Origin of the sequence: Neobacillus soli NBRC 102451 (assembly GCF_001591665.1) — a bacterium.
Taxonomy (GTDB): Bacteria; Bacillota; Bacilli; order Bacillales; family Cytobacillaceae; genus Neobacillus; species Neobacillus soli.
This window is the reverse complement of sequence record NZ_BCVI01000006.1, coordinates 1-230686: the sequence shown is the minus strand read 5'-3', so window position 1 is coordinate 230686 and position 230686 is coordinate 1. Positions and strand designations below refer to the sequence as shown.

At 39.3% G+C, this 230686-nt stretch carries 209 protein-coding genes, 7 pseudogenes, 1 riboswitch and 1 other annotated feature (1 of these 218 cut by a window edge); of the genes and pseudogenes, 33 read left to right on the top strand and 183 right to left on the bottom strand.

Going from position 1 to position 230686, the window contains the following annotated elements; translation table 11 throughout:
- From BSO02S_RS03630 to BSO02S_RS03610, 5 genes are all read right to left on the bottom strand, one after another.
- Positions 1-222, bottom strand: partial view of an ABC transporter permease gene (locus BSO02S_RS03630; protein WP_066062567.1) — the beginning only. The gene continues 879 nt to the left of window position 1, outside the view; 222 of the gene's 1101 nt are visible here — the first part of the coding sequence; the start codon lies at positions 220-222; its stop codon lies beyond the left edge, outside the window.
- On the bottom strand, positions 219-1148 hold the full coding sequence (locus BSO02S_RS03625; protein WP_066062564.1) for an ABC transporter ATP-binding protein: 930 nt from the start codon (positions 1146-1148) through the stop codon (positions 219-221). Before BSO02S_RS03625 ends, BSO02S_RS03630 begins: the two co-directional genes overlap by 4 nt.
- 386 nt (positions 1149-1534) lie before the next feature.
- Positions 1535-2452 (bottom strand): hypothetical protein, encoded by a 918-nt coding sequence (locus BSO02S_RS03620; protein WP_066062561.1) that lies wholly within the window; start codon positions 2450-2452, stop codon positions 1535-1537.
- On the bottom strand, positions 2442-2966 hold the full coding sequence (locus BSO02S_RS03615; RefSeq protein WP_096190869.1) for an RNA polymerase sigma factor: 525 nt from the start codon (positions 2964-2966) through the stop codon (positions 2442-2444). The genes BSO02S_RS03620 and BSO02S_RS03615 overlap by 11 nt, the downstream gene beginning before the upstream one ends.
- Positions 2967-3167: 201 nt before the next feature.
- Positions 3168-3971, bottom strand: coding sequence for an RDD family protein (locus tag BSO02S_RS03610; RefSeq protein WP_066062556.1), 804 nt, complete (start codon positions 3969-3971; stop codon positions 3168-3170).
- A 121-nt stretch (positions 3972-4092) separates the two neighbouring features.
- On the opposite strand from BSO02S_RS03610, the gene BSO02S_RS03605 reads away from it, so the two are divergent.
- Positions 4093-5067 (top strand): stage II sporulation protein M, encoded by a 975-nt coding sequence (locus BSO02S_RS03605; RefSeq protein WP_066062553.1) that lies wholly within the window; start codon positions 4093-4095, stop codon positions 5065-5067.
- Here the strand turns inward: BSO02S_RS03605 and BSO02S_RS03600 are convergent.
- Genes BSO02S_RS03600 through BSO02S_RS03580 form a run of 5 tightly spaced genes read right to left on the bottom strand, consistent with a single transcriptional unit; the run spans position 5045 to position 10009 of the window.
- Positions 5045-6403 carry a DUF58 domain-containing protein gene (locus BSO02S_RS03600; protein ID WP_235846855.1) on the bottom strand — a complete coding sequence of 453 codons (1359 nt, stop codon included), beginning with the start codon at positions 6401-6403 and terminating at the stop codon, positions 5045-5047. The genes BSO02S_RS03605 and BSO02S_RS03600 overlap by 23 nt on opposite strands.
- Positions 6354-7283 (bottom strand): AAA family ATPase, encoded by a 930-nt coding sequence (locus tag BSO02S_RS03595; RefSeq protein ID WP_066062547.1) that lies wholly within the window; start codon positions 7281-7283, stop codon positions 6354-6356. Before BSO02S_RS03595 ends, BSO02S_RS03600 begins: the two co-directional genes overlap by 50 nt.
- Positions 7280-8422, bottom strand: a complete 1143-nt coding sequence (locus BSO02S_RS03590) for a DUF4350 domain-containing protein (protein WP_066062544.1) — start codon at positions 8420-8422, stop codon at positions 7280-7282. Before BSO02S_RS03590 ends, BSO02S_RS03595 begins: the two co-directional genes overlap by 4 nt.
- A complete protein-coding gene (locus BSO02S_RS03585; protein ID WP_066062541.1) occupies positions 8419-9066 on the bottom strand; it encodes a DUF4129 domain-containing protein in 648 nt (215 codons plus the stop codon). The genes BSO02S_RS03590 and BSO02S_RS03585 overlap by 4 nt, the downstream gene beginning before the upstream one ends.
- A 25-nt stretch (positions 9067-9091) precedes the next feature.
- Positions 9092-10009 (bottom strand): hypothetical protein, encoded by a 918-nt coding sequence (locus tag BSO02S_RS03580; RefSeq protein ID WP_066062538.1) that lies wholly within the window; start codon positions 10007-10009, stop codon positions 9092-9094.
- A gap of 235 nt (positions 10010-10244) precedes the next feature.
- On the opposite strand from BSO02S_RS03580, the gene BSO02S_RS03575 reads away from it, so the two are divergent.
- Positions 10245-11789 (top strand): glycosyltransferase family 2 protein, encoded by a 1545-nt coding sequence (locus tag BSO02S_RS03575; protein ID WP_066062535.1) that lies wholly within the window; start codon positions 10245-10247, stop codon positions 11787-11789.
- 54 nt (positions 11790-11843) lie between these two features.
- Here BSO02S_RS03575 and BSO02S_RS03570 read toward each other — a convergent pair whose 3' ends face one another.
- From BSO02S_RS03570 to trhO, 3 genes are all read right to left on the bottom strand, one after another.
- Entirely contained in the window at positions 11844-13061 is a 1218-nt protein-coding gene (locus BSO02S_RS03570) for a CapA family protein (RefSeq protein ID WP_235846853.1), read from the bottom strand.
- Between the two features lie 139 nt (positions 13062-13200).
- Positions 13201-14988, bottom strand: a complete 1788-nt coding sequence (gene pepF / locus BSO02S_RS03565; RefSeq protein ID WP_066062532.1) for an oligoendopeptidase F — start codon at positions 14986-14988, stop codon at positions 13201-13203.
- A 159-nt stretch (positions 14989-15147) separates the two neighbouring features.
- The gene (gene trhO, locus BSO02S_RS03560; protein WP_066062529.1) at positions 15148-16107 is read right to left on the bottom strand and encodes an oxygen-dependent tRNA uridine(34) hydroxylase TrhO; all 960 of its coding nucleotides are present in this window, start codon (positions 16105-16107) and stop codon (positions 15148-15150) included.
- Between the two features lie 190 nt (positions 16108-16297).
- Between trhO and BSO02S_RS03555 the strand changes: the two genes are divergently transcribed.
- Entirely contained in the window at positions 16298-17473 is a 1176-nt protein-coding gene (locus tag BSO02S_RS03555) for a glycosyl hydrolase family 18 protein (RefSeq protein WP_066062526.1), read from the top strand.
- Between the two features lie 186 nt (positions 17474-17659).
- Complete coding sequence (locus tag BSO02S_RS03550) at positions 17660-18052, top strand: hypothetical protein (protein WP_066062523.1); 393 nt, start codon at positions 17660-17662, stop codon at positions 18050-18052.
- Positions 18053-18131: 79 nt separating this feature from the next.
- Here BSO02S_RS03550 and BSO02S_RS03545 read toward each other — a convergent pair.
- From BSO02S_RS03545 to BSO02S_RS03535, 3 genes and pseudogenes are all read right to left on the bottom strand, one after another.
- Positions 18132-19728, bottom strand: a pseudogene (locus tag BSO02S_RS03545) (amidohydrolase).
- Positions 19729-19865: 137 nt separating this feature from the next.
- A complete protein-coding gene (locus tag BSO02S_RS03540) occupies positions 19866-20114 on the bottom strand; it encodes a hypothetical protein (protein ID WP_066062517.1) in 249 nt (82 codons plus the stop codon).
- 119 nt (positions 20115-20233) lie between these two features.
- Positions 20234-20515: a DUF1292 domain-containing protein gene (locus tag BSO02S_RS03535; protein WP_066062514.1), complete on the bottom strand. Its 282-nt coding sequence runs from the start codon at positions 20513-20515 to the stop codon at positions 20234-20236.
- Positions 20516-20690: 175 nt separating this feature from the next.
- Between BSO02S_RS03535 and yxiS the strand changes: the two genes are divergently transcribed.
- On the top strand, positions 20691-20987 hold the full coding sequence (yxiS, locus tag BSO02S_RS03530) for a protein YxiS (protein ID WP_066062511.1): 297 nt from the start codon (positions 20691-20693) through the stop codon (positions 20985-20987).
- 83 nt (positions 20988-21070) lie between these two features.
- On the opposite strand, the gene BSO02S_RS03525 is transcribed toward yxiS, so the two are convergent.
- From BSO02S_RS03525 to BSO02S_RS03375, 30 genes are all read right to left on the bottom strand, one after another.
- Positions 21071-22444 carry a nucleoside recognition domain-containing protein gene (locus tag BSO02S_RS03525; RefSeq protein ID WP_066062508.1) on the bottom strand — a complete coding sequence of 458 codons (1374 nt, stop codon included), beginning with the start codon at positions 22442-22444 and terminating at the stop codon, positions 21071-21073.
- A 4-nt stretch (positions 22445-22448) separates the two neighbouring features.
- Positions 22449-23138 (bottom strand): FeoB small GTPase domain-containing protein, encoded by a 690-nt coding sequence (locus BSO02S_RS03520; protein WP_066062505.1) that lies wholly within the window; start codon positions 23136-23138, stop codon positions 22449-22451.
- Positions 23128-23382 carry a FeoA family protein gene (locus BSO02S_RS03515; RefSeq protein ID WP_066062502.1) on the bottom strand — a complete coding sequence of 85 codons (255 nt, stop codon included), beginning with the start codon at positions 23380-23382 and terminating at the stop codon, positions 23128-23130. Before BSO02S_RS03515 ends, BSO02S_RS03520 begins: the two co-directional genes overlap by 11 nt.
- Positions 23383-23559: 177 nt before the next feature.
- Complete coding sequence (locus BSO02S_RS03510; protein WP_066062498.1) at positions 23560-25836, bottom strand: ATP-dependent DNA helicase; 2277 nt, start codon at positions 25834-25836, stop codon at positions 23560-23562.
- Positions 25837-25930: 94 nt separating this feature from the next.
- Positions 25931-27172 (bottom strand): glutamate-5-semialdehyde dehydrogenase, encoded by a 1242-nt coding sequence (locus BSO02S_RS03505; protein WP_066062495.1) that lies wholly within the window; start codon positions 27170-27172, stop codon positions 25931-25933.
- Positions 27173-27179: 7 nt separating this feature from the next.
- Entirely contained in the window at positions 27180-28292 is a 1113-nt protein-coding gene (gene proB / locus BSO02S_RS03500; RefSeq protein ID WP_066062492.1) for a glutamate 5-kinase, read from the bottom strand.
- A 52-nt stretch (positions 28293-28344) separates the two neighbouring features.
- Positions 28345-28546, bottom strand: a binding site (T-box leader).
- A gap of 235 nt (positions 28547-28781) precedes the next feature.
- On the bottom strand, positions 28782-29387 hold the full coding sequence (locus BSO02S_RS03490; RefSeq protein ID WP_066062486.1) for an alpha/beta hydrolase: 606 nt from the start codon (positions 29385-29387) through the stop codon (positions 28782-28784).
- Between the two features lie 210 nt (positions 29388-29597).
- Complete coding sequence (locus BSO02S_RS03485; protein WP_066062483.1) at positions 29598-30455, bottom strand: DUF3307 domain-containing protein; 858 nt, start codon at positions 30453-30455, stop codon at positions 29598-29600.
- A 33-nt stretch (positions 30456-30488) separates the two neighbouring features.
- Entirely contained in the window at positions 30489-31280 is a 792-nt protein-coding gene (locus BSO02S_RS03480; RefSeq protein ID WP_066062480.1) for a hypothetical protein, read from the bottom strand.
- 146 nt (positions 31281-31426) lie between these two features.
- Positions 31427-33673, bottom strand: coding sequence for an AAA domain-containing protein (locus BSO02S_RS03475; protein ID WP_066062477.1), 2247 nt, complete (start codon positions 33671-33673; stop codon positions 31427-31429).
- Between the two features lie 150 nt (positions 33674-33823).
- Complete coding sequence (locus BSO02S_RS03470; RefSeq protein ID WP_066062473.1) at positions 33824-34024, bottom strand: helix-turn-helix domain-containing protein; 201 nt, start codon at positions 34022-34024, stop codon at positions 33824-33826.
- A 166-nt stretch (positions 34025-34190) separates the two neighbouring features.
- Positions 34191-34838 (bottom strand): deoxyribose-phosphate aldolase, encoded by a 648-nt coding sequence (gene deoC / locus BSO02S_RS03465; RefSeq protein WP_066062799.1) that lies wholly within the window; start codon positions 34836-34838, stop codon positions 34191-34193.
- 175 nt (positions 34839-35013) lie between these two features.
- Positions 35014-35277 carry a EutN/CcmL family microcompartment protein gene (locus tag BSO02S_RS03460; RefSeq protein ID WP_066062470.1) on the bottom strand — a complete coding sequence of 88 codons (264 nt, stop codon included), beginning with the start codon at positions 35275-35277 and terminating at the stop codon, positions 35014-35016.
- Positions 35277-35552 (bottom strand): BMC domain-containing protein, encoded by a 276-nt coding sequence (locus BSO02S_RS03455; protein WP_066062465.1) that lies wholly within the window; start codon positions 35550-35552, stop codon positions 35277-35279. Before BSO02S_RS03455 ends, BSO02S_RS03460 begins: the two co-directional genes overlap by 1 nt.
- Positions 35553-35840 (bottom strand): EutN/CcmL family microcompartment protein, encoded by a 288-nt coding sequence (locus BSO02S_RS03450; RefSeq protein ID WP_066062463.1) that lies wholly within the window; start codon positions 35838-35840, stop codon positions 35553-35555.
- A gap of 50 nt (positions 35841-35890) precedes the next feature.
- Entirely contained in the window at positions 35891-36346 is a 456-nt protein-coding gene (locus tag BSO02S_RS03445; protein WP_066062458.1) for an RpiB/LacA/LacB family sugar-phosphate isomerase, read from the bottom strand.
- Positions 36343-37182, bottom strand: a complete 840-nt coding sequence (tpiA, locus tag BSO02S_RS03440; protein ID WP_084374872.1) for a triose-phosphate isomerase — start codon at positions 37180-37182, stop codon at positions 36343-36345. The genes BSO02S_RS03445 and tpiA overlap by 4 nt, the downstream gene beginning before the upstream one ends.
- A gap of 11 nt (positions 37183-37193) precedes the next feature.
- The gene (locus BSO02S_RS03435; RefSeq protein ID WP_066062793.1) at positions 37194-37472 is read right to left on the bottom strand and encodes a BMC domain-containing protein; all 279 of its coding nucleotides are present in this window, start codon (positions 37470-37472) and stop codon (positions 37194-37196) included.
- A 112-nt stretch (positions 37473-37584) separates the two neighbouring features.
- Complete coding sequence (locus BSO02S_RS03430; RefSeq protein ID WP_066062455.1) at positions 37585-39012, bottom strand: aldehyde dehydrogenase family protein; 1428 nt, start codon at positions 39010-39012, stop codon at positions 37585-37587.
- Positions 39013-39014: 2 nt separating this feature from the next.
- Positions 39015-39314: a EutN/CcmL family microcompartment protein gene (locus tag BSO02S_RS03425; RefSeq protein ID WP_066062452.1), complete on the bottom strand. Its 300-nt coding sequence runs from the start codon at positions 39312-39314 to the stop codon at positions 39015-39017.
- Positions 39311-40057, bottom strand: a complete 747-nt coding sequence (locus BSO02S_RS03420; RefSeq protein ID WP_142303718.1) for a hypothetical protein — start codon at positions 40055-40057, stop codon at positions 39311-39313. The genes BSO02S_RS03425 and BSO02S_RS03420 overlap by 4 nt, the downstream gene beginning before the upstream one ends.
- Before the next feature lie 5 nt (positions 40058-40062).
- Positions 40063-40722 (bottom strand): phosphate propanoyltransferase, encoded by a 660-nt coding sequence (gene pduL, locus BSO02S_RS03415; protein WP_066062791.1) that lies wholly within the window; start codon positions 40720-40722, stop codon positions 40063-40065.
- A 120-nt stretch (positions 40723-40842) separates the two neighbouring features.
- Positions 40843-41781 carry a DNA-binding transcriptional repressor DeoR gene (gene deoR / locus BSO02S_RS03410; RefSeq protein WP_066062445.1) on the bottom strand — a complete coding sequence of 313 codons (939 nt, stop codon included), beginning with the start codon at positions 41779-41781 and terminating at the stop codon, positions 40843-40845.
- A gap of 313 nt (positions 41782-42094) precedes the next feature.
- The gene (locus tag BSO02S_RS03405) at positions 42095-43450 is read right to left on the bottom strand and encodes an aspartate aminotransferase family protein (protein ID WP_066062443.1); all 1356 of its coding nucleotides are present in this window, start codon (positions 43448-43450) and stop codon (positions 42095-42097) included.
- A gap of 140 nt (positions 43451-43590) precedes the next feature.
- On the bottom strand, positions 43591-45207 hold the full coding sequence (locus tag BSO02S_RS03400) for a PucR family transcriptional regulator (protein ID WP_066062440.1): 1617 nt from the start codon (positions 45205-45207) through the stop codon (positions 43591-43593).
- A gap of 83 nt (positions 45208-45290) precedes the next feature.
- The gene (locus tag BSO02S_RS03395) at positions 45291-45506 is read right to left on the bottom strand and encodes a hypothetical protein (protein WP_066062437.1); all 216 of its coding nucleotides are present in this window, start codon (positions 45504-45506) and stop codon (positions 45291-45293) included.
- A 50-nt stretch (positions 45507-45556) separates the two neighbouring features.
- Positions 45557-47029 carry an NCS1 family transporter gene (locus BSO02S_RS03390; RefSeq protein WP_066062431.1) on the bottom strand — a complete coding sequence of 491 codons (1473 nt, stop codon included), beginning with the start codon at positions 47027-47029 and terminating at the stop codon, positions 45557-45559.
- Positions 47030-47180: 151 nt separating this feature from the next.
- On the bottom strand, positions 47181-48599 hold the full coding sequence (gene hydA, locus BSO02S_RS03385) for a dihydropyrimidinase (RefSeq protein WP_066062427.1): 1419 nt from the start codon (positions 48597-48599) through the stop codon (positions 47181-47183).
- A 25-nt stretch (positions 48600-48624) separates the two neighbouring features.
- On the bottom strand, positions 48625-49911 hold the full coding sequence (gene preA / locus BSO02S_RS03380; RefSeq protein WP_066062424.1) for an NAD-dependent dihydropyrimidine dehydrogenase subunit PreA: 1287 nt from the start codon (positions 49909-49911) through the stop codon (positions 48625-48627).
- A gap of 33 nt (positions 49912-49944) precedes the next feature.
- Positions 49945-51315: an NAD(P)-dependent oxidoreductase gene (locus BSO02S_RS03375; RefSeq protein WP_084374871.1), complete on the bottom strand. Its 1371-nt coding sequence runs from the start codon at positions 51313-51315 to the stop codon at positions 49945-49947.
- Between the two features lie 891 nt (positions 51316-52206).
- On the opposite strand from BSO02S_RS03375, the gene BSO02S_RS03370 reads away from it, so the two are divergent.
- Positions 52207-52482, top strand: coding sequence for a hypothetical protein (locus BSO02S_RS03370; protein ID WP_066062420.1), 276 nt, complete (start codon positions 52207-52209; stop codon positions 52480-52482).
- 144 nt (positions 52483-52626) lie between these two features.
- On the opposite strand, the gene BSO02S_RS03365 is transcribed toward BSO02S_RS03370, so the two are convergent.
- The 8 genes from BSO02S_RS03365 to BSO02S_RS03330 form a co-directional block, all read right to left on the bottom strand.
- Positions 52627-53403 carry a sulfite exporter TauE/SafE family protein gene (locus tag BSO02S_RS03365; protein ID WP_066062417.1) on the bottom strand — a complete coding sequence of 259 codons (777 nt, stop codon included), beginning with the start codon at positions 53401-53403 and terminating at the stop codon, positions 52627-52629.
- A gap of 47 nt (positions 53404-53450) precedes the next feature.
- A complete protein-coding gene (locus tag BSO02S_RS03360) occupies positions 53451-54578 on the bottom strand; it encodes an MBL fold metallo-hydrolase (protein ID WP_066062415.1) in 1128 nt (375 codons plus the stop codon).
- A 47-nt stretch (positions 54579-54625) separates the two neighbouring features.
- Entirely contained in the window at positions 54626-55201 is a 576-nt protein-coding gene (locus tag BSO02S_RS03355; RefSeq protein ID WP_066062412.1) for a sulfurtransferase TusA family protein, read from the bottom strand.
- Between the two features lie 68 nt (positions 55202-55269).
- A complete protein-coding gene (locus BSO02S_RS03350) occupies positions 55270-55749 on the bottom strand; it encodes a DsrE/DsrF/DrsH-like family protein (protein WP_066062409.1) in 480 nt (159 codons plus the stop codon).
- Between the two features lie 128 nt (positions 55750-55877).
- On the bottom strand, positions 55878-56138 hold the full coding sequence (locus BSO02S_RS03345) for a metal-sensitive transcriptional regulator (protein WP_066062406.1): 261 nt from the start codon (positions 56136-56138) through the stop codon (positions 55878-55880).
- A 192-nt stretch (positions 56139-56330) separates the two neighbouring features.
- Positions 56331-57095, bottom strand: a complete 765-nt coding sequence (locus BSO02S_RS03340; protein ID WP_066062403.1) for a cobalamin-binding protein — start codon at positions 57093-57095, stop codon at positions 56331-56333.
- A 40-nt stretch (positions 57096-57135) separates the two neighbouring features.
- Entirely contained in the window at positions 57136-57627 is a 492-nt protein-coding gene (locus tag BSO02S_RS03335) for a branched-chain amino acid aminotransferase (protein ID WP_066062400.1), read from the bottom strand.
- Positions 57628-57746: 119 nt separating this feature from the next.
- Complete coding sequence (locus BSO02S_RS03330) at positions 57747-59288, bottom strand: DHA2 family efflux MFS transporter permease subunit (protein WP_066062397.1); 1542 nt, start codon at positions 59286-59288, stop codon at positions 57747-57749.
- A gap of 183 nt (positions 59289-59471) precedes the next feature.
- On the opposite strand from BSO02S_RS03330, the gene BSO02S_RS03325 reads away from it, so the two are divergent.
- On the top strand, positions 59472-60383 hold the full coding sequence (locus BSO02S_RS03325; protein WP_066062394.1) for a TetR/AcrR family transcriptional regulator: 912 nt from the start codon (positions 59472-59474) through the stop codon (positions 60381-60383).
- Between the two features lie 76 nt (positions 60384-60459).
- Here BSO02S_RS03325 and BSO02S_RS03320 read toward each other — a convergent pair whose 3' ends face one another.
- The gene (locus tag BSO02S_RS03320) at positions 60460-60861 is read right to left on the bottom strand and encodes a hypothetical protein (RefSeq protein ID WP_235846852.1); all 402 of its coding nucleotides are present in this window, start codon (positions 60859-60861) and stop codon (positions 60460-60462) included.
- A gap of 162 nt (positions 60862-61023) precedes the next feature.
- Positions 61024-61503 carry a PaaI family thioesterase gene (locus BSO02S_RS03315; protein WP_066062390.1) on the bottom strand — a complete coding sequence of 160 codons (480 nt, stop codon included), beginning with the start codon at positions 61501-61503 and terminating at the stop codon, positions 61024-61026.
- 89 nt (positions 61504-61592) lie between these two features.
- Here BSO02S_RS03315 and pepF (BSO02S_RS03310) point away from each other — a divergent pair, with 89 nt between their 5' ends.
- On the top strand, positions 61593-63407 hold the full coding sequence (gene pepF, locus BSO02S_RS03310) for an oligoendopeptidase F (protein ID WP_066062388.1): 1815 nt from the start codon (positions 61593-61595) through the stop codon (positions 63405-63407).
- A gap of 183 nt (positions 63408-63590) precedes the next feature.
- A complete protein-coding gene (locus tag BSO02S_RS03305) occupies positions 63591-65273 on the top strand; it encodes a hypothetical protein (protein WP_066062385.1) in 1683 nt (560 codons plus the stop codon).
- Between the two features lie 81 nt (positions 65274-65354).
- Here the strand turns inward: BSO02S_RS03305 and BSO02S_RS03300 are convergent, their stop codons facing one another.
- From BSO02S_RS03300 to BSO02S_RS03290, 3 genes are all read right to left on the bottom strand, one after another.
- Entirely contained in the window at positions 65355-67118 is a 1764-nt protein-coding gene (locus BSO02S_RS03300) for a bifunctional metallophosphatase/5'-nucleotidase (protein WP_235846851.1), read from the bottom strand.
- Positions 67119-67293: 175 nt separating this feature from the next.
- Positions 67294-68292 (bottom strand): VanW family protein, encoded by a 999-nt coding sequence (locus BSO02S_RS03295; protein WP_066062382.1) that lies wholly within the window; start codon positions 68290-68292, stop codon positions 67294-67296.
- Between the two features lie 175 nt (positions 68293-68467).
- The gene (locus BSO02S_RS03290) at positions 68468-70576 is read right to left on the bottom strand and encodes a SpoIID/LytB domain-containing protein (protein ID WP_066062379.1); all 2109 of its coding nucleotides are present in this window, start codon (positions 70574-70576) and stop codon (positions 68468-68470) included.
- Between the two features lie 310 nt (positions 70577-70886).
- On the opposite strand from BSO02S_RS03290, the gene BSO02S_RS03285 reads away from it, so the two are divergent.
- A complete protein-coding gene (locus BSO02S_RS03285; protein WP_066062376.1) occupies positions 70887-71312 on the top strand; it encodes a hypothetical protein in 426 nt (141 codons plus the stop codon).
- 171 nt (positions 71313-71483) lie between these two features.
- On the opposite strand, the gene BSO02S_RS03280 is transcribed toward BSO02S_RS03285, so the two are convergent.
- From BSO02S_RS03280 to BSO02S_RS03220, 13 genes are all read right to left on the bottom strand, one after another.
- Positions 71484-72656 carry an SAM-dependent methyltransferase gene (locus BSO02S_RS03280; RefSeq protein WP_066062373.1) on the bottom strand — a complete coding sequence of 391 codons (1173 nt, stop codon included), beginning with the start codon at positions 72654-72656 and terminating at the stop codon, positions 71484-71486.
- Positions 72657-73061: 405 nt separating this feature from the next.
- A complete protein-coding gene (locus BSO02S_RS03275) occupies positions 73062-74045 on the bottom strand; it encodes a proline dehydrogenase family protein (protein ID WP_066062369.1) in 984 nt (327 codons plus the stop codon).
- Between the two features lie 128 nt (positions 74046-74173).
- Entirely contained in the window at positions 74174-74629 is a 456-nt protein-coding gene (locus BSO02S_RS03270) for a hypothetical protein (RefSeq protein WP_235846850.1), read from the bottom strand.
- Positions 74630-75020: 391 nt separating this feature from the next.
- Positions 75021-75710, bottom strand: a complete 690-nt coding sequence (gene narI / locus BSO02S_RS03265) for a respiratory nitrate reductase subunit gamma (RefSeq protein WP_066062363.1) — start codon at positions 75708-75710, stop codon at positions 75021-75023.
- A gap of 114 nt (positions 75711-75824) precedes the next feature.
- Entirely contained in the window at positions 75825-76427 is a 603-nt protein-coding gene (gene narJ, locus BSO02S_RS03260) for a nitrate reductase molybdenum cofactor assembly chaperone (RefSeq protein WP_066062360.1), read from the bottom strand.
- Positions 76424-77926, bottom strand: coding sequence for a nitrate reductase subunit beta (narH, locus tag BSO02S_RS03255; RefSeq protein ID WP_066062356.1), 1503 nt, complete (start codon positions 77924-77926; stop codon positions 76424-76426). Before narH ends, narJ begins: the two co-directional genes overlap by 4 nt.
- A complete protein-coding gene (locus BSO02S_RS03250) occupies positions 77916-81596 on the bottom strand; it encodes a nitrate reductase subunit alpha (RefSeq protein WP_066062353.1) in 3681 nt (1226 codons plus the stop codon). Before BSO02S_RS03250 ends, narH begins: the two co-directional genes overlap by 11 nt.
- Positions 81586-81873, bottom strand: a complete 288-nt coding sequence (locus tag BSO02S_RS03245; protein WP_066062350.1) for a hypothetical protein — start codon at positions 81871-81873, stop codon at positions 81586-81588. The genes BSO02S_RS03250 and BSO02S_RS03245 overlap by 11 nt, the downstream gene beginning before the upstream one ends.
- A gap of 18 nt (positions 81874-81891) precedes the next feature.
- Positions 81892-82203 (bottom strand): hypothetical protein, encoded by a 312-nt coding sequence (locus BSO02S_RS03240; protein ID WP_066062347.1) that lies wholly within the window; start codon positions 82201-82203, stop codon positions 81892-81894.
- Between the two features lie 41 nt (positions 82204-82244).
- Positions 82245-82667: a hemerythrin domain-containing protein gene (locus BSO02S_RS03235; protein ID WP_066062345.1), complete on the bottom strand. Its 423-nt coding sequence runs from the start codon at positions 82665-82667 to the stop codon at positions 82245-82247.
- A gap of 238 nt (positions 82668-82905) precedes the next feature.
- Positions 82906-83508 (bottom strand): nucleotidyltransferase family protein, encoded by a 603-nt coding sequence (locus tag BSO02S_RS03230; RefSeq protein ID WP_066062342.1) that lies wholly within the window; start codon positions 83506-83508, stop codon positions 82906-82908.
- Between the two features lie 62 nt (positions 83509-83570).
- Positions 83571-84719, bottom strand: coding sequence for a cell division protein FtsZ (gene ftsZ / locus BSO02S_RS03225; protein ID WP_066062338.1), 1149 nt, complete (start codon positions 84717-84719; stop codon positions 83571-83573).
- A gap of 321 nt (positions 84720-85040) precedes the next feature.
- The gene (locus BSO02S_RS03220; RefSeq protein ID WP_066062335.1) at positions 85041-86231 is read right to left on the bottom strand and encodes a MalY/PatB family protein; all 1191 of its coding nucleotides are present in this window, start codon (positions 86229-86231) and stop codon (positions 85041-85043) included.
- 250 nt (positions 86232-86481) lie between these two features.
- Between BSO02S_RS03220 and BSO02S_RS03215 the strand changes: the two genes are divergently transcribed.
- Together BSO02S_RS03215 and BSO02S_RS03210 are read left to right on the top strand one after the other, a co-directional pair.
- Entirely contained in the window at positions 86482-87456 is a 975-nt protein-coding gene (locus tag BSO02S_RS03215) for a 2-hydroxyacid dehydrogenase (protein ID WP_066062332.1), read from the top strand.
- Between the two features lie 137 nt (positions 87457-87593).
- A complete protein-coding gene (locus tag BSO02S_RS03210) occupies positions 87594-88427 on the top strand; it encodes an MBL fold metallo-hydrolase (RefSeq protein WP_066062329.1) in 834 nt (277 codons plus the stop codon).
- Here the strand turns inward: BSO02S_RS03210 and BSO02S_RS03205 are convergent.
- From BSO02S_RS03205 to BSO02S_RS03140, 14 genes are all read right to left on the bottom strand, one after another.
- On the bottom strand, positions 88416-89090 hold the full coding sequence (locus BSO02S_RS03205; protein WP_066062326.1) for an NUDIX hydrolase: 675 nt from the start codon (positions 89088-89090) through the stop codon (positions 88416-88418). The two genes, BSO02S_RS03210 and BSO02S_RS03205, sit on opposite strands and share 12 nt — an antisense overlap.
- Positions 89091-89248: 158 nt before the next feature.
- Positions 89249-90166 (bottom strand): carbohydrate kinase family protein, encoded by a 918-nt coding sequence (locus BSO02S_RS03200; RefSeq protein WP_066062323.1) that lies wholly within the window; start codon positions 90164-90166, stop codon positions 89249-89251.
- A gap of 263 nt (positions 90167-90429) precedes the next feature.
- On the bottom strand, positions 90430-91104 hold the full coding sequence (locus BSO02S_RS03195) for a DUF1028 domain-containing protein (RefSeq protein WP_066062320.1): 675 nt from the start codon (positions 91102-91104) through the stop codon (positions 90430-90432).
- Positions 91105-91184: 80 nt separating this feature from the next.
- Positions 91185-91637, bottom strand: a complete 453-nt coding sequence (locus BSO02S_RS03190) for a Rid family hydrolase (RefSeq protein WP_066062317.1) — start codon at positions 91635-91637, stop codon at positions 91185-91187.
- Between the two features lie 127 nt (positions 91638-91764).
- Complete coding sequence (locus BSO02S_RS03185) at positions 91765-92463, bottom strand: ABC transporter ATP-binding protein (protein WP_066062315.1); 699 nt, start codon at positions 92461-92463, stop codon at positions 91765-91767.
- On the bottom strand, positions 92456-93250 hold the full coding sequence (locus BSO02S_RS03180) for an ABC transporter ATP-binding protein (RefSeq protein WP_066062312.1): 795 nt from the start codon (positions 93248-93250) through the stop codon (positions 92456-92458). The genes BSO02S_RS03185 and BSO02S_RS03180 overlap by 8 nt, the downstream gene beginning before the upstream one ends.
- Positions 93240-94265, bottom strand: coding sequence for a branched-chain amino acid ABC transporter permease (locus BSO02S_RS03175; RefSeq protein ID WP_066062309.1), 1026 nt, complete (start codon positions 94263-94265; stop codon positions 93240-93242). Before BSO02S_RS03175 ends, BSO02S_RS03180 begins: the two co-directional genes overlap by 11 nt.
- Before the next feature lie 15 nt (positions 94266-94280).
- Positions 94281-95147 carry a branched-chain amino acid ABC transporter permease gene (locus BSO02S_RS03170; protein ID WP_066062305.1) on the bottom strand — a complete coding sequence of 289 codons (867 nt, stop codon included), beginning with the start codon at positions 95145-95147 and terminating at the stop codon, positions 94281-94283.
- An 11-nt stretch (positions 95148-95158) separates the two neighbouring features.
- Positions 95159-96328 carry an ABC transporter substrate-binding protein gene (locus BSO02S_RS03165; RefSeq protein ID WP_066062302.1) on the bottom strand — a complete coding sequence of 390 codons (1170 nt, stop codon included), beginning with the start codon at positions 96326-96328 and terminating at the stop codon, positions 95159-95161.
- A gap of 76 nt (positions 96329-96404) precedes the next feature.
- Complete coding sequence (locus BSO02S_RS03160) at positions 96405-97871, bottom strand: 4-hydroxyphenylacetate 3-hydroxylase family protein (protein ID WP_066062299.1); 1467 nt, start codon at positions 97869-97871, stop codon at positions 96405-96407.
- Positions 97872-98226: 355 nt separating this feature from the next.
- On the bottom strand, positions 98227-99495 hold the full coding sequence (locus BSO02S_RS03155) for a Zn-dependent hydrolase (RefSeq protein WP_066062296.1): 1269 nt from the start codon (positions 99493-99495) through the stop codon (positions 98227-98229).
- A 131-nt stretch (positions 99496-99626) separates the two neighbouring features.
- On the bottom strand, positions 99627-100193 hold the full coding sequence (locus tag BSO02S_RS03150; RefSeq protein WP_066062294.1) for an FAD synthetase: 567 nt from the start codon (positions 100191-100193) through the stop codon (positions 99627-99629).
- A 28-nt stretch (positions 100194-100221) separates the two neighbouring features.
- Complete coding sequence (locus BSO02S_RS03145; protein WP_066062291.1) at positions 100222-101685, bottom strand: 4-hydroxyphenylacetate 3-hydroxylase family protein; 1464 nt, start codon at positions 101683-101685, stop codon at positions 100222-100224.
- A 49-nt stretch (positions 101686-101734) separates the two neighbouring features.
- Positions 101735-102244: a flavin reductase family protein gene (locus BSO02S_RS03140; RefSeq protein ID WP_066062286.1), complete on the bottom strand. Its 510-nt coding sequence runs from the start codon at positions 102242-102244 to the stop codon at positions 101735-101737.
- 229 nt (positions 102245-102473) lie between these two features.
- On the opposite strand from BSO02S_RS03140, the gene BSO02S_RS03135 reads away from it, so the two are divergent.
- Both BSO02S_RS03135 and BSO02S_RS03130 read left to right on the top strand, forming a co-directional pair.
- Positions 102474-103790: a helix-turn-helix domain-containing protein gene (locus BSO02S_RS03135; protein ID WP_066062282.1), complete on the top strand. Its 1317-nt coding sequence runs from the start codon at positions 102474-102476 to the stop codon at positions 103788-103790.
- A gap of 138 nt (positions 103791-103928) precedes the next feature.
- Positions 103929-104123 carry an alpha/beta-type small acid-soluble spore protein gene (locus BSO02S_RS03130; RefSeq protein WP_066062279.1) on the top strand — a complete coding sequence of 65 codons (195 nt, stop codon included), beginning with the start codon at positions 103929-103931 and terminating at the stop codon, positions 104121-104123.
- A 106-nt stretch (positions 104124-104229) separates the two neighbouring features.
- Here the strand turns inward: BSO02S_RS03130 and BSO02S_RS03125 are convergent, their stop codons facing one another.
- Both BSO02S_RS03125 and BSO02S_RS03120 read right to left on the bottom strand, forming a co-directional pair.
- Positions 104230-105363, bottom strand: coding sequence for an NAD(P)/FAD-dependent oxidoreductase (locus BSO02S_RS03125; RefSeq protein ID WP_066062277.1), 1134 nt, complete (start codon positions 105361-105363; stop codon positions 104230-104232).
- Positions 105364-105496: 133 nt separating this feature from the next.
- Entirely contained in the window at positions 105497-106414 is a 918-nt protein-coding gene (locus BSO02S_RS03120) for a ketopantoate reductase family protein (RefSeq protein ID WP_066062778.1), read from the bottom strand.
- Between the two features lie 243 nt (positions 106415-106657).
- Between BSO02S_RS03120 and BSO02S_RS03115 the strand changes: the two genes are divergently transcribed.
- Positions 106658-108046, top strand: coding sequence for a TldD/PmbA family protein (locus BSO02S_RS03115; RefSeq protein ID WP_066062274.1), 1389 nt, complete (start codon positions 106658-106660; stop codon positions 108044-108046).
- Positions 108047-108050: 4 nt separating this feature from the next.
- Positions 108051-109394: a TldD/PmbA family protein gene (locus tag BSO02S_RS03110; protein WP_066062271.1), complete on the top strand. Its 1344-nt coding sequence runs from the start codon at positions 108051-108053 to the stop codon at positions 109392-109394.
- Positions 109395-109686: 292 nt separating this feature from the next.
- Here BSO02S_RS03110 and BSO02S_RS03105 read toward each other — a convergent pair whose 3' ends face one another.
- Genes BSO02S_RS03105 through BSO02S_RS03090 form a run of 4 tightly spaced genes read right to left on the bottom strand, consistent with a single transcriptional unit; the run spans position 109687 to position 117758 of the window.
- Complete coding sequence (locus BSO02S_RS03105) at positions 109687-111003, bottom strand: TIGR02679 family protein (protein ID WP_066062268.1); 1317 nt, start codon at positions 111001-111003, stop codon at positions 109687-109689.
- Entirely contained in the window at positions 110996-115105 is a 4110-nt protein-coding gene (locus BSO02S_RS03100; protein WP_066062265.1) for a TIGR02680 family protein, read from the bottom strand. Before BSO02S_RS03100 ends, BSO02S_RS03105 begins: the two co-directional genes overlap by 8 nt.
- Positions 115102-116265 (bottom strand): TIGR02678 family protein, encoded by a 1164-nt coding sequence (locus BSO02S_RS03095; RefSeq protein ID WP_066062262.1) that lies wholly within the window; start codon positions 116263-116265, stop codon positions 115102-115104. The genes BSO02S_RS03100 and BSO02S_RS03095 overlap by 4 nt, the downstream gene beginning before the upstream one ends.
- Positions 116266-116270: 5 nt before the next feature.
- The gene (locus BSO02S_RS03090; protein WP_066062258.1) at positions 116271-117758 is read right to left on the bottom strand and encodes a TIGR02677 family protein; all 1488 of its coding nucleotides are present in this window, start codon (positions 117756-117758) and stop codon (positions 116271-116273) included.
- A 201-nt stretch (positions 117759-117959) separates the two neighbouring features.
- Positions 117960-118140: riboswitch (Lysine riboswitch) on the top strand.
- A 125-nt stretch (positions 118141-118265) separates the two neighbouring features.
- Between BSO02S_RS03090 and dapA the strand changes: the two genes are divergently transcribed.
- A complete protein-coding gene (gene dapA / locus BSO02S_RS03085; protein ID WP_066062257.1) occupies positions 118266-119147 on the top strand; it encodes a 4-hydroxy-tetrahydrodipicolinate synthase in 882 nt (293 codons plus the stop codon).
- Between the two features lie 89 nt (positions 119148-119236).
- Here the strand turns inward: dapA and BSO02S_RS03080 are convergent, their stop codons facing one another.
- The 14 genes from BSO02S_RS03080 to BSO02S_RS03005 form a co-directional block, all read right to left on the bottom strand.
- Complete coding sequence (locus BSO02S_RS03080; RefSeq protein ID WP_066062254.1) at positions 119237-120400, bottom strand: saccharopine dehydrogenase family protein; 1164 nt, start codon at positions 120398-120400, stop codon at positions 119237-119239.
- Between the two features lie 32 nt (positions 120401-120432).
- Positions 120433-121821 carry an APC family permease gene (locus BSO02S_RS03075; RefSeq protein WP_066062772.1) on the bottom strand — a complete coding sequence of 463 codons (1389 nt, stop codon included), beginning with the start codon at positions 121819-121821 and terminating at the stop codon, positions 120433-120435.
- 123 nt (positions 121822-121944) lie between these two features.
- Positions 121945-123657: a hydantoinase B/oxoprolinase family protein gene (locus BSO02S_RS03070; protein ID WP_066062251.1), complete on the bottom strand. Its 1713-nt coding sequence runs from the start codon at positions 123655-123657 to the stop codon at positions 121945-121947.
- Entirely contained in the window at positions 123654-125738 is a 2085-nt protein-coding gene (locus BSO02S_RS03065; protein ID WP_066062248.1) for a hydantoinase/oxoprolinase family protein, read from the bottom strand. The genes BSO02S_RS03070 and BSO02S_RS03065 overlap by 4 nt, the downstream gene beginning before the upstream one ends.
- Before the next feature lie 322 nt (positions 125739-126060).
- Entirely contained in the window at positions 126061-127776 is a 1716-nt protein-coding gene (locus BSO02S_RS03060; RefSeq protein ID WP_066062245.1) for a sigma-54 interaction domain-containing protein, read from the bottom strand.
- Positions 127777-128486: 710 nt separating this feature from the next.
- The gene (locus tag BSO02S_RS03045; RefSeq protein WP_066062236.1) at positions 128487-128840 is read right to left on the bottom strand and encodes a 2Fe-2S iron-sulfur cluster-binding protein; all 354 of its coding nucleotides are present in this window, start codon (positions 128838-128840) and stop codon (positions 128487-128489) included.
- Positions 128841-129006: 166 nt separating this feature from the next.
- Positions 129007-129708 carry a GntR family transcriptional regulator gene (locus tag BSO02S_RS03040; RefSeq protein ID WP_066062235.1) on the bottom strand — a complete coding sequence of 234 codons (702 nt, stop codon included), beginning with the start codon at positions 129706-129708 and terminating at the stop codon, positions 129007-129009.
- Positions 129709-129752: 44 nt separating this feature from the next.
- Positions 129753-130283 carry a chromate transporter gene (locus BSO02S_RS03035; protein ID WP_066062234.1) on the bottom strand — a complete coding sequence of 177 codons (531 nt, stop codon included), beginning with the start codon at positions 130281-130283 and terminating at the stop codon, positions 129753-129755.
- Complete coding sequence (locus BSO02S_RS03030) at positions 130280-130873, bottom strand: chromate transporter (RefSeq protein WP_066062231.1); 594 nt, start codon at positions 130871-130873, stop codon at positions 130280-130282. The genes BSO02S_RS03035 and BSO02S_RS03030 overlap by 4 nt, the downstream gene beginning before the upstream one ends.
- A gap of 118 nt (positions 130874-130991) precedes the next feature.
- Positions 130992-131471, bottom strand: a complete 480-nt coding sequence (locus BSO02S_RS03025; protein WP_066062228.1) for a GlcG/HbpS family heme-binding protein — start codon at positions 131469-131471, stop codon at positions 130992-130994.
- Positions 131472-131499: 28 nt separating this feature from the next.
- Positions 131500-132981, bottom strand: coding sequence for an aldehyde dehydrogenase family protein (locus BSO02S_RS03020; protein WP_066062224.1), 1482 nt, complete (start codon positions 132979-132981; stop codon positions 131500-131502).
- 141 nt (positions 132982-133122) lie between these two features.
- Entirely contained in the window at positions 133123-133854 is a 732-nt protein-coding gene (locus BSO02S_RS03015; protein ID WP_066062221.1) for an iron-containing redox enzyme family protein, read from the bottom strand.
- Between the two features lie 252 nt (positions 133855-134106).
- Positions 134107-134877 (bottom strand): creatininase family protein, encoded by a 771-nt coding sequence (locus BSO02S_RS03010; protein ID WP_066062219.1) that lies wholly within the window; start codon positions 134875-134877, stop codon positions 134107-134109.
- 66 nt (positions 134878-134943) lie between these two features.
- On the bottom strand, positions 134944-135273 hold the full coding sequence (locus BSO02S_RS03005; RefSeq protein WP_066062215.1) for a 2Fe-2S iron-sulfur cluster-binding protein: 330 nt from the start codon (positions 135271-135273) through the stop codon (positions 134944-134946).
- 401 nt (positions 135274-135674) lie between these two features.
- Here BSO02S_RS03005 and BSO02S_RS03000 point away from each other — a divergent pair, with 401 nt between their 5' ends.
- Together BSO02S_RS03000 and BSO02S_RS02995 are read left to right on the top strand one after the other, a co-directional pair.
- A complete protein-coding gene (locus BSO02S_RS03000) occupies positions 135675-136010 on the top strand; it encodes a hypothetical protein (protein WP_066062212.1) in 336 nt (111 codons plus the stop codon).
- A gap of 389 nt (positions 136011-136399) precedes the next feature.
- A complete protein-coding gene (locus BSO02S_RS02995; RefSeq protein ID WP_066062209.1) occupies positions 136400-137782 on the top strand; it encodes a hypothetical protein in 1383 nt (460 codons plus the stop codon).
- Between the two features lie 113 nt (positions 137783-137895).
- Here BSO02S_RS02995 and BSO02S_RS02990 read toward each other — a convergent pair whose 3' ends face one another.
- From BSO02S_RS02990 to BSO02S_RS02860, 29 genes and pseudogenes are all read right to left on the bottom strand, one after another.
- A complete protein-coding gene (locus tag BSO02S_RS02990) occupies positions 137896-138606 on the bottom strand; it encodes an NAD(P)-binding domain-containing protein (protein ID WP_235846848.1) in 711 nt (236 codons plus the stop codon).
- 133 nt (positions 138607-138739) lie between these two features.
- Positions 138740-140194 (bottom strand): hypothetical protein, encoded by a 1455-nt coding sequence (locus BSO02S_RS02985; protein WP_066062206.1) that lies wholly within the window; start codon positions 140192-140194, stop codon positions 138740-138742.
- A gap of 542 nt (positions 140195-140736) precedes the next feature.
- Positions 140737-141417: a GntR family transcriptional regulator gene (locus BSO02S_RS02980; RefSeq protein WP_066062203.1), complete on the bottom strand. Its 681-nt coding sequence runs from the start codon at positions 141415-141417 to the stop codon at positions 140737-140739.
- 128 nt (positions 141418-141545) lie between these two features.
- The gene (yyaC, locus tag BSO02S_RS02975; protein WP_066062200.1) at positions 141546-142169 is read right to left on the bottom strand and encodes a spore protease YyaC; all 624 of its coding nucleotides are present in this window, start codon (positions 142167-142169) and stop codon (positions 141546-141548) included.
- Positions 142170-142437: 268 nt separating this feature from the next.
- Complete coding sequence (locus tag BSO02S_RS02970; RefSeq protein ID WP_174524214.1) at positions 142438-142926, bottom strand: aminodeoxychorismate lyase; 489 nt, start codon at positions 142924-142926, stop codon at positions 142438-142440.
- Positions 142916-143299, bottom strand: coding sequence for a hypothetical protein (locus tag BSO02S_RS02965; protein WP_342351990.1), 384 nt, complete (start codon positions 143297-143299; stop codon positions 142916-142918). Before BSO02S_RS02965 ends, BSO02S_RS02970 begins: the two co-directional genes overlap by 11 nt.
- A gap of 278 nt (positions 143300-143577) precedes the next feature.
- Complete coding sequence (locus BSO02S_RS02960; RefSeq protein WP_066062197.1) at positions 143578-144069, bottom strand: hypothetical protein; 492 nt, start codon at positions 144067-144069, stop codon at positions 143578-143580.
- A gap of 121 nt (positions 144070-144190) precedes the next feature.
- Positions 144191-144799, bottom strand: a complete 609-nt coding sequence (locus BSO02S_RS02955) for a class I SAM-dependent methyltransferase (protein ID WP_425320377.1) — start codon at positions 144797-144799, stop codon at positions 144191-144193.
- 558 nt (positions 144800-145357) lie between these two features.
- Positions 145358-147748 carry a polyprenyl synthetase family protein gene (locus BSO02S_RS02950; protein WP_066062195.1) on the bottom strand — a complete coding sequence of 797 codons (2391 nt, stop codon included), beginning with the start codon at positions 147746-147748 and terminating at the stop codon, positions 145358-145360.
- A 186-nt stretch (positions 147749-147934) separates the two neighbouring features.
- A complete protein-coding gene (locus BSO02S_RS02945) occupies positions 147935-148303 on the bottom strand; it encodes a Gp49 family protein (protein WP_066062191.1) in 369 nt (122 codons plus the stop codon).
- A gap of 360 nt (positions 148304-148663) precedes the next feature.
- On the bottom strand, positions 148664-150130 hold the full coding sequence (locus tag BSO02S_RS02940; RefSeq protein WP_066062188.1) for a protein adenylyltransferase SelO: 1467 nt from the start codon (positions 150128-150130) through the stop codon (positions 148664-148666).
- Between the two features lie 286 nt (positions 150131-150416).
- Complete coding sequence (sstT, locus tag BSO02S_RS02935) at positions 150417-151655, bottom strand: serine/threonine transporter SstT (protein ID WP_066062185.1); 1239 nt, start codon at positions 151653-151655, stop codon at positions 150417-150419.
- A gap of 319 nt (positions 151656-151974) precedes the next feature.
- Positions 151975-152721 (bottom strand): hypothetical protein, encoded by a 747-nt coding sequence (locus tag BSO02S_RS02930; RefSeq protein ID WP_066062183.1) that lies wholly within the window; start codon positions 152719-152721, stop codon positions 151975-151977.
- A gap of 834 nt (positions 152722-153555) precedes the next feature.
- Positions 153556-153711, bottom strand: a complete 156-nt coding sequence (locus BSO02S_RS02925) for a YjcZ family sporulation protein (protein WP_066062180.1) — start codon at positions 153709-153711, stop codon at positions 153556-153558.
- A 36-nt stretch (positions 153712-153747) separates the two neighbouring features.
- Positions 153748-153849, bottom strand: coding sequence for a YjcZ family sporulation protein (locus BSO02S_RS26080; protein ID WP_084374867.1), 102 nt, complete (start codon positions 153847-153849; stop codon positions 153748-153750).
- Between the two features lie 348 nt (positions 153850-154197).
- Positions 154198-155148 carry a ribose-phosphate diphosphokinase gene (locus BSO02S_RS02920; RefSeq protein ID WP_268875974.1) on the bottom strand — a complete coding sequence of 317 codons (951 nt, stop codon included), beginning with the start codon at positions 155146-155148 and terminating at the stop codon, positions 154198-154200.
- A 179-nt stretch (positions 155149-155327) separates the two neighbouring features.
- Complete coding sequence (locus BSO02S_RS02915; RefSeq protein ID WP_066062177.1) at positions 155328-155675, bottom strand: hypothetical protein; 348 nt, start codon at positions 155673-155675, stop codon at positions 155328-155330.
- A 392-nt stretch (positions 155676-156067) separates the two neighbouring features.
- Positions 156068-156271: a TM2 domain-containing protein gene (locus tag BSO02S_RS02910; protein ID WP_096190868.1), complete on the bottom strand. Its 204-nt coding sequence runs from the start codon at positions 156269-156271 to the stop codon at positions 156068-156070.
- Between the two features lie 246 nt (positions 156272-156517).
- Complete coding sequence (locus tag BSO02S_RS02905) at positions 156518-156766, bottom strand: hypothetical protein (protein WP_066062170.1); 249 nt, start codon at positions 156764-156766, stop codon at positions 156518-156520.
- 36 nt (positions 156767-156802) lie between these two features.
- Positions 156803-157453 (bottom strand): vWA domain-containing protein, encoded by a 651-nt coding sequence (locus BSO02S_RS02900; protein ID WP_066062166.1) that lies wholly within the window; start codon positions 157451-157453, stop codon positions 156803-156805.
- A gap of 77 nt (positions 157454-157530) precedes the next feature.
- Positions 157531-158523, bottom strand: coding sequence for a macro domain-containing protein (locus BSO02S_RS02895; RefSeq protein WP_066062164.1), 993 nt, complete (start codon positions 158521-158523; stop codon positions 157531-157533).
- A 260-nt stretch (positions 158524-158783) separates the two neighbouring features.
- Complete coding sequence (locus tag BSO02S_RS28425) at positions 158784-158867, bottom strand: putative holin-like toxin (protein ID WP_369691302.1); 84 nt, start codon at positions 158865-158867, stop codon at positions 158784-158786.
- Between the two features lie 341 nt (positions 158868-159208).
- Complete coding sequence (locus BSO02S_RS02890; RefSeq protein WP_066062162.1) at positions 159209-160261, bottom strand: serine hydrolase domain-containing protein; 1053 nt, start codon at positions 160259-160261, stop codon at positions 159209-159211.
- A gap of 32 nt (positions 160262-160293) precedes the next feature.
- Positions 160294-161332 (bottom strand): annotated as a pseudogene (locus BSO02S_RS26075) (IS1595 family transposase).
- Positions 161333-161500: 168 nt separating this feature from the next.
- On the bottom strand, positions 161501-161629 hold the full coding sequence (locus BSO02S_RS28200; protein WP_268875973.1) for a hypothetical protein: 129 nt from the start codon (positions 161627-161629) through the stop codon (positions 161501-161503).
- 364 nt (positions 161630-161993) lie between these two features.
- The gene (locus BSO02S_RS02875) at positions 161994-162740 is read right to left on the bottom strand and encodes an amino acid ABC transporter ATP-binding protein (protein WP_066062152.1); all 747 of its coding nucleotides are present in this window, start codon (positions 162738-162740) and stop codon (positions 161994-161996) included.
- A 15-nt stretch (positions 162741-162755) separates the two neighbouring features.
- On the bottom strand, positions 162756-163415 hold the full coding sequence (locus BSO02S_RS02870) for an amino acid ABC transporter permease (RefSeq protein WP_066062149.1): 660 nt from the start codon (positions 163413-163415) through the stop codon (positions 162756-162758).
- A gap of 66 nt (positions 163416-163481) precedes the next feature.
- Positions 163482-164264, bottom strand: coding sequence for an amino acid ABC transporter substrate-binding protein (locus BSO02S_RS02865; protein ID WP_066062756.1), 783 nt, complete (start codon positions 164262-164264; stop codon positions 163482-163484).
- A gap of 381 nt (positions 164265-164645) precedes the next feature.
- Positions 164646-165110, bottom strand: coding sequence for an SRPBCC domain-containing protein (locus BSO02S_RS02860; protein ID WP_066062146.1), 465 nt, complete (start codon positions 165108-165110; stop codon positions 164646-164648).
- 314 nt (positions 165111-165424) lie between these two features.
- Here BSO02S_RS02860 and BSO02S_RS02855 point away from each other — a divergent pair, with 314 nt between their 5' ends.
- A complete protein-coding gene (locus BSO02S_RS02855; RefSeq protein ID WP_066062143.1) occupies positions 165425-165940 on the top strand; it encodes a hypothetical protein in 516 nt (171 codons plus the stop codon).
- Positions 165941-166329: 389 nt separating this feature from the next.
- On the opposite strand, the gene BSO02S_RS02850 is transcribed toward BSO02S_RS02855, so the two are convergent.
- The 10 genes from BSO02S_RS02850 to BSO02S_RS02805 form a co-directional block, all read right to left on the bottom strand.
- A complete protein-coding gene (locus BSO02S_RS02850) occupies positions 166330-167292 on the bottom strand; it encodes a S8 family peptidase (RefSeq protein ID WP_066062140.1) in 963 nt (320 codons plus the stop codon).
- A gap of 264 nt (positions 167293-167556) precedes the next feature.
- Positions 167557-168300 (bottom strand): SDR family NAD(P)-dependent oxidoreductase, encoded by a 744-nt coding sequence (locus BSO02S_RS02845; protein ID WP_066062136.1) that lies wholly within the window; start codon positions 168298-168300, stop codon positions 167557-167559.
- 263 nt (positions 168301-168563) lie between these two features.
- Entirely contained in the window at positions 168564-169367 is an 804-nt protein-coding gene (gene bacA / locus BSO02S_RS02840) for an undecaprenyl-diphosphate phosphatase (RefSeq protein ID WP_066062133.1), read from the bottom strand.
- Positions 169368-169579: 212 nt separating this feature from the next.
- A complete protein-coding gene (locus BSO02S_RS02835; RefSeq protein ID WP_066062130.1) occupies positions 169580-170233 on the bottom strand; it encodes a carboxymuconolactone decarboxylase family protein in 654 nt (217 codons plus the stop codon).
- Between the two features lie 229 nt (positions 170234-170462).
- The gene (locus BSO02S_RS02830; protein ID WP_066062124.1) at positions 170463-171569 is read right to left on the bottom strand and encodes a glycosyl hydrolase family 18 protein; all 1107 of its coding nucleotides are present in this window, start codon (positions 171567-171569) and stop codon (positions 170463-170465) included.
- Positions 171570-171892: 323 nt separating this feature from the next.
- On the bottom strand, positions 171893-172060 hold the full coding sequence (locus tag BSO02S_RS26825) for a hypothetical protein (protein WP_157081370.1): 168 nt from the start codon (positions 172058-172060) through the stop codon (positions 171893-171895).
- A 526-nt stretch (positions 172061-172586) separates the two neighbouring features.
- Entirely contained in the window at positions 172587-173465 is an 879-nt protein-coding gene (locus BSO02S_RS02820; protein WP_066062118.1) for an aldose 1-epimerase family protein, read from the bottom strand.
- 82 nt (positions 173466-173547) lie between these two features.
- Positions 173548-173868 carry a ribonuclease E inhibitor RraB gene (locus BSO02S_RS02815; protein WP_235846847.1) on the bottom strand — a complete coding sequence of 107 codons (321 nt, stop codon included), beginning with the start codon at positions 173866-173868 and terminating at the stop codon, positions 173548-173550.
- Between the two features lie 366 nt (positions 173869-174234).
- The gene (locus tag BSO02S_RS26820; RefSeq protein WP_066062112.1) at positions 174235-174525 is read right to left on the bottom strand and encodes a hypothetical protein; all 291 of its coding nucleotides are present in this window, start codon (positions 174523-174525) and stop codon (positions 174235-174237) included.
- A 491-nt stretch (positions 174526-175016) separates the two neighbouring features.
- Complete coding sequence (locus BSO02S_RS02805; protein WP_066062109.1) at positions 175017-175544, bottom strand: GNAT family N-acetyltransferase; 528 nt, start codon at positions 175542-175544, stop codon at positions 175017-175019.
- A gap of 443 nt (positions 175545-175987) precedes the next feature.
- On the opposite strand from BSO02S_RS02805, the gene BSO02S_RS02800 reads away from it, so the two are divergent.
- The gene (locus tag BSO02S_RS02800; protein WP_066062106.1) at positions 175988-176998 is read left to right on the top strand and encodes a 2-oxoacid:acceptor oxidoreductase family protein; all 1011 of its coding nucleotides are present in this window, start codon (positions 175988-175990) and stop codon (positions 176996-176998) included.
- An 18-nt stretch (positions 176999-177016) separates the two neighbouring features.
- Positions 177017-179329: a thiamine pyrophosphate-dependent enzyme gene (locus BSO02S_RS02795; protein WP_066062754.1), complete on the top strand. Its 2313-nt coding sequence runs from the start codon at positions 177017-177019 to the stop codon at positions 179327-179329.
- Positions 179330-179400: 71 nt separating this feature from the next.
- Here BSO02S_RS02795 and BSO02S_RS26065 read toward each other — a convergent pair.
- A pseudogene (locus tag BSO02S_RS26065) lies at positions 179401-179556 on the bottom strand (M24 family metallopeptidase); the annotation flags it as partial.
- A 208-nt stretch (positions 179557-179764) separates the two neighbouring features.
- Here BSO02S_RS26065 and BSO02S_RS02790 point away from each other — a divergent pair.
- Complete coding sequence (locus BSO02S_RS02790; protein ID WP_425320402.1) at positions 179765-180511, top strand: YqcI/YcgG family protein; 747 nt, start codon at positions 179765-179767, stop codon at positions 180509-180511.
- A 97-nt stretch (positions 180512-180608) separates the two neighbouring features.
- Here BSO02S_RS02790 and BSO02S_RS02785 read toward each other — a convergent pair whose 3' ends face one another.
- The 6 genes from BSO02S_RS02785 to BSO02S_RS02760 all read right to left on the bottom strand — a co-directional run bounded on the left by BSO02S_RS02785 (position 180609) and on the right by BSO02S_RS02760 (position 190258).
- Positions 180609-181391 (bottom strand): ZIP family metal transporter, encoded by a 783-nt coding sequence (locus BSO02S_RS02785; RefSeq protein WP_425320401.1) that lies wholly within the window; start codon positions 181389-181391, stop codon positions 180609-180611.
- Positions 181392-182090: 699 nt separating this feature from the next.
- Complete coding sequence (locus BSO02S_RS02775) at positions 182091-183818, bottom strand: glycine betaine ABC transporter substrate-binding protein (protein WP_066062093.1); 1728 nt, start codon at positions 183816-183818, stop codon at positions 182091-182093.
- Position 183819: 1 nt separating this feature from the next.
- A complete protein-coding gene (locus BSO02S_RS02770; RefSeq protein ID WP_066062090.1) occupies positions 183820-185025 on the bottom strand; it encodes a quaternary amine ABC transporter ATP-binding protein in 1206 nt (401 codons plus the stop codon).
- A gap of 255 nt (positions 185026-185280) precedes the next feature.
- On the bottom strand, positions 185281-185679 hold the full coding sequence (locus BSO02S_RS27830; protein WP_235846846.1) for a PDDEXK-like endonuclease domain-containing protein: 399 nt from the start codon (positions 185677-185679) through the stop codon (positions 185281-185283).
- A gap of 25 nt (positions 185680-185704) precedes the next feature.
- Positions 185705-189034 carry an AAA domain-containing protein gene (locus BSO02S_RS02765; RefSeq protein WP_235846845.1) on the bottom strand — a complete coding sequence of 1110 codons (3330 nt, stop codon included), beginning with the start codon at positions 189032-189034 and terminating at the stop codon, positions 185705-185707.
- Positions 189035-189355: 321 nt separating this feature from the next.
- Positions 189356-190258 (bottom strand): RCC1 domain-containing protein, encoded by a 903-nt coding sequence (locus tag BSO02S_RS02760; RefSeq protein WP_066062087.1) that lies wholly within the window; start codon positions 190256-190258, stop codon positions 189356-189358.
- Between the two features lie 381 nt (positions 190259-190639).
- Between BSO02S_RS02760 and BSO02S_RS28600 the strand changes: the two are divergent.
- Positions 190640-190787 (top strand): annotated as a pseudogene (locus BSO02S_RS28600) (PEP-utilizing enzyme); the annotation flags it as partial.
- Positions 190788-190889: 102 nt separating this feature from the next.
- Here BSO02S_RS28600 and BSO02S_RS28595 read toward each other — a convergent pair.
- The 4 genes and pseudogenes from BSO02S_RS28595 to BSO02S_RS02745 form a co-directional block, all read right to left on the bottom strand.
- A pseudogene (locus tag BSO02S_RS28595) lies at positions 190890-191042 on the bottom strand (restriction endonuclease); the annotation flags it as partial.
- 111 nt (positions 191043-191153) lie between these two features.
- A complete protein-coding gene (locus tag BSO02S_RS02755) occupies positions 191154-192014 on the bottom strand; it encodes a GNAT family N-acetyltransferase (RefSeq protein WP_084374865.1) in 861 nt (286 codons plus the stop codon).
- 169 nt (positions 192015-192183) lie between these two features.
- Complete coding sequence (locus BSO02S_RS02750) at positions 192184-192750, bottom strand: NADPH-dependent FMN reductase (protein ID WP_066062084.1); 567 nt, start codon at positions 192748-192750, stop codon at positions 192184-192186.
- Between the two features lie 11 nt (positions 192751-192761).
- Entirely contained in the window at positions 192762-193820 is a 1059-nt protein-coding gene (locus BSO02S_RS02745; RefSeq protein ID WP_066062081.1) for an LLM class flavin-dependent oxidoreductase, read from the bottom strand.
- Between the two features lie 142 nt (positions 193821-193962).
- On the opposite strand from BSO02S_RS02745, the gene BSO02S_RS02740 reads away from it, so the two are divergent.
- The gene (locus tag BSO02S_RS02740) at positions 193963-194319 is read left to right on the top strand and encodes a winged helix-turn-helix transcriptional regulator (protein WP_066062078.1); all 357 of its coding nucleotides are present in this window, start codon (positions 193963-193965) and stop codon (positions 194317-194319) included.
- A 276-nt stretch (positions 194320-194595) separates the two neighbouring features.
- Positions 194596-195138, top strand: a complete 543-nt coding sequence (locus BSO02S_RS02735; RefSeq protein WP_066062075.1) for an NADPH-dependent FMN reductase — start codon at positions 194596-194598, stop codon at positions 195136-195138.
- A 232-nt stretch (positions 195139-195370) separates the two neighbouring features.
- Here BSO02S_RS02735 and BSO02S_RS02730 read toward each other — a convergent pair whose 3' ends face one another.
- The 5 genes from BSO02S_RS02730 to BSO02S_RS02710 are packed head-to-tail and all read right to left on the bottom strand — an operon-like array spanning position 195371 to position 200985.
- Positions 195371-197014 carry an ABC transporter substrate-binding protein gene (locus BSO02S_RS02730; protein ID WP_066062072.1) on the bottom strand — a complete coding sequence of 548 codons (1644 nt, stop codon included), beginning with the start codon at positions 197012-197014 and terminating at the stop codon, positions 195371-195373.
- Positions 197015-197067: 53 nt separating this feature from the next.
- A complete protein-coding gene (gene opp4C, locus BSO02S_RS02725; RefSeq protein WP_066062067.1) occupies positions 197068-197982 on the bottom strand; it encodes an oligopeptide ABC transporter permease in 915 nt (304 codons plus the stop codon).
- Positions 197983-197999: 17 nt separating this feature from the next.
- On the bottom strand, positions 198000-198950 hold the full coding sequence (locus BSO02S_RS02720) for an ABC transporter permease (RefSeq protein WP_066062065.1): 951 nt from the start codon (positions 198948-198950) through the stop codon (positions 198000-198002).
- 44 nt (positions 198951-198994) lie between these two features.
- Positions 198995-199972, bottom strand: a complete 978-nt coding sequence (locus BSO02S_RS02715; RefSeq protein ID WP_066062061.1) for an ABC transporter ATP-binding protein — start codon at positions 199970-199972, stop codon at positions 198995-198997.
- Positions 199969-200985, bottom strand: coding sequence for an ABC transporter ATP-binding protein (locus tag BSO02S_RS02710; RefSeq protein ID WP_066062058.1), 1017 nt, complete (start codon positions 200983-200985; stop codon positions 199969-199971). Before BSO02S_RS02710 ends, BSO02S_RS02715 begins: the two co-directional genes overlap by 4 nt.
- Before the next feature lie 245 nt (positions 200986-201230).
- Here BSO02S_RS02710 and BSO02S_RS02705 point away from each other — a divergent pair, with 245 nt between their 5' ends.
- Positions 201231-201974 carry a response regulator transcription factor gene (locus BSO02S_RS02705; protein ID WP_066062054.1) on the top strand — a complete coding sequence of 248 codons (744 nt, stop codon included), beginning with the start codon at positions 201231-201233 and terminating at the stop codon, positions 201972-201974.
- Positions 201975-201982: 8 nt separating this feature from the next.
- Positions 201983-203752: a sensor histidine kinase gene (locus BSO02S_RS02700; RefSeq protein ID WP_066062050.1), complete on the top strand. Its 1770-nt coding sequence runs from the start codon at positions 201983-201985 to the stop codon at positions 203750-203752.
- A gap of 115 nt (positions 203753-203867) precedes the next feature.
- Here BSO02S_RS02700 and BSO02S_RS02695 read toward each other — a convergent pair whose 3' ends face one another.
- Positions 203868-205055, bottom strand: coding sequence for an amidohydrolase (locus BSO02S_RS02695; protein WP_066062047.1), 1188 nt, complete (start codon positions 205053-205055; stop codon positions 203868-203870).
- Between the two features lie 523 nt (positions 205056-205578).
- Here BSO02S_RS02695 and BSO02S_RS02690 point away from each other — a divergent pair.
- Complete coding sequence (locus BSO02S_RS02690) at positions 205579-206397, top strand: squalene/phytoene synthase family protein (RefSeq protein ID WP_066062748.1); 819 nt, start codon at positions 205579-205581, stop codon at positions 206395-206397.
- Between the two features lie 691 nt (positions 206398-207088).
- Here BSO02S_RS02690 and BSO02S_RS02685 read toward each other — a convergent pair.
- The 5 genes from BSO02S_RS02685 to BSO02S_RS02665 all read right to left on the bottom strand — a co-directional run bounded on the left by BSO02S_RS02685 (position 207089) and on the right by BSO02S_RS02665 (position 212715).
- Positions 207089-208630, bottom strand: a complete 1542-nt coding sequence (locus tag BSO02S_RS02685; RefSeq protein ID WP_066062046.1) for an IS200/IS605 family accessory protein TnpB-related protein — start codon at positions 208628-208630, stop codon at positions 207089-207091.
- The gene (locus tag BSO02S_RS02680) at positions 208599-209258 is read right to left on the bottom strand and encodes an IS607 family transposase (RefSeq protein ID WP_066062043.1); all 660 of its coding nucleotides are present in this window, start codon (positions 209256-209258) and stop codon (positions 208599-208601) included. Before BSO02S_RS02680 ends, BSO02S_RS02685 begins: the two co-directional genes overlap by 32 nt.
- 423 nt (positions 209259-209681) lie before the next feature.
- Complete coding sequence (locus BSO02S_RS02675) at positions 209682-210890, bottom strand: acyl-CoA dehydrogenase family protein (RefSeq protein WP_066062745.1); 1209 nt, start codon at positions 210888-210890, stop codon at positions 209682-209684.
- A gap of 15 nt (positions 210891-210905) precedes the next feature.
- Complete coding sequence (locus BSO02S_RS02670; protein WP_066062040.1) at positions 210906-212093, bottom strand: CaiB/BaiF CoA transferase family protein; 1188 nt, start codon at positions 212091-212093, stop codon at positions 210906-210908.
- Positions 212094-212388: 295 nt separating this feature from the next.
- A complete protein-coding gene (locus tag BSO02S_RS02665) occupies positions 212389-212715 on the bottom strand; it encodes a DUF3870 domain-containing protein (protein ID WP_084374878.1) in 327 nt (108 codons plus the stop codon).
- 496 nt (positions 212716-213211) lie between these two features.
- On the opposite strand from BSO02S_RS02665, the gene BSO02S_RS02660 reads away from it, so the two are divergent.
- Entirely contained in the window at positions 213212-213415 is a 204-nt protein-coding gene (locus tag BSO02S_RS02660; protein ID WP_066062037.1) for a hypothetical protein, read from the top strand.
- Between the two features lie 224 nt (positions 213416-213639).
- Here the strand turns inward: BSO02S_RS02660 and BSO02S_RS02655 are convergent, their stop codons facing one another.
- Positions 213640-213915 carry a putative quinol monooxygenase gene (locus tag BSO02S_RS02655; RefSeq protein WP_235846843.1) on the bottom strand — a complete coding sequence of 92 codons (276 nt, stop codon included), beginning with the start codon at positions 213913-213915 and terminating at the stop codon, positions 213640-213642.
- 304 nt (positions 213916-214219) lie between these two features.
- Between BSO02S_RS02655 and BSO02S_RS27820 the strand changes: the two genes are divergently transcribed.
- Positions 214220-214558: a DEAD/DEAH box helicase gene (locus BSO02S_RS27820; protein ID WP_066062034.1), complete on the top strand. Its 339-nt coding sequence runs from the start codon at positions 214220-214222 to the stop codon at positions 214556-214558.
- Positions 214559-214953: 395 nt separating this feature from the next.
- Here BSO02S_RS27820 and BSO02S_RS26810 read toward each other — a convergent pair whose 3' ends face one another.
- Both BSO02S_RS26810 and BSO02S_RS02645 read right to left on the bottom strand, forming a co-directional pair.
- On the bottom strand, positions 214954-215127 hold the full coding sequence (locus BSO02S_RS26810; protein WP_157081366.1) for a hypothetical protein: 174 nt from the start codon (positions 215125-215127) through the stop codon (positions 214954-214956).
- Positions 215128-215643: 516 nt separating this feature from the next.
- Complete coding sequence (locus BSO02S_RS02645; RefSeq protein ID WP_066062031.1) at positions 215644-216369, bottom strand: 3-ketoacyl-ACP reductase; 726 nt, start codon at positions 216367-216369, stop codon at positions 215644-215646.
- A gap of 84 nt (positions 216370-216453) precedes the next feature.
- On the opposite strand from BSO02S_RS02645, the pseudogene BSO02S_RS02640 reads away from it, so the two are divergent.
- Positions 216454-216675 (top strand): annotated as a pseudogene (locus BSO02S_RS02640) (aldehyde dehydrogenase family protein); the annotation flags it as partial.
- A gap of 80 nt (positions 216676-216755) precedes the next feature.
- Here BSO02S_RS02640 and BSO02S_RS26050 read toward each other — a convergent pair.
- Positions 216756-217143 (bottom strand): annotated as a pseudogene (locus tag BSO02S_RS26050) (AAA family ATPase); the annotation flags it as partial.
- An 88-nt stretch (positions 217144-217231) separates the two neighbouring features.
- Here BSO02S_RS26050 and cls point away from each other — a divergent pair.
- Positions 217232-218683 (top strand): cardiolipin synthase, encoded by a 1452-nt coding sequence (gene cls / locus BSO02S_RS02630; RefSeq protein WP_066062017.1) that lies wholly within the window; start codon positions 217232-217234, stop codon positions 218681-218683.
- A gap of 343 nt (positions 218684-219026) precedes the next feature.
- On the opposite strand, the gene BSO02S_RS02625 is transcribed toward cls, so the two are convergent.
- The 12 genes from BSO02S_RS02625 to BSO02S_RS02570 all read right to left on the bottom strand — a co-directional run bounded on the left by BSO02S_RS02625 (position 219027) and on the right by BSO02S_RS02570 (position 230550).
- The gene (locus BSO02S_RS02625) at positions 219027-219254 is read right to left on the bottom strand and encodes a DUF1450 domain-containing protein (RefSeq protein WP_066062012.1); all 228 of its coding nucleotides are present in this window, start codon (positions 219252-219254) and stop codon (positions 219027-219029) included.
- A gap of 119 nt (positions 219255-219373) precedes the next feature.
- A complete protein-coding gene (locus tag BSO02S_RS02620; protein ID WP_066062009.1) occupies positions 219374-220657 on the bottom strand; it encodes a metal-dependent hydrolase family protein in 1284 nt (427 codons plus the stop codon).
- Between the two features lie 293 nt (positions 220658-220950).
- On the bottom strand, positions 220951-221205 hold the full coding sequence (locus BSO02S_RS02615; RefSeq protein WP_066062006.1) for a hypothetical protein: 255 nt from the start codon (positions 221203-221205) through the stop codon (positions 220951-220953).
- Between the two features lie 85 nt (positions 221206-221290).
- Positions 221291-222199, bottom strand: a complete 909-nt coding sequence (locus BSO02S_RS02610) for a fumarylacetoacetate hydrolase family protein (RefSeq protein WP_066062003.1) — start codon at positions 222197-222199, stop codon at positions 221291-221293.
- 84 nt (positions 222200-222283) lie between these two features.
- The gene (locus BSO02S_RS02605) at positions 222284-223060 is read right to left on the bottom strand and encodes an alpha/beta fold hydrolase (protein WP_066062000.1); all 777 of its coding nucleotides are present in this window, start codon (positions 223058-223060) and stop codon (positions 222284-222286) included.
- Positions 223061-223408: 348 nt separating this feature from the next.
- Complete coding sequence (locus BSO02S_RS02600) at positions 223409-224113, bottom strand: FadR/GntR family transcriptional regulator (protein WP_066061997.1); 705 nt, start codon at positions 224111-224113, stop codon at positions 223409-223411.
- Positions 224114-224411: 298 nt separating this feature from the next.
- Positions 224412-226970: a glycoside hydrolase family 84 protein gene (locus BSO02S_RS02595; protein ID WP_066061994.1), complete on the bottom strand. Its 2559-nt coding sequence runs from the start codon at positions 226968-226970 to the stop codon at positions 224412-224414.
- 253 nt (positions 226971-227223) lie between these two features.
- Positions 227224-227532 (bottom strand): hypothetical protein, encoded by a 309-nt coding sequence (locus BSO02S_RS27445; RefSeq protein ID WP_066061991.1) that lies wholly within the window; start codon positions 227530-227532, stop codon positions 227224-227226.
- A gap of 141 nt (positions 227533-227673) precedes the next feature.
- Positions 227674-228402 carry a 7-carboxy-7-deazaguanine synthase QueE gene (queE, locus tag BSO02S_RS02585; protein WP_066061988.1) on the bottom strand — a complete coding sequence of 243 codons (729 nt, stop codon included), beginning with the start codon at positions 228400-228402 and terminating at the stop codon, positions 227674-227676.
- The gene (gene queD / locus BSO02S_RS02580; RefSeq protein ID WP_066061985.1) at positions 228399-228875 is read right to left on the bottom strand and encodes a 6-carboxytetrahydropterin synthase QueD; all 477 of its coding nucleotides are present in this window, start codon (positions 228873-228875) and stop codon (positions 228399-228401) included. The genes queE and queD overlap by 4 nt, the downstream gene beginning before the upstream one ends.
- 3 nt (positions 228876-228878) lie before the next feature.
- On the bottom strand, positions 228879-229532 hold the full coding sequence (gene queC / locus BSO02S_RS02575) for a 7-cyano-7-deazaguanine synthase QueC (protein WP_066062737.1): 654 nt from the start codon (positions 229530-229532) through the stop codon (positions 228879-228881).
- Positions 229533-229623: 91 nt separating this feature from the next.
- Complete coding sequence (locus tag BSO02S_RS02570; RefSeq protein WP_268875979.1) at positions 229624-230550, bottom strand: IS3 family transposase; 927 nt, start codon at positions 230548-230550, stop codon at positions 229624-229626.
- Positions 230551-230686: the final 136 nt, after the last annotated feature.

Sequence of the window (230686 nt, the reverse complement as noted above, 5' to 3'; positions counted from 1 at the left end):
TAATGCTTTGTTTTCAATTAGGGTGGTTAAAAATTCCTTTGATTGAAAGGATTGATCTTGGTCTACAACACCAATAGTTAAAGAAATCCCATTACCATTTCCTAAAAATGAACCTAGGATAACCATGAGGAAAAGCGGAAAAGCCAGCGTCCAAAACAAGACCTGTCGATTTCGAAGGAAAATCCGCAGCTGCGATAATGTTAGTTGCCAGTAAGCTCTCATCCTTCTCTTAGCCTCCTTCCGGTCATATGTAAAAACACATCTTCTAATGTAGCTGTTCGTGTTTGCAAATCTGTTAATTTAAGCTGTTTATCCGAGGCCATGTGAATTAAGCTGGTTAAAGTGAGCTGAAGATCATCTGTATATAGAACAAAAACATCCTTTTGATTCCCAACCTTTGTTACACCTTCGATTTCATGTAACTCCACTTCAGAGGATTCATTTTGAAACCGAAACTCAACTGCACTATCTGACTGCAGGTTTTTTACAAGCTGGGACGGTGTGTCTAACGCAATAAGCTCGCCTTGATTCATAATCGCAATTCGGTCACATAATACATGTGCCTCATCCATGTAATGGGTGGTTAACACAATTGTTTTCCCTTGCTTTTTTAATTGAAGGATAATATCCCAAAGCGTTCTTCGTGCCTGTGGGTCAAGCCCTGTTGTAGGCTCATCTAGGAATATAATCCATGGGTCATGAACAAGTGCCAGGGCAATGGCCAATCTTTGTTTCTGTCCTCCTGATAGACTTTTTATCCGACTTTTCCTTTTTTCGGCTAGCAGCATCTCCTCAATTAAGGACGGAATAGAAACCTGTTTTGGATAAAAACTTGCATATAAATGTAAGATTTCTTCCACTGTAAGCAGTTCAAAGAGTGACGTCGATTGTAATTGAACTCCGATAACCTCTTTTACCTTTTTTAATTCTTTTGTGATGTCGAACCCACCAACAATCGCTGTCCCTTGATCGGGCTTTCTAAGCCCTACCAACATTTCTAACGTTGTGGTTTTTCCCGCACCATTTGGACCGAGAAGACCGAAAACTTCTCCCTTATGAACCTGAAATTCGACTCCCTTTACCGCTGTGAAATCGCCATATGTTTTCACCAAATTGATAACTCGAATGATTTCTTCTTGAGAATCCATCTTTCACACTCCTCATTATTCAGACTTAACCGTACATACTGCACCCTTCTATTAATCTTTATCTTTAGTAATTTATGGACACTTGTTCTTGTTAAAAAACAACTCTGAATACCATTATTCTACAAAAAATAATTTATTCCTCTAGAATTAAAAACAACTACAAATGGAACTATCTGAGCACATAAAAAGAAGTCGTAATCCGACCCCTTTTTTATGACTGTATGTTAAATAATTTCCTCCATATCCATCTTTTTTTTAAAACTTATCGTTGTAATGTTTTTATAGCTTTTGCGCTACGCTCTTTCAAAAAAAAGACCGAATCAACTTGTGTTGAATCGGTCGCGAATTTTCTAAATTTATTTTCACTCTACACATGTACTTTGTAATTATTCATCCTGTTCGGGGTAGAAATATTCATAGGTTAGTTCATTACCATTTAATGTGATGGTAACTTCATTCTGGAAGATTACTGAAACAAAGGTAGTTGACAGTCCTTTTCCGGATTTCTTCTGCCAACTGCCCACATCCTGGAGAATTTTTTCTACATACTGATGATAGGCCTTATTGGATGCACCTTCCCAACGATACACTTCGAAATTATTTGAAGTAACCGAAATTGGTTCTAAATCAACCGGGTAAATCATCCTTTCGTAGCCATAGGTCACGTAAAGCGGCTTATTATGATGATAAGATTCTTTCCCTTTAAGCTCTAATGTTGACATGGCTTTAAAAATATTTGCGTACTCAAGCTTTGGATAATCAAACGTAAACTGTATCCATTTTTCCGCTGTCAATGGTATAAAGAAGTAATACCTGATGACGACGTCCTGCATTTTTACGTGCTCAATATACATGCTTGTTTTATAAGGAAAATGTTCAAGTTCTTTGTTAACAAACATCGATTTAGAAGCGATTGTTGCGTTCTTTTCTACTTCGGTCAATTCTTTCACTATTCCAAACGGAATCGGATTATTCTTGTAGTAAAGCTCTAATTTCCCGCCTGCTTTTTTACTAGTCACATCTTCAAGCTCCCAGCTGAATAATTGATCATCAACTGTGAAATAGTCAGCACTATTTAGTCTAGGGCTCTCCTCCAACAGCATGAACAGAAATCCTCCAAAAATAACAATAAGCAGTGACGCGGCAATGACACTTTTCCATTGCAGAAACTTAAATGGCTGTACTTTAGAAGGGGCTTGTGCGAGTGATTGTTGAATTCTATCTTTGATTGCATCTTTTTGTGTGTCTGTTAATCCAATTTGCTTTAGCTGCTCCCATTGATTGTCAAAGTTATTATCCGCCATAAATTTCCCCTCCTTTATCGTTCATTTTCCTGAGAGCTTGCAATGCTCTTGATAAGGTTTTACGGACTTTAGCCTCAGACCAATTGAGGATCTCCGCTACTTCCTTTGTTGAACACTCTTCAATCTTGATTAACGAAATTACGAGACGATAATTCGGTTTCAGCGTTTGAATATTGTGCATTTGCTGAAGAACCATCTCCCGATTCTCGATTAGCTGTTCGACATCAATTGAGGAAGGTATTTCATGAGAAAATCCTATCACGTTAAATAACCTTTTTCGTTGTCTCTTTCGAATTTCATCTAACACCAAATACCTCGCAATTCCAAACAGCCACGTTTTAACGGTTGAGCGGTTTTCAAATTGCTCAAGTCCTGTGAATGCTCGTAAAAAAGTGTCGTGGACCAAATCCTCACATGATTGCTTATCACCAATCATAAATAAAATAAATCGATAAATATCATCATAATACTGTTCATACCACTCCATCAAAAGCTCTTCTTTGTCTTTTCTCAAGCCCCCATCACCTTCTTTTTTTCTTTCTTACCCATAAGTCGTGCAGAAACGTAAATTGTGACACTTTTTTTTAATGTCTATGTTGGCCTACCTGCCATAGGTGCCAGTTCGAGTCATTTTTTCCTGTCCACGGGCATTATGAACCTCTCATAGTAACATAGCCATTTAAAAAGATAGACTGCCATTCTTGGCAGTCTATCTTCACATTTCAAATTCCCATTCATCTTTAAGAATTAAATAGAGTACAAGTAATGTATTTTCCAATTCCTGTTCGTTTTTCCCAAGCACATCTTGTCCAATCTTCTGGAGCAGAATCTCGCCGATTTGTCTCGCAAATTGATTCCTTTCCACTAAAGTTAATTGGGTAAAACGGGCGGCATATGTATTAATTAGCCTCCAATCTTTCGCCGTAAAGGCTTTGAGCGTCCATTCATCGATTATGAGGTCATCCCTTGAAATCCCTCTGCTCACAATTTCTTTTTCAATCGGAGTAAGCCTCTTTTTCCGTTTCTCCTTCCGCTCATGGACCACTATCGTTCCAGCGACAAGGTCTCCCAGCCGCTTATGCTTCGGATGGAAAAAGATCATGATAATCCCTAGAAAATAAGCTGTCGGCAAGGTGTCAATAATTCGCATCAGATTGCGGATAAAGCTTGATAACAAGGTGATACTGTGCCCATTTTCTTGGATGACTCTAATCCCAATGAGCTTCTTTCCAATCGTTCTTCCACCTAAAAAAAATTCTAAGGAAAAAAAATATCCCCAATTAATGATAAACAGGACAATAATCGTAATCGCTAAAGGAAGAGTGTCCTCGAAGATAAAAAACGGTAGTAGTGACGACCCGTCCATGATCAGCAATACAACAATGATAGCCAGAATGTTAACAACGTTTAATAGGAGCTGATCGATGATAAATGCTGCGGCCCTGCTGCCTAAACCAGCGACTTGAAACTTAAGCGAGACGTATTCCGGTGTTTTAATCTCCAATTGTTCTTGGTTCATTAGGTTTCCCCCATTCTCTAAGATGATTTTATCTAAAGCTGTTCCTATTTTTCTATAAAATTATTATAATAAGGAGAATAGTAAAAAAATACATATTCGTGTTATAACAAGAGGTGTCAGAATGAATGTAAAGCAATTTGTAAAACTGCATCGTGACGAATGGAAAGAGCTTGAACAGCTGGTGACCGCTTTAGGTAAGCGCAGAAATACGATAACCGGTGCCAATATTTCGCTGTTTCATCGACTCTATCAAAAAGCAGCGCAGAATCTTTCCTACAGTCAAACCTATTTTCCCACAGATGAAGTAACGCAATATTTGAATGGACTTGTTTCTAAATCACATAACATGATGTACAAGGATCAAGTTTCCAGCTTCAAACAGATTCGTTATTTTTTCAGCACAAAATTTATTGGTTTATTGTTAGAGCAATGGAAGTTTGTGATGGCGGCGCTAATCCTGTTTATGATTGGTGCCGTCGGCAGCTTTCTTTCGGTAATGAATGATCCTTTGCATATTTATTCCATCCTTCCACCGGAGATAGCGCAAGGCGTTGACCCGGAGCACCTGGGAGAAGGCGCTGCAGCAATGGATCCCTCGCTTATGTCCGCCAGCATAATGACCAATAACATCAAGGTGGCGATATTGGCCTTTGCAGGGGGAGTGACATTTGGACTTCTGACCGTCTACTTAATGATCTATAATGGCATCCTCATTGGTGCCCTTGCTGCCCTTTTTTGGCATCATGGAAAATCTTATGATTTTTGGGCATATATCGTTCCACACGGGATGATTGAGCTGACAGCGATTTTCATTGCCGGCGGTGCCGGGCTGTTAATGGGCTACAAGCTCTTTGTTCCGGGACAATATACAAGAGGCTATCAGTTAAAGCTGCAAGCGAAGCGTTCCGTGCAGCTACTACTAGGGACGATTCCATTGTTTGTCATTGCCGGCGTGATTGAAGGTTTTATCACACCGGCCGCCATCTCATTAGAAGCAAAGTATATCGTTGCCATCTTAACCGTTATAGGTTTAATCCTTTATGTTGTGATTGGCAAGCTAAAACTGCTCAAAGCTACAAAAGGTTTTGATTCATAATCTCGATATAATGGGAAACGGCCGCAATCGCCAGTTTCTCCTCCCGGGCCTCTATTAATTGGAGGCCTTGTTTTTCCCATTTTATTTTTTCCCTTTTCTTATAAAGGATTTGCTGCTCGGCAATGCTTTTCACCATCGCTGCTTGTACATTCAGCGGTTCCTCCTTTACCCTATTTAAGAGAGTCTGGTCCTCAATTCCAATCATTAAAAACAAATGCCGCTGCCTTAGCCTTTTTAAATAGGTCAAAGCACTTTCCTCATGAAGAAAGGTCCTGACATCACTGAATAATAAGAGAAGACTTCGCTTCTTTTGGACTGTTTCTAAATACTGCAGTACCGCGCCATAATTGGACTCGGCAGCATCCACTTTCAAATGATAAATAGCCTTTAGGATGGTCTGTAAGTGGGCCAGTCCTTTTGCAGGGGGAACAAAGACTTTTATTTCCTTCGAAAAAGCAAGCACAGAAACATAATCACCTTTTTTAAGTGCAGCTGCCGTCACTGTCAGTGCCGCCTCTAACGCTTTTTCTAACCGGTTCCCTTTCGTCAATTCTGCGCCCATCATTCGACCGCAATCAATTAATATCGTAATATACTTGCCATGTTCCGGTTCATATTCATTCGTCATCACTTCTTGGAGCTTAGCTGTTTGGCGCCAGTTTATTTTACGCGGATCATCACCGACAACATAACTTCTTATCTTTGAAAAATCTCCGACACCACTTCGCTGCCTTCGAATCTTCAAACCTTCATAGACTAGAAATTTTTGAGCATTTTCTAAATACTGCTTTGTTTCGGTCAAATCAGGAATGACTCTCACTGTATCGATTAATTCAACCGTCTTTTGCTTTTCCCATAAACCGAGCAAACTCGTATAGCGAAAATATAGCTTGTTGATTTCATATTTACCACGTTCGTCGGCAGTCGTTTCATAGGTAACCTCTATTATTGAATCCCTTGGAACAACCCCGCCAATCGGAAAGGGGATTTCAAATGATTGTGGCAGCCCATCAATCATTCGGTATGAAAAAGGATGGTTTGATATATTCCTTACTTCAATCTGCCCCGTATAGCTGATCCCTCGTTCCATCTCTTCTGATAAGGTTCGTTTAAAGGAAAGTTGTTTTTTTTTCGGCGAAAATTGCAGGTCTAACAGACTAAGGAAAAAAACACCGATATTTATGGTAATGAGGGATCCCCATGAGATATCCCAGGCAGTCCCTATCAATAACATCAGCGATAGAATGATGAAAATTAACATCAACCGTTTGGTAGGTAATACTCCGCTATCTCGGAACAGGAACCGATCCCACCAGTTCTTCAATGATTTGGTCAACGGTTGCTCCCTCCAATTCTACATGCGGGGATAATTGAATTCGGTGTCTTAATGCAGGCTTCGCCGTCATTTTAATATCGTCTGGCGTTACATAATTCCGACCGGCAAGATACGCCCATGCTTGTGCTGCTTTACCAATCGATATCCCGGCTCTAGTACTAGCCCCAAAGCGAATGGCTTCCGTTTCCCGCGTTTTCCTGATGATTTTCATAATATAATCTAACACATTATCCCCAACGGTAACTTTTTCGATTTCTTTTCTAATCTCTAAAAAAGTGTTCATGTCTAGAATCGAAGCAAACGGCATTTTATTAAAGCTATTTTCAATTACTTGTTTTAACACATTTTTCTCTTCTTCAAAGGTTGGAAAGTCAATGTGCAGCTTAAATAAGAACCGGTCCTGCTGTGCTTCGGGCAGCGGGTAGGTGCCTTCAAATTCAATCGGGTTTTGGGTGGCGACAACAAAAAACACTTCTGGCAATGGGTAGGTTTCCCCTTGGATGGTCACCTGCTTTTCTTCCATTGCCTCTAGTAGGGCTGCCTGTGTCTTCGCCGGCGTTCGGTTAATTTCGTCGGCTAAAAGAATATTTGTGAAAATGGGTCCCTTCAGGGTTTGAAAGGTACTATCCTTCATATTGTAAATCGTGCTTCCCGTGATATCACTCGGCAGTAAATCCGGTGTAAACTGGATGCGGTTAAAGCTCCCGCCCAATAGATTTGCTAATGTCCGTACCATTTGTGTCTTGCCTGTGCCTGGCACTCCTTCAAGAAGGACATGCCCACCAGATAAAATAGCCGCTAATAGGAGCCTGAGATTTAGACTTTGGCCTAAAATCCGCTCTTCATATTTATCCAAAAAGGATGTTAATTCTGCCTTCATCCTTCCTCCACCTCTTTCCGTAATTGATCAAGCTTCCTTGACCATAGTAAATATTCCTGTTTGCTTATCTTTTCTTTTTCCATGATAGTCGACAAACCGTTTAGAAATGGACGAATGTCACCTCGTGGTATCCCCAGCCATTTCCGTTCCAAATAACTAGCAAGATCCTTCCAATCCCTGCTGTATGGGATCTGCCATCGTTCCTGGAGGAGGAGCTTAGCATAGTCTGCTTGAATCAATAATGAATCATGATAGCGTTTGCCTCTGAGATACCAAGCGGTTAATGCCCTAATTCCCTCATCACTGAAACGCACCGTTTCGTCCCTAGGAACAATAATGGGTCCAAAACGTTTCCCTTTGTACCAAAGCCAGAGGATTACGAGGAGGATACCTTGTAAGAGCAGCAGCAAAAACCATTTTGGATATAATGTCGTAATAGCTGCGGCGTTTTGACCATCATGAACGTATTCATCAAATAAAATTTCACTGGCTTTACTTTCGTTAATAAGTTTAAGTATCAGCGGTAAATGATCCTCATCTAAAAGTTGGCTATTGATTATCCACTCCGGAGTGATCGTAACAATCAATTGACCATTTCCGAATGTCCGTTTCAGGGCAATTAGACCAGCATCATCTTTGAATAATATCTGGTCTTGCTTATTTGGAATTAATCGTATCGGGGAACTTATTTCAGCCATAAACGCTTTATGATTTTGATCATAAACCTTTAATTCATCTTTTGTGAAGGAAGGAGTTTCCTCAAAAGGCCCAGTATTTAAATCAAACATCCCTTTTGGATTATCCTTGAATAAGAGGATTGTATTTCCGTCCTTCATAAAGTCAATATAGGCATCCATTTCTTTTTTATCAGGAATAAAGGCAGGTTCGACCATGACCAGTAATTTTTTTTCATGACTCTTTTGAAACAGATTCGGAGAATGATCCCAACGATTAACATCTTTTACCTTGTTAAGATATGTATAAAACGCCTTCACTCCGGTAGGGGAAGGAGAATCAGAAACATAGTTTGGATAAGCCTTTGGTTTTTGTGAAAGCAGAGAAAAACTTATTACTATAAAAAGAAAGAGCAGAATGGCAATCCAAATCCAGCCCTGTCGATTCGATTGAAGTTTCTTCAAGTAATCTCCATCCCCCTTTCTTCCGTTTTACCAAGCCACTTTATAGCTTCCACACGAAACTGAAGGTACTCTTCTTTCTGAACAGAACGCTCCCCATATGTTACCTCATCAAAAAAAGCAGCAAAACCATAAAATTCCTCAGCCCATTGTTGATTTACCCTCTGAAGTTCTTCATAGTAGTCCCAGTTGGTTTTCCAAATTCTTGCCTCAAGCCATTCCTTTTCATGAAAGTGCATCAGTAAGGCTAAAAATAAATGGCGGGTAGAAGCGGTGAACTCTTCTAATGCCTCTAGTTTCCCAGCCTCGGCAAGATGTCTTTGCGAAGTCCAATTTATTTCCTTCAATGAATGGAGCGGCTTTTTGTTACTCCGTATTTGATTCCTTCTGTGATTGCGAATAATTAAAAATAGTGACAGAGCTAAAAGCAGGATAACAGTAATGATAATGGCAATAAGAATCGGCTTAGCTGCGCTGCTTGCTGTTTCAATCGAAGGAAACAATTTGGCCAGCAGACGCCCTATCCAATTAATTGCTTTGTCCCACAACGTTTCAATCAAACCCTTTGAATCGGTTTGATATACCTTATATTCATGTGTATTCAATATTTCTTTAAGGATATCTCGTGCCTTGTTTGGATCAAGCAAAATTTCCACCTACTTAATAGGTTTTTTAGTTAACATCGTTATAGTCGTCTATCATTTCTTTTAAATCGTCGGCATCATGCCTATTTTTTAGATCAAGATACATCACAGCATAGCCCACCGAGAAAAGCATTGTCGTAAATAAGGTAGCAATATTGGAAATAATTGATAACAAAACACTATTCCCTAAAAAAAGGCCAAAAGTCATTTGAACCCCAAAACTGATACTAGAAATGATCAAATAAAAGATAATATAAAGACCCACCAATGCCCAGGTACGCTTATGAGTAAGCCGCCAGCTTCTCCCGAGTCCAGGTGATTCCCGATCCAGGACAACCGAACCAAAATAAAAGCTCCAGCGTGTTAATAGCAAGCCAACTCCAACAGCAAACCCTAAAAACAACAGAATTCCCAAAAGAATACCAGCAATAGGATTCACCATTGTTCCAACCGCACCCCCGGTGACACCAATGATGACTATAGGAATAAGGATAATCCCAAAAGTAATGAGGCCAAATAAAAGACTGCTCCAAATCATTGGCCAAAAGCGGGAAAAGGCTTGTTTGATCACAGACCCAACGGTATATTCTTCATCTCTCCGAACGTGGTCGGTAGCAAATAGAATGGCTGCCTCCGCAACGGGACCCAAGATTACACTGACAAGTCCCACCAGTATTAACCCTAAATCGATGCCAAAGCCGTTCGGATCAAATGTTCCTGACTCTTTAAAACTAGATAGAACCCCCTCAAACCAGGTATTCCCGCTGCCAACTTCTCTGAAAAAACTAGTTCCAGAAAATAACTGAATAATCGCTTGAAGTAAATAAACCGGTCCCATTAAAATGAGGAAAATCATAAAAAAGTCTTTAAAGCGGTTTTTAGTTAAATGAAAAGTATAATCGAGTATTTCTCCAAAACCTTTTGAGCTAGAAAATTTTTTATCCACTGGTAATATCCTCCTAGAATAATTATCATTAAGAATTATTTTAACATTTTTCAGATATATTTGGTGTAAAAAGTTGTCAAAGAACGTAAATTATGGACTGCTTCCATAGTAATTAAACGTAGGAGATCTGTTTTTCGAATAATATTGTAATTTTTGTCAAAGAATAAATAATGGTTTTGCTTTTTACATATTAGTAAAAGTAAGAAAAAGAGGGACAGAAAGTTGAGGTATAAACATGCTATGGAAATGGAAACAAAAGCAGCAAATAATGAATTATAACGCTGAAGGATATTATATCGTTTATCAAAAATTCAACAACCAGCGGAATCCCACATTAGTTTCTGTCATTACCCCCGTTTATAATGCTGAAAAATATCTGAGAAAAACGATTAACTCTGTCCTAAATCAATCCCTTGGCATGGAAAATTTCGAATATATATTAATCGATGATGGATCTACCGATTCCTCAAGAGATATTTTATTAGAATACTCTTCAAAATTTGATAACATCATTGTCGTTTTTCTTAAAAGAAATACTGGTACACCTGGCCGTCCGCGTAATATCGGTATTCAATTGGCTAGCTCCAAATATATGACTTTTTTGGATGCGGATGATTGGCTTGAACCCAATGGACTCGAAGTATTATCGACCATTTTAGAGGAAACAAGTGATGATTATGCAGTTGGGAAAACCATTCAAATTCAAGCAAAAGGTAAGACAATTATTATCGGAGAGCATGAATCATGTAAAGAAAGAAGAAGTGAATCACCATTTTCGATCCCACATATCTTTCATCATTTAGGACCCAGGGCACGAATGATAAAAACGAGTGTAATAAAGGACAATCAGATTTTTTTTCCTGAAATGAAATTTGCTGAAGACAAACAATTTTTCATTGACGTTTTAACGCATTGTCAGTCAATTTCCACGACGCAACATCCAATTTATTATTTGAATCGAATCGATAATCAAAACACTCGTTTGTCAAACCAGACCAACATTATCCAAAAGTCAAATTGTAATCTTAAAGTGATTAACCATATTATCAACAAGAATTTAGAAATAGAAAAAAAGAAGATGGTTTTAAATCGATTATATGAATTTGATTCAATTACGAGATTTTTCACTACACCTCATTTTCAAAAAACAAGGCTTAAGCGCGTCTATTACTATAAGTTTAATCAAGTGTTAAAAACAACGAAAAAGTTAAATTATGAGTTTTCAGGTGAATTCTTTCAACCAATGAACAAAGTCGTATATAACTTGTACACTGATCGAAAATATAAGCAACTTGAGAACCTTTTTGCATGGGATAAGAATGAAAAAATAAAGGAGGTTATCATTAAAGATAATCTTCCCTATGTTGTTGTCCCCTTTCTAGAAGACCCATTCAAATATATAAGAATTCCAATGCATTCGACATTTGAAGAAGAATATGTTGATAAGAATAAATATTATCTTAAATTTAAGGTATTTGGTGATCATCTGGATTCACTCACACATGGACTGATTCGTGATACAAACAATTGCCTGCTTGAATCTTCCCTGCCTGTGAAGGTTGATAAGAGTGGGAATGGGATATTAGAGTTGGATTTAGAACTACTAAACCATTATCCGTCATCAAATTATGCTATCTTTCTACGTTTCAATGATTATTTAAAAATTAATATCAGAAAACAGATTCAAAGTAAGAACCAATATCAATATAAGAATCGTGATTTTACTTTTTACAATACCACCTACTCGAACGTTGGCTTAAAAATATCTTCCATAAAATAAAGGAACAGTGGTTACTGAACCTTTAAACTTTATTATTAAGCCACTAGAAAATGACTAGTTCTCTTTTTTTACTACTTGATCATTATTTTCATATACAAGCCAAGCAGAGCCATTGATTTTGTTAGAACCATCAATGATCTTCTGCTTGACCCTTTCCCGTTCTGAGCCAGTTAATAACGTAGGTTGATAATCATTTCTCGAGGAAACCGAAGAAATCGAAAAAGGAACCACATTAATTTCTTTTGCATCTGAAAGGACTTCATTTTTCAAATGAAAGGTTTGTTGAAAAACAAACGTATCCTTGTCTCTTGGATTTCTATTCCCGCCAAACATAAAGTTGCCTAAACTATAGACAATAAATTTCCCCTTATATTCTTCAATCCCTTGGACCACATGGGGATGATGACCAAGTATTAGATCCGCCCCACTATCAATCGTAAACCGTGCTAATGACTTTTGCGAACCATTCGGGACGTACTGACTTTCATTCCCCCAATGATAATGGACAAGAACAATCTGTGCCCCTTGAGCCCGTAATTTTTTGATATCCTGGCTGACTATTTTGCGTATCTCTGCTGTATCATTCCAGCCCTCATACCCCAATGCCCCCAATTTAACGCCTTTAATCGTCTTTATGTATTGATTGTCGTAACCAAAATAGCCGATTTTTTGATTCTCTAGCGAGGAGATGGTATCCGTGTAGCCTTTCTGCAGGTAGTCATGGATATGATTGTTTGCTAAATTAACCGCTTCAATCCCGCCTAGTTCTAAAATTTTTGCATAGGAAGGATCACCTTTAAAGCGAAATTTTTTCTCTGCTTTGTTTGTAGCATTTGTAAGTGTTGTTTCTAAATTTACTGTTGTAAAATCATCCTTTTTGAAGATATCATCCAAACCTCCAATAAAATATGGGAGCCCCTTGGCTGAAGCTGTTTTGACGAAGGAATCACTATAGGTAAAGGTCTCATCAGTCCCAAGGGTAAAATCCCCAGCTGCACTAATTTTAATTGATGTTTCGATTACCGGTTCCGGCTTCGTTTCCGGTTTTACCTCCGGTTTGGTCTCCGTTTCGTGTTTCTTTGTCACTACAGAACTTTTTACCTCGTTCTTTGGAATTTTAGTAGAGGCTTCTTCGGACTTTATCTTACTAGTAAAGAAAAAGCCTGCAGCCAGTATCACACCTATGGCAATGATAATAAATGGAATAGGCTTTTTGGAACGATGACGTTCTTTTCTAGTCTTTGTTTCGCTCATGTCGTTTTTTCTGCTCATATCTGATTAACCCCTTTTATATATCTAATCTTCTTAATTCTACAATAACTTCATCTTTTACTCTATTAAAAATAAAAAACCACCGTAGTCACTCTGATGAAGGTGACTTTCGGTGGTTCTAACAGACAAATAATAAATCTTAGAGTTTCGAGAATTCTTCCACCAGTTCTCCAAACCGTTTAAGTGAATTTTCGATTGGGTATGGTGTGGTTAAATCCACCCCGGTCTTCTTCAACAATTCAAGAGGATAATCCGAACTGCCGCTCTTTAAAAATTCTAAATAAGAAGTTAGGGTTTGCTGGTCGCCGTCCAAAATCTTGGTTGCCAAATGGATGGCTGAGGCAAATCCAGTTGCATACTTGTAAACGTAAAATGGACGGTAAAAATGAGGAATTCTTGACCAGCCATATTTCACTTCCTCATCAAAAACTACGTCGTCCCCATTATATTCCCGGAACAAAGTCTCATAGGTTTGATTGAATACTTCTACATTTAAGGGCAGTCCCTTTTCAGCCATTTCATGTGTCTTCATCTCAAACTCCGCAAACATTACCTGCGTAAAGAATGTCCCCTTAAACTGATCAATGAAGTGATTGAGCAGGTGTTTCCGAAGGTCAGCATCCTTTTCATTGGTTAATAAATAGTTTATTAAAAGGACCTCATTAACGGTTGAGGCTACCTCCGCAACGAATATACTATAACGGGCGGTAATTTGCGGCTGGTGTTGTGAACTCAACTTACTGTGAACCCCGTGCCCGCATTCATGGACTAACGTGAATAAACTATCCAAATCATCTTGGTGATTTAAGAGGATGAAAGGATGGACACCATACACGCCAAGATTGTATGCCCCAGACCGTTTCCCAGGTGTTTCCCGAACATCTAAATAGCGGGAATCCTTAAATTCCTTAAGGGTTTTAATGTATTCCTCTCCTAAAGGTGCTAAAGCCTTGCACATCGTTTCATAGGCTTCCTCATACGGTAATACTTGTTTTACTCCACTAACGAGCGGGACACTCATATCATATTGACGAAGTTCATCTAGCTCCAGTTTTTCCTTGCGAATCCTTGAATACTGATGAAGTGGAGCAATATTATTTTTCGTTGTTTCAATCAGATTCAGATAGACCTCTTTCGGAACTTTATCACCAAATAAGGCTTTTTCTAACACAGACGGATAATGACGGATTTTAGCCAGTGTGACATTATTTTTTATAGCCGCTGAAAGCGTTGAGGCAATAGAATTTTTCAATTGTACGTAAGGCTGATAATAGGCCTTATAGGCCTCCCTGCGCTTTTCCCTGTTTTCATCCTCGATTAATTTGGTGTACATTCCTCTGGTTAACTCCACACGTTCTCCATTATCCCCAGTTACTTCCCCAAACTTAATATCCGCGTTATTCATCATTCCGAACGTATGTCCCGGCACGGATAGTGCTTCCCCTAATTGCGAGAGAACTTCCTCCTGCTCCTTGCTAAGCACGTGTTTCTTGTACCGGAAGGACTCCCATAAGTCCTCCGCGAAATATTCCAGCCTGTCTTCCTCTAAAATATAACTTTTTAATGTTTCCTCATCTAAGCTTAATAGAAAGGGTAAGAAGAACGAGGTTGATGCACTAACTTTCACACTCAATTGTTTTGCACGGTCTAAGTATGATTGCGGCCTGGTTTCTCTTGTATTTTCATCCACCATCAACATTGCATACGCATAAACTTTGTTGAAAAGAAATGATAACTCTTCTCCTTGTTTTAGATATTGAAACAAGGTAAAACCGTCTATTATTTCCCCGTCATATCTCTTTAGTTTTTCTGCCATTTTTTCAATCAGCTGAAGATCCTCTTCCCATTCGCTAAGGTCAGTATATATATCAGCTAAATTCCATTTTTCATGCACCGGTACTTCATTTCTGCTTGTGAATGTCGACATTTTAACGCCCCTTTCAGGAAATTTACTCTGTTTTAATTTCATAACAGTTCGCTTAAGCCTTCACAAGTATATTCAATATTTATCGATAATTTCCTCTTTTTATGTAAGATTTCATATATACAAGAAAGGCAGCTCATATAATGAACTGCCTAAACCTGCTTATCTAGTAACTTCTTTTTCTAAGGTCGTGAGTCTTTCCTTTACCTCTTCTTCGCTTAATCCATGCTCTGAAATATAACGGTTTCTCGGATGAATCCTGCATTCATGGGAACAGCTCCGTAAATAACGATGTTCGTTTTCCTCTGAACAAAGGATTTTTTTATTACACTCAGGATTGGCACAATTCACGTAACGCTCACATTGCTCACCGCTGAAATGATCTTTCCCGACAATAACATGCTCTTTTCGGTTGACAGGAACACTTATTCGCTCATCAAACACATAGAGCTGCCCATCCCATAAATCACCCTGTACTTCGGGATCTTTTCCATAAGTAACAATCCCGCCATCTAACTGTGATACATCTTCAAAGCCCTCTTTAAGGAGCCAGCCCGAAAACTTTTCACAACGAATTCCACCCGTGCAATAGGTAAGAATCTTTTTGCCTTCAAACGTCTGTTTATTTTCTCTGATCCAATCAGGCAGATCACGGAAATTCAAAATATCAGGTCGAACCGCACCCCTGAAATGACCTAAATCATATTCATAGTCATTTCGTGCATCAATCACTACCGTATCTTCCTTTTGCATTTCCGCAAAGAATTCCTTCGGTTTCAAATGCTTTCCGGTTTGAATATTCGGGTCGACATCATCTTCTAAACGTAACGTCACAAGTTCAGGTCTGCACCGCACCCGCATTTTCTTAAAAGCATGCTCGGGGGCCTCATCGATTTTAAAAATAGTCCCTGCAAAAAGAGAATGCTCTTCCATATATTTCATATACTCATCCGTTTGTTCAATGGTGCCTGACACCGTCCCATTTATCCCTTCCGCTGCAATGATGATTCGGCCTTTAAGGCCCAAATCTTTACAGTATTGAAGATGTTCTTGGGTAACTTCTTCAGGATTTTCAATCGTTACATATTTATAATACAACAATACTCTATATTCTTGATTCATACTGACCACCTTAAAATCTTTATAAAAAATAAATGTCTTTTTATCATTAACCTTTTTATTATATCAAAAACAAGAATCTTTTCAACTTTTGAAAGGCTTTAACGCCTAGATAGGTGGATATTACCAACCATTCTTCCTTACTTTATCTGTTACAATTTTTAATGTAAAGAATAGTAAGGAGGAACAAACGATGAAAAAACGTTATCTCCTCATTACATTGGTAATTGCGATTACCTTCATTGGGGGAATTGTTACCGGAGTCTTTTTCTCCACTAACAACGCAAAAGATGATCAAACAGAAACTATTAATACAGATAGAGCACCTTTATCGGCCATCAAACCGCCTACAAAAGAATTACCAAAAGTGGAAAAAACACAATCAAAGGTCCTCATCGGTTATGTACAGGATTTTCGTGATCCAAACGTCGTTGATTACTCCAAACTAACCCATGTGATTTTCTCCTTCGCCCATCCGACAAAGGACGGAGGCATTTTGCTTAATGGTGATGCTGCCTTAAAAAACTTACGGACAACCGTAGCAAAAGCTGAAAAATCCAATACAAAAGTAATGTTGGCTGTTGGCGGCTGGTTTCACATCAGTGGCGGTGAATCGTATCCCTATTTTAAAGCAGCGATAACTAATCCTACATCTAGAACAAAGCTAGTTAACGAGCTTACAAGTTTTGCCGTTCGAGAAAAACTCGATGGAATTGATATCGATTTTGAGCACCCGCGCTCGGATGCGGATGCGGAAAATCTTGCTGCTTTTGCGAAAGAGTTAAGCACACAGCTTCATCCAAAAAAGAAGGAGCTGTCTATAGCCGTCTATTCAAAAATACATGCCGTAACCTTGACCGAAATCGGCTTTGTAAAGTATCAACCTTCCATGTTTCGGGATGTGGACCATGTCAATATCATGGCCTACGATGGCCAGTGGGATGACAGGTATAATGCGGCCAACTTATCTCCCTATCCGTTTACGGAGAAAATCGTCAACTATTGGACCGACCTTTTTGAAAAACAAAAAATTTCAAAGGAAAAACTCGTTTTGGGTGTTCCCTTTTACGCCCAGCCTGATAATCCAAAAATCAAACAGGTTTCCTATGGAGCCATTATTAACAAGGACCCGGCAAATGCTTCAAAAGATACTGTTAGTATGAATGGCACAACCTATCATTATAATGGCGATACGACCATGAAAAAGAAAACCAAACTGGCACTTGATCACGGCTTCGGCGGCATGATGCTGTGGGAGGCTGGACTTGACGCCCAAGGACCGCACAGTCTTACAAGTACTATTTTTGGGGCACTGAAGGATTCAAGTAAAGATCCTATTAAATACTATACAGTAAAGAAAAACAACTAAACGAAAAGGCTGCACTCTCTTCTTTAGAGGATGCAGCCTTTTCTAGTTTTATCTTTATCATAGTGGTGCCTGACACAAGATTGTAATAAAATATGGTATTTGTCGAATATTTTTCCAAGTTTTTTGAAGGAGTTTGTCGAAATTTAGAGAATTTAGTATGGGAGTTTAAATAAAGGAGGAAAAAGAATGAAGAAGTTATTAACAGTTTTATTTGGGGGCTTTATTGCATTATCATTGTTTGTGGCTACAGGGAATACTGCAAAGGCGGCAGAACCAACAACTGCACCTCAAACAGTGGATGAAAATTGTGAGTGCCACAACGTTACACCCATTTTCGGAGCTGAAAGAAATAAAATCGTTGCAAAAATAATTAGCAGTAAAGAATATAAGGAAGTAGAAAAAAATCTTAAAAAGGATAGTTTTAAATGGCAAGGCGCCAATTCTGTTGAAGTCCTTAGATTTAATAAAACTGGACAAATAATTGTAGGTGTTCCATTTACAAATAATGCAGGAGTACAAATCATGGCTGTTTTTATTGATGGAGAATTCGGTGGTATTAGTCCAGCGGATTCCGAATAAACAATAATATTCCCAACCAATATGTGGTTGGGAATTCTTTTTTAATTATGTATTTGTTCCATCCCCAGCAAAGCCTAGATTATACCACTTGGATTTCACCATTAATAATGGTCATAGCAAACATTTGTTGTTAACAGTTCATCCGGGTTTTCAATGGAAAAGAGATTTTTCGAGAAGACTGTCATATCTGCTAACTTTCCCCTTGAAATTGTTCCCTTGCTATCTTCCTCATTTGTGGCCAAAGCACCGCCAACTGTAAACAACTTAATGGCATCGTGGATCGACAGCTTCTGTTTTTCATTCCAGCCTTGATGTGACTGCCAAGGGGCTCTGCGCGTAACGGCCGCATGAATGCCTAACAAGGGATCAACCGGTTCTACTGGTGCATCAGAGCCGCCGGCACACAATACCCCCGCCGATAGTAATGTTTTCCATGCGTATAAATCTTGTTCCCGCCTCTCCCCGAGTCTTTCTTTCACCCATGGATAATCACCAACAACAAATCTAGGCTGGACGTCAGCAATTCGGCTTGGGTCAGCCAAACGCTCCACTAAATCCTTTCGAATGAGAGAAACGTGGATCAAGCGGTCTCGATATTTCACTCTTGGAAATTGATCAAGGATATCCAAAACCTGTTGCAACGCTTGATCGCCAATCGTATGGACAGCAAGCGGCATGGCATGACTCCTTACATTTTTAACAATTTCATATAGTCTTTCTTGATCAAACATCGCTTCACCACACTGCCCGGGTTCATCCGCATAGGGCTCCGATAGGAAGGCCGTTCTTCTTCCAAATGCTCCATCAGCAAAAATCTTGATAGCGCCAATTTGTAATTTCTCATTTCCAAACCCCGCATACATACCTTTTTCTTTTAATCTATTTAAGTATGGATAATCGATGAGCAGATTACAGCGTAAACCTTTTTGTTCAAGATTTATTAATTCGTTATACATTTTATAGGTTTGATCAAGACCGCCTAAATAGGCGGGATCATTAGTATGTACACTCGTTAATCCCTTCCGCACAGCAAACTTCATCGCCTGGGCCAAACCATTTTTTAATTCATCATATGTTTTTTCAGGTATGTATTTGGTAATTAGTTGTGATGCAGATTCAAGCAATAGTCCAGTAGGTTTTTTCGTAACCGAATCAAGAACGATAGTTCCTCCCGCAGGAACTTCAAGGGAAGGTTGGTATTGACACATTTCAAGCGCCTTGCTATTAACTAGAAAGGCATGATGACAAATCCTTTTCAGATAGATTGGGCAATGCGGTGCAACTTGATCTAACTCCTCTATCGTTGGAATCGAACCATCCTCAAATAGATTCTCATCCCAGCCCATTCCAATCAGCCATTTTCCGGGAGCAAATGTACTAGCTCTCTCTCGTATCTTTTCAAGCATCGCATGCTTTGTTTTTACCCCTGTTAAATCCAGGTCTAAAAAATGGAATGCTACACCTGAAAGATGCAGATGGCTGTCAATCAGACCAGGAGTCACCATATTACCTTGTAAATCGATTATGGCGGCGCCTTTTCTGCCCCATTGCAAGACCATTTCCTGATGTGTGCCAACATCTAAAATTCTGCCGTTTTCCACCACCACGGCTTCAACCGATGGATGGGCAGCATCAAAGGTATAAAATGCCCCATTGGTATAAATCTTCACTGACATATTAATCACTCCTTCTGCCTTTCATGAATCTTAGTATCTATTATAATACAGATGCCGGCAATTAGAGTTAATTATGAAAAAAGCATTACCCCTTGTCGAAGTAATGCCTTTGTTAAAGCAATAATGTTTTTGTATGATTAACCAATTTGTTCATCATCGCTATCCGTATTCAATAACATTAGTTTATTTGGTATTTGTGTTAAGCTTGATTTTTTCAATAAATAATTTAAGTGATCAAGCGGCATTGAGCCATGCCCCTTGCTATCTCCAAGTATGAACTGTACAGTAACCCCATTATTGCTTTTCACTGTCATGGTTTCAGCCGAATTGTAAAAACCTTTAACACCTTGTGAAATTTGATATATTGTTCCTTTTTCAATTAACATACAATTTACTCCTTTGTTGATGTTCTCCTATTTAGTGTTCCAAAATAAATTTTATTCATGCATAATTATTCCAATTGATAGAAAAAGAAGGAAGGCTTTCCCCTTCCTTCAGTTCCTTTTTACTCTACCTCATCCTCATCTTCATCCATCATTTCATCAAATGCGGCAGATACTTTATCAAATTCCTCATCACTTTCTATCGCAGAGAAATCCCCATCTTCATCGACCTTCAAAAAGAAAATATCAATATCCTCATCCGTTTCTTGTTTAATGTCGTCTGCAAATCCAACCGCAACATAATCCGAACCCTCAATAGTCATTACTCCAAGCACTTCAACTTCCTGTTCTACCTCATTCTCATCGCTAATGGTAAAGACTTCGCCTACTTCAATTTTGCTCATGTTTTATACCCCCATAAATTTTAAAAAATCTACCTTCAAACAGTATATCTTAAATGACTAGAATTAAACCTTTATTATCATCTCATATTTACCGATTGAAAACATTTACTATACCTGACTATTTCTAAAAAATCTATTATAATTAGTTTATAAAGCTACTTAAGGAGAAAACGATATGGATCAAAAACAATTAGAAGAAAAAATTATTGAACACTATCAAGGGGAAGAAAAAATGATGATTCTTATCTTTGCGCAATGGTGCGTCAATCATCACCTTGACCCCGAAGAAGTATATTTAAGAGCCTACCCAAATCAGTCCGCCAATCCTGCCTTGAGGGAAGCACTTGAGTTAACGGTGCCAAAGGAAGAAGCGGGAGAAGTAGCTGACCAAACATTGTTAGGTGTGTTATCGTTATTTGGAAATGATGATCTTGCTTTAGTTGTGACTGAAGAAATACGTAAGATGAAATAGGTAATTACCTTCCCCTGAATAATTCCAAAAAGACACCACTTTTAGTCTCTATAACTTGACAAAAAGTGGTGTCTTATTTGTTTTTATAGTAAATCAAACATTCTCGCTGTCTGTGTAATAATCAGCGGGACTAGGATGGCAATGATAGTTGGGATTAGAAAGGCAAGAAAAGTCCATTTTTTGCTTTTCGTTTCCTTATAAATATTAAGCAATGTCGTTCCGCACGGATAATGAAGCAGGGAAAATAACATCATGTTCAACGCTGTCAGCCACGTCCAGCCGTGGTTAAGAAAGATTTGCTTCAAATCCACGAGGCTATCCACTTCTGTTAAGGAACCCGTTGATAAATAACCCATCAAAAGGATTGGCAGGACAATTTCATTGGCAGGTAATCCTAGTATAAACGCCATCATGATATAACCATCAAGGCCGAGCAATTTTCCAAAAGGGTCTAAAAACTCAACTACATACATGAGAATACTAGTGTCTCCAATGAATACATTTGCGAACACCCAAGTTAAGATGGCCGCAGGTGCTGCCACTTTTACAGCCCGGATTAATACAGACCACGATTTAGTAAGTGATGAGCGAATAACCGTATCGAAAATTTTCGGCTTCCTGTATGGTGGGAGCTCTAACGTATAATGAGTAGGTATGCCCTTAAGAGCTGTTTTGGAGAGAACCCATGAGACAAAAAAGGTAACCACTATACCAAACATAACAATTCCAACAATGACCCCTGTGGTGACAAGCGATTTTAATCCGCCTGTAAAATTGGCGGCCATAAATAACGAAGCTAAGACGATTAATGTTCCCCAGCGGCCATTACATGGAACAAAGTTATTTGTCAGGATGGCGAGCATCCGCTCTCTTGGTGATTCAATAATCCTCGTAGAGATTACCGCTGCAGCATTACAGCCGAATCCCATCGCCATTGTTAATGATTGTTTACCATGTGCCCCAACCCGTTTAAACAACCGATCCATATTAAAGGCAACACGTGGCAGGTAACCATAATTTTCAAGCAGTGCAAATGATGGAAAAAAGATCGCCATCGGAGGGAGCATGACACTGATGACCCAGGTCGTTCCCCGGTATAAACCGAGAACAAGGACGCCATGAAGCCAATCGGGGGCATGAAGAAACGTAAAAAATGATGTTAAATACCCCTCTAAGTAACCAAAAAACTCCGCTAACATCGAAGACGGAATATTAGCCCCGGCAATGGTTAAATAAAACAACACTCCCAACATCGTAATCATGATCGGAAAACCGAATATGGGTGAAGTAAAAATCGCGTCCAGTTTATCCGTCCTCGTGTCCCGTTTCGATTTTGTATAGGAAATTCCTTCGTGACATAATTGGTGACTTCGTTCGTAGAGATGTTGAACAATTTCATCTCTCAGCTTTGATGTCGACAATACTTGAGCTTCTTCATATAGTTCTTCCAGACGCATTACATTAGCCTCCCTCTGGCACCAAGCGTTTATTAATTTCATTGAGTAATGCTTCGTCACCATCTAGTAATCTCAAAGCAACCCAGCGTGAAGAGAGATGATTTCCAACAAATTCGCTGACCTTTGGTTCAATTTTCTTGAGTTGTGCTTCAATTTCATCGGGATAGGTCATCTGAGCTGGGTGACATTCAATCGCCCCTGATACAATACGATCAATCGTATCTAGGAGCATAGGAAAGCCCTTTTTGTTCCTAGCTGAAATTTTGATGACAGGAACCCCCAACCGATTAGTCAACAAGCGCTCATTAATGGCAATTCCTTGTTGCTCTGCTACATCAATTAAGTTTATACAAATAAGAACATTCGTTGTCATCTCTAAAACTTGCAAAGCTAGATTAAGATTCCGCTCTAATGATGTAGCATCCAGGACGACAACCGTTACATCCGGTTTTTCAAAAACAATATAATTTCGGGCTACTTCTTCATCTGTTGAATTAGAAAAAAGCGAATAGGTGCCTGGGAGGTCAATGAGTTGAAACGTTTTATCCTTAAACGAAACAGAACCTTGCGCAAGGGAAACGGTTTTCCCTGCCCAATTCCCCGTATGCTGTCTAAGACCAGTTAACGCATTAAACAAGGTACTTTTACCAGTATTCGGGTTTCCAGCCAAGGCAATCCGGTATTCATTCCTCATTGGACACCAGCTCCCCCTCGATTCTTGAACTTTCCTCTTTCCTGAGAGCAATCGTTGTTTGACTGACACGAAAGGCGATTGGGTCTCCTAATGGACTTTTTCGAACGACCTCAACCATCGCACCAGAAACAAATCCTAAATCTAGCAATCTTCTTCTCATCACACCATCTAAATTTAAAGAAGTAATTTTTATGATGTTACCTTTTTGGCCATGTACCAGTTTAATTATTTTAGGTTTATCCATCTCTCTTTCCCCTTTTTCATTTTTTTTACCGCGCGCAACATTTGATTAATTATATGAATAGTTTCTAATTTTGCCACCTTTTAATTAAATAAAAATAGCCGCCTACATGAGGCAGCTAAAAACAGGTCCACTATGATAGAAAAAACGCATCTGCACGTTAGCAAGCAAATGGTACCCTTACATTACTCTGTACCCACTCCATTCTTGGGGCAGGAGCATTTGATATTGCTTTTGTAAAAACCGATCATCAACAAGAACGATTGTTCCATGATCCATTTCCGAACGAATCAATCTTCCTCCCGCCTGTAACACCTTGTTCATTCCCGGATACACATAGGCATAATCATAACCGTTTTTTTTCTTCTTATAAAAATGGTCCTTAATAAGGTTGCGCTCAAAACAAAGCTGAGGTAATCCGACACCTACAACTACAACCCCATTTAAACGATCTCCAATTAAATCTACACCTTCAGAAAAGATCCCGCCAAGGACCGCAAATCCAAGTAATGTTTCTTTTTGGTCGGGTTTAAAGGCCTCCAAGAATGCTTCTCTTTCCGCCTCTGTCATCCCTGAGGTTTGAATAAGTGTATTCGTTTCAACATCTTCTTGTTTAAACTGTTCATAGACAGCAAGTAAATATTGATAGGACGGAAAAAAGATTAAATAATTGCCTGGACGGTTTTTAATCAATGATTGGACCATCGCAACAATTGATTCTCTCGTTCGCTCACGGTCTCGAAAGCGTGTTGATACGGGTTTAATACAGACGTCAATCTGTTCTTTTGAGAAGGGAGATGGAATGGAAAGCAGATAATCATCAATCTCTCCACCAAGGATTTCTTGATAGTAAGGTAACGGCGATAGGGTTGCTGAAAAGTGCACTTTTGCCCGATACCCTTTTCCCATTTGTTTAAGAAGCTTAGAAGGGTCAATACAAAACAGTTTTACCATAATATTGTTTTTATTTTTCTCGCCGTAGATAACATAATGTTCATCAAGCAGCGGAACGATTTTCATGAAATTATTGACCATGAAGTAGGCTTCCAAAAGATTTTGGGATGTTTCTGATTGGAGAACCTGCTCTGCTATCTCTAAAAATTGAACCAGCTGCAGCTTCAATGCTTCATCAAGCTGCTCTATGACAAATTCATTTTTATCGGCATTCGCCTTTTTCAATGAAATAAACGAGGAATTCAACCTACGTGCGGCATCATAAATTGCCTTATTGACTCCTTTAAAATCTTTTTTCAATTGGAGAAACGTGTCTTTATTTAAAGAGGCTGAAAACATCTCCCGGCCGCGGTCAACTAGATTATGTGCCTCATCGACCAATAAGGCTGTAGATTTCTTTTGCTCCTCGAACAAGCGTTTCAACGACACCCGTGGGTCGAAAATATAATTATAGTCGCAAATGATGGAGTCGACAGCATAGGCAAGGTCAAGTGAAAATTCAAACGGACAGACGGTATGCTTTCGTGCATAGGATTCAATCACTTCACGGGTCATACCCTTTTCATTTGTCAAAATATCGAGAATGGCTCCATTTATTCGGTCGTAATATCCATTGGCAAACTCACAATAATCCTTTTGGCAAATCGTTTCCTCCTTGAAACACACCTTATCCTTGGCCGTTATTGTGACCGTGTTCATACATAAACCGCTAGAACGCATTCGGTCGAATGCCTCTTCAGCCGTGGTCCGGGTAATCGTTTTTGCAGTGAGGTAAAAAACGCGATTGAGATGACCTTCTCCCATTGCCTTCACTGCGGGAAAAAGGGTAGAGATGGTTTTGCCGATGCCGGTTGGGGCTTTGGCAAACAGATTTTTTTTATCTAAAATGGTTTTATAAACAGCTCCGGCTAATTTCCGCTGTCCTGTACGGTAGGTTTCAAATGGGAACGTTAACGCTTTGATACTATCATTTCGTTTGTTGAGATGCCCATTTTGCAGTTTTGCATAGGGTGTGTAGCTTTCTAGCACCTCAAAAACAAAGCTCTCCAGTTCCGAAAAGGAGCAGCTCTTTTTAAAATATTTTTTCTCTTCCGTTTCAACATGGACATAGGTCAGTTGGACAAAGATTTCCGGTAAATGATGATCCAACGCATACATATAGGCATACATTTTCGCTTGTGCCCAGTGAACAGGATACCCTTCTCCTTCCTGTTGTTCAAGCGGCTGAGAAAATGACTTAATTTCGTCGACTGTCACCTCGCCATCATGGAACAAAAGACCATCACATCTACCATCAATACTGAAGGTAAGTCCCTCATAAGGGATTTCAGTTCGCAGATAAACTTCCTTTTGATCCCCATCTTGATACGTTTTCTGGATTTTTTGATGAATCCTTGTCCCATCTAGAAGCGGTGATGATGAGCGGAACCGGGTATCAATACTGCCGCTTCGGAACACATGTTCAACGAGGGTTCTGACGGATATATGAAGAGCATCAGACATTAGATCACCAACTTATTTATGAGAATATATGTTTGTATTTTAAGTATAACAGAAAACAAAAAAATAGGCGCTTTTTCCGCACCTATTTCCACGATTACAACCGAATTTGGCCTGTTCCCTTTACAATCGCTTTCGACGTCGTTATCGCCTTTAGACCCATTGGTCCGCGGGCATGAAGCTTTTGCGTGCTAATGCCAATCTCTGCACCATAGCCGAACTGCTCCCCATCGGTAAACCGAGTAGATGCATTATGATATAACACCGCTGCATCAACTGCCTTGAAAAATAATTGAACGTTTTGCGGATTTTCACTTATGATTGCTTCTGAATGCTTTGTCCCATACTGGTCAATATGTTCAATCGCTTCCTTCACGTCGCTGACGAGTTTGACCGCTAAAATTGGCCCTAAAAATTCCGTGTGCCAATCTTCTTCCGCAGCTTGTTCAACAAACGAATATGCCGAGGCTAATTTTTCATCTCCACGCATTTCTATCCCGCGTTCATGTAGTGAATTCAACAGTGCATCCACATATGGCCATTTTTCGTGGATAAGCACCGTTTCCGCGGCATTACAAACAGAAGGCCGATGTAATTTCGCATTAATCGCAATCTCAATCGCCATGTTTTCACTTGCTGTTTCATCAATAAACACATGGCAGTTGCCAACGCCTGTTTCTAAAACAGGAACGGTGGCATTTTGAATCACTGATTGGATTAAACCCGCCCCGCCGCGCGGAATAAGGACATCCAGGTATTGATTCAATTTAAACATTTCAGCCGCTGTTTCGCGGCTAGTATCCTCTAGAAGCTGCACCGCATCCTTTGGAATCGCCGTTCTCGCAAGTGCTTCCCTCATGACGTGCACAAGTGCTTTATTGGAATGGAGCGCCGAAGTGCTCCCTCGTAAAAGAACAGCATTTCCGGCTTTTAAACAAAGACTTCCGGCATCAACCGTTACATTTGGACGTGCTTCGTAGACCATTCCGATGACACCAAGCGGGACCCGAATTGTCTCGATTCGCAACCCATTTGGTCGTTCCCATGCTTCGATGGTTTCACCAATGGGATCTTGCAACACTATTAATTGACGAATTCCATCGACAATCTGGTCAATTCTATCTTCTGTTAACAGGAGCCGATCCAAAAGCGACGGTGAAAATCCTTTTTCTTTTCCAACTGCTATATCTTTGGCATTTTCACCTATAATCCAATCCTTCTCAGTCAGTAGCTGGTCCGCCATCATCGATATCGCATCGTTTTTTTCTTCAGCCGACAGCATCGCTAATTGTTTCGCGGCTTTTTTTAATTTGCTTGCTTTTTCTAGTAATTCACTCATCCTTCATTCACTCCTTTGGCATGGTGACCCAGTTATCACGATGAATCACTTCCGCTTTTTTGTTGATGGAATACCCCTTTGATTGTTCCCCCGGCAAACCTTTTACGGTTAATAAATCCTTAGAGGAATAAAAAATTTGCCCTTTTCCGACTATTTTTCCTTTTTTGTTCCGGACGACCACCACATCTAACGCATTAAACTCACCAATAACCTTTGTAACCCCAACAGGCAGTAAACTTTTCCCCTGAAACACAATTGCCTTTTCCGCTCCGTCATCGATTTCAATCACGCCGCCGACCTGTGAGTGATAGGCAATCCACTGCTTTCTCATTTGCATTTGCGTTTGGAAGGGGCCGCCAATATACGTCCCATCCCCTTTTCCTGCCAAAATATCGACCAGTTTTTCTTTGCCAGTTCCGGTACCAACAAAGACGCTGACACCGAGAGATAATGCCTTTTTCGCCGCCAGCAGCTTTGACTTCATTCCACCCGTGCCAACGGAAGAACCGCTTTCCCCCGCTACATCCAGCAATTTTTCGGAAACCTCTGGGATAAAATGATACTTTTTTGCCCCAATCGATGCTTTCGGATTTCCGTCATAAAGACCGTTAATATCCGTTAGAATGATGAGCGCATTAGCATGTAAAAACCCACTGACAAGTGCTGACAACAAATCATTGTCGCCAAAGGTCAATTCCTCAATTGCTACCGAATCATTTTCATTAATAATTGGCAGGACACCTTTTTGAAGGAGCTCATGAATCGTATTAAATAGATTATGAAAACGGACCTGACTATAAAAATCTTCACGGGTCAATAATATTTGCGCTGGCATCATATCAAACTGTTTAAATAACTGTATATAATTTTGCATCAGCAGCCCTTGCCCAACAGCCGCGGCCGCCTGTTTCCCCGCCGTACTTTTTGGCCGTGCTGGATATCCAAGTGGCCCAAATCCTGCCGCAACAGCTCCGGATGAAATCAGAATAACCTCATGTCCCTGCTCTTTTAAAAAAGCAAGTGCTTCCACATGGTCACGAATTTTCTCTTCAGATATTACCCCAGATGCATTTGTCAGCGAGCTGCTTCCAATTTTCACAACCACCAGCTGTTTTTTCATATCATTCGAACCCTTCCTTTTGTAAAATAAAAAAAACGACTCTTCTGTCCTAAAAAAGGACGGAAAGTCGTTTCCGCGGTACCACCTTTATTGATGCCATGCACCCACTTTATACCCATAACGCAGGCGGACGGCTTATGTTTGCATAAGCAGCGTGTGAGGGCAGGTTCAACCTTTTTTCCATGAGAAACCTTCCAGCCGACGGGTTTCACTCTCTATCACATTCCAAAGGTTTACTAATCCCATACTGTTTTTCTATTTCAATTTATTTGATTATCCGCAGAAAACGGCAAATTGTCAAGCTAGTTTTTTGAAAATTTTAATTTAAACAAAAAGGAACTTAACCGGGAAAACCCGATTAGTTCCTTTTTGTTTTTTAGCCCATTCCAGATCTTCTAACTTCACATGGGACATTAGAGGTAGCTTCCACATGTGCTCTCCATGCCGGAAATATTAAAATAGCTTTTCCGGCAAATAACGAACCATTTCTTAATCTAGCTTCTTATACCATTCCGCTGCGGCTTCGACCTCTGCAAATGTTAGTTGATGTCCGTTGTGCTCCCAGTGAAGATGGACATTCGCCCCGGCATTTGCCAGCATTTGTTCGAGATCACCGGATTCCAAGGGAGAACAAATCGGATCATTTGTTCCCGCTCCAATAAATATTGATTTAGCCGATAAATCCGGTAATTCAATCCCTCTTAAAGGGACCATTGGATGATGAAGAATAGCCCCTTTTAAAGCATCTTGATAATGGAACAATAAGCTTGCGGCAATATTTGCACCATTCGAATATCCGATCGCGATGACGTTTTTTCGATTAAATCCATATTTTTGTGATGCCTCGTCAACGAATTCAAATAATTCTCTTGTCCGAAACACAAGATCCTCTTCATCAAAAATGCCTTCAGCTAATCTCCGAAAAAAACGCGGCATTCCATTTTCTAGTACATTGCCGCGGACACTAAGAAAGGATGCATCCTCATCAATTTTTCCAGCCAATGGCACTAAATCTAGCTCTGTACCACCCGTCCCATGCAGCAACAGAAAAGTTGGCTTACTAGTGTCTTTCCCTTTTTGAAAAATATGTTTCATTGTCCTTCCCCTTCCACAGTCAATAAATTTCCTTAGCACTATTGTTTGAAACATGGTCCCAAACTAATCAACCAAAAGATACTAATTTTAATCCATATATCTCGAGTTCGAGATAATATTAAACTGAAATAGGTTCTGCGTCAACTTTTTAGACCCGATAATCCCCATTAATAAACAAACAGCATCACAATGGATGCTGTTGAGGACTGCCTACGTCAATACCACTTTCAGGAAAATTCCCAATGTAATTCCAAGAAACATTGATGTAAGTGTCCCCAGTAGAAAATATTCCGCCCAGTCCCTGTCATCCATTTGTTTAAACCGTGCAATTGATTTAGCAGCGACAATAAACCCGATGGCTGGAAAGGCACTATAAAAGGTAAGCAATAAAACTAGTAATCTTTCAATATAGCCGATTAATTTGCCACGGGAAAGATCATGCTTGCTAAAAATTGTATAATTAAATTCCTCGGTTAGTCCCTTTTCACCTAAATTTGTAAAATGCGCTTCCTTCCGTTCATTTTTAAAAGCATATTTCCCTTCAAAGGTTAAAAGTTGGTTCGGCAATGAACCTAATAGGATTTTAATGATATGACCGCTGACACTCGTTGCTAAGATGACAATAATTATGATAAATAGAATAGAATTAAAAAGACCTAATTTCACACCTTCATGAAAAAACCCTTCAATTTTCGTTACGTTAAAATGAAAAAATAGCATACATGTTAAAATAATTATTCCTAGATGAAGGATTTGATCCAAAACAAAAAAACTAAGCCGCTTCATGTTTTCCTCGTTAGTAATTTTTATTGTATTAAGCAGCTTAATCTTTATAATGTCGATGATGAGATGTGTGACCATGATAAACGCTAAGGGAAAAACCAGATTTTTAAAGATATTTGCAAAACCGAAATGGAAAATCCAGAAACTTGTAAGGACGAGGGTAGTGGTGAAAAAGTGGTGTAGCAAATGCTTCCGCAAATTCTTTCGTTTTTCCTTTACCATGACATCTGTTTGTAAATAAAAATCAGCAATTAAGTGGGCAAGAATTAGACTAAATAATAACATGAATTCTCCTCTCTCTATTATGGGTCTTAGGCATTAAAGTAAGGCATGTATGCCATCCTTCAAGTGAGTACGGATACTTTCAGTGAGTTTTTCATTGGTATCTTGTGGGTTACTTGCACTTTCTAGGTAAGACTTTGCCTCTAGTGAATGAAGTATACTTTTAATTTCAGAAAAAGTATCTAGGATTTCTTTACTATTTCCTTTATTAATGTGACTTGATATCGTTGGGGCCGTCCTGCCAAGCAGCTTCCCAATCGCTTTTTGCTGATTCAATAAAAGGTAGAGCGTACAGACAAGCTCCTGAATATCCGTTTGATTCCAGATAAATTTCTGTTGCAACGTTAATAATGTATTAATTAGTTTCTCGAATTCATTTCTAAAATGATTATATGGTAAAGTATTTATTAGATCACTTGGGTAAAATTGGTCAAGCTCAAACTTAAATTGGGGCCTGTTATGTTCTTGTTTTAGTAAATCATTTGCGTATCTGGCTTGTTTGACCAAAGGATGGATCCATTTTTCAATATCAACATCCTTAATTTCTTTATCAATATCACCAAAGGCCAAGCCAAAATATGGTCTATGGTCTTTGTATTTCCATACCCTGCTGACAAAGAATGCAATGGTATAGGCGGTTGAATAGCCTGAACCAACAAAAATAATTTCATCGCCTGAACGATGCTTTATTTGGATATGTCCACTGTTCTTTGTCCAACTTGTAATCCAGCCGACCAACTCATCCAAATAATTCGTTAGTTCTTCCCCCATTTTTTCCGATGAGGAATTACTCACATCAAGAATAAAAATCGATATTGGATAATTCATTATATCCCCTTCACTTCGAATTAGTTAGATTATATAATCTAACTTTAAACAAATTAGGCTATTATGTCAAACTCCACATAAATTTGTTTGTTTAGTGAAATTATAGTTCGTAAACCTCATTGTAGATGTAAAGACTTCCCCCAAAATTACTCGCCTGCCAGGAACTGTCCTAAAAAATATTCACAAACCTTTGCCGAATCCAGCCTTGCAGCAATATATGGCGGCTGGACTCCTTTTGCCCCCTCTAGAGGTAAGCCTAACCATAAAATCCGCTCGTCAATGATAATAAACGGAAACGACAAGCTCGCACCTACCATTTGATTAGCTTGAAGCCCCGCCCATTCTTCTTCAGAAAAAACCATTAATTTTACACCTTTCTCCCTAAATCTCAGCTTTTCCTGCCATTTCTCCGACAGATTTGATTGTTCAGGTAAAGAGATAACAATCGATGATCTGGCCGCCTCAATATCCAAGAATACGTTCTCTAATTTAAGTGCATGCATCCATTGTAATCTTGGGTGCTGATTCCTAATCCAATTTCCAATTTCTCCAGTCCCAACCGTTTGCAGATTTCTCTCTTGATGTTCCACGAGCTGTTGAAGTGTTTTTCCAATATAGATATGCTTCCGGATAAAGGAGCGATTACTTACATGAATGAACTTCCCTTTTGTTCTTGTAATGGCCACATTGATCAATCGTTCACTATCCTTGCCGGTAAGAAGCATCCCTGCCCGGGTTTGCGGCTCACTGTCAACGGTGTCAAAAATCATCACATCGCGCTCACTGCCCTGGAATCTGTGCACGGTCGCGGCAATAATATCGGCTGTTAGGCGCTCTTTTTCATATAAGTCTTCAATTAACAGCTCCATCAAATTGGCTTGAGCACGATAGGGTGTTACATAGCCAATCGACATCGAACCTCCCAAATATGATTCATGAATTAATTGAAACGACAACAACACCTGCCAGATATTCATTCGAGAATTTGATGTCCGTTCACTCATACAATGTGCACCTGTAAAGCTTGTATCTACCAGAATAGCCGCCCGACCGGCAAACGGTGCCTTTTCCACAATTCCCTTTCTATTCTTCAAGACACTTTCATGATCACCAACAAGCGAATGATAGATGTATTGATTGGTGAAGGCCGATATATCCGGGTGCATCCTTCGCTGTTCTTTTAATAAAAAAAGATGTGGGTGAAGCCTGCCGTTTTTTATCCAATCAACCACACCGGCCCGGTGAAAAATGTCCTCTTTTAGCCACAATGTCACTAAGGGATCCCTTGAGGAGGCAATCGGCGGCAATTGTTTAAAATCTCCGCAAATAATGACGCGTTTCGCAAGCGTTGCAGCAAATGCAGCCTGCGGAACATAAGCCATACTTGCTTCGTCAAGGATCACCACATCAAATTCCTTTTCATAAATCGCGGGATCGCTCGCTGCTTTTGCCAGCGTTGTCCCAACGACAAACGCATCCTTCACAAACTGGATTTCCTTCTGGCGAATTTTATCAAGCACTTTTAAAATCTTCGTTTCAAGCTCTAACAAATGATTCGTGTCCCGTTTGCTAAAAGAACGAGCTAAATCCTGCTTTAATTTCCGTCTTTCTGCAATTAACATCTCCTTGTTTTCAGCAAGATGAGGATCCTGTTTCTGAAGTAGTTGACTTGTTGTAAGGGCCTCGTTATTGGCTAGCAGTTCCCCTGAATGAAAACCATAGCGGAGAACATCCCCTTCACAGTAACGTTCTTTCTTTTTAATAAAGGTAGAAATTTCACTAATTAGGACATCGACTGCTTGGTTGCTGTGTGACAGAATCAGCACCCGCTTTTCTTGAAAATATTTATTTGCGGCTGTCCGGGCCAATGTATAGGTCTTCCCTGTCCCAGGCGGCCCCCACACAAAGGTCACAGGATTGTATTTTGATCGTAAAACCAACTCATGAACAGTGCTTTTACTTTTTTCAATCGGATGCTTGGCTGGCATTGATGGATCCATCAATCGCTTCACTCGTAACCGTTTTTGTTTATTTTTCTTGATATCATCAAGTCGTTGAATTAGTTGTTCAAGCAGTTCCCAAGGGTCGTGAAAAAGGTAAGCCTTTGGAATTAGGTCTCCGAATGATTGTTCTAGGGCCAGTATGACTCCTCTCCCTTCCGAAGAAAGAATACGCCCACTTTGTTTCATATTTCCCCATTCAAGTCTAATGGTGGAACCGACTGGTACCCGTAATGAACCAGTGGTATCAAAATAATAGGTATAAGAACCATCATTTGATAGCAGCCTACCGTTAGAAACAAGGAATTTATTGCTGCCAAATTTTTTTAAATGGAAAATTTCATTTTGCAATGCCTGCTGCCATTCTTTAATATAAGTAATTGTAGGTGTCATAAATCTCTTCCTTTAACATAAGAAAAGCCCAACCCAGATGGGATTGAACTTGTTTGCGATGGAATTACTATAGCATGTATTTTATTGCTCTATCAAATTAATAACAGGATAAATAAAAAAAGCATTCGTGCAGCGAATGCTTTTTTATTATTAAATCGACACGTCTCCAATAGAGAAGGAGCAGTTCAAAACATCAGAAATTTTCGCAAGAGTTGATACTTGTACATCAAGCTCGCCTTCCTCAATTGCGAAGATGGTCGCTGTATTTAGACCTGATAATATAGCCAGCTTTTCTATTTCAATTTCACGGTTTAATCTCATTTTCTTTAGTTGATGTCCAATATTATTCATTCTAACACCCCTCAGTTATGTAAGCGATTACATTTTGTACTTATAATTATAGTGAAATATCTAAAAATTTTCAATACTTTTTTAGACATAGAGGAAAAAGAAATTTGAGTATTTCAGCATTTCTGAAATACCCAAATTTCTAATTGAACAATTCAACTTAATTTCTTTAATAACCAGTACCTTGCCCGCCAGTAATAATCGCAATACTTGAGCTGGCACCAATTCTTGTTGCACCGGCTTGAATAAGCTTTCTAGCGGTATCTAAATCTCTTACACACGCAGATGCTTTAACGCCCATGTCAGGACCTACTGCTTCTCGCATTAATTTGATGTCTTCCGCTGTTGCACAGCCAGGGCCAAACCCTGTGGAAGTTTTGACAAAATCAGCACCAGCCATTTTTGCCAGAATACAAGCCTTTTTCTTCTCTTCAATCTCAAGAAGACCCGTTTCGATGATGACTTTTACAGGTGCATGTCCTTTGGCCGCTAAAACGACACCTTCAATGTCCTTTTTAACAGTTTCAAAGTCGCCGGATTTCAGAGCACCTACGTTGATGACCATATCGATCTCAGTCGCACCATTTGCGATGGCATCACGTGTTTCGGCAATTTTTACAAATGTGCTGGTTGCCCCTAATGGGAAGCCGACAACCGTAGTAATACCAACACCAGAACCTTTAAGTTCTTTAGCGGCTGTAGAAACCCAATAAGGATTCACACAAACTGTCGCAAATTTATGTTCACTTGCTTCTGCACAAAGCTTAACAATTTGCTCTTTCGATGCCTCTGGCTTTAAAAGAGTATGATCAATCATTCGCGCGACAGAAGGACCTGTAATAATAGTTGATGCAGAACCTTCTTTATAGGTTACGTTTCCAGAAGCAGCAGGCGTAACTTCCTTCAACTCTTGTTTATTAGTTAATTGCTGCATAATTTGATTCGTAATTTGTTCAACCAATGCTTCAATTTGCACCCTTGTTCACCTCACATTAATATAGTCGATCAACGATTCCGGCAATGACCGCATCAAAAGAGCCCTTTGGGTCTTCTAAGATCTCCCTTGCCGATCCACCTTCTTCTAGAATTAGCACATAATCGCCAACCCCTGCTTGAAAGCGATCAAAGGCAATCATAGCGTCACCGCATTTCTTACCTTTCGCATCAACTGGGACCACAATCATGAGCTTTTTATTTTGATGGCTTGGTGTCTTCACCGTTGATACGACATTTCCAACGACTTTTGCTAGTTTCATTATTTTACTTGTGGTAGAATTTTTTCGATATCTGAGTGTGGTCTTGGAATGACATGGACAGATAAAAATTCACCCACACGCTGAGCTGCATCGGCACCTGCTTCTGTTGCTGCTTTCACTGCGCCAACATCACCGCGGACGAGAACACAAACTAATCCGCCGCCTACATTCACCTTACCAACTAATGTAACGTTTGCTGCTTTTGTCATCGCGTCTGCTGCTTCAATAGCCCCTACTAAACCTTTTGTTTCGATCATTCCTAATGCGTTGCTCATTTATTTTTCCTCCATTCGATTAATAACATTATAATAGTCAATAATTCCCAAGATCCCAGCATCCGATGGAACCAAATCTTTTTTAAGTGGTAAGGAAGACTCCTTGCTTTTTGCTAAGTAAACAAGTTCTCCTTCCCCTGACTGTCCAATCGTATCTATAGCCACAAGTGGTTTACCTTTATCCCGCAACTCTTCATCCACAGGCTGGACAATCAGAAGCTTTAAACCTTTTAAATTGTCATCTTTATGAGTACAGACGATATTTCCAATCACTTTGGCTACAAACATGTTTAAAACCTGCTTTCAATCGTCCTAGTAAGCGAACCTGCCTTCAAGGGTTAGCGCCCGATAAAACGGCTCTCAATTTCCATGATTTTCGTGACACGGCGATCATGACGGCCGCCGGCGAAATCTGTTTCAAGCCATGTTTTTACTAATTGCTTGGCAAGGCCTTCACCAATAAATTGCCCGCCGATCGATAACACGTTGGCGTTATTATGTTCTTTACTATTAATAACGGATGATAAATCCCAACAGACAGCACCACGGACACCTGGTATTTTATTTAATACCATGCCGCTGCCAACGCCGACACCATCGATCATGATTCCAACATAATCACTATTCGTGGCGACTGTTTCACCGACAAGAAAGGCAATATCCGGGTAGTCTACTGATTCACCCGCCTTGCAGCCAAAATCAAGATATTCATAGCCTAATTCAGTTAAATAGGCCTTTAACTTTTCTTTTAGTTCGTACCCACCATGGTCGCTACCTATCGCAACTTTTTTCATGAATTTTGTTCTCCTTTGGCAAATACATTGATAATTCCATCAAAAGAATGGGCTTGCAGGCTTGCCCCGCCAACAAGCACCCCATCGATATCCGGCATGGCTCTGTATTCAGCTGCGTTGCTTTCGTTCGCAGACCCACCATATAAAATCGAGATACTTTCCGCTTTTTGACCCACTATTTGTTTTAAGACAGACCGGATATAGGAGTGTGTTTCCTGGGCTAATTCAGCCGTTGCTGATTGCCCTGTCCCAATCGCCCAAACGGGTTCGTAAGCAAGAATAAAATCGCCCGAGTCAATATCCTTCAATGCACCAAATAGTTGTTTCGTTAACACCTGCTCGGTCTTCTGTGCATTTTTTTGTTCTAACGTTTCACCGATGCAAATGATGGGAGTGAGCCCGGCCTTCAGCGACTGAGCCACCTTCATGTTCACCAATTGATCATTTTCACCCGAGTATTGTCTGCGTTCGGAATGACCAATGATGACGTATTCACAGCCGACATCCTGCAGCATGCTTATCGATGTTTCGCCAGTATAAGCCCCCTTGTCAGCCCAATGAACGTTCTGGGCACCTAATCCAACTGGCTTTCCTGATTGCTTGATAAAAAGATGGGCTGGATATAGGAGCTGTGTTGGCGGACAAACGACCACTGACACATTATTACTGCTGTTTATTTTTTGAAGAAACTCAGCGGTTTCGGCTAACGTTTTGTTCATTTTCCAATTGGCAATCACATATATTCTGCGCTCGCTTTGCAGCTGCAGTTGTCCTAGTGTATGGCCGATTGTCTCTCTGACAAGATTTTTGATATAGCTTTCAATGGATTGTTCCATTTTCATGCACCTTATTCAGCTTTCGGTAAAATACCTTCTACATCGCCGTTTGGACGTGGAATCACGTGTACAGAAAGAAGGGTACCCACACGCTGTGCCGCTTCAGCACCAGCTTCAGTTGCCGCTTTAACTGCACCTACGTCGCCGCGAACCATAACAGTAACAATACCAGCACCAACTAATTCCCTGCCGATTAATGTAACATTTGCTGCTTTCACCATCGCATCTGCTGCTTCAATCGCACCTACTAAACCTTTTGTTTCGATCATTCCTAACGCTTCTTGACCCATATTATTTCCTCCTCTAGTAACTTCTAATTTTGGTTTTACTTGTTCTATTACTTTTTCTTCCTGTGAAGTGACAATTTTTTCTTCTTTCGACTTTGCCAATTAACACACCCCACTATATGATTCTTAAACCATCTACTAAAACGCAGCGACGCTGGCGAGTAAATGTTTTTGCACTGGTTAATCCTTCACCCGTTGGTCCGGCAATCGTCAATGTGGTGAAACCTTCACTTTCAAAGCCTAAACCGGCAACAGATGGTCCATTTTTCACAAAAATAGTTGCTTGGATTTCCTGAGCCATTTTTGTTAAATTGGTGATATTTTGCGAGTGCATGACCGCCGTGTGCCGGTTCCCCTTTTCAGCAATGACAGCCAGTTCAATCGCTTGATCGACATTAGAAACGCGAACGATGGGTAAAATGGGCATTAACATTTCTGTCATTACCAAGGGGTGATCCTTGGTTGTTTCCGCGATGATTAGCTTCACGCTTGGACTTGCCTGGATACCTGCTGCTTGTAAAATCACAGCGGCATCTTTTCCGATGAGATCTCTATTCGGATAAAACTTATCGTTTTTCTTTACTAGCACTTTTTCAAGTAGCTTTTCGAGCTGGAAGCCTTTAAGTTCCATCGCTCCACTCTTAACCATCTCTGCTTTAAGAGCATTGGCTACCTTGTCAACAACGAATACTTCCTTTTCGGCTGTACATAAAACGTTGTTGTCAAAGCTTGCACCTTGGACAATATCTGCCGCCGCTTTGGAAATGATGGCTGTCTCGTCAACAACCACGGGCGGATTACCAGGACCGGCTGCAATCACCTTTTTCCCAACCGCCATTGCTGCTTTCACAACAGGGCCGCCGCCGGTAACGACAAGGGCATGTACCTTCGGATGGTTCATGACTTGTGCAGATGTTTCAAGATTTGGTGCGGCTACAGATGTAAGTGTGTTTTCAGGACCGCCTGCAGCTACAATCGCTTGATTTAGTAGCTGCAACGTTTTAATTGAAACACGCTTAGCACTTGGATGCGGGTTGTAAACCACTGTATTGCCTGCAGCAACTAAAGAAATCGAATTATTGATGATCGTTGCCGCTGGGTTGGTCGATGGTGTGATCGAGCCAAATACCCCAATTGGTGCATATTCCACGAGTGTTAAGCCATCATCACCGGAAAAAGCGGTACTGACAAGATCCTCAACACCCGGTGTCTTATTCACGGCCAAAAGAATTTTTGCTACTTTATCTTCGACCCTGCCAAGTTTGGTTTCTTCCACTGCAAGAGTGGCTAACTCGTTCACATGCTGACGACTGACTTCTCTCATGTTCTCAATCATTTGTCTTCTGGCTGCCAATGGGAGCTTGCGCAGCTTTTCCCATGCTAGTCTCGCTGCTTCGGCTGCTTCGTCAACAGTGGCAAAAACGCCATCACCGTAGCTGACGTCTTTCAATGATGCAGCAGGTGCGCTTGCTGGTTGACTTTCGCCTAATTGCTTCAGTACTTGTTCAACCATTTTTTTGATATCGGTTTCATTTATTTGCAAAATCAGTTACCTCCTTTTTCAAAGGTTAACGTCCCTTGTATTTCAATTTGATCGACAATTCCAACGATTGCTGCGTCAACGGGGACACCGTTAGTGATTTCAGTTTGTCTTGCCGAGCTTCCGCTGACAAGTAAGACCACCTCACCAACACCTGATCCAACCGTATCAACCGCAACAAGTGGTTTTCCATCTTCTTCGATATTCCTCATGTCAAGAGGTTGAACAATCATAAGTTTTTTCCCTTTTAATTTCTCTGCTTTGGTGGTGGAAACAATCGATCCAACCACTTTACAAATGATCATAGCGTCCCTCCTTGCAAGGAATCCCTCGGATTTATTTGAATTTTTAAATCTTTCGCCAAGTCCTTAGCGGAAGGTGTCACCTTACTCTTTACCGGAACAATTATTTCCTTCAATCCATCTTGAAAGGCCTTTTCCACATGCTTCGCTAGAATAAGAGTTTGCTTTTCTTCGTAAGCGGCATATTGGGCTTTTACCATTTGTGACATCTTGCTTAATGGCACCCATTTCACCTGATCAGTTTGAATTTGCCTTATGTAAGACTGCATGCGTTCCTGAACAGAATGCGGGGCATGGATTTGCTGATATACATTTAGTTCAATATCATTGTTAGCAATGACAATTGGCTTTCCAAGTAATTGGTATTGGATGGCCAGCCATACGGCCAACTCATCATCCATTGTTAACGCAAGCTTCGATACCAACTGATACGATGCGGCTGGGACAACGAGAACGGCTGTTTTTTCGATGATAGCCATCAATTTCTGTTGTGATGTTTCCTCTAATAAAACATATGATTTCCCACTGAACTTAGTCGTTGCCGGGAGCCATTCTTTTGATAAAATCAACGTCACATCATAACCCTCAAGAAGCGGAGTAACCGCTTGCAAAATCTGGGCAGGATTTGGAGATTGATAGCTTAATAGGATTACAATTGACTGTTCCCTGTTCTCCTGCCATTTTTCTTTCAAGTAGGCTTCAACAACTTGCTGGACAAGTATTTTTACCTGCGTTTTCACATCCACCAGCATTACTCCCCACTCACTTGATTTAGACTTTCAATCGCAACAATTTCTCCCAATTGTCCATTCATGATGTTTGCGCCATTGGCTTCATCAAGGTCGATATGCATCTCAAGTTTGTATTTTGGTGAAACACGAATTAATACATTTGAAAAAATAACCCCGCGGGCACCGCCGACTTTCACTTGAACAAGATCCCCGTCAGAAACACCAAATTGGTCCCCATCGCTCGTGTGCATATGAATATGACGTGCGGCACAAATCAGGCCTTCTTTAATAGTGATTTGCCCGAGTGGTCCTTGGATGGTGATGGGTTCAGACCCTTTAATATCACCTGAGTTGCGGATCGGCGGTTTCACGCCAAGTGTAAAGCCATCAAACAATGACACTTCCACTTGTGTGCTGCCTCGTACCGGTCCAAGAACACGGACATTTTGAATCTTCCCCTTCGGACCAATCAGCGTAACCGTTTCCTTTGCAGCAAATTGATTAGGCTGGGACAAGTCCTTCAGCTTCGTTAGTTGATAGCCTTTTCCAAATAGCCGCTCCATATTATCCGGTGATAAATGAACATGCCGGTTAGAAGCAGCAATCGGAACCTGCTTTGCTTGCTGGAGCGTAGATTTGACAATCTCCTCCACTAATTCTCTGATTTTCTCTTTATCCATTAACATTATCACCCCCCAAAAAAAAGACGAAAAGCGGAAGCACCCGTTTAGCGCGAAGTACACTAGCCGCTGGGTGCTGGAGCTAGACAGTAAACGAATTTCATTGAAATAAACTTCTGGTTAATCGAGTAAAGCCTTAGCAGTATACTGATCGGTAATGAGGACATTGGCAAGTTGCCCACGAAGGGCGCCAAAAATGCCATCAATTTTTGTGTTCCCGCCAGCAATAAGGATGCCGTATTCTTTTTCCGGTAACTGGGAGAGTTCAATTCCAATTGTGCGATCATTTAAAGCCTCATGGCTGATATGTCCATCAATATCAATAAACCTTGAACAGATATCGCCAACCGTTTTATTTGACCGTAAAATTTCGATGTCGCTGTCTAAAAAATAGCCTGCGTGCATCAGTGTAGACTGTTCGCCGAGTTCCCCGACCGTAAAAATGGCGATATTAGCCTGTTTGCCTAATTCCAGGATTTTTTTTACATGCCTGTCTGCCACAATGGCTTGCTTTACAACAATATGGTCAACGACCGCTGGGACTGGCAGGAAATGCGGTGTTGTATGAAAGGCATTGGCAAGACCATTGATGATTTCTGATGCATACGTGTTTGACTCTGAGTAACTCACCCCACCATTAAGCTGGACAATCGAAACATCCTTAACATTCTTAGGCTGCAGTTTCTTCACGAGTTGAAAAAGGGTTGTTCCCCAAGTAATTCCAATGGTGTCGCCACTTTGGACAATGCTGTACACGTAATCGGCGGAAACTTCTCCAAGCTTCTCTTTAATAAGTTCATCCTTGTAGTCTGGAATAGGAGCGACAATGCAATGCTTTAATTGAAATTTATCCTTTATCTGCATTGCTAACTCCTGAACATCTTCGGCCGGATCACATATTTTAATTTGGACAACACCTTCTTGGATAGCTTGCATAAGTAGCCTTGAGACGGTGGGGCGGGAAATTCCTAACCTTTTCGCGATTTCCTGTTGACTGTAATCTAATTGATAGTACATTTTAGCTACTTCAACAAGGCGCGAAATCCTTTCATCCACCATAGTACAATCACCTTTTTTTTAGTTTTGAAAAACAAAGACTATCAATTACTTTAAAAGTAAACGGTTACAACATTTTGTTAAATGTCAAATTCGCAATCGTTTATTAATAATGAAATTATGTAAAAGAATAATGAACATTTGCTAAGTTAATTATAACCGATGCAACAATTCTGTCAATCACTCTTTCGAAGTATTTCGACATTTTCCCCTATGTTATCCTATTTTATTATAGAAACCTAGGAATTTACTGAGTTCTTAAAATAAAAAACACCCGCAATTTACAAAATGTAAACTTGCGAGTGTTCTATTTAAATTAGATTATTTTTTTTAGGGAATCTGTTAAGGTTTTGACGATAAAGTGTAAATCCTTTTGCTCAATAGTTAATGGTGGAGCTAAGGTTAACACATTGTTGTAGCCAGCTACCGTTGCGCCATTTTTCCCGATGATAATACCTTCCTGCTTACAACTGGCGATTACTTGATTAACAAGACCGCTATCCAATGGTTCCTTTGTATCCTTATCCTTCACTAATTCAATCCCAACCAGTAATCCCTTCCCCCGCACATTGCCTACATAGGGATGATCCTGGAGAAGATTGGTTAAATCATTAACTAAATCTGCACCTAAATCCCTGGAACGGTCAAATAACTTTTCCTGTTCCATAATCTCTAGATTCTTCAACGCCAAGGCACAAGCGGCGGGGTTCCCGCCAAAGGTATTAACGTGGCGGAAGTAATCATATTCTTCCGTCCCTTTGAATGCTTCATAAATGTCCTTACGAACAGCTGTTGCCGAAAGTGGTAAATAGGCGCTGGTAATGCCTTTTGCCATTGTTATGATATCTGGCTTAACGTCGTAGTTCATAAAGCCAAATGGCTTACCGGTACGACCAAAACCGCAAATGACCTCATCGACGATCAGAAGTGCCCCGTGTTTTTCACAAACCTCTTTGGCCGCCTTCATATAACCATCAGGAGGAACAAGCACGCCACCGCCTGTAATGATTGGTTCCATAATCATCGCGGCAATGCTTTCACTTAGCTCCCATGTCATCGTTCGATCAATTTCTTTTACCGAGGACAATTCCATTGGGTCTGCGACATTCGTATCTTCACGGTAAGAATCGGGTGGCGAGACATGAATGAATCCCGGTGCAAGCGGCTCGTATTTATATTTCCTTTGTGCCTGCCCCGTTGCCGCCAATGCCCCCATTGAATTACCGTGATAAGCGCGGTAGCGTGAAACGATTTTGTAGCGGTTCTGTTCACCCTTTTGCTGGTGGTACTGTCTTACTATTTTAAAGGCGGTTTCATTAGCTTCGGAACCGCTGTTAGAGAAAAAGATGACATACTCATCGCCAAGCATTTCATTCAGCTTTTCTGCTAGTTTAATAGCAGGGACATGGCTTTGTGATAATGGAAAATAAGCCATTTCTTTCAATTGTTCATAAGCTGCTTCTGCAAGTTCGGTTCTTCCATAACCAATATTGACACACCACAGACCCGCCATCGCATCTAAATAACGCTTCCCATCAGCATCTGTCACCCACGAACCCTCAGCCTTTGTTGCAACAATCGTTGCGTTGGGATTATAAGGCTTCATCGAATGCCATACATATTTATCGTCTTTTTCCTGTAAAGTATCCTGAGATCGACTTGTTTGAACCATTACTCTCTTCCCTCCCATTGTTTTTATTGGTGCCTGACACCCGCGGCAATTAATCATCTCGTATCTGTAAAACGCCTTCATTAGACAGTCTGTACAATGGCGTGAACGATTTCTTGACAAATTGAATAGCTTTGCTCCATTTAAAGTACCTGATTTGCTTTTTGAGGATAGGATGCCGCTAAATAATCTTGGACAAGCAGCATGAATTCAATCGCAACACGCTTCTCGTGCTCCATAAAATCATCACCAAGAATGTTTTCAAGCTTTTGGAGTCGATGGTATAGGGTTTGCCTCACGATAAAAAGCTTGTTGGAGGTTTCCTGCTTTGAACCGCTGCACTCCAAATAGGCTTTTAACGTCTCTAAAAGCTTGCCATTATATTTTTGATCGTATTGAATGACGGGCTGTAGATACTCCGCCGCAAGTTCTTGCAGGTTTATATGATTACTCATTTGCGAGATTAACCGATACAAATGCAAATCCTCATAAAAATAATAGCTTTCTTTGTTGGTCATTTTTTGCTGTATCCGCTGTGTTTCTTTTGCTGTCAGATAACTTTTATGTACATCACACAAATTCTCGGTAAACTTTCCAGCAGCAATCAAAATCCTTGCTGTACTGTGACTTCTAATAAACTCCGAATCCATCAGCAACTTAATGGCCTTTTTGATCCGTTCCTTTAGATTCTTTTTCGGTCGATTATTAAGAAGAATAAAGGTAATTTCATTTCGTTTTTCAACAGAAAATACGGCAAAGCCATTTTGTTCAAAAACAGACCGGAATAATAATTTTAAATAGGTAACATCCTGACTTAATTTTTCCTTTGCCGGAAAAAGCTTTGTGATCAAAACCACGGCGTCGTTCGTTTTCGTTTTGATTCCATTCTCGACAAAATATTCATTGATGCTCTCTGGTGAATGTTCACCGGCTAGCCAAGCATAAAGCCACTCAAACTCTTCCACGCGCTTTTTTTCTACCACATACATATCCCGTAATAAATGCTGGGCCAGTGCTGTAGCCGTCCGGTCTAAAATCAATAAATCATATTCGCTGATGGAAATATCCTTTGAATAGATAAATAACTCGGCGTATTCCTGACCGAATAAGAAGATGGGTGAGGATGCAAGATGATCACACGATTCAGTTTTAGCCTTTTCGACCTGACGGATGATTTCGTTTTGTTCGGTTCGACTGATTTCAGGTACAAATTCATATTCATGATTTTTCAAGCGGAAAATGATTTGTACATCTAATGCCGAGAAAATAAATTGCAGAATATCCTCATGCGTTTCAATCGTTAAGAGCCGTTTATTTAAACTTTGCGAGTAATTCTCTAAATCGGAAATCTTCTGGTATTGCTGATTAATGATAATGGAATGAATATCTTGAGTGATTTCAACAAACGGGACCTCTTTTTGAAAAACAATAATCGGGAATTGATGTTCATTGGCTAGTTCAATGATTTCCGCAGGTACCTCTGTCATATATGTCCCCATCTCAAGACAAAAGCCGGCCGCCTTGTTTTCAAGAAACTCCATTACCATCGAGACAAATAGCTCAACATTATCTTTCCAGGCAACACCTGTTGATAAAATAAGTTCATCTCCGTTTAATAGATTTCGAATACTTGTGACCTCAACGACATGAACCCATTTGACGATACGTTGAATTCCCTCTTCCCCAGCAATTACCTTTGCATGTTCAAAATGCTTGCGATTTAATACATCTGCGACCGTTAATTGAAAGTGTTCCTTCATCGTTTGATCTCCCCAAAATATACATTCTAATTGGTAGAAAAGGATTGGTTCCTCAAAACCAATCCTTTTCTTGGTAAGTAATACTACTCCACTTGATTTTGATTAATTAAGAGACTAGAAAAATATTTCCTTGCGTTTGCGGTTCCGATAAGAAGTGTTTCTGTAACATTTCCATTTGGATGTAAAAAATCAACAGAGGCACCATTTAAATGTTCTCTCACACCGCTAATCCGACATCCTTTTTGAATAAGAAAATCGATTTTGTCTCTTTCATTGAGAAATTGTTGATAATCCGACATCAAATACCCCCTTAAGTCTTTTCAAATTCCCTAAAACCTTTGTCTTTGCTTTAATATAAATCTACATTATTTGGGATTTCTACTATAGCTGTTTCAAATGCGTTTTCATCAATCACCCAATCACGCCCAACCGAAATCCCTAAATACTTCTCATCACTAGGATCCTCGATTTCCGCCTGCGGGTACTTTTTGAACCACCAGTATTTAGCAAGAACATAATAGAGTCCTGCTCCAGCAAAGAAACCAACCAAAAACCCATAATTTGGAACGAAAAAGGAAGCTCCTCCTCCTACTATCCATGCAATAAAACCAGCTAAATTTATGCCTCCCATGTATTTAAACTGACCATGATTTTCGTATAAATCAGGAACATTTACACGTCTTTTCCGAATCAAATAGTAATCGGCAAACAGGATACCGACAATCGCAGATAATATTCCGCCAACAAAGAGAAGAATCGGAATGATAACATCAAATAATGTCCATGGCTGGACAATAGTTCCGACAATTCCTGCCGTGATTACTCCCGCCCAAAACGGGAACTTTGGACCGCCCACGTTTGAGAAAATAGTTGCTGCCGGAACAACATTTGCTGCCGTATTCGTTGACCATTGGGCTAATACGATCATCAGCAGTAAAATCGCTAGGAAAAAACCGCCTGCAGACTTTTGAAGCGCTACAACAGGGTCGTAGTTTAATACAGCAATATAGGCCACAGCACCGATAATAATCATGAATGTTTGCGTTAATGGCATCGCAATCATGTTGCCAATTAATGAACTCTTATTTCGTTTAAACCAGTTCTTTTCGTTTGCAGGTGCCTTGATAAATCGGGATATTGTAGGAATATCAGCGCTCAATGTCGCCCAAAAGCCCATATTACTGAAAATGACAACTAAAAATGCGCTAAAAGCTGCAACACCGGTAACAGGGGATTCCGCCCAGCTCCATATATCTCTCCCAGCTGCAGCAGCTTGGTCTGATAATGACGAATACATCCATAACGAAATTAAGATAATGATAGGAGCAGCCATATCAGCAAATCGTTCGATTGATTTAATGCCTAAAGCGGTATTAATCAATTGAACGATGGCAAAAATGAGGAAGCAAACAAACCAATTATCAAAGCTAAATAAAATATTTAAGATACCGTTCATCGCTGTCGCCCCGAAATAGGTATTAATACCAAACCACATTGATGCCGTTATCCCACGGGTGACCGATGGAATATGGGTGCCTATCGTCCCAAAGGGGGCTCTCATATAAACAGGAAAGGACAAACCGTGTTCAATTCCAATGTCAGCAATTAAGGAAATGAAAAACCCGATGGCAAGGCTTCCAATGACAGTGGCTAGAATAACCATAGGTAATGATAAGGACATAACCCCTGCCCCCCCAATGGCAAAGGCTGCAAGTACAACGCACATTCCCACCCACATAAAAGAAAAACCTAATTTAGTGACTTTTCTGTCCTTATGCAGGATAGGCAATAAATCGGCTGATTTTAAATGGCTTTTTTTCATATGAACACTCCTCATTTTTTCGGTTTACTTTTTCAGAATTTAAGGCACCAAAATTCAAACAACCGACACAAACTTAAAAATTCAAAAGGGCAATTGCCTGCCAGGCAAGCAATTGCGGGAGTAGTTCAATTAAAGCCGCGACCATTTCTGGCTACATTGTTAACGTTTCACTTTGGTTTACTAGCGTATTCATACTATATTTGGCTCGTTTCAAATATTGGCCGGAACCTGGCTTGCCTACAAACTGTTTGTCACGGACAACAAATTCCCCGCGCACTAATACAGAAACAGGCTCCCCTGTGACCTTCATTCCCTCAAAAGCATTGTAGTCAACTGCCATATGGTGGGTATCCGCCGATAGCACCCGTTCAATATTCGGATCAAAAATAACAAGGTCCGCGTCAGCGCCAATCGCAATAGTCCCTTTTTTCGGAAATAAACCGAAAAGCTTGGCAATCCGTGTTGAGGTAATATCAACAAACTGGTTTAAACTAATCCGTCCTTTTTTCACCCCTTCAGAGAATAAAAGCGATAAACGATCCTCGATTATCGGACCTCCATTCGGAATCTTTGTGAAATCATCTCGCCCTAAATCCTTCTGTCCTTTAAAATCAAACGAGCATTGATCGGAGCCAATCGTTTGCAGCTGGCCGCTCTTCAAAGCATTCCAGAGAACATCCTGGTTCCATTTTTCTCTTAATGGCGGCGACCAAACATATTTGGCCCCTTCAAAATTAGGCTTTTCTAAGTAACTTTGATCAAGGACTAAATATTGCGGACACGTTTCGCCCCAGACATCAAAGCCCTTACTGCGTGCCTCGGCAATCTTTTCCACCGCATCGGCACATGATACATGCACAACATAAAGTTGAGAGTTTGCTAGACCCGTAAGCTTTGCTGCACGGCCTGTCGCTTCCCCCTCTAATTCAGGCGGTCTAGTTAACGCGTGGTAAATTGGTTCCGTCTTCCCTTCTTCAAGGGCCTTCTTCGTTAAATAATCAATGACATCTCCATTTTCCGCATGGACCATGACCAACGCACCATGTTCCTTTGCAGAAACTAGTGTGCGAAATAATGTTTCATCATCTGCTTGAAAGACGTTTTTGTAAGCCATAAATACCTTAAACGAGGTAATTCCCTCCTCATTTATGACTTGTGGCAGTTCGTTTAGGACATTCTCGTTAATTTCCGAAATCATCAGGTGGAAGCCATAATCGATGACGGCCTTTTCCTTGGATTTGTCATGCCAGGTTTGAATCGCATTTTTTAGCGGCTCGCCCTTATTAGTTAGGCAAAAATCAATCACGCTTGTCGTTCCGCCAAATGCGGCAGCAATCGTTCCAGATTCAAAATCATCCTTCGTAACCGTTCCCCCGAAAGGCATATCTAGATGGGTATGCGGGTCAATCCCACCTGGAAAAACAAAACAGCCTTTTGCATCAATTATTTCCGCCCCAACGGCTGAAAGATTTGAACCAATTTGCGTAATTTTGCCATCTTCAACTAATATTTCTGCTTGATACGTATCCGCCGCCGTGACAATCGTGCCATTTTTGATAATTTTCTTCATGATTTTCCCTCCCAATCTTCTTTTACTATTTAGTTACGTCCGCCTTACATTCCACAGCGACACTTAAGGCTGATTGGCGCTCATTCCAGGTCAATGGAGCAAGCTCCCTTGCTGCTTCGACCATGTCAATCGCTCCATCAACAGGACAGACAATCGAGCATAAATTACAGCCTACACAGTCCTCTTCGCGAACCTTAAGGTAGTCATTTCCATTCACATCCGTCAGCATATCTATACATTGGTGCGAGGTATCTTCACAGGCAATATGGCATTTATTGCAATTGATACATACATCGGTATTGATTTTTGCGACGATATTATAGTTTAGATCCAAGTTACCCCAGTCAGAGTATCTTGGGACGGATTTGCCGATGATTTCCGATACAGAGGCAATCCCTTTACTATCTAGGTAATTACTAAGACCTTCAATCATATCCTCAACAATGCGGAAACCATGGTGCATTGCGGCAGTGCATACTTGAACACCCGTCGCACCCATTAGCATAAATTCGACCGCATCCTGCCAATTGGAAATACCGCCAATCCCCGAGATTGGCACATTAATATGCGGATGTCTTGCACATTCCGCGACCATATTTAAGGCAATCGGCTTCACAGCTGGACCGCAATAACCGCCATGCGCTCCTTTTCCGGCTACATGCGGGATAGTATTCCATGAATCTAGATCCACGCCCATTAGACTATTGATTGTGTTAATCATACTGATAGCATCCGCACCGCCATTACAAGCCGCTTCAGCAGTTGCGGTAATATCGGTGATGTTCGGCGTAAGTTTAACAATGACAGGTGTTTTGGCTACTTCCTTCACCCAAAAGGTCTGACGTTCGACAAGGGATGGGACCTGTCCTGAAGCGGCCCCCATTCCGCGCTCCGCCATACCATGTGGGCAGCCAAAGTTTAACTCAAGTCCATCAACACCAACATCCTCAACCCGCTTAACAATTTCATGCCACTTCTCCTGATTTGGCTCAACCATTAATGATGCAATGATGGCGTGGTTAGGAAATCGTTTTTTCGTTTCATAAATTTCTTTTAAATTGACATCTAATGGCCGGTCGGTAATTAACTCAATATTGTTGAATCCCGCGACCCTTTGTCCGTTAAAACTAACGGCAGCAAACCTTGATGATACATTCAAAATAGGATCGCCCAGTGTTTTCCAGACTGCCCCTCCCCAGCCTGCTTCAAAAGCTCTCTGAACCTGATAGCCAGAGTTGGTAGGAGGTGCTGATGCCAGCCAGAACGGATTAGGAGACTTGATCCCTGCAAGATTAATACGTAAATCAGCCATCTATTTTTCTCCCCTTTGTTTTCAAATAAGAAGTTAATTTGCTGTTCCTACTACGGAATATTGCTTATGAATGGCATATGCCACGTCTTTTCCTTGCTGGGCCGCGGTTACGACCATGGCGTCACCTAACCCCTTGCCGAAAACTACATCCCCACAGGCGAATATTTTCGGATTGGAAGTTTGAAGTGTTCCTTGATCAACTTTCACGACCCCGCCGGCATGATTGAGACCAAACGACTCAATTAGCTCGAGATGTCTTGTTTGTCCAATTGCTTTTACAATAGCATCAACCGGAATTACATGTTCGGAACCTTCAATAGCAACTGGCCAGCGCCGTCCATCCTTTTCGGGCTCGCCTAGCTTCATTTTGATGCACTCAATACCCGTTACTCTACCTCTTTCATCGCCAATAATCCTTTTCGGGGCTGTTAACCAGCGGAATTCCACGCCATCTTGTTTGGCAAATTCATATTCGAAGTCATAAGCCGTCATTTCTTCTTCCGTTCTCCGATATAAAATCTTGACGTTTTCGGCACCTAAGCGAACTGAACATGTCGCGCCGTCAATTGCGGTATTCCCCGCGCCGATAACGACCACCCGCTTGCCAACCAAGTCATTCGATAACTTGCCACTTTTAGTTGCTTTGACAAATTCAATCGCATCATAAACCCCGTCTAAGTTTTCACCCTCCACACCAAGATTTGGAACATGAGCCATACCAACAGCTAAGATGATATTATCGAAATTCTCAGTAATTTGTTCGACTGAAATATCCTTTCCGACTACTGTACTTGTTCTAATTTTTACATTCAATTTTTCAACCTGTTCCACTTCCCAGTATGAAATCTTTTGCGGAAGGCGGAACGATACAATCCCATAAGTATTTAGGCCGCCTGCTTTCTCCGCAGCTTCAAAAATAGTAACATCATAGCCCAGTCTTGCCAGTTCCCGTGCTGCTGCTAATCCGGCAGGACCGCCGCCAATAACCGCAACTGTTTTACCATTTGATTCACCTGGCTGAAATAGGGTCTGTTCATTTTTTATAGCCCAATCGGTGGCATACCGCTGTAGATTGCCAATCATAATTGGTTTAGTAGAATGATTAAGGACGCAAGCTCCTTCGCAAAGCTCTTCAGTCGGACAAACCCTTGCGCAGCTCGCTCCAACTGGATTCGAGGACATAATCGTTTTTGCAGATCCAAGTAAGTTTCCTGAGGCAATTTTTTTAATAAAGGTTGGTATATCAATTCCTGTTGGACAGGCCTTTATACATGGGGCATCATAGCAATAGAGGCATCGATTGGATTCTTCAACAGCTTCCCTAGTTGTCAGACCCGGCTCCACCTCAAGAAAGTTCTGTTCAAGATTGGATAAGGAAATACGCTGGATTTTTTCATTCGTCAAAGAGAAACCCTCCTTTTTATATGAATGGTAAACGTGACAAGTTCATTTTTCTCTAGTAAAAACATTAATGAAAGCGCTTAAATAAAAAAGAATTCTAATTAAGAATTTCTTAAACGAACCAACTCCTTTGGCCTATCTATGTATTTTGCAGAAAATTCTGCATCTTACTTCCATTTTACAGACTGTAAAAAGGTATTGCACCTTACAATTTGTAAAATGATATAAACATTTGATTAACCAATATGTAAAAAGTTGTTTCCAGTAATATTCAAGTGGACAGAATCAATTCGACCGTAGGAATGTATCCAGATGTCACACCTGTATATTTTTCTGAATTCTCCTACAATTTATCATAAATAACGAGAAGATTTTGTAAAAAAAACTCGAAATTTATCTTTCGTTTCTATTTAGGAAAAATAGTGATTTTATGAATCTACCTTTTTAAATTTCTATTAAAATCAACGATTCTATATGATAAAGGATTCAATTCTAGTAAAAACAATCAAATATTAGCTAAAAAAGTTTTCGACAAAACTAATTAATTTGACGAAACTTTAGAATTCTCATTATAAAAAGCGTACCGAAGTACACTTTTCTATTGGATCGGAACATACTAATATTAGTGCTGGTCTTCGGACTAGCAATCGAATCTTCTCATATTGTTTTTATTGAATACGGATTTTTACTAATTCACTACCAACAAGACCACTTTCCCCCATACCAATGCTGTTTTTTTATTGTTCATAGATCCCCTTTACATCTCCTTTCACCCAATACCCTGTTACGAAAATAGTAGACTTGTTTTAAAAAGATATAAAGTGAAGGATCATTAATTTATTTTTTATTTGGGGATACTGATAAGTGTGAAATTCATGTCAGGGAGGAAACTCAATGCCTAACGAAGGCCATTTCAGTGATTTTATCGAAGAGTTATCTATTCAAACGAAAATGGAAAATGTTTGGAGCGAAACGTGTGGATCGTGGCAAAATTGTAATGATGAAACGATTCAGTCGTTTCTTGCCCAATGTCTTGATTATAATATTGACCCGCAGTTCTGTATGAGCTGGGTCGAACAGCATAAGGATCAGATTCCTAACTGGACAGATGTATCGGAAACATCCCTGGATTGGGTAAACGATCATACATCAACCGGGTCCGCATTTTAACCAAAGCAGAGGGAAATGGGTTTTATCAATGGATCTTTAAACAAACCTATTCATCTGTTTTTAATTAAAGAAATGAATATAAAGAAATAGCACCTCAAATTAGCCAATTAAGCTTTTTGAGGTGCTTTTCTATCATATTCCACATTATAAAATATCCATCCAAATCTTCACTGCTGTTGAAAAGATAAGGATTCCTAATACCACTTGCAATACCTTTGTATTTAATTTTTTCCCGATTTTCACTCCTAAAGGTGAAGCAATAAGGCTGGCAGCAACCATGATAAGGGAAGGTAACAATTCCACCTGTCCTGTTGAGAGCTTACCTACAGTGGTACCAATCGATGAAATGAAAGTGATTGCTAACGAAGAAGCAATCGTCATCCTTGTCGGTATCTTTAAGACAACAAGCATGATCGGGACTAATAAAAATGCCCCCCCTGCTCCAACAATTCCTGCTCCAACACCCACAATTAAGGCTAGGGCTGCAGCAATCCACTTATTAAATTTCACCTGTTCTAAAGAAATACCATCAATTCCTCTATTAGGAACAAACATCATGACAACAGCTATTAACGCTAGAATTCCATAAACGATATTAATTCCGCTTTCCGGCAAATGTGTGGAACCAAATCCACCCACAAAGCTTCCAATTAAAATACTTACACCCATGTAGCCTATTAACTTTTTATTTAAAAACCCGCCTTTTCGATAGGCCCAGACACCGCTAAGTGTTGCAAAGAAGACCTGTATTGCGGTAATACCCGATACTTCATGCGCTGTAAAATGCGCAACACCAAGAGCAGATGGAATTAAGAGCAGCATTGGGAAATTAATTATGGCACCACCGATTCCTAACATCCCTGAAATAAAGGAGCCGATAAAACCAATTATGAAAATAGTAACTATAAAAGCAATATCCATCATTTCCACCCCTATTAAAAAAGGAGCCCATTACGGCTCCCACTTATTTATCGAACGGCACATCGATTAGGGCCACTTTCCATTTCACGCTGTTTTTCAACATCCGGATTCATTTTTCCCATATTTGTTTCACGAATTTCTTGATAGGCATTTGGCTGTGGGGGCAGGTTTTCGGTAACCAATTTTTTGAACTCATGTTCGTCCTCAATATTTAATCCATGATTCTTTGCAAAAAGAGTACCTAATCGTTCTGACACACTGCCATCCGCGTTTAATTCATCAATCATCATAAAGTGAGCTGGCAGAACAATCAGTTCTGCTGATAATTCTCTGTAACGCTTGTAAAGACTATCTCTTAAATCACCAACCCAATCCCCTGCTAGGCCTGCAAGATCTGGACGACCAATCGAATCAATGAATAGGATATCTCCTGAAAGAAGGAATTTTCTATCGACCACAAAAGAAGTTGATCCAATCGTGTGCCCTGGTGAATACAGTGCATGAATGTTTATTGGAGCATTTCCTATTATTATATCATTCCCTGCTTCCAAAGGCTGGTACGGGAATGTTACTTCAAAGGCATCCTTTGGTGGAAGCCAATAGACCGCCTCGGTTTTTTCGGCGATATCACGTCCCCCAGAAATGTGATCGGCATGCAAATGTGTATCAAATACATGAGTAATTTTTGCACCAATGATGTCAGCGAAATCGAGGTAAATATCAGTCATCCTTGTCGCATCAATAATTGCTGCTTCACCATTTGATACAATCATGTAGGATAGGCATCCTTTACCAATCCGTACAAACTGATAAATTTCGCCCCCATCTTTTAAATTTCCCACCTTAACAGGTTCTAAATGTTCACTCCACGCTTTCATCCCACCTTGCAAATAAGAGACATTTAAACCTTCATCAGAAAGCATTTCGGCTACCATGACAGAGGATCCCTCTTTTGCACATACTACTAATACATCCATATCAGTAGGAATTTTATTTAAAATTTCATCGACTCCATCAAGTAAATCAAAGTAAGGGATATTAAGATACGCAAACTTTTCCCCTTCAATTTTCCAATCTAGAAAGGCACTTTTGTTACGAACATCTAAAATGAATAATGCTTCCTTATTAAAAACCTTTTTCGTTACCTCTTTTGAAGTCATAGCCTTAATAGACATCTTTAATTTACCCCCTGCGGTATATAATATTTCAAAAAAATAATTGATTAGTTGTTTAATCGATTGCTTTTGCCTGTCCATTCGCACATGCCTGGAACTACATTAATGACTTTCGTAAAACCATTTTCCGCTAACTTTTGTGCGGCAAAATCGCTGCGATTGCCGGTACGGCATACCACAAAAATCTCATCTTCTTTGTTTAATTCATTTAAACGCTTTTCCAATTCACCTAATGGAATTGAAATGGCTTGGGGAATGTGATGGAATAGATATTCCGCTTCCTCTCTAACATCAAGAACCACAATGTTTTCATTCGAAGCTAATCGCTGATCAAGCTCTTCATTTGTACTCAAATTCTGGTGTTTTCTTTCAGAAGCTTCCTCATTTGATAATTTTCTTAAGTAATGCTTTAACACATCGCCTTCTTCAATAGTGCCTAAATATTGATGCCCAGTACTCCCGGCCCAAGCTTTCATATCTGCTTTTGAACCTTTATCTGTTGCTTGGACTTCTATGACTTGACCTGCTTCTAAACCATTCATTGCTTTTTTAGTCTTCACAATCGGCATTGGACAAGCCAAACCCTTCGCATCCAATACTAAATTAGTTTTTATTGTTGTCATCATTATTCCTCCTTAATTTACCCGGTGGGGTATATTTATATTTATAAAAAAAGGTTCCTATTAAACTATTAAATAAATAAGTTAACATTTCCATCTTCGGCATCCGCTAAATATGCGGCAACCCCTGCGTATTCAATGTTATCCAACAACTCTTCTTGCTGAAGCCCTAAAAGATCCATTGTCATTGTACATGCCACTAGTTTAATATCTTGTTCCTGAGCCAATGCTATTAATTGTGGAAGGGTCATTGCATTGTGCTTCTTGATCACATTTTTAATTAATTTTGGGCCAATTCCGGCATAGTTCATTTTTGAAATTCCCATTTTATCTGCGCCTCTGGGCATCATTTTACCAAACATTTTTTCTAAGAACCCTTTTTTAGTTGAGATATTATCATCTTTTCGTAAGGCATTTAATCCCCAAAAGGTATGAAAAATGGTTACCTCGTGATCATAGGCAGCTGCCCCATTAGCAATAATGTATGCCGCCATTGCTTTATCATAATCGCCGCTAAATAATACGATTGTTGTTTTTTTAGTTTCTGTCATCTATTTTCCTCCTAGAGGTATTTGTATTTTCACATATACCCGTATAGGTATTTATTTTTCTAAAAAATTTACCCCTACGGGTATATTACTAAACAAATAAAAGTATGTCAACCTTGTTAATTTTTTATTTATCTACTCTTCACGAGCAGGTTAACAGCTTCTTTTATTAATTCATTTGTTTTTTCTCCGTCTTTATCAGCTTCGAGAACACATTCAACTAAATTCGAACTCACGATTACACCCATTGTCCTGTCCACAGCGGATCGAACAGCGGACAATTGTGTAATTACCTCTCGACAATCTTTATTGTCTTCCATCATTTTCAAAATCCCCCGCAACTGGCCTTCCATTCGTTTCACTCTATTTTTAATTTGATTATTGTATTCCATATGAAAAAAGTCTCCTTTATTGGCTTTTGATTGTTTTCATATCTAATGATACGAATAATAATATACCCTCGTCCGTATTATTGTCAAATTAGCCAGATGACATGCAAAAAGCAGTGATAGCACTGCTTTTAAAAGGGAAGAATAGTTTAAATTGTTAGTTTACATTGCTAACTTTCAAGAAGAGGCTTAGTATCAATGAATCAAATCAACTAATTTTTCTAATCCATCAAGTAGTCTTGGGGATGGCCGGCAATAAAGTTCTTCCTCTAATATGAGAATCTGGTCATCGCTTCCGTAATTTAGCTTTTCAAAGCCGGGGCGTTTCTTAACAATGCTTTTCTGAACTTTTTCTTTTCTTACTCCGACCCATGCGAGGCAAATAAAATCAGGTTTTCGGATTAGCACATCCTCCCAGTCCGTTTGAACACTTGCTAATTCCACATCCTGAAAAACGTTGAGGGCTCCAGCTGCTTCGGAGATTTCAGTCAGCCAATTAATTTTTCCCGGTGTAAAAATCGGCTTTGGCCACCACTCCCAGTACAATGTTGGTCGATTATAACTATTTGCACCTCTTTGTTTCACATTCTCAAGCCTGGAACGAAATTGCTCAGCAACTTCCACTCCCCGTGCTGGCTGCCCAAGTAGATTGGCAGTAGATATTAAGTCATGCTCAATATCATTTAGAGATTGGGGATTCAAAACGATATGAGGAATTCCCCGTTCCTTTAATGCCAAAACGTTTTTTTCCATTCCCGGTACACTTAATGAAGCCAACACCATGTCCGGACGTAATTGTTCCACAAGGTCCATATTGATAGATAAATCCGGTCCTAGCTTTGGCAGACTGTTTATGGATGCAGGCCAATCAGAAAAATCATCGACGCCCACCAATAGATGTGTCAGACCCAGGTATTCCATGACTTCCGTATTGCTTGGGCATAACGATATAACTCTCAAACCCTCACCTCTCCCTGTTTTTTCTCTAAATCAAACCAGTTTAATTACTGGTTTGATGTTTGTTTTCTTCGACCGCTTCAACAAGTTTAAATAGAAAATGATAAATTAATTGGAAGGCTTCACCTATCGTTATGTCCTCCTGAAACCCTTCCGTATAATTCAATGCAAAATTCAAATTCCACAAACCGTCGTCATGACTAAACATTAAATCGAATTTCGCTTCATCACCGTTTAAGTTCGCATTTAAAAATTCCTTAATGGATTTCTCATATTTCTTCTGCAGCTTTAAACCTAACATCACGTCATAGGTACCGAATACATCATCTGCCTCAACCGATACTGCCTCCACACGAATCCCCTCAAACCAATGTGACTCCAAATAGATAAATTCATTCTTCTGTTTCTTTAAATAGTCAAGCGGTTGTGTTAAAAATAAAGATGATTCATTCCTAATCATATTTTCTGTTTCTTTATCACAGCGTTCAATATACGCATCTTCAAACCGATTGCTGGAATCCTTCTCCTGTATCATGGTAATAATCCTCCTATAATAGTTTCCTCATTATAATATTGAGTATTTTTTCAAAAAAAGCAAATCTTAGTCTCCAAAAAAAATAGGGACGACCATAATAGTCGCCCCTAGATTGATCATTAATTTTCAGCTAATTTAGCTTTCATCTTTTTTTCTGAGGCTGGTTTGGCTTCGCCTGGATCTTCTGCTTGTTTTGCCCGTTTAATAAATAAAGCAAGAACCAAAGCAAGTCCCGCGATAAAGACACTCACATAGAAAGCATCATTGATACCTTCTAACATCGCCTTCATTTGAATTTCTTGTTGCATTTTCAATTGCATGGCTTCAGTTAACACTGGTGGCGGATTAGTAATATGCTGCTTTGCGGCTGCAACGATCTCCGCCGCATGTGTTTTCGCACGAGTTGTCATCACCGTTACCAACAAGGCCGTACCAATGGCGCCGGATACCTGCGACATCGTATTGTTCATCGCCGTACCGTGGGGATAAAAGCGCGCTGGTAATTGGTTTAAACCGTTAGTCGTAACCGGCATGTTGACCATTGACATACCAAACATCCGCAAAGAGTATAAAATAATTAAGTGGGTGTAGGTGGTTTCAAGTGTTAGTCTACTGAATAAATAACTTGTTACCACTGTAATCGTTAAGCCAATGATGGCTAACGCCCTTCCACCGAATTTATCAAATAGTTTTCCGGTAATCGGCATCATGATGGCCATTAATATTGCACCTGGCAACAGCATTAAGCCCGCATCCATTGGTGAAATCCCGCGAATCGTTTGAACATAAATCGGCAGGAGAAGCATCCCTGAAAACATCGCCATTGTAACAACCATCGAAATAGCCGATGATAAAGCAAACATTGGGTATTTATAAATCCTAAAGTTTAGCATTGGCCGTTCTTGTTTAAATTGACGAAGTATAAATGTTAACAATGAAATGACCCCAACAGCAAGTGTTCCATATACTTGCGGACTATCCCAGCCTTCCTTACCAGCTGTACTAAATCCATATAGTATTCCGCCGAAACCTATACTTGATAAAATCACAGATAGGAAATCAAGACGGATATCAACTTTATCCTTTTTATCTTTAAGTAAGAAAAAGCCTAGCAAAATGACGGCAATTGCAATTGGTGTGACGAAATGGAAGAGCATTCTCCAGTCATAATGTTCAATAATCCAGCCAGATAAAGTTGGTCCAATCGCTGGAGCAAACATGAGTACTAAACCGAAAACCCCCATCGCCATGCCACGTTTCTCTACCGGAAAGCTTGTTAACATAACATTCATTAACAACGGCATCATAATCGCTGAACCCGAAGCCTGAGTCATCCGACCTGTTAACAAAAGTGGAAAGGCATGAGCAAAGCCTGCTAAGACAGTACCAATTGTAAATAAAATCATAGCAGCTAAAAATAGTTGTTTAACTGAAAACTTTTGTATTAAAAATGCCGAAATCGGAATCAGAATTCCGTTTACTAACATAAATCCTGTCGTCAGCCATTGAACAGTGGATGCTTCAATATTTAAGTCCTTCATAATTGACGGCAGTGCGATATTTAGTAAAGTATTATTTAAAAATGCAATAAAAGCTCCAACCATTAGGACGGCAATAATTCCGTACGGTGGACGATTGGTCTTTTTTATGGTTTGATCCATTTAATTTCCCCCTATAATATTGGTTCATTTTTTTATACCCCTGTTTCACACTTACATAATAATATACTGTCAGTTCAATTTTTGCAATCTAAAAATCTGCCAAATTTATAGGTTTGTCATGAGGCTTGAAATAAGGTAGTATATTTTTATACAGGTAGTACAATTTGAATTAAAGGTGATTATATGTACAACCGGAAACAAAATGTAATCAAGATGGCTCATCAATTATTTATCGAAAAAGGTTTTCAAGCAACGTCCATTCAGGATATTTTGGATTATAGCGGTATTTCAAAGGGAACATTTTATAATTACTTTTCGTCAAAAAGTGAGTTATTAATCGCTATTTATAAAACAATTTATAAAAAGCTTGAAAAGGACCGTAATGATTTACTACTTGGGCAAGATCCAGCAAATATCGAGATATTCATGAAACAATTAGAAATGCAAATGATTTCAAATAGAAAAAATAAGTTGATTATTTTATATGAAGAAGTCATGTCTACAAATGATGTCGACCTTAAACAATACGTCCAACGCACTCGTTTAGGTTCGCTTCGCTGGTATTACGGCCGGTTCATCGATATCTTCGGTGAGGATAAGAAACCATACCTGCTGGATTGCGCAATCATGTTTCAAGGGCTCCTGCAGCATAATCTTCAATATAATCGAATGGCCAATAAATCCAGTGAAAAAATTAACCAAGTCATCCGTTATAGCGTGGGGCGTTTGGTCAAAATGGTTAACGAGGTATCAGGATCTGGTGAGCAACTGCATGAACCTGAGCTTTTGGAAAAATGGCTGCCTGGCTGTCAGAAAAACGATTTTGGTTTTAAAAACCAACTTCTTCATCATTCTGTAACGTTGAGAAAAGCGATAACGAAGAATATACATGATGAAGGAGAACAAGAGAAATATATAGAACTGTTAGAATTTATCCAAGATGAATTATTGCATACAAGTATGCCGCGTAAATTTCTAATTGAAAGTACTCTCTCAACTCTTAAAGGCAGTGCTGTTTGTGAAAAGGAACACCGGCAGTTAGAAGAGCTGGTTGACACTTATTTTAAGCAAACCGAGGAAAGAGAGACAACATGAATTTTACCCCTAATCTATTTAATTAGGGGCTTTTTTTATTTATTTTTTTCCCATGTTGATTTCCTAGTGCCTTTATCTATGTATCTTCTACACTTTTTAATAATGCTTGCTGAACATCCCAAATGATGAAATGGCTTGTGTATTGCCTTGTCTCGACAATTGCCTCTTTACCGTCTTTACTAAAAATTAAACCTGACCCCATTTGTTCTTCATAGATCCAACCTTGTGATTTCATAAATCCCTTAACCACATCATATCGGCGATCCCCGGTATTTATCGATAAATACCTGCTGCGTTTTTCTGTTTGTGAGAATTGTACATATTCAGAATCAGAAAACTGAAGCTTCAAGGCAGAATTAATTATGGGAAGTGGGTTCCCTTCCTGAAATAAAACAGATCCGAATGAGCAAATAATCATACTAGATCCTAATGCGAAAACAATAATTAAGGTAATAAATGTTTTTTGCATCTTCCCCATGCGTTCCCTCCCGCTACAACCATTCATATCTATTTAGACGGCTCAAGGTTGGTTTTTGTTTCAAAATGGGATATTTCAGTTTAATTACAAAAAATATACCAATCATACATGAAAAAAATCCACTTTCTAAAGTAAAGTGGATTTTTTCTACTAAATTACTCTTTATTTAAAAAAAGAACTAGGCATGACGACAGCAACGACTTCTCCTCGAGCACAAAGAACATCATTGGCATAGACTTCAGTCTCTACCTTAAATTTTTTCGGGTGAATCTCATGAACAGTTCCAATCGCCTTTAAAGGTACACCATGTGGAGTAGGCTTGAGAAAATTCACATTTAAAGAAGCGGTAACAAACCGAGGCGGCTCTGCCCCATCACCAGGTTCATGGCCATTTTTTCGGTGCAGCGTCAATGCTGCAGAACCTGTCCCGTGGCAGTCAATTAACGAAGCAACAAGCCCGCCATAGACAAAACCTGGTAATGCAAGATGTGCTTGTTCAGGTGTATAAATTGTCACCGTTTGCTTCCCTTGCCAGCCGGTTCGAAAATGATGGCCCTCTTCATTCAATCGCCCGCAGCCATAACACCAGGCAAAATCATCAGGATACTCATCTTGAATTGCTTTCACTAAAATCTCTTCCAATCATCTCTCCCCCTTTATCAGAAAAGTATAACATATTTAAATTATATGATAAAATTTAGTAGAACGAAAGATTTTGAGGAGGAGTTTGGATGGAAAAAACAGTTGAAAAACGGCTTGCCCGCTCGGAGGTCCCTAAGGAGCAGACATGGAATCTGGATAATTTATTTGTGTCTGAAGAAGCTTGGAAAGCTGAATTAAAGGTAATTGAAAAAGAAATAGCGCAGTTTCATCGGTTTAAAGATACATTACATAGTGGTTCGACGGCTTTATTAGATTGCTTAAGCGCACAAGAACAGTTGTTGATGAGAATTATTAAGGCCGGGACGTTTGCCAGCTTAAAACAATCGGCTGATGGAACAGATCCAGTTAACCAAGCCAATTCAGCCAAATTCTCAAGCCTAAGAACAAAGGGCATCGCTGCTTTATCGTTCATTGATTCTGAAATCCTTGCCCTTGAAGAAGGAACCATTGAAAGGTATTTACAGGAAGAACCTAAGCTTGGCGCATTCCGAAAAACTCTAATTGAACTGCTTGAAACGAAAAAACATAAGCTGTCACCTGAAACAGAAGAGGCACTTGCTGCACTGGGCGAGTTACAAGGAGCACCCTATCAAATTTATCAAATGGCCAAATTAGCAGATATGGAATTCGATCCAATTCATGATGCGAAAGGAAACGAATTGCCTGTTTCGTTTGCCTTATTTGAGAACCGCTACGAGTTTTCACCCGATACAGATGTGCGCAGAAAAGCGTATCAGTCTTTCGTTTCCACCCTTAAGCAATATAAAAATACAGTGGCGGCAACGTATGCCACAGAGGTGAAAAAGCAAATTACCTTTGCACGCTTACGCAACTATGAGTCCGTCACACAAATGCTTTTGGAACCACAACAGGTGACATTAGAAATGTACAACAATCAAATTGACACCATTTTTAAAGAATTGGCTCCACATATGCGCCGCTTTGCCCAATTAAAGAAAAAGGCCTTAGGCCTTGATCGGATGCTTTTCTGTGATTTGAAGGCACCTTTGGATCCTGATTTCAATCCGTCAACAACTTACGATGAAGCTAGCCAAGTAATCTTGGATTCTTTAAAAATAATGGGACCTGAGTACTGTGAAATCATTGAAAAAGGTTTTAAGGAAAGATGGGTTGACCTAGCAGATAATGTTGGGAAATCAACGGGCGCTTTCTGTTCCAGCCCCTATGGTTCACACCCATACATTCTTATCACCTGGCAGGATAATATGCGCGGTGCCTTCACCTTGGCCCATGAATTTGGCCACGCAGGACATTTTTATTTAGCGAATAAAAATCAGCGGGTCATGAATGTCCGCCCATCGATGTATTTTATCGAAGCCCCTTCGACGATGAATGAAATGTTATTAGGCCAGCATTTACTTGCTAAGCATGAAGATAAGCAAATGCGCCGCTGGGTAGTTTTACAGCTGCTGGGAACTTACTATCATAATTTTGTCACACACTTGCTTGAGGCTGAATATCAGCGCAGAGTATATTCTCTAGCAGAGGATGGAAAAGCTCTCACTGCCAAGACCTTAACTGAAGTAACTGGCGCGGTTCTCTCCGAATTCTGGGGAGACACGGTTGAAATCGATGAAGGTGCATGTCTTACTTGGATGCGTCAGCCTCACTATTATATGGGCTTATATCCATACACCTATTCCGCTGGATTAACAGCCTCCACAGCTGTTGCGCAAATGATTCAGGAAGAAGGCCAACCAGCCGTTGATAGATGGCTTGACGTCCTTCGTGCAGGTGGAACGATGAAGCCACTTGAACTGTTAAAACATGCTGGTGTAGATATGTCAAAACCAGAGCCAATCCTTAATGCAGTCTCCTATGTCGGTTCACTGATTGACGAACTAGAACGTTCTTATGAATAACTAAAGAAATAAACAGTGCCTGACACCCATCAACAAGGTGTCAGGCACTGTTTTTCGTTTTCACCTTTTTTTCTACTAGATTGGACCATAAGCCAAATGCCCTTTTAAAATGAAACCTTTCTGCCAGGCTATCCGTATACCTACAGAACAAAAGGAAAATCACTGTTGAAAAGGGGATCATTTATGGGGAATATTTTTCTATTTACGCTGATTATTGGAGTAGCCTCTGCACTTCTTCTAGTCCCTATTTATAAAAACGAGGAGTTAACTAAAAAAGAGGGAAAAAATCTAAAAATGGGAGTCATTATTGCGGTAGCCGTTATTCTCATGCCGACTGTCTTTGCATTCTACTATTTTGGTAATTTTGACAGAAATCTATCTTCTTTATGGCCGTTAGCCATCCTTCTTACCGGAGGAGGAACCGTCCTTGCGACTGGCAGGGAAAGGAAAATTAAAATCCTTCTATTAATTGCAAGTCTCTTCCTGGGAGGTTATTTTCTTACTGCCTTTCTATTCAATGCGAATGAAAAATATGAAATCACAAAAATGGATGAAAAAGTGGAAATTAAGACTTTTGATGAGAAAGAAACACCGGCAAGTGTTCCACCACAGTTTGCACGCAACAAGATGAAAAAGGCATTTGGTCAAGTCCCAAACACAAGCTATTACGAGCTTGGAAATCTGCAAATTCAAAAGGTAAACGGGGAATATGTTTATATTGCACCAGTGGAATTCTCAGGGTTTTTCAAATGGTGGAAAGGCAGTCAGACACCGGGCTTCTTTTCATTAAGTGCAACCGATTCTTCTGCAAATCCGAAATTCATCAAGGCGGAAATGGTTTATACCCCTTCCTCTTTTTTTAATAAAAATATTGAGCGCCATATTCGGATGCACTATCCAAAGAAAATATTCTATGGTGATGTTCAGTTAGAGGTGGATGAGAATGGAAATCCCTTTTACATCCGTTCCTACGGTGAGTTTATTTCGGCACGGAATGGTTTTATGGCTAAAGGGATTGTGATCGTAGATTCTAAGAGTGGTGCAACGAAGGAATATCCTTTAGCTGATGTCCCCAATTATATTGATGGGGCCGTATCGCCTGAAGCCGTTAGTTTGCAAAACAGCTACTTCGGGAACTTTGTCCATGGATTTTGGAATAGTAAATTCGGAAAATCTGACGTTAGACTCCCTTCAGATGAAGGAACAGAAGCAAATGTAAGTCCGATTTTTGATGAAAAAGGCGAAATGTATTATTTCACTGATTTCACCAGTCCTAAGGAAGGCGTGGACTCGATGCTCGGTTACTCATTGACCAACTCGAGAACCGGAAAAGCAACCTTTTATACTGGAAACCCCGAGCAATCCTACATGGATTCACAGGGTGCCTTGCAGATTATTGAAAAGAAATTCATTGAAAAGAAATGGCATGGGCAGATGGCGATTCTTTATAACTTTTACGGAGAAGCAAGCTGGTTAACCCCTGTCATGGATTCTAACGGCTTTCTGCAAAATTACTTCATTGTATCTGCTGCCAATCCGGAAATTTCAGTATATGGAGCAACCCCAAATGAAGCCCTAAGACAATATAAAACGGCCTTGCAACGGGGCAAAGGCACTGTCGATGGCAGTTCAAAAGCCGAAGAAAAATTAATAACGGGAACGGTCCTAAGAGTTTATAAGGAAAAGTCCGGAGATTCTACTGTTGTATCCTTTCTATTGGACAACCGCCAAAGCTATATTATTTCTTCCGAAAAAGCCCCAATGGCCATTTATCTGAAGGAAGGAGATAAAGTAAGCGTTCACTACTTAGTAACAGGCGAGGATTTCCTGCCCGCGAAAGACCTAGTCATTGAAGGTCTGGAATAAAATCATGATTTCCTGTACACCTAAGAGCATAGGGGCTATGATATCGACATCATAGCCCTTTGTAAATTTTTTAATTCACTTCTACTGAACTTTTTGTATTCTATTTTGAAGAGTATAAGTAAACGGTTTAGGTTGGCTAGAAATATAATTGACTAAAGCATCTAGATCAACAGGACCGACTTCTTTGTTTTGAGCCTTTGTAAATACAGTAAATCCATCGCCGCCACCCGATAGGAAGATATTTGCTGTTACTGAATAGGACTTCTTCAGATCGATTTCTGTTCTATCAGGAAGCTTAATGCTTACAACTCTGTCTCCAACAGCTTTGCTTGGGTCCCATGTGTAGCTGAACCCGGAAATTTGCAGCATTTGCGTTTTATCTCCCCATTGCTGGTTAAGTACGTCACGAATTTGCTGTCCCGTCATCGTCATTTTGATCATTTCATTATTAAATGGTTGAACAGTATATGCTTCACCCCAGGTAATCTCTCCTGCGTCGATATCGGCTCTTATCCCGCCCGGATTTGTTATAGCAAAATCAGTATTCATTTCCTTCCTTTGTGCGTCGGCAATCAGGTCCCCCATAACGGATTCTCCGCTGTCATTTTGTTTCGCCGTTAATTCACCGGATGTAGAGCCAATCACACGGTTAATAATTGGGGCAACTTTTGACTCATAGCCTTCAATCATTTTCTTAATTTCCGGGTCCGGCTCGACTCCCTCTTGAAACGTAGAAACGATTTCTGCTCTCTTAGAGACAATATCCTTTGTTTTAGGATCAATTTCGATATCGACATCCGCAAATGCAGTACCGTAGGAATAAGCTTGGACAATTAGTTTATTATTAACTGTGGCATTCATATAAGCATGATTATGAGCGCCAAAAATGATATCCACTTCGTTGTCCACTCGATTGGCGATATCCACCAGTTGGCCTTGCGGGTTTTCACCATTAGGGCCAGAGGTACCTGGGTTATGTGCTAAGATAACAATCGATCTAACCCCTTGTTTTTTCAACTCGGCCACATTTCGATTAATCGCTTCCACTTCATCGGTGAATTTTAATCCCGCGACACCGCTCGGCACCACTACTGTTGGCGTTTCCGTTGTCACTACACCGATAAAGCCGATTGGCATTCCATTTACTTTTATCACTTTATAGGGCGGTAAAATGGTTTTTCCCGTTTTTTCGTCAACCACATTTGCAACAATCCATGGGAATTTAGATCCAGCAAAATTGCCTGTTTTCGGATGTGTCCCCCCATGGATGAGGCGAAGAAGCTCATTAACGCCTTCATCAAACTCGTGATTTCCAACCGTACCAATGTCAAAGCCCATTCTATTTAGGAATTCAATTGTTGGTTCATCCTGTAATAGCGCTGAAACGGGCGGGCTGGCCCCAATCATATCTCCCGCCTGGACGAGAAGTGTGTTCTTGTTCTCTGCAGCTCTTTGTTTTAAATAAGTTGCCAAATAGTCCGCTCGTCCTGCAGGCTTCCCGTTAACTTTACGTGTCACATTTAATTGTCCATGCAGATCGTTAATTCCTAAAAGCTGAACCTGTTTAAATCGCTGATTAGGTGCAGGTGGTTTCGCCTTTTTCTGTTTTACTTCCGGGCGGTTTGGTACAAAATCATGATACGGTTCTGATAAACCTTGATTCCCCTGATTCGGCGGTCTCTGTCTGCTCACCTCCACATCCTCTATTTGTGATGTTGGACTAACGTTTAAGACTTTCGTTAAATTTTGATCTTCTAGAATACGAGCAGAAACATCTGTGCTTTCCATCCATCCCAATATGGGAAAGATAAGAAAGGAAAGAAACACCCTTTTAACCCATTTCATGCAATTCCTCCTACTATTTTCTATTAAGCCAAAGGTATTTTTCGCTTTGAAGGAATGGATTATACATAGTTTCCGTTTCAGTAGAACATAAATAACCCACCAAAAGTCTCAACTCAATCGTTGAATACCTTCTAGTGGGTTTTTGGTGTCAGGCACCATGGGTGCCTGACACCCGTTAATTTTTTGCGATTAGGCTTTGATAGGCTGCTGATGTCCGAACTTCGACGGTTAAGGTCCCTTTGCGGTAGATGGTTCTTATTGTAAATGGGACGCCAGTTGTATTTTTAAATTGAAAGTCGGGTCCACCATAGGAGACCGTTGCATCCCGTCCTGCCGGTACATAGCCAACAGACAAAGAATGGTGATGCTTCTCTATATAACTTACACCTATTTTGTCAACCGCATTGAACAAGGTTGACGAGGTTTGGCAAATTCCCCCACCAATCCCGTCGACCAATTGTTTGTTTACAATTTCCTTCGCTTTTTGATATCCATGTTCCGCATCACTTGGCCCTACTGTCGTGTTAAAGGAGAAGATATCCCCGGTCCCAACAATGATATGATTAATGGACTGTGCTGATAATTCAATATTTTTCGACCGTCCCGTGACCCCGCTATTAAATCTTGTTGTAAAACTTGCGACAACCACTTCACCCAATTGAGCAACATCTTCAGGCCTATAGCCGCTCTCGGTTATATACAAAGGCAGTTCAATGTCACCGCCGACTACCGAAGCTGCCAGCACCTTTTCAACTAACTCTGATTCCTCCAAGATGATTTTGGGTTTTCCTTTCTTGATATGACCATTGGCTTCAATTTTATCCAAAGTCATTCTCTGATCATATCCTGGTGTAGCTGCTGTTCCCCTAGCCAGCTCCTTTGCCCACTGTTCAAGTTCCTTTTTGTATGCCTCTATATCTGTTTCAAACCCCATATCCACTGGCATGAAGGTTTTTATAATATTTTTCGTATTTGGATCGACAACATTTACGACAACTGGTTCCTTTACTTCTTCCTTTATAGGTTCTTCTGGTGGTTGTTTATCAGGCTGATTATGTTGTTCAGTTGCTTTTTCTTCATGTGCCCTCTCTTTTTCCGTCTTTTGAGTGCATCCCGCCAATCCTATTAAACTTCCAATTAATACAATGGTAATCACCCATGTCCGCTTCGCCATTTTTACTAACTTCTCCTCTTATCGATATTCTTGTGTGTCATGCAAAACACAACTGGATACCCCCAGAGAAATCACAACACCCCCCTATCCTATTCTGTTCAACCTGTCTATATTACTGGAATATTCCATACATTTTACATTTTTCCATAAAAAAAAGGCAGAAAGTCTCTGCCTTTTAATTTATATAGGTTTTTGAAACATAACCAGTCTTATTACCGAATTTAATTTTATACCATGTGCCGGTTGTTGAGACAATGGTAACGGTTTGATTTTTCTTTAATGTACCAATTACCTTACTTTTTGTTGAAGCAGTAACGCGTACATTTAGACGTGATGCTTTAACTTTTCCTGTTTTAGTTTTGACCGCTTTTTTTACAGTAAAAACCGTGGAAATGGTCGAACGATTATTACTAGTATCTACGGCCGAAATCGCGACGGAATATGTCCCGTTTACACACTTAGTGGTGCTATATTCTTGTTTGAGTGTGCCCGCTTTTGTTAAAACATCCCTTTTTAGGTAAGAAAGAATTTTACCTTTACTGTCCTTAATAGTAACGGTTACTTTTGCCGTCTCATTGGTGTTAAAGGATATGTTTGCTTTATTTTTCTTGTTATCAACACTTACTTTCACTCCACTTATTTTTGGAGCAGTCTCGTCTTTTACTTGGACGGTTTTTTTCACTTCAAAAGATGGCAGTGTCGAAGATCTGTTCTTACTCTCATCGATTGTAATAATTCCTGCGTAATATTTTCCGTTGGATAGGGAAGAAATACTGTATTCCTTTGTAACCGTACCAGCCTTTGTAAAATTATCTTTTGAAAGATAGGTTAGAATAATACCATTGCTGTCTTTAATATATACGGTTTCATCTGCCGGCTCGTTAATGTTAAAAGAAATGACTGCTATTCCTTTTGTGTTATCGACACTTATTTTTACCCCGCTAATGTTGGGTGCGGTAGTATCTGTTTTAGCTGCAGAGTCCATTTCATATTCAGAAGATGCCTGGACAATTACTGGTTTCCTATCGCCATAGTCTTTAACAATAGTTGCACCATCATAATAAAAGCCTAAAATTTCATTGTATTTTTGCTTACCAACTTCCGCACGATTTTGCGCACCCCATTGGCTTAAACCGACACCATGACCATCACCGAATCCGGAAACGGTAATGGTCTCTTTTGTCTCCATTATATTCGAGACCAGGTAGCTTAACATGGCGCGAATACCAACCATAGCCCGTACCTTTGACGCATCTGTATTTTTATACTCTAATTTTTGTGGAATAAAAGCTCCATTATTGTCGACTTTATCCATTACAATAAATTCAACCTTGATATCCCCTTTTGAGACACGGCCACCTGAGGTTGGTGTGTGTAGCTTTAATACAGGAATAGCAGTTATTTTAATTTCTTTTCCACTATAACCATGTGCTGCCATCCATGTTTTTATCGCATTAGTTATAGCCGTATCGTTTTCTTTCATTTGATTCCAGGTTAAATTTACAGGGGCAAATTGTTGTTTTTTAACGGAAAATTGCCAGGTAGTTTTAGGGTCAAATGGATCTTCTTTAATGATAAAGTAGGGGACAGGTGTGGTGCCCCAAATATTTGCATTTGATTCTGTCTTTCCACCGTTACTTGCAGAGAAAACAGCACTGATTAATCCACCATTTGCCTTTAAAACTTCACCTTTTGTTTCATCGACAGCTGCTGTGCTGTTCGGCTGCCAACTGTAGCCGCCATATACTTGATAATTAATCGTATCGTTAATGATTTTGGATTGGTATGTTGAGGCATACGTTCTAGCGGCTACCGCTTGCGCTTTTAACGCTTCACGGTTCCAACCGGAAAACATTTCTGAGGGTACAACACCTTTTAGATAATCTTCCATGAAAACTTCATTTATTGGCCGGACATACTTTTCATTTTCTGGGACAAATTGAAAGCTACCTAAATAATTGCGGTTATTAATAGAAAGAAGGTTTGTTTCGACTAAGGGCAAGAGATTTAAGGTTTCTTCTGTTACTAATGTTGTTGCGCCTTCTATCAGCGATATTTTTTTATTATCATATTTCATAATATAAGATTTTCCGCTTGTTAAACGGATATTCGCTTGCTCAACTTGATAATCACCTGTTGGTATAATCGTTAACTGTGTTTGATTTCCAATATAGTTAACTAGCTGCACATGAACTGTGGGTTCTATTTTTTCTGCCGACACAGCTGTTATTATTAGGTTAAATAATAATAAAAAGGAAAGTAACCCGGCTCCTAATTTTTTCAAAATCATTCTCCATTCCTTTAAGGTTGAGTGCGTATATAAAAATAATACTTGATTAGATTAATAGTTTACAAGATGATAAAATTGGTATTTTAATAGTTAAGTTTTTAAAAATCGACAAATATCTACAATAACCGAGCATGACCATCCAACTCGAACTAAAGTATGTTATAATGTATATAAAGGGAAATGACATGTTAATCGCTTCGTATCGGCCCGATTATCAAAAGGTTTTAATTGTTCTGTCTCACCGTAAATTGACCATAGATCCATTGGCTATTGTAAGAAATTAATTGTAGGAAAGGTGTTATAAATGGAAAATTCGATTGAAACTGTTTATTTCTTAGAAAACCCGGAGAAGGATATTATTAAATTTGCAACCGGCACTCAGCTGCGCTATGAGGATGTCGTTAAAGAGGTCTTTGGCGTGGCAAGCATTAATGATTTACACATGATGCTCCAGTATAACAAGAGTTTTCAAAATAGCATTTGTCATTGCCATGGAATTAGTGAAAAGAATATCACCTTGGATAGAATCATTCGGATTGCTTCTAAAATGGATTTACTTCGATTTAAACAACAGCTTATGGATCAAAAAAGAATGCATTTGGATGAAGAACCCCTTGAAGAAGATCTCTCCATTACACGCCCTTTTGATTCCATAATAAAACTGCAAGAAGGAATATTCCAATGGGATGATGCCGATTATTCCTATAATGCAGTAACAACGGGTGCCTGACACCTTTGTGGTTAATTAACCAACAAAGGCTGGGTGCCTTTTTTTTTGCAGTTATTAAGGTGTCAGGCACCGTCTAATCGTTTGGATGGTGCAAAGTTAAAATTAAATAAAAAGGTGTCAGGCACCATTCATTGAATGGTGCCTGACACCTTTAACAAGTGCCGTACTATTTTAAATATACAAGTATTCACGTGTCCAAGGGATGGAGTCATTTGTTCCCTTCGTAAAAATAAATTGACTAAGGTCAATATTCCCTGTTTGAAAGGAAGCGGAACAAGCATTTAAATATAATCGCCACATTCGGATAAAACGCTCATCTTTTGTCTTCCTAACTTCTTCCAGTACATTTTCAAAATTCTCCGACCAAATATCGAGCGTTTTTGCATAATGTCTGCGTAAGCTTTCAAGATCGGTTAAATAGAACTTGTTTTCGCTTATTTGATTGACGAGTTCGCCAACAGCAGGAATGTATCCACCTGGAAAAATATACTTGTCAATCCAAGCATTTGAAGCACCTTCCGTTGGCGAAGTAATGGTGTGAAGAACAGATAGTCCCCCGTCTACAAGCAATTCATTTACTTTATGAAAATACTCAGGTAAGTGGTCATGACCAACATGTTCCAACATTCCTACGCTTACAATTCGATCAAACTTTTTCTTATTCAATTCACGATAGTCAATTAATTGCACTTCCACAGAATCAGTTAATTGTTCTTCTTTAATCCGCTCGTTTACACGTGCATACTGCTCCTCGGATAGCGTGATACCTGTTGCTTTCACTCCATAGCGTTTGGCTGCAGTAATAATTAATTCCCCCCACCCGCAGCCGATGTCTAATAACGTTTGCCCTTCATGAAGGTTCAACTTTTTAAGAATATGGGCTACTTTATTTTGCTGGGCCGTTTTAAGAGAATCATGCGGCGTTTTAAAATAACCACAGGAATAGGTCATCGTTTCGTCAAGCCATAATTTGTAAAAGTCATTGCCAATATCATAATGAAATGCGACGTTTTCTTTACTTCGCTTGCTAGTATTCGAGATTTTTTTCAAAAGCTGGGCAGTGAACTTGCTATTTCCTAAAAAGCCCTCCTTGCTTTGGTACATTGAGGTGAGTACTTCCTTGAGGTCGCCCTCTACATCAATAATCCCATCCATATATGCCTCTCCAAAGGCTATTGACGGATTTTGAAGCAATTCTGCTTTTGGGATGATATCTCGAAAAATGAGTTTGAAATCTGGTTCTCCATCACCGTACTGAACCGTCTCTCCATCCCAAAATGCGATTTCAACTGGATTTGAAAAAGTATTTTTTAGCAATGTTTTATAAAAGATTTTATCCATCATTTTTAAACACCTCTAAGTAATAATATTTGGAACTTTTCCCTAAATTAAACCCGGAAATTAACCGATAATTTCTATCGTTTAAATAGGATATGAAGATAAAAAAATAAGTTCAATCATTCCATGCCTAATTAAATTGCCAATAAATCTTCCCTTAATTAGGTTTAATTCCAAACCATTTCGCCTTACGAAATAAAAATACTTAATTATTCTATACCAGATAACTTAGAGTTACAAATATTTGAACTTGAAGTGTTTGGACACAAGGGACTATCCTAATGTGCAATTGACAAGAGGCAGATATAAGGGGGATACACATAATGTCATAATTTACGCACATTATGTTAGGTTTTACCAAAAAGCCTCCCATTTGCTTAAATGGGAGGCTTTTTACAGCGTTATAGATAATTATTTACGTTTTTTCTTGTTGGCATTTGATATTCTTCCTAATAAAAATGCCCCTGCTGCTACGCCAATGATGGTGTTTGTTTTTTTGTTAAAAACCTGTTTAGCAACAAGATTTAAATTTTGCGGCCTTTCGGCAAGACGTCGCATGAAATAACCATACCAGTCGTTGCCGAAAGGCACGTAGGTACAGAAGTTGAAGCCTTCGCTTGCCAGCTGTAATTGAAGTTCTTTTCTAAAACCATACAGCATTTGAAATTCAAATTTATCATTAGGGATATCGTGCTTTTTAACAAATTCCTTCATATGGCTGATAATTCTATGGTCATGTGTGGCAATTGATGTGAATTTCCCGTTTAATAAATGCCATTCGGTAATCTTAATAAAGTTTGCATCAATATCCTTCTTATCAAGGTAGGCAATATCTTCTGACTCTTTATAGGCGCCTTTTACAATCCGGATACGAAAATTTTTATATTTTTCAAGGTATTCTTGTGCTTGATGGAAATAAGACTGAATAACGGTACCAACATTTTCATATTCAAGCGAAAGCTCGTCTAATAGTTCAAAGGTTGCCTGCAAATGGCTGTAATCTTCCATGTCGAAATTAACAAAAATACCATATTTGTTGGCAGTATCGACGATTTCTCTTAGGTTGCTCAAACAAAAATCATATTCAATATCCAACCCCAATTGGGTCGGTTTTAATGAAATATGTGCATCTACTTTATGCTCATGAATCGCTTCAATCACCTTAAGAATTTGCTCTTTTGCTTCTGCCGCCTCCTCTTTTTTAAAGACGAACTCCCCTAAGTTATCGACAGTACAAGAGATCCCTTGGGCATTTAGCTCTTTAATACTTTTGATTACTTCTGGTATATTTGTACCGGCAACGACAGTTTGTGCCCCCATTTTTAATCCATACTTTTTAGCTGCACTATTAAGAAATTGATTTTGGGATAAGCCTATAAAAATATCTTTCAACATAGCCATTACTCCTTGACGGTAGTTTTCTTATTACCATTATAGCATACGCTTTCATTAATATTTATTTTGCGAATTTTCCAACATAATGTGCCTGACACCCCTATAAGGAGCAAACGATAGGCAGGTTTTTAAACAAGATCCACTTTTTGAATACCCTGAATGCCCTGCTGATTTAATAAGGCCGTTATTTGTTCAAGGTGGACAAGGTTTTCTACCACAATGAACTCGGGTTGAAATTGCTTTTTTTTCCTATTGATAGACAACTTATAGGCATTGTTCACACGCGAATTAAGTCCGTATAATGAATGCCAGCGGACTATTTTTTCAATTTCATAAGACTTTAATTGATTGGAAGAATAGAATTTTCCATTAAGGATGATTCCTTTTGGTAGAATAAACAAATTACCACGATGCCGAACCGCACTAATAATCACAAAAAACAAATAGGCCACACTGAAAAAGGAAGATTCTACCCACTCGGTCGCAACAACAATTACCAATAGGATTGTCAACAATACTAGCGCCGCTGCAGTCCCCCATTTGACAAACTGATAAGACTTCGTATTTTTTGTGAGCGCCCCCATTTCTTTCCATTCTGTTGGCAGTAGAATGCCAGCAAACTCACTTTCATTTTTAGGAAAAAGTGCCTCTTTAGAGATTTCAGCTGCTTTCTTTAAATTCCATCGATAGCGAATTAGATAACAGACACTAACGATGAAAATGACGGTAAAGACAATATTATACAGAATCCTTAATCACTCCTTAATTATGAGAAAATACAATAGTTTTGAAGCATTTCCCGGTGCAAATGATTACTAATACCATTCTACACCTTCTTTCCGTTTTCCTTTAAAAATTTTCAAATAGTAATCCCCCAACTTCCAAAAGTAAAAAAATCAAAAAAACAAACAGCCATAAAGCGTTGGCTGTTTGTTCCTTACATTCGACAAAATTCGGGGTGTGCCAGGCACTGGTTTAGCTCTTGTCATACCCGTTTCGAGAGCGATATTGCTGTGGTGCTCGGGTGGGATAGCGTGCCGGAAAACTAAACATATGAATCATTTGGGTAAATGGAATGGATGCAAAAAAGAAAAAGGACAAGACGACATGGACCTTAAATAGGGGTGGTATCCCTAACATCAAGTTAGATAGCGGCTGGAATGTGAATATACTCCGAAACCATGGCCCAATTGTTAATCGATACTCATAGGCAACAACGGTGGTACTAAAGATTAGGGTCATATATGTACCTAACGCCGCAATAATGAGTAATAATCCAATCGTGAAATAATCAGCAAAGGTGGTATGCACACGTACTTTCGGAAACGATAACTTACGTGCAATCATGACAACTAGGCCAAAGACAACCATCAGTCCCGCAACTCCACCACCGGCAATCGCACCAAAATGATAGAAATGTTCATTAATGCCGAGCGCCTCATATACTCCAATTGGAATCAAGACACCCATTACATGACCAATAAACGCAAAAATAATTCCATAATGAAAGATAACTGATCCCATACGGAGCCACTTTTTCTCAAAAATTTCCGTTGATGGCGCATACAAGCTTTTTCCTCGAAAAATAAAGCGGTAAAATGCCCCGACAATCAAAATGGCACCGCAAATATATGGAAAAATGGTCCACCAAAAAATTTGTTCCATTTTAAACCTCCTTTGTAAACAAGCTTAAAATTGACAGCGTTCCCTAGTTTTATTTCCGGATACTAATTGAGGCAGTCCGTAGAATGCAATCTCACCCTATCCAGCCCTAATACACTATTGGTACATCATCGGGTATGGCAGTTCCTCCCAATCAGCTTCTTCCCGTTCGTTTTCCAACAGGGCAATTTCCTCTTTTCCAGGTGCCTGAAAGACAAATCTCATCAATAAATCAATGGCTTTATAATAGGGGTTGCCACTCGACAGGTTGTTCAGGAGCCGGTGAATAGCAAAAGCCAGGCGGCGGGAAAGTCTGATAAAATTTTCTTCCTCAGGTGCCACCGCCAATAGCTCTAATAACATCGGGATATAATCTGCCAATTCCCTCCCTTCATACTCAAAGCCGCCCTCACAAATGAGCTTCTGTAATTTAACCAAGGCGGCGCCGCGCTTACGACTGTCCCCCAGTTCATGTGCGGTTAAATAAAGACTTGTTTGTTCCTTATAATCGAAGGTTTCCACATATAGTTCTTGGAGGTTCTTGCGCCCCATTTCATACAGGGGCTGAATTCCCTCTAATAAATCTTTCTGAATCGTTTCCGAGGCAATGTTTTCATTTATGAATTCTTGAATCACGGATTGCTCTTCGAAAAATTCGTCATTTGGATATTCCAAAATCCGGGACATAGTTACTAAAAGGGCAGCGGATTCATTCGTCATTGATTTTCACTTCTTTCAAATGGATAGGTGACCATTCCTTCCGCTGGTGCTAATTCTTCAATACTGCACGCCCCTTGCTTATAATGTAAATCCTCAACCATTTCTCGCCTTCCAGTTGGGATAACGAACCGTTCATTATATTTGGCAACAGCAAGCAAGCGTGCCATATCTTCCAACTCTTCCGGTGTCGTTTTCGCTTCTTCTAATAGCTTGCTAATTTTCAGCTTATCGGCTCCACCAACCGTCTTTTCACGCATATGAACACGCATCGCCGCCATTTTTAACAACACTCGGCGGATGACATCGGTATCGTCTGCAGCTAACAGGGAAGCTAAGTACTCCATCGGGATTCTCATTTGATCGACAGCCGGTATATAGCCATCAGCCGTTAACTCCTGCTCATTCGTAATATGATTCATGATTGGGCTAAGCGGCGGTACATACCAAACCATCGGCAAGGTCCGATATTCTGGATGGAGCGGCAGCGCAATTTTCCACTTCATCGCCATCTTATAAACAGGCGAGCTTTGAGCACTTTCAATCCAGCTATGATTAATGCCCTGTTTTTGGGCCTCTTCAATCACCTCTGGGTCAAATGGATCTAAAAAGACGGAAAGCTGTGCTTCATACAAATCTTTTGGATCTTCAACAGAGGCAGCCTCTTTCACCCTGTCGGCATCATATAAAACTACACCGATATAACGAATCCGCCCCACACAGGTTTCCGAACAAATCGTCGGCAGGCCGGCTTCAGTTCGTGGATAACAGAAATTACATTTCTCGGCCTTATGTGTGTTCCAATTGTAGTACACCTTATGATAAGGGCAGCCATTCATACAGAAACGCCAGCCCCGGCAAGCGTCCTGGTCAACAAGGACAATCCCGTCCTCGTCCCGTTTATATAAAGCACCAGAAGGACATGAGGCCACACAGGATGGATTGAGACAGTGCTCACAAATTCGCGGCAAATACATCATGAACGTTTTTTCATATTCCATCGCAATGTGTTCCTGAAGCTTTTGGACATTGGGGTCCATAGGAACGATTTCGCTTCCGCCTGCTAAATCATCATCCCAGTTAGGGCCCCATTCAGGTTTATCAATATACTTGCCCGTGATCATCGATATAGGCCGGGCCACAGGTAAATGTTCCTTCTTTGGGCTCTGATGTAAATGTTGAAAATCATACGTCCATGGTTCGTAAAAATCGTCCATTTCAGCCATATTAGGATTGTAAAAAATATTCGCAAGCTTTGAGATTGGTCCGCCCGCCCGTAAATGCAATTTGCCATTCCTCATTACCCAGCCGCCCTTGTAACGGTCGGTATTTTCCCATTCCTTCGGGTAACCCGGCCCTGGACGTGTCTCGACATTGTTATACCAGACATACTCCATGCCCGGGCGGTTTGTCCAAACATTTTTACAGGTGACAGAACATGTATGACAGCCAATACATTTATCAAGGTGCATGACCATTGCTACTTGTGCCTTAATTTTCAAGCCAATCGACCTCCTTTAATGGTCGGACAATTGCCAATGTGTCCCGCTGGCTGCCTGTTGGTCCATAATAATTAAATCCATAGCTTAGTTGTGAGTAACCACCAATCATATGGGTTGCTTTCGGATAAATCCTTGTCACACTGTTATGTGTTCCGCCCCGTGTTTTATTAATCGTATTTCCCGGTACGCCCATTGTTCGATCTTGGGCATGGTGCATGTATACGGCCCCGCGCGGCATCCGGTACGTGAGAACGGCCCTTGCCACAACAACACCATTTCGGTTATAAAGCTCAATCCAGTCATTATCCTTTATACCGATTTCCGCGCCATCTTGTTCATTCATCCAAACAACCTGCCAGCCACGGAACAACTGAATCATATTGGTCGTATCCGTAAACATCGTATGAATGCCCCACTTTTGGTGCGGCGTCATATAACGAAGCGTAATCGATTTTCCGCCTTCCCCTATTTCTTTTTCACCTTTAATAAATGGCCCCTTTGAAATAGGCGGAATATACAAGGGAAGACCCTCGCCATAATCAAGCATAACCTCATGATCGAGATAAAAGCTTTGCCGTCCTGTCAGTGTATGCCAGGGAATATAGTATTCCTTATTAACGGTAAACGGCGAATACCGGCGGTTATCATTCTCAAGACCGCTCCAGACCGGTGTTGATATCGCCGGACGCGGTTGAATCGTTAATGCATCAAGCGTATAATCCTCTTCCTCCCGTCCTTCTGAAATATAGCTGAGTTTTTTTCCTGTCTTTTCTTCCATTGACTTCCAGCCTTCAACCGCCCGTTTCCCATTTGTGGCACCGGACATGAGCAGGATGGCATTAATGGCCTGTTTATCGGAAAATAAATCAGGATAGCCTTTGCCGATTCCCTCATGCTTGGAAGTCCCAAGCCGGCTGAGCAATTCCTTGTATACCTTATCTCCCGGTATGCGAACACCCTTTGTCCCATAGCCGTTTTTAATATTCGGTCCGACCGTGATCCACATATCATAGACATGAGGATAATCCCGTTTCAAAATCGTGAAGTTAGGCATGGTTTTTCCAGGAATCGCTTCTACTTCCCCTTTGCGCCAGTCCATCACTTTTCCCAAGGGCTGGGCAATTTCATTAATCGTGTCATGGGCCAGCGGTGACAGGATCAAGTCTTCTTGTGCCGGAAGATGGTCCTTGGCAAGTTCTGAAAAAACCTTGGCAATTTCTCTGAAGGCATCCCAATCACTCCTTGTATCCCACGGCGGGTTAATCGCTGCATTAAAAGGATGCACAAACGGATGCAAATCCGTGCTGCTGATATCATGTTTTTCATACCAGGTTGCAGCAGGCAGGATAATATCAGAGAACAGGCCTGAGCTGGTCATTCGGAAATCCATACTCACAAAAAGGTCCGTTTTCCCTTCCGGCGGCTTTTCAGAAATATTCACATCCTTCGGCTGCCAGGAGTTTTCAACATCCGATAGGACCGAATCCGAGGAGCCAATTAAATGCTTCACAAAATACTCATGACCCTTCCCGCTGTCGCCCAGCAAATTCGAACGCCAGTTAAAAAACACACGCGGAAAGTTTCGCGAGTCATTAGGATTTTCAATCGCGAAATCAAGCTTTCCTTCAGACATCTGTTTCGCTACATCTGCAATCAATGCCTTGTCGTCACTGGTCCGAGCCCGAGCCTCCCTCATGACCTCTAAGGAATTTTGCGATAGCTGCGGAAAACTTGGCAGCCAGCCTAGCCGCGCTGAAAGGGCATTAAAGTCAGCAGGATGCATTTTTGCATATTGACTTCCCCAGTCTGTTTGTGAATCATCAAAATCATATTCATAGCGGAATTGTTCCGTTGCAAAATAAAAGAACGACGTCCCATTCATAAAACGGGGTGATTTTACCCAGTCATTCGCAAAGGCGATTTGCGAAAATCCTTCCAATGGGCGCACCTTTTCTTGTCCTACATAATGGGCCCAGCCGCCGCCATTCACTCCTTGAGAACCGGTTAATAAAATAAGGTTTAAAATGGAACGATAGATTTGATCACTGTGGAACCAGTGATTTGTGCCGCCGCCCATCGCAATCATCGATTTACCCTTTGTCCGGGCCGCGTTATCAGCAAATTCCCTTGCCACCTGGATTACGTGTGCCTTATTCACTCCCGTAATACTTTCCTGCCATGCTGGTGTATACGGCTTATTTACATCGTCATAATCTGCTGGATAATCGCCCGGAAGGCCTCTGTTTATCCCAGTATGGGCCAGCATCAAATCATAGACGGTGGTAATGGTCAGTTCATTACCGGATTGATCCTTCATACGCTTAACAGGAACACCTCGTTCGCTTTTCCCGCCCTCTTTTTCAGCGAAATAAGGGAATTCAACCATCACTACATCATCTTTTTCATCTAACAGGCTCAACTTTGGATTAATTTCCGAGCCATCTTCAGCAGTCAAATCGAGATTCCACTGATTCCCTTCGTCCCATCTAAATCCTTGACTGCCATTTGGGATGGCAAAATTTTTGAGTTTGTCATCCCAGACAACGGTTTTCCAATCACCTAATTTATCCTGCTCAGCAATATCCGAGGCCCGCAAAAAGCGGTCGGAACGATAGCTGCCATCCTTTTTATTTAAAAGGACAAGAAAGGGCAGGTCCGTGTATTGTTTTGCATAATCACTAAAATAAGGCGTCTCTTTATCGACATAAAATTCCTTTAATATGACATGTGTCATTGCCATTGCAAGTGCCCCATCTGTTCCAGCTTTGGCAGGCAGCCACATATCCGCAAATTTATCGTATTCCGCATAGTCGGGGCTAACACCCACTATCTTCGTTCCGTTATAACGGGATTCCACCATAAAGTGGGCATCCGGTGTTCTCGTTTGCGGGATATTCGTTCCCCAAATGATGAAGTATTTGGAATTGTACCAATCGCCACTTTCCGGAACATCGGTCTGATCACCCCATACTTGCGGGGAAGCGGGCGGTAAATCAGCATACCAATCATAAAAGCTTAAAATCGTCCCGCCTATTAATGATAAAAACCTAGTCCCGCCGGCATAACTAACCATCGACATCGCGGGAATCGGACTAAAACCAACCACGCGGTCTGGTCCATATTTTTTTATCGTATAAATGGTCGAGGCGGCGATCATTTGACAGACTTCCTTCCACGACCCTCTGACAAATCCGCCTTTACCGCGGGCTTTCACATATTGTTCACGCTTTTTCGGATCTGTAACAATATTTTCCCACGCTTGAACTGGGTTTGCAGCCCTTGTTAGTTCATCCTTCCATAACGCAAACAAATCACCGCGGACATATGGATACTTCACTCGAGTTGGACTATATGTATACCAGGAAAAGCTGGCACCGCGGGGACATCCTCTCGGTTCATATTCAGGGAAATTATCTCCCGTTGACGGATAATCCGTTTGCTGGGTTTCCCAAGCGATAATGCCATCCTTCACATGAATTTTCCAGCTGCAGGAACCTGTACAGTTGACACCATGTGTCGAACGAACAACTTTATCATGCTGCCAGCGTCTTCGGTAAACCTCCTCCCAATTTCGAGGGCCGGGATTTTCTTCGGTCCAGCCATCGTTAATACGTTCACCGCGTACTAAATGCTTCAGTGAATGGAGCAGGTTATTTTTTTTAGACTGCATTAGAGCCACCCCTTCCCTTTAGAATATTTGCCAATGGGTTAAATTCTTCACCCAAAAGTCGAAATGAATCTTTCCCGGTCTGAAATTCCTCCACAAAGATATCCCAATTTGGGGCATTTGCAGCAACAAGAATAAGGCGCTGCAACATGTTCATATCATCTATATCATAGATTTGCTGGATCATTTCTCCAGGGTTGTCCCCAAATCGCATTCTGAGTATGGCAATTAAGTCCTCCCGATCATCGACAAGCAAGGAATCATTTTCAAATGAAAACAATGGGTCGTTCAGCTCCTTCTATAATTTGATCATTTTATAGTAATCTGAAATTAACTGTGTTTTACATTTCTCCGCTATTTCTTCAAAAAAAAGAACCACCTCTTCATCCGGGTTACTAGCTTGTTCAAAGCTGACGGTTGTTGTCACAGTCTGTGAAAAAGATTGAGAAAAACGCAAAATAATCTCATAGCCATCTTCACTTTTTACAACAGTCCCATGGATATCAAACGGATGGATATTATAGCGCGAAAATGTTTCGACCATTTTCTTATATAAGGCGGGTGCAGCAAAACGTAATAGTTTTTCCTCAATTACATATTTTCCACTCACTTTACTCCCACTTCCTTAATTACCTAAATTTTCCTAGGTTATCATTTGCCATTTGCGAGAAGTTTATTCATTTCATCTTCATTATGGATCAAATCAATGATGACAAGACTGTCTAATAAAGTAACTATTTCCATATTTGGTTCCTGTGTTTGTAATCTATCTTTTATGTTGTCTACAATCCGGCGCATCAAATCATGGTCCCGTGTCAACTGGATAACAGTATGTAAGAGGTCTGGATGTTCATTAATGATATCCTTATACAATCCTTCCTCTTCCTCTTCCGCATGTTTCAGCGTCCGTGTTTCCCAATGTTCGATGGTTACCTCTAAAACTTGTAATGCCTTGTCCGTTTCTCCATCTTCCAGGCATTTACGAAATATATCTCTCAACTCTAATGCCTCATTTAGCGATGCTTCATGGATGGACGAATGCGCATCGGTTTTTCTTAAGCTCGGACCAGACATGTCCGTTCACTCCTTTCATCCCACATTACCAAATAGGTAAAGGTAAATATTACCTTACTCGTATCCTATGCACTATTGGAAAATTAAATTTAATTATCGTTATAATCCTTTCCCTAAATTTTCCCTTGGTAAACGTTTAAGAATGCTATTTGACCAAAATGTAAAACAAAAAAGTGTCAGGCACCATCCATGAAAATGGATGGTGCCTGACACCGCTTGCCTCCTTTATGAATCTTCCTTAATGCCGCTTTAATAAATGGCAATAATCGTCGATGGTATCAATATCAGAAGGATAGTTATTCTTGCTTCTATAGAAAAGAACATTTTCCAAGTTTGATTGAATAATATGTTTTCCGCCCTGATCACCCTTAAGTTGACTTAGTTCCGAAAAGAAGGATTTTGAAAAAAGAATCGGATGACCTATTTTCCCGTCAGCATAGTTCGTTTGAATAATAAGCTTTTCTTTATGTAAGGAGGCTTCTTGTAAGTAAACTTTTCGAACCTGTTCAATATCGTCAGAATTTAGCTCAGGCTGGTCCGCTAATAAAATGATAACGGCATCCGCAGTTACTGGCACTGACCGTACCGCAAGTGCTAGACTGCCTCCCATTCCCAATCCTGGATTGTTATTACGTACAATTTGGCAGCCGTTTTTACTTGCAATTTCTAAACGTTTTGTTTCATCGGCGGGTAAAACGCAAATAACTCCAGTTAATGGTACTTGTGACGTCTTCATTAAGATATGCTCAAGGAGCGGCTGATCCTTCCAAGAGAGAAGAAGCTTTTGGCTTCCCATTCGTTTGGAAAGACCGCTCGCCAATACGATTCCATAAATATTCACGAAGACCGCAACCTTTCATAATTCTCCCTAAAAAAGGGATAAAGCCACAATGGAAAAATCAGTTATCTAGGCCTTTTGTTCCGATTCCGCAAGAACGTTGGGATATCCAGCGATTCTTCTGGCTCCGGGTGGTTCCTGATTATCTCTCGTTCGGGTTCTTCCCGTTTTACCTGTTCATGTCTTGACTGTTCCCGCAACTGAGATTTTGGCATTTCACCTCTTAAGGGGTTGGAAGATGGCTTATTGGATGGAATCTCTCTATCATCAAATCCTGTAGCAATAACCGTAATCATAATTTCATTTTTTAAACTTTCGTTTATTATAGAACCAAAAATCATGTTTAATTCCTTGTCAGCTGCAGAGGCGACAATTTGGGCAGCCTCTTGGACTTCATACAAACTCAAACTGCTCCCGCCTGTGATATTCATTAAAACACCTTGAGCACCGTCAATGGATGTTTCAAGTAATGGACTGGAAATGGCTTTTTTAGCGGCTTCAGCAGCACGGCCTTCACCTTTTGCTACCCCAATGCCCATTAAAGCTGTGCCTTGGTTGGACATAATCGTTTTCACATCAGCAAAATCAAGGTTGATTAGGCCTGGGACAGCAATTAAATCCGATATTCCTTGAACACCCTGGCGAAGGATATTATCAGCTTCCCTGAATGCTTCAACCATCGGTGTCTTTTTATCGACAATTTGCAGCAAACGATCATTAGGAACAATAATTAAGGTGTCAACGGCTTCCCTCATTAATTGGATTCCACTTGCAGCATTGATTGCACGTTTACGGCCTTCAAATCCGAACGGGCGTGTGACAACACCAATTGTTAAAGCGCCAAGTTTGCGGGAAATTTGTGCTATCTCGGGTGCGGCCCCTGTTCCCGTTCCACCGCCCATTCCGGCTGCAACGAAAACCATGTCTGCTCCTTTTAATACCTCCTCAAGCTGCCTTTTGCTTTCTTCCACGGCATTCCTGCCGACTTCTGGATTAGCCCCTGCTCCCAAACCTCTGGTCAAGGATGCACCAATTTGCATCTTAATCTCTGCTTTTGATAACTGAAGTGCTTGTGCATCTGTATTAACCGCAATAAACTCAACACCTTGAACCCCATCCTCAATCATTCGGTTAACAGCATTATTTCCACCGCCGCCGACACCGATTACTTTAATTTTAGCCACTTGATCTATATCCATATCAAACTCCCACATTACTGTTCCTCCTACTCCCAATTGCATTATCGCATTATTCAAAAAATTAACTGAAGAATTCTTCCATATTAAAAGATTTTCATTGTTTTAGTATTTTATAAATCGTAGATAATCATATTTTATCTTATTAATATTTTAGCAAAATAATGGGGGATTTTATATAGAAAGCTTGACACTCTTATTCAAAAATTTTAAAAAAGGATTTTTGGCTTAGTTGGTAGTAGAATACTCCAACAAGATAGGCTAAATGAACTAGCAAATTTAGGACCACTACCCATAAATGCTCTAAAAGCGAACAGTGCCAGGCACTGTTCGCTTTTTTTAAATCTGGTCTTCAAATTCTCTTGCAATTCTCTCAAATGCTTCCTTAATAATCGGTCGAGGTGATGAGATACAAATTCTTTGATAGTCTATTCCTTCTTCACCAAACATTTTTCCATCTTCAAGCAAAACATTCGCTTTATTATAAATACGGTCATGAACTTCTTCGGGCGATAGCCCAAAATTACTAAAGTCCATCCACATGATATAGGTTCCCTCAGGGATACGAACCTTTACCTTCGGCATTTTTTCCACCACGAACCTGACAACCCATTCCATGGTCTCATCGAGATATTCTTTCAATTGTTCCAACCAATCTTCCCCCTCAGTGTACACGGCGATAAGGGCAGAAACTGTAAATGGTGAGGGTAAATGCATGCCCATTTCACGATTAAATGTTTTCCTAAGCTCTGGATCCGAAATGATTACATTTGTACAATGAAGCCCTGCTACATTAAAGGTTTTATTAATGGCTGTAAAAGTAATCAACTGTTTAACATTGTTCACTGCTTTTGCAATCGGGATAAAAGTTTGATTCCGACGAATTAAATCCCCGTGAATTTCATCTGCAACGATGAGCACACCATTATCTGCACAAATAGCAGCTAATTTTCTTAACTCTTCCACAGTAAAGACTCTTCCTGCTGGATTATGCGGGTTACATAATATGAACATTTTCGTCTTTTCTTCTTTTGCCTTCGCTTCAAAATCCTCAAAATCGATATGATAATAGCCTTCACTGTTCGCTCTCAACTGGTTGTTCACGACTTGCCGTCCGTTTGCTTCAATAGCCGCTGTAAAGGGCGGATAAACGGGCCGTTGGATAATGATCCCATCACCCGGATTGGTAAACGCCTTTACGGCAATATTCAAAGCGTGAACAGTTCCTGGACTATAAATGATCTCTTCTTTCTTGATATCCCAATCATGTCTCGATTTAAACCAATGCTGGATAGCAGCAAAATACTCATCCGGAAAAATTGAATAACCAAAAATCCGATGGTCAACCGTTTTATGTAGGGCATCAATTAATGGCTGGGGTACAGGTAAATCCATATCCGCGGTAAACAAGGGGATTGTTTCATCATCATATCGTTCCGTTAGTCCAATCTCTTTAATTAACTGCCCGCCATCCCATTTTAATGAATAGGTCCCTCTCCGATTAACTATTTCATCAAAGTTATATTTCATTCGATATCCACCTTTCCATTTTAACCTACTTCCATCCTACCACTTTTTATGTCGTAATGTTTCCATACCTAGTCCTGTCCTTCAAGAAATATTCTTTGTTTTTAAAATCATTATCAGGTTTTCTGATTTTTGCTAAAAGAGTAATTTGAACTTGGTCAATTTACTCATTCATATTCTGTATTGTTGACTCCCATAAAAATTTGTGTCAACTTAAAGATAAATTGTCCAAAAGAGAGGAGAACTTTTCGCTATGAGCAGAAAAATAATTGCCTATAACTTTGCCTTACCTGAAACTCTTGAATTATTAGATGATACCTTTGAAGTAGAGTTTTTTGCAGGGATTAATCCAAAAACTGACCCTGCATTTTTAAGTGCACTAAACCAAACTGAAGGAATTGTTGGCCTAGCGCTTCCGGTGGATAAAGAACTACTAGACCGTGCACCCAATTTAAAAATTGTTTCGAATAACTCGACTGGATTTAATAACCTTTCCATTGAAGAGATGACCAAGCGAGGAGTTATGGGAACAAATACTCCCGGGGTCCTGGAGGATACCACAGCCGATGCTATCTTTGGCATTCTCCTTGCGGCTGCACGGCGCATCCCTGAGTTGGACCGTTTTGTGAAGGCTGGGAATTGGAAACAGCACTTAACGACTGAACAATATGCCATGGATGTCCATCATAAAACATTGGGGATTATCGGTATGGGGAAAATCGGTTCGCAGATCGCCAAACGCGCCCATTTAGGCTTTGATATGAATATTCTGTACCACAACCGAACCCGAAATATTGAGGCTGAGGAAAACTACAACGCTGCCTACTGTGACCTTGATACCCTGCTAAAGGAATCAGATTTTGTTTGCTTAATGACCCCGCTTACACCAGAAACTGAAAATTTAATTGGTGAACGGGAATTTGCAGTGATGAAAAAATCAGCTATTTTTGTAAATGGTTCGCGCGGAAAAACAGTGGATGAAATTGCACTTATTGAGGCATTAAGAAATAACGAGATTCATGGAGCGGCACTGGATGTATACCAAATAGAACCACTGAAAGCGGATCATCCACTTCTTCAGTTTCCTAATGTTGTGACTACCCCTCATATTGGATCGTCCACCTTTGAAACAGAACTAAAAATGGCAAAACTGGCGGTAGAAAATTTAATGGCCGGACTAAATGGTAAACGGCCAAAGAACTTGGTTAACCCTGAGGTGCTGAACTAATTTTAACGGGGCACTTTGTGTTTGCTAGAATTAATGGTTTCTTGTCCCCGTCTATTTTAGCAGGAATTTCATGTTTTCATGATGAAAATGTTAATTATGTTCTGTTGAGTGCTGTTTGAAATGAAAGGAAGATGTCAGTGGAGAAATTAAATCATTTAAAAATAATCCGTGTGCCGATTCCGACGCCAACTTTGTTGCCACATACCACAACAAATTGCTATTTAATCGGAAACAATCAGGAAAGCATCTTGGTCGATGCCGGGTATGACAAAGTAGAAACGAAAATAGAATTAGAGAGAGCAATAAGGGAAAACGATTTCGCCATCCCAAACTCTATTATTCTAACACACTCACACCCGGACCATGCCCCTGGTGTTCGTCAATTAACGGATTGGACGCCTGTTGTTTACTGCCATCATCTTGAAAAACAAGCTACACTTACCGTGATTTCACCTTGGAATGAGATATCATTTTTAAATGATAACGATAGTATAAAAGTTGCTGGGGAAGATATTAACATTATCCATGCACCAGGCCATACCTCAGGTCAGTTAAACCTTTTTATTCCATCAAAACGTGTGCTCCTAGCTGGAGATAATATCGTGGCAGAAGGCACATCCTGGATTGGTCCCCCGGATGGGGATATGACAGACTATATTCACACTTTAAATCGCCTAAAGCAACTGAAATTAACTAAAATTGGACCAGGGCATGGGGATTGGGTTTTAAATACCTATGAACATATTGATTTCGTCTTAAATCGCAGATTATATCGAGAAAACCAAATCAAATCCCTGCTCAAAGAGCATTTGCAACTAACTTCTACCCATTTAACAAAGATAATTTACGAAAAACTTCCGCATCCGAGTGTATTTGAGGTCGCCAAAAGAACAACCGAGGCACATCTTATTAAATTGATGAAAGAAGGTTCAGTGACTCAACAGGATTCCTATTATTCTCTAAAAGACTGATTTATAATCGCTCAATCGAAACTCAGGCATCATCAAAGGGCTTCCTTTTTGATAATTCAAAATCGTCGTCAACGCATGGATAGTTGGTGGTGCCAAAGAAATCTTCCCATTTTGATAGTCCAATAATGCATCGGCTGGTGAAATCCATAAGGCATCACTTATCTCATTCAAATCAGGTAGTGGGGATTGACCATTTGGGAGCTTTGTCAGAAAAAATCGGGTATCAAATCGAATCGGACTCACGTTCGGTGTGATAATTTGTCCAAAATACTCTAAGCTATCTAGCTGAAACTGAAGTCCTTCCTTTTTTACTAGTTGTATAAAGGACATTTCCCCTTTCAAAAGGAGACGGCGGTATTCCATTGCAGTTCCTGCTTCCAAATAAACATCCGCACCGTCGTCTGTCTTGCAGACTAAAACGCCCACTTCTTCAAATAGTTCTCTTGCAGCAGCAACATAATAGGCGGGATCGAAGAATTCATTACGATTAACATAGTTTATACATTCACTACTGTTGGTATAGTCATCCTTATCAACCGACCCACCGGGGAAAACATAAAATCCACCCATAAATTTCATCGTTTCAGGTCTTTTGGTCAAGTAGACCCTAGACAAATCATCTATTAACACTACCGTTGAAGCCGGTCTTGGAATATTAGTCATAAATGGTACCACCTTTTTTTCTCAGGAAATGGATGAATTCAAAAAAATTCATATCAAACTAATTAAGCGATTAACGCTGCTTCTATATATATTCCACTTTCAATCCTTAATCCCTTCCCACAATACAATCTTAGAAAAGAATAGACATGATCTGTCTGTCATTCTATTTTGATTGCTGCGGTCAAAGAACCTATCTTCGTTGTCGCATTAGCACCGACTCGATTAGCAAATTGTGTATATTCTGCTAATTGCGTGAGATCTGCCGGCTCCCCTTTTTCATGAAATCTATACAATAACGCTGCCATGAAGGCATCACCTGCCCCGGTTGTGTCAACAGCATTTACCTCAATACCAGGAACATGTGTTTTCCGACCATGTAAAACAGCATAGGCACCTTTGCTTCCAAGTGTTATAAAGAGAAATGGAATCTTCCATTGGGCTAATTCTTCTATCCCAGCATCAATTGATTTTGTTTCCGTTAGAAACAATACCTCATCCTCAGCAAGCTTGACAATATCAACATCTACTAAGAAAGATTTAACCGTTTTCCGGCATTGTTCCTCACTCTCCCAACGCTTTAGGCGCAGGTTTGTGTCAAAAGCAACCAACGTGTTAGATTCCTTAGCATACTTTAGTGCCATTTTGGTTGTCTCTTTAGCCGAGTCGTGAAAAAGTGTTCCAGATCCGAAATAAAAGATTTTTGCTTTTTCAAATAGTCCTCTGTCAAGCTGATCTTCAGAAAGAACCTCGTCAGGAGTTGGGTTTATGTAAGAGTGAAAATAGCGCTCACCGATTTCATTAAGATGAACATATACACCGCAAATCTTTTTCCTGGGAGTACGAACGCAAAATTCGGTATTAATGTTTTCTTTTCTTAATTCTTGTTCAACGAATTGGCTGATTTCATCTGTCCCTAGTTTACACAAATAATAAGATGGAACACCTAGTCTCCTGGTTCCTGCAGCCAAATTGACCGTTGCACCTCCCAGCAGCTTTTGATATTTTGTATTCGCCCTATTAGTTGAGATATAATCTACAAATGCTTCTCCCAGCGAAATAACCCCTTGCTTGATCAAGCATATTCCTCCTTAAAAACTTAAAAATACCTTGGATTTCAATTCTTCGTCCATCTCTAATTTCACTTTACCAATAATAAACGATGCCTTTCAATAAATAATTACACTTTGCAAATTTCTTGTTAAATTTAGCGCGCAAATTTAGTTTACATAATGGAATTATGGTCCTGGAAGTAAATTGAACAAAAAAAAGCTTGAGACATTGTCCTCAAGCTTTTTTGGTAAACTATCGCATTAAGATAATATGTTACTATTAAAAACCTTTACACGTCACCTTTTACCCCATATGAAGGTGCCAATTCTGGGATGACTGCCCTTACCTTATAGGCGTTTGCCTGCGGTTCGTATATTTCCCATAGTTTTTTTAAATCCTCCAGTGGGTGTTCACTATAATCCACTCTTAAATCCACATATGCGAAGGGATCATCTGTAAATACTAGAAGTCCGATTGAATGTTCCTGGTCCAACTCGCCACCCATCTGAAATCCTTTCTCTATTGACAAAATTAATCTTTCTGTCAATGGTAGCCCTTCAGTTTGTAAGAACACTTGACCCATGGCTTTGGGAATAGTAGGGTCACTAAGAAGATTTCCAATGCTTGCTACATTTTGATCACAAAATTCTCCATGGACACCTAATGCCTTACTCCCCGTGAATGCAGCTGAGTTTCCCTTAGAATCAACAACAGCCAGCTGCCGGTACTCTGAAAAAGGAGAAGCTTCCTTCATTGAGCGAATGGTTGATTCGGCATCATAGCCGTTTTCCAATACAGACAAACCAATAGTTGCTAATCTTGGATCTGTAACATTTTGTGTTAAAATAGCACCAGTTCCTGTTTTAACCCATGGGCACCTTGCCCCAACGGATGGACTGCTGGACGTAACAACGACGCCCAAGGCACCCGTGGAAGAACAACGGCCTGCTACCGAAAATGTCATTTTTCTCCCCCTTTGAATAAAATTTCCTACTTTTTACTATTTACACTTTGAAAATAGAAATAATACTCGATAAAATTACACTATTCGCTTATAACTGCCTCAACATCAATTTCCATTAACATTTCAGGCATTGCAAATCCGCTTACTAATAATCCCGTGCTACAAGGATAAACATCCTTAAAATGTTTACCAATAACCGGATATACCTTGCTGCGATCTTCACGATTCATCAAATAAACAGTAATTTTACAAATATCATTTATAGTGCCGCCTGCCTCTTCAATTAACTGCCTTACACAGCTGCATGCCATTTCCGCCTGCTCTACGACATCGCCAACGCCGTGAAAGTTCCCATCTAAGTCAAAACCTGTTTGCCCTCGTAAAAAAATCCTATTTCCTGCTCTTACTGCCATACTAAATTCATTGACAATGTGGTGCTCTGGTTTCCCCAAATGTTTAGGATAGTACTGATCTGTTTTGAACTTTCGGAATCTCTGAATTTCTACTTTTTTTGCCTCACCATGAACTGACATATTGATAATTCCTCCTATAAGTAAATTATTCCCACTTACGGAATTAGTCCTTATTTATTCCTTAATGGTAATATATAGTTTATTCTGAAAATTGTCAAGTATTCGAAAAGCCCTTTTCCAAGTTTTATTATCCAAGGTATGATCGATGAACAATCTCGCTTTCTTTCAACTCACTTTTCGATCCGTGACCTACTAAACTTCCAGCCATCAGAACATACCCGCGGCTGCAAAAATCAATGGCCATTTCTGCATTTTGATCAACCAAAAGTATAGTGGTTCCTTGAAGATGTAAATCAGATATTTTTTCATATACTTCATAAACTAGTTTAGGTGATAACCCCATAGAAGGTTCATCCAATAATAATAGTCTCGGACTCGTCATCATTGCCCGAGCAATCGCAAGCATTTGCTGCTCCCCACCCGAAAGAAGACCCGCCAATTGGTCTTTCCTCTCGCGAAGAATAGGAAAAGGCTCTGTAACCTCTTCAGCCCTTTGATGACGCTCTCTCGATGGAATAGTATAACCGCCTAAAAGCAAATTGTCCCACACAGAAAGTAATGGAAATACATGTCGTCCTTCTGGCACAAGTGTCATTCCCCGGCTAACAAGCTTAAACGTCTTTTCATTAATAATTGATCTGCCAGAAAGTTGAATATCACCGTTTTTAGGACGGAGCTCTCCGATAATTGTTTTCAAAAGGGTACTTTTACCCGCTCCATTGGAACCAATTACCGAAACTGCTTCTTTTTCTTCCACCTTTATACTGACATTGTCTAACGCACATATTTGTCCATAATATGTACTTACATTTTCGACATTAAGCATTTACTTCAGCCCTCCCCATGTAGGCTTCTATTACGGCAGGATGACTTTGAATTATTTCAGGGGGTCCTTCCACTAGCTTTTCCCCAAAATTGATAACAGTAATTTGGTTGGACAACGTATTTACAAGATGCATATCGTGGGCAATGATTAAAATAGTAATACCTTGTTTATTAACCTCTGAGAATAACTGCATAAGCTCTTTTGTTTCTTTCTGATTCATTCCCGCCGTAGGCTCATCTAATAATAATAACCGTGGATTTGTCGCCAAGGCCCTGGCAATTTCCACCCGTCTTTGATTTCCATATGATAATTTTGCCGCATACTCATGGCGCATGCCCCACAGCCCGACAAATTTCAAAATTTCTTCAATTCGTTCCTTTGCCTGACGTTCCTTGTTCCGAAAGTGTTTTGTTCGAAATACGGCCGGCAGCAGCTTGCCGCCAGTTAATAGATACGTTCCTATTAAGACTGTTTCAAATACAGTCATATCCGGAAATAAACGAATATTTTGGAAGGTTCGTGAAACCCCTTGCTCAGCAATTTTATCCGGTCTTAAAGAGGTAATATCTTGATTTACTAACTGGATTTTCCCTTGATTAGGTGTAATAACGCCCGTGATAAGGTTGAATAATGTACTTTTCCCTGCTCCATTTGGACCAATGATTGCATGGATATTGTTTTCTGAAACAGAAAATGATAGATTATTGACTGCCTTTACCCCGCCAAAAGTCCTGGAAAGATCAGTAACTGTAAGAATAGCTGAATCATTCACATGCTCACTGTTCATAACTCAACCCCTCTTTCTCCACCGCAGCTTTCTTAGCTTGTATATTTCTTTGAAGTAGACGTTTCTTCGAAATTTTGAATAAACCCATGATTCCCTTTGGGAAAAACATGATCATGATAACAATCAATAATCCATAAATCAACATCCTTAATTCCGGTGTTTCCCTTAATACCTCTGAAGAAACAGTAAGAATTGACGCTCCGATGATCGACCCTGCAATCGAGCCTTGTCCGCCAATCATGACCATTGTTAATATGGTTACGGACATTCCAAAAGCAAATGTTTCCGGGCTGACAACATGAAGAAAATGGGCATATAAGGCACCCGCAGCACCGCAGAAGGCTGCCGAAATGGTAAACATCATGACTTTTGTTTTAAACACTGGAATGCCCATTGCTTGGGCAGCAAGTTCATCCTCACGGATAGCGGTGCAGGCACGCCCAAATCCGGAATGGATGATTAACCGTGTGATTAGAATACCAAGCAGCACAAAAATTAATAATAGAGGATAATAGTCATGATATTGAATAAACGGAAATTCAAAGGAACCCAATTTAATTGTAGGCGGAGCGGGAATTCCCGATATTCCCATTGGTCCACCTGTTAAATCCGTCCAGTTTAGAAAAACAAGCCAGATGATTGTTCCAAAAGCCAGAGTCGCCATAACTAGATATTCTTCAATTAATTTCAATCCAATAAATCCAATAGCAAAACCGATTAAGGCAGTAACCGCGATGGATAAAGGGAGATTTATCCATAATGAGAAACCTAGATTTTTACCTAGTATTGCGGCTACATACGCACCAATTCCAAAGAATGCCCCATGACCAATTGAAACCTGCCCCGTATAACCAACGATTAAGTCCAGTCCTAGAGAAAGAAGAACATATATTAATATAAGATTAATAATATACATAACGTAAGGATTCGATATTCCAAGAGGTAGGAAAAATAAGGCAGCCACTGCTAAAATAAGACCGATCTTCAGGAATCCTCGATGTTTGAATTGTCCCATATCTTCTCCCCTCCTTTATACTTTTTGTTGGATAACTTTTCCGAATATTCCTTGAGGACGTACTAATAAAATAAATAACAAGATCACCATCGCTACCGCATCACGATAACCGGAGGAAATAAAGCCAGCTGCGAAGCTTTCGATAATTCCAAGTAATAACCCTGCAATCATTGCACCAGGAATATTTCCCATCCCCCCCATAACGGATGCCGTAAATCCCTTAAGTCCAGCGAATACGCCCATGGTTGGATAAACTAGAAATACTGGTCCTACCAATATACCTGCAAGGGCACCGACAGCAGAACCAATGGCAAAGGTGATAGAAATAATCTTATTAGCATTAATTCCCATTAGTTGCGTTGCATTAATATTTTGTGAGGCCGCTTGAACTGCCTTCCCCATAAGTGTTCGATTAATAAATAACTCTAATGCAATCATGACAACAATGGTAAGAATAATGATAAATATATAATGCTGATTAATCATCATATCTCCAATTGCTATATTTTTAGAGAGAAATGGCGATGTTAATCTCTCGGGTGTTGCTCCCCAAATATATTGAGCTAAATTTTGGAGTACAATAGAAATCCCAATAGCTGCAATAAGTAAATTTAATTTCGGTGCACTCCGCATCCTCATGTACACCATTTTCTCCATTAAATAACCAAGCAAAGCCCCGGCACATACACCACCAATGTAGGCTAACCAGATTGGTGTATCTAATAATAGAAGATAAAGGGACACGAATGCCCCTCCCATATATACTTCACCATGTGCAAAGTTGATAAAACGGAGCACATTCCATACCATTGTGTAACCAATCGCCATTAACGCGTAAATGCTGCCTAGGACAATTCCATTTATTAACTGATCAACAAACACAAATAATCACCCTATTCCGATTCTTTAATTACCACGAAGTCACCCTTTTGCACCTGCATTATCATCGGTGTATTGGAACGATCACCGTTTTTATCGAACTTAATAGGTCCTGTAATTCCGTTATATTGGATATTCGCTAGAGCATCGCGAGCCTTTTCGGCTTCGCCCCCGCCTTCTGTCAATGCCTTAGCTAGAGCCATGGCCGCATCATAGGCAATGGCAGTATTGGCTTGGGCTGGAATATTATTTTCTTTAGCTAATTTTTTAAATTCATTCATCTCTTCTGTGTCTGCATTTAAATCAATCATCGATGCAAATATATGATTCTCAACGGCATCTCCACCTAAAGTGATAAGCTGTTTTGAATACATCGAATCATCGGGCGAGAAGAACTGTACATTTAAACCTGCTTGTCTTGCTTGCTGCTCAATTAAGGCAACTTCATTGTATAGACCGACAACCATTACTGCATCCGCATTCAGTGTTTTAATTTTTGATAATTGCGCAGAAAAGTTTTTATCACCAGGGTTATATTTTTCTGCAGTAATAAATTCTACACCTAGCTCTTTTGTGGATTCCTTAGCAGCATCATACATGGTGATACCATAATCAGTATTTTCAAATAGAGCGGCAATTTTCTTTACCTTTTTCTCTTCAGACATATATCTCATTACGGCAGGAACATAGACAGAACCAGTTAGGATGACCCGAAACAGGTATTTGTTATTCTGTTTTGATAGTTCAGGACTTGCACCCATATTTAAATGAAGTACTTTTGCTGGTCCAGAAACCTCCTGTGCTGCCAATGTTGGTGATGAATTATATCCTCCAATAATGGCCTTTACCCCATTATTCATAATCATTTTATTTACTACCGCAACCGCTTCTGAAGGGGTTGCTTTATCATCCCCAACAATCAACTTAAGCTTTTTCCCATTTATTCCGCCATCACTATTAATCTTCTTAAAAGCTAGTTCCACACCATTTTTCATATCTTGTCCATACTGGGCGTTATCACCAGTCATCGGTGCTTGTAAGCCTACCTTAATGGTGTCGCCACCCTCGGAAGCGGAACTTCCATTTCCCGATGAAGTATTCGTTGCCGAACACCCAACTAACAATATTGCGAGAACCATAAACATAACCATTTTCTTCCCGATTAATTTTGTGGAATTTGCCAATTTAAGTCCTCCTCTTTCTATTTGCAATTTTGGAAATCTCTATAACTTCAAATCTCCTATTTGCACCAAAATATAATCAGTTAATAGAAGTTTTGGTAGTTTTCTTTTTAATCCCAGCTGCCTGTCGCACCAATTCCCGCTGCGGCTCCATATCGAAATTGTTAAACACGGCCATCTGTTGCGCAAATGGCGGACTTTGGGCAAATAATTCAAACGTCGCCCGATGGCCAGCGTAAGAGGAATTCAACAAATCTCTTGCAAAATATAGTAATCTGCCTCGTTCTTCAGGCGTCCACTCGCCAACCGAGTAATATTGATCAAAATATTGCTTGATTTCCGGATCTGCCATCGTAGTAGAATCTGGAGTTACCGCTAATTGGCCGCCGACTAACTCTCTAGTTAAATGGGCCATCGCCGGGAAATTAGCTAATGCAAATACACGGCCGGTATAAAGAAGCGATTGATTTGGCATCATCAAGCCGCCTGGGCTTCTTTCCGCTTCGGCAACAGCAGCGGTTAAATGCGCATTGATTCCCTCGCGATAATTGATGAGCTGCGAAATTTTCTCTTTAACTGCTTGAAGATGGGTTAAACCGGTTTGTTCGACATTCAATAATGCAGCTCCGATTAAATAATCGGCTCTTCGCAACATTCTAAGGGTGTAGTTAAAGGCAGAATAACGATGAAGAGTGGAACGGATGTAGGCAGCTGATTCTAAGGAGCGATGGAATAGGACATTTTCCCATGGAATTAAAACGTGATCAAAAATAAGTAAGGTATCAATTTCTTCAAACTTCGTTGCAATTGGATAATCTTTTGGATTTCGGTCGGTACCGAGGGATGTCCGGCATATATGTTTTAGCCCCGGTGAACTCATATCGCAAATAAATCCGCAGGCGAAAGGAGCCATCTTTTCTGACCCGGCATTCCAATCTAAAATCGTTGGTTTAACAAATGCCTGGTGAGCATAGGCTGCGGCTGTTTCGAATTTCGCACCCTTTACCACAATGCCTTGGTCATTTTCCTCAACTACATGAAGCAATGTTCCACCGTCTTTTCCGCTGAATAATTTGCTTCTGTCGCCTTTTGGGTCGGTGTTCGCTGAGACATGGAACAAGTCTTCCCTAGCAACTCTGTCAATATGGTACTGAATATTTTTTGCATAAGTTGGATCAATTTCATTCAATTTATCTTGGGCGTCATAGAGGGACCACATTTCTCCAATTGTTTCATCCCCAACCCGATAAACAACGCCACCCAGATCATCAAGAACCGTTTCCACATGTTTCCGAATAGCAGTTAAGTCGGCTTTTGTTTCAGGCATTTTGTAAGCTCGGGAAACAATTTCGCTATCTGGCAGCATTACAGTTAAGGTTTCCTTATATTCCTTTTCATGTGCCATATCATACATTCTAGCTTTCACATCCACGATTGGCTTAAAGGATGGGTGTTCAGCAATATTCTTTACCTTTTCCCCGTCAATATAGACCTCCCTGCCATCATTTAGTGACTTACGGTACTGTTCACCTGTTTTTAATGCCATATTCATCCCCCCCTAATAATTCCCCTGATTGGAGCCCTTTCTAACTTTTTATTTACGGATTATTTCTTTAACTATTCTTTTAATTAAAAATAACACTTCCGCAGTGTTTATGTCAATTAAATTTTCTAAAAATTCATTATTTTATAAATTCAATATTTTTTATTTACTATATCATATTTCGTCCTTAATCTTGCACATCAATATCCCTTAATAATAGACCAATTATTGAGGAAACTATAGATAGTTTTAGTAGAATAATAAACAAAAAAAGGCGTGCTAATTAAATAGCAACTGCCTTCATTCTTTACATGAAAGTATGCAAAAAATAACCTTCTCCAAATCCTGCATTCATTCATTAATTGCCAGGTGGTACACTATACTCCGTTACAGAAAGGGCACGGTCTATATGAACGATTCCTTGCAAAATTAAGTTTCCTGCTTTTTCAATATCGTTCGGATGGCTATACTCTTCAGGGCAATGACTTTTCCCATCAATACTTTTCACGAATATCATAGCAGACTTAGTGATACTTGCCATATGGGCCGCATCATGCACGGCCATACTCGGCAGAGTCAAACAAGGTTCATCCATTTCCGTAGCAGCATTTTCAAGAATCGTAATAATATCTTGATCTAAAGCAACTGGTTTTTGATCAAGAAATACTTCTTGTTGGATTTTTACTTGTCTTCTCTTAGCAATTTCCTGCCAAGCCTCTTGGATGGCCTCTACTGTATTTTCAATTTTCTCCTCTGTCTCCGCCCTTACTTCAAAAATAAAATCAATCTGACCCGGAATTATATTCGCCGCATTCGGGCTTACATTTAATTTCCCTACAGTGCCAACTACATCCCCTTTGTCTTTGCAATACCGTTCAACTTCAAGGACCATTTCAGCCGCAGCTGTGAGCGCATCTTTCCTATTCTGCATCATCGTCGTACCGGAGTGATTGGGTTCGCCAATCACTTTAACAAAACTGCGAAATGTGCCGACAACACTGTAAATGACCGCCATTGAAATATTAGCACTTTCCAATCGTTGACCCTGCTCAATATGGAGTTCAATAAAAGCCTTTTTATCATTTTGCATGTTCACCATCATGGGGAATTTATCTAGACCGCCGCCAACCTTTATCAATTCATCATGAAGCAGACCACCTTTTGAATCGCGAGCATCGTGTAACTTTTCAACAGTTAACCGACCTACAAAGGAGCGGCTGCCGAATGTCGATAAATTAAAATCATTTGATTCTTCCGCGGTGAAGGAGACAATTTCAACATCATGATCCAATATAACCTTGTCCTCTATTAACGTTCTAATAATTTCTTTTGCCATGAGGACACCCAGCGGACCATCATATTTACCTCCATTCAGAACCGAATCCAAATGAGAGCCAATCACGATACTCCCTTTTTTTGTCCCATTGCCTTTGTGCTTTCCCCAAATATTTGCTGCTCCGTCAATCGTTACTTGTAAGCCCATATCCTCTAATTCTTCGATAAACAATTGACGAACCCGATGATCAGCTTTAGAAAAACTAGGCCTAGTGACACCACCATGTTCATTTTTTCCATACTCCGCATATTTCTCTAGATCTATTAGTAATCGATTAAGATTTATTTTCAAATCACCATGCCTCACTTTCCAACTTTGACATTAAAATGAAAAAATAGAGAGCAACAATTTGGAATGTGATCCATTATTGCTGCTCCGGTTATTTGGTTAACATATCATTTTACTAGGTTTGGTTTATTTCTTTATATGGCATAGGTTTTTTCTGAAAAAAAGGAAATAAAACGTGTATCTCCTAGTAATTTTTTTGCTAAAGTATAGTTTCCTTGCTTTAAGAGTGTACGAATACGTGACGACGAGATTAATTCATCTTGTTCACATCTCAGTGGGTTTAAAACACCGACATTAAAATAATGCTTTAAATCGGCAATGCTCCCCTTTCGATCTTTTCCAAATTGAAAGTTTGGACCTTCCCAGATTTCAACAGGGTTAATTGTCTGCAGCTCATTTATAAAGGAAGAAACAGTTTGTTTAGTAAACGCCTCGTTGAACTGGCCGACAATTACATATTCTACGCCCAGCATTTCAAGGCGGTTGAGCTTTTCTTCCAGCGTGGTGATCATTTGGCATTTTTTAAAGAAAACCTTCGGAGGCGGATCAAAGGTATAGACAACAAAAGGAACCCCAAGCTTCTCCGCCCGTTCTTTTGTTTTTAAAAGCAATGCCTGATGCCCTCTATGAACACCATCAAGGGCACCAATCGTTATAACAGATTTTGGGAGCTTCAAGGTACCTGATGTATGAATTTCCAATGAAAAAACTCCTTTCAGTTTGATTAATTTACATAGTAGAAACAGGTACAGGCTGTTTCAACCCTGCTGCCTGCCGGACCAATTCCCGCTGTGGCTCCATATCAAAATTGTTAAACACTGCCATCTGTTGGGCAAATGGCGGACTTTGAGCAAATAATTCAAACGTTGTTCGATGGCCGGCGTATGAGGAATTCAACAAATCTCTTGCAAAATAAAGTAATCTGCCTCGGTCTTCAGGCGTCCACTCGCCAACGGAGTAATATTGCTCAAAATATTGCTTGATTTCCGGATCTGCCATCGTCGTAGAATCTGGAGTTACCGCTAATTGGCCGCCGACTAACTCTCTGGTTAAATGGGCCATCGCCGGGAAATTAGCTAACGCAAATACACGGCCGGTATAAAGAAGCGATTGATTTGGCATCATCAATCCGCCCGGGCTTCTTTCCGCTTCGGCAACAGCAGCGGTTAAATGCGCATTGATTCCCTCGCGATAATTGATGAGCTGCGAAATTTTCTCTTTAACTGCTTGAAGATGGGTTAAACCGGTTTGTTCGACATTCAATAATGCAGCTCCGATTAAATAATCGGCTCTTCGCAACATTCTAAGGGTGTAGTTAAAGGCAGAATAACGATGAAGAGTGGAACGGATGTAGGCAGCTGATTCTAAGGAGCGATGGAATAGGACATTTTCCCATGGAATTAAAACGTGATCAAAAATAAGTAATGTATCTATTTCTTCAAACTTTGTTGCAATTGGATAATCTTGTGGATTTCGGTCGGTACCAAGGGATGTCCGGCAAATAGATTTTAGTCCAGGGGATCCCATATCGCAAATGAATCCACATGCAAAGGGAGCCATCTTTTCTGACCCCGCATTCCAATCTAAAATCGTTGGCTTAACGAATGCTTGGTGGGCATAGGCTGCCGCTGTTTCGAATTTTGCACCCTTTACCACAATGCCTTGGTCATTTTCCTCGACCACGTGAAGCAATGTTCCCCCGTCTTTTCCGCTGAATAATTTACTTCTGTCCCCTTTTGGATCGGTATTCGCTGAGACATGGAACAAATCTTCTCTAGCAACACGGTCAATATGGTACTTAATGTTTTTCGCATAAGTCGGATCAATTTCATTCAATTTATCTTGGGCGTCATATAGAGACCACATTTCTCCTATCGTTTCATCGCCCACCCGATAGACAACCCCGCCAAGATCATCAAGAACTGTCTCCACATGCTTGCGAATAGCGCTCAAATCTTCTTTTGTTTCAGGCGCTTTATACGCACGGGACACTAGTTCGCCATCCGGCAATGTAGTGGTTAATATACCTGCAAATTTTGTTTCATGTGCCATATCATACATTCTTGCTTTCACATCAATAATTGGCTTAAATGAAGGGTGTTCAGCGACATTCCGAACCTTTTCCCCATCTATATAAACTTCCCTTCCATCATTCAGCGAATCCCGGTATTGTTTACCTGTCATTAGTGCCATACGACTTCCCCCTTAAAAAAGTTTTTTCAATTACTGAATCTATTTCAAATTAACCCTCCAAAAATTGCCCAAATTTCCCGCGGTAGTACACTAAAGGTTCGCCATCAGCCGCATATGCATTTTGCACCTTAGCCAGAAAAACGGAATGAGTACCTCCTGTGACTTCCTCAACCACCCGACATTCAAGGTGTGCAAGTATAGACCCTAAAACAGGATTTCCTAACTCGCCGTATGAAAAATTAACATCCTTAAATTTATCCGTATTGGCTCTGGCAAATCTTAGTGCCAGCTCTTTTTGATTATCATTCATAATATTGACCGTAAAGGATTTCACCGCTGATATCGCATGGCAGGTTCCCGTACTTTTATTGACACAAACAAGAAGGATTGGCGGCTCAACAGAAACGGAACTGACAGCACTTGCCGTAATCCCAAAATCGACTTCATTATTCCTCACGGTGATAATCGAAACACCGCTGGCAAAATGACCAATCACATGTTTGAATTGATTCTGCTCAACCAAAGGTGAAAATTCTTTATTCTCCTCCGATACATTCATTTGTGAACACTCCTTTTTTAAATAAACGGAATTATTCTTAATATGTTCCCTAAATAAAACTATACAGAGCGAAAAAGCTGGTGTCAACAGAATTTTCAAAAAATTCACTGTAATTATGTTGGAAAATGTTAATAAAGGTGGAGTTATACGAAATCTTCAAGGAAATTTATTCCTAAATAATTAAGTAATTGCTATAATTAAATAACATCTTTTTTATGGGGGGAAACTTTTGAAACCTAGAGCTGGAATTATTGGACCTGATGACTCTGTCCAACTTATTTCTGAAATAGCAATTGAATATAATGACCGGCTGAAACCTGTCCCATTTATTTATCGAAACCCTGAAGAAGCCCCAGATATCATCCAAAAAAATCAACATTTAATTGACCTTTGGATTCTTGCAGGTCCTGCACTTTATAATTCCTTTATAAAGAGCGGAGTTAATCAACCTTTTTTTCTACTTCAGTTAGATGGCGCCAGCTTAACTAAAACCCTAGTAGAAATTGGTTACAATGATAAAAGAAACCTGGAAAGCATGAGCATTGATATGCTGGCGGAACGGGATGTTTATGAGACCTACCGCGACCTTGGGATTTCAAGCAAAAAAGTACATATTCAAGAGTATACCTATGATACTCCACTCGAAAATCTACTTTCCTTTCATCAAAAGCTTTATCAAGAAAGAAAAGTAGATATTTGTATCACTTGTCTGCGGTCAATCTATGATCAGCTGCGTTTACAAAACATTCCAACCTATAGAGTTTCACCTACAAGAAGCAACATCCGTGAGACCTTGTCGATGGCCGTCCAACAATGGGAAACGATGCATTTTAAACATTCTCAAATTGCCGCCATCCTAGTGAAAGTTCAAGGGATGGAGAAAAAAGAAGATCATAATATGGTGTCATATGATCTGCATCGATTAAATTTAGAGATTCAGGCAGCTATATTAAATTTTGCAGAATCAATATCAGGATCTTTTGTTACGATTGGAACCGGCGTTTTTGTTATTTTTTCAACAAGAGGTTCCTTGCAGGAAACCGAGAAACCAATCGGATCGGTTTTAGATAAATTGACCTTAATTACCGACTTACCATCTAATATTGGAATTGGTTACGGAGATACGGCTCTAACAGCCGAAGAAAACGCCCGTCTTGCCTTAAATCATGCACAAAATTATGATTCATTTTGCGCCTTCCTCGTTGATAATAGTGGAACAATTGAAGGACCATTAAAAGAACAAGAGGCCATTTCCTATCAATACCGAACAGAGAGTAAGGAAATAAGTGAGAAACTGAAAAATAGCGGAATTACAATCACAACTTTTAACAAAATTTTATCGGTACAGAAAAGAATGGGGAATGGTTCCATAACTGCTGCACAGATTGCAGAATGGTTAAAAATGACGACAAGAAACGCACGTCGAATTCTAACCGGTTTAGTAGAACAAGGAATCGCAGAAATTATCGGTGATGAGGCTCCTACCTCTAAGGGACGACCAAGGAAGATATACCGAGTCAGCGAAGGGCATGAAATGAATAAATAGTAGTCGAAGTATTTTAATATATTTGGGCGGAAATGGGATTTTAGTTAGTTTTTTATATGAATCAGAATTTTTATATAGGAAAAATTAAATACGAGCAATTTTTGATTGCTCAAAAAACTTCGTCGGGAGTGATGTATCATGGCTAGAAACAAACTTTTGGTTCCTGGTGTAGAAAATGTTCTAGATCAAATGAAGGAAGAAATCGCCAACGAGTTTGGAGTTCAACTTGGTGCTGATACGACCGCACGAGCAAATGGTTCAGTTGGAGGCGAGATGACCAAGCGTCTTGTCGCTTACGCTGAACAATCCTTACGAAATCAACAAGGCCAATAACCTGTGATTTCAAAAAAGAGGCTGCCCCTTGGGAATTTATGGGGCAGCCTTTTTTTCACTGACGTTTGGGACATAATTCAGCCCATTTAAATCTAGTTGAGTATTTTTAGTTTGTTATATCCCCCTTAAAAAGTGCCCCGGATACATCATAGCTGCTCAAGTCATTTTCTGTTTGTCTCCCTACTACAAGTTTGGCGAGTTCTGCACCTAGATATGGTCCGCTTGTTAACCCTGATGCGCCTAATCCATTAGCTATATAGATTCCATCATATTGTGGCAAAGCCCCTATAACAGGCAAAAAGCCCGGAGTGAAAGGTCGAAAACCTACTCTTGTTTCAAGAAAGGTGCAGCGGGATAAACCGGGTGCCACTTCAAGGACTTTGCTTAAAATTTCATTAATTCCGCCTGCCGTAACACGGTTGTCAAACCCCGCCTCATCTTCATGAGTCGACCCCACAACAACTCGGCCCTTTTCAAATGTGAGAATGTACTGGTTTTTGGGCGGCATGACAACCGGCCACGTGCTTGTATCCGTTTCAGGCATTTCAAGATGAACAATTTGCGCCTTTTGTGGCTTTACTAAAAACTCAACACCTAGTGGCTGTAAAAGCTCGTTTGACCATGCCCCCGCAGTGACAATTACTTGGTCCGCAAACATTGTCTCCTCAGCAAGCTTAATCCCGATAACCTGGTTCCCTTTTGTAACAATGGATGCATCCCCTCTCAGAAAAGTAACTCCATGTTTTATGGATGAGCGAATCAATGACTCACGTAAGGCTCTTCCATTTACTCGCGCTCCTCCACTAACATGAACAGCGCCATAATCCTCGGATAACGGTGGAAAAAGTTTCTTCGTTTCAGAAGGTGACAAAAGCGTAATCTCGCCTATTTCCGGTGCATCCTCCCGCCGTTTTCGCGCTCGTTCTGCCATCTGTTCTAGTTTCTTCATGTCTGTATGAAGACTCAATGCCCCTACCCGTTTATAGCCGGTTTCTATCTCATCATCCGCTTCCAATTGGGCAATTAATTCAGGATAGTAACGAGCCCCGCCTTTTGCAAGACTGTACCATGCTTTGTTGCGCCGTTGCGAAAGCCATGGACAAACAATTCCTGCTGCGGCATCTGTAGCCTGTCCTGGGTCCTCTCGATCCACCAAAGTAACCGCTGCACCTAGTTTGGCAAGGTGATAAGCGGTTGAGGCACCAAGAATCCCTGCACCAATCACAATTATTTTCTGCATAAAACACCTTTTCTTCTTTATTATTTCGCTGTTTAGATTTCAACCCAACGAAATCATTTCTTATATCACGGACAAGTTTAATTACAAAGCCTTTATTACTATAACTCCAATTGTATTATACTGTGAACGGGATTCAAAATTGACTTTCCATCTCCGTCACTCTATCATACAATTTTTTATTAATCGGTGTAGAAACGCCATATTTTTCGCCAAGTTTCAATACGGTACCTGCAAATAATTCTATCTCACTGAAGCGTCTCGCTTCCATATCCTGCGCCATCGATGGTTTTCCCTCTGAGTTTAATGTAGCTAGTACTCTTAACCAATAGTCCAGATCTGTTTCAGTTAAATGTATACCCTCTTTTTCGGAGATAGCGATTACTTCTTTCATCGCAGCAATCATGGTTTCTCTCGCTTGCCCTTCACTTTGAACTTCCCCATAATTACCTTCATACACAGCAACGGTTTGATTCACGCCGACATTAAGCATGAATTTACCCCATTGTCTCTTTCCCATATTTTGATCAATCTCATATGGAAAATCAATTTCTTCAAAAAATGCAGCTACTCTCTCTGCATTTTCTGTGACAACACCAGATTCCCAATCACCAAAACAGAGCATGCCCATATTGTCATAGGTTAACTGATTCCCTTCCTTCACAGCATCCATCCCTTGGGCAACACAGTATAAAATGTTCTCCATTCCATATGTTTGACCAATTATTGCTTCACTAGATATTCCATTTAAGGCGGATAGAATAATTGTCTGTTCACCAACATGATTTTTTACAGCTTGAATAGCGTCCTTCAACCCATCATACTTGACGGTAAAAATTAGTAAATCTGCGGGCTCGACCCTTTCATCTGGTGTTAAATAATTGAAAACACATTGCTCATCATTACAATAAACATGGTCTTGCTCATATCTCTTTATTCGCGCTGCATCTGCGATAATTCTTAAATCTGCATTAGGCATTTTCTTTGATAAATGATGACCAAAAAGAATTCCTAACGCACCTAAACCAATGATGGAAACTTTTTTTATTTTCATATCGTCTCTAATTCCTTTCAACAATTAATCAATCTTCCCTATTCGTATCAACTTTGGTATCTTAACTTAATCTTTATTTCTATTATAACTAGAATTTGCTGACTTCGCTTTTAATAAGCAATGGAGGTAAAATTAACCACCTACTGGAAAAATATTGTATGATAAATACGTATGATTAAATAGAAATATTCCAAATTGAGGAGTCTGAATATTTCTATTACTCAAAAACAATGGGAGGTCTTTATGCTTAGTAAATCTTTAATTGAGGACGTACTGACAGCTGCTTTATCAACTGGCGGGGATTTTTCTGAGATTTTCGTCGAGGATCGTTTTACCAATAACATCACCTTGCAAAGTGGAAGGATAGAAACATGTCTTTCCGGACGTGATTTTGGGGTCGGGATCCGTGTTTTTAAAGGGTTGCAAAGTGTATATGCTTATACCACGGACTTTAGTAAGGAAGGTCTGATTAATGCAGCCAAAAATGCAGCACAAGCCATTACCGGAAATACGATTATTCAACTCGTACCTCTTATTCATGAAAAGGCTGAAACCATTCATCCCGTTCAAATTATGCCGCAAGAGGTGGATAAATTTCGAAAAGCCGCCATCATGAAAAAAACTTATGACACCGCCAAAAACTATCACTCTAGTATTTCACAGGTAACTGTCCGTTTCATGGACGAAGAACAAAATGTGCTGATTGCTAATTCGGAAGGGAAATTTGCTGAAGACAAACGAGTTCGTTCAAAGCTGTCGATTCAGGCAGTAGCTGTGCGTGATAACCAAATGGAAACAGGTTTTCATGGACCTGGCGCCCATCAAGGCTTTGAATTTTTCGAGAATTTAAATATCGACCATTATGCGAATGAAGCAGCCCGAATTGCTGTGACGATGTTAGATGCGAGTCCATGTCCAAGCGGGAAATTCCCTGTGATTATCGATAATGAATTCGGCGGCGTTATTTTTCATGAAGCCTGTGGACATGGATTAGAGGCTACCTCTGTTGCGAAAAACAACTCTGTGTTTGCGAACCGCATTGGTGAAAAAGTTGCACCGTCCATTGTTACCTATATCGATGATGGCACGATTCAAAATGAATGGGGTTCCATCAATATTGATGATGAAGGCGAAAAGGCGCGCAAAAATGTCCTCATCGAAAATGGAATTCTAAAAGGCTACTTAATTGATAAATTTAATTCACGAAGAATGGGCATGGAATCAACCGGCTCCGGCAGAAGACAATCCTTCCGGTTTGCCCCAACCTCTCGGATGACCAATACCTATATTGCCCCTGGAAAATCAACACCTGAAGAAATCATTGCTAATACCGAACAGGGTATTTATACAAAATATATGGGCGGCGGACAGGTTAATCCCGCTACAGGTGATTATAATTTTGCCGTAATGGAAGCATATGAAGTAAAAAATGGAAAGCTTGGTAAACCATTAAAAGGAGCAACATTAATCGGAAATGGTCCAAAAACCCTACAGCTTGTCGATATGGTTGGAAATAATTTAGGGCATGGCGCCGGAATGTGCGGGTCACTTAGTGGAAGTATTCCTGTGAACGTAGGTCAGCCAATGATCCGTGTCAGCGAAATCACTGTCGGTGGGACAAAGGGGGAATAAGCGAATGAACATACAAGAATTTCAAACGAAGCTATTTAGTGCAGCACAAACTAGTGGTTTTACAGATGTTGAAATGTATTATGAAAAGAAGGAAGTTTTTGGATGCCAAGTATATAAAGGGGAAATTGACCAATATGAAATTGCCGAAGACGGCGGTGTTTCCTTCCGCGGGATAATCAATGGGAAAATGGGCTACGCTTATTCCGAAAAAATTGATAAAGCCTCCATCCCCTTCTTGTTAGAAAACGCGAAAGAAAATACACGAATCATGCATGATGAAGATATTGAAGAAATCTTTGCCGGAAGTAGTCACTATGGGCGGGGAAACTTTTTCTCCACATCCTTAAATGAAATAACCATCCCTGAAAAAGTCCAATTTATTAAAGATGTTGAACGTGAATTACTAGCTTTGGATTCTAGAATTGTTGCAACTGATTATTGCATGATTCGGACAGAATCAGCCTCCAGGAATCTGTCAAATAATAAAGGTTTGTCTTTAACTGACCAAATGAATTATTTGTATGTTATCGTGGAAGCGATCGTGAAAGACGGTGAGGAAACAAAAACATCGGCTGAATTTAAGGTAACAAAAGACTTCCATAGTTTAAATGCTAAGGAAATCGCCATAAAAGCAGCAGATGCAGCACTCTCCCAATTGGGTTCGAGAAATATCGCGAGCAAAGATTACCCTGTTCTTTTAAGGAATGATGCGGCAGCCAGCCTGTTAGCAATATTCTCGGCTAATTTTTCCGCAGAAAATACACAAGCGGGCCTTTCGTCCTTAAAGGATAAACTTGGAAAGCAGATTGCCGGGCAAAAGATTACAATTGTCGATGACCCATTCCTGGAGGAAGGTCTTGCCAGCCGAACCTTTGATAGTGAGGGGGTTGCGACAAAAAAACTTACATTGGTAGAATCAGGTGTTTTACAATCCTTGCTCCACAATCAAAAAACAGCAAAAAAGGAACAAACAAAAACCACCGGACATGCACATAAAGATTCTTATAAAAGTGCGGTCAAGGTCGGTCCTTCCAATCTTTATCTTGAGCCTTCCGGTGTTACATTTGAAGAGTTGCTTCGTGTTATGGACGAAGGCATTTTGATTACGGAGCTTTCAGGCTTGCATTCTGGGGCTAACACTGTTTCAGGTGACTTTTCAGTTGCGGCAAATGGATTCTATGTTGCGGATGGTAAGGTCCAATATCCGATTAATTTAATGACCATCGCAGGGAACTTTTATCAATTATTGCAGGATGTCGAAGAAATTGGCGCGGATTTAATTTTTCCATTGTCGCCGGTGGGATCGCCATCGGTTTTAGTGAAAACGTTGTCGGTTACAGTAGAGTAAAAGTGCTTTTTCGAGTGGGGGTCCAAATTGGACACCCACTTTTTAGGGATTTTATAAAAATTAGCGTCTAAAGAGGATGTTTTATCAGTATAAAAATGGGTGGCACCCTTTTTAGTATAGTTTTGCAGTTTTTACATTAGAAAATCTCTTCATTTTTTTGTTTATTTGCGAATAATCGCTTCTATTTGCGAATCCACCCATTTTATTTGCGAATTGATGTGCTTTATTTGCGAAAATGCCGGTTTTATTTGCGAATCGAAATTTTCAGCCGGAAAACCCAAAAAGTCATTTTTCAATGACCTTTTGATTCAGCCTCCAGTAACACATTAAACTCGTTTTTAATATCCTGAACCAGTTGCTCAACTAAACCTTCTTGATATCCGGCTTTTTGCCGCATTTTAAGGACATCCACTACTTCAAGGAGCTCAGGTGCAGTTATTGACTCCAATTTAGAAAGCCTGCCAGAAATATCTTCATCAGAAATGGTTTTATCATAGGACTCCACATCCATCCTCCAACAAGTAACATGCCCCTGATAACGATCGAAAAGCCGCTGTGCCATCAATACCCCTTCCGGATCTAGATCACCCGAATAGTAAAGGTGACATCCCGCTTTCACTAATAAATCTAACATTATCCAGCTCGCAGCGCGAAATTGCCCATGGGTGCAGATTACGGGAGCATCAGCAACCATATCAACAATCGTTGAACAAACACTTGAATTTTCAACAATCCATACTTTTTTCCCCACAGCAGGCCAGATTTTCTTTATCTTCATTAACTCCTTTATCGGAACGTTTAAAACGGTGTCCGTATCAGCGGCGGCTTTCCACACAGGATGAAGCCCCATTTCACCTTCTGCAAGTAAACCGCGGCAAGAAACAAAGCTCCACAAATCATCCCTCATCAATCCATACAATCCCAGCAAATCATTAAGATCCTCTGTTGTTTTCGGCATTCCCGGAGCGCGTTGCCCCTTAAGCTGTTGATCAACTTGCATGCAATATACCAACAATTTTCCTGTTAATTGATTATAATCGAAAAAATGCGGGTTTCCCGTTGTTCGCTGGGCAAACAGCGGCAGTCTTTCATACTTATTCTCCATATACGGAACAGCTTGAAACGATTTATAAACAGTGATCAATTTCTCCATTAATCCTTCAAGATCCTGCCTGTAAAGAGACCAAATCCACCTGGAATCTGGCGACTTCAACTCAATCCAGTCCCACCACCAGTTTCCCTCAGGACAAATAAAACATAACTCATGAAAAAATTTCTTTTCCTTCTCCTCTTCAATGCCACTTTCCTCATTTTTAGTAAGAATCGACTCCCCTAGCACTTCTTCGAGCAATTCAATAAGGGAATAATCAGCAAAACCGGTTAGCGGTAATTCTTTTTCAAAGGAAAGTAATGAAACCTTTCCCTTGTTAAGGATTGCTTCCACAGACTTTCCTAAAAACCCGGCAATTGATTCCACTTCATCAGTAGAAAAATTGTCCAAATTGACGGTGCCTCCAACTCGTCCAATAGAACGGTATTTTTCCTTAAATAGGCTAAATAATTTAAGAAAGCCGGGCTCCTCTCTGAAAACTTGTATTTTGTTATTCATATGTCACTAGCTCCGGAGCGGGCTCATCATCAACCACAAATGTCCGCTGTTTCCCGTCCCATTGGTAGCGAATCACAGTAACAAAGTCGGCATTCTTTGGCCGAACCAGCTCACAAATGGATAGACTCGAAATAGTGTCATAATCGCCCCATAAGGCTTGTGAGTTCATAATATAGTTAAAGCCAAGCTGTTCTACCACCTCAAACATGTCGCGGATATTATTCTCATCGACCCCGGCAAAGGCCTCATCGAGGGAAATGATATAAGGCGCCATAGCTCCTGCTTCTTTGTATCTTGAATAGGCTGCTGTAAATAATGGAATATACATTGCCATTGCCTTTTCACCGCCGCTAAATTTAAAGAAGGCATTGTTCGTCAATTCTCGTTTTGGCTCATTAACACGCTTAAAGGAAAGAACAAAGGTGAACCACTTTCGATAATCCAACACTTCCTTCAACACTTGATGGAGCGTCGACCCTTCATTCCGTAACTGAATTAATTCCTTCGCTTTTCCAATTCTCGATTGGAAGTGTTTTGTAATCCGATTTAAATCCTCTTCGTTTAAAAACTTACTATTTCGCTGCAAGAGCTTGACCAGATCTTTCGTATCCAATTCTTGTTCCGATTCAGCCGTTAATGGTTTCCAAGTAATAGAGAACGTTAAGCCGGATGAGTTATCACGACTTTCCATGATTTTGTCCATCTCACTCACCCATTTTTCGGCACGTTTGATTCGGTTTCGTAAAATCACTCCAACTGTATTGACGATAATATCCTCATAGAGTTGACGGTCTTGTTCATCAAGCCAGCCTTTTTGGTCTTCTAACTCTTTTTCTAATGATGTAAACACAAAATAGGGACTGACACGCTGGCCTTTATATTCCATAAGAATCAAACGGCGGCTTTGAAGCTGATTCCATTCATTCATAAAGGGTTCATAGTAGTCGCCCCATTCTTTCGAGAACCACACCGGACGCTCAGTCTCTTCCGGGTATTCAAACATCCTGTATTCTGTTAAAAATACCTGTTCATTGATGAACACCTTTGTTAGCTGTTCATCTAGCTTAGGGCGGTCATATTTTCCTAAAATAGATTCCAGCTGTTTGACGATTTTAACAGAATCCATTTCAGCAATTTCTACAAAACCACGGGCGATTTCCGCTCGCACCATCTGTTCCCATTCATCCGCCATATTTGACCAGAATTCCGCACTTGTTTTGGCGGAAACTAATTCCTTTTGACAAGTCCCTTGTATTGCTTTGTTTTCCGGGATGGTTTCAAGCAGATGTTTGATCCCATCTATTGCTTCTCGTAGCTCCTCCTGCACTTGTTGAATCCGAAGTCTTACTTCCTCGATCCCTTTTAGCTTCAGTTGTTGCTCAATTGACTCAATTTCAGCCTTTTCTTTATATAACAGTGACTCCTTGTCATTTTGATCTCCTTTGAGCTCGTCCAGTTCCATTTCCATTTCAGCTAAGCGATGAGTTAGTTCCTCTATTCTTGTCCGCGTAAACAAACATTTTTGAAAAAGATCCTTGAAGCTATAAAGTTGATCACGATATTTCTTAGCTGAGATTAATGCTTGTTCCAAGACTCCCTTTGTTAAAGAAATATTTAGCTGGCCGCCTTCTTGATGAAGTTTTAACTTAATTGCTTGAAGCTGACCGTGTACTTTCTTCCACCGTTCATCTAGCTGAAGAAGAACCTTTTTCTGCTCCTCCAATTGATGACCAGTCTTTTCAATCTGGACATTCACGTCACTCAAGTTTTGATCTGCCGGCATGGTCTGCTTCCATTGTTCAGCTCGGAGGACCTCCTCTTCGTATTGACGACGGTGTACGTTTAGTTCCTCCAACACTAATTGGATTTGCTCAATGGTTTCCTCGCATTCTTTGATTTTCTCCTGCTGGTATCGTTTGCGCGACGTGCGGCCGATAAATTTGGATGGCCCTTCATTTGGGGCATGTCCCACTAAACAACCAAGTGAATACGACCCATCAGCATCCACATGAAAACCAGAACCTTCCTGTTCAAGGGAGATGCTCCGTAATATTTCATCAACTAGTTTGTTTGAAATAAGACTATCTGCCGCTACATCCGGACGCAAATAATCCGCTAGTGTATATCCGAGTAGTTTCGGCTCCGGTCGAATCACTCGATCATGGGTCGGGTCAAGGGAATTTTCAGCGATTAGACTGTCCAATATGCCTGTTTGTTTTAATGCAGACTCAATTCTCTCTTTTTGCTTTTCTGTCACATGATCCTGAAACTCTACCGCTGCATAAAACGGAATAAATGCCTGCCCGTCTTCTAGCAGCTGCCCCCGAAATACCTCTGTATCCTTTGCCCGCTCCGGGTTAGGCATTTTCAATGTCTTCCAGTGATGCAGTTCTGCCCGCGCTGCTTCCATTTCTTGCTTTTTATCCTCTATCTGTTTCTCCATTAGCTTTTTCTTCATACTGGTATTGGTAATATAATCATTAACCGCAGCAAGCAGCTTTTCCCTTACATGCTCGTAGCGATTTTCTTCATATAAACCTTCGATTAAGCGGGCGATTTCTTGGCGTTTCTCATTTGAAAAAATAAGCTTTGGATGCTTCACAATCCAAGAAAACACCTCGTGCCCCACCTTTTGTTTCTCTTCCGTAAACCAATCGGCTAAATGATCGAGATTCTTTCTTGAGGCATCCACTTCTTTCTTTTTCTCAGAAGACTGCCGCTGGAGCCTGCTATGCTCTTCTGACAGACGATTTTCCTCATCAGCTAATTGCTTTAAATTCGCAAGTAATTGTTCATGACTGCCAATCTCACGAATCCAGATGGAAAAATCAAACTCCTCCTGCTGATGACGCTCGAAATCGTGAACGTTAACCTCATGCTGTGAAAAAGCAGCTTCTTCAGCATCAAATTGCAGCTCACCCAGTAAATCTTCCATGCCGCTTTCATGCTGCCTTATCTGGTTTTGACTCTGTTCCCGCTCCTGCCATAGACGATTGTACTGACTGTTTTTGTGATCCCATTTCTTCTGTAAGGAATTTATATCACTACTTAAAGATTTTGTATTTTCTATTTTCTTGCGCTTATCCTCTTCCAGATTCCAAACCTCATGGCGCTCCAACCGCTTTTTTTCCTCTTCGGCAATTTCTTGCTGCAGTGTATATTGCTGTTTCTGCTCCTCTTGTTGTTTAATTTCTCGAGCCAATTCTTCGTTTTGAGCCGTTAAACCATTTACATGTTCCTCTGCGACATTGAACCTTTTTAAGGCATTCTGCCACTTCGCCGCCAGTTCAGCCAAAATATATTGATTATAGGAATGATACTGGTTAACGAGCCTGCTGCTAGAAGCATATTCACGTTCTAACTGTTCGAGTTGCTGCTGGGTTTGATCCATGCTTTCAATCGTATCAGATAGATGCCTTAACTCATCATCGGTTAAAGGAGGCAGAGCTGATTCTAATATTTCATAAATGACTGTCGGTTTAAAATCCTTCGACAGTTTAGGACTTCGTAATTGGATTAATAGCTTGATCAAGTCTTCATAGGCTTCATTTGATTGGAAACCAAAAATATATTTATTCACTAGCTCCATATATTCGCGCTGGGAATGAACAACATAGCCGCCCTCTCCGATGCGATTTTCCAGTTCCTTTGCGGAAAAAGGCACTCTGTCACCCAGTTGCGAATGGGCAAGTTCAAAATCATGGCCAATTCTGCGATTATCGGTTATTACAAAATACCAGGATTTAATTCCTCTATGCCGCTTGGCCTGCATCCCTATCCCTGTTGTAATATACCGTTCTACACCAGCTTTTTTATATTCAATAAACAGATATCCTGTACGCTCATCACGATCGACTACCTCTTTTTCCCCAAGCAGATAATCTTCCATTCTGCGCGCTTTTGACCCAAATGGATCGAGGCGATCAGGAGATTTTTTTCCGTCTAACAACACAGGCAGGAAGCTTTGCATGGTAACCGATTTTCCCGAACCGTTCGTCCCCCTAAGCAGAAGCTTTCCATCCGAGAAATGGAAAATTTCATCATCGTAATACCAAAAATTCAATAACCCCGCTCGGTTCATCACCCATTTTTCCTCTGTCATCGTTCGGTTCCTCCTGTATGAAAATCTGCGGGGTACTCACCCGTCATTATCCCTACTATTGATTTAATCCGAATAAGAGAAGTTTCGGCATCTACCTCGACCATCATCCAATCCTTCATGGCACGAAGCAACTCCGTTCGTATACCACTCGTACTCATATCGCGAAAATACTTTGCCCAACCTGGTCCATTTTGCTGCCTTAAATCATCCACCACTTGTTCAAACTCGCCTTCTGTCATCAGCATTTCACCATTTTCGTTAGCTTTGAACCGCTCAGGCTGCCCATGAATGTACTTTGACAATTGAAGGATAATGTCAGTGGATGCCTTGGAATTCGGAAAAACCTGCTGATACTGTCTTGGTTCGGCAACCGATAAAAAGGCGGTATTTTTATAGACATGAAGTTTATAGTCACTATGTTTTTCGATATCTTCTGCTAAGCGATTTCGATAGTTCCTGATATAGAGAAAATCAGGATCCTGTTGATCACGGCGATGTAATCCCGGTGAAAAGAAGAGCTTGCGGTACACACGCTTCCTTCTTTCATCTTCCTGGTTTAGTTTCCAATCTTCCTTTAGTAACTCTCCCCAATGTTTGTAGCTCGAAAAATCATCTGGATACGTTCTCATAAAATATCTGCTATAGGTGCTGGCTTCATATAAAACTTCCTGCTCTTCATTTTGGTCAAAGCGGCCGATATCCCCGTCAATGGTTCGAATGAGCTGGAATTCCATCAAGATTTTCACAGCCCTTATCAATGATTTCCGGTGCGTATAGAGCGTCCAATCAAGTGGAAAGTCTCCTGGGTAATCAGCTTGAATTTCTTGACATAGCTCTGAAAGCAGAAACTGTTCATCCACTGCTTTTCCCTCTAAAAAGGCAAGCGCACAGCAAAAAATCGCATAATCCATCGGTTCTTGAAAATCTTGAATGCCCATCCAGCCTTCAGGTTCAACCGGGATTTTTTCCAGTTTAATAAAATGTTGGTGGACAATAAGCCGCAGGCCGAACTTTTCATCCAAGTAGCGGCGCAATACCTTTTCTCGCTCGCGGATCAACTGATACCATTCCGGCTGTTCGGTTCGTAAGATCCAATAATGATGAAATAAGATGTCCATTCCCTGGATGGCTTTTTCATCGAATAGTTGTGTTTGCTCCATTAATATCACCTTGTCTCCCCAAACAAGAATGTGGCATCAGGCATTTGTAAATTTCCGTCTTCAGCCTGTAAGGTAATCATTTTCTCATAATCAAGCATTACCTTAACTTGTAACCCGTAATCCGTCTTAACCATACGATTTTTGTTAGCCATTGACTTCCCAATCCAGCTTAATAGAACCTTTCGGATAAACGGTTCTACTGTTGTTAGCGATGAGAGTGTAATTCTCCCTTGGTTTATATATTTTTCTATTAACCTTTTCTCTTGTTCTCGTTCCTTTAAATAGTGTTCTCGCTGTTCTTTTTTCTTGCTTTCATTGGAATTAAATGATCCTGGCTTCGTTTTTTCACGATACCTTACTGTTCTGGGTTTAATCGTTAATTCTGCCGGGGCCTCATCCCATGTATCGACATGAAGGTTTTCGGTGGTCGCATCCTCTAGCTGAAGATGTTGAATCGTCATTGAACCAAATACAACCGCTGATAGTTTGTGAGCTTCTTCCCTATCGAGGCATTCCACAAACCATTTGGATAATTGCAGATAATCCTTTTTTCGGCTTCGGAAATGCTGCTGCCGCTCACCAATGCGCTGCACATATCTTGTCATTCGGCGAATCATTTCATTGGTTTGCCACTGGAGGATTTCTAGTTCACTTTGCTGTGTGGCGGATCCTAAAAACCATTGTCTTATAGAGAACCAATATTCCTCATATTCGGTTAGCCAATCGTTTGTAGACGAAGAAACATCCTCAAGACGGGGAATCGCCTCGCGATGCTCGATTAATTTTTGAAAAAAATGCTGTAACCGTTCCGAGGTTAATTCTGATAATGAATGCTGTAGTTGCAGTGATGTTTTTTGCAAGGATACAATAAAATCTCGTAAATAAGTGGTAAACTGATTTTTATAGACTAGAAACGCATCGGTCTGCATCCTTTGGTCGGTTTGTTCACTATTGATATAAGCAATATAATCAGCAGTGCTTGTACGGATCGTTTGAAAATAGCGAAACACATCCTCCCAAATCCACATATATTCTTCTGCCGATTTGTTTAGGTCGTGTTCAAGTTCATTTTGCAGGATGGTTACCGCTTGGAAAAGGCGGTCAAATTGCGATCGTTCCAACGACCCTTGGAACGTATCTCCTAATTTTTCAAGCTGCACAATCATTCTCTCAATCTCAACCGTGTAGGGTGTACATTGGTAGCGGAACCGTTTCTTTTTATATTCTTCAATTGTTTTGGCGTTGGTCATATCCTGCCTGGCAATTAAATTATTCCATTTTACTAGCTGCGCTAATTGCTGGTGCAGCTGGTCCTCTTGATAGTCCGCGAAGGCTGGTATCCAATGCATATGTTCCAATAACTCTTCCGGCGCAATGAAATCTCTCATTCTTTCGTGCTGATGGTAAAAATAACGGAGAATTGTACGGTAGTGCGCAGCCGAATCTGCCGTTAAATAACTCGCTTCGATTATTTTTTTCATCGTTGTGTCCATTGTTTATCATCCTAATTTCGTTCTAATATACCTATTTTATTATAGCCGGAAAGGAATTCAAATGGAAAAATCTATTATAGGTTCTTAAATCCGATGATTTGTCTATTTGATCACTTCTTTTAGACAAATTACTTGAATTAAAATGAATTATCTGGTATATTAGCAATCAATTAAATACTTTCTTACTTCAATACCTTTTGAAGTGAGGATAGAGGCGCAAAAACCAAGAGTACACAATTTGAGGATAATGAGATCCGGTGATGATTGTGAAAAGGGGAATTTGCCGAAGCTTCATAGAAACTCATTCGTCTTGAAGCTGGTTCTGCTGTTGAATAAGCACAGAATTGTCATATAGGAAACTATATGGAGGGCTATCTCACGCATAGGAACTTGTTTTTATGATGTTTCTACAGCAGCAGCGAACCCTCGTTGCTGCTTTTTTGCGTTGATTTTTAGATTGGTCTCTGCCCCCTCTAAATTCTAAAAAAATGAAAAAGGGTGAGAATGATGAATTTTGGCCAAGTATTAACGGCAATGGTGACCCCATTTGATCAAAATGGTGAAGTTGATTTTAACGCAACAAAAAATTTAGTCAATCATTTAATCACAAATGGAACTGATGGATTAGTTGTTGCAGGGACAACCGGTGAGTCCCCTACCTTAACAACCGAGGAAAAAGTCGCTTTATTTAAATTTGTGGTTGAAATAGTGAATGGCAGAGTACCGGTCATTGCGGGAACGGGTTCCAATAATACTAGGGCTTCGATTAGCTTAACTAGACTTGCCGAGGAAACAGGCGTTGATGGAATTATGCTTGTTGTTCCTTACTATAACAAGCCGTCACAAGAAGGATTATTTCAACACTTTAAAGCAATCGCCGAGTCAACCTCCTTGCCTGTGATGCTTTATAATATCCCTGGACGCAGTGTAATCAACATGACTGTTGACACTATTGTTCGTCTTTCAAAAATTGACAATATTGTCACCATCAAAGAAGCAAGCGGCAACTTAGATGCCATGGCGGAAATTATTAGCCAAACTGCTGAAGATTTTACGTTGTACAGCGGTGACGACGGCTTAACCTTACCGGTTTTAGCCATTGGCGGTGCCGGAGTCATTTCCGTTGCTTCCCATATCATCGGCAACGAAATGCAGGAAATGGTCAATAGCTTTAAAAATGGTCATCTTAAGGAGGCCGCTGCAGCCCATCGAAAACTACTTCCAACAATGAAAGTATTATTTGCTCAACCGAACCCAACACCGGTTAAAGCAGCATTAAACATGATCGGCATTAGTGTTGGCGGCGTTCGCTTACCGTTAGTTCCATTAAACAATGACCAAGAATTAGCACTGAAAAGAATTCTACCAGTTAGTGTCATTCAAAGATAAAAACAACCACAAAAAAGCTGCCTATCTCCAATGTCACTAGGCAGCTTTTTTGGTTTTTTTTATGACACTAACTCTAACCTAAATGAATCCTAGGCATAAATCGCAATATTTTTTTTAGTCTCACTATAAGTAATGTTCAAATTTACATTCTTTTGATTGAGATAGGATAAAAATTTTCTTGGATCAATACATTGCTCCGGAGGTTTAACCCCCTTTTCTATTACATCGCCATTAAGAATCATTTGGGCCACAATAGAAGCAGGAATGGCTGTTGCATATTGAGTAGCGCTAACCTGCCAATTTGGTTGATAATCCGTTACTAATTCTAATTTTACAGTTACCTTGTTACCGTTTTTCATTCCTTTAACTTCAACTAATAAAGCATCTTTGCCCCATATAGGCTCTTCTTTAGCAGCTAACACTGTTTGCAGCAAGGAAACCGTTTGTCGTCTTGGGAAAACACTATTCCCACCAATCACTACAGGTTCTGATTCTAATAACCCTAAAGAATGCAACGTTTTAATTTTTTCAATGGTAGCGGGATCCCAAGAGTCTTTATAGGTTATATTATGAACCTCCGGAAAACTAGTTGGCAAAGTGGCTAATTCTGAATGGATGATGGAGTACGTTTTTTGAATACCAATGTCTTCATGAAAAACGGTAAATTCTTCCTCCGCTAGCGGAGGAATTTCAAGAAGTATTCCATCTTTTACAACCAAAGCGTTTTTTATTGCTTCGTCAATAATCGTATCAACCGCAAAAGGAAAAGTAACTCCGGATGATGTCGATCCATAGCGAATATGAATCTCTTCGGCAGAATCAAGCATTTCAACTCCGTAGCGGCTAAAAATATTAGAAGTACCGGGATCGGACCCCATGCCAACAATCGACAAAATATTTGCCTCTTTCATTTCTTGATCAAGTTCCAACTGTCTATTTGTGAGTTTAAAAAGTCCACCTAAATCAAGGACGCTAATACCTACGGATGCAGCTGCTTTCATCACATCAATGTTAAAAATATAGTTTGTAGCATTTATACAGACCTTTCCTCGGCGAAGAACTTCTTTTATTTTTACTTCATCTTTAATATTCAACGAAACAATTTCTATTTTATTATTTGTCCATATCATTAATTCTTCTAATTTTTTATAATCTAAATCTGCAGCAATAACATTTATCCCACTTTCTACTAAATCTCTTACAATCACTCGACCAATGGTCCCTGTTCCACCTAATACAACAACTTTATCCACTCTAAATCCCTCCTATTTCCTACTAAATATGGCTATAATTTCGAGTCATGACTATCACTAATTTGATTAGAAATAGATTTTTTATTTTTTACATTTATACAAATCATATAGGCAAGGCCTATAATAATCCAAATTACCCCAAATACCTTCGCGATAGATTCCAAACTATACCATACATAACCAATGATTAATAATCCGGCAATTGGGAAAATGAGGTGGTTTAAGTAATCATTGCTCTTTCTTTTTCGAATAAAAAAGTTAATAACAGAAATATGCAATAATATAAATCCTGTTAATGCCCCAAAGTTTACTAGTGTGGTCAAGGTGCCTAAACGAGATGAAAACAGTGTTGCTACTACAAAGGAAAGAATAGCAACAAGGATGGTACTCGTATAAGGTGTTTTATATTTTGGATGTACTTTTGCAAGAAAGGCAGGTAATTTCTTATCCCTGGCCATACTGAATAAAAGACGGGAGATGGCAGCTTGGAATACCAATGCATCAGCAATTCCAAAGGCAATTGCCATAGATATGCCGGTAATCCATTTTAACCAAGGACCTCCAGCAATCTCAGCTATTTCGTAAAAGGCAGTATCTAAATTACTAAAGTTACTATAGTCCGGATGAATTAATGCTGATACCCATGTTTGCACGATGAAAAGCAGTCCTACTGCAATTAAAGAAAAAATGATTGCCTTTCCGACTGCTTTTCTTTCTCCTTCTGCCTCCTCAGCAAGAGTAGAAACAGCATCGAATCCCAGAAAACTAAGTACAGCGATAGAAACGGCCCCCATAACCACTCCTAAACTAAAATGATCCGTATCAAATAGTGGTTTAAATGAAAATTCAGCACCATTCACCCCATTCACAATGGCGATTATGCCAACAATTAAATACAAAGCTAGCACGGCAAGGATTAGATAGGTAATGATTTTAATCGCTGTAGCTGTAACCTTTACCCCCACTATATTAAGAAGCGTATTAATACCAATAAAAAGAATTAACCAAACAATAGACGGAACCCCTGGTAATATTCCCTTTAAACCCGCGACCGCAACTAAATAAATTAAGGTAGGAACAAAAATGTAATCAAGCAGCAATATCCACCCAGCCATAAACCCAACATGCTCGTTTATCCCACGCTGCGCATAAGAATAAACAGATCCTGCAATTGGAAACGCCTCTGACATACGGGCATAACTAAGGGCCGTAAAAATCATCCCAACCATACCAATTAAGTAGGCAAGCGCAACCATACCATTTGATGCCTCTGCTACATACCCGTAAATACCAAATGGAGCAATTGGTACCATTAAAGATAACCCGTAAACAAATAAATCACCGAATGTAAGAGAGCGTTTTAACTCCTGCTTATATCCAAATTCCTCGACTGAATTCACATTTTGTTCCGTCTTCGACATACTCCCCATTACTCAAAACTCCCTCCAACCAATCGTTTTTAAGTGAATGTTTTGTTTGAAAATAGAGACAAGAAACTTGGATTTCGGATCTAGGTTGATTGCTTAATTATCCAATAATACTAGTTAAATGGTTACACCATATATTCTCTCTGCCGCTTCCCTACCTACCTTTTCTTCTCGAACATCTTGCAAAACTCGTTCGAGGTCACGATGCTTAGGATCACCATATCCTCCACCACCGGATGTTTCAATAATGATACGGTCACCTGGGAGAGCTTGGAAATATCCTTTCCCCATTTCCACTTCCTGTCCATCCTTCCTTACTAATCTAATTTTGGCAGGTGTTCCTTTTCCTCCACCTTCTAGACCCCATGGTGAAAACGCTGATTTTGACTGTTCCGTATAAACTAATCCCTGATGTGGCTGTTGGAGTATTTCATATTCTCTTCGAATACCGAGTCCTCCGCGCCATTTACCTGGACCTCCTGAATCCGGAATGAGCTCAGTTAAAAGGACACGGACTTGGTATGACAGCTCACAAACTTCAGCAGGCAAAATGGCAACGTTTCCACAATGGGTATCAACAGCATCAATTCCGTCGCCATTTGGATGAGCGCCCATTCCTCCGCCAAGATCGTCTTGAATAACCCTTGGATAAGCATGAACCGGATGCCAACTATCTATTGCCAGACTAGAAAACCCAACAAAAGTTCCAGCAGCTGTACGCTCGGGATAAAGATCAGAAAGGGCCCGTAAAATTGTATCAGCGATTCGTTGCACCGCAAGATGACGTAGACTTACTGCCGCTGGAAAGTGCGGATTCACGAGACTCCCTTCCGGAAGGATCACGTTAATAGGGCGAAAGCAGCCCTGATTTTGCGGTGTACTAGGATCTACTACACACTTTATGGCATATAGGACTGCAGAAGTTGCTGCAGCCGGGGGAACATTCATACCTCCAGTCATTTGCGGACTAGAGCCTGTGAAGTCAACCACAATTTCCTGTCCTCTTTTAACCACCTTTACACGTATTTCGACTGGATCATCACCAACACCGTCATCATCGAGCCATCCGCTTGCAGTCGACTCTGCATCCTTCATCTTTGATAATTCTATTCGCATCCGTTTTTCTGAATAATCCATTGACCGTTTCATCACTTCCGTTAAAATATCCTTTCCGTAGCGGCCTGCAAATTCCTTAAGCCTGCCCTCACCGTATCTGCAAGCAGCAATTTGTGCACGGAGATCTCCCATAGTTGCCTTAGGCTCACGGACATTCCCTGCAATTATCGTTGTAACCGCCTCATTTATTTGTCCTCCGGAAGCCAACTTTACAGGAGGAATTCGAAGACCCTCTTCGAAAATGGATCGGTTGTCAAATCCCTCGGTGCCAGGGTTTTTACCACCCATATCAGCATGGTGGGCAATGGTTCCACAAATTCCGATTAATTGCCCTTCATAGAAAGCTGGAGTAAACACATGAAGGTCAGGGGTATGTTGTCCGCCCCGGTATGGGTCATTAACCAGGAATGCATCACCAGGTTGAAACCGATCAGAAGGAAAGTCATTGAATAGATCCCTAAGCGCTGTCCCCATTGAGCCTAAATGAGCAGGAATATTTTCTGCCTGAGCAATAAGGTTCCCTTTCGAATCAAAGAGTCCACAGGAGTAGTCAATCATCTCGCGTATAATTGGAGAATATGCACTCCTGCCCAGAACACTACTCATCTCTTTAGCCGCAGCAAGTAGGCTGCTATAAACAACCTCTAATGTAATAGCATCAATTTCCAACTCAATTGAAGGTGCACTAGGCGAACTTTGAGATTGTTCTATCATTCTATTCCCTCCATTGAAATAATTAAATTCCCGCGCTCATCTGTACTAGCTTTTTGCGTTGGTTCTATAATTACAGTCGAATCCATTTGAACAATGATAGCAGGTCCTTCAATTTTTGTGCCTATTTGGATATCATTTCGACGGTAAATTGGCGTATTCATCCATCCATTACCACTAAAGTACACAGAGCGATGCTTCAGTGGATAACAAGTATTTAAGCATAGATCCGAAGTATAAACAGGTGTGGATTCTAACCGTTCAATTTTTCCAATAGCCGTTAATCGTAAATTAACAATTTCTACTGGTTCATCTGATGCAAAATGTCCATAGGTATTCTTATGAACAATATGGAAGCGGTCGGCAGCTTCTTTGAGCAAATCAGATGAAATATTTCCTTCAACCTGAACGTTCAAGTAATATTCTTGACCTTTGTACCGGAGATCGAGAGAACGTTTCAAACTTATCCGTTCTGGAACTACACTCTCATCATAAAGAAGTTTGACACCCCGATTCTCTAATTCTAGAAAGCTCTTCTCTAAGTTGTTTGCGTCAGCAAACTCAAGTACAACAACTTCTGTATGTGTAAAATCATGGCGAACGTCACTCTGAAGCAAGCCTTGTGCACATAGTACACCTGGTGAAGACGGTATAATGACAATTTTAATTCCAAGTTCCCTTGCTAGTGCCGTTGCATGCAATGGGCCAGCACCCCCAAAGGCGATAAGGGCAAAATCCCGCGGGTCATAACCGCGACGACTGGATACTACACGAAGCGCTCCAGCCATATTAGCGTTGGCGACTTCTAAGATCCCAGATGCAACTCGTTCAACTTCTAGATCCATTTCCGTAGCAAGTTTTTCTAATGCCCTATATGAATTTTCAGGATAGATTTTAAAATCTCCGTCAAGATAATGGTCTGGATCAAGACGTCCAAGAAAGAGATTTGCATCTGTCACCGTAGGCTCTAATCCGCCTTTTCCGTAACAAGCAGGACCTGGAACGGCGCCGGCACTCTTAGGACCAACTTTCATTACACCCCCATGATCTTTCCATGCGATGCTTCCTCCACCTGCCCCAATTGTGTGGATGTCAATTGTCGGAACTTGTAATGGATAGATATTATTTACTGTGGTTCCTTGGATCAGCTGTGGTTTACCGTCAATAATTAGCCCAATGTCCGAACTAGTACCTCCCATATCAAATGTAAGGGCATTCAAGTAATTTGTCTTCCCAGCAATTTCAGCAGCAGCTACTGTTCCACCAGCTGGTCCAGAAAGAATTAGGTTATGGGAGGAAACTTCTGCCTCCTTTCCTGACACAATGCCTCCATTTGATTGCATGATATTTAATATTTGTTCCCCAATACCTCTTGAATTTAGTTCTTGGCGCAAATAGCGAATATAGCGGCGTACCACTGGTGCCAACGCACCATTTATCACGGTTGTTGAAGTCCGGGGATACTCGCGAAATTCAGGACTGACTTCTGAAGAAATACAAACATAAAGGTCTGGATCAAGCTCGGCAGCTAGTTCTCGCACCATTTTTTCATGTTCTTGATTCGCGTAAGAGAACAGAAATGAAATAGCAAGGCTTTCTATTTTATTAGAAGTCATTTCCTTCAATACCTTATAGACCTCATCCCTGTCTATCTTTTCAACTACATGTCCTAAAAGATTGATACGCTCAGTTACTTCCATACGAAGATGACGAGGAACGATTGGCGGCGACTTTCGCTGCTGAAGTTGATATAGTTCAGGCCGCATCTGTGTACCAATTTCCAATGTATCTCGGAAACCTTTGGTTGTGATAAGCCCTACTTTTCCCCATTGTTCCTGTAACATTGCATTTGTTGCAACTGTAGTTCCATGTACAAGGAAGTTTACTTCTTTTACCGAGATTTCTGCTATTTCACATAGACGTTCAAGACCATTAACAATAGCTTCTGCCGGATTTGATGGAGTAGAAGGAATCTTAACAACAATTGGCTGCTTTCCGTCCTGCCAAAAAACACAGTCTGTGAACGTTCCACCAGTATCAATTCCTACACGTACCGTCTTAAGTACTTTTTCAGAAATACCCATTATCTCATACACCTCATCATGTAATTTTTACATGCTAAAAATTCTTATGAATCATTTATCATATAACAATACAAAGTTCTTTCTATATTATCTATCTTGCAAAAACCGTGCCAAAATAAGTAACTGATAAAAGCTTACTATTAGACTGAATATTCAATAAAAATTACTTATTTGATGGCATCACGCATCAAAGTTGATGCAAAGTTGCATCGTGCCACACCACAATGGCGTGATTTATTGAGCAACCAGATTTTTTCGACCTGTATACCTCATTAATTTTATTTTTTAAAAGAGTTATAAACCAATAACTCGTAACATCACTCTAGTGTAGGTCGTTCCGCATCCTGTATTTTTGTAATTTTCTTACAATAGTAGATTGATTCACACCTAGACATTTTGCCATTTCCCGTGTCGTTGAACATTTTTTCATTGTTTTTAAAATAAGTTCCTTTTCGACTTTTTCAATGAAATCTAATAAATTTGGCAGTTCTTCTTCCATTGTTTCAGTTTCAAAATATGAAGAATTCGCATCATTCTCATCAAAGAAAACAGGTTTTTCTAAGACAATAATTCTTTCGATCGCATTTTCAAGTTCCCTTACATTACCAGGCCATGAATATCTTAATATTTGTTCGAGTTGTTTTGGTAAGAGTTCAACATTTTTTTGATAATTTTTATTAAATCTGCTTAGAAAGTAATAGGCAAAAGCTTGTATATCCTCTTTTCTCTCTCTCAAAGGTGGAATATGGATAGGGACAACGTTGATTCGATAGTATAAATCTTCTCGAAAAGTACCCTTTTTTATCATATGACTCAAGTCCTTATTCGTGGCAGAAAGAATCCTTACATCTATTTTTTGCTCTTTTGTTCCACCCACCTTCATAATCACCTTCTCCTGTAAAACCCGTAACAGTTTTACTTGCAAAGCGAGCGGCATTTCACCTATTTCGTCCAGAAAAAGAGTTCCCTTGTCAGCAATCTGAAAAAGTCCCAGTTTACCGCCTTTTCTTGTTCCTGAAAAAGCCCCTTCCTCATATCCAAACAGCTCGGACTCTAATAAATTTTCCGGTATAGCTCCGCAGTTTATTGTGATAAACGGATGGTCACTTCTATGTGATAAGGAATGAATTTGGTTTGCGACCATTTGTTTTCCAACCCCCGTTTCTCCTAAAATAAGAACAGAGGTATCTACTGTAGCCACTGATCTAATAAGCTCAAATACGTCCTCCATTTTTTTACTTTTAAAAATAAATGTTTTATCTTCGTATTTCTCTTGTCTAAAATGAGCGATCTCTCTTTGGTAACTGTGTAGTAAAGACTTTGTTTCTTCCATGCTTTTTTTAAGTTGATCCAATTCGGGTGAATCCCTCGTAATTGACACAACCCGCACTACATCACCAAATTCATTTTTTACAGGTATAGATTCAATTTGAAAAATCTCTCCTGTATTTGTATATTGTAATCCCGTCTCACGCTTTCCTGATTTAAGTACTTTTGCCGTGATAGAAGGATAGAAAATTTTTTTCCGCTCTAGCTCAAACACATTTTCCCCCAGGTATTGTTGGTCATTTTGAGATGTAACACGGATCACTTTTCCATTCTCATCAGTAACAAAAATACTTTGATAAAATTCATCAAAAACGGTCTGCATCTCCTTGACAAGCCATTTATCTTCATCAAGCATTTCTTGTATTTTATTATCAAATCCCCAATCAACAACTCCTTTCACTTGGCCGTTTTTATCCTTAATTACAATAATTTTATTGTCTTCAAAAATCATTTTATTTGGATTTACCTCTGTTATTACGGTAACTTCTGTTAACATACTTTCAATTGATATTGAATTAAGCTTAGTAAAGTCGATATTTTTTATTTTGTTAAATAACGTATCACGTTTAATACAACCTACAACTTTTTCGCCTTTTACTAATACAAACCATGGGTAATTTGATTTAACGGCTTCAATTACTATCATTTCAATCCCTGCTGGCCATGTAATAGCTACGGCCTTCTTTATGAAATATTCTTCAACCTTCATTAATAATTTCCTCCCATAGAGTAACTTTTAAGAAAAATAGATTTCCTACATTAATAGGAAATGGATGACCTTTAGAAAAGTACTAGCAAACAATCAAAATTCTTTTACTTTGATTTTTCGTGAAAATATGGAAGTTTACAGATTACAAATAAATTATTTCGAATATTCCGCATATTGTCAACTTACTTCTGCTCTTGATATGATAGGGTTACGAAAAAAACGGGAAGAAAATTTGATGATCATACCTCTGCTAAGAAATGGTTTAGAAATCATTTCTAAAGCTGCCTATGATGTTGGCGGTGGGATTACGCGGGATTCAACTACTGGGGTGAAATCAAGGAATTCTTGCTACTTGCTAAGGAAGGTAAAGGTGATCCTCTACAAAATATGGGGTCAGTCCCCCCGAGGTGTTAAAGCTTTAATTCACATAGGGACTGACATCATTTTTCAAAAAAACAATTGAACGGTTTAGGAATTCTTCTAAGCCAATGAACGTATTTTTTTATTCTTTGTATATTTCAAAGGCTGATGAGCGTAATAAACTTGTGCAACGGCAGGATTCTCACAAAGTGAACATTTAATCTGATAGGAAGCTTTGCTTATATGGGGAGTTTCTAAGAATGTCAATACTTCCTTCATATGTTTACTACAGGCCCACATGATCTCACCCCTAATTCATAATTTTTATAGTTAACTGAGTAGGCAAATAGTTATTTACTTATTAAAGAAGCTTCTTTCTGAAGTTTATCTGGTTTCCTTTTGATTACTTGTTGGGTAATTTCTTGATCCCAAGAAATTGAAATATCCCCTTTGGTTACAAACGTTTGACACCCTAGACGATACCCTTCCCTTAGCCACTGTTCACCTAATTTTCTTTTTTCCTGTATCTTTACCTTATCTAAGAATTCAGCACCTTCCTCCGCCTTAAAAACGCAGGTGCCGCAAATTCCACCGCCGCATCGATTCGGGAGCTCCCCGTCGTAGCGAAGTGACATCCGCAAAATATTGGAATCCTCAGGTACTTCTAATTGTTTATTACTATTTATAAAATTTATTTTAGGCATGTCTTATTTCCTCCCTTTTGATTGTCTTCTTGGTATACAATATACCATAAATATAATTTTCAGACAATATGAAATCTTTAATTATTTATTAAAATTGATAAATGGAAGACCACAGCCTTTTTTACGGATGTGGTCTTATCTTGCTAAGAAATAGCCATTAAATGAATTATGTGGAAATCAATTTTTCCTTTTTATTTCTCTTTGCTTTTATATTCTTGATATAGGTGATATAGGCCTTCTTCGAATTTTCAATATGAATTCTCATTAAATACTCGGCCATTTCCGCTTCTTTATCACGTAAAGCCTTCATGATATCAATATGTTCTCTTAATGATTCCTTTCTTCTTCCTGGTGTCTCGTATCCCATATTTGCGGCCATATGGATATAGTCAATAAGGCCAGACAGAATTTCCATTAATTTAGGGCTTTTTGACGCCTTATTTATCAAACGGTTCATTTGAATATGTTCTAAATTAAAATTTTCTTCCGCCTTTTCTTCCAACTCCATAAGCTCTTGGATTTTATAATCCAATTCTTTTTGTGTTTCTTGATCCATTTTTTGAGCTGCTAATTTTACGGCCAAAACTTCTAAAGAGGCTAGGATCGTAAATACTTCTACAACTTCACTTTCCGAAATATTCGAAACAACGACACCTTTTCTGGGAACTGTTTTTACAAAGCCCTGGGATTCCAGCCGGAATAAGGCCTCCCTGATAGGTGTACGGCTTATGCTTAATTTCCCTGCCAGTTCTCTTTCTATTAAACGTTCACCAGCTCTTAATTGCCCCTCAAGAATCATTTCCTTTAAATATAGAAAAGCATGTTCCCGAATCGATAAAAGACTGTTTTCCTCCCATCTATTGTCCATAATTCCACCCGCTTAATTATAAAGTATTTTCCTAAATGACTAGCTTACGAAAGAAAAACGCCGCCATAGATCAATGCACAAGCAATGACCAGGGACGGATGTAATTTTATTTTACTTAAAGTGAAGTAGCTTGCTACGGCCAACAGGACTAAATGAAAAAGCCCACTATTTTCAAAGGCTGTTAAAAAGAATTGGTAGGCCATAACAGCAAGTAATATTGCAATAATCGGCTGTACTGACTTCGTCATAAGCTTTACTTTTGGAGAATCTTTAAATAAATTCACAAACTTAAATAAAATAATGACTGCAAGAGCGGAAGGAAGAACTGTCGCAATCAGTGCAATGATTGCACCTAGGTAACCGCCTATTTGAAAACCAATATACCCACCCATTTTGGTTGCAATCGGGCCGGGCAAGGCATTTGCAATGGCTAATACATCACCAAATTCACGTACGGTCATCCAATCATAATGGTTGACCACTTCATTTTGTATTAATGGGATGGTTGCAGGTCCACCGCCGTAACCCAATAAATTAGCAATAAAAAACGACCAAAAGATATGCCAGTAAATCATGAGCTTTTTTCCTTTCTAACGAGAACCTCCGTCGGGCGTGCAGCTGCCTTTTCTTTGCGATCCGCAATGATATAGGCCGCTAGGAGAGAAATGGCGATTAAGATTCCGGGATGTACATCAAGGAACTGAATAAATAGTAACGAAACGGCCGATAGGATAGCCATTTTTTGGAAACCTAATCCTTTACGGCCATTTTGGAAGAAACGATAGGCCATCTCCAATAGCATAAATCCAATCACAGGTGTAACTCCTTGGACCATACCACTGACGATAGGCGAATTTCGAAACGAATAAAGTACACCTAACAAAGCAATCATGCCAATAATTGAAGGCAGAATGTGAGTAAGGATGGCAACAAGCGCTCCTAATGATCCTTTCACTTTATAACCGATATAGGCTGCCATTTTGGTTGCAATCGGTCCAGGCAAGGTATTGGCTAACGCCAAAATTTCAATAAATTCTTCTTCCGTCATCCATTTATATTTTTTCACGGCTTCAAATTCAATCAATGGTATGGTCGAGGGCCCGCCCCCATATCCGGTCACACCGGTGCGGGCAAATCCAATGGCTAACTCCACATATGCTTTCATCTGATTCTCCCCCTTCCTTAAACCAATAAACTTTCTGTTGTCTTCTCTCTGAGAAACCAGTAGATTAAAGATAGACCCCATTCGGCCGATATAGGCCAAGAATGAGGTCCTGCTATTTTTATTTTTTTATATCCGCTTCCGTAATTACTTCCAGCCCAGCACTTTCTACATACTTTTGTAGTGCTATTAAGGCTGCTGTTCCCACGGCAGTATCTTGCTCGCCGTTACCGCCGCTTACGCCAATTCCACCCACTACTTCACCATTGACAACAATCGGAAATCCACCAACAAATATTGCGAATTTCCCTGGAAGCATTTGCTGAATTCCAAATGCTTCATTTCCAGGAAGGGCTGGCCCATTAGGCTCTTTATTAAATAAATGGGTAGATCGTTTATGTCCGGCAGCTGTGTAAGCTTTAGCAATCGCGATTTCAGGTCCAGTAATTCGCCCGCCATTCATTCGTTCAAGAGCAAGCAAGTTTCCGCCTTCGTCGACAACCGCAATGGATTCAAGGACATTAATTTCTTCTGATTTTTTCTTAGCTGCCTCAATCATTACTTTTGCTTCTTCTAATTCCAATTTCAACGCTTTTTTCATTTCTGTTCTCCTTTGCTTAGTGAATTTTTTAATAGCCCATATAGACGGTTTTCAATTGAGTAAAGAACTCTAAGCCCACTCTTCCAGATTCACGGAAGGTCGAGGTACTTGATTTTTTCAGACCTCCAAAGGGTGCGTTCATTAAGTTACCAGTCGTTGTACGATTAACTTTTACGGTCCCCGCTTGGATATCTTTCGTAAATTGGTTGGCGATTTTTAGATTATTTGTAACAATAGAGGCAGATAGACCATACTCCACATCATTAGCAACGGCTATGGCATCTTCGTATGTATCTACTTCTATTACTGCAACAACCGGGCCAAAGATCTCTTCTTTTGCAATCCTAGAATGAGGCAAGACATTCGTGAATATGGCCGGCTCAACAAAGTATCCTTTTTGGAATTCCCCTGCTGTTACTGGCTTCCCGCCATAAACCAATAACGCTCCATCTTCTTTACCATACTCAATATACTTTAAAACATTTTTCATTTGTTTTTCATTTGCGAGCGGACCGATTTTCACGCCTTTTTCAAAGCCATTTCCTATTTTTAAAGCACGGGTTTTTTCAATCAGTTTTTGAACAAATGGCTCCTTCATTTCTTTTAAAACGATAACCCGGCTTGTTCCCGTACACGCTTGCCCTGTTAACGAGAAACCGCCGTTAACTACCAAGGTGGCCGCCAGGTCAAGATCGGCATCTTCCATAACAACTAGCGGATTTTTTCCTCCGAGCTCCATTTGAGTCCGCGTTGTGAACGCTGCCTTGCTATGAATATCTTCCCCGGCGGTGGTTGATCCTGTAAATGTAACAGCCCTTACGGCAGGATGAGTCACCAATAAATCGCCTACTTCTGACGCTTTTCCCGTTACAAAATTTATGACACCTTTAGGAATTCCAGCCTGAGCTAATGCTTCCACTAGACGTAAAGCAATTAATGGAGTATCAGAAGAAGGTTTAAAGACAACGGTATTACCTGTGATTAAAGCGGGAGCGATTTTTCTGGCCGGAATAGACAGCGGAAAATTCCATGGAGTAATCACACTCACAACACCAAGCGGTTCTCTTTCCGTTGAAACTTTCATATTAGGATCATCATTTGGAAAGGTTTCCCCTGTAAAGCTTTGTCCTTCTACTGCATAATACCGAAGAGTTTGAGCGGAACGTAATACCTCATTCTTGGCATCATCTACATGTTTTCCTTCTTCCCTTGTTAACTCTTCAGCAAGTGCAACCGCATTTTGTTCAAGAATGCTGGCTGCTTGATTTAAGATGGCAGCTCGCTTTGAGGGCGCAGTTTGCGACCAACTAGGAAAAGCACTCACGGCAGCTTCAATGGCCGATTGCACATCTTGTTCATTTGACGCTTGGAAGGCCCCAACTAGGTCGTCATTATTGGCTGGGTTCACACTAAAAAACGTCTTCTTGCTCACTGATTCCTGCCATTCTCCATTTATATAGTTATTGAATGTCTCCACTTTTGTGGTAATCACAACTATCACCTTTTTCATTTATTATGTTTAAGGATAATCATAGGTCCAGTTAACTAAGTTTCTTCTATTAAAATGGCCGTCACTTAAACCTTTAAACTACAAGATTAATAGGACGGCCTCACTCTTTAATCAGTCAATTTTTATTTTAAAACAATAATTTTAGTTCGTTTCAACTAGAGCTCCTAAATCTTGTTCACAGTACTCTCTCCAAAGACCATCCATGTACATGCGGCGCATTTTAGCTCCTGTACGTACTACTTCTAGACAGCGCTGCTGTAATTCAGGAGTATCTGCATGGTCAAGAACAATTTTGTAACCGCGCTCGCCATGAATTTCATCCGAAACGATGTGTAAATCAAAGAATTCAATTTCCTCATCCGTAAATCCATATTTTTCACGTAATGCTGGAGTCTGCTTGCGGTAAATATCAGGAACCTGAGATTCCAAGCCTACGACTAAAGCTGCGGTAGCTACAACAAAATTTTCCCTTGATGCGACAGCAAAACACCAGCTTTGAAGACCTAACGTAGTTGGAGCCATGTTATTAGGTTCGATAATTCGTTCAGCAGTAGTTCCGCATGCTTCAGCAAAACGAATCAATAAATCTGTGTGACGGTCAGCTGCAATTTCTTCCTCGTACATGTTCTGCAAGGTAAAATCTTTTGCCGATGCAAATTTTGGATCTGAAGGAGTATTGTGATAAATATAAGCTAAGTAATCCGCAAACGGTCCAACATAATGGTAATGATTTTCAGCCCAGCGAGCAAAGTGTTTTCTTCCAAGTCTTCCCTCTGCCCAAGCAACAGTAAACGGCGCCTTTTGGCTATGATTTCCTTTAATTGCTTCTTCTAATTGTTTGCGAAATTCATCTTTCGATAATAATTCTGTCAATGTAAACTCCTCCTCAATTTTTAAGTAGATCTTTCAAGTCACCAATGTGTTTGGCATTTGATATTTTGTATACCAAATTAGATTAAAAATAAAAAGATTGCTGATTTAATCCTTGCCCAACATCCTTTCATTCTATGATTATCTCATTTTGGTATACCTTAGGTTTATACTATCAATATGTTGTTTATTTGTAAACATAATTTTTAGAATTTTTTAAAGATTAGTAATATATGCCCATTTTTCCGATTAAAATTAAGAATGCGCTTCCACTTTTAGGTGGAACAATTGGTAAAGTTCTTTTGAAAGATTATCCAATGATTCCTCAACAATCTGTTTGCCTATTTCCCAACTAGCCTTTGTTGCATTCCCAATGCAGCCGTTATTTGTCATTTCTTCGTAGTAATAAAAACCTTGGATCGCCTTTCCCGGTCTAAGCTGCTTCCATCTTCCCTCTTCGTTAATATCACCTTTTTCAAGGCTTTCAGGACGGACCAGCTCTGGAGCTAAATACAGTGCCTCTGAAACCTCCCGTTCGCAGCTATGGCCAAATAATGGGGAAGTGACATTTTCCTGAATTGATTTTTTCGCAGATGCTGTTGTTTTTGCATAATAAATTTCAACATCCAATTCTTTAGTCAGCATCATGGATGCAACATTTAGCGTAGATTGGTTACCCCCGTGTGAATTTAGAAATAAAAACTTTTCAATACCATGATGTTTCAGGGATGAGATGACATCTTTTAGAATGGAAATTAGTGTTGTAGGCTGCAAAGAAATCGTCCCTGGAAAATTCAAATGATGCGGCGAAACCCCCATATTAACAGTTGGGGTTACCAAGGCATAGGGATACATCCTCTCACCAAGCTTCTTTGCCAGTTTTTCTGCAAGTACCGCATCACAGCTCTCGACCATATGTGGACCGTGCTGCTCATGGGCTCCAATGGGAATGATAGCAAACTGAACAGTTTTTAAAGATTCCTCTACCTCTTTCCATGTCATGGCTGTTAAATCGTAACAATCCATCACAACTCACCTTCTTGTCTTAATTGTATTTTGTATACCGTAAATACTTTAAAAAATAAATGCCCATCATGATTGAAGTGCGGATTTCTTCTTTGGGGCTTGGACCAAAATATTTTCCTGTGTAATTTCAATATCTTCCTGAATCGTTAATTGGCACGTTAAGCGGTAACCTTCATTCAGCTTTTCTCCAAGCATTTTTTCTTCCTTCCAATTCGGTGGTGCTAATCCTTCTGCACCGTTTAATACGATACAAGTGCATTTTGTACATCGCCCCATACCGCATCCATACTTTAATTTGGGTAATTGACGAATCCCTGCTAATACCACTAAATTTGCCTGATCTTTCACTTCTTGTTCAATTGTCGTTCCATCAACATGGAGGATAACTTTTGGCATAAAAATTTCCCCTTTCTGTTTATTCCAAAAATTTCGATACTTCTCTGAAGTATACAACCTTTTTGTCAGAGAAGCAAACTAGATTTTTATATCATTCTATATTTAAAATATAAAAATGTTAGATCAATCGCATTTTCCTTATATAAATTCCGTTTTAGTTCTCACACCGCTCATGAACCTGTTTAGTAATTATTCAAATATTTAGAATATATTCTTGAACATTTTAACAACTTGATATAAAATACACATAAGCAGTTTGGTATACAATGTTCCTCGGAGGTGATAAGAGAAAATCCACTATTAATCACTAACTATACTTAAATCAACAATGATCAATACTTAGCTAAAGGTTTTTTACTTAATAAAGAGTTGAATAGAATTTACTTGAAGGAGTGTTTTAAATGGGCCAATATATTGTGTTAACGAATAAAGATACTTTCCAAACAATTCTTGAAAACGATGGGTTAGAACCTGTTGAAACGTACCATTTCTATTTCTTTGATAAAATAAAGGCCAAATACACGATTGCCAAAGTGCTCGATGAATCGATTAAAATTCAATTATTTGAAAACTTTGAAGGAAAAGAATATGTCAATCATATTGCTGTTAAGTTTTTTGAAAGATTCGACACCCTTGAAGCAGCACGTGAAGAATTGAATGAGATTGTTAAAGCTTCAGGTAACAGTGAGGATTCAGTAAATTCCAAACTGGTAAAATCAGCAGAGGCAGCTGTTTAGTCTACGAATTGGTTTTATATATGATAAGTTCGGAGAGAAGGCGAGGTCTCTCCGTTTTTTGTTTTTTATATTTTAATATACACAAAAAACCGCCACATTGATGTGACGGTTGAAATAAGTCAATTTAGAATTTAAGTGTTTTTCTTAGTGAAGCTAATTTTCTCTCAGCTTTTTCAACAGATTTTTTTGATCCAAATAAGAAGTTAAACATTTAAAATCCCCCTGATTGTTGAGTTATTTACTACTGTCATTGTATAATGTAATCAATTTAAAAACAAGTTTTTTGTATACCAAATACCAAATAATTCATCAATTATGGCAAATCTGTGACTATTTTTATGATAAAATCCCATACTTGGTATACAAAAATAAAAAGTTAGGGTGTTGATATGCTGAGAGTTATGCTGTTTTTAGTTATTTTATTGTATTTATTTTCTGTGCTTTTACCTATGCTCCACCTTGGTGTACTTCTATCCAGTTTAAGTCTGGCTATTGTCCTGTGTACGTTATTTCAAGCCAAACGATTTGTGCAGCTATTGGGAAGTACCTTTTTGCTTTCTGGCGTAGTTTTACTGTGGACAAGCGGGGCTTCTTGGCAGCATTACATTCTATCCTTTGGTCCGATGCTGGACTTACTTACAATGTTTACTTTAATCCCTATCTTAGGGATTCCCATTAAATTAGGCGGGTACAGCGGGGGTATTCAAACGATTATTCAAAAAAAAGTAAAAACCTCCGGACAACTCTATATGATTACTTCCGGCATTTCCTATTTTTTTAGTATCTTTATGAATCTTGCCACATTACCGATGACTTATTACTCAATAAGACCTGCTTTAGAGGTCATTCCAGTCGCGAATAAGGAACGGTTCATGAGCAGAGCGATTACCCGTGGTTTTGCGATGCCATTAATATGGGCACCAGTTACCCCAATTGTCGGTATCGTGATCACGATGACGGGCGTAAGCTGGCTCTCGATTCTTCCATATGTTGTTCCCTTAAGTATTGTAGGCATGGGGGTGGATTGGTATATTGGTTCACGTAAATCAAAGATCATGTTCCAAAACCAAAAGAACGTCAGCATCCATGAAACAGCTGCTACGATCGAACTCGGACAGAATAATCGTTCCGGAAGAGTCATTCAAATTCTTCTCGCTATCATTATTTTCAATGGCGTCATATCGGTAGTAGAATCAAGATTCCCCTATCCGTTTCTAATTCTTGTATCATTAATGGTCATCCCTTTTGCCTTTACTTGGTCGTTATTGTTAAAAAAGGGTAAAGAATTTGGAGCACATTTAGTTACGCATTTTCAAAGCTTCTCCGTAAGTATGAAGGATCAATTTTTCATTTATTTATCCGCTGGCTTTTTTATCTCAACCATAAACGTTTCCCATGCAAATCAATGGCTGGATAGCTGGGTGAATCGGTTTATTACTGTGGCTGGTGTGGAAATCTTTTTAATTTTGCTGCCTTTCATCCCTTTAGCTTTTGCTTTTCTGGGACTTCATCCAGCTATTTCACTTGCATTAATGACAGAAGGCCTAAATCCAGACGTTATTGGGATATCGCCGCATATTCTGACAGTGGCGATGTTAGCTGGAGCTGTTTCTTCTTTTCTAGTAGGTCCTTATAATGCGACGTTAGGGCTTATGTCAAACATCGTCAAGGAAAGTTCCTATAAAGTCTCCAATTGGAACTTATCCTTCGCAGGCCTTTATATCGGCTGCGTCACGCTCTATTTAATTTTATTACAATTGTTTTCAGGGTAAGGGCTTCACGATTCTGAACATCGTAAAAGGTGTCAATCAATGGATTGACACCTTACTTATATATGGGGAAATTCACGGCACCATTTCTAAGAGTGCAGCTGTTTTTAGTTTTCTTATCTTTCCGGTTTATCAACTTCATGTGAACTCTCTGCTTGAATTTCATTGGCAATTTCCTTGGCAAAATGCCCAAGACTCCCCTCGCTGTACGCGCGAATTACTTCAGGCGCCAGGGATGTCAGCGCTCTTTCAAGATATTCCGGTGATAATCCTCTTTTGGCAAATTCAGACTCTATCGTCATTGCTGTTTTTAATGCGAAATAGGTAGCTAATTTGTTTACCTCTGTTAAACAATTTTCACGGTCGATTTTTACCTTTCCAAGCTGTTGAAAAAGCTCTTCCGTTGTTTTTGGCAAAGTGGTTTCTGTAATAAATAGGCCATTTCCATGTTCCAATAAGTCTCTCCCATGCCCCATATACTTCACTCCATGAATGTTAAAGGACGGAAACTTGGCCGTAATTTCGTTTGTAGCAAGGTTCGTTGCCATATTGACAATAACAAGTGAAGCCTGAGACTTGCTTTCTATTTTTAATGTGGAGATAAATGGGATAACCGCCGTTGCTGGCAGGGCAAGAATTAAGATATCTAATTCCGATAGTTCCCTATCCTCTAAAAGATAACTAGTTTGATACCGTTGAACAAACTGTTCCGCTTTTGTTTTCGTCGGATGATACACCCCGATTGCGACCTTTTTCTTATCCCAATGAGTCATCAGCGCCGTCCCTAATTTGCCAATACCTACTAAACCAATTCGTATTTGTTCCATCTTTTTTCCCCTCTCCATCTTCGATATTAAATTAAAGATAAAAAGACTATCCTAAAAATCAGTATTCTCTCCTGACTTTTGGGATAGCCCCCTATTTATTAGCAGGTTCTACTTTTGCGTATAATTTTTTAGTTTACCAAATGATCACGGCTACAATAGTCGCAATCAGTAGACCGGTTATAACTGGAATAAAATTTTTCCGGGCCAGTTCCAAAGGTGATATTTGTAAGAAGCCTGCTACTGCAACAAGAGAAGACCATGCAATAATAGTGCCTCCACCTCCCCATATGGAGCCCATCTGCCCAATAGCTGCCATGGTAGAAGCGTCCAGTCCTGTTCCGCCAGCCAAAGCTCCTGACAAGGCGCCAGTCAAAGGAAGCCCAGAGAACCCCGAACCATCTAAACCTGTAATTAATCCCACAATCAATATACCTATTCCACCGAAGAATGGATTATGCGGGATAAAATTTTGTCCTGCTTGGATGATATCAAATAGAAAAGCTGGCTTCGCTGCATCTTCCCCTAAAGAAAGGATTGCAGGTGTAAAATCGCCGCTGCCCATAAAGAAAAAGCCGGCAATTGGAATTACGGGGGCCATAGCCTTAAAGGCGAACACAAATCCTTCCGTAATATGATCACTTATTTTATCGAGGGCATGAACCCGGTTAAAAGCGATAGTAGCCAATAATAAGAGAATAGTTGCAACTCCGCCAATAAAAGCAGCCCCATCTGTCCCTTCAAATCCAGACCCGCCGCCCAATTTGGTCTGGAACATAAAAATCATTACAGCCAACATGGATACAGGAACAAGAATAGCAAATACTTTTCCCCACGTTTTTTTCCTTTGGAGTAGCTCGTCACTCTCAACTGTTGTGGCAGCCAGCTCATCTGCGACTTCAAAATATGCTCCTTCTACTTGATTAAGTTCAACTCTAGTATCTGAAGTAGATTTTTTCGCTATTGCTTTACGATGCTGCACGTAGATAATTGAGAGGGCACTAAACCCAGTTATTAATGATAAAATTAATCCTTTATCCGAAACTAAGGATTTATCAATTCCCGCCGCTTTTGCGCTAAGCATTGGTGCGACCTGCATAATATAGTCAGATGAAAGTGCCATCCCTTGGCCTGCAATAACAATAACCATAGCTGCAGTCATTTTTGGCAATCCAGCACTTACTGCAGCCGGTACTAACAAAGCACAAATTAGCGGAACAGCCGGTGTTGGCCAGAAAAACAGTGAAATCACATAGGTTACGACCATTAATACTAAGTAAGAGACATGACCGTTTACCATGACTTTTTGGATGGGGACAACCATCCTTTTATCAGCTCCTAGATCTTTTAAGGAATTAAGGAGACCAATCATAATAGAAATAATGAGGAAAATACTAAAAAGTTCCTTAGCCGCAACCAGGTTCGCGTTGAAGACTGCTTGAAACCCCGCAATAAGGCTTCCTTTATAGATAACTGCCACTAAAAATGTCCCAAGAATGACGGGTAAAACAACACCTTTTCTAAAAAGCATAGTAACAATTACAGCTAAAGTGACAATTAAATATACCCAATGGGCTGACGTTAATTCCATAGTTCCCCTCCGTTTGTTTTTATAAATTTAAAACGATTTGTCGCGAAAGATCTTCTTAAAACTGTAGGATAGGTGTAAAAAAGGAATCACAGTAAGCAAACGCTTTCATAATCATGGTGTATTTTCTCTATTTCAAATTTCTTTTTCTTTCCCCCATAGTACTTAACAAGCGCTGTTGCCACTAAAAGAATAAAATTGTAAGTTTATTTTTTGTATATTGTAGATTGTATACCTTAGTTTCAAAAAAAAATTACGAAAAAAACCTTTCAACCTTCCTGATGGAATGGTTTTTATTTAAATTAGAACTCACCCCTCCCTTTTCACTATGTACAACTTGTTAACTATAAGGTTTCAATTAATATACCATTATTCCTCTTACTTTGCAAACAATTTTGAAAATTAAGAAGTTTATCTATATTCCTAATATTACTCTTGATTTTGTATTTCTAATCCGTTAAAATATAGGGCAATATTGGTATACGGTATACAAATTAATTTTTCCCAAAAAAATAAACTCCACCCATGGATGGAGTTTCCCTTTCTTAGTTTCTTTTCTCTTTTCCCTTATTCACAGCCTCAATGTAAGCTTTTCGGGAATTTTCAATATGAATCTTTGTTAAATACTCTGCCATTTCTATCTCTTGATTACAGATAGCTTCCATAATTCTTAGGTGTTCTTCCATCGACTTTTCGGGTCTGCCTGGATTTTTATATCCTGTCTTTGCAAATGCCCGAATATAATCCGACAGCCCGCTCAGTATTTCATAAAGTTTAGCGTTTTTTGCAGAACTGTATAGTAGATGATTCAATTCACCATGCAAATTAGAGTAGTCGGTATATTCCCCACTTTCTAAACAGTCCGCAACCTTTGAACTATACTCAATAAATTTACCTTTTGTTTCATCATCTAACTTTTGTACAGCTAATTTTGCTGCCAAAACCTCAAGAGAGGAAAGAATCGTAAACACTTCAATAATTTCTTTCTCTGAAATATCCGCAACAATAACACCTTTTCTAGGAACGGTTTTTACAAACCCCTGCGATTCCAATCTAAATAGAGCTTCGCGAATAGGCGTTCGGCTAATATTCAATCGCTCGGCAAGCTCACGTTCCACCAAACGATCACCCGTTTTAAATTCACCTTCTAAAATCAGATCTTTAATATGAATATAGACCCTTTCGCGCAACGATATAAGATTTTCCTCTGTCCAATTAGTCCCCACTGTTTCTCCTTCTTTCTAGGTATACATTGTACCAATTATAACCTAGTCTATTAATAAACATCAACTTCTATGGATGGATTTTCCACATCTGACAAGGATTTTGATCTACTTTTAATTTACAAAAGGTTTTATTCGTATCTAATATCTTCGGTTGCCATCATACTGGAAGAAGAATCAACTAAGAAAGCCTGGGTAATAATCTCTGTAATAATTTCTGCGAGTCTCATCACGACAAATAATCTGGTGCTATTTAGGGCCTGTGCTGGTGATATCGGGTCTAAATTATTTACAATTGCCTTCATATGATAATCACCCACACTTGGTAATGCTTTATTAAGAGCATTACCCGGTATAAACGACCCTTCTTTTAAAAAAATGAGCCCAATTTGCCTTTCATCCCCCAAACACGCATCGATCCCCAATATAAACGGTTCTTTATGTGATTGATAAATTCCTTTTAAAATCTCCTTAATATTCAAAGCATGAACTGGCTTTTCTAATGTTCCATAGACAGGAAAAGAAAACTTTTTTTCTATTAACATTGTCCCCACAATTGGGCCGAGTGAGTCTCCCGTTGAACGATCCGAACCAACACACAAAATAATGACTTCATTATCGGTTTTACTGAGAACTTCTTTAAGTTTATTGACAATTTTTACGAATTCATTTTCCCCTGGGGTTTCTTTAAGTGAAATAGAACATGCCCCTTCTTTCTTCTCCATCCTCTTTTTCTTACCGTCAAAAGGCCACATCAACATCAACCTCTTCTCTAGTTGTCTCTTACTCTTCTTATCCGATATAGTGCTATCCCTTTATTTTATTTCAGGTATAGTTAAACCTTCTAGATTATTTCTATAAAAATAACAAACAGGATCCCCAGCGTTCACAAGTTTGTAACAACTTTCAGATTCTTGGTTATTCTTACATTATGCAGTATCAACAAGAAAAAAACCTTCCACTTGATTTAATGGAAGGTTTAACACAGTCTAGAAAATGTTCCGTATTCGCCGGAAAGATACTTTACTTAAAAATAGTTGCGATCACTTGATCCTTGGTCATTTCACTATCTACAACATATGTACCAGGACGCAACTTGTTTTCCAGATGTTTTTTCTCTACATCATGAGAAAAATTATAAGCATTGGGAATCAGCTTCGCTTTTACAAGCATTTTGCCCACATCAATACTGGTCATACCTTGTGATACATTCACTACCACTCGTGTTATGGTTTTAGCAGCCTTGTCGTCCTTAGGCGCAGCTTGATTTTGAACAGATACTTTTGCATCTTGTACTTTCTTTTCAAATTCAGCTTTTGTTTGAACGATATAGCCCTTCGTTACTAGTTTATTAATCATCTCGTTTTCGGAAATGTTTACTGTTTTACTGTTTTCCGCTGTTTTCAAAGATACTTTTGTCACATCACTGGTACCAGCAAAGTAGACAGCACCGCAAATTGTGGTCGTAATAAGAATTCCTGCTGCAAAGCTGCTTAATAAGTTAATTCTCATCGGCAACCTTTCTCCCTTCATCCTTTAATTTCTGGTAAGGAGCGAGCAACTGTTCGATTTCACTTTCTGTCACCTGTTTGAGCCCGGCAATGCTCTCAATCGAGTAATTGCGTTTATATAAATCTAGTACTTCACGCGTGAAAAGTTTTTCTTCAGAAGATAGTTGAATCCCTGCCTCCTGCATAACCACTTCTATATCAAGCTCAATATTTCGAATCGAGTCTTGAATGGCATTGATTTCCTTCATAGTAGCAATATGAATCTGATCTATTTCATTATGTTCTACTTTTAAGGCATGAGTTGACTTTAAAATAGAAATAATTAGTAGTATTATTGATATCCCAAATAAACCTGCTAAAGTCCATTCCATCATAATTATTCTCCTCCTTCTATTCAATAGCAAGATTCTATTATACATCCAAAATAGAAATTATTCGATTTCATTCTCAAAAATCCTCAATAAGTCGGATAGATTTTCCAAATTGCGGGGTATTGGGAACTTTTTTCCCCTATGATCAGACTTTGGAATCGGTGAATATCATTAGAAAAAGCACTCAATTTGAGTGCTTTCAATTAGCCGTGAAACATCGTTGTGAAACAAGAAAATTCGGGCCGTGCCAGGCACTCTTTTTGGCACTCTTTTTAAGAACCCTATTTTTTCCAAATACCATAAATTAATTCTTTGAATATCTCATTTATTTCTTTTCTTTTTTGGCTTTTTAACCATTCCACCTGGTCGATGGGGAGTTTTAATTTTAAACTAATTTCTTCATCAGGCATTTCCACTTTTCTTATTTCTTCTAGTGTAATTCCTTCCTCAATATTTGGAAACCATGAACCATTTTCGCTCACCCGATTGAAATCTACAAACTCATCAATGTCATCGAAATCACAGAATAAATTAAGCTGTGGCAATCCCCCTTGCAAGATTTTTACATGCATGATTGAATTTATGATTCTGCCATCTTCTAATTCTATCTCAATAATAATGTTTTCGATTTTTTGATATTTTTTCACAGCAACTTCACTAACAATTAGATCCAATTCTAATGTAAACCCTGGATTTGTTTCAAAGAAATAGATTGCACTTTTAAAAAAGTGGATACTCTCCCCATCAATTTTTACCGTTTTTACACTTACCATATACCGTTCCCCCATACAATTGCTACATCGCTTCATTCATTAGTTAACTGACACAGTTCCGCAGAATTAATATATATGATATTATCCTATAGCATCGGGAAAAATGCACCCACTCCCCAAATTAAATCTTCTTTTTATTCACAGCCTCTACAAGAATAAATAAATCACTATAATATTTTTGCACCTTCGTTATCGAGATATGATAATTCTTTAATAAGTTCATAGTATCCCTATTTAAGCAGCAGCCATCACAGACTTTTTTCCAAACTGGTGTCAACCAGTTCTGGAGTGTAGAAAGAAAACGATTTTCCATTTTCACATGTTCAAATAAAAGAATTTTCCCTTCGGACTTGCACACTCTTTTCATTTCCAAGATTGCCTTTTCCGGATTTGGAATGGTACAAAACACAAGAGTTGCCACAACTGTATCAAAGGTATCTGCTTCAAAGGGCAGTTCTTCAGCACTTGCCTGGACCATTTCGATCGGCACAACTGACTGTTTTAATTTCGATAATGAACGTTCAATCATATGCTGATTCGGTTCAATAGCGATCACTTTCTCTACTCCTTCATAAAAAGGAAAATTAATGCCTGTTCCCGCTCCTAATTCAAGGACATTTCCCGTTGCTTTTGAAAGTAGTTCTTTACGAATTCTGTTAAACTTTCTTTTTTCTAAAGGACTCATAAAAAAGTCATACCATTTAGCAAATAAACGACTCAAATTTTCCACTCCAAAACTTTCATAATAAAAACAAAAGATATCATGCTGACTTGCAAGATTTCATTTAGATAAGCCTTATCCAAATATAACATAGTTTAGTTTCATATTTAGTTGTCCAATCAAAACAAAAAGCGCCTTGCCCTATCCAGTAAATGAATGGTGCAAAGCACTCTAATTAGACTCGAAAAAATACAGCCGGGGAAAAAGGATCACTTGATGTGTTTTTGTGAAACCTTTATGCGCACCTAATACAGTGATTCCCCTGTCGTGCAGAGCTTTAGCCAGTGCCTTTGAGTTGGCGACAATTTGTGCCATATCCTCATTTCCAAATGCAAGGAATTCAACGGCTGAAGCGGCCAATGCTGCTACGCAGTTTACTGAGTGTGTAGCAGCTAAAGCTGGAAAGATTGTATCGCAAACTGGTTGTGTAAGCCCGTGATCATTTCAGAGAATTATTCCGCTTTGCGGACCGCCAAAGGTTTTCACTAGACCGCTAATTTACAGCCGTGAAACATCGATGTGAAACAAGAAAATTCGGGCCGTGCCAGGCACCGTTAATGATTACCGTTAATGATCTCGGTTCACAATATAATTCATTAAATGCTTAAGAAAAGTAGTGTTTCGCGGGACCTTTTGCAACGATTCCAGTGCAAGACAGTAATGTTCCCACATTTCTTTTTTTGCACGATCAGAACCTAGGATGGACACAAAAGTAGAATTGTTGTTTTCTGCGTCTTTGCCAATCGGTTTTCCGAGTAAGTCCAGATCCCCTTCCACATCAAGCAGGTCATCCTTAATCTGAAAAGCGATGCCAGCATGATAGGCGAATTTTTTCAAGGCTGCCATTTCAAACTCCTTTGCATGAGCGAGAATGGCAGGCATGATTAGGGAAGCTTCGAATGCTATTCCAGTTTTATAGAAGCACAACCTATTTAATTGTTCCAGTGTCAATTGTTTCCCGCGGGAATCCAAGTCCATCGCCTGTCCCTTACACATATCCCCAGTCATTTGGGCCGAATATTGAATCAATTTAAGCACCGTTTTCGAATCGAACTGGTCCAGAGATGCTTGTTCCTGGGTTGCCTTCTGGGTCAGAAAAAGACCGGTTAATTCCGCTATCGCACTGTCATACGTTTTATGCAGGGTTGGACGCCCCCTGCGGATAGAGGCATTATCCTGGGATGGCAGGTCATCGAAAATCAGGGACGCCGTATGCATATATTCCAAGGATTTCAATAGCGGCATGATTGCAGAACCCTTTAATCCATATCCACTCGTGCCCATGACCCAGGCAACGATTGGTCTTAATCGCTTTCCCTCACCTTCCAAACTATAATTTGCAGCATCAATAATTGGTTCTTTCAATAAAGAATCATTCTTATCTTTTGAGATATTCAAGAAGTTGTTAATCTGATCCCGTACGGTTTCGATAGTTTCTAAAAATTCTTCCTGTTCCTTCCGTTCATTTTTCAGAAGGGTAATCAAATGGTCCCGAAGCAATTTATCAAAGAAATCCACATCATCCGCCTTTCGAACCATATTTTGGATGACACGATTGAATTTGGGATCTCCGGATGCAAATAGCTTCATCACTTCGTTGTATTTTTCGGTTCCCATTCGTTCTTTATATCGTTTAAGACCGTTAATGGCACGGTCCAGAATCACCTCACAGGTTTTAGTGTCGGAAAAATACACGGTATGAATCAAATGGGAGATAACCGTCCAGTATAATTCAAACGGGTTAATAAGATCGGGACGCTTATCACGATATTTCAGGTAATAGGTATAGGGTGTTACCGCACCGTCCTTCATGTCCTCGAACATATCGGCAAAATCATCTGCCAGCTGGTTGTAAAGGCCATAAAAGAATGTTCGCTTATCGAAGCTCTCATCCTGGGGAGCACTAATGACAGAACGGACAATCAGCCGTGAAGAAGAGGATTTTAAAATGATTGGTATATACAGTTCCTCATTGGTGTAAGTTGCATTTGATAAATCCTTCATACGGTCCACTTCCTGCGCATGAAAAAATACATAGGATTGCTCGAAAAATGTATTCATGGTTTCCGGTCGCTGATGGGCCTTAATATACTTAAAGGCCTCTCGAAGTTCCGAATGAATATAGCAGATCAGTTCTTTTGTTTTTCCAGACCACTCACCCAATTCCGGTACTGAGCCTGTGATAAGAGTGGTACGGATCATAAGGGAATATTGTTTTTTCTCGTTATCGGATAAAACGTGGGCATCCAGAAGGTCGTCAATAAAAGGATAGGTCAGACCATAGGAATAACCCAGCACAATAGCTTCATCAAGTTTCCAAGCCCGTTCTTCAGGCGGTATCTCCGGAGCCATCTCTTCTACCACGTGCATTAGTACTCCCGCAATGATTTTGATAAGTTTTCGCTGGGCTTGCTCCGCATCCATCCCCTTTGGAATTTTGGCGGATACTGTTTTTAGTTTGTTTATCAACCAGATGAGGGTGGATTCGATGCCTTCCTTCTGGGACCACCGGTACAAACCGGCCAAGCCCAGCGTCTCGGATTTTTCTTCATGGGCTGTTGCAGTAGAATGGGTAAGGTGATTTTTTAAGCTGTCAACTACACGACGAACCCTGGTCTGTGTCTCTGGTGAGTCCAAGGCTTTTCCCAGGTCTCGCATGAAAATATAGGAAATGCTTCGATCCAAGTAATTATCAAGCTTGCCTGTGTAATTCAGCCATTGGATATAATTATGATACCCCTGGGAATCATGCTTACCCTTTCTTAGCGAAAAAAAGGATAATAATCGATGATTAATATGGTTCTGTTTCCACGATTGGAAATCTTTTGTTAAGGTAGGGACATAGGTCTTTTGTGAGACCAACTCATAAAGTGATTGAAAATAATCATCGGCCTTCTGCTCAGCCAGCTGATAGTATGCATCGGCTTTTTTTATTAATTCCTCATTCATCCTATACATTACCCCTGCTTAGAGTTTTCTTTTAGATGTATTATATAATAATCCAAAACTATTAAAATATATTTATACGCTAAAATAACATCATTTAGAACCAAAATAAAAGCCCTTTTTCTCAACAATTATGAACGAGAAAAAGGGCTTTCACTAAATTTAATTCATTCGACTGTAAAACTCCGCTAAATAACCTTATCCTAAGTATGCACCTAACGCTACTAAGGCTTTCTTTAAAGCTTGTTCATATGCTTTATCTTTACCGATAACTAGACGGAAATCAGACATATCTCGAACTGTTGAGCGTCCTTCTATTTCATATCCATTTTCAAAGATAAGAAGACAAATGGTTGATTTATCGCTCATTCGATGGAATTTTTTCTCAACAATCATTTCCTCTAACCTTTTTCGTTTATCATCCTTAATCCCCATAGTTCTAGAATAAGAGAATACAATATGATCATAAATATGGTTGTTCTTACAAGTTACTGAAAGAATTTTTTCTCCTTTATGTTCTACGTTATTAATCTCCCCACATTTAGGACAAATACTTTCAATAAACATGACGATTCTCTCCCTTTTAGGTAAATTCTCTTCACTTTAAACAGCTTGAATTCAATCATTTTGAAATTCCCTATTTCCGAAGAAAGCTGTTGAATTCGGACTTAAGGAGAAGCCCGTCCTTTAAAAAAAGGGTTAACCGCCAAGGACATAATTCACAAAAAATTGGTCCTCGTCCCGATTAAATTTAGCGAGAAAAGACTGCTTTTATTTAATATTTTAGTTTTATGATGATTAATATATCCCTTTATGGAAAAATTGTAAATAGTAAAAATAAAAATAAATGTATCTGTCTCATTCCAAAGTTTGTATAGAAAAAGTGCCAGGCACCATCCAGTAAATGGGTGGTGCCTGGCATTTATCTCATGTACCGCAAAAGGTTCGGTAAGGCATGGATGATGGCTCAGGCAGTGTACAGTAGTCCGCCTGTTCGGTAGTGTGCGCAAATGGACTTGAAAGAACATCAAGAAGCTGCTCCATCACGCTGAAGTCTCCCTTCACCGCGGCTTCTAGCGCCTCTTCGACCCGGTGATTGCGAGGGATTAGTGCAGGATTGCTATTTTGCATTAACTGATACGAGGAGTCTTTTGATTCTTTTTGTCTTCCCAGTCTTGCCTGCCACAGTTCATACCACTGTTTAAATTCTTCGGTTCCAAACAGTTCCGTTTTCTCATATCTATGAAAAGTTAGTGCGCGGAAGGTATTCGTATAGTCTGCACGAAACTTCTCCATCATTTTGAGGAGGTCTTCAATAAGGGATACATCTTCCGCCTCTTCGTTAAATATTCCTAGTTTTGCTCTCATTCCAGCAAGCCAATTGCTGTGATACACCCCCATAAAATCTACAATCGCAGCCTGGGCTAGTTTGACAGCCTCTTCTTGATTATCATGCAACAGTGGCAATAGGGTTTCAGCAAACCGCGCGAGATTCCACCCAGCTATATACGGCTGATTACCATAGGCATAGCGGCCTTCCCTGTCAATGGAACTGAATACTGTTTCCGGATCATAGGCATCCATAAAGGCACATGGGCCATAATCAATGGTTTCCCCGCTAATAGCCATATTGTCGGTGTTCATCACTCCGTGGATAAATCCAACGAGCTGCCATTTGGTAATCAGAGCAGCCTGACGCTTAATCACTTCTTTAAGCAGTGAAAGATATCGACTATCATCTTCTTCCACCCCTGGATAATGACGCTTCAAGGTATAGTCAGCCAAAATCCGAAGTTCCTCAACTGTGCCCCATTTTGCAACGTATTGGAAAGTGCCGACGCGGATATGACTAGCAGCCACACGAGTCAGAATCGCACCAGGCAGATCCGTTTCGCGAATGACTGGCTCGCCGGTTGTCACTACTGCCAGACTACGGGTAGTGGGAATACTAAGTGCATGCATCGCTTCACTAATGATGTACTCGCGCAACATCGGTCCAAGTGCAGCCCGGCCATCCCCCCCGCGCGAATATCGCGTTCTGCCTGAACCCTTGAGCTGAACATCAAACCGCTCACCTACAGGGGTGATCTGTTCACCAAGCAGCACTGCCCTGCCGTCCCCTAACATCGTAAAGTGCCCAAACTGGTGCCCGGCATATGCTTGAGCAAGAGGAGAAGCGCCTTCAGGAAACCGGTTGCCAGCAAGCTCCTCTACGCCCTCTTCACTTTGCAGCGCTTGGACGTTCAACCCCAGGGATGTTGCTAACGAACCATTAAGAATGATTAACTTCGGTGAACTCACAGGGTTCGGTTTCTGATTGGAAAAAAATGATTTTGGCAGACGCCCATAACTGTTCTCTAAGTTCCATCCTACCTCATTTATTTCTTTTGTCATGGTATCTCCTTCCCTTCTTGTGTTATTACATTGCACTATGTAGCCTCTTTTCAAAATAAAAGCATAAATTATAGTCATTCTATGATTTTTTTAGTTTTCAACTTGAGTACCAACAGAAGAGAGCTCCTTTTAATGTATACTTCTGCTAATTTATTATACTGTTTCCACACAAAGATGAAAAAAATTAAGGTAATAAAAACATTAAAAATATACCAAGTTCATAAAAGTCATAAAATAAGCCTGAAAAGAAGAGAAGCTCCCTATCTAGATAGAGAGCTTCCTTCATTTATGCTGCTTTGTTGATATCGATTTTTTTTCCTTCTTGACGCCACTTTTTAAATTCAGCTGTTGCTGTGAAAAGGACGTCTGTGGATGAATTAAGTGCTGTTTCAAAAGAGTCTTGTAAAACACCAATAATAAAACCTACACCAACTACCTGCATCGCAACATCATTTGGTATTCCGAAAAGACTGCATGCTAGTGGAATCAATAATAAGGAACCGCCAGCAACTCCTGAAGCACCGCAAGCACATACAGCTGATAGTACGCTGAGAATGATGGCTGTAGGTATGTCCACATGAATGCCTAGTGTATGAACCGCTGCTAGTGTCAACACGGAAATCGTAACGGCTGCACCAGCCATATTGATAGTTGCACCTAAAGGAATGGAGACAGAATAAGTATCCTTATCCAACTTTAAGTTTTCACATAATTTCATATTTACTGGGATATTTGCTGCCGAACTGCGTGTAAAGAATGCTGTAATGCCGCTTTCCTTGATACACTTAAATACAAGTGGATATGGGTTTTGACGTATGTTTACAAACACTACAATTGGATTTACCACAAAGGCCACAAAGAGCATACAACCAACTAAAACAGCAAGTAATTTTCCATAGCTTAGGAGTGACTCGATTCCATTTGTCGTAATAGAGTCAATAACAAGCCCCATGATTCCCAGTGGGGCAAACTTGATTACCCATGTTACCATTTTAGAAACAGCATCTGAAAAATTAGTTATCATTGTTTTTGTCGTAGCTGGCGCATTTCTTAAAGCCATACCAAGGACTACCGCCCAAGTTAAAATGCCGATATAATTGGCATTATAAATGGCTTTTACCGGATTATCAACAACGTTCAACAATAATGCTTTGAGTACATCTACAATACCGCCTGGAGCCGCCAAATCCTCAGCACCCTTTGCCAGAGTTAAGTTAACAGGAACAATAAAGCTTACCATAACCGCTATTAATCCGGCTAAAAAAGTTCCTAAAAGATAAAGGCCGATAATCGATTTCATATTCGTCTGGTGACCACTTTTATGCTGCGCGATGGCCGACATGACCAGGAATAATACCAATACAGGTGCAATGGCTTTCAAAGCACCTACGAATAAAGAGCCTAAAATGACAACAGGTTTGGCTGCATCTGGAATTGCCACAGCCAGGATAATACCAATAATCAAACCGATAATTATTTGTTTTACCAGACTCATTTGATTCCATTTTTTCATTAGATTTTTCATAGAAATTTCCCCCACTTGTTTAAAATATCATTGCTGCATTCCATAGCCCCATATAGATTGTAAACCGTTACCTACTTCTTAGGTAAACTATAATTTCTTATTAATAGTAGCATAATGAATATTTAGATATATTACAATAGTTTTATTTTTCATTAAGATAGTTAGGGAATCAGAAAATTCACACAAATTACTTTGGAATTATTATGCAAATTAAAGAGAGGGCCTGCCCCAGTAAAGCAATGCTTTACTGGGGCTGGTCCCTTTGACTAGTGATTTTAAGCTTGGGTAGGTGGTGGATTAAATTGTTCAAAAGAAGCTTTTATTTTGAAGATAATTTTTCTTTATTTTCCGTGACTATGATTCTTTCTATTTGCAGCATAACTGATAATACGTGGAAAAATGCCACATGCATTGTAGAGGTTTTCAAATATTTATCAAAGTGGTGATGTAAGCAACTGGCCATAGCTTCTCTTGCCCCATAATCAAAATGGTAAAAATCAACGATTGGGAAATGTAATCCACCGCCCAATGGGATAAGTGTTCCCATGGCAATTTCTCCTTTTTTAGGCGAGATCGCTGCTGGGTCATACACGACGACATCCAGGGGTTTCTCTGTAAGAATATCAATAGCAACAAAGACACGATCATTATATTTATGGCCAATAAAATAGAATTTGGGTACTGCCTTTTCACATTCCCGCAGCCAAGAAGAAATAAATGGTTTGTTTCTAAGCGTTTGAAAATTTTCAGAAATATAATCTTCCATACAACTCCACGAAGACTGCCGACTCGATTGATAAAATAAATTCCACCAAAACAAATTGTGAAGTAATCCATCTCGTTTTTCATTGCTTAACCCATGTTCATCTACAAATTCCTTCAACAACGAATGGTTTTCATCATCGTAATACAGATTTAATGCATAGATCATGAAATCCCCAAAAACCTCGCTTACCATTACTTGCCTTAGATCTTCTGAAACCGGATAATCAGGGCGAAAAATTTTCGCTTTTGTTTCTGTTTGAACTAATTCAACTACCTTGTCAATAGTTCCTTGCTGTTCCATTTAAACATCATCCCTTCTTCAACTTCAGAACATAGGTCTTATCTGTAAAGCTGCATAAACCATAAGTGGGATATAGGGTTAGTAATCGGGCGATTTAATCCTAGATTCACGGACAACTGATTGAATTTAATGAAAAATTAGGGGCTGGTGAAATTTGAAATTCAGGAAATGAGTAGTACCATGATGAAAAATGATTTTCTAATGGAATAAATACGCGGATAAAGCTGGGGTTAACCCTTGGAAACTAATATTCAACAACAAAATTAGTATAGCATTAAAATATTTATCCTAGTGGGGATTATTGCAGTTTTCACAAAAGTGTAACAATTAAAACAGGCCTAATTGAAAATAATGTAGAAAAATAAGAGAAAATGGAAAAGGATTTAAGGTTTGGGAATTTGAAATATATGGGTAAATGATTACTAGGAAGAAAAAAATTTATTCTAAATAAAACATATAAAAATATTCATAAAAAGCTCTTGCTTGTTAAAACTAACTTCTCATTAAATGGAGGGATAGATTCATGAAAATTTATAAACATGAATGGCTTTCATTAAGCAAAGAAATAAAAGTGAAGCTTATTCGCTTAGCGATATTGGAAAATCACAACAAACAGTCAAAGCCATTATAAATGATATTCTAAAATAAGGGCTTAATTAGTCGATTCTTTACATGAATCGAAGCATAAACTGAATAGTAGCCATAGCATACCATGCAATATCTCCTTTTTAGCTTTATTTTGCGTTCGGTGCAATAAAGCAAAGCAATAAAAACGAAAAAGCCCTAAAAAAGGGCTTTTTTTATTTTCTAAGATATGAAGCTAATGGCTCTTAATTAATAAAAGCACGTTGCTCCAATAATGATTAACAAAATGAACAATACAACGATTAAGGCAAAACCTCCGCCGTATCCGACGCCGCCATAACCATAGCCACCGCCGCCGCAACCGCAGCCGCCGAATCCTCCACCGAATCCTCCGTAACCATACATATATCTTTCCCCCCTTTCAATAAAGTATGAACCTGTTTAATAACATCCACCGCCCATAAAGGATGCTCCAATAATAATCAAAAGGATAAACAATACAACCACTAAAGCAAAACCACCACCGGCTCCTACACCATCCATATCACAAACCTCCTTTTACATCGACTTAATACAAAATATGATGAATTTCAAAATGTGTAAGGGCTCTTCCACAGTTTCCCTGGGCTCTTGCCTAGTAAGAAAAGCGCAAGCCAAGCGCCCTGGTCAGCGACGTATGGCCTGGGGCGCTCCAACTGAGATAAAGGAAACACGGTGAGCTTCGCTGCCCGATGTTGATTTATCGTAGGGCGGAGAGCGAAGGACTAGCCGCTGGGGCGCTGGAGCTAGACAATTCTCAAAGCCAAAATTTATACTTTCTGTTTAAAAAGGCACTATCCAGTATTGGATAATGCCTGAGGAATTTATTTTTAGTTGCCTACAAACTTAAACTTATTCAAATAATGGACTTACGGCTTTCTCATTATGAATTCGGTCAATCGCCTCGACCAGCAAGGGTGCGACGGAAATGGTTTTTATTTTTCCGGTTACATTCTCATTAGGTAATTCAATCGTATTCGTCACAACTAATTCTTTAATCGGTGACATTTCAATTTTTTCAAATGCTTGGTCAGTGAAGACAGGATGAGTACAGCCCGCATAGATGGATGATGCCCCGTTTTCTGCCAGCGCCTTTGCGGCTAACGTAATGGTTTCAGCTGTATCAATTAAATCATCGATAATAATGGCATTTTTTCCTTCAACATTACCAATAACAAAAAATGTTTCATTGTCATTTTCTTCAAGTTTTCGTTTATCAATCAGGGCAAGTGGTGCATGTAACAGCTTGGCCATTTTTCTGGCTCTTCCGATGCTGCCATTATGCGGCGCAATAACGACAATGTTTTCTAATCCTTTTTGTTCAAAATAATGGGTAAGAATTGGAACGCCAAATAGATGTTCAACAGGTATATCAAAAAATCCTTGAAGCTGAGGCGTATGGAGATCCATTGTTAGCACTCTAGTTGCGCCAGCTGCTTCTAAAAGGTTAGCTACTAGCTTGGCCGTAATCGGTTCCCGGGAACGAGCCTTTCGATCTTGCCGTCCATACCCATAGTAAGGAATGACAACATTAATATTTCTAGCGGATGCCCTTTTCAAGGAATCAATCATGATGAGAAGCTCCATAATATTTTCGTTTACCGGGTAGGAAGTTGATTGTACAACAAAAACCTCACTGCCGCGAACACTTTCTTCAATATGGATTTGGATTTCTCCATCGCTAAATTTTGATACCGAGCATTTGCCCAACTCACAGCCTAATAGCTCGGCCATCTCGACAGCCAGCTTTTCATTTGAATTCAATGTAAACATTTTAAATCTCTTATTTAATTGATAGGTCACCTTGCATCCTCCGCTATGTAAAAATTTAAAATTATCTGTTACGTCATACTTTCATCTTATTTTACTATATTAATCTTAATAGTGATAGGAAATACCTCAAAAAATGGAGACAGTCTGTCCTTCGTAAAGCTTTAACTCATCGTACACTGATCCCAAAAACATATGAACCGAAGCTGTTCTCACTTTTGTAATAACTGAATCAGGTTCTTTAAGGTATATAGTCTAGCCGTAAAGAGGAATAAGTCGTCGTGGTGATTTGTTACGTATTCATCGATAATGTTGATTCCCTTTTGAAATTGGTCAACCAGATAATAAGTATACTTTTCATCCCAAGAAAACTGATTTATTCGAAGGAGTTCATCGGCTATTATTTGAAACTTATATTCCTCCATCCAAAGTTTAATTTGATAGATTCTATCTTTGTTTGGATAAAGGCTGTTCTTAATTTTATCATTTCTTTGTACATATTGAATAAAATCATTTATATTTTCAGCTAGCATAATTGCTTTTTGCATCTCGAAGTTCATATTTCCCTCTCCCCAATGTCCAAAATTAATGTGTTACTATGAAGAGTGTATGTTTTGGGACAGTTATGTAACACCTGCTTATTGCTGGTATATGGTATATATTTCGCCAATATTTCAACTCAGACGAGGCATACGCCAAAAAATATCGCCTGATATTTGTCAAATTTTTATAGATTTATAGATTAGGTGCTGTTACAACCAATTCTGATCAAGGGGTTATTGTGAAGGATTCTGTTGGGGATATGTGGTGGTCGTAGCTTTGTGATTATGGTGCCTGACACCGATGCAAGTATTAGTTATCCAAAATAATATAACAGTGCAATAGGGTCAGTTACACCCCGGGGGAAATAATGCTTTAACGCGCCGGGGGACTGACCGTAAAAACTTTACAATCACTTGTTGTATTGCCTGTTCCATTCTTCATCGGATTTTGTCAGATAGATGATTCCTTCAATTAATCCAATAAGACTAGGAATACTTGTCCAGCAAAATAAAATATATAAGATTCCCATTCCAATTTTACCGAGGTAAAATTTATGTACTCCCAAACCTCCTAATAAAATAGCCAATACTCCAGCAGCCACTTTAGATTTCACGTTATCACCCCCTAACTTCAATAATATACAATTATCATCCTTTTTGTCTATATCTTTATTATCTGAATTATCAGACTATTGCAGTATAATTATAGGCTTAAATAAATGGGGCCACCTCACCAATGACAAACTAAGAAAAAAGTTATACGAACATAGATAAAATCCTCAGGGAAAAATGTGACTGACCCCCGAAGCGTTAATACATTAACATGCCGGGGGTCAGGTACCAAAAACCAAAGAAGAAAATCATACTTCTAAAAGGCTTTTCTTGTATTCTATATAGTATTTTATCGTTCGTTCATATTCACCAGTAGCATTCACATATTTCAGATTAATCTTTTCAATTGTCTCGGGGGTTACACTAGTTTCTCCATGGTATAATCCATATTTCAACATGTTTTCCAATCTATTATTATACTGCTTTGCAGATTTTTCTCCTATACCTAATCCACCGTGTTTATTGTGTCTAAATTTTAGATACTGAACAAAATCCATCTTACTCCCCCTGGCGAAAATCATTTCTGTATTTTATCAATTCCTCGAACGACGATTATAATCCCTTTCAATTCCCTCTTTCCAGCTTCGGTCAATCTTTTTGCCGCTTCGAAGGTTAATCACTGCTTCGTTTACTGCTTCATAATTTACTTGCGTTCCTACCTGATCAGCATGGTAATCCACGGCGAAGTCCTCTTCAATTCCAAATCGTGCGGCGGTTGTGAGGGCATCTATATTGGCTCCAAGGAACAGGAACTCCCAGCCGAATTTCTCTTTTTGCTGCTTAACCATTTTTTTGATTTTGTCCGTGGTGAATTCACGGCTGGCATTTTCCATCCCGTCCGTTGTAATAACGAATAGCACTTTTTCCGCGCGTTCATCTTCACTAGTTCTCTTTTGTACATTCACCATTTTTTGAATGGTAAAACCAATCGCATCTAATAACGCAGTAGTGCCCCCTACTTCATAATCTTCATCAGTTATGGGAGATATGCCCCTTACATTGATTCGGTCGTGTAATAATTCATAATCGTGATCAAATAATACTGTCGTAACAACGGCTTCTCCTTCAGCCGTTTGCTGTTTCCTCAGCATCGCATTATAGCCGCCAATTGTATCTGCCTCAAGTCCTGCCATAGATCCGCTTTTATCTAAAATAAACACTAATTCAGTTAAATTTTTTTTCATAATTGTCATCCCCCGTTCTTTGATAAACTTAGGATAACAATTATTCGTTTAGAAATGGTCGCTTTGAAAGCGACATTTTAAGCACCAAGCAGTGGCTGGTCAAAAGCAAATAAGGCTTCATTGATTTCATGTATATTATAGTTCGTTTGTTGAATAAAGAAATCAATAATCACATCAAATTTCCTACTGCGTGACATGGTAAAGCCCGCCGCAGCTAGCAGCTCATTCGTTTCCTCTAAAGATAATTTTAAAGCAATCGCAAAAGCGATAGCGGTTTTCTTATGTGGAGTATAATCAGCTTCATTCCGGATTCTAGAGAATAAGCGCCGGTCAATATTCGCCCTTTTATACGTCTCAACATCCGTCATTCCTTTTTCATCAATGAATCGAAGCAGTCGCTCAGAAAAAGATTCATCGAGGTGTTCCAAAAGGTTTACTAAGGAATGCTTTGCCTCTTCATGATGAAAAATTTCGACTTCCTGAATTTGTTCCATTATAAATCGTTCTTCTCTATTGCGATTATAAGTGCTTTCCACTTCCTCTACATAATGCTCATCAATATATTGATGAATGGAAGTAAATAACTTCTTACTTAACCCGAAAGATTTTTTATCAAAAACAACCAAATAAACGAGCATGTCATGATTTAATAAAAATGAACCGATGGTGGAAACCGCAATTTGTAATGCTTCCTCTTTTGGATAACCGTATATGCCTGTCGAAATGAGTGGAAAGGCAATGGATTCACATTGATGTTTTTTAGCAAGCTCTAAGGAGTTATTGTATGATCCCTTTAACAAAGGGGCTTCTTGCTTGGAACCGCCTTGCCAAATAGGTCCTGATGTATGAATTATATATTTTGCATCTAACTTAAACCCATCCGTAATAACGGCTTCTCCCACCTTGCATTCACCAATTTGATTGCATGCTTCTTGCAACTCATTTGCCCCTGCCGCATGAAAGATCGCTCCACATACACCACCGCCCATTTTCAATGATGTATTCGCAGCATTTACAATCGCATCTACTTTCATCTTTGTAATATCTTGGCGAACAATTTCTAATGGCATAATTTTTTCCCTTCCCTATAAACAATCTTTTTTACTATTTTACCAATCATAGGGAGTTAAGGGAATTTTAAAAAGAAGCTTGGAGTAGGAAATAAATACTATCATTTTCATTCCATTCGGTTATAATAATATTAAGTATTGAATAAATTAAAAAGGACCGAACATGCAGGAACATGTCCAGTCCAGCAATAGACGGTTCCCTTAAAGGGGTCGACTTTTGGGTAGAATAATCCACCTGAGCTCGCTAACTCAAGGGTGGATTATTTTTTATTTTGAAATGACAGAATCGCTATGATTAAACTAGCAAAAGATATTGCAAGCATTGAAGCTTGAAATACTGTCATTCAGCATCACCCCTTTCTGTTTGGGAGCGTGCCGACCACCCTTGAGAAATCCTATTCTATTGCTTCTTCATTTTATCATATTAACAATAAAAATAGAACATACGTTTCTATATTATTAATAACTTTGCTGCCTATCTCCATTTGTTCATCATTTAATAATTCTTTTGCCCGCTTATAAATAGATGTGATTTCATAATATTTATTGACTGCGATTGTCGCATCCCTTATAGATTCAATTGTTGCTTCTTTTTCTTTAGGCTCTGTTAAAGAATATTGTTGATATTATATATAAAATCAAGACCTTAGCTTTAATAAGGTCCTGGTTTTATATCTTATTAAAACTAAGCAAGATTTAACAAAGGTTTTAGGGAATGATAAACTTCACCAATTATACCTTTTAATTGATGAACTCCTAAATCTGTATTTGTCATTATAATTAAGCCATTTCCTAAATGAGGATAGGCTACCATCATACATTGAAATCCTAATCCCCAACCAAGTGATGAAATTTCAATCTCCTTTTCTGAACCGTCCAAAAACACCCCAAGTCCTGTCCAGCTTTTACAACCTTGTGAGTTTATCATTTCTTTTACTTTATTTGCAGAAATCCCAATCCTACTTTTATTATTGAGTGCATCCATTAATTCAAGAATTAATTGAGATAAGTCTGAAGTAGTTGTCCATAGTCCAGAGGCTGCGGGATATGGATATATTGGATATTTTCCATCTACTAATTCACCTTCTTTGTTATGACCAGAAGAAAAATCCACATCTATCTCTTCAGAAATATTTTGTAAAAATGTGCTATTTGTCATTTTTAGCGGGTCAAATATTAGTTCCTTAACGACTTTTTTAAAAGGTTTCCCAGTCACATCTTCTATCAGTTGTTGTATAATACAAAATCCTGCGTCTGAATATTGAAAGTCGCTCTCTGGTTCATACTTTACTTCAATAGGTGCTTTACAATATGGTGTAGTTCCCTCGAATATTTCTACCATTGAAGGGGTACCTATATTGGGGTTTAATTCCATAAAACTTTCTTCAGGGTCTATAACTCCAGATTGATGGCTCAGCAAGTTTCGTAATGTTATTACTTTTTTATCGGTCAAATTATTATAGGGGATTTTCCACGATTTTAATCTTTTGTTTACATCCTCATCTAAGTCGAGAATACCTTTTTCTGTTAACTTCAAAACTAGTAATGCTGTTAAAAACTTACTGATTGAACAAGCACTAAAAATAGAATTATTGTCTACTTTTTTGTTGGTTCCTACTTCTAGCAAACCGTAATTTTCAATTCGACTAATTTGACCACTATTGATTAAAGAAACGCTTAAGCCAATAACATTATGATGCTTCATACAATCATAAATATTAATATGTGATTTAAACATAACAACCCTCCCACTTTTTGATAACATCAATACTATAACTTAAATGTCATTGTTCTTAATCTTTCATAAGTAGCACTGGTAGATAATATGCAACTATCAATAACCATTTTGCTTACCGTTGTATAATCATTACGGAATCTGATTACATCCAGAAATTGAAACCAACTCAAATAATAGTCGAGGTATTTAGTTGCAACGCCATTAAACCTGTCCATCCATCCTTTTAGAAGGCTATGATAGTTATTGACATTTTGGATATGATAAAGCCCTTTGACACGTTCCTTTCCATCCGATTTGAATGCGTAATGTTCTACCCCTTTATCTTTTGCATAGGTTTTGAAAGCCCGCCACGCATCAGTACAAAGGATATTCGATTTGGATAATTTGGACCCAATAGCTTTATCTAAACGGGATTTTACAATACGTCCTTGCCCTATCACTCTTGAAAAAGTCAGTTTTTGACGGTCTCTAGCAATCAACACACAAACTTGTTCCTTGCTTATTCCACGGAATTGAGAAGCACCACCACGTTTACGAGCTTTACGCCCTTTTAAATTCCGTTTCCCTTTTTCAGAGTATAGGAAATAGGTTTCGTCCATTTCGACGATACCAGAAAACTGGTAGAAATCCATTTGTCTCAAAGCGGAAAATTTTATGCTTCCAATAAAAAAGAGTGACATAATGGACTTCAATCAACTCAGATGCCTTGCGTAAAGAGTACCCTTCAATCATACACTGAATGAAGTCCAACCATTTATGAGGCAGGTGCGACCCAAGTAAAGGGGTATTCGTGACATCAGTAAAGGTTTTACCACAATCTTTGCAGCGATAACGCTGCCGTTCCATTGTTTTCATACCTGTTTTGACGGAATATTTTCCGAATCGGACAACATTATTTGAATGACAGTGAGTGCAAGTGTAGCCATCTTTATGTTTCTGCTCGGACACCTCTTTAAAAATAGGTTCACTTGCAGAAGATGCCGCAAGGGATTTTGTAAAAAACTCTTTCAAACGAAGTTGGTCTGCGGTATTAAGTTTTTGAATCTCCTTAATGATGTCCATTAACGCCATTTGAAACCACTCACTTTTGTCCTTATTTATATAACCATTATAGAACAACAGTTCGTCTTATTCAAATATCAACATAATCGTTTAACAGAGCCTTTCTTTAAACAAAAATGAAATGTGCACCCTGATTTTAAGTAAACAAAATGGGACAGGTTTACTGTCCCATTTTGTTTACTTATTGTGACTTTTTAAGGCTTTTAATGCTTTTTTTTCAAGTCCATTTTCACCCGCAAATTCAATATCGGCTTTTGGTAGCGCATTATTATTCTTCATATATTGGGTATTTTTCTTTTTAGCCACTATTTCACCACCCTTATAGTTTAATTAGGTTATTCCTTTAAGGATGCCAACCATGATAAATACACTATAGAGAATCGGAATAGATATTTTTTTGTTATCGGCACCCACAATTTTAGTTTGCTTTCTTTTTTGTTGGCTATGCTTTTTGATTTTATTCTTCAACTAAGAGGATCAAAAATGCGCAAAAGAAATGCCAGGCACCATCTGATTTTATTAAGACTCACTTTTTGATGGTATTTTCCCCGTGAAGCAGAAAAGGAACCATAGTGATACATCACTGGTTCCCTCGTTCCCTTTATTAAATTCCAATTAATATTATTAATTTCGGGATTGCAACGCACCTGGCAATCTCTAACGTCTAGAGTTATTTTAAGCTCCGGTTCAAAAAAGCTTTCGTTCGTTCAAACCGGGGTTTTGTGAATATTTCAGAGGGATGACCGGATTCGATGATCTCCCCATCATCCATGAAAATAACCTGGTTAGCCACCTCTTGTGCGAATCCCATCTCATGCGTCACAACAATCATGGTCATGTGCTCTTCTGCCAAATCCTTCATTACTTGTAGTACCTCGCCGGTTAACTCCGGATCCAGAGCGGAAGTAGGTTCATCAAACAATAGAATTTCAGGGTTCATCATGAGCGCTCGAGCGATGGCTACCCTTTGTTTTTGACCACCGGACAAATTGGCCGGGTAAGCTTTTGCTTTATTTGCTAGGCCGATTTTTTCTAGAAGTTCCGTGCTGCGCTGACGAGTTCCTGAAGCTGACTCTTTTTTTACCAATCTGGGAGCAATCTCCAGATTTTCTTGGACGGTGAGATGCGGAAACAAATTAAAATGCTGGAACACCATCCCCATCTTGGCGGTAATTTGCTTAATATCCTGCAGTTTTGGGTATATTCCTTCCTTCACTAGATACTCACCGGATACACAAATACTGCCGGCGTCTATTTGTTCAAGATGGACCAGGCTGCGGAGCATTGTACTTTTTCCTGAACCGGATGGACCGATTACAGCAACTACATCATTTTTATTTACATTAAAAGTAATCTGCTTTAGTACATCTAACCTTCCAAACGATTTTTTCAGGTTAGAAACTTGAATGATAGCCATTTTCACCCCACCTTTCTATTCAAATCTGAACCTTTTTTCAATCCATTTAAAAATAAGCGTTAATACGAGTGTCATTATTAGATAAATGATTCCGGCGACGACGAAAGGCACAATCGTAAAGTCGCGATTAACAGCAGTTTCGGCAAAGTGTAGTAATTCCGGTACTGCAACGGCATAGAGCAGCGCGGTATCTTTGACCAGCGTCACCGATTCGTTAGCCAAAGCAGGAAGAGCGATGCGAAACATTTGCGGCATGATAATTTTTGTTGTCATCTGCCATTTATTTAAACCGAGTACCTGTGAGGCCTCATATTGTCCCTTATCAAGTGCCAGCAGCCCGCCACGGAAGATCTCGGCAAAATATGCTGCATAATTTAGAATAAAACCCAAGCAGGCCGCAACAAAGCGGTCTAAAACTAAATATTCACCGATCACAGGGATCATTGGCAACCCAAAACAAATAAATAATAACTGCAGCAAAAGCGGCGTACCCCGCATCACGTAAATATAGCCTTGTGCAATCCAAGACAGGGGCTTAATCCTACTACTTACTGCCATCGTTAATAAAAACCCCAGTGGAATCGACACGATAATCGCAATAATAAACAAAAGCACTGTCATCTGAGCGCCTTCGAGCATTGGCTTTAGGATTGAAATAATATAATCAAAAGACATAAAAGGATTCCCCCAAAAACAAAACAGGGTTTCCAAGGGAAATCCTGCTTTGCTCTATATTCGTTTTTACTTTACTACTTTATCTTCTCCAAACCACTTATTAGAAATTTCAGAAGCAGTACCATCCTCATTCATTTCATCGAGTGCTTTTTGTAGCTTCTCAAGTAATTTTTCATTCCCTTTTTTCACGCCTACCCCGTATTCTTCAGGAGCAAGAGATTCTTCTAGCACCTTAAATGTATCTTTTTCTTTTGCCATATAATAATTAATGACAACCTCATCAATCACTACCGCATCCAAACGTCCGCTCTTTAAATCATTTAAGGCCAGAACATTGTCTTTAAACTCAGTAATTGTCTTGATTTTGGATTTAATTGGATTTTCATTTAAGGCATCAGCCGCGGAAGAAAGAGATTGAAGCCCGACAGCTTTATCTTTTAAATCATTTAGTTTAGTAAGATTTGAATCAGATCGTGTCACAACTACCTGTGCATTTTTTAAATAGGGTTTTGTAAAAAGTACCTTCTTTTTCCTATCATCGGTAATAGTGTACCCATTCCAAATGAGATCAATCCGTCCGCTGCTAAGCTCTGACTCTTTTGTTTTCCAATCAATTGGTTGAAATTTAGGCTTCATACCCATTTTTTTAGCTGCTGCCTTTGCATAGTCAATATCAAAACCAACAATATTGTTTTCCTCATCCCTGAATCCCAATGGTGCAAATTTATCGTCGATGCCAATTACGAGGCTATTATTACTTTCTTTCCCCCCCGATGTACTGTTGGAGCAGGCTGTAAGGACAGTGAATACTGCTGCAATGACTAGAATCATAGTTGAAAAACGTTTCATCTCCATATAAACCACCTTTAACAAGATTATCGAATTCGCTTTAGTGCGTTACCATATTATCATACTAACACATTATAACACTATAATATTTTTAAATACAATATCTATAATAAAAAATCCTTCCACCCAACAAAAACATTATCTGTGTTGGAGAATCTTCAGGCTCCTTCAATGATTTCCATACAAAAACATCGTCAACTCTACCAAATAATCTATCAAAAAGAAACCGCCTGGTAAATCCTCATAACAAATATATGCCTGACACCCGATGCAGTGCTTCGCTAGTTGAACAAAAATATGCCCGGCACCACCCAATTTTTCTGACGGTGCCTGGCACATATTGGCCTTAGTATAGCAGGTGCCTAGAGTTTCCTTTGTTGCTTAGCCACCCCTTTTCAATTTATAAAGGTCCCTTTTTATTTCCATTTCCATTTTTTGAAAACAAGCCTCTAATCCCTTTTTAGCCGCTGCATCTAATACCCGCTGTCCAGCCAAAGCAAGTGCACCGGTTACTTGAGTATCAATCCTGCTGATTAAAATAGCACTTTCCTGGAATTCTTTAATAAATAGATCTGCTTTAGCATCGATTTCCCCAAGATTACCATTTCCTTTCACATGCAGCTGGTAAAAAAGAGGTGGTTTCTCTTGTTCGCGCCGAATCTCAAGTGTAAACGAATCTTGAATAGGACCAATATTAATATCCAATTCAGCTTGGTATACTCCTGTTGAACTTTCCACAAAAGACTTACAACCCAGGAGAGAGTTTCCTAGGACATTCTCATCCTTTAAATACCTCCATACGATGTTTCTTGGCAAACCGAAGCGATATTCGTATTCGATTTTCATCGTTCCCCCCCAATTGGCAACAGATTTAGATATAAAGCATCATTTCTTATCACCTCATTTGTATCCATTTATTATTATTCAAAGAAATTTGAGTTGTTAAAACAATACTTCTATGCGCTGCTAATTAACTGGTTTTTTAAATGCAAAAAGGCATAAGCTGCATATCGGTGTGTTTCAATGATGGCGGCGACTTTTTCCATTAGAAAAGGAATTTTAATAAAAATTAAATAATCATGTAAACCTTTAGGGTTTTTTGTATGTTAGCATTTTCAATAGAAGGAAGAGAACTTCGTAATCAAGAAGGAGTTGATTGATTGTTAAATGTTAATGAGGCTACCAAACTATTAAAGAATGAAGGCATAACAGATAGTGAACAAATCGTCATACGCTGGATTCTTGAAGGGAAAATATCAGCTAAAAGGACCAAGCATTTAAAGATTGACTACTCGATTAATCCGAGTGATTTAGCATCGTTCATCATAAAAAAGAAGATAGAGAAAAAGAGTCAACAATTTGGAGTTGATTTTCACCAATGGGAAAAAACATTCCGTGAAAATCAGAAATTAAAAGAGGAAATCGAAGAAATAAAAAGGACAATTCGCATAGAGCAAGCAAAGGTTCGTTCCTTAAAAAAAATGTTACAAGCCGAATATGCTCTTTTCGATCCTCCCCCCCTTACTACTACCTCATTTTTAGGCTTAGATGCGGATGCAGACAAAAAATTAGTAAAGAAAGAGTTTAAAAAGTTGCTTAAAGCCCTTCATCCTGATCATGGCGGAGATGAAAGACTTTTTAAAGTTTTCTTTGACCATTACAATAAGCTAAAGTAATATAGCTTGAGAATACAGCTAAGGGAAGTTAAAGTGAAACCTCAATCAGTGCGTGTCTTACTGCCCGTCAAGGCGGTAAGCAGGAAATCCATCTTGAAAATTTTGAAGGAAAGCTTCAGTCCCTATTTATCTGGGATTCTTGAAGCTTTTTTACCATTCATATTCACTCAAGTTTCGATTTCCATCGCAAACAGTTCTACTTTATTTATCATAAAATATGTGCCCATAAGGACAAACGTTGCTTGGGAAACCCCCCCATAAAAAAGCCCTTACTTTATTAAAGTAAGAGCCTTATCGAATCTTCCCTATGAGTAATTCGTCTGAAAATCTAACTATTCCTATTATATGGAATTGAAAGGACGGTCTTTTGTAAAATTACGCCCTTTTTCCTAAACGTTCAAAACTTCTTGTTCTTCCATTGTACTTACCAGTGTTGCTAAATATTCAAGGACCGTCAAATACACCATCCCATTCCCTTCCAGCTTTGGAGAATTTCCTAGTGGAATCGTTCTTCTTATAAGCTGGGCATACAGTTCCGGTTCTGTTAGATTTCTTTCAAAGGTTTGATTTGAGATTGCTTTAATTAATGCCAAGGCACCCGTTACATGTGGGGTTGCCATAGAAGTTCCACTAAGTTTTGCATATTTACCATTTAGATAGGTCGATAATATACCTTCACCTGGAGCGACTACATCTACTTCCTTATTAGAATTACTAAACTCCGATATATTACGATTTAAACCAATTGCACCCACACAGATTACCTCATTGTAAGCCCCAGGATAGGACAACTCTTCAGTCGAGTCTCGTCCGTCCCCTTCATTTCCAGCTGCACAAACGACGAGGATCCCATTGGCAACGGCCTTTTTAATGGCCTCATGCAGTTCTGGAACATTCTCTGAACCGCCCAAACTCATGGAGATCATATCGACCTTTTGTTCAATAGCATAATAGATTCCATTGATAATCCATTCATATTGCCCGGATCCATGTTTATCAAGAACCTTGATAATTAATAAATTTGCTTCTGGAGCAACACCGACGACTCCCGTCTCATTGGCGGATGCTGCCATCGTGCCGGCAACGTGGGTCCCATGACCATTGTAATCCCGATAGGTATTTTGGTCACCACGGTCATCTTTTGTGAAATTTCGCCCGCCAATAATTCGATCTTTTAAGTCAATATGGGACTTTTCACAGCCGGTATCTAATATAGCGATTGTGATTCCCTTTCCTTTTGACGCCCCCCACACTTCAGGTGCCTGAATCATTTCCACCCCTTTTGGCACCTCGGTTACCTCTTCAAACTCTGCAATCACTTGGTACGGAATCAAGCGTACTTTTCGTTCCAACTTATTCCCTCCTAACAGATTTATTTGAAGCCACCCCATGATGTTATAAATAGTTTAACAATTCTGAATCTACTAAAATAGATTCTTTTGGAGTATTTTTTTATTTTTCTTTCATGAAGACGGTACTACTTTTTAAGAAATGGGGCCGAAATAGGGCCAGTCCCCCGGTTAAGTAAAGCTTTAACGCACTGGGAGACTAATCCTAAAATCTCAGCAATAAATAAGACCCCAGCTGCAGCTGAGGTCTTATCAATAAAATGTAAATTATAAATCTGAAATCATACCGCCATCAACCACGAATTGTGCTCCAGTTGAATAACTAGAATCATCAGAAGCAAGGTAAATAACTAAATTAGATACTTCATATACCTCTGCTCTTCTTCTTAACGGGATGTCCTGTTCTAGTTGTTTCAAATATTCAGCAACATCGCCTTGTTCGGCCATTGGAGTTTTTATAATTCCTGGGTGAACAGAGTTAACACGAATATTGAATTGCCCAAGTTCAGTAGCAGCACCTTTTGTCATACCCGTAACGGCATGTTTGGACGCACTATAAGCAATGGCTGTTGGTGCACTCACTAACCCATCAACAGATGAAATATTTACGATAGATCCTACTCCTGCCTTTTTCATAGATGGAACGACTGTCTTCATTCCTAAAAATACACCTAATTCATCTATTTCAAATGTTAATCTGAAGTCTTTTTCTGTTAGTTCTTCTAGAGGTTTGAAAATACCCACCCCAGCGTTATTTACTAAAACTGTAACTGGACCAAATTTTTCTTCCGTTTTTTCTACAACTTCCTTCCAATTATCAGCGTTTGAAACATCCAATTTTAATGCAATAGCATTTTCACCAATTTCATCTACTAATTGTTGAGCTGCATCCATATTGATATCAGTAACGGCTACTTTTGCCCCTTCTTCCACAAATTTACGAGCATGCATAGCTCCCATACCCTGTGCTGCGCCAGTTATAATAGCTACTTTTCCATCCATTTTACCCATTTTGAATTTCTCCCTTCGTTATTTCATGACATTATATTATTTGTCATTTATTGAATAAATATAACTTTGAATTTGAGATGTTCGAATTCGAGATTTTTATTACATGTTTATATTAATTCTAATTTAATATTTTGTCAAAAGAAATGATTTTACTAACAGTTGAAATACAGTTTACCCTTCCATAAGCAGTAATCGAAAGCAGTCCAATTCTATGTGAATTAGACTGCTAATTTGTGTGTTATTTTTTATTTACTGCATTTTTATCAAAGGATAATAAACGCAAATACGATAGCAAGAAGAATACGATAATAAGCAAATGTTGAAAGTCTTACTTTATCCAACAATTTTAGGAAGCCGATACATGCAAACAATGCTACGACAAAGGCGGTTACAAATCCGATCACAAATGTTGTAATGTCTCCCGAAGTGATGGCATCCATATTCTTCAATACATCTAAACCTGTTGCTCCCACCATGATGGGCAATGCCAAAATAAAGGAAAATTCCGCCGCTGTTTTTTGGCTTGCCCCCACTAATAATCCTCCGGAAATGGTGGAACCAGCTCTTGAAAATCCAGGCCAAACAGATAAGCATTGAAACAGGCCAATATACAAGGCTTGCTTATAAGACAATTGGTCTAGTGTGTTGGCCGTAACCGTTGTGTTCTTTTTGTCCGCATAAATCAATAAAAAGGCGCCGACAACTAAAGCAACCAAAACGACTGTGGTAGAGAACAGAACATTTTTTATAAAATCGTGCAATACGACGCCTACAATACCTGCTGGTAGAATCCCTAAAAATACATGAAGGAGATTAAGTCTTTGTCTATTGTTTTTCTTTATATTTAGACTCTTAAAATCTAAAAGCGAAAAAAACCTTTTCCAATATAAGACGACAATGGCTAGTATGGAACCTAATTGAATGACCACTTCAAATGTTTTCGCCCGATCTCCTTCAAATCCTAATAAATGACCAGTTAAAATAAGATGGCCTGTTGATGAAATTGGGAGATATTCTGTTAACCCTTCTACGATTCCCATTATAAATGCAATAATATGTTCGCTCATCAAATTTTTCCTCCTAATTAAATACCTACCTTTTAATAATACCTGTTAATAACCTAAAGCATTATTAATTTTTAGTAAATTTTATCAAGAGGACTTTTCATTCTAAATTCTTCAATATTAACTGTTTCCTTATAAAACCCTTCGCGTATTCTGGCATTAAAATAAGACCCCAACTAATGCTGGAGCCTTACCAATAAAATATAAAATCAAGCTTATTCTTGGTAACTTTGAATCATATTCGCCAAATGTGCATAAGCACCACCTGCACGAAGCGCAGCAGTGACCATGATGGCTTCAGCAAGTTCCTCACTCGTTGCCCCATGTCGCTCTGCATTTTTCGAATGTACATCAATGCAGTATGGACATTGAGTAGCATTGGCAACAGCTACGGCAATGATTTCTTTAAACTTGGCGCTCAATTTTCCCTCTTTCGTTGCAGCGGCACTGAATGCTTGATAACCTTTAAAACCATCCGGGGCAAATTTCCCCAATAGGCCTAAATTTTTCAAATTAGAACGAGCATAAAGCACATCTGATGCTCCTTGGCTTTTTGCATTATGTACATGTGTACTATGAGTAACTGCTCCGCCAGCTTCAACCGCAGCCGTAACAAATACAGCTTCGGCTAGCTCTTCTAATGTTGCCCCTGCTCTTTTCGCGCCTTTGGTATGCGCATCAATACAATACGGACATTCCGTTACATGTGCAATCGCAACCGCAATGATTTCCTTTTCCTTTTTTGATAAGGCACCCTCTTTAAAAACAGACGCGTCAAAGGCATTAAAGGCTTTTAATTGTTCTGGCGCCAGATCCTTTAATCGGGCAAAATGTTGTACATTTTCTTTTGGATAAAAGCTTGTCGACAAGTTCAAACCCCCTTTCCCATTTTATTAAGTTTACCCATTTTGACTTTCTGTAAACCCCATTTTACGTTACAGCGCCGTTGCGACCGGGTTATTTTGGCAAAGGAGTTTCTCCAGTTTTCCTTTTTTTATTTGGTGGTCAAAAAAGGTAAATCAAAACCGATAAAAATGGAAAATCAATCAAGAATTAAGGGTGGATTATTTTCTGGTGTACCCTTACATTTTTACATCATCATTTTTTTACTTTTATTTTCTCTGGTATAACCATCCAGTACGTAGGATCTTCTAAGCCGAGTCGCCAAATCCCGATTCCTTGTAAGTTATATTTTTCCACAAGGTTTAGCTTATACCGTAGACTATTACTATTCTCAAACCATGCCTGGTGGCTATGGTTTTGTTCATCTACATAACTAAAATGAGGTGTTTGCGAACGGGAGTCCCACAAAATTTCAGCTTTATATTTGGTTTTATTCCCCATTAACAGTGAATAGGAGCTATATAAGGCCTTGTTTGCTGTTGTGTCCCAGTCCCATCCATAACCAGCAATACCGAGTAATATTTTTGATGGTGGTACTCCTTTATTCACTGCATAACGAATGGTTGTTTCTGTCCAATCCACCGATGCCGTTGACCCGGGTCTTGTATTTGCGTTGTGTTCATCGTATGTCATAATCATTAATCCATCTGTAAATTGACTAAGCTTTGCGTAATCAAACCACGGTGACCACGGATTAGCACGCGAATCGCCTGTGTTTGCTGGGACTGAAACCGTCACTACTTTTCCATCACGATGCAGCGCATCAGACAATTTTTTAATCATCTGACTAAAGGAATCTCGGTCAGTCAAATACAGATTTTCTATGTCTATATTTACACCGTCATAACTGAACTGATTTATTTCATTTCGTAAATTCTGAATGAAAACATTGCGGTTATTATCGTTATTGATGACATTACTCGCCACTTGTTTGCCCTTCTCCAGACTTTCATAAAAGAGGTTGTGAACAACTAGATAAACCTTCACTTGTTTTTTATGTGCTCTCTGAATAACCATTCTCTTATGATCTGCAGTAACAGAATCAATAAGACTGCCTGGACGCTTATCATCAAGCTTGTACCAAAAGGGCGCAATGCTGCTTAAATTTTTGAATTGCGAATTAACTATAGATTGAGAACCTGGAAAATTTCCTTCCTGCTCTGTATAAAAACCTAAAACTTCACGAGGGGTTTTATTTTCTGGGCTAACTTCTTTTCTTTGTGATTGATTGCAGGATGCCAATAGTAAAAAGACCATGTTTAAAGAAATTATGGTAAATAACCGATAACTGTTTCGGGACATCTATTACACCCACCCACTTCACTAATTTGTTTATTTCTTAAGTTGATGAGAAAAATTGTAATTTATTCACGGAATAAAATCTTTATATCGTGGGCATCTTTCGATCAGTCAATTTATAGGGACATCTAACGGGGTAACCATTGGAACGATTCTATATGTCGGCACTTACCGCATTAAAAACCACGTGAACCATCCCTGTGGTGATGTGTAAAAATTCAGCTAGTATGCATGTGCACAGTAGGATGAATAAAAACAATAGTAAACACTAAACTTGGGGCGGTGCTAGGCACCCGAACTACCACCATTTGAGTCAGTTTCCTTCGTTAATACCTTGTTAATTTTTTCATGATTTCCGTTTTTCTTTGCTTGTCTTTTATTCTCGTCAAATCAAGGGCCACTTCATGGCCTTTATGTTTCGATCGTAATATTTCTCTAATCGCATTTTTCACACTTTCTTCATCATCCGTTACAACAATGACATTTCGCAGCATTGTTTCCCTTCCCTTCGATTATATTTATAAGATTTTCTGCGAATCAGATAAAAGACATAGCCATAATACTCAGAATAATTTCTGTATAAGTCAATCTCCGTGAAATTCAGATCATTTTTAATTAGCAATTGAAATTTATGATGCTTTTTCCTGTTGATTAACTGCTTTTCTATTAAAATATGATTTAATTGAATCATTATTAACACAACACAAATAGCGGCGATCAAAAAAAAGCCAATTTTGCACTTATTGCCCTCACCTCTTCTATGGCTTTTTGTACCTCTGAATGAATTCTTCAAAAAACGTTGACAGGAATTCCTTAAATATTCGGTCATGATCGATGTGTGATGTATTATCTACCACTCCAATTTTTATTTCTCAACATTTATACTGTCTAATTGATCGTCGCTGCTAGAATTATCAACGCCAATACACACCAATCTGAGACGGATCAAAGCCAGGTCTTAATTCAAAATCCTCATATAATAAAAACTCGGGGGTCTGACTCTTAAGGTTAGAACCACTCTTATTTAAACCTTATTTTATACTCAGCCTGGAATGATTCTCTTTGTTTCAGCTTATTGATTCCAAATTTCTCCTTCAGGTTCCCTGTTGTATGATAGGTATCAGCCATACCGTACCACGGCTCAATACAAACAAACGGAGCTATCTTGCCATCTGTGTCCATATATTTCGACCAGATTCCAACAAACGGAAATTCTTCGAAGGTTACTTCTACACCATGATTCGAATTATTTGATGCCAGTGTAATTTGATCAATATTGCTATAAATAAGAGCATCATGCACAAAAAGGGAGCTAGTGAGTTTAATCATTGATAAATCATTGGCCATTCCTTTTTCGTGAATAAGAGAATTCTTTAGCTCATATTCCATCACATCCTTATTTGTAGCAGCAATAAAGTGTAAACTGTAGTCCTCAATGGTTTCATTTTCTAAAAGCGGAATCCTAAATGCGGGATGTGCACCAATTGAGAAATACATCTCTACCTTGTTTTCATTTACGATTTTCCACCGAACAATGAGTGAGTCTTCATTGATGATATAACGAATACATGCCTTGAAATCGTAAGGATAAATATGAAGGAAGCGTCCCGCAGACTCAAATGTAAATGAAACGTCTGTTGTTGTCTGCTCATCCACCTCAAATACAACGTCACGCAAAAAACCATGTTGTGACATTTCGTAGGTCTTGTCATCGAGTTGATATCGGTCTTCCTGTAAACGTCCAACAATCGGAAATAAGATTGGGGAAACGCGACCCCAGTAAGCCTTGTCCCCTGTCCACATGTAGTCTAGCCCATTTTTCTTATGCTTTACTTTACGTACTTCTGCCCCATTGGTACTAATCTCCACCATCAACCAATCATTTTCAATTACAATCATCAATATATATCCCTCATCTTTGATCTTCATTAGTTTAGGAACTTCACGATCTATAATAATCCTTTAAATTCCCTCAATCCTTTTAGTCTACAAAAACGCCCCAACCGTCAGAAAAACCACCATGTGGTTTACTTATGCTATTTATTTTATTCTGTATGTCCATTAATTCTTTATAATTTAATAGCATTCTTTTCGAGCAGGAACATGCCCACTCCTCCGTTTCGTCGTCTTGCTCTAAGAAACAGTTGAATCCTTCCCCCTTTAGTACTTGCGATAATTTTTCACCTGTTACTTGATCTGGCACGGCAACAAAAAATTCGACTGATTGTTGTTTTTTAAAATCTACGCCATCCTTATAAAGGCTTCGTAAAGCATCTCCATCAGCATCATTAGGGAATTTCATTTGTTTTTCCTCCATATAGCTTTTATTATTTTCTCAATAGTGTTTTCCTTTTTATTATCATCCTCGGATGTACTTGCAAATATCACCATTAAATTTAGAATAATGCTGCCTAACCTCCAGTGCATTAACGCATTAACACACTGGGTGTCAGGCACCATAATTCAGTTCACCCATTTGTTTGCTACTATTGTTTATTTAGAAAATTATTTTTCCGTTAATTAAACTCTCTTTTTAAATAGGAAACCAAGCAAAACTAAAAATACAAAGATCGTAAGAACCCATGTTATAAAAATTCCTATCCCTAAACCAATATTAGCATTTACATATTGCACTATTTTATGATCAATTACAACGTATAACATAGGACTAGCAATTATTAATTGACAAGGCACGCGAATGGATACTGCATTTTACCTTTCCTATCGGTGCTTTTAAAGTAGATAGATCTTTTATAAAAATAGATTGTTTATTCCCAGCATGGTGTGGGGTCAATAGCTCAACGCTTGATGGCAATAGTTGGTTTATTTTATCCTTCAGAGCGTCTTGTTGCCGTGGAGCTGCAATTAAATCACTTGGAGATTCAATATTGTTACAACCCGATAGAAATATGGCAGATGAGAAATACATCAACAACTTCCACTTCCCTTTAATTTTCATTTTGACCTCCCCTCTTCTTATCTATTTGCAAGAATACGATTTTTGGTGATTCATAAAGGGAATAACCTCATTATATAAGTCCTTTTCATGGAAAGATTTACAAAAAGGTTACAGTTATTATTGTAGTTATAGTAATAATCTTAACTTTAAGTATTCAGAATCGAATCTGTCATCAATAAATGCTTAACTTCCTTTTTTTGCATAAAAAAGAGGATCGTCAGCCTTAAACTGATCCTCACCACGTTTTTTTCGATTTCGATTAAATAAAGGCAAGAAAAGGCTGAGCCAAAAAAGACACCTCTCAATGTCCTTTTGGCTCAGCCCTTTTTATAGTCTAAAATAAGCTAATATTTTTCCAGTTTTATTTTCTTTAAGTATCTTAAACTAATGTCGACCGGTATTTTTCTTAGCGGGAGCGATTACATCGGTTTTCGGATAGTAGTGGTAGTGACAGCTTCGCTGGTACTAGCCCTTACTAGGAAAATTGGTGATTACTTGTTTCGCAAAACTGTTATAAAACCATCCAATATAACATTACTTACTGAAAATCCTTTACGCTTATAGAATTCCAAGGCATTTTCATTACCGTTTGATACAAAGATAAAATAATCTTCGACATCATTAAATTTGTTTAACCAGTCCATTGACATATTGAAAAGTTTAGATCCAATCCCGTATTGTCTGTACTCTTCTTTAATATAAAATTGGGATAAGCAACCTACGTCATTTCTTTTAACAGTTGAAAGGTCAAAAAAAGTGGCAAAATCATTTGAATACGCTTCTTTAGGAGAAATATTTGAATACACATAAGCTACTATTTTATCATTGTCTTTCACTACCACAATATAATTGTACAACGCACTATTAATAGAAGGTACCATCCTTGTGTCAAAGTTCATGTTATCAAACAATTCAGGTGTTATGTAAGCTTTCGATTTTTGAAAGACCATGAGCTCATTGCACAAATCTCGACAGTATTCTATTTTTTCTTCTGGAATAACTTCATATTGTAAATTCATATTTCCACTCCTTCTATTTACCGCTAATCAGAAATTCCTTATATCTACAAGTTGTCTTTGATGTAAATTATAAATACATCATTTCTTTCAAATCAAGTTTGGAGTGTTATTTATTTTGGCGTGAATCAAGTAAATTACTATTCATGGAAACATGCAGCACCAAGTTTCTTAGATTTTATATTTAATAGTTAAAAAAGCCCTATAAAATATCACAAACACTGTTATACAACATTTCTTTTCTGTACTATAGCAAATGTATATTCACAAGATACTTACACATAAATTCATATCAGGAATTGCTTCATAACAAGGTTAAATAAGCAGTTGTTCATTTCCAGCACAATAAACTGTTGTAATTAATTTTTAGTCCTGTTACAATAAAAATGCAATAATTAATAGAAAATTTATAATATTGAAAACAATAGACGTTAGGAGGAATACTATTGTCAAAACTGCCAAAAACCAATGACTTAGGTTTTTTTGAAATTCGCCTTGAATCGATCGGCGGATTGGGAGCGAATTTAGCTGGAAAACTGCTTTCCGAGGATGGAGTTGTCGGCAACGGCCTGAACGGAATCGGTTTTTCATCCTACGGATCAGAGAAAAAAGGCTCCCCTGTTAAAGCGCACATTCGTTTTTGCAATCCAGAAATAAACATCCGAGACACCACACCAATTGAACGCCCTCATGTTGTCGGCATTTTCCATGATGCCCTGTTTAAAACCATCGATTGTACAAGCGGGATTTACCCTGATAGCACCATCTTAGTCAATTCACAGAAATCCCTAGACGAACTAAAAACGGCCATGAAAATTCCCAGCGGTACGATTGCGATCGTTGATGCTACCGGAATTGCCCTGGAGGAACAAACAAAAGCCAATACCGCCATGCTCGGTGCACTTTATCGTATCCTGGACTTTTTAGACCCTGAGTCGATGAAACAAACGATTCGCCGTACGTTTGAAATGAAATATCCACATCTTGTTGAACCAAATATTCGTACCTTTGAACGCGGGTACAGTGAAGTGGAATTTAAAACGTTCCTGCTTGAAGATGGTTCGGAACCTACGCCATTTACTAGACCCATCCCGCTCCTCGGATATGAAACACATGCCATTGGCGGGATGATTACGAATCCTGGAAACAGCATATTAAAGGACTTAAGCATTTCACGTGCCGGGATGCTTCCACATTTCCATGAAGAGAAATGTATTAATTGTGCTGCCTGTGATACTGCCTGCCCGGACTTTTGCTTTGTTTGGGAAGAAAAAGCGGACAAACGGGGACGGCCGCAAATGTTCCTTCAAGGTATTGACTACCAATATTGCAAAGGCTGTTTGAAATGCGTGACTGCTTGTCCTGTTGATGCTTTATCAGGTGAAAGAGAATACAATGACGGATACGCGGACAAGAATCGTGTGCCGCATCTATTTGATTTGGCTATACAAAATTAAGGAAAGGACGGGATGTTTATGTCCATTAATTTAGAACAAGAAAAGGAATCAATGCTTCAAGGATCCGCTGAGCAAAGTATTGTTTTTGAATCCGGTAATGAAATGGCTGCCTATGCAGCGCACCAAATAAATTATCATGTAATGGGGTATTTTCCGATTTCACCTTCCACAGAAGTAGCCCAGTTCCTTGATGGGATGAAAGCCAAGGGAGAACACGATATCGTGTTAATTCCTGCTGACGGAGAACATGGATCCGCAGGCATCTGCTACGGGGCTTCGACCGGCGGCGGACGTGTATTTAACGCCACTAGTGCAAATGGATTTCTTTACATGTTAGAGCAGCTTCCTGTTCAATCGGGAACACGCTTCCCGATGGTATTGAATTTGGTGAACCGCTCCATATCCGGGCCCTTAAATATTCATGGAGATCATTCCGATTTGTATTTTGCGCTAAATACCGGATGGCCAATCTTAATGGCCCGTGATCCGCAAATTGTCTATGATATGAACATCATCGCTATTAAACTGGCAGAAGATGATGAAGTCCGGCTTCCGGTCATCGTATCGTATGACGGTTATTTCACCTCCCATCAAAAAAGACGGGTCTATGTCATAAAAAATAAGGAAGAGGTTCAAAAGTTTATTGGCGATTTACCCACTAACTTCCCTCATGCACTAGATCGGGAGAATCCAGTAACAATCGGGCCTTATATGAATGAACCTGATTATATCAACAACTGTTATCAGCAATCTGAGGCCATGTATAAAGCAGAGGCTGTATTTGAGAGAATTTCGAGAGAATATGCAGAATTAACCGGACGGGAATATCCGGTACTTGATTTATATCGAATGGATGACGCAGAAGTGGCAGTCTTTATGTTGAATTCTGCTGCTGAGGTTTGTAAAGATGTAGTGGATCGGCTTCGCTCAAATGGAATTAAAGCCGGGGTCATCTCGCCCAATATGATACGCCCCTTCCCGCAAAAACAAATAGCAGATGCATTGAAAAATGTGAAAGCAATTACAGTTGGCGACCGGGCAGATTCCTACGGAGCCCATGGCGGAAATATGGCACTTGAATTACGAGCGGCTCTGCAGACAAATGGAAATAGTCATACACAGGTGGTTAACCGTATTTATGGATTAGGTGGCAAAGATTTTTATGCCGATGACGCAGAACATTTTTTCCAATTAGCACAAGAGGCTGCGGAAAAAGGCAGTGTTGAAAAGCCGTTCGACTACTTCGGACATAATCCCGGCAATAAGGCATTCGCTCCAAAGCGCGTCTTAAATCCGATGAAAAAAGAAGACTTGAACACAGGTTTAATTACGGTCACACCTGATGAAAATACCGGTGAACTAAACGTGAAAATCCCTCCTCTCAGAAGTTTAACGAAAAAACCGAAGCGTTTAGCTTCTGGACATGGTGCCTGTCCAGGTTGCGGAATTTTCTCAGGACTGGAGCTATTCTTTAAAGGGATTGAAGGAGATATTGTCGCTCTATTCCATACCGGATGTGCCATGGTTGTTACAACAGGCTTCCCATATAGTGCCCATAAAGCTACATACATCCATAATCTTTTCCAAAATGGTTCCGCGACGCTGTCGGGTCTTGTAGAAATGTTCTATGAGAGAAAACGGCGCGGTGAATTAGCTGACTTAGGTCTCAGCGATGATTTTACCTTTGTCATGGTGACCGGTGACGGCGGTATGGATATTGGCATGGGTCCCGCCATCGGAACAGCGTTGCGCAATCATAAAATGATTATCCTTGAATATGATAACGAAGGCTACATGAATACAGGCAGTCAGCTCTCCTATTCAACACCAATGGGCCATATGACAAGCACTTCAAATGTTGGCTCCTTCCAAAATGGGAAGCCGTTCCATCACAAGGATACGGCGCAAATCATGGCGGCCACACATATTCCATATGTGTTTACTGGAACCGAAGCGTTTGACCGCGACCTTTTAAAGAAAGCGGCTAAAGCCCAGTGGTATGCTCAAAATGAAGGCTTGGTTTACGGCAAAATTTTGATTACCTGTCCATTGAACTGGAAATCGAAGGATGAATTGGGTCAGACCATTGTTGAGGCCGCAGTGAACTCCTGCTTCTTCCCTCTTTATGAAGTGGAACGCGGCATCACGACAATAACCTACAATCCTGACGCAAAAAATAAACGCCTTGCCGTACCAGAGTGGCTGAAGCTGATGGGGAAAACGAAACATTTGCTGAATGAAAATAGCAAAGGCATGCTGCAAATGTTTGATGATGAGGTAGAACGCCGTTGGAACCGTCTAAAAGCAAAACACGAGAGCCCTTATCTTTAAGCTGAAAATCTAAAAAAATATGATAAAGCGAGCAACTTTAAAAGCTGCTCGTTTTTTAGTATGATCGGAAACTATTTATTCATAACCGCTTCAATATCTTCAACCGAACGGAATATAGCTGTGGAAAGCACTTCATGACCTTCTTCGGTCACTACAACGTCATCCTCAATCCGGATTCCTATTCCCTCCTCTTCAATATAAAGACCAGGCTCGACTGTTAACACCATTATAAAAATCCTTTTGCAATTTTATTACCCTTTTCCAAACGTGTTAGTTACATAGAAAACTATACATTAAAATGAAATATTCGTACTAAGATTTGAATTCAATCGAATCAAAAATTTCAGTAAATGCTATAAGCCCATATTGTTCTGGACATTCACCTCCCTAAACCACCACTGAATATACTGGAGGAGCCATTAGGGGGTGAAGATGATAAACGGAATATTCGAAAATACTGCCTTTCAAAGAACCCAACTCCAACAATGGGAAAAAGCAGCTTTGGAAAAATTCGAAGCTAGAATGAAGGATAAGAAACGGCCATTTCCATGTATTCCAGCTACTATTGGATTCAACGACAACCAGCTTCGATACGGTTTTGTTGGAGATCCAAGAACTTCTTCAACTATTCACGATGTTGTCCTGCTATTGAGCGATTACACGAAGAATGCAAAAGAATACGGGGCTTATACCTCTCTTATTGTTTTTTATGAAACACCAAAGGATTTGAAAGATACGCATACAGTTGGATTGTTTGAACAATTATTCTGGCAACAGTTACTGCTTTTATGTGAGCATGATGAAATGGAATGGCCGGATCATATTCCCATTGAGCCGCATAATCCAATTTGGGAGTTCTGTTACAATGGAGAGCAATTCTTTATGTATTGTGCGACGCCCTCACACAAGAATAGAAAGAGCAGATACTTTGACTATTTTATGCTTGCAATCACGCCGAGATGGGTTCTCCAAGAATTTAATAAGCACGAGACTTTTGCAAAAAAGATAAAAGCTCAAATACGAAATAGGTTGGAAAATTATGATTTTATTAAGATTCATCCTGAGTTAAACAGCTATGGAAACCCCGACAATTACGAGTGGAGGCAATATTTTTTACGAGATGATGAGACCTCATTGTCACAGTGTCCCTTTCATCAAATACTAAATAAGAATAAGGAATAACAAAAAAGCGCAAGAATTCTTGCGCTTCTTCTCATCACATGCGGGTAGGTCATAATTAAAGGATTATCAAAATAAAAAGAGAACCTATAACCCGGCCCTATCCTAGAGCAACATCTAAAATCATCATAATGACAAATCCGATCATTAAACTGATTGATGCAAGATCCGAGTTGCCATTTTCTTGTGATCCCGGAATGACTTCTTCTGCTACAACAAAGATCATCGCTCCGGCAGCAAAGCTGAGTGCGTATGGAAGAAGTGGCTGAATAAACATAACGGATACTGCTCCGACTATAGCCGCAATTGGTTCAACTAACCCGGAAAATTGTCCATACATAAAACTCTTAGTTCTGGACATACCGTCACGCCGTAAGGGCATTGACACAGCAAGGCCCTCTGGGAAGTTTTGAATGCCAATTCCAATCGCCAGTGCAACCGCGCCTGTTAAAGAAGCTGAAGGAAAACCTGCAGCGACGGCACCAAAGGCAACCCCAACCGCCAAACCCTCAGGGATATTATGTAAGGTAATTGCCAGGACAAGTAAGGTGCTTCTCTTTTTTGTCGATGGATGAATTCCTTCCGCTTTTTCGATAGGTTGATCAGGATGTAAATGAGGCAGGATTTTATCAACAATTAGTAAGAAAAAACCTCCCAATAGAAAACCTATTGAAGCAGGAAACCAGACAGGTAGTGAACTGTTCTCTGCCATTTCAAGCGCTGGTGAAAGCAACGACCAAAAGCTAGCAGCAATCATAACTCCGCCAGCAAACCCCAGCATGCTGTCCAAAAATTTTTGATTGACATTTTTTGTTGTAAAGACCAATGCGGCTCCAAGTGCAGTCATTCCCCAAGTAAATAATGTCCCCAATATTGCCTGCATAACAGCCGGAAGACTGGCAAACCATTCCACAATTTATCCCCCCATAACAAACATAATGAAATAAGTCCCATACACATTATTGTATAAAACTAACATAATTATTAGGGTAATGGTACTTATTTACCTTTCTTAAAAAAACACTTTTATTATCTTTTGGATTCTCTAAAGGAGATTTTACCCTTTTCAGCACTTTGGCAGGTCTTATCTTGATGACATGTCAAAGAAAACTAAACTTCAAATGCAGGCCATTGAAGAACATAATGGTGATGAGTTGCCCGAGGAATATAGTAATCTAGCAAAACAGACAATTCCACTAAATAACATTTTATACACTTCTGACTATTGTTTTAATTGGCAACTCATAGATATTCTTGTCAAGTCCAATGTCTCAAGACCTATAGTGAGTTATGTTTTACCTTACTTGTGGATTGACCTTGAAGTACAGTTCCTGAGTCTCTTATATCATACTAGGTTCCCCTCTGTACCAACTAATGAGGTAGAGTTCTTTTTTCATCCTTTTCCAGATTCCGAAAAAGAGGTTTACCAAAAATGGTAAACCCTGTTCTAAAGACCAAGTTTTTTCTATAAAAGTTGTTCTCCGAAATGTACGTAATTTGCTTCACCGTACAAGACGGTAGAACTTTAAATAAATTATTTAAAAAGTTAACTGGCACCGAATGAATGGATTATCCCACTAATTCACTTCAAATCTTCAATGGAATCAATATCCATATACTTTGGTACAACTAATCCATTCTTGGTTCCATGGAGGTTGGTTCCTAAATCAACAAAATCGTTTTTATATTGCTTATAAAATTCGTTGTGGGTACTAGGCAGCCAGGCGGCTACCATAGCGTCCGCGCTTCCGTTCGCCACACCGGCATACATAGGGCCGACCTCTACTTGGCTTAATTTCACATCATAGCCATTCTGCTCTAGGACCTTAGCGATGACATTTGTACTTGCGATTTCTGTATCCCAAGCGACATAGACAAGATTGATTTTTTCCCCATTGCCTGCATCGGCGCCCTTTGTCCATTGCGCCACTTTGTCCCCGTTAGCCTTAATCCACTTATCAGCTGCTTCTGTTGAATCCATCCCCCCTTTTATATCCACCATCACTGTTTCCATATCAGCTGGTTTCCAGTTAAATTGATCTAGGATGGTATACGCACCTGAGGCATCCTGTTCCAAACCTTTTCTTACAATGGTATGAATATCTTCAACCTCACCAAAGGACTTCTTTGGGTCTTTGAGAAATTTTAGATCATAAGTCGAGAACATCCAATGTGGTGCCCAACCGGTGACAATGATAGGTTTCTTATGATCATAAGCTTTCTTTAATTCAGCTGCCATGGCGGCAGATGAACCTTCTGCCAGCTGCCAATTATCCAGCTGATAATCTTTGATGGCTTTATTCGCTTGTGACATAATTCCTGCACCAGGTTCAATACCGATAATTTTATAATCCGTTTGGGCACCAATGCTGTTGTCGTTCTTATTTTTAGCCGTTTCTTTTGTAATTCCTGTCACAATCGCTGTCACGATGACCAGAACAGCTAAAATGGAAAAGGCAATTTTTTTCTTGAGCAAATTCTTATAAGCAGGATTCCGTAAGTTTTGCGAAATCCGGTCGAGTATAACGGCGATAAACACAATGGATAATCCCGCTTCGAAACCTCTTCCTACGTCAATTTGACTGACAGCCCTGTAAACATCTGCCCCCAGCCCCGGTGCACCAACTAATGAAGCCGTCACTACCATTGAAAGGGCCAGCATAATACTTTGATTGACCCCGGCCATAATCGTTGGTGTGGCGATTGGTAATTGAACCTTAAACAATTTTTGGCTGTTGCTGGAACCAAAAGCATCGGCTGCTTCAATTAAATCCTTCGGGACTTCCTTGATGCCTAGATTGGTCATTCGAATTGTTGGTGCAATCGCAAAAATAAACGAGGCAATAATTCCCGGTACCACCCCGATTCCAAAAAATAAAATAGAAGGAATTAAATAGACAAATGCCGGCATAGTCTGCATAAAGTCCAAAATCGGCGTCACGATTCGATGCACCGTTTTTCGTTGCGCACACCAGATTCCAACTGGGATTCCGATGATGATGGTAAGTAATCCTGATAATAAAACAATCGCAATGGTTTGAATACTGGAATCCCAATAGCCAAGATTATCAATCAAGAGCAAGCTGATGAGCGTAAAAATTCCTAATGGCCATCTGCTGGTATAGATGACTAATAGCGTTAAGACAATGATTAAGATAATGGGCGGACCCGCACTTAATACATTCACTATGATATCTAATAAGGACTCGATGGCAGTGGTTACCAAGGAAAAAAATCCTGCAAATGCAACGGTGACCCACCTAACCAGAACGTCTACCCAATCTCCTAAGGGGATTTTCGGTATATTCATCTCATTCACTCTCCAAATCGTTCAAGGAATCTTTATTTCCTGCCAAAGCACCGATAACGGCGCCGCGAATGACAATTCCTTGTAAGCGGTTTTCTTCATCGATAACGGAGATAGGCAGAATCGATGTGGCCATTACATCCATTAAATCAGTCAGTAATGTTTCACCAGAGACAGTTGGAATATCGGTTGTCATGGCATCCCCAATGGTTTGATTATGTTCTATGGCCTGCCGTGCCTGCTCAGCGGTAATGGCACCCAGAAGTTTCCGATTGCGATCAACGACAAAAATGCTGGAGTATCCCTGCTTCCGCATAATTTCCAACGCTACCCGCGGCCCTCGGTCGAAAGCGATTTTTTCTGCTCGTTTCATTACATGGGAGGCGGTTAATATTTTGGATAAATTAACGTCTTCCACAAACTTCTCGACAAATTCATTGGCAGGACTCATCAATATTTGTTCAGGTGTTCCCAGCTGAATGATACTGCCATCCTTCATCAACGCAATCCGGTCGCCGATGCGCAATGCTTCATCTAAATCATGAGTGATAAAGATAATCGTTTTCTTGTATTTCTCTTGGATTTCCAGCAATTCATCCTGCATATCTTTCCGAATTAGTGGATCAAGTGCACTGAAGGCCTCATCCATCAAGATGACAGTAGTGTTACTTGCCAGAGCCCTGGCTAGTCCCACCCGTTGCTGCATGCCGCCGCTCAGTTGTTTAGGCAGCTGGTTTTCGTAGCCTTTCAAACCGACGACCTCAAGCGCACTTATCGCTGTTTTGCGGCGCTGTTCAGCCGGGACTTTTTGAATTTCCAGCCCATATTCCGTATTTTCCACAATCGTTTTATGAGGAAACAAAGCAAAGTTTTGAAACACCATACTAATCTTTTTCTGTCTGACTTCCCTCAGTCTTGCCTCACTCATCTTCACGATATCTTCATTCTCAATCCGTATTTCTCCGATTGTTGGATCAATCAGCCTGTTAAACATGCGGATTAAGGTGGATTTCCCACTTCCGGATAAACCCATGATGACAAAAATTTCACCAGGATAAATTTCGAAGGAAACATTTTTCACCCCAACTGTCTGTCCTGTTGCTTTTAAAATTTCCTTTTTGGTCTTACCCTGTTTCAATAGATCAATCGCTGCTTTCGAATTATTACCAAAAATCTTAGAGACACTTTTGACCTCGATGTAGGGATTCATGCTGTCACCTCATTCTATTTATGACCGTATCATATACATTTTTTCCAGATGTTATTGTTTTATGTTACTTTAGAAGATTAAGTTTTGTATCCTGTTACTAGTAACCGCATAATTTTCACTTAAAAAGTCCTACATATCTTCTCCTAAAGCAAGGTTGACTTTCTAGATGAGGTATCGTCCCACGATACAATTGGAGAAGGCTTTAACAAAAAAAAACCCGACATTTTTAAAATGCCGGTCATACGTTTAAAAAAATTATTTAACAACCTTCTCCCGAACCACGTCTCTCTTCAACAATTCTTTCACTTTCCGATCAATTCTTTCAATCTCTGCTGATGAGTTTTTCCACCAATTTCGACTCCAGATTCGTTCAATTGTCCATCCTCTGCTTTCTAAGAACCGCTGACGATAAACATCTCTTTCCTTAGCATTGGGCGAGCTGTGATAAATGGCTCCATCGCACTCGATTCCCAATATATATCGGGATGAATCATGTGGGTGGATAATTGCCATGTCAATTCGATATCCTGACATACCTACCTGAGTGGTAACCGCGTACCCAAGGTTTCTCAGCTGATGATAAACTTGCTCTTCAAACGGAGAGTCAAAATGCAGTTCTTTATCCTGAACATGGGTATTCACACTTTCATTCACTTCTTGGACAACTGCGTTTATCTGATCAATTTGATACAGCCCTTACATATTTAAGGTAAGCCTTCAATAATTTAGGTCCCATTTGTGAAGTGTTGGCCACATTTAGTTCTTCCGGTTCAATACTCGAAACAACAGTGATTCCTTCTTTTGCCCGTGTGACCGCGACATTCAGCCGGTTTTCCCCGCCTTTTTGATTCAGCATCCCAAAACGGTTATAAACCTTGCCTTCCTCATTTTTTGCATAAGCAATCGAGAAGAGGATAATATCCCTTTCATCCCCTTGCACATTTTCAATATTTTTTACAAAGACTCTTTCATCAAGATCTCTAGTTAACATTTGATTGTAAACAGAGCCAAATTCTTCATCTTCACTTACTTGTTTATCCATCTGATCTTGTATCTTCGTTTGCTGCTTTGAGTTAAAGGTGATAATCCCAACCGTTTTACCCGGCTGATTTATTAATATTTCCTTAAGTATTTTAACGATCTCAATCGCTTCTACTTCATTTGACTGATTAATCCATCTTCCATCTACTTTTTTCCATTTAATCGCCGGTGGGTTTTTAAACGGAACAACATTTGGTGCTATTTGTACATGGCCGTTATAAAATGCATGATTGGAATAATTGATTAACTCTTCATATTTGGAACGATAATGCCATTGAAGGAGCTTTTCAGAAAACCTTCGCTTAGCTAAATTTAACAAGCTAATGGACTCGTCTGTATCATATTCTTCTTCGTCTTCATCATCATTAACAAAAGAGGATTGAAACAGATTATATGGCGGAAGCTGTTTTTCATCTCCAGCAATAATCACTTGTTTTGCTCGGTATACAGCCGGAATACCACTTTCCACCGTACATTGGGACGCTTCATCAAAAATAACCAAATCAAATAATCCTTCTTGCAATGGAAAAATGGATGAAACGATTTCTGGTGACGCCAACCAAACTGGCATTATATCTACGAGACCATTTCCCGCGAATTCGTTTACTAATCTCCGAAGCGGCCAAACCTGTTTCTTTTTCCCAACTTGGTGCTTCAATTCTCTGATATTCCTTGAATAGTTGGTTTGAACAGAGTCTACTTTTTTTGTGAGATTATGAATTAAAAACTGCGTTCCAACCTTTCTCTTTTCCTCAATAAGAGAGGCAAAAGATTCTCTAATTCTTGAAAATTCATTGGTTGAAATTTTCTGGACCTGTGGATTTCTTTTTTCCGATTGGTCAATCCATTGAACATAGGCTGAGTTTTTAAATAAATCAACCCAATAATCAGAAAGCGTTAATTCATTCTTCGCTGTTTTTTGTTGAAGAAGAAGGATCACTTTCTTCTCTACATCAGAACAGTTATTCCAAAATACATCCATTTGCTGAACCTCTTCAAAATCGCGATGAATGTACTCCACTATTTTATCTAATTCATTTATTGGAATATCTCCCTCTGAAATTCTTGTTTTTAGACTATTCACCATAGAATCATTGAGAAATTTCTTTAATTTATCCACTTCTTCAGCCATTTCTTTAGTCATTTTACCCAATAGATGCATAATAACTAAAGATTTCTTAATCTTAAGCCATTCCGATGAACTTGTTCCTTTGAATTTTTCACCCTCAAGCAATTCTTCAATAATGCTCTTACCCGAAAAAGAAGTCCACCACCACAGCCTTACTCCCTGTAAGGTTCTTTTAGTACCATCCTCTAAATCAGGATAAATTTTATCAAGTTTACTTTCTATTAACCAAGTGTAGCCCGGAGTAATTTTTTCATGGTCCAATGAGTCAATATATTCAACCGCTTTTTTCGCTTTATCAATCGTATTGTTCAATAGCTCAATTGCTTCAAGCTTTTCTTTCATATTAAAATTAGCGAATGTTTTACGCTCTTTTAATGGGAAATCTTCATCACCAAAACGATCAAACCATTCCGCATAGGTGTACACTTTTTCAGATATATCCACTAAAATATCTTTATTTAAGGCCGGCAGCACCTCAAGCAAATCAACTATTTGATCGGTCTCCCCAATTGGCTTAGCTAATCCATATAAATCATATAATCTTAAACCAAAGTCTTGGTAATTAAACAGTGCATCAGCAATACTGTTCAACAACGCTTCTTGAGAAGATAACTTTTTTGAAGTGGAGGACAAATGATTAATCGCATTTTCAAAGGAAACTTTATTTTGCTCCAGAACAGCTCCCACTTTTGCATAAAGTTTTTTTCGATCATTCTTTTCATCATGGACAAGTGCCACGTGATTGCTTAACCCTAATCCATCAAGCCGTTGGTAAACGACGTCTAAGGCTGCACGCTTTTGACAAACAATGAGTACCTTTTTCTCTTGTTGAAGCGCATCCGTAATAAGATTAACAATCACTTGGGACTTACCTGTTCCAGGCGGTCCATGAACAACCATTCCTTTTTTATAACGCGCTTCTTTGATAATTTCTTCTTGCGAGCCATCTGCTTGTAATAGGTTTAATATGTCAAAATTATCAAGATGATTCGCCTTTTCTATTTCAAGCTGGTCGCTTCCAGTATCAACTTCTATATCTTGTGGCTCAATAAGTTCACCCGCTAAAGATAAATCACTTTCCTCAGATAGGACAATGAGTTCCTCATAATCTTTAACTAATGAAGAGCCACCCTGAGGGAAATTACCAATGACCGCATGCTCTAATAAAGTAAAATTGGCAACCCCCGGCACTTCTTCTTTTCTATATTCTTTCAGTTTGGTGATTCCTTGAGGTGTAAATGCTACATTCATTTCATGCTTTTTTAAAAACGAAAGCCATTCTTCAAAGTTGTACTTGGTTGATATTTCCGCAGCTTGTTCAAAAAAATCTTCTGAAAATGTTTGGTTGTTTAACTTTTTAAAAGCTAAAAACAAAGTCCGGTTGATTTGAGCACCACCATCATCTATTTTGATTACCCATTTTTGTGCGTTAACATTATTTTTTTCAAGTCTAATTGGATATAAAAACAATGGCGCTTGAAAAAACGTTCCATCTGACAATGTCCCTGATAAAAATGGAAAACCAAGATAGAAATCATGAATCCCGGTTTCGTCTTCAATTCCTTTAATATTTCTAAATAAATCAGTAAGTTTTCTGGAAAGACTCATGGAAACTTCATTATTAATAGTTGGTTTTAAAAGAATGACTTCATTCTTGGACTGATTAACAATTTGTTCTACCATCGATGCGCTTACTTTTTCCTTGGATAACTTTGATATGGTATCCAGTTCTGTTAAATCAAAGTTCCACTTATTATAAAGCTTCAATAATCGTATGGAGCGATTACGTCGACTAATATCATTGAGCTTATCCCTCATATGTATTAACTTATCTTTCATTTACAGGACCTCTTTCAGCTGTTACATATCCAATACTATCCATTATATATTCAACCTTTATCGGTTATTCTTTTTTGAAAAAGAAGAATTAATCGTTTTGACTCAACAACATCATCCATAAAATAGTCATGATCCCCAACTGCCACTCTCCCACACTGAGAACAAGCCTTACAAATATAATAGAGTCTATTCCCCTTCTTATCAACGCTCCTTTATTTTGATTATGTCCTCCTCGGCGCAGACATTTCAATCCTGAACAAGCGAATGGAAGAGGGGGTCTTTATGATCCCTTTTCAACATACTTTTACGGATACCAGAAGACTAATTGTCGGGCAGTTGGATGCCGCGCCAGCCGTTTACATCGCATTGGCCATATTCATTATCACCCACAGCCACCACCGTTCCGTCCGATTTAAGCCCGACGGTATGGGCACACCCCGCCGCAATCGCCACAATATCGCACCAGTCACTTACATTACATTGACCATACTCATTCCAGCCTATAGCCGTAACAGTACCGTCCGATTTAAGGCCGATGGTATGATTACTACCCACCGCGACCGACACAATACCTCGCCAGCCGCTTACATCGCATTGGTCATGTTTATTCAAACCCACAGCCATCACCGTTCCGTCCAATTTAAGACCGACGGTATGAAGGTAACCCGCCGCTGCCGCCACTATGTCGCGCCAGTCGCTTACATTGCATTGGCGATACCGATTATTACCCATAGCCATCACCGTTCCGTCCAATTTAAGACCAATGGTATGCCAGTCGCCCGCCGCGACTGCCACCATATCATGCCAGCCGCTTACATTGCATTCACCTTCATTATTTCGGCCCACAGCTACCACCGTGCCTACCGATTTAAGCCCAATGGTACGACGCCAACCCGCCGCAACCGCTACAATATCGCGCCAGTCGTTTACATCGCATTGGTCATGCTTATTCCACCCCACAGCCGCCACCGTTCCGTCCGATTTAAGACCGATTGTATGAGCATTACCCGTGTTCGTCGCCATATGAACATTACCCGCCGCGACCGACAAAATATCGCGCCAACTGCTTACATCACATTGGCCATATTTATTATCACCCACAGCCGTCACCGTTCCGTCCGATTTAAGACCAACGGTATGACGACGACCCGCCGCTATGGTATCTTTTGGCCACCGTTTTTGTTTCAAATTTTTTTCATAAGGATTCCAAATTTCAATATTCATTTTCCTCACCTCACTAATAAGTATATCAGTTTGAAGCAATATTCTATTTTTAGATTAAGGAGATTCTCTATAGCAACATTTTGTTAAAATAAAGTGAACCTGGGACGCCAACCACCGCAGTCTCCATCACTGGGGAATGTTTGTATAGAACCTATTCCACTTCACGGGGATAAATAGTAAATCCCCCACTAATCATTTCCGACTTACGGTCTACTAAATACAAGTTATAGGCCCATTCCTCTGTGAAAAATTCTCGTTTAATCTCGTGTTTTGATTTAATAGAAGACCTGTAAATAATGTTTATTAACTAAAATTTGCTGTAAACATTTATATTTATATTTAAATATTTTGTTTTTATTTTATGATAAGAGAGGGAAAGAATTGGAGGTATCCATAAAAGGCCTAGTAGTCACCGAAGTTGCTGGACTAATGACCCCACGAAGCAGTTATCGCTTGTGAATATGGGTTGCCAGCAGTTGTCGGAGTGGAGAATCCTACGAAGCTGATCAAAATTACATTAAAATCATAAAAGAAGAGCAATCGAATCTCGGTGCCTGACCCCCATTGAAGTAACACTTTACTCCACTGGGGGTCAGGCACTAAATATCAGCTTCCTCACCTAAATGACTTGTTCTTCTAGACGAAGGACTGCTTCCACATCGGTTCCTTTTGTTTCTAATACAAAGTACAGTTTTTCTTCTCCATCTTTTTTTATGACTGTCGCTCAGTAAGGAATGTAATTTCCAACTGGCGTTTCAATTTTAAACCAACTTGGTAGTTTTACGGAAAAAAAATGCCTACCCGTGAAAATCCTTCTAACAGGAATTCTCCTTATTAACCTCCCTGTTCCCATCTGTAGGCTTTTTCCTTCCCAGATCCATCAGATTTCTTATGGTTATAGGTGTAAGTACATCTCAAATTGTTGCAGATTTCCCTTTTTAAAACCTTGCTTCTTTAAAAATCCCTCGAGAAGGCTGTTATTGGGAAAACCTGCCGACATTCTGGAGAGATTGAGGTCTTCAACGGCTGTTTGCAATAGCTTTGTACCTACTCCCTTCCCTCTTTCTTTCTTATCGACCATTAAAAAATGAATGGTTCCGGCTTCTGAAATTGCTAAACATCCTGCCAAGCGGTCTTGCATCATGGCAATATAAAAATTGGTATTACTAGTTTTTTCGATATAGTCGTGATCATTCTGCCAATTAATATGATATTCCCATTTTCCACTTGCTTTCTTGAACTCTTCAAAATAGATTCGATTAATAAAGAACTCTGAGCAAGGGTTTTCCAAGAGTGATAAATCTTCAAGGGTATAGTAGACAAGATCATAAATTTTCTCATATCCAATCTTTTCATAAAAACGAACCGCCTGATCATTGCCGACAATTACTTCAAGAAATAACTGCTTACAGCCGTGTTTCACTGCCTCTTCTTTGTGAAGTTCAAACAATCTCTGGCTGATCCCCTTTCCTCTGTAATCTGGATGAACCGCTAATGTTCCGCATCTCATCGTTTGGATACCTTCATACATCTTCATCCCACCTAAAATAACACCCACCGGTTCGTCCTGATCAAAGGCAATAAAGGAGTTCTCTCTCCTATTTCCTTCCGGACCAAAGAACCGCTTCAGGAATACACCCTCAGAAATATACATTTTAATAATATAATCAGAAAAGCCCGTATGAAAGGCTTGGTAAATAAAACGATCCTCTACTTCTGTACAACAGTAATACTGAATGCTATTTTCTAGTTTCAATTGATCCTGTTCTCCCTTCGTAATCGTTATTTGAAAAAGATTTTGTAATAGATGAATCCCTTGAGTAATATTAAATTCGGTGTTTCTTTTAAAATTCCTACCCTTAAATTCGAGTAAGCGTAAAATAGTCCCCGTCTTATTAAGAAAATGGGGACTATTTCACGCTTACTTAAAAATCATATTTCGCTTCTTTTTCTTTCCGAATTTTTGTATACGTTTCTGTTAGCAGAATGCTATCTTCCACTAAACGTTCAATTCGGAAGAACACATCATCATTCACAATTTCTTTACGATGAAAGTCCTTTTCTTCGATAAATACGTACGTTTGAACGATTTGTGCTTTCATATAAGCTAAAATCGGCTTTAACTGCTGTTCAACAATTAAGTAGTGCTTGGGTGTTCCAGCTGTGACAAGCATACTCACGACTTTATCACGGAAAGCATTCACCGGTAGTAAATCAAAAATGTTTTTTAACGTCGCTGGAATGGAAGCCTGAAAAATAGGAGTACCAATGATAATAGCATCAGCTTCCATAATTGTTTTTGTCACAAATCCTGTATCACCTTCATACTCCAAGTAGCTACGTCCATCACTAAATTGAACGTCATATTCAGCTAAGTCTATTAATGTCACTTCCGCGGCTGGATATTTCTCATTGACTGATTTTAATGTATAGTTCATAGCAGTTCGTGTTTTCGATCCCACGATTGAACCTGATATACCGACAATTTTCATGTTGATACCTCCTATTTCTTTGCTGTATATTTTTTAATTGCTGGTAAAATTTCTGTACCGATTAGCTCAATATTCTTCGCTAGTTTTTCAAATGGCACACCACCAAAATCCATTTGGGCGATATACCGTTGATGGCCAAACAGCTCATGTTGATAGAGGATTTTTTCAATTATTTGCTGGGGACTACCGACATTCATTACATCTCTTGTGTCCGCACTCTGTGCAAAGTGCTGCTTCGGATAGCCTCGTCCGTTAATGAGCTGCATTCCTTGGTTAACGTGAGGATATACCTCTCTTTGTGCCTGTTGTGTCGTTTCAGCTGCATAAAAGAAGCCGGCAGTTGAAATTGGCAGTTCGGATGGATCAAAGCCGCTACGTTTTGCAGACTCACGGTATGCATCAATAGACAGCTTAAAGCTAGTAGCAGGACCGCCTAATGTAGCCAGAAACATCGGAACACCTGCCAAACCCGCCTTAATCGCACTAGCAGGTGGTCCACCAACTGCACGCCAAATCGGCATCGAGCCGTTTTGCGGACGAGGAATTACCCTCGCATTGTTTAATGGAGCGCGGAATTGCCCACTCCAATTGACAACTTCCTGTTCATTAATCTTCAATAGCAGCTCGAACTTTTCTTCAAATAACTCTTCATAATCACGAACGTTATAGCCTAATAAATCAAAAAGCCCAATTCTTGATGCACGACCAGCAATAATCTCCGTACGGCCCTTCGAAATCAAATCAATCGTTGCAAAATCCTCGTACACACGAACCGGATCCGACGTGCTAATAATCGTTGAAGAGCTCGCGATTTTAATTTTATTTGTGGCCTGAGCAATTGCTGCTAAGACAACAGAATGTGCCTGCGTTGCAAAATACTCCTGATGACTTTCCCCAACACTAAAAAAGTCAATCCCTGCTTGCTCCGCTAGCTTCGCTAAATCAATAATTTCATGAATACGTTGTTCTGCAGAAATACGTTCTCCTGTAAGCGGATTTGGGATATGATCCCCTAGTGTATAAAGTCCAAATTCCAGACCCTTGCTTTGATCAATCCGATATTTTTCCATTTTCAATCCAACCTTCCCATTGTATCTAAGATCCTTTTCTTTTTTTGTTTATAATGTTATTATGACTCGTAATAATAATTTGTGGAAGTACGCACTTTGAAGTATCATAGTATACATAATGATACTATTGGAGGAAAGAAATATGGACAAACAACCTGAATTATGTCGTGTAGAGGATGCTCTAAATATATTAGTAGGAAAATGGAAACCCATTATTTTATTAGTCTTGTTACAGGAAGGCACGAAAAGGTTTAGTGATCTAAAACGAAGAGTGCCAGGAATAACGCAAAAAATGTTAACAAACCAACTTCGTGAGTTAGAGGAAGAGGATATTATTACACGGAAAGTATATCCACAAGTGCCACCAAAAGTAGAGTATTCGATTACTGAATACGGAAAGACTTTAGAACCCATTTTAATCGCAATGCATGAATGGGGAACAGCACATACAATACATAAAATGAAAAAAGCCCAGCAACAATCTCATCAACCAAGCTGACGATGTCTACAATATCAGCATTTTCCCTATAGGAAGCCATTCATAAGGAACAACGGCTGTTTATTGTGAAATTACATTAGTATAGTATTTGATACTATGTTACTTTAAAGTGGCTACTTTTAATCCCCCAAAATTATGATTATAATAAAAATGATAAATGGAGGATAGGCATTTGTATTTTTGTACAACATATCATGCAGACGTCCATTCACACCAAAATCAAAGAATAGCTCATTAAACATAATCAACTGTCATACAAACATCGGAGGTCTCAAAATGAAAGTAGTAGCAATTGTCGGTAGTATTCGGAAAGATTCTTTAAACAAAAAATTAGCCGAATACATAAAATCTCGTTATATTAACAAATTTGATCTGGAAATTTTAACATTGAATGATATCCCAATGTACAATCAAGATACCGAAAATGATCCACCACAAGCAGTTGTTGATTTTAAAGCAAACGTAAAAGCAGCTGACGCTGTTTTATGGCTAACACCTGAATATAACGGTACGGTTCCAGGCGTTTTAGTAAACGTAATTGACTGGTTATCACGTGTAGATAAAGTCATGATTGGAAAACCATCCATTGTGATGGGTGCTTCTATGGGCAACTTAGGAACGGTTAAAGCACAAATGCATTTACGTGATATTTTATTTGCTGGCGGCGTTGCCTCACCGGTACTAATCGGTAATGAAGTTTATGTAGGTGCAGCACATACGAAAATTGATGCTGAAGGTAACTTAACAGATGAAGGAACGGTGAAATTTTTAGATTCTGTTATCGAAAACTTTATGACTTGGATGAAAAATTTCCAATAATTATCATGCAAAGGGGCTGTCCTCAAAAGCAGTAATCACATCATTGACTTTTGGAAGCCCCTTGCCTTTTATCAATTTTTCTTCCTTGCTTACCTATTTTGAGTAAAAAACGTTCCAGTTCTGTTCCCTGATAAAGCTGTATAGCATAAAAGAATGCAGCCCGGTTCAAGACCAAGCTGCATTTTTTGCGCTTTTTCATATTGCCAACAATTTAGAAAACATTACCTGTTTCTTATTTTTCAATCACCCAATCTTGCACGTTATAGAACATGCCGAATTGCTTTGGAGTGCCTACTTTTACCTTCTTTGAAACAGCTCCCAACTTATAATCTGAATAAAGTGAAAGGGTAGGAAGGTCTTCATGCAAAATTTCCTGAACTTTGTTGTAGATCTCTTTTCTCTTTTCAGGGCTTGGTTCCAATTGTCCTTGCGAAAGTAATTTATCTATTTCCGGATTACTGTAATCAGAAAAATTAAAAACTGCATTTGTAGAATAATACGAACTTACATCTGGATCAACTTGGTAAGGGATTCCAAGGAACATGATATCAAAATCATGTTTTCCGGCTTTTTGCATATGTGTTGGAAAATCAAACTTTTGAATTTGAACATTAAAACCAACTGCTTTTAAATTCTCTGCAATAATAACGGATGCTTGTTCACGAACCTGGTTACCTATTGGGACATTAATGCGAATGGGTTTACTCTTATCCCAGCCTGATTCCTCAATCAATTTCTTTGCCTTTTTCGGATCATAATCATAATTTTTAATGTCTTTATTAAAATATGGATGAAGTTTTGTGTACGGTCCATCGATAATCTCTGCTTTTCCTTTTAACAACTTCTCAACAATTTGAGGTCGGTTAATCGCATAAGCAATGGCTTGGCGCACTTTCGGATCATTGAGCGTCTTAATGTTAAGGTAAATCTCTTGGTAATCATATCCCTTTCCATCAACGATATCCACATTGGCCATATTCTTTACCTTTTCAATATCTTGAATGGCAATGGCACCGATTGATGGATCATTCATATCAATTTCACCAGTTTGCAGCTGTGCTGTAATATTTGCTTGTGGGATCACTTTAAAGAAAAGCTTTTCTGTCTTTGGTGCACCCCGGTAATAACCCGGATTTGCTTTGAGTTCAACTTGAGTTTCCCCTTTGAGGTCTACAAGTGTGTAAGCACCGCTTGACACGGTCGGTTTCAGCATAGCTGGATCTTGATGAAGAGTGGCAGGGTCTTTATCTTTTAAGATATGGCTTGGTAATGTTCTTATATTGCTTACTGAATTGCTTAGATTCGCTTTAAGAAAGTTGGGATCGACCGGTTGCTTTGTATGAATGATAAATGTTTTGTCATCCACAATTTCAATGCCCTTTACACTTTTTTCACCTTTAGCCAGATGTCCTTTATCATCCAGCCCTTCAATCACATTTAGGGTTTGTAAGCCAGTACTTTGAACAGCGGGATTCGCCAAGGTGTCAAATGTGAATTTAACATCTTCTGTTGTAATCGGCTTACCGTCCGTCCAATTCGCCTTTGAATTTATTTTCATAGTAAAGGCTTGGTTATCGGTTGTTTCAAAGCTTTCTGCTAGTTTAAATTGAAATTCTGTATTTTCATCGACTTCAAAGAAGGGGTCGAACAAGATGGACGCAATGTTCATAGCCCCTACATCCTTCGCATTAATTGGATTCAACGCACCCACCGCATTAGAAATTCCCACAACGATGGTATCCCGAAATCCTGCTCCATTACTTTCCTTGCCTTTTTCCTTTGATGCGGTAGATGTCTCATCAGCACCTGAACATGCACTTAGGAATAGCAAAACAAGCGAAAAAATGGTCAAAAACTTAATTTTTACATTTTTCATCAATTACCCCTCTTTTCTTTTATAATTTAATGTTTAACACCAAAGCAACCTTACTATTTCAATGTTTTCGGGTCTAGTGCATCACGCAGACCATCCCCGATAAAATTGATAGATAAAACAACAATGACTATCATCATTCCCGGGGGAACCCAAAGCCATGGCTGTGATGTTAATACCGTTAAGGACTGGGCATCTGTCAACATGTTTCCCCAGCTGGCCGTAGGCGGCTGAACTCCCATGCCTAGAAAACTAAGTGCGGCTTCAACAATAATGGCAGCGGCAATTCCAAATGTAGCTTGAACAAGAATTGGCGCAATCGCGTTGGGTAAAATATGCCGAAATAAAATCCTTGGTGTACTTAATCCAAGCACAACTCCTGATTTCACAAAATCAACATGCTTTAACGAGAGAACGCTGCCACGGACAAGTCTGGCAACTGCCGGCCAGCCAAGCAGGCCTAAAACCAATATGATATTCAATAGGTTTGGCCCCAGAATACTTACAACAACAAGAATTAACATAAGACTGGGGAATGACATGAATACATCTGTTAAACGCATTAATAAAATATCTACCCATCCGCCAAAGTAGCCTGAAACCGCACCTACAATCGTACCAATGACACTATAAATCAAAACTGCTCCGAGTCCGACCATCATCGACACGCGGGAAGCAAAGATTAAGCGAGTGAAAATATCCCGCCCCACTTGATCGGTGCCTAACCAATGCTCCGCTGAGGGAGGCGCAGAAAACTCGTCATAAACCTGATAGGGCTCCTTAGGTGTTATTGCAGGTGCAAAAATAGCAACTAGGATAATGACAAGCATGAAAATACTGCCAATCACTGCTAAGCGATGTTTTATAAAACGTTTTACGATGAGTTGAAAAGGTGTTTCCTCCCCGCTAATCTCTGAAGGGGAAATGGATGTTTCCAATCCATTTTTAACTACTGTTTCGAGAGTAGGCATAAACACTCCCTCCTTTCTTACTTATATTTAATCCGTGGATCAACAAACGAATAAAGAATATCCGTAAACAGGTTAGCAAATAAAACCATGAAAGCCGTTAATAGATTTAATGCCATCAAGGTCGGATAATCTCTTGACATAATCGATTGAATGGTAAGCTGTCCCATTCCCGGCCACTGAAAGACTTGTTCCGTAATGACCGCCCCGCCTAGTAAGAAAGGGATTTCAAGACCTATAATGGTTATAATCGGAATGAGGGCATTTTTTAAGGCATGTTTATTGGTTATGACTATTTCTTTTAATCCCTTTGCCCTTGCTGTTCGTAAATAATCCTGACCTAAAACCTCCAGCAGGCTTGCCCTAACATAGCGGACATATTGTCCGGCAATACCTGTCGCTAGAACAAGAACCGGGAGAATAAGATGCCTGACCTTATCGAAGAAATCATCCTCACGGCCGAGGGTCGCGATTCCTCCTGCAGGCAGCCATTGCAATTGAACAGCGAAGATATAAATAAGACCCAAGCCCATGAAAAAATGCGGGATTGAAATTCCAAGAAAAGATGTTCCCGTAGCAAAATAATCGAGCTTGCTGTATTGCTTAACTGCACTAATAATGCCAATCGGAACAGCAATGAGTAATCCGACAATAAGAGCGAGGATCGTTAATTGAAAAGTGGGACCAACCCTTTCCAAAATTATCTTTGTGACAGGTTCATAAGTTGAAAATGAATAGCCTAAATTGCCTTGGAAAAGGTTTCCCAGCCAATGAAAGAATTGAACCCAAAGCGGATCATTCAAGCCTAATTGTTCTTTCCGTAAATTGATAAGCTCCTGAGAAGTATTAGGGTCGACAAACATCTCAACCGGGTTTCCCGGCGCCATATTAATAATAATAAAGTTAACAACCGTTACCCCAAGTAAGACTGGAATCGCAATGAAAAGCCTGCGGATAATATATGGAACCAATTTTGCACCCTCTTTCTGGAACGTTACTAAATTTCTATTTATACCTACTTAATGGCAAAGCATGCAACACTATGTTCCTTCCCTTTCAGAACCGGATTTTGTTCCCGGCAAATCGCTGTTGCAATCGGACAGCGTGTATGAAAACTGCATCCGCTCGGAGGGTTGGCCGGGCTTGGAACATCGCCAGGTATGATGATTCGCTCTTTTGACCTTAATTCAGGGTTTGGAATAGGATAAGAGCTTAATAGTGCTTTCGTATAAGGATGCTGGGGATTGCGAAAGATTTCTTCTGTTTTTGCTACTTCAACGATCTTACCTAAATACATCACAGCAATTCGATCACTGATATATTTCACAGCACCTAATCCATGGGCAATAAATAAATAGGTTAAATTTAATTCCTTTTGCAAATCCTTCAGAAGGTTTAATATTTGGGCCTGAATGGACACGTCCAAAGCGGAAACGGGTTCATCGCAAATGATTAGTTTTGGATTTAAAGACAGTGCCCTGGCAATTCCAATCCGCTGCCGCTGCCCGCCGGAAAATTCATGTGGATAGCGGTTTTTATAGCTACTAGGTAAGCCTACTAACTCCAGCAATTCATCAACGCGTTTATGAAGGTTTTCTTTCCCTACTACCTGATGAATTTTCATCGGCTCCTCAAGAAGGTCCTTGATTCTCATTCTGGGATTCAATGAGGAATATGGGTCTTGAAAGATTATTTGTAAATCCCTGCGGATGTCTTTCATAGTTTCTTTGCTGATTTCTTGATCTTGAAAGTACACCTTACCCTCTGATGGATGTTCCAATCGAACAAGGGTTTTGCCAATAGTCGATTTACCACAGCCCGATTCTCCTACTAACCCAAGCGTTTCACCAGCATTTATATAAAAATTCACTCCATCTACGGCTTTAACGTGACCAACCGTTCTTGATAGAATCCCTTTTTTAATAGGATAATAGGTCTTTAATTTTTCTACTCTTAATAAAGGAGTCGCTGCTTCACCCATCGTTATGGTCATGTGACTAATTCCTCCTTTGGTTTTCCGAGGACTGGATGTAAAGGGGCTTCCTCCATTAACCAACACCTTACTTTGTGCCCTTCCTGGATTTGCTCCAGCTCCGGCTGTTCCTGCTGGCAGCGCTCCGTGGCGTATTGGCATCTTGTATGGAACCTGCACCCTTTTGGCATTTGCTTCACACCTGGCACTGATCCGGGAATAGAGACAAGCCGCTGTTCATTTTCATATTCCAGATGTGGAATCGACGCCATTAAGCCCTGCGTATAAGGATGTTTGGGATCCTTAAAGAGGGTGAATACATCCGCTTCCTCCACTACCTGGCCAGCGTACATGACGATTACACGGTCAGCTGTTTCCGCAATAACACCTAGATCATGGGTAATAAGGATGATTGCCGTTTTTGAACCTTTTTGTAGATTCTGCATTAATTGTAAAATTTGAGCCTGGATTGTCACATCAAGTGCTGTTGTTGGTTCATCCGCTATTAGCAGCTTGGGTTTGCATGCCAAAGCCATTGCTATCATAACTCTTTGCCTCATCCCACCCGATAATGCATGAGGGTACTCCTTCATAATTTCACTCGCTCTTGGAATTCCGACCTTATTCAACATTTCAATTGCATAATCTTTTGCATCTTTTGACTTCATTTTTAAATGGAGCTTTATTCCCTCAATCATTTGATTCCCTATCGTGAATACGGGGTTCAAGGAGGTCATTGGTTCCTGAAATATCATCGAAATTTCATTTCCTCTAATTTCTCTTAAGCGTTGTTCTGACACCTTTGTCAGTTCTTCATCGCCGAATAAGATTTGACCCTTTTTTACTTTTCCGTTTTTGCCGAGCAGCCCCATAATTGATAAAGAAGTAACACTTTTACCACATCCGGATTCACCAACAATGCCGAGTGTTTCCCCGGGATTGACCGCGAAGCTAACCTCTTCAACTGAAGTCACTTCTTCTTTATCTGACTGAAATGCAATTTTTACATGATCAACTTCTAGCAAAGGCCTCATTTCCTCACCACACTTCCTCAAAAACTATAATTATAAATTTTAGAAATATTCAGTCTTTTAAAGACCTGTTGATTCACATTTAAGCTTGTTAGCTATATTTAATCAAAGTATGAGGGTTAAAAAAAGGGACTTGAATTGATATTTCGTATCATTAATTGACAAGCGACAACATTTATTCACCTTGTTGTAATATTAAAAGTATAGTATATTTTGAATATTATAATAAATTTTGGAGGTGGCGCTACATGTACAATTTAGTAATTGCCGATGATGAATATGAGATTCGGAATGGATTAGTAAACTATTATCCATGGGAAGATCTGGGATTCGAAGTAATTGGACAAGCATCCAATGGAAAAGAGGCATTGGAACTGATTTCAAGCGGCGATGCGGACGTTTTACTTTGTGACATTCAGATGCCAATCATGACTGGACTTGAGGTAATAAAAGAAATGTACCAGCAAAATTCTCCTGTTATGACCGTTTTCCTAAGTGGTTATCAAGATTTTCACTTTGCCCAAGCGGCTTTAAAATATGGGGTTAAAAATTATATTTTAAAACCTACTAAGTTTTCAGATTTATCGGATGCTTTTACTCCCATTAAAAAAGAGTTGGATCAAAGAACCCCCCCTCTTTCCCAATCGGCAATCATAAATAGAAATAAAAGTGGAGAAGATGATCCTATTATTTATAAAATTAAAGAGTATGTTAAAGCCCATTTTAAGAACGCTTCCTTAGAAGGTGCCGCTCAAATTGTTTATATGAACCCTCACTATGTCAGCAAATACTTTAAACAAAAAACGGACGAAAATTTCTCTGAATTTGTTTTTCAAATAAAGATGGAAGCAGCAGCAAAATTACTGAAAACTATGAAATACAAAGCTTATGAGGTTAGTGAAATGGTGGGTTACAGCAATGCCAAGAATTTCACACGTGCATTCCGTAAATATTTCGGTGTCAGTCCAAAAGAATATCGGCAGCTGAATTAGGGGCTGTTATGGATTCCTTAAAACGTTCCTTTTACTTTAAAAATTTAATTAAACTGCTCGTTCCAATGGTCATTCCCATCTTAATTCTTGGATCGCTCGCGATTACGTTCATTCATTTCTATCTGAAAGATAAAATAAATCAGGAAACCTTGAATCTATTAAATCAAATCCAAATGAACGTTGAAATGATTTTCAGTGAACTGGATTCAATTAATTTGACCATTGCTGCCAGTGCAGTTGAATTTATTGATTTGCAAAACATGCTTGAAAAAAAATGGCTTGACCGTGAGGATTATGTGAAGTTGGCATCGTTAAAAAATATCATTGATTCCCCTGCGATTGCCCATTCTTACGTTGATTCCATTTATATTTACATAGACAATGACAAACATCGCTTTATAACCTCCACAACGGGCGGAGTAGTTAACCTCTCCACTTTTGAGGACACATCTTGGTATAAAGGAATTAAGAAGGATATAGGCAGCGATGCATTTTGGACTAAGAAAAGAACGATTATTCGAAACCCTGTAAATCTCCCCTCCAAAAAAATAGAGGTCATTTCGATGTATCGTAGTTTTACCCTTGCAAATGGCAATCATGGCTTCATTGTTTTAAATGTCAATGCTGCCTATTTGAAGGATTATCTAAATAACTTGTACAAAATGCGCGGACAAAATATTCTAGTCATGGATCAGGATTACCAGGTTCTCTTTGAAAACCATCCGATTACATTAACACGCACCGATACCCAGTCCATGGGTAACACGACTAACACAATTAACACCATGAAGATTCAGAACGAACCATCTATTGTTTTTAAACTAAAGTCTGATCAATATAGTTGGTTGTTTTTTTCAACCATTCCGAAGGGTTCGCTTTATAGACTCCCTTATCAACTAAGTATGGTTACACTCATTTTATTACTCTCCTCCATTATTATCGGGGGAATTGCGGCTTATTTTTTAACAAAAAGGAATTTCGCGGAGATTCATTCCATTATCAATATTTTAAACAGTGCGGAAAAGGGTGAACCTCTCCCCCATTTACCAACCGCTGTAACGGACGTACATAGCTTCATTATCCATAAAATTTTAACAAACTTTATGGAGCAATCCTACATGAAGGTGTTGTTCTCAGAACGGAAGTATAAAATGCAGGCATTGGAATTATCCGTCCATCAATCACAGTTAAATCCTCACTTTTTGTTTAATACACTGGAAACTATTAATTGGAAGGTTATTAGTCTGACGAAAAAGCCGAATGAAATAAATGATATGATTGATCATTTGGCCAATATACTACGTTATTCATTAGATGCACAGGATGGTTTAGTGTTTTTAAAGGATGAGATTAAACATACCAAAAGCTACGTAGACATTCAAAAAATTAGGCATAGGGATCAATTTACGTGTATTTGGGATTACGATAAGGGCATGGATAAATATTTTGTTGTCAAACTATTTCTGCAGCCACTTATTGAAAATTCTCTCCAGCATGGCATGATTGGTTTGAATAGAAAACTTTCCATTAAGGTAAAAATAAATTCTTCTCTTACGGACCTTGTGGTATCGATCATTGACAATGGGGCTGGAATTAACCCGGATAGATTAGCAGATATCCGTACGAAATTAAGCACAAATTATACATCCTCCAATCACATTGGGCTTTATAACACAAATAAACGCTTACAATTAACCTATGGAGAAAAATATCGACTTACGGTTCAGAGTAAGCCTGGTTTTGGAACCATTGTAGGGGTAAAAATTCCGATTAATTAACGATGAAACGTCCAAGCATCGACAAATAGAAAGTGAGAAGTCAGCGTAAGAGATGTGCTTCCTTTTACGCTGTCTTCTCACCTTCATTAGGCCACTTCGCGAAAGCAGAAGTGGTTTATTTTTCATTCAAAAATTTTAATGAAGATCGTACGAAATAATTTACCCCAAGAATCAAGGACTCTTCTTTTACATCAAATTTAGGATGATGATGCGGGTAATTCTCTTTTGGATTTTCACTGCCAGCACCCAGCATAACGAAACACCCTGGGGCTATGGCTGAAAAAGCCGAGAAATCCTCCCCTGCCATGATTGCTTGAGAGATTACGCGATTACTTTCACCAAAGGTTTCAACGATAGTTTGTTCCACCAATGAGGTGATTTTTTCCTCGTTTACAACTGAAGAGTATCCAAGCTGATAGTCCAATTGATACGAAGCATCATGTGCTTCCGTCAGCCCTTTTGTAATCTTTTCAATCCAAATTGGAATTTGACTGCGAATTTCCGGATCAAAGGTACGCACAGTCCCGCCAAAGGTCACGCGGTCAGGAATAATGTTATTTGCTGTTCCTCCCTGAAATTTTGTAACAGAAATGACGGCCCGTTTACTTGCATCTACTTTTCGCGAAATAATTTGATTGATCCCGTTCACAATCTGAGCGCCGATTGCAATCGGGTCAACCGCCGCCTCTGGTTCTGAACCATGTCCGCCCCTTCCTTGGATCACAATATCAAAAGAATCAGCTGCTGCAGTTACAGGACCATAATATACGCAAAATTTTCCTGCAGGAACTTGGGAAGCTAGATGGAGGCCGATTACACCATCAATTCCTTCGGCAGCGCCCGCCTTAACCATTTCCGAGGCTCCACCCGGGGGATGTTCCTCTGCATGCTGGAAGAAGAATCTGATTTCCCCTTTTATTTCATCTTTTAATTGGGAAAGTACCTTTGCTGCGCCTAGAAGCATGGCAGTGTGTCCATCATGTCCGCAGGCATGCATGACATTCTTGTTTTTTGATTTAAACGTCAACCCTGTTTCCTCCAGGATGGGCAGGGCATCCATATCCGCTCTTAAACCAAGAACTTTGCCCGGTTGTTTACCGATGAGCCGTCCCATCACACTTGTTGGGGTAACGCCGGAAACTTCAATATTTCCGAATGATTGCAGCTTTTCATAAACATACTTTGAAGTCCCAAACTCCTGAAATGAAAGCTCCGGGTTTTCGTGAAAATGCCTCCGCCACTCAACTACTTCATTTTCAACTGCATCAACCAAATTCTGAATATCTACCATTTTCTCAATCATATATTCATACCCTCCCTAAATTCTTGTCTTCAAGATAATCTTAGTGAAAAGGTAAGGCTTATGGCAACAAATGATTTAGAATATTAAGAAAGTTACCAATAAAAGAGTATTTTCTTAAATCAGGGCACTTTATCGGTTCTGGACATTGGGGTCAGCGTATAATGACATTGGGGTCAGTCCCCCGGTTCAGTAAAGCTTTAACGCACCAGGGGACCCCAAAATTCTGCTCAGGCATTTTCTTTTGCAACTTTATCTCAGTTTAGTAAAATAAGGGGAAGATTAATTATTTTATAAAAATGAAGGTAAGACATTAAAATGATCTTTTTGCAAAAAAATTGATTTCTGCAACAACAATCTATAATCACCCATTTATTCTGGTTTTCTCCATAAGTAACAAATTCTACCTCACTTTTTAATCGCTCCTTTTTGAAGATTGTATTAATGCCTTATGATTGGTTTTCTACAAGAACAAATCATTTAGGTTATTTTTATTATTTAGTTGAAGATGGAGGAAACAACTATGATGACCGAAAAGAAATTTCCAAAAGATGCTTTGCGAGTATTAAAAGAAACAAGTCGTACTTTTTATATTCCAATTACCTTTTTACAAAAGGAGTTAAAACATACGGTTGCATCCGCCTATTTAGCTTTGCGGGCAATCGATGAAATTGAAGACCATCCAACTGTGGAAAATGAAATCAAATTCACCATTCTTATGCAAATAAGCGAATTATTAAAAAGGCCTTTTAACGAGAAAGAATATTTACAAATTCTTGAACCAGTAAAGAATAAAATTCCCGAAGTTACGCTTCGTTTAGGCGAATGGTTACAAGCTTGTCCGGAAAGTACGCTATCCATTGTCATGGACACTACGAGCAAAATGGCATTCGGGATGGCAAAATGGGTGAAAGCAAACTGGCAAATCCATACGCGAGAAGATTTGGATGACTATACATACTATGTAGCGGGCCTTGTTGGGGTTATGTTGTCCGAACTTTGGGAAGTAAGTGCTGATATAAAAACAGACCGCGAGCTTGCAATTGGTTATGGACGCGGACTTCAAGCAATAAATATTCTACGTAATCAGCAGGAAGATTTAGCTGAGCGCGGAATAAGCTTTTTACCAGATGGTTGGACTCGTGCCGAGCTATTTGAATATGCTGAAGAAAATTTAGCAAAAGCGGACGAATATATCAAGCCAATTAATAAACGAAGCATTGCCTTATTCTGTCGTCTGCCACTTGCTTTAGCACATAAAACAAGTAAAGCAATGAGAGACGGACGTAGAAAAATGACACGTGCTGAGGTAGAACACACAGTAGAAGAAATTCAAACAAAATAATTTAAGAAAGGAGTGGGGGCTAACATTTTAATGAATGTATCCTCCTCTTCTTTGAATTAATGGGTAATTCAAGGTTTTGTACCTTGACACATACCTATATATTTACAACTTTATCAACAAAAAAGTGCCAGGCGCCATCAAATTATTGAATGGCATCTAGCACTTTTTGACTGACCGTATTTTTCAGAGAAGTCTTTTTTATACTGTACTTTTTGCGATAAATACCCCTTAACCTGGTATTTCTACTTCTGTTAACCCGAGATTCAGGACAGTGGTTAAACCTTCATAGGTAGCTTCTTCAAGGGTCCGTGGTGCGAGACAATCACCAATTTGATGAACGACTGGAGCTAACCGTTCCTAAAAACATAGACATCTATGTACATGAAGAAATCTATATGTTCTAAACAACTAATGATTTGTTTAGCACGCAAAACGAACAGTGTTTTTTGCGAATTACGTTAGGGAATCACGCCCTAATTCCAGAATGAGAACATCCGTCCAAAGGAGTCTTTCAACTTCTATAAACTTCTTCGTCCCCGTCTCAGGTGCCATTTACACGGCACAGGATATCTGTCGATACTCTGGAAAGGCTGTTAGCCACGCTGGTGAAGCCTTGATACAACACAAATTGGAGTACGTGGTCCGTTTCTTCCTTGCAGGTAAAAAGGAAGCGTTGCCCCAATTTTCGTACCTAAATATCTGCTTTTAACAGTTCAATTTTATCCTGAAAAAAATATGTCTTTTTCAAATGGTTGGTAATGGTTCTCCAATTACTAAAATTGGATTGATGTTTATCAAAGTTCTTTGGAAAGGACAGAATCATATCATACTTTGGCTTTTCCGTCTTGAAATGATAACCGCGCCTGGCAATCATGCAGGCTGCTGCTTGATGGGAACTGAGACCATATCGTGCCATGAATTTCATTTGCCCGATTTGGCTGGTATAGGCTGGGTTAACTCGTTTGATTTTTACTCCTGCCTTCTTCGCCTTTGATTCCATCAATTGTTGAAATGTGGAATAAGCAAAGCCTGAAAGCATTCGGGCATAGGCAGGACCCATTTCCCGTAGCTGTGTCTTTTTCCTTGAAAAGTCCAACCTTTCAATCACAACATCTTTATGTACGAACACAGCGTAATCCAGAATCGCTTTTACGGCGTCACTCATTGACGCAAGTACTTGCTCTTTTCTTCTGCTATACATAGGCGTTTTTATCGTCCAGCTATGGATTGGATTACCAAATCGGTCAATTTCACAGATGGCAAGAAATCCAGCATTTAGATCAATCCCAATCAATCCGTTATCATTCGTCGTTCCCGCTTTAGGTGTTTCCCTTTCAACGGTTGCATTGACATACCAGCCCTTTTTACGCTTCATAAATCGGTAGGTAATGGAAGAATAGTATTTTTGCGGACTTCCGCTTCGGGTAAATCCCATACTAGGGACCTTCGCCTTGTCTAGCCACTCCTGCCCGTAGGGAAAAATGACGGAAGAGAATTCAATATATTTTCCAAATGTATCTGCAAAGTGATTGGCCACACGTAATCTTAATGTATTTTTCAAATCATAGGTTGCGGTTTGGTTTCCATAGGTTTCATCTTTCGAGCCAATTACTAAAAACTGGCTTTCCCGAGCTTCCAGCCAGTCATTTCTCCATTCTTGATGGTTCTTATATTGATTTTCTTCCAAATGAAATTGTTTATGAAACAACTTCTTTGAACCAAAGCAAATGCGGATTCTTTTATTTTGTACGTCTGACTCTAGTTTTTTCAATTTTTGCCCAAGATTTCTTAATCTTCGCTTCTTTTGATGGAGATAGAACTTAATGTTATGGTATTTTTTCACCATTTTTAAAAATGATGGATTTGTTTGCGGAATCATTTGGAGTTTTTGATGTAGTTGTTCTTTTTGCGCGGTTTTCTTGTCAATTATCCTCTGTAGGTACTTTGTTTTAGACTTTAATTCCTGAATTTCTAACTTTCTTTTTTCAATAAAAGAAGAGACCTTCCCATCCAGTTGCATTCTAATGGAGTTAAATTGCCGGGCTGTAATTCCGAATTGCATCATGAAAGTCTTTTTGAGGCTGGAAGAGGCAGCCCCTTTGACATGAGATTGTACAAACAGTTTTCGCTCCAGTCTGCCGAAATACGCCGCATACTCTTGGAGGTAGTTATCTGACGAGAGACCATTATGTAGTGGAATGTTAAGTAGTTTCGTTTGGTAGGTTTGCAACATCTTCCAAAACCTCCTTTACTTTTTCTTCTACCATTTTATTTTTGTGGCTTCGAATCCCATAAAGTTTTCCTGAAAAGCTGGTAATGATGGCAATTAAATCATCCACAAGCTCTTCTTGAGGTGCTTTTTCCTCTGTTTGGTCATCTAAAATATGCAATGTAACCTGGTGGCTTTCAAAATAAGTTTGCAAATAATGAAACCCAAATCGGGTAAGGCGGTCACGGTATCGTATAGCGAGGTCCGTTATTAATCCTGCCTCTGCCAGTTTCATAATTTTTACAAGTCCCTTTCGTTTGTCATTTAGTCCCGAACCCACATCCTCAATCACCGTAACCTGCTGGAAGGAATTTAGGTCCATATGACGTTTGATAAAGTCAATCTGTCGTTGTAAATCTCCTTTCATTTTTTGTTCATGTGATGAAACGCGGGCATAAATGACTAAGTTCGTTTCATTCACTTTGTCAGCATCGGTACCAATTAATCTATTAATTTCGCTTTCTGGCAATCTTCTTTGCCCGTTTGGAGTACGGACAAAGGTAGCTTTGCCTGAATGATCCCAACGTTGCAGCGTTTTGATTGTTACACCTAAAATTTTTGCAGCATCATTCATCCTAAATAACTTTTCCATAATATAACTATAACACCAAATTCAGTGTATGTCTATTAATGTCTATATTTTTGGAAACTGCTAATAACCCTTTTACTTCCTCATACAATTCTGTATGAGGGATTCGACCATAGGCTAAAACTATTGTATCCCAGTCTCTTACTTCCTCTCTTTCATGTGAAAATAGATTTCTAATGATTACATTGTCATGGTAAACCCCACCCAAATCAAAATGTGGACGCATTCTAACTTTTAACTGGTAAAAACCAATATACGGTTACCTAACTGCTTTGGATTACTACTAAAAAGGTTATCAATAGTGGTTACTCTCGGATCATTGATACCCTCCACATGAGGTAGGTATGGTCTAGACCCCACTGCACAGATAATGACACAGGATTCAGCACCTATTACAATAACCATTCCTCATTAATTTCTTGCACCCTAATTTGTTACAGAAGCTTGTTCAAAAGGCCATGCAGGCAATTGTTTACGAAGCGGCTTATCTTCCCTATATCCTAAAGCGTACTCACCTTGCATAATCGTATGGATTTCCCTAGTGCCTTCATAAATCACTGGAGCTTTAGAGTTACGCAAAAAACGTTCTACAGGATATTCATCGGAATAACCATAAGCCCCATGGATTTGAACAGCATCATTTGCAGCGTCAAAAGCGGCATTACAAGAAATCCATTTTGCTAGTGACGTTTCTTGTGTATTCCGTTTTCCCTGATTCTTTAGGCAGCCTGCTTTAAAAACTAGAAGTCTGGATATTTCAAGATTTGCACTCATCTTTGCAATCATTTGCTGAACTAGTTGGTGTTTTCCAATTTCTTTGCCAAATGTTTTCCGTTCATGGCAATACTTTAGGCTGGCTTCAAGGCTGGCTGCTATTAAACCAACTGCTCCAGCAGCTACGGTAAAACGCCCATTATCTAAAGCGGACATGGCTATTTTAAATCCTTCCCCTTCCTCACCTAATCTGTTGGCAACAGGAACTTTTACATCCGTTAAAAAGACTTCTCCTGTATTTCCAGCCCGAATGCCCAATTTCCCCTTGATTGCCTTTGTTTGTACTCCTTCAAAACTACGTTCGACAATAAACGCCGTAATCCCTTTATGTCCTAAATCATGATCTGTTTTTGCAAATATCAAGAAGTTATCAGCAACATCGCAAAGGGAAATCCATGTTTTAGAACCGTTTAAAATATAATAATCCCCATCCCGTTTGGCAGTTGTGCTCATAGCCGCAACGTCAGATCCTGCATTTGGTTCTGTCAGACCAAACGCTGCGATTTTATGACCTTGTGCCTGAGGGACTAAGTACTTTTGCTTTTGTGCCTCTGTTCCCCACTGTAATAAGGTCATACTATTTAATCCTGTGTGAACGGATACGGCTGTACGATATGCAGTATCCCCACGTTCTAATTCCTCACATACAATAGCCAAAGTATTATAATCCATTCCAACTCCGCCATATTCTTCGGGAATGCAGACACCCATTAATTGCAAATTAGCCAATTTCTTAAGGATAGCCGGTTGAAAATGACCTTTACGGTCCCACTCCTGAATGTTTGGAATGATTTCTTTATCAACAAACTTTCTCACCATTTTCTTTACACTTTGCTGCTCCTCTGTCAACTCAAAATTCATCATACTTAAATCCTCCTAAATAATATTATTTTCTTTCAATCTTGTTATTTCTTCATGGTTATAACCGATTCTCTCCAGCAGTAATTCTGTATGTTCACCTAATAATGGGGGATGATGCCTCATAGTTACCGGTGTTTTTGATAGTTTTAGCGGGGACCCTGTTAATTTAAGATTCTCGATTAAGGGGTGTTCCATCTCCACAACCATCTCTCTAGCCTTTACCTGTGGATCCTCAAACATTTCAGCAATGGTGTTAATTGGGCCATTCGGAACCCCAGCAGCATCTAAGCGTTCTTTCCATTCTTTTTTCGGCTTTTTTGAAAGCAGTTCTTCACAAATGGCAACCAGTTTATCGTTGTTCCTTAAACGCTGTTCATTATGAATAAAGTCTTCCCTATCCGCTAATTCAGGCCTCCCCAGGACAGCTGTAAATCTCTTAAACTGTTCATCATTCCCTACTGCAATGACCAGCTTCCCATCCTTGGTCTCAAACACCTGATAGGGAGAAATATTTGGGTGCCGATTCCCCATCCGTTTTGGGATCACTCCGCTGCATAAATAATTGCTCGCTACATTGATTAATGAAGAAATCTGGCAATCCATTAGTGAAATATCAATTTCCTGTCCTTCCCCGGTCTGGTTCCTATGATGCAAGGCCCCTAATATCCCTATACAGGTATATAATCCTGTTAAGACATCTGTAATCGCCACTCCCACTTTTACCGGCCCGCCGTCAGGCTCGCCAGTAATGCTCATCAGCCCACTCATTGCTTGAATAATATAATCGTAACCAGGTAAATCTTTATATGGGCCAGTTGTCCCAAAACCTGTGACGGAAGCTAAAATCAGCCCAGGGTTTTTGGCTTTAAGTTTCGTATAGCCTAAACCCATTTTTTCGAGTGTTCCAGATTTGAAGTTTTGAATAACAACATCACTTGTAGAAGCCAGTTTCGCAAAAATCTCTTTTCCCTCTTCTGATTTAAGATTAAGTGTCATACTTTGTTTGTTGCGATTGGCACATATATAGTAAGCACTTTCTCCATTTACAAAAGGCGGCCCCCAGCCTCGAGTTTCGTCTCCCGATACATAGTGTTCAATTTTTATCACTTCTGCTCCCAGGTCACCGAGAATCATAGAACAAAATGGTCCTGCCAGTACCCGGGAAACATCCAAAATCCGAATTCCATCAAGTGCCCTCTTCACGCTATCACCTCATTCCAACGATTTGATAAACAAAAAAGAGCCAGCAAAACAAACAACGAAAGATCCCATTGATTGCTTTACTGACTCCTATTCATAGCTCGTCTCCCTGCAAAGGAAGCTCAAGTGAATATAGTCAATATTAATATAATCATTTTTTTACGATCAAGCTGGTCATGCAGCAAGGACATTGCTGTCATCCAGTTGTTATGATAATTATAACCCAATAGTTTGAATTTTTCAATAACTATCCCCAAAAGAAATTACTCAAAATGTTAAACTTAATGAAAACCAATTATTATATTTTTTCAGTAGATATTATTTGCTGATAATGGAGATCTAGATCTTTTAACGCCGCCACCAATGCATTGGTAGCCTTACCTCGATAATACATTTGAAGCGAAGCGATTGCTTCATCAATACCGTCGTTTAAACTCATCCCCCTTAACACCTGACCAACAAATTCACGGCCATGTTCAGTAGCCAATGTACAGGAGGCCTCAAGTATGACCCCATATTTTCTATCGATTTCTGCTGTAATCGTCAATGTTTCATATACACTTTTAGCTGCCATCCCTTGGGGTAACCGTGCATGCCCGGCAATAAACAGAGTTTTTCCGTTGATCAACTGAATTTACCTCTCTTTTCCAAAAATGAATAACATAATCAACAGTGAATCTCTTATTTTCCTTCTTGTTTAACACTACTTTGAACTACTAATATCCTAGCATATTAATCTGAAAAGTAAAAATGCTTTATCAAAAATTAGATTATAGAGATTACTATATTTATAACCTCTTCCAATTCTTTGAAGTAATTCGCTTTTTATGTGAGAAAAGGTGTGGAATTTCCCCTCCTACGACATTTCCTAGTGAAATGCCATGCGAATGATAAAGCACCTAAATGCCAAATAGACCACTTTCCCTTTATTCCTTACTCATTACCACAGTTACAGCCGATGACCACTCATTCATTAGCAATTGCACCTTTTTTTTCCTTTTCAAACTGGTCTGTTCTTTACGAGCCTCATTTCAAAGGTGGCAACACTTTTTCAAATGATTTGGTTCTTTTTTAACAAATTGGGGACAATAAAGGCAAAATAGATTAGGAGGTGTACCGGGGTGAAACATAAGGAAAATGAAGCAGTTGAAGCCAATCAAAAAATGGATGCATTCTTTCTTGACTCCGATTTCAAGAACACGGAAGGCAATTCCGAGGTAGAAACTGCAAATCTGGAAATCCAGGAACAGTTTTATGAGAATGAAGATGAAGACCATTCACTTCCGTATCATGTTGACATCAACAATCCACCGATAAAAAAGTAATAATAAGCCTTTTTTGTGCTATGATGCATAAAAAAGGCTCTAGTTCTTAACGATTCAATTAGCGAAGATTGGAAAAAGCGATATCAATGGATAAACTCGCGGATTATAGTAAACTCCTGGATAGGCTTACAATTATTATAGCATTTTCGTATTAGCACTCATGCTTTATTTGTTGGGTTTCATAAAATTTCATGAAATACGAATTGTAAATTTTTACCTGATAATTATTTCACTTCTCTATAAACATTAACCTCAATACTTTCTCGCAGTTTCCTAAGCTCCGGAACAATTTTTAACACATGCTTACTTTGATTATGCTGTTCTAACGCCTCTTCATCCACCCATTCTTCAAGCATTGTTAGGATGGTAGGATCATTGATCTCTCCATGAAGAGCGTACGCTAAACAACCCTTTTCTTTTCGGGTTTCTGCAACAAGTTCTTTTGCTAGCATTACATAGTCTTCAACCTTCACTCCAGCTTTTAGTTTTCCTTTTGACAACTTTAATCATCCTAAAAACTCCCTAATATTTCTTTATTTATTGTCTAAAACTGCTTCATCAAACGCCAAATATCAGATAATAGTAAACACCGTCTTCATCACAGGTAAAATCTGTTACATCCTTCGCGATTTCTTTAATGCGATCGGTGCGTTTTTCATATTAATACCGAGATATACTAATTTCAGGTTAAGTTCAACTAATCTTCAAGAAATCTACCAGTCCATATCAAAGGATGAACAGCGAAATCAATTACTATTTGATGATGTTTTAAATGAATTAGATAAAGGAAGTTCCACAATTGTTTTGACAGAGAGAATTGAACATCTTGAATTCCTTCGTGATAAATTTAAAGGTTTTGCCAAAAACATTATTATCCTTACAGGGAAAATGAATAAAAAAGACCGAAGGACGGAATTGGAACGCCTGGCTAAAATCCCAGATAACGAAGAGCGACTAATAATCGCAACCGGTAAATACATTGGTGAAGGTTTTGATGATCCGCGTTTGGACACTTTGTTTTTAGCCATGCCCATATCTTGGAAAGGTACACTCCAGCAATATGTTGGACGGTTGCACCGAATTCACTCTAACAAACAAGAGGTTAAAGTTTTCTATTATATTGATGTACATGTCCCTATATAAAAACAATGTTTGAAAAACAGCAAAGTGGGTATAAGTCATTAGGATATGTTTCATTGAATAATAAAGAAAGCAGGTCAACTGAGCAAATGCAATTGTTTTAGTGGGAAGGAAATTGGATTTCTAAGCACAACCCTATAACCGTTAGGTAAATTAGGTTTTGAATTGAAAAGAAACTGTCTTTAATAACAGTTAAATTGCTATAAATAATAAGAAAAAATCATAGGTATCAATAATACAATAATTAAACCTACAACAGTTACGGATATAACTTTAGTCAAACTTTTTTTCACTTCTTTTTCCAAAAAAACGCCCCTTTTCTTAAACAAAATGGTCCTTTAATGGAAACAGGCACAAACCTTATTCCATTATTGCTCCCCTATAGCGGAAAACAAATTTTAAAACGGAAGGTTTTGAAAAAGCGAAATAGTAATAATTAAAGTTGATAAAGAGCCTAAAGATGCCAAAGATACAATTTTTCGGTTGTTTTGCTTTTTTGAAGGCTTACTTAGTTCATGGATTACTGCACCCCATAAAAGCACGGATGCTAAAATAATAATACTCATAGTCATATTTGGTATCTCCTTTCTAAATATTTTAACTTTGTTTATATTCTAACACATATGGCTTTTAACTTTGATCAGCCGGAAGATGTGGTGGTAATCATCTGTCATTTACAGGTACATTTCTTGTCATTCAGTGGTAAAAAGTTATCAACGTTGGTACATTTTCTTGGCCGTAATCATTATGCGCTAGTTTGGAATTTATATTTAAAAAAATAAATAAAGTAAACGCGATGCGTATAACCTGGTTAAGGTCTTATGCATCGCGTATTTTTGATCATACCTTTTTTAACTATAGCATAGATGGCCTGCCCTCACTCAACACCACTATAATATAGATGGGCAGGCATCCGCTCCCAAAAAATACCAGGATGGTAATTTCAGAAAAAGTTTAACGATTAACTTCGACAGAAATCAACAAAACCCGGGTGGTGCCTGTCACTATTAATCTTACCCATCATTGCAAATCCAATTGCAAGAAGACAAAAAAAATTCGAAGTCAGCATGGACCGACTTCGAATTTAATTAAAATGGGTTGGTTGCTAAAAGGCTTGCAGTTTTGATATAAACTCGTGGATGTAATTTTAATTGGGAAACGATAAATTCAGCAATATCTTCAGGTTGCATATATTTTTCATCATCGTTTTCTGCGATTAAATTGGTTTTGACAGCCAGTTCTGTAGCTACCGTGCTAGGAGTTAGGGCCGTTACCCGGATATTGTTTCTACGGACTTCTTGTGCTAATGATTCAGTTAGACCAATTACTCCAAATTTAGATGCGCTATATGCACTAGATGTAGCAGCCCCGTTCAACCCATTGGTCGATGAAATATTAATAATATCACCGCCATTTTTTTCGATTAACTGTGGAAGTACAGCACGTGTTACATAATATGTACCCATTATATTGACATCAATGATTTTCTTCCATTCCTCTGGATCCATTTCTAAAAGAGTCGCAAATTTTCCAATTCCGGCATTATTTATAAGAATATCCGCCGTGCCCAACGCGTTTGTCAATTTTTCAATGGCTTGATCTACCTTTTCTAAGGATGAAACATCAACTGCAGCATATGCTACTTTAACTCCCAAACCTTCAACTTCACTTGCCACTTCCTTTAAAGCAGCTTCTGTTCTTGCAAGCAAACCTACATTTATCCCTTCATTTGCTAATGCAATCGCAATCGCCTTGCCAATTCCTCTTCCAGCACCAGTTACAAACGCAACTTTTCCTTTTAATGATTGTGCCACTACAAACAACTCCTTCGATAAACTATCATTCCCTACTTTTCCATTATATATTGAGGAAAGCAACCATTCTAAAATTATGCCTGCAAAGCTGTTGGCGTTGTCGGACAAATTATTCCTTGGAACTTCCCATTGCTAATGGCGATGTGGAAACTAGGCGCAGCACTAGCAACGGGCTGTACGGTTGTATTGAAGCCCGCGGAACAATCACCACTATCCGCATTGTTCCTAGCAGAATTAATCGAAGAAGTAGGATTCCCGCCTGGGGTCATAAATATTGTCTCTGGCTTTGGTGAAACAGCCGTTCAGCATCGTATAACCTAAAGCCCCAGACGTCCTGGGGATAATCGTAATTTTATGAACCGGCGCAGATTGACTTTGTTTCGCTGCCGACTTTTACCAATAGCATCAATCTCATCAATAAAAACAATACAAGGCGCCTTTTCTTGCGCTTTAAATAGATCCCTTACCCTTGCGGCACCCATCCCGACAAACATCTCAACAAATTCAGAACCTGACATGGAAAAGAACGGAACCTTTGATTCCCCCGCAACTGCCTTTGCAATAAGAGTTTTCCCTGTTCCTGGAGGGCCGACTAACAAGGCGCCTTTTGGAATAGTTGCTCCGATTTCTTTATATTTTTTTGGGGTTATGAAGAAAGTCGACAATTTCCTGCAGTGCTTCTTTTGCTTCATCTTGACCGGCAACATCTTTAAAGGTAATCCCTGTTTGGGTTTCCACATAAACCTTGGCATTGCTTTTGCCCAATGACATCATACCGGTAACCGTCATATTCCTTTTAAAGTCCACCCAATTCAGGTAAGATTTACTAGAAAACTTGTAACAATAGAGGAGATTTTTTCGTATGGATGTGACAAATGTAACGACACTGATAGTAACCGTTGTTCTCATCGGGAATATTGTGCTTGCGGGTGTGGTTGTGTTTATAGAACGGAGAGACATTGGTTCTACTTGGGCTTGGCTGATGGTCCTATTCTTTATTCCAATCGTGGGATTTTTAGTTTATCTGTTCCTGGGAAGGCAATTAAAACAGAGGAATTTTTACCGTTTATCATCTGAAGAAAGAAACTATCTTCAATCAACAGTAGAAGAACAAATTCAACAGCTGCAAAACAGGAGGTTTTTCGGTCATAAGCTGCTAACAAAACATTCGGATTTGCTCTTGATGAACTTGAACTCCTCCAATGCATTATTATCGATGTACAATGAAATTGAGATTTTCAGTGATGGTCATGAAAAATTTCATGCTTTGTTTGAAGATATTAAAAATGCGCAAGAAGAGATTCATCTGCAATATTACATCATTCAGCGCGATTCCCTTGGAAAAAGGCTGTGCGATGAACTGACAAAAAAAGCGAAAGAAGGTATAAAAGTACGGGTTCTCTATGACGAAATTGGTTCTAAAAGGATTTCTCCCGGTTTTTTTAAAGAACTCATTCGTTATGGCGGTGAAGTCGAGGCCTTTTTTCCCTCGTTTCTTAAATTGATCAATTTTCGCATAAATAACCGAAATCACCGAAAAGTTTGTATCATCGACGGAAAGATTGCCTATATCGGCGGCTTTAATATCGGAAATGAGTACTTGGGCTTGGAAAAAAAATTCGGCTACTGGCGCGACACCCATCTAAGAATTAAAGGTGAATCGGTGAATCAATTACAAGGAAGGTTTCTTTTAGACTGGAATTATGCTGCCAAGAATAAATTGAACCTTGAGCCCTATGCTGTACCAATGGAAAAACCAGAAGGGAATAGTCCTGTTCAAATCATTGCAAGCGGACCAAACTCTGAAACGGAACATATCAAAAATATGTATATTAAGCTGATCATGACGGCTAAAAGAACCGTATACATCCAATCCCCGTATTTTGTTCCTGATGCCAGTTTTATGGATGCATGCAAAATTGCCTTGCTTTCAGGTGTTGATGTACGAATTATGATACCTAGTAAAGGGGATTTTCCCATAGTTTATTGGGCAACCTTGGCATACACTGGTGAACTGGTCGATTACGGCGCAAAAATTTATTTGTATGAGAAGGGATTCATCCACGCAAAAACGATTGTAGTAGATCAGGAAGTGGCTTCTGTTGGGACTGCCAACATCGATACACGCAGCTTTCATTTAAATTTTGAGGTGAATGCCGTAATATACGATGAAAAAGTCGCTAAACAGCTTAGTGATTTGTTCCTGCAAGATTGTCATGATAGCTCTCAACTGACAATGGGAAAATATAAAGAGCGCTCCATGTTTATCAAGTTTAAAGAGGCCATCTCACGTCTTTTATCGCCTATATTGTAAAAAACTCGGCACCTCCATTGAGTGCCGAGTTTTTTACAATTCAAATTCCCATTCGTCCCGAAAATGCAAATAAAGGACTAATAGTGTATCTTCTAATTCACTTTCTAATGGTTAAAAATTGTAGTCTCTACAGAAATTATTATAGATTCTATTTAATATCCATACTTTTTATTCGGACTTCTCCCACGACTCCTATTCATTTGAGCAAGTTGACTCTGAATTTTAGACTTTTTTTGTTTTTCCTGGGCAGATACGTTATTATCTTCATTATCCAAAGGATTCAAGTAGTCTCTTTTTGAATCCTTCTTTTCATGCTTGTGTATAATCGTTACTCCTTTACTATTTACACTAACCTCTCCAATATTTTTTTAATCAACTGATCTTCATTTTTCTCCATCACAATTTCTTGATTCACAATAGCAACATTTAGTTTTTCGCAAAAAATGCAAAGTTTCATACAATAGGTTGGAGTGATTGTTAACTCAATTTCTTTTTCTTCTAGTTTTTTTCTAATCTTTCCTTCGGATTGTTTGAGTCTATTACGGAAACAATACAAAATTGTTTGAGTCATATTTGTCCTCTTCGTTTAGTATTAATTAAAAATAAAAATGATTTGCTTTTAAATTTCACACCTTGACTTCATGAAGTTATAGATAAAACCATCGCTACAAACGATGGTTTTACCATATTTTAAACAGTAGCACTCACAACTTCACTGCTAATTTCAAGTGTTTGTACAACGTATTCTCCGTCTTTAAGGATCAGACTTAATTTGTCGTGGTCTTGTAGGACTGCAATATTATCCAATGGGTTGCCATTTACTACAAGGATATCTGCAAGCTTTCCAACTTCAATTGTGCCTATTTTATCTTCCATCTGCATAATTTCGCTTCCATACTTGGTAGCGGATACAATAGCATCCATTGGTGTCATTCCAACCAACTTAACGAAATGCTCTAAATCGCGTGCATATCCACCATGCGGACACCACTTGAAACCGTAATCTCCACCCGGTAGTACACGGACACCTGCTTTATATAATCGATTCATATTTTTAAGTGCAATTTGTAACCCTTCTTTATAACCTGTTGCATCAAGTGCTTCTTGTCCGAAATAATCAGCACCATGCTCTAATGTCGATACAAGCCAATTTAGGGCTGGGACAACAAATAAGCGATCTTTTTCGTGGACGAGCATGTCGAATGCTTCATCATCAATAAAATCAGCATGACCGATAATGTCTACCCCTGCTTTTACACATATTTTTACAGCGTCTGATGTTCTAGCATGTACATATATTCTTTTCCCTCGAGCATGAGCTTCCTCAACAGCGGCTCGAACCTCTTTATAGGTATAAAGTGTCATTTCACCTGTTGCGTGAGCAGTTAAACTTTCTCCACTCACATTAACCTTGACAAGGTCTGCCCCTTCTTTAAACAAACTTCTTACTACTTTTCTTACCTCATCCTCTCCATCAGCTAAAAAGGATAATCCATGAACTCGAACATGGTTTGGATGTAAATCAACAAAACTGCCAGTTGCAGATACTTCGGCACCATTAGCAAGCATACGAGGTCCAGGTATTTGTCCGCGATTAATAGCATCACGTAAAGCAATGTCCACGCGACCTCGAGCGGCAGCACTTACACAAGCAGTAAAGCCGCTGTTTAGCATCGTTTCTGCATTCTTGATAGCTCCTATCATTGTTTCTTCTATCGGTTTAAAATCAATGTCTTGTATATAAAGGGAATCCTGCCAAGTGAAATGAGCATGTGCCTCAACCATTCCTGGCATAATTGTTTTTCCATTTAATTCAATAATGTCCACTTGATCTGGGCTGTAGGTATACGGAACAGAAAGATTAGTCCCAATAGCAGTGATTTTATTGCCCTCAATCAGTACATCAACTCCGTTTTTCACTTCATTTCCTGTCCCGTCAATCAGTAATCCATTTTTTAATAATTTCGCTTTCATTTTTGTAACCCCTTTCATATTTTCATATTAATTTTTGTATGTTTAACACTTGTTCATATAAGCCATTCTCTGAACAAGTTATAAAACCTAGTTAAAAGCGTATTGTACAGAATATAGCAATCGTATGTGTTTTTGATTTGCGGAAAACAAGTATCTCATATTCTTAATGAATATCATGTGGTGTAGTTTTTAGGAGAAATTCTAGATGTTATTGGAAGTAAACATAGGTGATTTAAACAATATATGGTGCAACAGCAGCCTCTTAAGAAAAAATGCTCCACATAAATGAACGACTATGAATTGAAAAAACCCTCAAGACCATTATCCGATCTGATTGCTGGAACCTCTTCATCCCACTCGCATTTAACAAGATTATCACATTTCACATGGTGTACGTTTATTTTAAGTTCCTCACTATAATAGGTTTCAAGAATGCGATAAGGGGAATATTTAGGTAAGCAATTCGGGCAAAACCCCTTAGAAATAGCTTCCAGTTGTTGATCTGTATAATAGACAGTGTTTTTAGCTAACAGTAATTTGTCTAACATCATTCATCCATCCTTCCAAAGTGTTTTTATAAAGGAGAGGGTAAATAATTCCATACCCCCTCTACTAAATAACAAATATTGTGTCTTACGAAACAATATTCTTTAATATACCGATTTTTTCAATCTCCACTTCCACCACATCACCCTCATTCAAGAACTTAGGAGGATCAAAACCAAGCCCTACACCTTTAGGAGTTCCTGTTGCAATGATATCCCCCGGCTTGAGCGTTACTCCGCCCGAAACCGTTTGGATAATTGTTGGGATATCAAAAATGAGTAGCTCAGTATTCGAATTCTGCCTCACCTCGCCATTGACCCGGCATTGAACATCCAACTTTACAGGACGCTCAATCTCATCTTCCGTAACGAGGTAGGGTCCCATTGGTCCAAAGGTATCTAGGCTTTTCCCTAAAAACCATTGGCTATGCTGTTTTTGGAGATCCCTTGCTGACACATCATTAATGATGGTATAACCAAAAATATAGTCGTATGCTTCTTCCTTAGAAATGTTTGTCCCTTCTTTTCCAATGACAATGGCTAACTCGGCTTCGTAATCAATCTTGCTCGTCACATGGCGGTGGCTTTTTATTTTTTGATTAGGACCAATGACGGTTGTGGTTGCTTTGGTAAATACAATTGGATACTCTGGCAGATTTTGCGCCTCTTCCATTGCCGTAGTATACTCTACGGCATGTTCCCGATAATTCAGACCTAAACAAATGATATCTCTTTTAGGCTGTGGAATCGGTGCTTCGATTACCACTTCCGAGAAAGGTAAAATCGCCTTTCCGCTAACTTCGGATTCCCTCTGGCTTATTTCTTTTAGACGTGCCATTGCACGAGAATCTTCAATTACTCCTTGTAACGTGTTCGGCAAGATAGCTTGGGGAAACAGTTGTTTTTCCGCCTCGATTGCATCGATAATTGCACGTTCTCCCGTTGTTCTAAATCCGAATTTTAAATTTCCATCATGTAAAAAAGATGCTAGGTACATTTTTATTCTCCTTTGATAGTTGATAAATATGTTTAGAACAAATAACTTCTTCTGTTGTTCATAAGGTATTAGTTCTTGACTGGACTAAATGGTATTGAAAAATTTTAGAATCGCTCCATTCACCTCATTTGGCATTTCTATTGTTGCCCAATGTCCGCAGTTAGGAAGAACGACCAATTCAGCGTTAGGAAAGTTCTTATAAAGCGTTTTTGACATTGGAAGCGGGGTCGTTTTATCTTCATCCCCGACAATCAACAATACCGGAACCTTCACTTCTCGATGACTAATCGTTTGAGCCTCCGCAAGAGCCCGGCACGACGCTGCATATCCTTCTGGGGAATTTTTTTGCAGTAATGATCGGACTAGGCCCATCACCATTTGATTTGTTTTGGTATAAGAAGAGAATCCACCTTCCAAAATTGTATCGGCAATGAACTCTATTCCGTTCTCCCTTACCAAAGTAGAACGATCAGTCAATGCTTTTCTGGCTCCTTCTGGTGGTTCGGTAAATCCACCGACAAGCGTCAGGCTTTTCACAGATTCAGGGTACACCACCGCAAATTGCTCGGCGATTATTGTACCCATCGAATGAGCGACAATGTGTGCGCTTTCAATTAATTCACTATCTAAAAGCGTTTTCAGATCTTCAACAAATAGTTCAATCGAATATTCAGGTTGGGATACATCGGTTTGCCCTGAACCGCGGAGGTCATATGCAACCGTTCTGAAGTAGCGGGAACATGCATTTACTTGGCTATGCCAAATGTTTAGGTCTCCTCCTAGCCCATGAACAAAGACCACTGCGTCCCCTGTCCCTTTGGTTTCTACGTTAACTTGAATATCTCTAATTTTCTTTCTCATATATCCTCCAAACTATGAAATTATTAAAATCTGATTAAAAACAAAGTAAAAAAAGATTCTTTTCAATTTTCAGGACAAACATCCCATAAACACGTAACCATAACTTGAAAATGTTTACTTATCACCCCTTAATTTAAATATTCTAATAAATATTATTATATTATTTATTTTTATATTGTCAATATTCTAATAAATATTATTATATTATTTATTTTTAAAAATCAATGGACGTAAAAAATCCTAAATTCAGGGGAATTTAGGATTTTGGATATGTTATCAACTTTTAATGAACCGTTACAAATAAAAAAGTTCATATTTTTCAATTAAAATTTAGAAATTATTTCTCTTTTAATCCTTTGAACTAGAGAGTATGTTCGCTAGCTCTTCTTGAAGTTCATAACTCTTTTGCTGGGCAGATTCCTCATCGCGGCTGCATATAGCTACTTGTAACTCTTTATGAAGCCTTAAATATCTTTCAGTTGTATCTTGTTGATTATTCATACTGGCTATCGTAGCATAACGATAATCTAATTGTACTTTGTACAACATTTGTAACATATTCACCAAAAGTTCATTATTTGAAGCCTCGTAAATGCTCTTATGGAATTCATAATCCGTCTGAGCCCATGCATCTTTATCACCTAAGGACTTTTCCAGTTGATAATAACAATCTGTCATTTTTTCAATATCAGCTGGAGTAGCGTTTTTAGCGGCTAACTTTGCAGCAACCGGTTCAATTGCAAATCCAAGTTCGTTTAATTTTAATAAAAAATTTCGATTATTCCCCGAATCCGACGCCCATGATAATACATCGGTATCCCACCATTGCCACTCCGAACGTGGAGAAACAATTGTCCCTAACCTAGGAACGGATTTTACCAAACGACGAGTAGCTAGTGCCTTAAATGCCTCACGGACCACTGTTCGACTAACCCCATGTATCTCACTTAACGTTTCTATTTTTGGCAGGGTATCCCCCGGATTTATATCTCCATTAATAATTTGTTTCCCAAGCTCATGAATCAATTGATCAGTTAGGTTATAAATAGCCACTATCGAATCCCCTCCATAAAAGTAAAACGGCAAACATCTATAATAAATATTATGAAATATTTAAAAAATAATATTATATTATGATTATACTATTACCTGTCAAGAAACATATGGTTTCAAAGAAAATAAGAACATTTATGTAGGAGATGTATTAATAAGACTGAGAAAGAATAAAAAAATGCCAGGCACCATCCAATTTTCTGGATGGCACTTGCACTTTTTTGGGGAAAACAAAAATAAGGTCAGTCCCCCGCCAAAATAAAGCGTTAATGCAACGGGGGACTGACCCCAAAATTCGCTATGGTGCAATAATCAACACAATCCCATCCTCGATTTGAATGGTGGTCCCAATCGTCGTATTGTCCCGCAGCCAATCGTTCGCATGGATACTTAATACATATCCGTTAGCAGGGATAACGGAATTATTGCCCCCTCTTTGTACGACCTTGCCATCAACTACCGTTACTTCGTATCCCCAAATATTAGTTCCGGTCGTCTTTCCACGTGCAGGAGTGTACTGAATGAGTTCACCGGCACCGCGACCTCTATTTACACCGTCTAACTTTCGATAATCGCTGACATGGCGATTCCTCCACATGGATTCGATTAAGAACGGTTTGACCACTTGCTCTCCGATTTCTTGCGGCATCTGATAAGCCTGAATCATTAAGGTTTTTAATTGATTTTTTAATGTACTTACTTCGTTTGCCTGTCCCGCTTTTTGGGCCATTAAGTACTGAACCGCAACATACCCCGCATCACCGTATACCCTAAGGTTTTGCAGATATGAATTAATGGAAATCAGAAATTCCTCGCTGCTGCCTTCTTTCCGAAGATTTTCAGGAATTTGCCGAAGCCGATCAAATTCAGCCATCAACTGTTCTGCAGCCTGTGATCCATCATTTCCATCAAACGCTTTCCAGAATGCATCTATTTCCGGTTTTAAGATTAATGATAACGGCGGCAATTCTAAAACGCTCTCTACAAGGAAGGGTTTGATGACGCCTTGTCCGATTTTTTGCGGAATTTGTTCAGACTGATTGAACAATGTAATCAGTTTATCCTTGTACGCTTTTGCCTCAGTGGTTTTCCCTTCTTTTTCTGCCATTAGAAAGTGAACAGCCGCTTCGCCGGCCTCACCGTATAATTTCAATTTTTCATTGTAAGGTTTGATTTCCTGCAGAAAGTTGTCATTCTTCATTTTTTGCTGAAGAGTTACCGGAACCTGTTGCAATTTCTTGAATTCCCCAATCAAGTTTGATGCAGCTTGATCTGGATTTTTATTGGATACATAAGCTTTCCAAAACCCATCAATCAATGGAGTGAGTGTAAGCGACTCCGTTTTATTAATCGGTGAAGAGTAGGTATTTTCAGCTAAGGTTTTTAACGCATCTGCACCATCCCCGCCAAAGGATTGAATACTGCGCTTCCACGATTCTTCCGGGTTATAGGCCGCCCCGTTCCAAGTATAATCGGCAATGGTATACAATGGTATTTTGGAAGCCTCTGCCTCGTTCATTGGATTAGCCGTTATCCCAAGGACTCCTTGTTTTGATAAATCTGCATCACGTCCTACGATTGGGCCAATAAACAGGCTGTTGCGATCATAATCGTTAACCGGGTAATTGTCCCATAATAGCATATCGTGGTTAAATGCGCCTTGAACCTGTTGGGCTTCTTCGGAAGTGACTTGTTCCGATACGACCTTCTCACCGGTCCACATCACAATCGTGTCTTTATCGAGTAATTCCGCAAACCGATCACGGTAAGGTGTCGGCCCGTTACCGGCATAGTCCGTCGGGACGGTTATTAACCGCTCGGCACCCGGATGGGTTTGAATAAATTCCTTCGTAAAACGATTCAACAAGTAAGCTTGTGCAGCAGCGGCAGGATTTTTGTCCTTTCCAAATTTATCTTTATCTTGCTGATACTTTAAACTCGAATCAATATCGTCCAGGAAAATGGCATAGGAGCGCACACCTAAATCCCACACCTTTTCCATCTTCTTTTTCAAAAATTCAAAGTCTTGGTCATTCGAGAAGCAAATGGAATTACCTGGAGATAGGGAGAACGTAAATTTCACATGATTCTCTTTTGCCCGATCAATGAGCTCCTTTAGTTTCGCAATTTCTTGCTCTGGGTAGGGTTCACGCCAATTGTCTCGGTGATATGGATCATCTTTGGGCGCGTAAATATACGTATTGAGTTTATTGTCACCGTAAAAATCCAACTGGCTCAGCCTGTCCTCCTGTGTCCAAGGCGGTCCGTAGAATCCCTCAATCGAACCGCGGATGGCCATGTCTGGCCAGTCACGGATTTCTACCCCTGGAAACCGATCTCTTCCTTTTTGTTCCTGGATGATTTGTTTAAATGACTTTGCTGCATAAAAAGTGCCCGTCGTGTCTTTTCCAGCCAGAACAATCTGATTTTTACCTTTGCTGCTTGATGCCAGGACATAACCCTCATCCTTCAAGGCATCTGGACCCTTAATTCCCATTTGCTCCAACACTTTTTTGGAGTCTTGATTTTCGGCAGGGCCGCCAATCCAAATCGTGACGGGTGTTGTAACCTTCTCGCCGGCGTTATATTGAATGATTTGCTTTACATCCGCAGCTTTCAAGGCGCCAACTACCTCTTTAAATGCTTGTTCATCGGTTTTTTTCCCGGTAACGATTCCCACTTTCGGCGTCAGCGGAAAACCTTGATCCGTTATTTTGGCTTCCTGGGGTGTAGGGTTAATAGGCAAAGTGACATTGCTTGCTGCTGACGCTTTATGCACCCCCTGTACACCTGGAATACATAACAGCAAAGCAGAAGAAACAACCAGTGCCCTTTTCAACCTTTTTAAACCTTTCATCCGTCACTACTCCTCCTTCAAATAGAATTGATTTACGAACAAAATATTGGCCATTCTAGAATTCTATGAAAAAAAGGCATAGAAAACGAAGTGGGTCAATCCCGCTTTGTTTTCCATGCCTAGTATCATCCAGTAACATGAAACCAATATTTACCTCAATGGTAAACCGCTTACATTATAAGGTCAATTCTATTTTGAATATTCAATAAAATAGTACTATGAAAAAATGGATAGAAGGGCTGCTGGTAGTACTTTAGTTATACTTATTTGATGAAAACATAGGAAATCCGCAACAACTTAAAATTCTTGAACCTATTACAGCACCAGGGTGAACTTCCACAACCTTAGATAAAACGAATTGAATCTTTAAATTGCATTTTCCTGCTTGATATAATGCGGAAGACAACTGGTCAACACGTCGGCCAAATTCACGATATGTAAATTCCTTTTCTCCATCGATGACGGCGACATTTTGCGGATAATATTTCACCGCCCTGCGCTTCCAGTCCAATGGTGTTAAGGGAGAAATCATCATAACCAGCCAATTTATTTGAATATTCATATAATTATTTCACCAATAGATTGTCATTTCCATTAATGCTTTTATTCAAAAAAAATAGGAAGGCCGAAGCCGCCTATTCATTTAAATTAAATATAATAGTATTCTCATTTGGTACATACTCTTTTTAAAAAATGTTCATACTTATACCCCGCGCTTATTCCCCCAAATAAGCGCATGTAATTGAGGTAAAACCTTTACATTATTCAATTGATGATCCGCAACCGCACAATTGACTAACCACTCATATTTCAAAAGCAGTTTCTGAATCAATTCATTATTATTGAAATTAGTGATATCATCGTTACCTACCTGGAGATAAAAAGGAATATCCACATAGCGGTTATGGACCAATTTCGCATACTCTAGATCGGCTTCATCGAAGATCACTACTTTTAGACTCACTTGATTTTTAAAATTTTGATCGTTTAAATTTTTAAAAATAGAATCTAATATTTCAAAATTGGTCACCATGTTTGAACTTGGCGGCTTTGGTGAAATGGTCAATTCATCTATGTTTAGGAACCAGTCTTGCCATCTGCTGCCTTGTGTTTCGATACCAATTTTAATTTCATTTTCTTTTAATACGTCAATAAACACGTCTAAATTTTTCAGCAGTGCTGGGTTTCCCCCTGAAATCGTCACAAAGGAGAAATTATCACCGCCGATTGTCTTTAATTCTTCCCAAATTTCTTCTGCAGTCATTAACTGAATATCATCTTTTGCACTGCCATCCCAAGTAAAGGCAGAGTCACACCAACTGCAGGAATAATCACAACCGGCTGTTCTGACAAACATTGTTTTTTGACCAATTACCATTCCTTCTCCCTGTATGGTTGGGCCAAAAATCTCCAAAACGGGGATCCGACTCATTCCTCCATCCACTCCCTTCTGGCCTCTGCATAGCTTGTAGGCGTTTCAAAAAGGCGGACAAATTCCACTCTGGCTCCATCATATTTATTGATTCGTTCTTCTGTTGCTAATGCATATTTCATTTTCTCATATATCCACACAACGATGTTTTCCGCTGTTGTATTCATCAATGGAAGGGTTTCATTTAGGTACTGATGATCAAGAACTATTTCTATTTCATTTTTCCAAATGTCTTTAATATCGCCAAAGTCAATCATTAAGCCGCGTTTATCAACAAAACCGCTTAAACCAAAAATAACTTTGTACGTATGACCGTGCAAATTCTTGCACTTCCCTTCATAACAATGTAGGTGGTGAGAAGCATCAAAGGTAAATTCTTTGCTCACTAATACACGTTTAGAATGGTATTTTAAATCATTACGATGAATGTCCTCATCTATTTTCTGAAGTTTTTCGACGATTCTAAAACCCATCGCTTAAAACCTCCCATTTAGAAAGTCATCAAGCCCTCTTTTTCTTAAAACACAAGCGGGGCACTCCCCACAGCCATCCGCAATTACACCATTGTAGCAGGTTAATGTTTTATTTCGTACAAATTCAAACGCTCCTAATTCATCCGCTAGAGCCCATGTTTCTGCTTTGTTTAACCACATTAATGGAGTATGAATAACAAAATTATCGTCCATTGATAGATTCAAGGTGACATTAAGTGATTTCACAAAAATATCACGGCAATCTGGGTACCCGCTGAAATCTGTTTCACAAACACCTGTTATTAAATGCTTGGCTCCAACCTGACGCGCTAATACTCCTGCAAAAGTTAGGAATAAAAGGTTCCGACCAGGAACAAAAGTCGACGGAAGTTCCCCTTCACCACCATCAGTAACCTCGATATCTGAACGTGTTAACGCATTAGGTGCTAGTTGATTTAATAATGACATATCTAAAATATGGTGTTTCACACCAAGTTCATTGGCTATATTTTTGGCACATTCAATTTCTAAACTATGCCTTTGGTTGTAATCGAACGTTACTGCTTCAACCTCTTTAAATTGTTTTAATGCCCAAAATAAACAAGTAGTGCTGTCTTGTCCACCACTAAACACAACAATTGCCTTCTCATTTTTCAACATTTATATCAGATACTTCCTTTCAAATAGAAAAAACAGCACCCCAAGATTGAACTGCCCCCTGTCAAGTAGACAGTATAAAAAACTAAAACTAGGCAATGGCCTTAGTTCGATATTCTATCGGACTGAGGCCATTAAATTTAGCTTGTAAACGATCTTGATTATAAAATTGAATGTATTTTTTTATATCCTTTTCAAGTTCCTTAAAGGATTGATAACGATGAAGATAATATCTTTCTACTTTCAAAGTTCCCCAGAATGATTCCATGCATCCATTATCAATACATTTTCCTACTCTAGACATACTTTGGGTAAGATGATTCTTTTCAACTATTCTTTTAAATCCATTTGAGGTATATTGAAAGCCACGGTCGCTATGTACTAAAAGTTTATCATCATGTGAAGCATTCCTTACTAAAGCGCCTTTAATGGTCTTAAAGACTAGCTGATTATCATTTCGATGTCCAAGTTCGAAAGATACGATAGAATTATCATACAGGTCCAAAATGGCGCTTAAATAGGCTTTTTGGCCATCGGCGTATTTTAATTCTGTTATATCAGTTACCCATTTTTCATTTGGGTGTGCTGCTGTAAATTCACGGTTCAAGATGTTCTCTGCTACATTATTATCGGAAGGACGATGATCCCATTTCTTTTTCCTTCGGATCCGCGATTGTAATCCTACTAATTGCATCAAACGATGGATTCTTTTCGTATTATAATGCTTATTCATTTTCCTGTTGAGATTCATGGTAATACGTCGATAACCATAAATTCCGTCCACTTTTTGATAAAGAGCTTTAATCTCTTTAAGTAATCCGCGATTCTCGCGTTCTTGATCTGTTTCCTTACGATTTAGCCATTTATAATAGGAGGATCGATTGGTTTTACTTATTGTACAAAGAAGCTGAATAGGGTAATTCTTATTTTCATTTAATTCGCGTATAGCACAATACATTACTTCATTCCGAACCTTGCTCAGTACCGCCTTCTTTCGATTTCCTCTAACTTTTTTAATAAAGCATTTTCTATTTCTAATCGATAATTTTTCGCCTCTAATTCCTTAACCCTTATCCTTAATTTTTCTTGATCTGTCATTTCCTCTACAGGTTTCTTTCTTCCTCGGTGGTCCCGAAGGGATTCTGGTCCGTCTG

Excerpts from the sequence above, each read along its gene's own strand:
- BSO02S_RS03625 (WP_066062564.1), bottom strand. The coding sequence starts at position 1,148 with ATGGATTCTCAAGAAGAAATCATTCGAGTTATCAATTTGGTGAAAACA.
- BSO02S_RS03620 (WP_066062561.1), bottom strand. The coding sequence starts at position 2,452 with ATGGCGGATAATAACTTTGACAATCAATGGGAGCAGCTAAAGCAAATT.
- BSO02S_RS03610 (WP_066062556.1), bottom strand. The coding sequence starts at position 3,971 with ATGAACCAAGAACAATTGGAGATTAAAACACCGGAATACGTCTCGCTT.
- BSO02S_RS03605 (WP_066062553.1), top strand. The coding sequence starts at position 4,093 with ATGAATGTAAAGCAATTTGTAAAACTGCATCGTGACGAATGGAAAGAG.
- BSO02S_RS03595 (WP_066062547.1), bottom strand. The coding sequence starts at position 7,283 with ATGAAGGCAGAATTAACATCCTTTTTGGATAAATATGAAGAGCGGATT.
- BSO02S_RS03575 (WP_066062535.1), top strand. The coding sequence starts at position 10,245 with ATGCTATGGAAATGGAAACAAAAGCAGCAAATAATGAATTATAACGCT.
- BSO02S_RS03570 (WP_235846853.1), bottom strand. The coding sequence starts at position 13,061 with ATGAGCAGAAAAAACGACATGAGCGAAACAAAGACTAGAAAAGAACGT.
- pepF (WP_066062532.1), bottom strand. The coding sequence starts at position 14,988 with ATGTCGACATTCACAAGCAGAAATGAAGTACCGGTGCATGAAAAATGG.
- trhO (WP_066062529.1), bottom strand. The coding sequence starts at position 16,107 with ATGAATCAAGAATATAGAGTATTGTTGTATTATAAATATGTAACGATT.
- BSO02S_RS03555 (WP_066062526.1), top strand. The coding sequence starts at position 16,298 with ATGAAAAAACGTTATCTCCTCATTACATTGGTAATTGCGATTACCTTC.
- BSO02S_RS03550 (WP_066062523.1), top strand. The coding sequence starts at position 17,660 with ATGAAGAAGTTATTAACAGTTTTATTTGGGGGCTTTATTGCATTATCA.
- BSO02S_RS03540 (WP_066062517.1), bottom strand. The coding sequence starts at position 20,114 with ATGTTAATTGAAAAAGGAACAATATATCAAATTTCACAAGGTGTTAAA.
- BSO02S_RS03535 (WP_066062514.1), bottom strand. The coding sequence starts at position 20,515 with ATGAGCAAAATTGAAGTAGGCGAAGTCTTTACCATTAGCGATGAGAAT.
- yxiS (WP_066062511.1), top strand. The coding sequence starts at position 20,691 with ATGGATCAAAAACAATTAGAAGAAAAAATTATTGAACACTATCAAGGG.
- BSO02S_RS03525 (WP_066062508.1), bottom strand. The coding sequence starts at position 22,444 with ATGCGTCTGGAAGAACTATATGAAGAAGCTCAAGTATTGTCGACATCA.
- BSO02S_RS03520 (WP_066062505.1), bottom strand. The coding sequence starts at position 23,138 with ATGAGGAATGAATACCGGATTGCCTTGGCTGGAAACCCGAATACTGGT.
- BSO02S_RS03515 (WP_066062502.1), bottom strand. The coding sequence starts at position 23,382 with ATGGATAAACCTAAAATAATTAAACTGGTACATGGCCAAAAAGGTAAC.
- BSO02S_RS03510 (WP_066062498.1), bottom strand. The coding sequence starts at position 25,836 with ATGTCTGATGCTCTTCATATATCCGTCAGAACCCTCGTTGAACATGTG.
- BSO02S_RS03505 (WP_066062495.1), bottom strand. The coding sequence starts at position 27,172 with ATGAGTGAATTACTAGAAAAAGCAAGCAAATTAAAAAAAGCCGCGAAA.
- proB (WP_066062492.1), bottom strand. The coding sequence starts at position 28,292 with ATGAAAAAACAGCTGGTGGTTGTGAAAATTGGAAGCAGCTCGCTGACA.
- BSO02S_RS03490 (WP_066062486.1), bottom strand. The coding sequence starts at position 29,387 with ATGAAACATATTTTTCAAAAAGGGAAAGACACTAGTAAGCCAACTTTT.
- BSO02S_RS03485 (WP_066062483.1), bottom strand. The coding sequence starts at position 30,455 with ATGTTATTATTTAGTCTAATTCTTGCCCACTTAATTGCTGATTTTTAT.
- BSO02S_RS03480 (WP_066062480.1), bottom strand. The coding sequence starts at position 31,280 with ATGAATTATCCAATATCGATTTTTATTCTTGATGTGAGTAATTCCTCA.
- BSO02S_RS03475 (WP_066062477.1), bottom strand. The coding sequence starts at position 33,673 with ATGACACCTACAATTACTTATATTAAAGAATGGCAGCAGGCATTGCAA.
- BSO02S_RS03470 (WP_066062473.1), bottom strand. The coding sequence starts at position 34,024 with ATGAATAATATTGGACATCAACTAAAGAAAATGAGATTAAACCGTGAA.
- deoC (WP_066062799.1), bottom strand. The coding sequence starts at position 34,838 with ATGATTGATCATACTCTTTTAAAGCCAGAGGCATCGAAAGAGCAAATT.
- BSO02S_RS03460 (WP_066062470.1), bottom strand. The coding sequence starts at position 35,277 with ATGAAACTAGCAAAAGTCGTTGGAAATGTCGTATCAACGGTGAAGACA.
- BSO02S_RS03455 (WP_066062465.1), bottom strand. The coding sequence starts at position 35,552 with ATGAGCAACGCATTAGGAATGATCGAAACAAAAGGTTTAGTAGGGGCT.
- BSO02S_RS03450 (WP_066062463.1), bottom strand. The coding sequence starts at position 35,840 with ATGTTTGTAGCCAAAGTGATTGGAAATATCGTCTGTACTCATAAAGAT.
- BSO02S_RS03445 (WP_066062458.1), bottom strand. The coding sequence starts at position 36,346 with ATGAAAAAAGTTGCGATAGGTAGCGACCATGGTGGGTACGAACTAAAA.
- tpiA (WP_084374872.1), bottom strand. The coding sequence starts at position 37,182 with ATGGAACAATCCATTGAAAGCTATATCAAAAATCTTGTCAGAGAGACA.
- BSO02S_RS03435 (WP_066062793.1), bottom strand. The coding sequence starts at position 37,472 with ATGGGTCAAGAAGCGTTAGGAATGATCGAAACAAAAGGTTTAGTAGGT.
- BSO02S_RS03425 (WP_066062452.1), bottom strand. The coding sequence starts at position 39,314 with ATGATCATTTGTAAAGTGGTTGGATCGATTGTTTCCACCACCAAAGCA.
- pduL (WP_066062791.1), bottom strand. The coding sequence starts at position 40,722 with ATGGATAAAGAGAAAATCAGAGAATTAGTGGAGGAGATTGTCAAATCT.
- deoR (WP_066062445.1), bottom strand. The coding sequence starts at position 41,781 with ATGGTGGATGAAAGGATTTCGCGCCTTGTTGAAGTAGCTAAAATGTAC.
- BSO02S_RS03405 (WP_066062443.1), bottom strand. The coding sequence starts at position 43,450 with ATGGTTCAAACAAGTCGATCTCAGGATACTTTACAGGAAAAAGACGAT.
- BSO02S_RS03400 (WP_066062440.1), bottom strand. The coding sequence starts at position 45,207 with ATGAAGGAACACTTTCAATTAACGGTCGCAGATGTATTAAATCGCAAG.
- BSO02S_RS03395 (WP_066062437.1), bottom strand. The coding sequence starts at position 45,506 with ATGTCGGATTATCAACAATTTCTCAATGAAAGAGACAAAATCGATTTT.
- BSO02S_RS03390 (WP_066062431.1), bottom strand. The coding sequence starts at position 47,029 with ATGAAAAAAAGCCATTTAAAATCAGCCGATTTATTGCCTATCCTGCAT.
- hydA (WP_066062427.1), bottom strand. The coding sequence starts at position 48,599 with ATGAAGAAAATTATCAAAAATGGCACGATTGTCACGGCGGCGGATACG.
- preA (WP_066062424.1), bottom strand. The coding sequence starts at position 49,911 with ATGGCTGATTTACGTATTAATCTTGCAGGGATCAAGTCTCCTAATCCG.
- BSO02S_RS03370 (WP_066062420.1), top strand. The coding sequence starts at position 52,207 with ATGCCTAACGAAGGCCATTTCAGTGATTTTATCGAAGAGTTATCTATT.
- BSO02S_RS03365 (WP_066062417.1), bottom strand. The coding sequence starts at position 53,403 with ATGGATATTGCTTTTATAGTTACTATTTTCATAATTGGTTTTATCGGC.
- BSO02S_RS03360 (WP_066062415.1), bottom strand. The coding sequence starts at position 54,578 with ATGTCTATTAAGGCTATGACTTCAAAAGAGGTAACGAAAAAGGTTTTT.
- BSO02S_RS03355 (WP_066062412.1), bottom strand. The coding sequence starts at position 55,201 with ATGACAACAATAAAAACTAATTTAGTATTGGATGCGAAGGGTTTGGCT.
- BSO02S_RS03350 (WP_066062409.1), bottom strand. The coding sequence starts at position 55,749 with ATGACAGAAACTAAAAAAACAACAATCGTATTATTTAGCGGCGATTAT.
- BSO02S_RS03345 (WP_066062406.1), bottom strand. The coding sequence starts at position 56,138 with ATGGAATACAATAATCAAATTAAAAATAGAGTGAAACGAATGGAAGGC.
- BSO02S_RS03335 (WP_066062400.1), bottom strand. The coding sequence starts at position 57,627 with ATGATACAGGAGAAGGATTCCAGCAATCGGTTTGAAGATGCGTATATT.
- BSO02S_RS03330 (WP_066062397.1), bottom strand. The coding sequence starts at position 59,288 with ATGGATCAAACCATAAAAAAGACCAATCGTCCACCGTACGGAATTATT.
- BSO02S_RS03325 (WP_066062394.1), top strand. The coding sequence starts at position 59,472 with ATGTACAACCGGAAACAAAATGTAATCAAGATGGCTCATCAATTATTT.
- BSO02S_RS03320 (WP_235846852.1), bottom strand. The coding sequence starts at position 60,861 with ATGGGGAAGATGCAAAAAACATTTATTACCTTAATTATTGTTTTCGCA.
- pepF (WP_066062388.1), top strand. The coding sequence starts at position 61,593 with ATGGAAAAAACAGTTGAAAAACGGCTTGCCCGCTCGGAGGTCCCTAAG.
- BSO02S_RS03305 (WP_066062385.1), top strand. The coding sequence starts at position 63,591 with ATGGGGAATATTTTTCTATTTACGCTGATTATTGGAGTAGCCTCTGCA.
- BSO02S_RS03300 (WP_235846851.1), bottom strand. The coding sequence starts at position 67,118 with ATGAAATGGGTTAAAAGGGTGTTTCTTTCCTTTCTTATCTTTCCCATA.
- BSO02S_RS03295 (WP_066062382.1), bottom strand. The coding sequence starts at position 68,292 with ATGGCGAAGCGGACATGGGTGATTACCATTGTATTAATTGGAAGTTTA.
- BSO02S_RS03285 (WP_066062376.1), top strand. The coding sequence starts at position 70,887 with ATGGAAAATTCGATTGAAACTGTTTATTTCTTAGAAAACCCGGAGAAG.
- BSO02S_RS03280 (WP_066062373.1), bottom strand. The coding sequence starts at position 72,656 with ATGATGGATAAAATCTTTTATAAAACATTGCTAAAAAATACTTTTTCA.
- BSO02S_RS03275 (WP_066062369.1), bottom strand. The coding sequence starts at position 74,045 with ATGTTGAAAGATATTTTTATAGGCTTATCCCAAAATCAATTTCTTAAT.
- BSO02S_RS03270 (WP_235846850.1), bottom strand. The coding sequence starts at position 74,629 with ATGGGGGCGCTCACAAAAAATACGAAGTCTTATCAGTTTGTCAAATGG.
- narI (WP_066062363.1), bottom strand. The coding sequence starts at position 75,710 with ATGGAACAAATTTTTTGGTGGACCATTTTTCCATATATTTGCGGTGCC.
- narJ (WP_066062360.1), bottom strand. The coding sequence starts at position 76,427 with ATGACGAATGAATCCGCTGCCCTTTTAGTAACTATGTCCCGGATTTTG.
- BSO02S_RS03250 (WP_066062353.1), bottom strand. The coding sequence starts at position 81,596 with ATGCAGTCTAAAAAAAATAACCTGCTCCATTCACTGAAGCATTTAGTA.
- BSO02S_RS03235 (WP_066062345.1), bottom strand. The coding sequence starts at position 82,667 with ATGTCTGGTCCGAGCTTAAGAAAAACCGATGCGCATTCGTCCATCCAT.
- ftsZ (WP_066062338.1), bottom strand. The coding sequence starts at position 84,719 with ATGTGGGAGTTTGATATGGATATAGATCAAGTGGCTAAAATTAAAGTA.
- BSO02S_RS03220 (WP_066062335.1), bottom strand. The coding sequence starts at position 86,231 with ATGAAATATAACTTTGATGAAATAGTTAATCGGAGAGGGACCTATTCA.
- BSO02S_RS03215 (WP_066062332.1), top strand. The coding sequence starts at position 86,482 with ATGAGCAGAAAAATAATTGCCTATAACTTTGCCTTACCTGAAACTCTT.
- BSO02S_RS03205 (WP_066062326.1), bottom strand. The coding sequence starts at position 89,090 with ATGACTAATATTCCAAGACCGGCTTCAACGGTAGTGTTAATAGATGAT.
- BSO02S_RS03195 (WP_066062320.1), bottom strand. The coding sequence starts at position 91,104 with ATGACATTTTCGGTAGCAGGCCGTTGTTCTTCCACGGGTGCCTTGGGC.
- BSO02S_RS03190 (WP_066062317.1), bottom strand. The coding sequence starts at position 91,637 with ATGTCAGTTCATGGTGAGGCAAAAAAAGTAGAAATTCAGAGATTCCGA.
- BSO02S_RS03185 (WP_066062315.1), bottom strand. The coding sequence starts at position 92,463 with ATGCTTAATGTCGAAAATGTAAGTACATATTATGGACAAATATGTGCG.
- BSO02S_RS03180 (WP_066062312.1), bottom strand. The coding sequence starts at position 93,250 with ATGAACAGTGAGCATGTGAATGATTCAGCTATTCTTACAGTTACTGAT.
- BSO02S_RS03175 (WP_066062309.1), bottom strand. The coding sequence starts at position 94,265 with ATGGGACAATTCAAACATCGAGGATTCCTGAAGATCGGTCTTATTTTA.
- BSO02S_RS03160 (WP_066062299.1), bottom strand. The coding sequence starts at position 97,871 with ATGGCATTAAAAACAGGTGAACAGTACCGTAAGTCACTAAATGATGGC.
- BSO02S_RS03145 (WP_066062291.1), bottom strand. The coding sequence starts at position 101,685 with ATGGCACTAATGACAGGTAAACAATACCGGGATTCGCTGAATGATGGA.
- BSO02S_RS03140 (WP_066062286.1), bottom strand. The coding sequence starts at position 102,244 with ATGAATGTATCGGAGGAGAATAAAGAATTTTCACCTTTGGTTGAGCAG.
- BSO02S_RS03130 (WP_066062279.1), top strand. The coding sequence starts at position 103,929 with ATGGCTAGAAACAAACTTTTGGTTCCTGGTGTAGAAAATGTTCTAGAT.
- BSO02S_RS03125 (WP_066062277.1), bottom strand. The coding sequence starts at position 105,363 with ATGCAGAAAATAATTGTGATTGGTGCAGGGATTCTTGGTGCCTCAACC.
- BSO02S_RS03120 (WP_066062778.1), bottom strand. The coding sequence starts at position 106,414 with ATGAAAATAAAAAAAGTTTCCATCATTGGTTTAGGTGCGTTAGGAATT.
- BSO02S_RS03115 (WP_066062274.1), top strand. The coding sequence starts at position 106,658 with ATGCTTAGTAAATCTTTAATTGAGGACGTACTGACAGCTGCTTTATCA.
- BSO02S_RS03110 (WP_066062271.1), top strand. The coding sequence starts at position 108,051 with ATGAACATACAAGAATTTCAAACGAAGCTATTTAGTGCAGCACAAACT.
- BSO02S_RS03105 (WP_066062268.1), bottom strand. The coding sequence starts at position 111,003 with ATGAATAACAAAATACAAGTTTTCAGAGAGGAGCCCGGCTTTCTTAAA.
- BSO02S_RS03100 (WP_066062265.1), bottom strand. The coding sequence starts at position 115,105 with ATGACAGAGGAAAAATGGGTGATGAACCGAGCGGGGTTATTGAATTTT.
- BSO02S_RS03095 (WP_066062262.1), bottom strand. The coding sequence starts at position 116,265 with ATGGAGCAAACACAACTATTCGATGAAAAAGCCATCCAGGGAATGGAC.
- BSO02S_RS03090 (WP_066062258.1), bottom strand. The coding sequence starts at position 117,758 with ATGGACACAACGATGAAAAAAATAATCGAAGCGAGTTATTTAACGGCA.
- dapA (WP_066062257.1), top strand. The coding sequence starts at position 118,266 with ATGAATTTTGGCCAAGTATTAACGGCAATGGTGACCCCATTTGATCAA.
- BSO02S_RS03075 (WP_066062772.1), bottom strand. The coding sequence starts at position 121,821 with ATGTCGAAGACGGAACAAAATGTGAATTCAGTCGAGGAATTTGGATAT.
- BSO02S_RS03070 (WP_066062251.1), bottom strand. The coding sequence starts at position 123,657 with ATGATAGAACAATCTCAAAGTTCGCCTAGTGCACCTTCAATTGAGTTG.
- BSO02S_RS03065 (WP_066062248.1), bottom strand. The coding sequence starts at position 125,738 with ATGGGTATTTCTGAAAAAGTACTTAAGACGGTACGTGTAGGAATTGAT.
- BSO02S_RS03060 (WP_066062245.1), bottom strand. The coding sequence starts at position 127,776 with ATGAAGGTTGAAGAATATTTCATAAAGAAGGCCGTAGCTATTACATGG.
- BSO02S_RS03045 (WP_066062236.1), bottom strand. The coding sequence starts at position 128,840 with ATGCCTAAAATAAATTTTATAAATAGTAATAAACAATTAGAAGTACCT.
- BSO02S_RS03040 (WP_066062235.1), bottom strand. The coding sequence starts at position 129,708 with ATGGACAATAGATGGGAGGAAAACAGTCTTTTATCGATTCGGGAACAT.
- BSO02S_RS03035 (WP_066062234.1), bottom strand. The coding sequence starts at position 130,283 with ATGATTTACTGGCATATCTTTTGGTCGTTTTTTATTGCTAATTTATTG.
- BSO02S_RS03030 (WP_066062231.1), bottom strand. The coding sequence starts at position 130,873 with ATGAAAGCATATGTGGAGTTAGCCATTGGATTTGCCCGCACCGGTGTG.
- BSO02S_RS03025 (WP_066062228.1), bottom strand. The coding sequence starts at position 131,471 with ATGAAAAAAGCGTTGAAATTGGAATTAGAAGAAGCAAAAGTAATGATT.
- BSO02S_RS03020 (WP_066062224.1), bottom strand. The coding sequence starts at position 132,981 with ATGAAAAAGGTGATAGTTGTGATTACCACAAAAGTGGAGACATTCAAT.
- BSO02S_RS03010 (WP_066062219.1), bottom strand. The coding sequence starts at position 134,877 with ATGGATTGTTACGATTTAACAGCCATGACATGGAAAGAGGTAGAGGAA.
- BSO02S_RS03005 (WP_066062215.1), bottom strand. The coding sequence starts at position 135,273 with ATGCCAAAAGTTATCCTCCATGTTGATGGAACGACAATTGAACAAGAA.
- BSO02S_RS03000 (WP_066062212.1), top strand. The coding sequence starts at position 135,675 with ATGGGCCAATATATTGTGTTAACGAATAAAGATACTTTCCAAACAATT.
- BSO02S_RS02995 (WP_066062209.1), top strand. The coding sequence starts at position 136,400 with ATGCTGAGAGTTATGCTGTTTTTAGTTATTTTATTGTATTTATTTTCT.
- BSO02S_RS02990 (WP_235846848.1), bottom strand. The coding sequence starts at position 138,606 with ATGGAACAAATACGAATTGGTTTAGTAGGTATTGGCAAATTAGGGACG.
- BSO02S_RS02985 (WP_066062206.1), bottom strand. The coding sequence starts at position 140,194 with ATGGAATTAACGTCAGCCCATTGGGTATATTTAATTGTCACTTTAGCT.
- yyaC (WP_066062200.1), bottom strand. The coding sequence starts at position 142,169 with ATGTGGCCTTTTGACGGTAAGAAAAAGAGGATGGAGAAGAAAGAAGGG.
- BSO02S_RS02970 (WP_174524214.1), bottom strand. The coding sequence starts at position 142,926 with ATGAGAATTAACTTATTAAGCAGCTTTGCAGCAGGAATTCTTATTACG.
- BSO02S_RS02965 (WP_342351990.1), bottom strand. The coding sequence starts at position 143,299 with ATGATGGAATGGACTTTAGCAGGTTTATTTGGGATATCAATAATACTA.
- BSO02S_RS02960 (WP_066062197.1), bottom strand. The coding sequence starts at position 144,069 with ATGGTAAGTGTAAAAACGGTAAAAATTGATGGGGAGAGTATCCACTTT.
- BSO02S_RS02950 (WP_066062195.1), bottom strand. The coding sequence starts at position 147,748 with ATGTATAGGATGAATGAGGAATTAATAAAAAAAGCCGATGCATACTAT.
- BSO02S_RS02945 (WP_066062191.1), bottom strand. The coding sequence starts at position 148,303 with ATGTTTATTGAAAGTATTTGTCCTAAATGTGGGGAGATTAATAACGTA.
- BSO02S_RS02940 (WP_066062188.1), bottom strand. The coding sequence starts at position 150,130 with ATGACAAAAGAAATAAATGAGGTAGGATGGAACTTAGAGAACAGTTAT.
- sstT (WP_066062185.1), bottom strand. The coding sequence starts at position 151,655 with ATGAAAAATCTAATGAAAAAATGGAATCAAATGAGTCTGGTAAAACAA.
- BSO02S_RS02930 (WP_066062183.1), bottom strand. The coding sequence starts at position 152,721 with ATGGAACAGCAAGGAACTATTGACAAGGTAGTTGAATTAGTTCAAACA.
- BSO02S_RS02925 (WP_066062180.1), bottom strand. The coding sequence starts at position 153,711 with ATGTATGGTTACGGAGGATTCGGTGGAGGATTCGGCGGCTGCGGTTGC.
- BSO02S_RS26080 (WP_084374867.1), bottom strand. The coding sequence starts at position 153,849 with ATGGATGGTGTAGGAGCCGGTGGTGGTTTTGCTTTAGTGGTTGTATTG.
- BSO02S_RS02915 (WP_066062177.1), bottom strand. The coding sequence starts at position 155,675 with ATGAACTTCGAGATGCAAAAAGCAATTATGCTAGCTGAAAATATAAAT.
- BSO02S_RS02905 (WP_066062170.1), bottom strand. The coding sequence starts at position 156,766 with ATGGATTTTGTTCAGTATCTAAAATTTAGACACAATAAACACGGTGGA.
- BSO02S_RS02900 (WP_066062166.1), bottom strand. The coding sequence starts at position 157,453 with ATGAAAAAAAATTTAACTGAATTAGTGTTTATTTTAGATAAAAGCGGA.
- BSO02S_RS02895 (WP_066062164.1), bottom strand. The coding sequence starts at position 158,523 with ATGCCATTAGAAATTGTTCGCCAAGATATTACAAAGATGAAAGTAGAT.
- BSO02S_RS28425 (WP_369691302.1), bottom strand. The coding sequence starts at position 158,867 with ATGACAGTATTTCAAGCTTCAATGCTTGCAATATCTTTTGCTAGTTTA.
- BSO02S_RS02890 (WP_066062162.1), bottom strand. The coding sequence starts at position 160,261 with ATGTTTAAATCACATATTAATATTTATGATTGTATGAAGCATCATAAT.
- BSO02S_RS02875 (WP_066062152.1), bottom strand. The coding sequence starts at position 162,740 with ATGGCTATCATTCAAGTTTCTAACCTGAAAAAATCGTTTGGAAGGTTA.
- BSO02S_RS02870 (WP_066062149.1), bottom strand. The coding sequence starts at position 163,415 with ATGTCTTTTGATTATATTATTTCAATCCTAAAGCCAATGCTCGAAGGC.
- BSO02S_RS02865 (WP_066062756.1), bottom strand. The coding sequence starts at position 164,264 with ATGAAACGTTTTTCAACTATGATTCTAGTCATTGCAGCAGTATTCACT.
- BSO02S_RS02860 (WP_066062146.1), bottom strand. The coding sequence starts at position 165,110 with ATGAAAATCGAATACGAATATCGCTTCGGTTTGCCAAGAAACATCGTA.
- BSO02S_RS02845 (WP_066062136.1), bottom strand. The coding sequence starts at position 168,300 with ATGGGTAAAATGGATGGAAAAGTAGCTATTATAACTGGCGCAGCACAG.
- bacA (WP_066062133.1), bottom strand. The coding sequence starts at position 169,367 with ATGAGCGAACATATTATTGCATTTATAATGGGAATCGTAGAAGGGTTA.
- BSO02S_RS02830 (WP_066062124.1), bottom strand. The coding sequence starts at position 171,569 with ATGTCCCGAAACAGTTATCGGTTATTTACCATAATTTCTTTAAACATG.
- BSO02S_RS26825 (WP_157081370.1), bottom strand. The coding sequence starts at position 172,060 with ATGCTGCGAAATGTCATTGTTGTAACGGATGATGAAGAAAGTGTGAAA.
- BSO02S_RS02820 (WP_066062118.1), bottom strand. The coding sequence starts at position 173,465 with ATGATTGTAATTGAAAATGATTGGTTGATGGTGGAGATTAGTACCAAT.
- BSO02S_RS02815 (WP_235846847.1), bottom strand. The coding sequence starts at position 173,868 with ATGAAATTCCCTAATGATGCTGATGGAGATGCTTTACGAAGCCTTTAT.
- BSO02S_RS26820 (WP_066062112.1), bottom strand. The coding sequence starts at position 174,525 with ATGAAAATTAAAGGGAAGTGGAAGTTGTTGATGTATTTCTCATCTGCC.
- BSO02S_RS02805 (WP_066062109.1), bottom strand. The coding sequence starts at position 175,544 with ATGAATTTACAATATGAAGTTATTCCAGAAGAAAAAATAGAATACTGT.
- BSO02S_RS02795 (WP_066062754.1), top strand. The coding sequence starts at position 177,017 with ATGTCCATTAATTTAGAACAAGAAAAGGAATCAATGCTTCAAGGATCC.
- BSO02S_RS02785 (WP_425320401.1), bottom strand. The coding sequence starts at position 181,391 with ATGCAGGCAATATTGGGGACATTATTTACTTGGGGAATGACTGCACTT.
- BSO02S_RS02775 (WP_066062093.1), bottom strand. The coding sequence starts at position 183,818 with ATGAATATACCGAAAATCCCCTTAGGAGATTGGGTAGACGTTCTGGTT.
- BSO02S_RS02770 (WP_066062090.1), bottom strand. The coding sequence starts at position 185,025 with ATGAATCCCTACATCGAGGTCAAAAGTGTCTCTAAGATTTTTGGTAAT.
- BSO02S_RS02765 (WP_235846845.1), bottom strand. The coding sequence starts at position 189,034 with ATGAAAGATAAGTTAATACATATGAGGGATAAGCTCAATGATATTAGT.
- BSO02S_RS02760 (WP_066062087.1), bottom strand. The coding sequence starts at position 190,258 with ATGAATATTGAAATTTGGAATCCTTATGAAAAAAATTTGAAACAAAAA.
- BSO02S_RS02750 (WP_066062084.1), bottom strand. The coding sequence starts at position 192,750 with ATGAAAATTGTCGGTATATCAGGTTCAATCGTGGGATCGAAAACACGA.
- BSO02S_RS02745 (WP_066062081.1), bottom strand. The coding sequence starts at position 193,820 with ATGGAAAAATATCGGATTGATCAAAGCAAGGGTCTGGAATTTGGACTT.
- BSO02S_RS02740 (WP_066062078.1), top strand. The coding sequence starts at position 193,963 with ATGGACAAACAACCTGAATTATGTCGTGTAGAGGATGCTCTAAATATA.
- BSO02S_RS02735 (WP_066062075.1), top strand. The coding sequence starts at position 194,596 with ATGAAAGTAGTAGCAATTGTCGGTAGTATTCGGAAAGATTCTTTAAAC.
- BSO02S_RS02730 (WP_066062072.1), bottom strand. The coding sequence starts at position 197,014 with ATGAAAAATGTAAAAATTAAGTTTTTGACCATTTTTTCGCTTGTTTTG.
- opp4C (WP_066062067.1), bottom strand. The coding sequence starts at position 197,982 with ATGCCTACTCTCGAAACAGTAGTTAAAAATGGATTGGAAACATCCATT.
- BSO02S_RS02715 (WP_066062061.1), bottom strand. The coding sequence starts at position 199,972 with ATGACCATAACGATGGGTGAAGCAGCGACTCCTTTATTAAGAGTAGAA.
- BSO02S_RS02710 (WP_066062058.1), bottom strand. The coding sequence starts at position 200,985 with ATGAGGCCTTTGCTAGAAGTTGATCATGTAAAAATTGCATTTCAGTCA.
- BSO02S_RS02705 (WP_066062054.1), top strand. The coding sequence starts at position 201,231 with ATGTACAATTTAGTAATTGCCGATGATGAATATGAGATTCGGAATGGA.
- BSO02S_RS02700 (WP_066062050.1), top strand. The coding sequence starts at position 201,983 with ATGGATTCCTTAAAACGTTCCTTTTACTTTAAAAATTTAATTAAACTG.
- BSO02S_RS02695 (WP_066062047.1), bottom strand. The coding sequence starts at position 205,055 with ATGATTGAGAAAATGGTAGATATTCAGAATTTGGTTGATGCAGTTGAA.
- BSO02S_RS02690 (WP_066062748.1), top strand. The coding sequence starts at position 205,579 with ATGACCGAAAAGAAATTTCCAAAAGATGCTTTGCGAGTATTAAAAGAA.
- BSO02S_RS02685 (WP_066062046.1), bottom strand. The coding sequence starts at position 208,630 with ATGTTGCAAACCTACCAAACGAAACTACTTAACATTCCACTACATAAT.
- BSO02S_RS02680 (WP_066062043.1), bottom strand. The coding sequence starts at position 209,258 with ATGGAAAAGTTATTTAGGATGAATGATGCTGCAAAAATTTTAGGTGTA.
- BSO02S_RS02675 (WP_066062745.1), bottom strand. The coding sequence starts at position 210,890 with ATGAATTTTGAGTTGACAGAGGAGCAGCAAAGTGTAAAGAAAATGGTG.
- BSO02S_RS26810 (WP_157081366.1), bottom strand. The coding sequence starts at position 215,127 with ATGACTATGAGTATTATTATTTTAGCATCCGTGCTTTTATGGGGTGCA.
- cls (WP_066062017.1), top strand. The coding sequence starts at position 217,232 with ATGGATGTGACAAATGTAACGACACTGATAGTAACCGTTGTTCTCATC.
- BSO02S_RS02625 (WP_066062012.1), bottom strand. The coding sequence starts at position 219,254 with ATGACTCAAACAATTTTGTATTGTTTCCGTAATAGACTCAAACAATCC.
- BSO02S_RS02620 (WP_066062009.1), bottom strand. The coding sequence starts at position 220,657 with ATGAAAGCGAAATTATTAAAAAATGGATTACTGATTGACGGGACAGGA.
- BSO02S_RS02615 (WP_066062006.1), bottom strand. The coding sequence starts at position 221,205 with ATGTTAGACAAATTACTGTTAGCTAAAAACACTGTCTATTATACAGAT.
- BSO02S_RS02610 (WP_066062003.1), bottom strand. The coding sequence starts at position 222,199 with ATGTACCTAGCATCTTTTTTACATGATGGAAATTTAAAATTCGGATTT.
- BSO02S_RS02605 (WP_066062000.1), bottom strand. The coding sequence starts at position 223,060 with ATGAGAAAGAAAATTAGAGATATTCAAGTTAACGTAGAAACCAAAGGG.
- BSO02S_RS02595 (WP_066061994.1), bottom strand. The coding sequence starts at position 226,970 with ATGAAAGGTTTAAAAAGGTTGAAAAGGGCACTGGTTGTTTCTTCTGCT.
- BSO02S_RS27445 (WP_066061991.1), bottom strand. The coding sequence starts at position 227,532 with ATGAATATTCAAATAAATTGGCTGGTTATGATGATTTCTCCCTTAACA.
- queE (WP_066061988.1), bottom strand. The coding sequence starts at position 228,402 with ATGAGTCGGATCCCCGTTTTGGAGATTTTTGGCCCAACCATACAGGGA.
- queD (WP_066061985.1), bottom strand. The coding sequence starts at position 228,875 with ATGGGTTTTAGAATCGTCGAAAAACTTCAGAAAATAGATGAGGACATT.